Consider the following 226230-nt stretch of genomic DNA (forward strand, 5'->3'; position numbering starts at 1 on the left):
CCGTCCCCCTTGACCTTGCCCACCGCCCCGGAGAACGCCGTCTGGTCGGGCGCGCTCAGCCAGTACGACGTCATGTAGCCCTCGAGCTGGATGCCCGGCGCCGCGTAACCCAGCATCGCGTGAGGCACGGAGACGCCCTGCTGCCTTCCCGTGAGGCCGAGCTCTGCGACATCGACGAGTTGCGGAACGCCTCCCTCGGCGGCTGGGCCTCGTCGCCCAACAAGCGGGCGCGAGCGCGAGAATCAGCGGCACGGCGTCCTCAACTCGGCGAAGAGCATGCGCTTCGCCCTAACATCGATCTAGAGGCAAATGCCATGCTCCAGGGCGGCAAGTTGCGCAACCCGCACGGCGTGACGACCACCCTCGTAGGGGGCGGCGATCCACTCGCGAACGATCATCTTCGCAAGGTCCACACCGACGACACGGGCGCCGAGCGCCAGGGCGTTGGTGTCGTTGTGGTGCCGGGACAGCACGGCGGAGTACGGCTCGGAGCACGCGACGCACCGGATACCGGGGATCTTGTTCGCCGCGATGGAGATGCCGATCCCCGTGCCGCAGACAAGGATCGCCCGGTCGAAGCGGCCTTCGGCCACCGCGCGGGCCGCGCGGGATCCGTGGAGGGGGTAGTCGGTTCGCGCCGGGTCGTACGGCCCGAGGTCCGAATGCTCGATCGAGAGCTCGTCGAGGAGCTCGGCGATCGCTCCCTTGAGCTCGATCCCGACGTGGTCACTTGCGAGCGCTACCCGCATGCTGCAACTCCTCGATGTGTGTCGGCACCGGTCCGCCCAACGCGGCCCAGGCGTGGATCCCGGCTCCGACCAGCCCGGCCTCCTGGCCGGATGTGGTGTACCGGAAGTCGATGTCACTTGCGGGCAGCGGTTTGCGCGCGAGTGCCACCACCGCCTCCTCGAGGAGCGCGCGTGGGAAGCCGGGCGCCTGCACCACGCCACCGCCGAGGACGACGGCGTCGGGGTCGAGGATGTTGACCTCGAGGGCGACGGGGACGGCGAGCGTCCGGACGTACTGCTTGATCTCGATCTCGTCACCGTGCCGTAGGAAGACGTCTTGGACGGGCGTCCCGGGGAATCTGGTCCGCACGAGGTCGGCGAGGTGGCGTCCCGAGGCGACGGTCTCGAGGCATCCGTAGGATCCGCAGCCGCAGCGCTCGTGGAGGCCGATCATCGCGACGTGCCCGAGCTCGCCCGCGACGCCGTGCCGGCCTGCGTGAATAGTGCCGTTGATGCTGATGGCGTTGCCGAGGCCAGTTCCGACGTAGCAGCCGATGACGACCCTCGCGGACGTCAGCCCGTGCGCCCGCAGGTCGTGGCGGAGGAGCATGTTGACATCGCGGTCGATGAACGCGGGGATCCCCAACCGCTTCTCCAGGACGTCCGCGACGGGCATGTTCTGCATGGCGGCGATGTTCGACGTCGACATGACGACCCGGCGCTTGCGGTCGACGGTCGCGGGGAAGCCCACCGCGACGGCGGCCGGGCGCCATCCGTGCGCGCCACTGAGGAACCGCTCGAGGTGGTCGGCCAGGCGCTCGGCGGGGTTGGCGACGTTGAGCACGGCCTGACTGCTGACCTGATTGAAGGCGTGCAGACCGAGTGCGGGGTCCACCATGCCGGTGCGCAGGTGGGTTCCACCGATGTCGACGGCGAGAACCGCGGCACGCTCCGGGTGGCTCTTCGGCTGCTCGCTCATGCCCGTTCAACCCCGGTGCTGGCGGTGAAGGCGGACTCGGCGGCCAACCAGGCGCGTTCGAGGTCGGCATCGAGGTTGAAGAGTCCCGTGCTGCCGAGGACGAACGCCTCGGCTCCGGCGTCCACGAGCCGGGCGTAGGTGGCCGCGTTGCAGGACCCGTCGATCTGGAGCTGGTAGTGCAAGCCGTGCTCGCGTTTGAAGGCTGCGGCTGCCTCGATCTTGGTCAGCATCTGCTCGATGAACGGCTGGCCGGCGTAGCCGACGTCCACTGTCATGATCGTCAGCAGATCGACGCGGTCGAGGTAGTGCTGCGCGGCGGTCAGCGGCGTGGCGGGATTCAGGACGATCCCGGTGCGGCACCCGAGCCCGGACACGCGGTCCAGAAGTCTGAATGCGTCCCGTTCCACCGTCTCGGCATGCATCGACAGCGTGGAGGCTCCTGCCTCAGCGAGGATCTCGAGCCAGTCACCCGGGTGCTCGGTCATGAGATGCGCCTCGACCGGCAGGGCCGACTGGTCGCACAACGCCTTGACGAAGTCGGGGCTCATCGCGATGTTCCGCGCGAAGTGACCGTCCATGACGTCCGCATGCAGGGCATCTGCGTGGCGGTCGAGGACCTCGAGCTGTTCGCCGACGCGCAGGAGGTCCATGCACATCACCGAAACGCTGAACGCGGGGAACTTGGGGGTACTCACGTTGGGGAACCTTCCTGCTGCCACGAAACCTGGAACGAGTAGCCGACGCCGCACCCCGGTGGCACAACGGTCACGGCGTAGCCCTCGATGGCGTCCTGGACGCCGATTCCCGGTGCGGAGACCTGTTCGACGGACAGGACCCGAGCTGGGCCGAGGTACGAGCCCTCGGCGCCGAAGTGCCGCCAGAGAAGAGCGAAGGGAAGCTGGGAGTCCCCGCGCTGCACCAACCTTCCGCCGAGGAGCGGCGCGGTCACGACGACCTGCGGGACCGTTGGGTGCAGCGCGACGTGATCGTGCCGCCCGTCGGGCACCGCCGGGATCCGAGAGACGTCGACGACGACGCCGCCGATGTCGTGCGCGACCGGCCAAGCGAGACCGCCCGCGGGGTCCAGAGCCGGCGCGGCCGACCTCGGCTGCGGCTCAACGACGTGCCCAGCCGCGACGTCGACGATGACCTCCCCGCCCGCGAACGCATCGGCGCTGAGGCACGGGTGTTCACCGAACGTGCAGGAACGGTTGTTCCCCGAGGAGTTGATCGCCACCGTCTGGACCGCGACCGTCCCGCCGTCCACGGACACGGTGCGGCGCACATCGAACCCGGAACTAGGCGTGCGCACCTGGCAGGTGATCGACGAGGCGGTGGCCCTGAGGACCTCCCAGGGGAGCCGCGCGACCTCGCCGTGCATCCAAGTCAGCGCCCCGTCCAGCACCCCGGGCTTGCCCGCGGTGGGGAACATGGCGAACCAGCCGCCCTCCAGAAGGTCCACGTCGAAGGTGCGGTGCGACTCGTCGCCGGCAGGCCCGAGATCCGTGGGACACGGCGTGATCGCACCCTCCTGGCGTCGCCAGAGGAGGTTGACACCGCTTCGCCGTTCGAGCAGCCGTGTGATGTGGAAGCCGTGGTCAGGCTGGCACTCGACGAGCAGCTCGTCCGAGCACAGAGTCACCGCGCCGCTCATGCCGTGGCCCGCTCGGGGACGACGAGGGCCTGCGCCTCAACGATCTCGTCCATGATCCTTGCGCTGAGCTGGGCGTAGTCGCCCGTGTTGACATGCTCGGCGATGATCCGACGGTCGGCCATGACCAGGATGCGGTCGGCGAGTCGGACGACCTCGGAGAGGTCGGACGAGATCAGGAGGATGGCCTTGCCCGCCCGTGCGAGCTCGTCGAGAAGGACGTACATCTCCTCCTTCGTGCGCACGTCGACACCGATCGTCGGCTCGTCTACCACGAGCAGATCTACGTCGCCGGCGAGCCAACGGGCGACGCAGACCTTCTGCTGGTTCCCGCCGCTCAGCTGGCCGACCTCCTGATCGAGGCCGGACATGCGCACGCCCATCCGCGCCGCGACCGGGCCGACGGCGTCCGCCTCGCGCCGTGGTGTGATGAAGCCCAGCGCACGGCGAAGTCGGTCCCACACCGTGATGCCGATGTTGTGGGCGACCGAGTGCGACAGGATCAGGCCCTCGCCCTTCCGGTCCTCGCTGACGTAGCCGATCCGGTGCCGGTGAAGGGCGTCGTGCGGGTCGGCGATGCGGACCGGCGCTCCGCGCAGAAGCACCTCACCCCCGGTCAGCCGGCCAAGGCCCAGCAGGCAGCGGGCGAGTTCGGTCCGCCCCGCGCCGACCAGACCGTAGAGCGCCACGACGCCACCGGGCGCCACACTGAGGTTCACCGCGTCATGGCCGAGCTCGGTCGCTACGTCGCGCAGCTCGAGCATTGGCACCGCCTCAGGTCGCGCGCATGGCTCGCGCCGCTCCGCGAACGCGACGCTCCGACCGACCATCGCCGTGATGAGGTCCGCGCGCCGCAGACCTTGAGCCTGGACGCCGTCGAGGACCGTCTGCCCATCCCGCAGCACGGTGATCCGGTCGCACAGCCCGAGCACCTCCTCCAGCTTGTGGCTGACGAAGAGCACTGCTGTGCCCGCGTCCCGCAGCTCGCGAAGGATGCCGAACAGCACGGCCGCTTCCCGTTCCGTGATCGACGCCGTCGGCTCGTCGAGCAGGAGGACGCTCGCGCGCACGCTCAGCGCTCTGGCGATCTCGAGCAGCTGGCCCTGGGCGACGCTGAGCGTCTTGGCACGGGCCCGGGGGTCGACGTCGAGGCCCACCCGTGCCAACCAGGGCTCGGCCTCGCGGTACATGCGCTGGTAGTCGAGCAAGCCGCCGCGGCGCGGAGGCTGGTGCAGCAGGAGGTTCTCCGCGACCGAGAGCTCAGGCACGAGGTTCCGCTCCTGGTGGACCGCACTGACGCCGAAGCGCATCGCGTCATGCACGCCGGCGAGCGTCACGGGGACCCCGCCGACGAGGATGTCGCCACGGTCGGGCCGGTGGACGCCGGTGAGCGCCTTGATCAAGGTCGACTTGCCCGCGCCGTTCTCACCGACGAGGGCATGGATGCTGCCGGGCTCGATCGCCAGATGGGCATCGCGCAGCGCAGTGTTCCCGTCAAAGGTCTTCCAGATTCGGCGCGCTTCGACCGCGTTCATGATGCTGCCCCTTCGAGGGAGACGGCGCGGGGAGCGGCCGGTCGCCGGACGGCGCGCCAGCCGCTCGAGCGGCCGAGGAAGACGGCGGCGAGGATCAGGACGCCTTGCGTGAGGGTCACCCAGAGCGGGTTGACGTCGAGCATCACGAGCGCGTCCTTGATCAGCGCCAGGATGACGCCGGCGAACAGGAGTCCACCGATGGAGACGACGCCACCGGCCAGGCTCGTGCCGCCGATGATCGCGACGGTGAACGAGGTGATGACCCATTCGGCGCCGACCGACGCGTTCGCCTCGTGGAGCTGCGCGGCGGCCATGACGCCCGCAGCCCCCGCCAGGAGCCCTGACAGCGCGTGCGCCGCCACCACCGCGCGGACCGGCGAGAGACCTGAGAGAGCGGCCGCCTCGCGGTTGCCGCCGACTGTGAGGAGAAGTCGCCCCAACCGGTGCCACCGGAAGAACGCCGCGGCCGCCAGGGACAGGGCCACTGTGGCGAAGGCCAAGTAGGGGACGAACCCCGCGCGGCCGGTTCCGAAGACGGTCAGCGCCTCGGGCAGACCGTTGTACGGCTGTGTCTCGGTGATGCCCAGCGCGAGGCCGGTGAAGGCCCCGCCGGAGGCCAAGGTGATCACGAAGCCGTGCACACCGCTGTAGGCGACGAGAAGCCCGTTCACCAGCCCGGCGGCCAATCCGACGGCGAGTGCCACGACGACCGCGACAGCCAGGGGCGCGCCGCGCTCGACGAGGAGATACCCCATCGCCACACCCGAGAGTGCGCCGATGCCGCCGATGGCGAGGCTGAACTCCCCCACGCTGAGCACCACGACCTGGGCGAGGCCGATGACGCAGAGGAGACCGGCGCTCGCCAGGATGACGTAGCCGTTGGAGGCGGTGAGGAACTGGCGGTTCAGCGGCGCCATGATGGCGCACCCGATGGCGACAACGACGAGCAGCGGTACCCACGGGCTCGTCCCCCGGCGCGCGTCAGACGGTCGCACGGACATGTGACCCCTCCATTTCGACCGGCTCGGAGACCTCCACGTGCGGCCTGCGGCGCTGCCGTCGACGGCGCGCCTCGTCGGCGACGACCGCCACGAGCAGCACGAGGGCGACCGCCAGCGACTGCCAGTACGGCGCCACGCTCAGCGAGACGAGTCCCGAGGTGATGGATTCCACGAACACTGCTGCGAGAAGGGCTCCACCGACCGACACGGATCCGCCCTTGAGCGGTGTGCCGCCGAGGACGGGCACGATGAAGGAGGCCATCAGCCACGTCGTCCCGAGCGAGGGAAGGGCAGCGGCGACACGCGACATCTCCATGACCGCCGCGACACCGCAGAGGACGCCGGAGATCGCGAAGCTGACGACGACCATCCGGCCCGTCCGGACCCCGCCGAGGCGGGCGGCGGTCTCGTTTCCCCCGACCGCGAGGATCTTCCAGCCCACGCTCGTGCGCTGGTAGAGGTACCAGAGGACCCCTGCGAGAACGACCGCAGGGATGACCAGGAAGGAGAGGTAGGGGCTCAGCAGGCTCCGTGAGCCGAAGGCCGTCACGGCGGGCGGAAGCACGCTCACCGAGACACCCTTCGAGAGGATGAGCATCAGCCCGGTGTACACGGAGCCCATCGCCAGCGTGACGATGAAGCTGTTCAAGCCGGTGCTCAGCTCGAGCCACGCCATCAGGGCACCGGCGGCCCCGCCCGCGACGAGCCCAATGAGGATCGCCACGAGCGGGGGCACGCCGACGGGGCCCATGAGCCAGCCGGTGAGCATGACCACGCCGACACCGATCGCTCCGACGGCCAGGTTCATCCGGCCGGTCACGACCACGGCGAGCTGTGCCAGACCGATCACCGCGGTCCCGGCCGCCACCTGCGACAGCGTGAACAGGTTGAAGCTGCTCAGGAACCCGTTGCCGAGCACGGCATACACGGACCACGTGATGACCGTGAGGAGCACGAGCCCCGCGGAGTTCGACCTGCCGAGCGCCCGCCGAAAGCGGTCGCGAACCTTGGTTTGCATGTCTGGGCCCTTTACCTCTCCACCCGCAGGCGTCAGCTGCAGACCAGGACGTCCTGGTCGACGAGCTCAAGCAGTCGCTCGGTGTCGTCGGGCAGGCTCTCGGGCTTGCCGGCGAAGTCGGCCATGTTGTCCTGCGTGACGACGAGGACGTCCGCCGTCAGCAGCTTCGAGGTCTGCGGGGTCGTGTCGAACGGTGCATTCGGGTTGACCGTGCAGCCGTCCTCGATGACCCGCTTCAGCACGTAGCTCGCCACGAAGGCCTGGCCGTAGGTGTTCTGGAAGAGCGTCCCGTGGATGTAGCCGTTCTCCAGGGCGCTCATCACCTGCTCGGAGTTCTCAGCACCGATGAACACGATGTCCCGGTACTCCGGGCTGTCGGTGAGGGCGATGGCCATCGCGACCGACGGGTACCACGACGTCGCCATGACGCCGGCGAGCTGGTCGCCCTTCGAAGCGAGCAGCGCGTTGATGGCGGGCGGCGCCGCCTGCGGCGTGTCGATGTCGGCGACCACCTGGTCGAGGACGACGGCGCCGTCCGTGGCGTCGACCGCCTCCTCCACGGCCTCGATCCGAAGCTGCGTGTTGGGATCAGTGAGCTGGCTCGTGAGCACGGCGATCCGACCCTCACCGCCGATGGCGTCGATCAGCTGCTCCGCCTGGTACTTCGCGGCCTCGTAGACGTTCGTGGAGACGCAGAAGAGGGCAGGGCTGGGGTCGTAGGTGCACCCGTTGATGTTGATCGAGGGGATGCCCCGGTCCGCGAGCTTCTGCTGCTGCGCATTGGTCCCGTTCGCGTCTCCCGGGAACATCCCGAAGCCGTTGTAGCCCTGCGCGACCAGCGAGTCGACGAGCGCGTTCTGCTGGGTCAGGTTGAAGGCGTCGGACGCCGGGACGTTGTAGGTGCCTTCGAAGCCCCACTTTGCCGCGGCGTCGGCCACTGCCAGCTCCCACGGGCTGAAGTAGGAGTTCGGGCCAGGCATCGCCAGGCTGATCTTCGCCTCGACACCTGTTCCGGCGCTCGGGTCGCCGGAGGCTGGCTCGGCGCTGGGATCCGTGGCGGAGTCGCCACTGCAGGCGGTGATGGAGAGCAGGCCGAGCGACAGCACTGTCGCGACGACGGCCCGCAGGCGGTGTGACATGGGGAGTCTTCCTTTCGTCGGGTGAGGCGTGGTGGGCGGAGCAGACGCCTATCTCGTGGACGCGGCGTCGACCAGGGAGCGGATGCGCTCGAGGAACAGGCCCACGAAGCGGGGCCCGTCGATGGCCACGGCGACGTCGACGTGCCCGTCGTCCGCGGGGTAGAGGATCGTCTGCCCGAACGCGGGGCCGTCCTGCGTCACCGCACGGACGCGGCCACGCTCGACCTCCACCAGGCCCGGGTCGACCAGGACGGCCGCCGCGATCGCGTCGTACAGGACGCAGCCGTTGCGTGCCCAGTTGAACTTCGGCGCCTCGATGTAGGTCCGGGTCATCTCACCCAGGAACGAGGTGAGGGGGTTCACGTCGTCGCCGAGCACATCGCTGAGCTGGTCGTGGTACATGACCGACCCTGCGTTGGGGTTCGAGACGTCGAGGTTGATCACGCGCATCGGCGCGCCGGACGTGAAGACGATGTCGGCCGCGAGGGGGTCGTTCCAGATGTTCAGCTCGGCGACCGGGGTGATGTTGCCCCGCCCGAACTCCGGCTCGCGCCCGAAGGCGCCGCCGAGGATGACGACCTCCTTGATCGCTCCCGTCACGGCCGGCTCCTTGAGCATCGCCATCGCCACGTTCGTGAGCGGCCCGACGGCGAGGACGGTGATCTCGCCGGGCGAGGCGAGTACGGCGTCGATGATGAGGTCGACAGCGTGCTGGGGAGCCCGGCGGGTGAGCCGTGCCTCGTCGGCGGGTGGGATGCGCCGGTCCTGTGCCGCGTAGTCGTCCAGGGCACGTTCGTTGAGACGTCCGGTGACGGGCTGGGCCATGCCCATGGCGACCGGCACATCGGTGCGGCCCGCCGCTTCGAGCAGCCGCAGGGCGTTGTCCGTGCCCCGGCGCACGTTCACGTTGCCGAACACGGTGGTCACCGCCTCGACGTGCAGCTCAGGGCTGGCCAGCGCAAAGAGCAGCGCGAGACCGTCGTCGGCATCGAGTCCGGGACCGATGCCCGGGTCGCAGTCCATGATCACGCGGAGAGGGGTACCCATGGCCGTTCGTCCTTCCGTTCGGTGAGGTGTCACTTGGTCGGTCTGTGGTGTGCGACCGACACAGGGGGCACGTCGACCCACGACGCCTCCCGGGTCGAGCGCAGGACGGCCTCCGTGAGGACCGCGGCGCGAAGGCCGTCCGCGAACGTCGGCCGCCCTTCGGGTGAACCGCCCAGGAGGGCGGCGTAGGCGTCGGCGACGAAGGCGGTGAAGGCGTCCTGGTAGCCCTGGGGGTGGCCGGGGGGGAGGACGGACAGCCGGTCGGCCTCGGTCGAGCCCGCCGGGACCCCCCGGGACAGCAGCCGGACGTCGTCGCGTGTTCCTACCCAGAGCTGCTCCGGGCACTCCTGGTCGAACGCGAGGGACTCGTGCTCACCGTCGAAGGAGAACCACAGGCGGTTCTTGCGTCCAGGCGACACCTGGCTCAGGACGAGCGAGCCGGCGGCGCCCCGATCGGTCTCGAACATGATCGTCGCCATGTCCTCGGTGGTCACCGTGGCGATGTCGGGGCGTTCGGGGACCGCTGTCTTGAGGTTCGCCACGAGCCGAGTGATGCGGTGCCCGGTGACGAACTCCATCAGGTCGCACCAGTGGATCCCGATGTCACCGAACGCCCGGGAGGCACCGCCGCGCGCAGCGTCGATGCGCCAGTCGGAGTCGCGGGACCGCGACAACCAGTCCTGCAGATAGGACCCGTGCAGGATGCGAAGCGCCCCGGCATGGCCTGCGTCGATCCGATCGCGGGCGAGGCGGACGACGGGGTGGTAGCGGTAGACGAACGGGACGGCATTCACGACGCCGGCGGCCCGGGCGCGGTCCGTCAGCGCCGATGCCTCGGCGACAGTCGTGGCGAGCGGCTTCTCACAGATCACAGCTCGGCCTGTGTCGAGCGCGGCGGCGGCTAGCTCAGCATGTAGGGCGTTTGGCACGCAGATGTGCACGACGTCGAGCGAGTCGTCGGCGAGCAGCTCGACGAAGCTCTCGACCACGCGCTCGGCGCCGAGCGCGGCGACGCGGGAGCGCGGATCGTGCTTCGTCACGGCCACCACGGCGACATCGCCTCCGGCGGCACGAACCGCTCGCGCATGGACCGAGCCCATGAAGCCCGCTCCCGCGATCCCCGCCCGAACGCGTCGTTGCACCCGTACGCTCCTCTGTCAGGCCGGACGCCTGCTCGGCAGCGCCCGGCTTTGGTCTGTCAGGTGAGATCTAATGCTTGTTTCGTGCAGAAGTCAACTCGCGGTGATAATATCTCTGCATACCTGACGCACATGGAAGGCGAGACGAAGTGTCCCTGCAGGTTGTGATGCCGGCCGAGCCGGAACTTCATGCGATCCTCGGCATGGTGCGATCCGGCTCCGCCGTCACGCGGCCCGAGCTGCTGCGGCGCTCCGGTCTCGGGCGCACTCTCGTGAACCAGCGGATCGCCCAGCTGGAGGCATCCGGGCTCGTCGAAGAGGGCGAGCTCGCCCCGTCCACCGGCGGGCGCGCGCCCCGACGACTGCGGTTTCGCGCGGAGGCCGGGCTCGTCCTCGGGGCCGAGCTTGAGGCTCGGAGCATGACCGTCGGGATCACGGACCTGGCCGGCGAGCCCCTTGAGCACCGCAGCCTCGAGTGGGACGTCCTCGCTGGGCCAGAGGAGACGCTGCGGACCCTCAGGCACCTGGCCGACGAGCTCCTGCACTCGCCGCCCGCAGCCGGACGCCAGCTGTGGGCTGCCGGTGTCGGGCTGCCCGCGCCGGTGGAGTTCAGGTCGGGCACGCCGATCGCACCGCCGATCATGCCCGGTTGGGACGGGTTCCCGGTGCGCGACCGCGTCGCAGACAACCTCGGGATACCCGTCTGGGTGGACAACGAGGTCAACCTGCTGGCGCTGGGCGAGCTTCGAGCCGGGGCGGCCCGCGGGACGGACGACCTCGTGTACGTCAAGCTCGGCACGGGCATCGGTGCTGGCCTCATCTCTCAGGGACGACTCCACCGCGGCAGCCAAGGCTGCGCCGGCGATGTCGGCCATGTGCGGGTCGTGGACGATCCCGGCGTCGCGTGCCTCTGCGGAAAGCGGGGATGTTTGGAGGCGGTCGCCGGTGGAGGCGCGCTCATCCGACGCGCCGCCGCCGACGTCGAGGAAGGCAAGGGGAGCCCGTACCTTGCCAAGCTGATGGAGGGGGGGCGCGCGCTCCGGGTCGCAGACATCGTCCAGGCGGCCGAGGCCGGCGACCTGGCGGCCGTTGACTACGTCATCGGCGCCGGACGGCACATCGGCATGGGTCTGGCCGCAGTCGTGAACTTCTTCAACCCCTCGCTGGTGATCATCGGCGGGCCCCTGGCGGTGGCCGGCGATCGCCTGATTGCTGCGATCAAGGAGGAGGTCTTCCACCGCTCCCTCGCGCTGGCAACTCGGGAGCTGACGATCGGCCAGTCGCAGCTCGGAGCGGTCGGCGGCATGCGAGGAGCCGCCTTCATGGCCATCGACGAGCTCTTCAGGCCGGCATTCCTGGAGACCTGGCTCGCCGTAGGCACGCCGGTTGGGATGCGCGCACCCTGACCTGACGCCGGCCGGCACGCGGGCAGCCGACCCGGCCGCCGCCGCCCAACGCGGAGACGCCTCCGCGTTGGGCGGCGGCGGAGTTCATCTACCCGTCCACGTGCGCGGCAGGAGGTTGACGACAGGCGAGCCACGCCATGAGGGCTTCCTTGGGCATCGGCTTTGCCCAGTTAGTCGCCTCGGTCGTACGGAGCCGCGTCTCGGTGCCGAACGACAGAAGACCCACGGTGGCCGAGTCCAGCCGCATCACATCCAGTCGCAGCCCGAGCGGTCCCTCCCCGAGACGATCCACCCGGTTCGGCAGGTACGCCTCCGCGAGCATGGCCTCAGCCTCGTGCGGATCCTTCGTCCGCGCCGTCACCCACGGACGTTCAGCCGATCCTCGGTCACACGAACCCCCGGGGAGACGATCCCCGACTGGGTCCTGGTCACATGCACGTCGTCATCGCTCCTCCCGGAAGCCGCCGCGTGACGGAGGTCGTCTAGTCTTCCGCCGACACGTTCTCCGACCCGGTCCCAGCCGCCGTCATCTTCGGCCGGCCCGGATCAGGTGATCGTGCACTAGGGGCAAGGCCACCGCACCCTCAGCGACGGCCGACGCCGCTCGCCTCACCGAGCCACTGCGCACGTCGCCGACCGCGAAGACGCCGGCGGTCTCCAGCTCGAAGATCACGGTGGCCCGGACGCCGGCGCCGGTCCGCAGGGACCCCCTTGTCCTCTTCGCGCACAACGGTGCCAGTGCCAATGCATGAGGCGAGCCAGTAGTGCAGATGACCGAAGTGCCGACCGGCACATAACTGCCCACCCGTTGGCCGCCGCCCCGCCGCAGACTCACCGATCAAGCAACCACCGCCCAGCCGCTCGCTTGCTCTGCCTGGCTGCATCAACCCCGCGGATCCAGGGCCGCCACGTAGCGAGCAAGAGCAGCCGCCGGGACCCGACGCAGCCGACCGACCTGAACCGAGAGCACCGCGCCAGAGTTGATGAGCTCGTACATCAGCGTGCGACCGATGCCGAGCCGATGGGCTGCCTCCACGACCGTGAGAAGGAGCCTTTCGTCGCTCTCGACGGTCACGTTGAGCATCTCCGGCGACCGCGTCCTGCGGCCACGCGACGAGATCAGGTGTACCTGGGCAGTGGCGGACATGGGGATCACCTCCGAGTGAGTGCAGGCAACCACTGTGACCGGCACCGGTAGCCAAACCGATGACGACGGCGCGGGCATCGCCCGGCCTCCAATGACGCGGTGTCCACAGCCCGGGCGTCATCGATGACGCTCCACCGCCGGCCGCCCGCGTCATCGATCTGTGCATAGGCCCTGAGCAACGTCATCACCACCGAGCTACCGGAGGTGACGAGATGGACAAGGACCACCGGAGAGCGTGCGACGGCACGCCCGAAGACCTCGCCGAGATCGTCAAGCGCCGCGACGACCTCCTCGAGCGTCTCGACGCCATCGCGGTCGAAGGCTGGGACGGACCGACGGCGACGGACCTGCTCCGCTTCGTACGCAGCCACATCGTCCGTCCTCTCGTGGTCGACGTTGGACTTCGCGGTGGAGCGGCATCCGAAGCGGAAGCAACGGCGTGGGAGGTGCTCTGGCTGAAGCTGCAGGAACCGTCCCTCCGGACCGCTCGGTCGCCGTGGGGCGTCCTCTGGCAGACGGCCCGGCGTGCCGTGCTCGGCGAGATCCTCGCCCAACGTTGGGGCGTTCCCCCGAGACGGGCGTGGAAGCTCGACGCCGCAGAGCGCGCCGGCCGCGTCCAGAGGCCGATCGCCCTCGAGCCCCTTCTCGCGAGGGGCTGGCAGCCGGCAGGCGACGATGCGGTTCCGGACGCGGAGGACGGCACACTGGCGCGGATCCTCGCCCTCACGGCGAGCGCGCTCCGCTCCGTCGGCTGGCCGGACGACACGGCCCTGTCGATCGCCCGAGAGGTGGCGCGCTTCGAGGCGCCCGCACGTGCACGCGCGTCGAGCACCATCGTCGGCTGGCGCACTCTCGCGAAGAAGCTCGGCGTCGCCCCGTGGCAGGCACGACGCCTGGTCTGGATCCTTCGCGGGTCGCCCGACTCGCCGGGCCTCCTCGCACGGATCGCTCTCGAGGGCGCTGCCGCCGCGGAGGGCCCGGGGACTCAGGCTGCTCTGAAGAGCACCCGTGACCGGTGCCTCCCCTCCGCGACGCCGCCACTCTCCCCCGCAACGGTCGTCCGCCGGCGCGACGCGGGCGCCGAGCGAGCGGCGTCATGAGGCGTATCCACAGGGCAGCGAACGCGCCTCCATTGCACAGCCGTCTCGGCCGAGCACCCCACGTTGGTCGGTGTGCGGGCACACGTAATGGCATGGCGACACGATTCGGATCATCCGCGGAACGGGCGCGAGGGTTCACAACGCGCCGCAACGGGTGTCCAATGGGTGACCTGCGCCCTGATCAGGGCAGGTCAGGGCATTCTGGGCACCGTTTCGGGGGGGACGGTGGTGGCCCGATGACGAGCCGACCGCTTCTGAACCGCCTGGAGCCTGACCCGGTTTCCCGGACAGTTCGGGTTGGGTGATCATGCCGCGGTGAGGGCGGCGGTGTGAAGGTCCTCGAAGTCGTTCGGGGACCGGTAGCCGAGGCCGGAGTGGCGCCGGAGGGGGTTGTAGAAGCCTTCGATCCACTCGAAGATCGCTGAGGCGAGCTCCTCCCGGGAGGTCCAGGTGCGGCGGTCCAGGAGCTCGCGCTGCATGGTCGACCAGAAGGACTCCATCATCGTGTTGTCCACGCTCGAGGCGACCCGGCCCATGGACCCGAGGAGGCCGGCCGAGCGGAGCCGGTGGCCGAAGATCCAGGACGTGTACTGGGCTCCGCGGTCCGCGTGCACGATCGCGCCCGGCCCGGGCTGGCGGGTCCAGATGGCCATCTGCAGGGCGTCGACCACCAGCTCGGAGCGCATGTGGTCCGCGATCGACCAGCCGACGACCTTGCGGGTGAACACGTCCAGCACCGCCGCGCAGTAGACCTTCCCGGTTCCCGTGGGGTGCTCGGTGATGTCGGTGCACCACAACCGGTCCGGACCGTCGGCGGTGAACCGGCGTCGGACCAGGTCCTCGTGAGGCGCTGGCAGCGGCCGCTGGCCGCGGCGCTTGCGCCGGTGGCAAACCCCGACAAGCCCTGCGGTGCGCATCAGGCGCGCGACGCGCTTGCGCCCGCAGGCGAGCCCGAGGCCCAGGCGCAGCTCGGCGTGGACCCGGGGAGCCCCGTAGGAGCACCGCGACATCTGGTGGACGGCCAGGATCGTCGCGGTGAGCTCGGCGTCGGCGACTGACCGGGCCGAAGGCGGCCGGGTCGACCAGTCGTAGTAGCCGGACCTGGAGACATTAAGCACCCGGCAGGCCACCGCGACGGACATCCCGTCCTCGGCAAGCTCACGGACCAGCCGGAACGTCATTTTGGGAGGACGTTCTCCCGGGCGAAGTAGGCGCTGGCGCGCTTGAGGATCTCGTTCTCCATCTCCAGCACCCGGGTCCGGCGGCGGAGCTCGATGAGTTCCTTGCGCTCCTCGCTGGTCAGGCCCTCGCGCCGGCCGGTGTCGACGTCGTCCTGGGCCATCCACCGGCGCAGGCACGACTCGCTGATGCCCAGGTCGGACGCAACCTTCGCGACCGGGTGCTGGCCGCTGCGGGCCAGGTCTACTGCTCGGCGCCGGAACTCCGGCGGCTTGGCTGCAGGCACAAGGACTCCTCTCGAAGATGACATCGTCACCTCAGGGCAGGTGTCCGGGGAAGCGGGTCAGGCTCCGTATACGTCTTCGCGCTTCTCGCGGACACCGAGGGGCATGCCGGCTCCCGGTTGGTTCAGGCCGGCGTCCTGGCTACCGTGCTGTTGGGAGCGCTGCGGATAACCCGCACGTTCTGGGCACTCTCTCTGATCATCGCGACCTCGGCGGCAGCGCCCGCTGAAGTCCGCCCGACCAAGCCGCCCATCTCCGACCAGGAGTACTAGAGGGCGCGGGCCGGGACCCCGTTCGGCGCACCAGAGGACCCGGCAGTCGGCCACGTTCGCTGCGGTTCACCGTCATTCGGGAGAGTCCGCCGCCCACATCCTGCCCACATCAACGCCAGAGGCCCTCCCGATCTCTCGATCGGGAGGGCCTCTGACCTGGTACTTCACTTGTAGCGGGGGCAGGATTTGAACCTGCGACCTCTGGGTTATGAGCCCAGCGAGCTACCGAGCTGCTCCACCCCGCGTCGGCTCTGCAACCTTACGCGACGCACGGAGCCGGGCCAAATCCGTTCGCCGACAGCGGACCGTTCGCCGTCCGGCCAGGCCGGGGACACGCCCTCCCCCGGCACCGACCGGCGCCGACCGGCACCGGCCGGCACCGGCCGGCGCCGAGACCGAGGGCTCAGCGCGAGACCGAGGGCTCAAGCCCTCGGTCTCGCACCAGACCCTCGGTCTCGCGCCGCGATGGGGAGCTCAGTCCCCCAGCTGGGCGTCCGCGGCGATGGCCCGCTCCAGAGCGTCCTGCAGCGCGGTCTGGCTCTCGCCGTAGGCGGCCCAGTCGCCCCTGGCCAGGGCGTCCTGCCCCGCCTGGAGCGCGTCGCGGGCGTCCTCGAGCGCGGCCTGCAGGTCGGCCCGCGCGTTGCCCGACGGCGTCTGCGTGGGCTCGGCGCTCGGCGTCTGGGAGGGCGTGGCCGACGGCGTGGCCGTGGGCGTGGGCTCCTCGCCGTCGGCGGGCGGCTCGCCGTCCACCGGCGCGTCCGGGACCGCTTCGGCGTCGTCGCCAGGGGTGACGTCGTCGACGCCGGCGTCGCCGCCGAACACCTGGTCCAGGGCCTCGGCGAGCGTGTCGGCGAAGCCGATCTGCTCACCGAACGACACCAGCACCTTCTGCAGCAGCGGGAACTGCGTGCCGCCCGAGGACTGCACGTAGACGGGCTGCACGTAGAGCAGGCCGCCGCCCACCGGCAGCGTCAGCAGGTTGCCGCTGACCACTGTCGAGTCGCCGAGCTGGAGCACGTTCAGGCTCTGCGAGACCTCCGGGTTGGAGCGGAACGTGTTCTGCACCTGGCCGGGACCGGGGACGGTCGAGTCGCGCGGCAGCTCGAGCAGCCGCAGCTGCCCGTACCCCTCGCGCCGCACGCCGGCCTCGTTGCCCGGCTCCGCGTCGACGGCGAGGAAGCCGGTCAGCACGTTCCGGTCGGTGTTGCCGCCGGGGATGAAGACGGACGTCAGCGAGAACGTCGGCTCGTCCTGCGAGGGCATCTGGAGAGTCAGGTAGTACGGCGGCTGGGTGCCGTTGCCGCGGACGGGCTCCTCCGGGTTGGCCCAGAAGTCCTGGCCCGAGTAGTACTCGGACGCGGTGTCCACGTGGTACGTCGCCAGCAGGTTCCGCTGGACCTTGAACAGGTCCTCCGGGTAGCGCAGGTGGCTCATCAGGTCGCCGCTGATCTCCTCCATCGGCCGCACCAGGCCCGGGAAGACGTTCTCCCACGTCGCCAGCACCGGGTCCTCGGTGTCCCACTCGTAGAGCGTGACCTCACCGGAGTACGCGTCCACCGTGGCCTTGACGGAGTTGCGCACGTAGTTGACCTGCTGGGGGGCGAGCGCGGCGATCGTGGCCGACTGGCCCGTCAGCGCGTCGGTGGTGACCTCCTCCAGCGCGCGCGAGGACGAGTACGGGTACTGGCTCGCGGTCGTGTAGCCGTCCACGATCCACAGCACGCGCCCGTCGACCACCGCCGGGTACACGCGGGTGTCGAGCGTGAGGAACGGCGCCACCTTGGCGACGCGGTCGCGGGGGTCGCGGTCGTAGAGGATCTGCGACTCGGAGTTGACCCGCTCGGAGAACAGGATCTCCTCGTCGCCGAACTTCAGGGCGTAGAGCAGCTTGTTCCACAGGCTCCCGATGCTCGGGCCCGCCTCGACCTCGTCCGTCGGGAAGGTCGTGTTGACCTGGCCGCCCGGGGCGTCGTCGTCGGGGTAGTCCAGCTCCCACGGGTCGTTGCCCTCGGGGGCACCCACGATCGAGTAGGGCGGGCTGGACTGCCCGAAGTAGATGCGCGGCTCGTAGTCGCCGATGGAGCCGGCCGACGGGATGCCGCCCTCGTAGAAGGCAGGGCGGCCGTCGTTGCCGGTGGTGTTGCCGTAGGCCGCGACGACGCCGAACCCGTGCGTGTAGACGATGTGGTCGTTGATCCACGTCCGCTGGCCCGCGCCCAGACCGGTCTGGTCGAGCTCGCGCACCGCGATCACGGTGTCGCGGGACTCGCCGTCGATCGTGTACCTGTCGACCGACAGGGTGTTCGAGAAGTTGTAGTACTGCTTGTTCTGCTGCAGCTGCCGGAACGAGTTGCTCACGATCGACGGGTCGAGCAGGCGGATGCTCGCGGTCGTCTCGGCGTCCTCGCGCAGCGCGCCCGCGGTGCCCTCGAGCGTCGCGTCGTACCGCGACACCTCGACGGCGTCGAGCCCGAACGCCGCCCGCGTCGCGTTGATGTTGCGCTGGATGAAGTCGGACTCGGCCTCCTGCGCGTTCGGCTGCACCTGGAAGCGCTGGACGACCGCCGGGTAGATCCCGCCGATGACGATGGCGGAGACCACCATGAGCCCGACGCCGGTGGCCGGCAGCCGCCACGTGCCGCGCACGGCTGCGACGACGAACAGCACGCCCACCATCACCGCGACGACGGCGAGGATGATCTTCGACGGAAGCACCGCGTTGACGTCGGTGTACGACGCGCCGGCGGCCACGTCGCCGCCGCCCGTCCGGGTCAGGATCGAGTAGCGGTCCAGCCAGTAGTTCGCGCCGATGAGCAGCATGATCACCGCGGCGGTGATGCCCAGCTGCAGCCGCGCCGAACGCGTGGTCCGCTCCCCCGCGCCCGAGCCGAAGCGCAGGCCCCCGTACAGGTACTGCGTCGCGACGGCGGTGATGCCGGAGATCACCGCGACCGCCATGAGGAACGACACCACGAACCGCAGCGCCGGCAGCGTGAACAGGTAGAACGACAGGTCGAGGCCGAACTGCGGGTCGTCGACGCCGAACGGCACGCGGTTGAGGAACAGGAGCACCGTCTGCCACTGGGCAGCGGCGGCGATGCCGCCGAAGAACCCGAGGACCGCGGGCGCGGCCAGCATGACCAGGCGCCGCAGCGGCTCGATCATCTCCCGGTACTGGTCCAGCGACGCCTGCTCCGGCGTCGACGGCGCGTACACCGGTCGCGTGCGGTAGGCGACGGTCAGCGACGCGTAGACGGCCCCCGCCATGACCAGGAAGGCGAGCACGAAGAGCACCGCACGCGTCACCCACTCGGTGCGCAGCACCTCGAGGTAGCCGGTGGCGTCGAACCACAGCCACTCGGTCCACAGCTGCGCGGTGAGCATCAGCAGGATGCCCAGCGCGACCAGCACGACGATCGTCGGGCCGAGCGCGCCGCGTCGGCGGCGTGCGGGGCGGGGCCCGGCAGAACGCGGGGGGGAGGCGAACGTCACGGTGTCCTCTTGTCCTTCGGTGTCTCGACGGCGGTGATCTCGACGGCGGTGATCTCGACGGCTGCTCGGGTCGGCGGTGCTCGGGTCGGCTCGTGGGACTGCGATGCGTGGCTGTCGGTCCGCCGCGCACCGCAGCACGCAGTCCGGCGGACACCACGGACAACGCCCGCACCGGTCCCCAGGTTCCCACACCCCCGCAACGGGGGTGCGAGCATGGACGCATGCCCGACGACGACGCGACCCCCCGCGCCCCCCGCCCCGCCCTGGCCGACGCCGTCCACGAGATCGAGCGCCACGTCGCCGGCGGAGGCTGGGACGGCCCCGTGCGGGTGTTCGCCCTCGTGCGGACGGCTGCGGCCCTGGACGCCGATCCCGGTCTCGCCGACCGGCTGCCCGCCGAGGCGGTCGCGGCCGCGCGGGCGGACGCCGCCCACCTGACGTCGGTGGAGCAGGAGGGGCTGCCCCAGGCGTCGAGCCTGGAGGACCTGCTCGCCCGCCTGTCCTGGCCGCAGACGGTCGACGGCGTCGCCCTCGTCGTCGAGCGCGTCGTGCTGCCCAGCGCGGCCGAGGCGGCGATGCCCGCCGACCCCGAGGAGGCACTGGCCTACCTGATGGCCCACCCGGACCGCCAGGACGTGCGGATCGCCGTCGGCGTCCTGCGCGACGGCGGCTCCTGGTGCGCCGTGCGGGCCCGGGCGAACGACGACGACGCGGCCGTCGCCGGCGGCGCCGACCTGGTCCCGGGCCTGGTCGCCGCCCTGGCGACGACCCTGGAGTAGCCCCCGGCCGCGGGGCGGCTCAGCCGACCGCGTCGGCGCAGGTGCGCAGCTGGTCGCCGTGGCCCGAGCCGATCGCCTCGACGGCGGCGCGCGCCTCCGCGAGCGTCGCGACGGCGGCCACGTGCAGGCCGCCGGGCTCGTGCCCGACCGCCTCCGCGCAGTTGGACTCCGGCGCGAGGAACCAGTCCGCGCCGTCGTGCCGGGCACCGGTCATCTTCTGCACGATGCCGCCGATGGGGCCGACCGTGCCCGCGAGGTCCATCGTCCCGGTCCCGGCGATGCTCTCGCCGCCCGTCTCGTCCTCCTCGGTCAGGGCGTTGATGATCCCGAGCGAGAACATCAGTCCGGCGCTCGGGCCGCCGACGTCCTCGATCTGGATCCGGACGTCCACGGGAAGGTCGAACACCGGGTCGACGTAGACGCCGAGGAGCGCCCGGCCGTCGCCGCCGTCGGTCGTCGTGAGCGTGACGTCACGCTCGGCGCCGTCCCGCTCCACCGTCACGGTGACGTCGTCGCCCGCCGTGACCTCGCCCATCGCGGCGCTGAGGTCGGAGAAGCTGGTGAGCCGCTCGCCGTCGACGGCGAGGAGCACGTCCTCCGCCTCGAGCACGCCGAAGGCACCCGTCCCCTCGATCGCCTGGGCGACGGTCAGCGTCGTCGGGACCTCGTAGCCGAGCTCCTCGAGCGCCGACACCGTGGCGTTCTCCTGCGAGGAGATCATCGCCGCCTGGCTCTGCTGGTCGATCTCCTCGGGCGTCTGGTCGGTCGGCAGCACGTCCTCGACCGGCACCACCGTCACAGCGTCGTCGAGCCAGCCGCCGACCATCCGCACGAGCGTCACCGGGTTGCCCGGACCGCCCCGCAGGCGCACGGTCGTGAACCGGAGCTCGCCCTCCGACGGGTACATGGGCGCCCCGACGGCGTCGATGAGCGGGACGCCGTCGTGCTCACCCAGCGTGTTGAACGTCGGTCCCGGCGAGTTGACGGCGTAGGGCACCGACACCAGCGAGGCGCCGCCGACCAGCAGCGCAGTCACCACCGTCGCGATGGACAGGGTCAGCGCGCGAGGCGTGACGGGCACCTCCGGCGCCTCGAACGGCGCGGGGAACGGCTCGGGGAGCGGCTCGGCGACGGGCGTGGGCGGCCACGTCGGTCCGCTGGACGCCCGCTCGTTCATCGGGCCATCATCGCCCATCGGGCCGTGATGCCCCGCACGGGGACCTCGCGCCGCCGCTGCGCCCACAGCGAAAGCCACCGTTGGCCCCGCCGACGCACGCGACAGGCGTCGGCGAGTGGTTACGGTGGAGTCCCGACCTGACCACGTGCCGTCCCAGGAGCTGCCCGATGAGCACGACGCCCCCCGAGCCCGACGGGCCGGACGAGGAGGAGCCGCGCCGCGAAGGTCCGTGGGACGCCATCCTGCGGGCGATGCTCGGCCCCGACGCGGACGGCGTGCTCAAGGACCTCTCCGCGCGCGGCGAGCTGCCCGACCTCGGCTCGATCGGCTTCGTCGGCCCGGACGGCACGCCGCTCGACCTCGAGGCGCTCGCGGCCGCCGCCGGCATCGCCGACGACCCTCAGGCGCTCGAGCAGGTGCTCGGCCAGATCAAGCGGGTCCTCGACAGCTCCGCCGACGAGCCCGTCAACTGGGAGATCGCGCACGACCTCGCCCGCCAGGTCGCCGTCACCGAGGGCGACCCGTCCGTGAGCGACGCCGACCGACGCGAGGCCACGGCCGCCTTCTCCGCGGCCGAGACCTGGCTCGACACCGCGACGGACCTGCCCGCGGCGGGCGGTCCCGTGCGCGTGTGGAGCCGCTCGGAGTGGGTCGAGCACACGATGCCGCGCTGGCGCTCGCTCGCGGAGCCCGTCGCCGGCTCCGTCGCGGACGCGCTGGTCGCCGCCCTGCGCACCCAGGCTCCCGAGGTCTTCGGGGCGGGCGAGGCCGGGGCCGCCGTCGGCGGTCAGATGATGCGCCAGCTCGGCAGCGCCGTCTTCGGCATGCAGGTGGGCCAGGCCGCCGGCGCGCTGGCCCGGGAGGTGTTCGGCTCGACCGACATCGGCCTCCCGCTGATCGACGGACCGGGGGTCGCCCTGCTCCCGCGGAACGTCGTGGAGTTCGCGTCGGGCCTGGACGTGCCCGTCGACGAGGTGCGGCTCTTCCTCGCCCTGCGCGAGGCCGCGTACGCGCGCCTCTTCACGCACGTCGCCTGGCTGCGGTCGCACCTGCTCGGCACGGTCGAGGCCTACGCGCGCGGCATCACCATCGACATGGGCTCCCTCGAGGACGCCGTCCGCTCGATCGACCCCACGGACCCCGAGGCCCTGCGCGACGCGCTGTCCGAGGGGGTCTTCTCGCTCGAGACGACGCCGGAGCAGGACGCCGCCCTCCTCCGGCTGGAGACCGCCCTCGCGCTCGTGGAGGGCTGGGTGGACGAGGTGACCGCGGCCGCCGCCCGCCCGCACCTGCCCCACACCGCCGCGCTCCGCGAGATGATCCGGCGCCGCCGGGCGGCCGGTGGACCGGCCGAGGACACCTTCGCGACCCTCGTCGGGCTCGAGCTGCGCCCCCGTCGCTCGCGCGACGCCGCGCGCCTGTGGGCGCAGATCGCCGAGGACGGCGGTCAGAGCGCCCGCGAGGCGGTCTGGGACCACCCGGACCTGCTGCCCGGCCCCGAGGACCTCGACGACCCGGCGGGCTACGCCGGTCGTCTCGCCGCCGCCCGCACCGAGCACGCCGACGTCGACGCCGCTCTCGCCGCCATCTTCGGCGAGAGCGAGAGCTCGGCGGACGACGGCCCTGCGAGCACCGACCAGACGAGCACCGACGACGCGAGCACTGACGACGCGAGCACCGACAGCGCAGCCAGCGACGACGCCGGCACCGACGACGAGCCCGGCGCGGCGGCCCCCGAGCACTCCTAGTCCAGGCCCACCTCGGGCGCCCCCGCGTCGCCGGCGCCCTCGGGGTCACCGTCGCCGGCACCGTCGAGCTCACCCTCGCCGTCGGCGTCGGGCGGCATGTCCGTGGCGTGCGCGACCCCCTCGAGGAAGCCGCGCGCACGGTCCAGGTGCGGGTAGCCGCCGAGCAGCGCCCAGAACGCCGGCCCGTGCCCCGCGCAGAGCAGGTGCGCGAGCTCGTGCAGCAGGACGTAGTCGAGCACCCAGCCGGGCATGCCCTGCACGCGGGTCGAGATCCGAATGGTCCCCTCGGTCACGGTGCACGAGCCCCAGCGGCGCCCCTGCCGGGAGGACCACGTGATGCTCGTCGGGCGCGCCTGCCCACCGAGGTAGCGGCGGGAGAGCTCGGCGGCGCGGGCGGCGAGCTGCTCGTCCGACGGCCGCCGCCGCTGCTCCGACGACTCCACCTTGGCGACCATCCGGCGCACCCATTCGCGTTCCTGGACGCGCGTGAAGCGGTCGGGGATGGCGACGACGAGCCGACCGTTCTCCCGGAAGGCCGTCACCGTGCGGGTGCGCCGACGGCTGCGCCGCACCTCGACGTCGGGCAGCGCGGGCTCCGGGGACGCCGGGCGGGAACGGGGGGGCACGAGCAGCACGGTAGCCGCCGCGGCCGACGTCGCACGCCCGCCGTGCACAGCCGGGGGCCCGGCGCGCCGCGCCGCCCGCCCCGTGGAGAACCCGGCATAGCGGGTGAAATCCGGCACGTGCGGCGCTCCACACCCGCGCGTCGTGCGTGTGGCGAGCGACATGCCCGCACGCGGCCATTACGCTTGCGGCGCACGATGACGTCCGGCCCCACCCGGTCGGGGCGCATCGGTGCCGGCCGGGAGCTGACGTCCCGGTACGCAAGCCTTCCGAACGGAGACGACTCATGGCCGAGACCTACAAGGGCGAGTTCTACTGTGTGAAGTGCAAGGAGAAGCGCGAGGCCGAGGGCGAGGTCGTCGTCGCCAACGGGCGCAAGATGGCCAAGGGCGTGTGCCCCGTCTGCGGCACCAAGCTCAACCGGATCCTCGGCAAGGCCTGAGCGACGGATCGAGAGGGCGGCTCCCCACCGGGGAGCCGCCCTCTCCGCGTCTGAGCGCCACGCCCGGCCCATCGGCCCTGTGGACAGCGCCGTCCACGCCGCCGCGGACCGCCAGGCTTGAGCACCGACCGGAAGGTGGTGCCGTGCGGCTGAGGACACGAGTGGTGCTGTGGCAGGGCCCGACGCGGGTCCGCCTGGGCGCGGACCCCCGCTGGTCGGTGGTGCTGAGCGACCTCAGCCCGTCGGCCGCGCGCGCCCTGGCGACGCTGCCACGCGGCGCCGACGACGAGCGGTCCGTCCGGGCGGCGATGCGCCGCGAGGAAGTGCCCGCCGACGAGGCCGCTGCGGTCCTGGCGCACCTGCGAGACGCGCGGCTGCTGGTCCCGTCCCGCGCGCCCGACTCCCCCGACGCCGCCGCCTGGGGCCTGCTCGCGGACGACGGCGACGGCGCCGCCGTCCTCGCCCGGCGCCGCGCCGCGACCGTGCGCGTGAGCGGCCTGGGCAGGCTCGGCGCGACCGTGGCGGCGACGCTCGCCGCCGGCGGCGTGGGGCGGCTCGAGCTGGATGACGACACGGCGGCCACCCGGCACGACGTCGCACCTGGCATGGCCCTGGGCGACGTGGGCGGCCCTCGTGCCGCGGCGGTCGCCCGCGCGCTGCACGACGTCGCACCCGGCACCCAGACGGCGCCCGTGGGTGGGCCGGTGGACCTCGTCGTCCTCATCGAGCACCACGTCGCCGACCCGTCGCGGCACCGGCCGCTGGTCACCGACGCCGTCCCCCATCTGTCCGTGGTCGTGCGCGAGGCGTCGGTGCTGGTCGGACCGCTGGTGCGCCCAGGGCACACGCCCTGCCTCCGCTGCCTCGACCTGCACCGCACCGACGCCGACCCCGACTGGCCCGCCCTCGCCACCCAGCTGGCCGCACGACGGGCGGATGGTGTCGAGACGGTCCTGTCCGCCGTCGGCGGTGCGCTCGCGGCGGCGCAGGCGCTCGCCGTGCTCGACGGCCGGACCGCCGCCGTGGAGGGCGGCACCCTCGAGGTCCCGCTGCCCGACGCCGTCCCGCGTCTCGCCCGCTGGGGCACCCACCCGGCCTGCGGCTGCGCAGGTCTGCCCGCCTGAGGACGCGACGACGGCGCCCCGCGAGGTGCGGGGCGCCGTCGTGACCGTCGTCCGAGCATGACGACGTGCTGGTCCGGCGGGCGTCTCCGCCCGCCGGCGTATGGATCAGGCTGCCGAGCTCTCGTCCTTGCGCGGCCGGCCCCGTCCCCGCTTGCGCGGGACGACGATGCCGCCGACGAAGACCTCCCCACCCCAGACGCCCCAGGGCTCCCGCCGCTCGACGGCGCCCGCGAGGCAGCCCTCGCGGACGGGGCACTCGGCGCAGAGCGACTTCGCGAGCTCCACCTCTGCGGTGGACTCCGCGAACCACAGCTCCGCGTCGTACTCCCGGCACGGGATGAGCGTGGCGACCAGCCGGTCGAACCGCTCAGCCTCGGTCAGGTCGTCCTGGCCGAGCTGCATGTCCGACCGCATGGGTAGAGAGCCGGTCGAGCCCTCGTTCAGTGAATCGAGCAGCGTGGTGAGCCGCACGATGTCCTCCCTGGTCTTTCCGTTCCGATCAATGTGATGCCGGGACTGCTCGGCTCTCGTCGATCGGCCAGATGGCCGGGAAAAGACGAAGGCCGCGGGGTCCCGAGGTGGACTCCGCGGCCTCTGAAGGCTGGTCTCTCAGACCGGTGGTGCGGAGTCGTGCTCGGCGGTGGCGCGCTTCCCACGAAGTCGCCACACCGGACCGAAGGAATCGGTGGAGGTGGCGCCGACGATGGGCAGACCCGTCCCCTGGAGCTGGGCAGCGTTAAGCGCGGTCACATGCGCAGCGCAGCGCGCAGCAGTAGTCGCTGCGTAGCCGCCACGAGTGATCGTGATCATCGCGTTACCCACCTCCTCTCTCCGTCCGGGTGCGTGGTTCCAGCACACCCGCTGTGGGGACACTGAACCCTAGGACGGCGTCCAGAGGCCGCACAACCGAATTACCGAAGCAAGTTTCTGCGACGTTGTGAAGATCGTGTGAACCCGTGGATGCGCGACCATGAGCAGCGTCCCACCGACCTCCGACACGGCTGCCGAGCCGTCGGTGGTTGCCGCCGTCAGGAGGCGTGACCGGCGACGATCGCCAGGAGCGAGGCGCCGTAGCGGTCGATCTTCGCCGGCCCGATGCCGCGGATCCGGGCGAGCTCCGGGACGCTGCGGGGCTTGCGCTCCGCGATCGCCGCGAGCACCTCGTCGCCGAGCACCACGTACGCGGGACGGTCGATCTCGGTCGCGACCTGGGCGCGCCAGTCGCGCAGGGCCTGGACCAGGACGGGGTCGTGCTCGCCCGTGAGCACCTGCGGACGGGCTGCGCCGACCGACCGGGTTCCCGTGCGCCGCCGACCGACGCCGCCGTCCTCGGGCCAGAGGCCGTCCAGGAAGCGGGTGCGCCGCCGGTTGCCGCGACCACCCGGCGTCCGCGCCCGCGCGAAGCTGAGCTCGAGCACCTCGCGGGCGCGCGTGACGCCCACGTACAGCAGACGCCGCTCCTCCGCGATCGCGGCATCGGTCTCCGCGAGCGAGATCGGCATCAGTCCCTCGCTCAGTCCGACGAGGAACACGGCGTCCCACTCCAGGCCCTTCGCCGCGTGCAGGGAGGCGAGCGTCACGCCGTCGACCGCTGGCGCGTGCTGGGCGGCCGCCCGCTCGTCGAGCTCCGCGACGAGCGTCGCCACCGTCGCGGCCGGGTCCTGCGCGAGGTCGTCGGCGAGCGCGACGATCGCCTGCAGCGAGTCCCAGCGCTCCCGGACCGCGCCGCGCGCGGCGGGCGGCTCGGGGCTCCAGCCGGCACTGGCGAGGACGTCGCGGACGGCCTCGGCGAGCGGCACCTCGGCCATGGAGCGCGCGCCGCCACGCAGCAGGACGAGCGCGTCGCGGACCTCCTTGCGCTGGAAGAACCGCTCGCCACCCCGGACGAGGTACCCGATGCCGGCGTCGGCGAGCGCCTGCTCGAAGGCCTCCGACTGCGCGTTCGTCCGGTACAGGACGGCGATCTCGGCGGCCGGGGTCCCGGAGGCGATCAGCCGCCCGATCCGCCCGGCGACGCCCGCGGACTCCGCCTCGTCGTCGTCGTACGCGGTGAAGCCGACCGGCGGGCCGGCTGGGCGCTGCGCGACGAGCTCGACGCCGTCGCTGCGGCGGCCGCGGGCCCCGGCACGGACGCGGTTGGCCAGGGTGACCACCTGGGGCGTGGAGCGGTAGTCGCGGACCAGCCGGACGACGGTCGCGCCCGGGTGCTTGCCGGCGAACGTCAACAGGTGGTGCGGCGTCGCACCCGTGAACGAGTAGATCGTCTGGTTGGGGTCGCCGACGACGCAGAGCTCGTGCCGGTCGCCAAGCCACTGGTCGAGCAGGTACTGCTGGGCCGGCGAGACGTCCTGGTACTCGTCGACCACGAAGTGCCGGTACTGCGAGCGCACCTGGTCGGCGACGTCCCGGCGGCTCTCGAGCATGTGGCCGAGCATGACGAGGACGTCCTCGAAGTCGACGAGGCCCTGCGCGTCCTTGACCGTCTCGTACGCCGCGATCAGCCGGGCCACGGTGGACCTGTCGACGCCCGCAGGGGACGGCCGGTCGGTCGCGGCGGCCGCCCGGACGTAGTCGTCGGCCGGGACGAGCGAGACCTTGGACCACTCGATCTCGGACGCGAGGTCACGCACCGTGAGCCGGTCGACCGCGAGGCCGAGCGAGCGGGCGGCCTCCGCGACGGCCGGCGCCTTGTGCTCCAGGATCCGCGGCGGCGCACCCCCGACCACCTGGGGCCAGAAGTACGAGAGCTGACGCAGCGCGGCGGCGTGGAAGGTGCGCGCCTGGACGCCCGTGACGCCGAGGTCGCGCAGACGCGTGCGCATCTCGCCGGCGGCCCGCGCCGTGAAGGTCACCGCGAGGACGCTCGTGGCGGGGTAGGTCCCCGTGCGGACGGCGTAGGCGATGCGGTGCGTGATGGCCCGGGTCTTCCCGGTCCCCGCGCCGGCGAGCACGCACACCGGGCCCGTGACCGCGAGCGCGACCGCGCGCTGGTCGGGGTCGAGGTGCTCGAGCAGGGCGTCGGCGGAGCGGGAGGCCTGGGGGCGGGCGTCGGTGGACATCGGTCCCAGTCTCCCAGCCCCGCCCGACACCGCGCCGCCCCCTCCACCGGCGTGGGCGAGGCGCGGCACCGCTGACGTACGCTGGTCATCCCATGACAAGCAACCACCTGCCGACGCCCGGCACCGTGACCATGTTCACCACCACGTGGTGCGGGTACTGCCGCCGCCTGAAGGCCCAGATGGACGACGCCGGCATCGCCTACCGCGAGGTGGACGTCGAGGAGCACCCCGACGCCGCGGACTTCGTCGAGCAGGTCAACGGCGGCAACCGGACCGTGCCGACGCTCCTCTTCCCCGACGGGAGCGCCGCGACCAACCCCTCGCTGCGCGAGGTCACCGAGCGCCTCGCCGTCTGACGCTCAGCGACCCGAGGGCAGCGGGCTGGCCGGGAGCGTGCCGCCGAACCACTCCTCGATGAGCGCGAGCGCGATCGACGTCCGCATGGGCAGCAGCACCTCGCCCGCGCGCAGCGCCGCGCTCAGCTCCTCCCGCGTGAACCACCGCGCGTCGGTCAGCTCCTTGCCGTCCACCACGACGTCCGTCGTCGTGGCCCGCGCGCGGAAGCCCAGCATGAGCGACGCCGGGAACGGCCACGGCTGGCTCGCCACGTAGGCCACCTCGTCGACGACGACGCCCGCCTCCTCCGCGACCTCGCGCCGCACGGCCGTCTCGAGCGACTCCCCCGGCTCGACGAAACCGGCCAGCGTCGAGTACCGGTGCGGCGGCCAGTGCGCTCCGTGCGCGAGGAGGATCCGCCCGGCGTCGTCGGTGACCGCCATGATCACGGCGGCGTCGGTGCGCGGGTAGTCCTCGGTGCCGTCGTCGGGGCAGCGGCGGACCCAGCCCGCCTGCTCCGGCCTGGTCAGCGCGCCGCAGCGCGTGCACCGCGGGTGGCGGGCGTGCCACTCCGCGAGCGCGACGGCCGTCGTCGCGAGGTCCGCGTCGCGGTCGCCGAGCAGGTGCCCGACGTCGCGCAGCCGGCCCCGGCGCACCGTGGCCAGCCAGGCCGCTCCCCCGTCCGCCGCGACGCCCTCGAGGGACGTGTCCCCGGGCAGGTCTGCCAGGAGCACCGCGAGGTACGCGCGCTCGTCGCACTGGCCGAGGAACACCCACACCGCGTCGCCGTCGCCCGGGCCGAGCCCGGCGAGCTCGTCGGGGGCACGCAGGTCCAGGTGCGCGCCGTCGTCGGTGAGCGGCAGCAGGCCCTCGTGCAGCACGAGGACGAGCGTCTCCGGGTCGGCCCAGAGCTCGGCGAGGAGCTCCGGCTCGCCGCGCCGGTGCGCCGCCGGGTCCACTACGGAACGGGCGAGCGGGAGGGTGTGCACGCACCCACGGTAGGTGAGACACGCGCCCTTCCTGCTCCCGCCGACGACGCGCGGCACCTAGCGTGGGGCCGTGCCCCGTTCACCGCTCGCCCTGGCCGCCCTCGCGACCGTCGCCGTGCCGGGACTCGACGCCGTCGACGTCCGGCGCCCTCGCAACCCGTCGACGGGGGTGGACGCCGCCGTCGTCATCGACGCGGAGGGACGCCGCTGGGTGGTGCGCGCGCCGCAGAACCCGCGGGCCGGCGCCGCCCTCGAGGCCGAGGCCGCGCTGCTCGAGGGCCTGGCCGAGCACGTCGACGCCGGGCGCCTGCCCTTCGAGGTGCCCCGACCTGCGGGATTCGTCGAGCTGCCCGAGGGCGGCCGCGCCGTGGTCAGCCCGCAGCTGCCCGGCCGCGCGCTGCACCTGGAGCACCTCGGCCCCGGGCCAGGGCTCGCGGCGGAGGTCGGCCGCGCGATCGCCGCGATCCACGAGCTTCCCCCGGCCACGGTCGAGGACGCCGGGCTGCCCGTCTACGAGGCGGACGAGTACCGCCGTCGGCGGCTGGCCGAGGTCGACGAGGCTGCGAAGACCGGGCGCGTGCCCGCGTCGCTGCTGCGGCGGTGGGAGCGCGCGCTGGAGGACGTCGCCGTGTGGCGGTTCCGGCCCGTCGTGGTGCACGGGGACCTCTCCGCCGACCACATCCTGTGCAGCCCCGAGCGGCCCGTCGCGGTGCTCGGCTGGTCGGAGGCGAAGGTCGCCGACCCCGCCGACGACCTCGCCTGGCTCCTCGTCGCCGCGCCGCACGAGGCGGTCGACGCCATCGTCGAGGCCTACAACCTGCGCCGCACCGAGCTGCGCGACCCGTACCTCGGCGAGCGCGCGCTCCTCGCGGGAGAGCTGGCGCTCGCGCGCTGGCTGCTGCACGGCGTGCACATGGAGGACCCGGCGATCGTCGAGGACGCCACGGCGATGCTCGCCGAGCTCGCCGAGCAGACCGCCGCCGACGAGGCGCCCGCCGTCGTCACCGAGGCCGCCTGGACCGCCGACGAGGAGGGCTGGGCGACCGAGGAGGAGGCGGACGAGCCGGCCGACGACGAGCCCGTCGACCTCCCCGAGGCCGACGACGACGAGGCCGACGACGACGCGGGCTACGACCAGGCCCCGGCGGACGAGCAGGTGGACGACGAGCCCGCGGGCGAGGGCCCGGACGAGGAGCCTCAGCCCGCCTGAGCCGCCTCGAGCGCGCTCGCGAGGGCGCCCACGTCGGCGCTCGACCGGATGGTCTCGCCGGTCCCGACATGCACGAACGCGGCCGTGACCTGCTCGACGGGCACGCCCGTGCGGCGCGACCAGGCCAGCCGGTAGGCGGCGAGCTGCAGGTCGCGGGCGCGGACGGCGGCGGGGTCCCGCGGCGGCCGGCCGGTCTTCCAGTCGACGACGACGACCGCCCCGTCGGGCTCGGCGAACACCGCGTCGATCCGGCAGCGCACGACGACGTCACCCACCGGCGTGTCCACGTCCACCTCGACGGCCACCGGCGTGCGCGACGCCCACTCCGACGCCAGGAAGCGCGCCTGGAGCGCCGCGAGCTCGGCGTCGTCACCGGCTTCGTCGTCGGCACCCGGCAGGGCGTCCACGTCGACGAGCGCGGCCGCCCCGTAGTAGCGCTCGACCCACGCGTGGAACGCGGTCCCCCGGCGGGCGCGCGCCGACGGCTCCTGCGGCACGGGCCGGCGCAGCTGGAGGGCGAACGCCTCCGGGTCGGCGGCGAGCCGGACGACGGCCGACGCCGCGAGATGGCCCGGCAGGGCGACGCCCGCCCGCTCCTCGGCCCGGCGTCGGTGCTCGTCGAGGAGCAGCCCCGCGACCGCACCGAGCGCCCCGGCGCCGGACAGCGCGTCCTCCTCGGGCCCGCCGTCGGCCACCGCCTGACGCACCGCCGCCGCCGCGCGCTCGAGCACGGGCTGCCGCGCCCCGAGCGGGTGGTCGGGCGGCCACGCGACCGGGTCGGCGGCGGGCGCGGGCGGCCGGACCGGCGCGCCGCCGTCGTCGGCCACGGGCTCGGGTGTCCAGAGCCACCGCTCCAGCGCGAGCTCGCCCGCGTCGGCGGCGTCGAGCACCTCCGTGAGGAATGGGGAGAGGCGGCAGACCTTGGCGCCGGTCTCGCCCCACCAGGCCGCGCCGAGCAGCAGGTGGGCGCGGGCGCGCGTCATCGCGACGTAGGCGAGCCTGCGCTCCTCACCGCGGTGGTGCTCCACGTAGGCCTCGCGGTAGTCGCTGATGCGGCCTGCCACGCCGGCAAGGTCGGTCACGCCGTCGAGGTCGACGTCGGGCAGGTGCTCGCGGTCGCCGCGCAGCGCCGTGGGCAGGTCGCCACGGCCGGCGACCCAGCCCGTGGTCTGCGGCTTCACCGGGAAGGACCCCTCCACGAGGCCCGGGACCGCGACGACGTCCCACTCCAGGCCCTTCGCCGCGTGGACGGTGAGCAGCTGGACGGCGTCGGGGTCGAGCTCCGCGACCGGCGCCTCGAGGCCACGCTCCTCGGCGAGCGCCGCCGCGAGCCAGTCGAGGAACGCCCCGAGCGTGCCCCCGTGCACCGCGTCCGCCTGCGCGTCGAACTCGGCGGCGACCGACCGGAACGCGTCGAGGTGCGCGCGCGCCGCGGCGGGCGACCGGCCCGGGCGCGAGGCCACCTCGATGTCGAGCGCGAGCAGGCGCTCGGCCTCGCCCACCAGGTCGACCAGCGGCAGGGACGTCGAACGCCGCAGCGTGCGCAGCACGGTCGCGAGGTCGGCGAGCCGGGCCCGCCCGTCAGGGGTCAGGGACCGGCCGCGCTCGCTCGTCCAGCCCGGCGGGGGCAGCTCGTCGAGCGCGTCGACGATCGTGCGGTCCTCGCGCGGGCCGCGCTCGGCCCGCGCGGACCCGCCCGGTCCGCGGCGGTCGCGCGCCCGGTCCTCGGCGGACAGGTGCCGCGCCCAGTCGGCGAGCGCGTGCAGGTCGGCCAGGCCCAGCCGCGCCCGCGGTCCCGTGAGGAGCCGCATGAGGGAGTCCCCGCGCGACGGGTCGTGCGCGGCCTGCAGCGCCGCGACGAGGTCGACGACCTCCGGCTCGTTGAGGAGCCCGCCGAGGCCGACCACCTCGACCGGCAGCCCGGCGGCGAGGAGGGCCGCGTGCAGGGCGGCGAACTGGCTCCGCTTGCGGCAGAGCACCGCGGCCGTCACCGGCTCGGGCCTGCGGGACCCGGGGCCGCCGCCGGCGAGCCCGGCCCGATCGGCCGCGAGTGCCGCCCGGCGTTCGGCGACGAACGCCGCGACCGCCCGCGCCTCGTCGGCGGGTGTCTCCGCCAGCGCCACGGCGACCTCGCCCGCACCCGCGCCGGGCCGTGCGCGCAGGGTCGGCAGCGCCAGCCCGGCACGTTCCGCGGATGCGGCGCGCAGCGGGGCCGCCACGAGGTTGGCCGCGTCGAGCACGGCGACGTCGTTGCGCCACGACGTCGAGAGCGCCAGCACGGGCGCGGGTGCGCCGTCGGCCAGCGGGAACTGCTGCGGGAATCGCTCGAGCCCGCCCGCGCTCGCGCCCCGCCAGCCGTAGATCGACTGGTGGGGGTCGCCGACCGCCGTCACGGGGTGCCCGACGCCGTCGCCCGCGCCGTCCCCGAAGAGGCTGCGCAGCAGCGCGAGCTGCGCGACCGACGTGTCCTGGTACTCGTCCAGGAGCACGACGGCGTAGCGGGCGCGCTCCGTCCGGCCCACCTGGTCGCTCTCGCGCGCGAGGCGCGCCGCGAGGGCCACCTGGTCGGCGAAGTCCATGACGTCCGTCGCGCGCTTGCGCGCCGTGAACTCCTCCACGAGGTCCATCAGGCCCGCACGCAGCCGCACCGATGCGAGCAGGTTGCGGACCGGGGCGGGGACCGACCCCCGCTTGCCGGCCGGCAGGGCGAGGACCCGGGCGCACCACTCGTCGGCGAAGGCGCGGACGTCGTCGGGCGCGACCAGGTGCTCGGCGAGCGCGCCCGCCAGCCCGAGCACGGCGTCGGTGACGGTCCCGGGGACGAGGTCCGTGTCGAGGTCGTCCACCCAGCCCTGGACGACGTCGTGCGCGAGCTGCCAGCGGCCGGCCTCGCCGAGCACGTGCACCGACGGCTCGACGCCGAGCCGGAGCGCGTGCTCGCCGACGAGGGCGGCGGCGTAGGCGTTGTAGGTCGACACGTTCGGCGCGAGGAGCAGCCCCGCCGCGCCGTCGGGCTCGCGCCGGGCCCGCCCTCGCACCAGGTCCAGCGCGCGCAGCCGGCGGCGCACCCGCTCCGACAGCTCCCCGGCCGCCTTGCGCGTGAACGTCAGGCCGAGGACGCGGTCGCGCTCGACGAGCCCGTTGTCGACGAGGTACACGACGCGCGAGGTCATCGTCTCGGTCTTGCCGGAGCCGGCACCCGCGACCACGAGGCCCGGCGCGAGCGGCGCCTCGATGACCTCGACCTGCTCGGGCGTGGGTCGGGGCAGCCCCAGCAGCTCGGCGATCTCGGCGGCACTGGTCACGAGCCCACCACCCGGCCCTCCTCCTGCAGCGGGCATGACCGGCGGACCGCGCAGAACCGGCACATGTCGCCGGTCGACGCGACCATCGCGGACTGCCGCACGGCGTCGGCCACGCCGCTGACCAGGTCGGCCGCCCAGGTGGGCGCCGGGTCCTGCGGCAGCGGGCGCTGGTCGCGCGTGGTGTAGTCCTGGTTCGCGGTGCCCACGTAGACGAGCGCCGCGCCCCCGGTCCGGACGCCGTCGGCCACGTCGTCGAAGGCGCCCGCCTCCACGGCCAGCTGGTACGCCCCCAGCTGGGGATGCCGCGCCGCCTCCTCCTGGGAGACCGCGTTCTTCCCCGTCTTGAGGTCGACGACGCGCAGCTGCGGCTCACCGTCCGGGTCCACCACGCGCTCCAGCCGGTCGACGACGCCGCGCAGCACCACCCGCCCCGCCTCGCCGAGCTCGGCCGTGAACGGCTGCTCGACGGCGACCACCTCGCCGGCGTCGCGCAGGTACGCCGCGAGCTGCCGGATCATCGAGTCCGCCCGGCGCCGCTGCTGCGTGCCGACCCAGCCCTCCGGCAGGTCCAGCGACGACCACCGCGCGTCGAGCGCCGCGGCCAGCTCCGCGTGCGAGCCCTGCGGCAGCTCGGCCGCGATCGCGTGCACGAGCGTGCCGAGGCTCTGCTCCGTGGAGTCCGCCGACGTCCCGCCCGCGCCCTCCAGGGCCCAGCGCAGCGCGCACGACGACGCCGTCTCGAGCGTCGACGGCGTCAGCGGGACCACCGCGTCTGCCGGCCACAGCGGCGCGTGGGTGGATGCGCCGCCCACGCCGTACCAGCCGCCGGGGTCCGCGCCCGGCACCCCCGCGGCGACGAGCCGTGCGAGCAGCCGCGCGGCCGGGTGCGCGGCCGCCTCGGCGGGGCCGACGGTCGCGGGTGCCCGGGCGACGTCGGACTCCAGCCAGCTGCGCGCCTGCGCGACGACGGCGCGCAGGTCGAGGGCCGCGGAGACGCTCGCGACGCGCGGGTCCGGCTCGGCGTCGTCGTCCGGGCCGGGCTGGACGAGCTCGACGAGTCCCGACGGCGCGTGGTCGGCGTCGCGGACCGCCGTCACCACGAGGCGCGTGCGCGCCCGCGAGACCGCGACCGCGAACGCGCGGAGCTCGTCGTCGAGCACGGCCGCGCGCGCCTGGGCGTACCGCTCGGGGCCACCGTCGCCGGGGGCCGCGCGCCCGGCCAGGACCTCGACGAGGTGCTGGGCGCCGAGCAGCTGGTCGCGCAGGCGCAGGTCCGGCCACACGCCCTCCTGCACGCCCGCGACGACGACGAGGTCCCACTCCCCGCCCGCCGCGCCCGCGGCCGTGAGCAGCTCGACCGCGCCCGCCTGGTCCGCCTGCGGTGCGAGCGAGTCGGCCGGGAGGTCCTGCGCACGCAGGTGCTCGACGAAGGCCGCGGCCGGCGCCTGCGGGAACCGGTCGACGAACTGCTCCGCCGCCGTGAACAGCGCCAGGACGGCGTCGAGGTCGCGGTCCACCCGGGCACCCGCGGGCCCGCCGGTCAGCGCGGTCCGCTGCCACGACGCGGCGACGTCCGCCGCGGCCCACATCGCCCACAGCACCTCCGGGGCACCACCGCCGGCGGCGAGCGCCGCCCGCCCGTCGGCGAGCGCCTGGGCGAGCCGCTGCGCACCCCGCCGCACGACGCCGGGCAGCTGCGCGGCGCGCACCGGGTCCCCCACCACCTCGAGCAGGAGCTCGTCGCTGGTGCGCTCGCCGCCCTCGGCGCGCTCCTGGGCGCGCAGCGCGCGCCGCAGCCGCCGCAGGCCGACCGCGTCGAGGCCGCCCAGCGACGTCGTGAGCAGGTCGGCCACCTCGGCCGCGGTCGCGGGTTGGTCGCGCGTGGCGACGTCGAGCGCGAGCAGCATCGGCCGGACGGCCGGCTCCGCGCGCAGCGGGACGTCGCTGCCGCTGACCGCCACGGGCACGCCCGCATCGACGAGCGTGCGCCGCAGCGCGGAGACCTGCGCACCGCTGCGGACCACCACCGCCATCCGGCGCCACGGGACCCCGCCGTGCAGGTAGGCCGAGCGCAGCAGGTAGGCGACGTGCGCGCTCTCCTGCGCAGGCGAGCGCAGCAGCGCGACGGTCACGGCGGGCGCGTCGTCCCGGCGACCGGGCTGTCCCGCGGCCGCCGCGCGGTGCGCGCGCCCGGGCCCGCGGATCTGCTCGGTGACGGTCCGCACGACCGACCGCACCTCGGCCCCGTGCCGCCACACCCGGGTGAGCACCACCTCGTCCGCGGCGAACGCGCCGAGCTCGCTGCCGGCCGGCGCGAGCGTCGCCCGCTCCACGAGCCCCGGGCTCGCGCCCCGGAACGTCTGCACGGCGGCGTCCGGGTCCGCGACGAGCACCAGCTCGGCGCCGTCGCCCGCCAGGACGTGGAGCAGCCGGGCGGTCGCCGCGGTCGACTCCTGGTGGTCGTCCACCACGACGAGGCGCCAGCGCGGCCGTGGGGCGCTGACCTCGTCCTCCCACGCGTGCAGCGCCTCGGCCGCCTCGTCGACGATGACCGCCGGGTCGTAGCGCGCCCCGGCGTCGGGCGTGCCGGACCGCAGCCGCGTCACGTCCAGGTACTCGGCGTACAGCGCCGCGGCGGCCTCCCACTCGGGCCGCCCGTGGGTGCGGCCGAGCCGGGCGAGGTCCGCGGGCCCCAGCCCGCGCTCGGCCGCGCGCATGAGCAGGTCGCGCAGCTCGTCGCGGAACGCCCGGAGCGTGCGCGCCTGCTCCGGCACGCTCGCCGGCCAGGCGATGGGCACGCCCTCGCCCTCGGCGTGCCCGGCCAGCAGGTCGGCCAGCACCAGGTCCTGCTCCGGGCCGCTGATCAGCAGCGGGGCCGGCTCGCCCAGCAGGGTCGCCCGCGCCCGCAGGACGGCGAACGCCGCCGACGACGGCGTCCGCACGACGGGGGCACCGGTGGTCCGCCGCAGCCGGGCGGAGAGCTCGTCACGCAGCCGCGCGGCCGCGCGCCTCGTCGGGGCGAGGAGCAGGACATCGTCGGTCGCCAGCTCACCGGACGTGACCCGGTCGGCGACCAGGTGCAGCGCCGTCGTCGTCTTGCCCGTGCCCGGCGCGCCGCGCACGAGCAGCGCCCGGCCGCGGTGCGCGATGGCGCGCGCCTGGTCCGCGTCCGGCGCGGGCCAGGGCGCGCGCGGGTCGGGCGGACGCAGGGCGGGCATGCCCCGATTCCATCATCCGCCGCCCACACGCCGGGCCGACCGGCGCCCCACACGCCGGCCCGTCAGGACACCGGCCCGTCAGGACGCCGGCCCGTCAGGACGTCGGGTTGTCGGGGAACGGCCACGCGTTGGCGGTGCACGGCGCCACCTCGATGGACTGCTGCTGCATGATCGGCGCGCGCTCGCCCGCCGACGGGCACCCGACGTGCTGACGCCCCAGCAGGTGGCCCACCTCGTGGTTGACGACGTACTCGCGGTAGGTCGTGATGTCGCTGATCTGCAGGTACTCCTCGGTGGCCTGGACCCAGCGCGTGTGGTTGATCGCCGCGTGGCCGTACCGGCCGCACGAGTAGTCGCCGTGGGTGTTCAGGGGCGCGCACATCGCGTCGACCTTGTCCGGCGAGGCGAGCACCACCCGGATCTCGGCGTCGCCGTCGGTCCGCGCGAACGACATCGACCCGTCGCCGCCCCAGCTGCGCGGGTCGTTCAGGATCCGCATCACCGTCGCCGCGAAGAGCTCGCCGTCCACCTCCAGCCCCGACTCGACCTCCACGCGGATCGTGCGGACCCGGCGCTCGGGGTGCGGCGCCGGTTCGCTGCCCGGCACGACGACGAGGTCGCCGCCCGCCGCCGTCGGGACCGCGATCGACAGGAGGCCCGCCTCGCGGTCGGCGAGCGTCACGCCGTCGGGCCCGGCGATGCTCATGTCGATGAGGACCGGCTGGGCGGGCGACGCGACCACGTCGACGGCGGCCGGCGTCGGCCGTTCCCGGCCCGACGCCGCGGGCCGCGGGCCGACGGCCGAGGCGGTCGCCACCCCGTCCGCGCCGCCGTCCGCCGCCTCGCGCGACGACCAGGGCGCCGCCCCGACGACCGACGCACCGGAGACCAGACCCGCGAGCAGGGCCATCCCCCCGGCGAGCAGCAGCGCGCCGGGGCCGACGACGCCGCGTCGCCGTCCGGCGTGCCGGAACGCGCCGGTGCCCGGGGATGTCACCGGCCCATGGTGGCATCGACGGGACGCCGCCGCAGCCGTCCTGGCACCCGCGACAGCGTCCCGCAGCTCCCTCCCGGAGCCGGCCCAGGACCCCGCTGGGGACCCCACGAGGCGGACGAAACCACCCCTCGGACGGCACCCCGCCGGTCCGTACCGGTGCGTAGCATCGGCGCGTGACCGACGCTCCGCGGCGTGGCCGGGCCCCCAGCGTGGCCCGCGACGTCCGGCGTGCCCAGATCCTCGAGATCGCGCAGGACCTCTTCGCGCGGCAGGGCTACCACCACGTGTCGATGGACGACATCGCCGATCGCGCCGAGGTCAGCAAGCCGGTCCTGTACCGGCACTTCCCGAGCAAGCTCGACCTGTACCTCGACGTCGTCGACCACCGGGCGGAGTCGCTCCTCGCGGCGATCGACGTCGCGCTGGCCGACGACCCCGACGACGGGCGCGGCGTCGTCCGGGCGCTGGTCCGGGCGTACCTGGAGTTCGTCGAGCAGGCCGGGGACTCCTTCTCGCTGCTCTTCGAGTCGGACGTGACCCGCGACGCCGAGGTCCGCCGCCGCGTCGAGCTGGCGTCCGCCGACGCCGCCGAGGCCGTCTGCCGCGGCCTGCGGGAGCTGGCCGGCCTCGCGCCCGAGCAGGCCAGGCTGCTGAGCACGGCGCTCGTCGGCATGGCGCGCGTCGCCGCCACGGCGCGGTACCGGACGGGCGAGGTCCCGGTCGACGAGGCCGTCGACCTCATCACCGGTCTGGCCTGGCGCGGCGTCGCCGGGTTCGTCTCCCCCGCCGAGCCGGCCCTCGGCACAGGTGCGCCGCTCGACGGCGCCGCTCCGGTTCCGCCCTCGGCGTAGCCGAGCCGCGCTGGCCCCTCCCGGGCACGGCCGGGGCCGCCATCCTGCTTAGGATGGCGAGCGGCCGCACGGCCGCGAGAACGAGGAGGACGGCGTGGAGATCACCATCGGCGTGCAGAACGTGGCCCGCGAGCTCGTCGTGGAGACCGACCAGACGGCCGACGACGCCGCCAAGGCCATCCGCAAGGCGCTCGACGCCGGGCAGGCGCTCGAGCTCACCGACACCCGCGGTCGCCGCATCATCGTCCCGGCCGGCACGGTCGGCTATGTCGAGATCGGCGACGAGGCGCGCAAGGTCGGCTTCCACACGCTCTGACGCGGGCCGGCCCCGCCGGTTCTGCCGACGGCGTCGAGAGCGTCAGGCCGTCAGGCCCAGCCGGTCCATCCGCCGCGTGTGCTCCGCCGTGAGCACCGCGAAGAGCCGCTGCTGCAGCGGCTGGTCGGGCGAGGCGTCCGCGAGCGCCCGCTCGAGGAGCCCGCGCAGCTCGGGGTGGTCGGTCACCAGCCGCTGCACGACGCCGAGCGCCTCGCCGACGAGCCGGCGGCCCCACAAGGCCAGCCGCGACGCGAGCACGGGGTCCGCCGCGGTCGCCTCGGTCACCCGGGCGACCACGAGTGCGCCGTGCCGGTCGTCGTCGACGGCCGCCTGCGCGAGCGCGCGGGTCGCCTCGTCGCCGTCGTCCAGCCCGCGGACGAGAAGGCGGGCGACGTCGTCCTCCACACCGAAGCCGACGTGCGCCTTGAGCAGGCGCTCCCACCAGGAGCCCGGGGGCGTCCGCGCGTCGAAGTCCGTGAAGGTCCCCAGGAACGGCGCGACGACGTCCGCCAGGTCCGCGCCCAGCTCGCCGGCGCGCGCCTCGATGCGCCCCAGGCGCTCGGCGGCGGCCCCGACCAGCCGGCACAGCTCGATGCGGTCGACGACGCTCGGCGCGACCTCGGCGTCGGCCGCGAGCCGCGTGACGGCGGCGAGGTCGCTGTTGGCCAGGAGCCCCAGCACGGCGAGGGCGGCGGTGTCGGCGGGGCCCGTGCCGGGCGTGGCGGTCATCGCGCCAGGCTAGCGCCGCGGACGGGCATGACCCGCCCGCTCGGGCCGCCTACCGGCCCCGACGGGCGGGGACGGTAGGATGGCTCCGTTCGACGGTTGACCGGTCGTCCCGAACCTCCCGCTGAGTCAGCGGGCCTGACTTGCACGATCGGCTGCCGGCCCCCGCTCACGCGGTGCGGGCCCGAGGCGCGACGTGCTCCTCGTGTGGCCCCGTGCGAGCCGACCCGAGGTGACCATGACCCCCATCTCCACGCCCACATCCACACCCACGCCCGAGGAGATCGCCGCCGCCGGCATCACCACGGTCGACGAGCACCCGGACGCGGCGTCGCGGCTCGTCGCCTCGTTCGCCGAGCTCGGCGTCCGCAGCGAGATCGTCGACGCGCTCGCCGACGTCGGCATCACGCACCCCTTCCCCATCCAGGCGATGACGCTCCCCGTCGCGCTCCAGCGGCACGACATCATCGGCCAGGCCAAGACGGGCACCGGCAAGACGCTCGGCTTCGCGATCCCGATCCTCGAGCACGCCGTCGGCCCGGGCGAGCCCGGCTTCGACGAGCTGCCCGCCCCCGGCCGGCCGCAGGCGCTCGTCGTGGTCCCGACGCGTGAGCTCGCGGTCCAGGTGGCCGGCGACCTCGACGTGGCCGCGAAGCGCCGCAGCGTCCGGGTGGTCCAGGTCTACGGCGGCCGCGCGTACGAGCCGCAGGTCGCGGCCCTCGCCCGCGGCGCCGAGGTCGTGGTCGGCACGCCCGGCCGCATGATCGACCTGATGAACAGCGGCCACCTGGACCTGTCGCGGGTCTCGACGGTGGTGCTCGACGAGGCCGACGAGATGCTCGACCTCGGCTTCCTGCCGGACGTCGAGCGGCTCCTCGCCGCGACGCCCGCCAGCCGCCACATGATGCTGTTCTCGGCGACGATGCCCGGTGCGGTCGTCGCGATGGCCCGCCGCTACATGACGCAGCCCACGCACATCCGTGCGGCCGATCCGAACGACGACGGCGCGACCCTCAAGGCGATCAAGCAGATCGTCTACCGCTGCCACGCGCTGGACAAGGTCGAGGTGCTCGCCCGCCTGCTGCAGGCCAAGGACCGCGGCCTGACGATCGTCTTCGCCCGGACCAAGCGGACCGCGGCCCGGGTGGCGGAGGACCTCGTCGAGCGCGGGTTCGCCGCAGGTTCCATCCACGGCGACCTCGGCCAGGGCGCGCGCGAGCAGGCGCTGCGCGCGTTCCGCCACGGGAAGATCGACGTCCTGGTCGCGACCGACGTCGCGGCGCGCGGCATCGACGTCGACGACGTCACGCACGTGGTCAACTACCAGTGCCCCGAGGACGAGAAGGTCTACCTGCACCGCACCGGCCGCACCGGCCGCGCGGGCCGCACCGGCACCGCCGTCACGTTCGTGGACTGGGACGACGTGCCGCGCTGGTCGCTCATCGACAAGGCCCTCGACCTGGGCTTCCCCGAGCCGATCGAGACGTACTCGAGCTCGCCGCACCTGTACTCCGACCTCGACATCCCCGAGGGCACCAAGGGCACCCTGCCGAAGGAGGCGCGCACCCGCGCCGGCCTCGCGGCCGAGGAGCTCGAGGACCTGGGCGAGACCGGCGGCAAGGCCCGCAAGAGCAGCCAGGGCGGGCACGGCGGGCGCTCTGGCGGCGACCGCGACCGCGGGCGCTCCGGCGGCCGGTCGGGCGGCAGGTCCGGCGGTTCGGGCCACGGCGACCGTCACGAGCGCGGGCACGACCGCCCCGAGGGCGAGCACCACGAGCGGCCGAAGGTCGCCGGGCAGACCCACGGCCGGCGCGCCTCGGCGGCCGGCGAGCCGGCCGAGCGTCCCGCGGGCGGCGAGGGTGGCGAGCGCACGGGCGCCCGACGCCGTCGGCGCACGCGACGGCGCAGCGGCGGCGCCGCGGGCGCCGCGGGGTCGCCCCAGCCCAGCGAGGGCTGAGGTCCCGGTCCACGACGACGTCGAAGGGCGCCCGTCCGGCTCACTCCCGGACGGGCGCCCTTCGTCGTCCGCCGAGGCGTGCCGCCCACCACCGTCGGACGGCGGGAGGTCAGGCGGCCTTGATGAAGGCCTCGACGGCGTCGGCGACGAGCTGCACCGCGATGGCGGCCAGCAGCAGACCCGCGATCCGCGTGACGAGCGTGGTGCCGCTCTCCTTGAGCACGCGGTGGATGGCGCCCGCGAAGCGCATGGACGCCCAGAGGGTGATGTGCACCGCCACGATGCCGAGGGCGATCGCCACCCAGTCCGCGCGGCCGTCGGCGTGCGTGACGAACACCATGGTCGCGACGATGGCGCCCGGACCCGCCAGCAGCGGCGTCCCGAGCGGCACCAGGGCCACGTTCACGTTGCCGTTCTCCGACGGCGCCGGGTCCTCCATCTTGCCGGTGAGGAGCTCCATCGCGACCAGCAGCAGCAGCAGGCCGCCCGACGCCTGGAGCGCCGGCAGCGAGATGTTCATGTAGTCGAGCACCTGCTGCCCGAACAGCGCGAACACGACGATGACGCCGAACGCGACGAGGATCGCCTGCCGCGCGGCGCGCTTGCGCTGGCGGGACGTCATCGTGCCGGTCAGGGCGAGGAAGACGGGCACGGTGCCCGGCGGGTCCATGATCACGAAGAGCGTGACGAAGACCTCGAGGAAGAGCTGGACGTCGAGCACGGCGTTCATGGTCCCACGAGCGGGAGGCGGCCCTGCGCCACGACGGCGGCCAGCACCTCCGGCGACGTCGTGTGCTCGCCCAGGCGGTTCGGCTTCCCGGCACCGTGGTAGTCGCTGGCGCCCGTGACGAGCAGCCCGAGCTCCACCGCGAGCGCCGACAGCCGCTCGCGCTGGGCAGGCGTGTGGTCGCGGTGGTCCACCTCGAGACCGGCGAGACCTGCGTGCGCCGCGGCACGGATCGTGTCGTCCGAGATCACGCGCCCGCGCGCGGCCGCCCCGGGGTGCGCGAGCACCGGCACGCCACCCGCCGCGCGCACCATCCGGACCGCCGGCAGCAGGGCCGTGGCGTAGTAGGGCACGTAGTACGGGGACCCCGTGGCGAGCATCGAGGCGAATGCCGCGCCCCGGTCCGTGACCAGTCCGACGGCGACCAGCGCGTCCGCGATGTGCGGCCGCCCGACCGTCGTGCCGGGCTGCGTCTGCGCGAGCACGTCGTCCCAGGTCAGAGGGTGGTCGGCGGCGATCCGGTCGACCATCTCCCGCGCCCGCTCGACGCGGGACCGGCGGATGCGCTCCCCCTCGGCCAGGAGTGCGGCGTCGTCGGGGTCGTGCAGGTAGGCGAGCAGGTGCACGCTCGCGTGGTCCGCCCGGCAGGAGAGCTCCGCGCCGCGTACCAGCGCGACGCCGTGCCGGACGGCCGCGGCCTCGGCCTCCGCCCAGCCGCGCGTCGTGTCGTGGTCGGTGAGGGCGACGACGTCGAGCCCGGCGCGCGCCGCGGCGGCGACGACGTCGGCGGGCCGGTCGGTGCCGTCCGACACCCGCGAGTGGGTGTGGAGGTCGACGCGCACCCCGCCAGGGTATGGCCGCCCGCCACCCCGTGCCCCGTCCCCCTCCCCCTCACCTCCCCTCACCTCCCCCCTCACCCGCCCTCACCTCCCCCCTCACCTCGACGAGGTCGAAGGTTGTGCTCGAGGTCGTGAGTTCTGACGCTCGACCTCGGGCGCAACCTTCGACCTCGTCGGGCATGGGTGCGGGAGGGGCGCGGGAGTGATCGGGTGCCGGGGTCGGGTGCGGGAGTGGGACGATGGGGCGCATGACCGAGGGCATGCGCGAGACGAGCGAGGGCGGGCCGGTCGTCGAACCGGCGGAGCAGACGGCGGCGGCGGGCGGTGCCGGCGCCGGCGCCGGCGCCGAGGAGCTGAGCGCGCGCGGGTCGCAGCGGTCGCAGCGGCCCGACTCGAAGGCGTTCCGCGAGTTCATCGCCGGCAGCTGGGCCGAGCGGGCGCACGTCGTGCCGCAGGCCGGGCCGGCGGCGCCGTTCACGGCCGCGCGTCGGGCGGCGATCTCGGCGCGCTTCCCGGGCGAGCGTCTCGTCATCCCGGCGGGCCCGCTGAAGACCCGGTCCAACGACACCGACTACCGCTTCCGGCCGCACTCGGCGTTCGCGCACCTCACGGGCCTGGGCAAGGACCAGGAGCCCGACGCCGTCCTGGTGCTGCACCCGGTCGAGGGGCCGGACGGCGAGCCCGGCCACCACGCGGTGCTGTACTTCCGGCCCGCGGCGGGCCGCGACACGGAGGAGTTCTTCGCCGACTCGCGGTACGGCGAGTTCTGGGTCGGCCCGCGGCCGACGCTCGAGGACCTCGCCGCGATCACCGGCATCGAGACCGCGGCCCTGGCCGACCTGCTCGACGCGCTCGCCAAGGACGTCGGCCCGGGCGGGGTGCGCGTGCGGGTGGTGCCGGGTGCCGACGAGGGCGTGCAGGCCGCCGTCGACGCCGCCCGGGCCGAGGCGACGACCGAGGACGAGGCGACGGCCGCCGACGGCGAGCTGCTCGAGGCCCTGTCCGAGCTGCGCCTGGTCAAGGACGAGCACGAGGTCGCGCAGATGCGCGAGGCGATCGCCGCGACGATCGACGGCTTCGCCGAGGTGGTGCGCAACCTGCGGCGAGCCACCGGCCACCGCCGCGGCGAGCGCGTGATCGAGTCGACGTTCGACGGGCACGCGCGCGTGGCGGGCAACGCCGTCGGCTACGAGACGATCGCGGCGGCCGGCGACCACGCGACCACGCTGCACTGGATCACCAACGACGGCGAGGTGCGGGCCGGCGAGCTCGTGCTGCTCGACGCGGGCGTCGAGGTCGAGTCGCTCTACACCGCCGACATCACGCGGACCCTGCCGGTGGACGGGGAGTTCACCGAGGTCCAGCGGCGGGTCTACCAGGCCGTGCTCGACGCCGCGGACGCCGCCTTCGCGGCCGCGAAGCCGGGTGCCCGCTTCCGCGAGGTGCACGCCGCCGCGATGGAGGTCATCGCCGCGCGACTGGCGGAGTGGGGGCTGCTGCCCTGCTCGGCGGAGGAGTCGCTGAAGCCGGAGGGCCAGTACCACCGGCGCTGGATGGTGCACGGCACGTCGCACCACCTCGGCCTGGACGTGCACGACTGCGCGCACGCCCGCCGCGAGCTCTACGTCGACGGCGTCATCGAGCCCGGCATGGTGTTCACCATCGAGCCCGGCCTGTACTTCAAGTCCGACGACCTCGCGGTGCCCGAGGAGTACCGCGGCATCGGCGTGCGGATCGAGGACGACGTGCTCATCACGGCCGACGGCAACGAGAACCTCTCGGCCGCACTCCCCCGGCGCCCCGAGGACGTCGAGGCGTGGATGGCGGGCCTGCTGGCCGACTGACCACCCGACCGACCACCCGCCCGATCACCCCGCGCGTCACCGGGCGCGGCGCCGGTCCTCCGGACCGAGGCGGCCGGCCTGCTCGAGCGCGCGGCGCAGCAGCCACTCGACGTGGGCGTTCGTGCTGCGCAGGTCGTCGGCGGCCCAGCGGGCCAGCGCCTCGTGCACGGCGGGGTCGAGCCGCAGCAGCATCGACTTGCGCTCGCGGCCCCGCGACGGCGAGGCGGGCGGGGGCCCCTCCCGCACCCCGTCCGCCTCGCCGTTCATCTCCGCCTCGTCCGCCTCGCTCACAGGTCCGTCACTGGTAGAGCGTCCCGGTGTTCACGACGGGCGTCGCCCGCGAGTCGCCGCACAGGACGACGAGCAGGTTGGAGACCATCGCGGCCTTGCGCTCCTCGTCGAGGTCGACGATGCCCTCGCGGCTCAGCTGGTCGAGCGCCATCTGCACCATGCCGACGGCGCCCTCGACGATGCGCGAGCGGGCGGCGACGACCGCGGCCGCCTGCTGCCGCTGCAGCATCGCCTGCGCGATCTCCGGCGCGTAGGCGAGGTGGCTGATCCGGACCTCGAGGATCTCCAGGCCGGCGGCCACGACGCGCGCCGCGACCTCGTGCGCGAGCTCGAGGGAGATCTGGTCGGTCGAGCCGCGCAGCGACTCGGCGTCGTCGGCGGCGTCGTAGGGGTACGCGCCGGCGACGTGCCGGACGGCCGCCTCGGACTGCGTCTCGATGAAGCCCTGGTAGTTCTCGACCGAGAAGGTCGCCTTGGCCGTGTCGGAGACCTGCCAGACGACGATCGCGGCGATCTCGACCGGGTTGCCCGTGGCGTCGTTCACCTTGAGGTGACCGGTCTCGAAGTTGCGCACCCGCACGGAGACCCGGCGGTGCGTCGTCAGCGGCGCGAGCCACAGCAGGCCCGGGCGGCGCACCGTGCCCACGTACCGCCCGAAGAACTGGACGACCTGGGTGGTGCCCGGCTGCACGATGGTGAGCGACGTCGCGGCGATGACGCCGAGGAGCATCGCGACCGCCCCGACCGCGGCGAGCGCGTCGTCCCCGGAGGAGTCCGCCTGGACGAACAGGGCGATCGAGCCGCCGATCAGGACGAGCATCACGACGACGCCGAGGAACCCGTTCGTGTGCCACGCGCGCCGCTCGGCGATGTCCACCTCCGTCGCGTGGAGGCCGACCGGGCCCGCGCCCGGTTCCAGCTGGGGGTCGCGTTCGACGACCGCGCTCATGGTCATGCCCTTCACTCGTGGGTCCGCGCGCCTCTGCGTGCGTCATCACAGTGATATCACATTGCGTTCATCGGGCGCCATGGGCCCTCGGTCCCGGCGTGCGCCGACGCAGGCGGAAGGGTTCCTACCGGATATCGGTAGGAACCCTTCGCCGCACAGGAGGCCGGGTCAGGAGGCCGGGTCAGGAGGCCGGAGGGGGAGCCGTCGGCGGAGAGTGCGGGTCCGGGGGCGCCGACGGCGCGGCGTCGGTCGGCTGGGGGCGGTACAGGCCGGGGACCTGCACGCCGCCGATCTCCGCGAGCAGCGCGCGGGCACGGTGCGCGACGTCCGGCGCGCACAGCAGCGAGTACGAGCCCGCCACGATCTGGCTGGTCGACGTGAAGTCGCGGCGTCCGCCCGTGAGGGCGTAGGAGATGATCGAGAAGAGGATGCCGAACGCGGCACCGATCGCCATCGCGGGCAGGATCGGCAGGAAGGCGCCGTCGGGGCTGGAGAACAGCGACAGCAGCAGCCCCACGAACAGGCCGAACCACGCCCCGGAGAGCAGGCCGGCCAGGGCCACGCGCGAGTACGTCAGCCGACCCGTCACCCGCTCGACCATCCGCAGGTCCGTGCCGACGATCGTCACGTTCTGGACGGGGAACTCCTTGTCCGCCAGGTGGTCGACGGCGCGCTGCGCCTCGAGGTAGGTGCCGTACGCGGCGACGAGCTCGCCGGTCGGCAGCGTCGGGACGCGCGGGGCGCCACGGCCGCCGGGGCTGTTCATGGTCATGTCTCATCCTCTCCCCCGGGCCGCGGACTCGCCACGGCGCACCCTCCGCGGAGCACGGCCCACACCAGGAACGACGATCGCGCGGCCCGAAGGGTTCCCGCCCCGCCGCGGCTGAGGGTCCGCTGGGAAACGGCCAGATGCCGCCCGATGGGGCCCGACCAAGATCATCGGCCTCTAGCCTGGCGGTGTCGCCACACGGAGGGAGCCGGCCATGCCACGCGCGATCCCCCAGGTCGTCCGCCGCGACACCCCGCGCCCGGCGAGGGTCGCGGCGACGACCGGGGCGGCCGTCGTCGGGGCCCTCGCGCTCACGGCCTGCGGCCCCGGCGAACCCCCGGCGGACCCCCCGCTGGACGCCATCCGCGCCCAGATCGAGGCGGCCCGGCCCGACCCGCGGCTGCGCTGGGACGCGGTCGAGGAGCGCACGGCCGCCTGCATGGCCGAGCAGGGCTTCGAGTACCACCCCGTGCCGTCCGGGCAGCCCGACGAGTGGCGCCTCGCCGATCCGGGCGACCTCGTCCCCGGCACCCGCGAGTTCGCCGAGCAGTACGGCTACGGGGTCCTCACGCTGACGCGGCTGACGCCGCCCGAGGACGAGACGCCCGACCCCAACATCGAGCGCCTGATGGAGATGTCCCCCGGCGAGCTCCCCGCGTACACGACGGCCTTGTGGGGCCCGCCGCCCGCCGTCGACAGCGAGCTGGGGCTCCAGGCCGTCTCGATCAGCGAGGACACCGTCGACCCCGAGGCCGACCTCGGCTGCCACGGCGACGCGGAGCGGGCCGTCGACGCCGGGGAGGCTGGGCTCGAGCCCGACGTCTTCGCGCAGCTGTCCGCGGAGATGACGGCGCTCGACGAGGAGACGGCCCAGGACCCCCGCCTCGACGGCGTGAACGCCCGGTGGGCCGCCTGCATGCTCGACGCCGGCCACCCCGACCTCGAGCGGGTCGGCGACGGCGAGGACGCGGTGCTCCGCGAGGTCGACGCCAGGCTCATGGAGAGCGAGCCGTCCGCGCCCGAGGGGGCGTCGGTGGCCGAGATGGACGGGCGGGCCCATCGCATCCAGCTCGACATGGCACCGTTCGAGATCGAGCTGGCCCTCGCCGACCTGCAGTGCCGCGACGAGGTCGGCTACGCCGCCGAGCTGGCAAGCGTGTCGGCCGAGCGACAGGCGGAGTTCGTCGCCGAGCACCGCGCCGAGCTCGACGCGTGGCTGGCCGCCGCGACCGAGGATCAGCCAGCCTGAAGGCCGCGCGCCAGCCCCGCAGTTACGCTGGCGCCGTGAGCAGCGTCGGGACCCGCGTCTTCGTCGCGCGCCTCGCCGGGACCGCCGTGTTCGACCCCATCGGCGACCAGGTCGGCCGGGTGCGCGACGTCGTCGTGCTGCTCCGGCCCAAGGGCGGGCCCCGGGCCGTCGGGCTGGTCGTCGAGGTGCCCGGGCGGCGCCGCGTCTTCCTGCCGCTCACGCGCGTGACCAGCATCGACGCCGGCCAGGTCATCATCACCGGCCTGCTCAACCTGCGCCGGTTCGAGCAGCGGCCGACGGAGACGCTCGCGATCGGCGAGCTCCTCGACCGGCACGTCGACCTCAAGGACGGCTCCGGGAGCGCCACGGTCGTCGACCTGGCGATGGAGCAGCAGCGCAACCGCGACTGGGTGGTCACCCAGCTGTACGTCCGTCGGCACCTGCCCGCCAAGGGCGGGCTGATCCGCCGCCGCGGCGAGACGCTCATCGTCGAGGTCGACGACGTGCGCACGCTCGCCCCGGGCGCGGGGGCGCAGCCGGCGGACCTGCTGCTGGCGTCGTACGTCGACCTCAAGCCGGCGGACCTCGCCGACGCGCTGCACGACCTGTCGGACACCCGCCGCCTCGAGGTCGCGACCGCGCTGGACAACGAACGCCTCGCCGACGTCCTCGAGGAGCTGCCCGAGGACGACCAGGTCGCCATCCTCACGGGCCTCGGCCTCAACCGCGCCGCGGACGTCCTCGACGTCATGCAGCCCGACGACGCCGCCGACCTCCTCTCGGAGATGCCCGCCGAGCAGGCGACCGAGCTGCTCGAGCTCATGGAGCCGGAGGAGGCGCGCGACGTCCGCCGCCTGCTCGCCTACGAGGACGACACCGCGGGCGGCCTCATGACGACCGAGCCGGTCATCCTCCCGCCGGAGACGCCCATCGCCGCGGCGCTCGCGCACGTGCGCCGCGAGGACCTCACGCCGGCCCTCGCGTCCATGGTGTTCGTCTGCCGGCCGCCGCTGGAGAGCCCGACCGGGCGGTTCCTCGGCGTCGTGCACATGCAGCGCCTGCTGCGCGAGCCGCCGCACGAGGCGATCGGCGGGCTGATCGACGCCGAGATCGAGAAGGTGACGGTCGACGCGCCGCTCGCCCAGCTCACCCGCCTGCTGGCCACCTACAACCTGCTGGCCCTCCCGGTGGTCGACGACGAGCGCCGCCTCCTGGGCGCGGTCTCCGTCGACGACGTCCTGGACCACCTGCTACCGACCGACTGGCGCGACGCGGACGACGACGAGACCGACCGCGCCATGACGGACGCCATCGGGCAGGGGGTGGACGGTGGCTGAGCGTCTCGACACCCCGCGCGCCGACTCGCGGCCGCTGATCCCCCGCCCCCGGTTCCAGCCCGACGTGTTCGGCAAGGTGTCCGAGGGCATCGCCCGCTTCATGGGCACGCCGCGCTTCCTCGTCTACATGTCGGTGTTCGTCGGCGTGTGGCTGGCCTGGAACACGTACGGCCCGGAGGCCCTGCGGTTCGACCGCGCGGAGCTGGGCTTCACCGCCCTGACGCTCATGCTGTCGCTGCAGGCGTCGTACTCGGCGCCGCTCATCCTGCTCGCGCAGAACCGCCAGGCCGACCGCGACCGCGTGGCCGCGGAGCAGGACCGTCAGCGTGCCGAGCGCTCGCTCGCAGACACCGAGTACCTGGCCCGGGAGATCGCCGCGCTGCGCATCGCCCTGGGCGAGGTCGCGACGCGCGACTTCGTCCGCTCCGAGATCCGCGACCTGCTCGAGGAGCTGGACCGCGCGCGCGAGGTCGAGACCGACGTCCCGGGCGCCGGGGACGATCGTCCGTCGGACCGGCCCGGCAACCGCGAGTAGCCTTCGATCGACGGATCAGCGCGGACCTGGGAGGTGGTTGCCGTGGACGGCGAACCCCCCAGTAGTCCGATCCGCTGAGCAGCGCGTCGCGCACCTCTCAGCACAGCCAGCACTGCCACTCGCTGCCGGCTCTGCCCCGGGCTGCCTGCCCTGGCGCGGCCTGTCCGCCGTGCCACCGCTCACCCGGGACCCGTCACCTCCTCGTGAGGACGTGAGGACCCCGTCATGTCCAGCATCTCGTTCCGCCCGTTCCGCTCGCTCGGCGGGCGCGGCACCCGCCAGGACGCCGTCGTCCCCGCCGTTCCCCCGGCCGCGCCCGAGGCGCCCACCGCCCCGGCCGGGAGCCTCGTCGACAGCGCGGTGTACGTCGACGGCGACGCCATCGGCTCGCCCACGACCCTCGCCGAGACCTACCAGGCGCTGCGCTCGGCCGACGGCGCCGTCGCGTGGATCGGCCTCTACCGTCCCGACAACCACGAGCTCGCGTCGCTGGCCGAGGAGTTCGGGCTGCACGAGCTGGCCCTCGAGGACGCGATCCTCGCCCACCAGCGGCCCAAGCTCGAGCGGTACGACGACACGCTCTTCGTCGTGCTGCGCGCCGCCCGCTACCTCGACGACGTCGAGGAGGTCGAGTTCGGCGAGGTGCACGTGTTCGTCGGGCCGGACTTCGTCATCACCGTGCGGCACAGCGAGGCGCCCGAGCTGTCCGGCGTCCGGCGTCGCCTGGAGAGCAACCCCGACCTGCTGCGTCTGGGCCCGGAGGCGATGCTCTACGCCATCCTCGACCGCATCGTCGACGGGTACGCCCCCGTGGTCGCCGGACTCGAGAACGACATCGACGAGATCGAGACCGAGGTGTTCAGCGGCGACCCGCAGGTGTCGCGGCGCATCTACGAGCTCACGCGCGAGGTCATCGACTTCCAGCGCGCGGCGCGCCCCCTGGCCACGGTGGTCCGCAACCTCATGGCCGGCTTCGCGAAGTACGGCACCGACGAGGAGCTCCAGCGCTACCTGCGCGACGTCGACGACCACCTCACCCTGGTCATCGAGCAGATCGACGGGTTCCGCCACCTGCTGCGCGACATCCTCACGGTGAACGCCACGCTCGTCGCGCAGCAGCAGAACGAGGAGATGAAGAACCTCAGCGAGGTCAGCGTCGAGCAGAACGAGGAGGTGAAGAAGATCTCCGCGTGGGCGGCCATCCTCTTCGCGCCGACGCTCGTGGGGACCGTCTACGGGATGAACTTCGACCACATCCCCGAGCTGCACTGGCAGCTGGGGTACGCGTTCGCCCTGGTGCTCATGGCCGTGGTGAGCGTCAGCCTCTTCGCGGTCTTCCGCCGCCGCCGCTGGATCTAGGCCCCGCCCGCGCCTCGCTCCCTCAAGTGGAGCAGGGCGGCGCCATCGCGCTCCAGTTGAGCCGATTCGCCAGCACCGCGCTCCACTTGAGGGGTGCGCGCGGGGCGGCGCGCTACTGGGTCGCGTCCGCGAGGACGCGGCGCAGGCGGGCCAGGACGGCGGGGTCTCCGTCCACCTCCAGCACGTCCGCCGACCCGCGACCCCACAGCCACCGGTCCAGGTCCCACGCCCGGCCGGCGACGAGGAGCTCGGCCGGCCGCGGGTCGTCGTCGGGGACGCGCGTCACCGCCGCCGCGTCCAGGTCGAACGCCGTGCCGCTGTCCGGTCCGACGCCGGTGAACCGCCCCAGGTCCAGCCGCCAGGCGCCGGACGCGTTCGTCACGCGCAGGGCGACCGCGACGCCGTCGGGCGCGAACGTGCCCCACGACGGCACCCCGTCGACGAAGACCGCCAGCACCTCGTCGACGCCGTCGACGGCGACCTCCACGGCGGGTGGACGGACCACGAGCCCGGCGGTGAGCTCGGCGTCGGCCCGGTGCACGAGCGCCTCGTGCGCCATCCGCCGCGCGACCCACCCGAGCGTCCCGCCGTCGGCGTGCCAGGACCAGGCGGGAGCGTCCGCCGGACGGGCGGCCAGCGCGGCCAGCAGCTCGGTGCCCGCCGTCGCCACGAACCGGCGCAGCGCGGCCTCGTCCTCGGGACGGTCGGGCGTGACGACGTCGTCCCCCGAGGCGCCGGCGGCGACGTGGGCCCAGAAGTGCTGCACCTCGCCGAGGTGCCACAGGAGGTCGCCGGCGGTCCAGCCTTCGCACGTCGGCACCGGCGAGTCGAGGGGCACCGCGACGAGCGCCTCGAGGAAGCGCTCGGACTGCTCCCGGATGACGACCAGGTACGCCTCGTGGTCCGGCCGGGACTCCCGCGCGCGCTCCATACCGCGAGCGTACGGCGACCCCGCCCGCCCGTCCTTCCGCCGAAGGAGACACCTGCCGCCGGAGTAGACACTCCCGGCTGTCTGCTCCGTCGGGGACTGTCTACTTCGGCGGGGCGGTGGGCCCGGGACCCCGTCCCAGGGGACCTGGCACGGCGCCACCTACGATGGACCCCATGCCAATCCCCACCGTCGAGCAGATCCATGCGGCCCTCGAGGGCGTCATCGACCCCGAGATCCGGCGGCCGATCACCGAGCTGAAGATGGTCCGCTCGGTCGACCTCGACGAGTCCCCCGACGGCGCCCGCGTCACCGTCGGCATCGACCTCACGACGGCGGGCTGCCCGCTCAAGGACACGCTCACGCGCGACATCACGGCCGCGGTCGGCGCGCTCGAGGGCGTCGCCTCGGTCGAGGTCGCGATGGGCGTGATGAGCGAGGCCCAGCGGTCCGAGCTGCGCACGATGCTGCGCGGCACCGACGCGGCGCCCGAGATCCCCTTCGCCAAGCCGGACTCGCTGACGCGCGTGTACGCGATCGCGTCGGGCAAGGGCGGTGTCGGCAAGTCGTCCGTGACGGCCAACCTCGCCGTCGCGATGGCGCAGTCCGGGCTGAAGGTCGGCGTCATCGACGCGGACATCTACGGGTTCTCGATCCCCCGCATGCTGGGCGTCTCGCAGCAGCCGACCAAGGTCGACGACATGATCCTGCCTCCCGTCGCGCACGGGGTGAAGGTCATCTCGATCGGCATGTTCGTGCCCCCGGGACGCCCGGTCGTGTGGCGCGGCCCGATGCTGCACCGCGCGCTCGAGCAGTTCCTCGCCGACGTCTACTGGGGCGACCTCGACGTCCTCCTGCTCGACCTGCCGCCCGGGACCGGCGACATCGCGATCTCCGTCGCTCAGCTCCTGCCGAACAGCGAGCTCGTCGTCATCACGACGCCGCAGGTCGCCGCCGCGGAGGTCGCCGAGCGCGCGGGCGCCATCGCCATCCAGACGCGCCAGCGGATCGTCGGCGTCGTGGAGAACATGTCGTGGCTCGAGCAGCCGGACGGCACCCGCCTGGAGGTCTTCGGCTCGGGCGGCGGCGCGGCCGTCGCGGACAGCCTGTCGCGGGCCACGGGCTCGGCCGTCGCGCTGCTGGGCCAGATCCCGCTGGACATGGCACTGCGCGAGGCCGGCGACGGCGGTACGCCCGTCGTCGCCACGGCCCCCGAGAGCGGTGCCGCGCGCGTCCTCGCGCACGTCGCCGCGGGCCTCGCCCGCCGCTCGCGCGGCCTCGCCGGCCGCTCTCTCGGCCTGGAGCCCGTCCAGCACTGACGCCCGACGGCGTGCCGCGCGCCCGGGTCCTCCGCACGGCGGACCGGCGCGCTGGACGTCGTTCCGAAGGACGATTCCCCGGCGGGCCTCGGCGTGCCTACCGTGGGGGTGAGCCCGAGGAGATGACCATGCCCGCACGCCGCGCCGCCCTGTCGTTCGTCGCCGTCGCCGCCGTCGTGTGGCCGCTGGCCGCCTGCTCGGGCGACGACGAGCCCGCGCCCACGCCGACGCCGTCGGAGGCCGACGCCGCGCCGCTCGAGGCGATGCTCACCGAGTACCTGTCCGACTGGTCGGACGAGGACCTGCAGCAGCGGCTCGCCGAGATGGAGCAGCTCGTCGCCTCCTGCATGAACGAGCAGGGCTTCGAGTACACCCCCGTGGACTACTCCGGGGTGGAGCTGGACCTCGGTGCGGCGCTCGAGCTCGAGCCGGGCAGCGTCGAGTTCGCCGAGCAGTACGGCTACGGCATCACCACCGACCCGTTCACGTCCGGCGACGCCGAGGTCGCCGACCCGAACGAGGACCGCGTCGCCGCGATGTCGGACGCCGAGCGCGACGCGTACCTCACGGCGCTGTACGGCGCCCGGTACGCCGACGCCGGCGCGACGGCCGAGGGCGAGACGCTCGAGGACTACGACTGGGAGCAGGCGGGCTGCACCGGCCGGGCCCAGCACGAGGTGATGGCCTCGGGCATCCAGGACGAGGCGTTCTCCGCGCTCCAGGCGGACATGGTCCAGATGCTCGCCGACGCCGACGCCGACCCCCGCCTGGCGCAGGTCTCCACCGACTGGTCCGCCTGCATGCTCGACGCCGGCTTCGACGGCCTGGAGCAGGTGGGCGACGGCGAGGCGGCCATCAGCGCGGAGGTCGAGGCGGCCCGCGCGGACGTCTACGGCGGCACGCCGGCGACGGCCGACGGCGACGACCCGGCCGCGGCCGCGCGTCGGGCCCTGCTGGGGGCCGCCGACGGCGGCGACCCCGAGCTGGACGCGGCGTTCGACGAGGCGCTCGCGGACATCACGCCCCGCGAGATCGACATGGCCGTCGCGGACGCGACGTGCCGCGCCGACGTCGGCTACGACGACGTCCGCCGTCAGGTGGACACGCAGTACCAGCTCGCGTTCCTCGCCGAGCACGCGGACGAGATCCAGACGTGGCTCGAGACGCTCTCCGGGGACTCCGGCCAGGACTGAGGCCGCCGACGCACCAACGAAACACGCCCGTCGCGCGTCATACGTGCGGGGGCGGTCGGCTCTGACCGGCCGGCCGCGCCCCACCAGAAACGTGTCCTGATCGTGATGCCAGTCCTGGGGTCTAGACGACACAACCAAGACATCATCCAGCAGGACGATCCGCGCCTTGGGAGCGGACCCATAGCGTCGGCGCGACGGAGCCACCCGACGGCCGGCTTCCACCGCCAGGGGGAAACGAGGAGAGATGACGGCCACACCGACCACGGCGCGACAGCGCACCATCACCGTCCGCGCACTGGTGCTCGGCACCGCGCTCGCCGCCGGCCTCACCGGCTGCGGTGGCGGCGACGGCGACAAGCCGAGCGACGGCGAGAGCCCCATGGGCGCCATCGACAAGATGTTCGAGGAGGCCTACGCGGACTGGGACGAGGAGACCTCGAACCAGCAGCAGATGCAGGTCGAGGAGCTCGTCGCCGAGTGCATGGCCGGCCTGGGCTTCGAGTACATCCCGGTCGACTACTCGGCGATGAACGCGGGCATGTCCATCTCGACCGACGACGAGATCCCCTGGGGCACGCTCGAGTTCGCCGAGCAGTGGGGCTACGGCATCACCACCAACCCGTGGGAGGACTCCGAGGAGAGCCCCGAGCCCCTCCCCGGTGACGAGTTCGTGGATCCGAACCAGGCCATCACCGAGAAGATGAGCGAGACCGAGCTGAACGCGTACTACGCGGCGCTCTGGGGCGAGCAGTCGATGGAGCCCACCGAGGACGGCGAGTACGTCGAGCCCTCGTGGGAGGAGATGGGCTGCTTCGGCTCGGCGCAGCACGAGATCTACGGCGACTCGGCCTTCGGAGCCGGCGAGGACGACCCGTTCGCCTCGCTCATGGAGGAGATGAACACGATGTGGGAGTCGGTCTCCACCGACGACCGCATCCTCGCCACCGAGGCCGAGTGGGCCTCGTGCATGGCCGACGCCGGCCACCCGAACCTCGCCAAGGTCGGCGACGCCGAGCAGGAGATCTACTCGCAGGTCGACCCGATCTGGAACGACGCCTACTCCGACATGCCGCCGGACGCGACCGAGGAGGACTACCGCGCCGTCGAGCAGTCGATCCAGGACCAGCTCGCCGCGATCACCCCGCAGGAGATCGAGCTGGCGGTCGCCGACTACACGTGCCGTGACGAGAGCGGCTACGACGACGTCTACTCCGAGGTGAACCTCGACCTCCAGCAGAAGTTCTACGACGAGCACAAGGCGGAGCTCGAGGAGTGGATCGCGTACCAGAAGGAGCAGCAGGGCTGAGCGGCCCGCCGCGGGCCTGACGGCCGACGACGGCGCCCCGGCTCCGGGCGCCGTCGTCACGCGGGAGGGAGCCGTCCGCTCGCACCACGAAAGAGGCAGCACGTGAGGGCAGTCACCGGTTCCACCCGGACCATCTGGATCATCGCGATCACGGCCGTGGTCTCGCTCGGCGCGGGCATCGGCCTGAGCCGGCTGATCGTCTCGCCGGCCGAGGCGGCCGCGAACGCCGCACCCCCGGAGGCGGGGCTGATCACGGTCCCCGTCGAGGAGCGGCCGCTGACGAACGACATCGTCATGCGCGGCGACGCGCTGTACGAGGACCCGGTGGCCGTCACGCTGGAGACCGGCGAGATCGGCGGCCCCGCGGTCGTGACGGGCCAGGTGCCCGAGGAGGCCTCGAACATCGAGGCCGGCAACGTGATCCTCGAGGTCACGGGCCGCCCGGTGATCCTGCTCACCGGCGAGCTGCCGGTCTACCGGACGCTGCGGGCCGGCGTCGCCGGCCCCGACGTGCAGCAGCTGCGCGCGGCGCTGGCCGCCCTCGGGATCGACGCGGGCGACGTGAGCAACAACGCCTACGACGCGAGCGCGGCCGCCGCGGTCCGCGCGCTGTACGCGAAGGTCGGCTACCCCGCCCCGACGTCGGGCGAGGAGGCGGACGGCGCGGTCAAGGCCGCCCAGGAGGCCGTCCGCGGGGCCGAGGAGCAGGTGGCCTCCGCCCAGCGCGACCTGAACGCCGCCGGCGACCCTCTGGCGCGGGTGCGCGCGGACGGCGACGTCGCGTCGGCGCAGGCCACCCTCGACGACGCCAAGGCGGAGCTCGCTGCCTGCCAGGCCAAGGCCGACCCCGAGGTGCCCTGCGCGAGCGCCGGCGTCGTGAGCGCCCAGGCGGCGCTGAACACCGCCATCGCCGAGCGCAACGCCGCCTACAACCCCGACACCGCCGCCGCACGCGCAGCCGTCACGGCCGCCCAGCGCGGCCTGACCGAGGCGCGCACCGCGCTCGCCGAGGCGCAGGCGGAGACCATCACGCCGCTGCCGGCGAGCGAGGTCGTCTACCTCTCCTCGACGCCGCGCCGCGTCGACGACGTCTCGGTCCGCCGCGGCTCCATGGTCGCCGGCACCTCGCCGGTGATGACCGTGTCCGGCGCGACGCTGCAGATCCAGGGCACGCTCGACAAGAACGACGCCGACCTCATCGTCGAGGGCACGCCCGTCGTCATCACGATGCCGGACGGCACCGAGGTGCCGGGCGAGGTCCAGTCGGTCGGCGCCATCGAGCCGGGCGACTCCGACGGCGGTGCCGGCGGCGGCGCCGGCGGTGGCGACGGCGGCACGGCGGCCGACCCGAACCGCCGGAAGGTCGTGGTGGTGCCGGGCGAGCTCAGCGAGGAGCAGCGGATGATGCTCCAGGGCTCGAACGTGCGGATCACCATCCCGGTGAGCTCGACCGAGGGCGACGTCATGGCCGTCCCGCTGGCCGCCCTGTCGCAGGGCCCCGGCGGGGAGTCCCGCGTCCAGGTGCTCGACGCCGGGTCGGACACCCCGCGCCTCGTCGTCGTCGAGACCGGCCTCGCGGCCGAGGGCTACGCGGAGATCAGGCCCGTCGAGGGCGACCTGAAGGTCGGTGACCGCGTCGTCGTCGGCCAGGGCGGATCGCTCGCAGACTCCACCCAGGACTCCTCGGACGAGGAGGGCGCCTCCGACGAGGAGGACGCCGGCGACGAGCCGACGGGTGAGGCGACCGAGGACGCGGAGGGATGAGCGAACCCGCGGTCATCGACCTGCGCGGCCTGTCGCGCTCGTTCCCCGGCACGCCGCCGGTGGAGGCGCTCCAGCGCGTGGACCTCGTGGTCCGCCGCGGGGAGTACGTCTCGATCGTCGGCCCGTCGGGCTCCGGCAAGTCGACGCTGCTGCACATCCTCGGCCTGCTCGACCGGCCGACCGCGGGCGACTACCTCCTCGACGGCGTCTCCACGGCGACGGTGAGCGAGAACGAGCGCGCGCACCTGCGCGGCGGGCGGATCGGGTTCGTCTTCCAGGCGTTCCACCTGCTCCCCCACCGCACGGTGCTCGACAACGTGCTGCTCGCCACCCTGTACAGCGGCGTGCCGCGGGCCGAGCGGCGCGAGCGGGCGCTCGCGGCCCTCGACCGCGTAGGGCTGTCGCACCGGCTGGACTTCCTGCCCACCGTGCTCTCCGGCGGCGAGCGCCAGCGGGTCGCGGTGGCGCGCGCCGTGATCTCGCAGCCGCACGTGCTCCTCGCCGACGAGCCGACCGGCAACCTCGACTCGGTGACGTCCGAGGGCGTGCTGGACCTGTTCGAGGAGCTCCACGCGGACGGCCTCACGCTCGTCGTCATCACGCACGACCCGAAGGTCTCCGCCCGCGCGCAGCGCCAGGTGCGGATCGCCGACGGCCGGCTGAGCGAGGTGGCGTGATGCTGCGCCGCCGACGCGCCCAGGCGCCCGAGACCGACCCCTTGGTGACGCTGGGCCTCGCCGACGCGGAGCCGGGCCACGCGCCGACGGCCACGGCCGGTGCGCCGGTCCCCGGGCCCGACGGCGTCACCGTCCTGCCCCAGCTCGCCGCCGACGCCACCCCCGAGGCCGCTGCCGACGCCGCCCCCGAGGCCGACGCGCGGTGGCGGCGCGGCCCGCTGCGCCGGCTGCCGCGACGTGGCCGACGTCGGAGCCGCGCGGACGCCGCGGGTGCGCGCAGCCGCGACATGTTCGGCGTGCGCGACCTGCTCTCGGAGGCCTCGCACGGCATCGGCGCGCGACCCGGGCGCCTCTTCCTGACGATCATCGGCACCGTGCTGGGCATCGGGTCGCTCGTGGTGACCGTCGGCCTCGCGCAGACCGCGGCGGGGCAGATCGCCAGCCGCTTCGACGCCGTCGCGGCCACCCAGGTGGTCGTCGAGCCGGCCACGGCGCAGACGCGCGGCGGCGAGCGCGCGACCGGCCGCATCCCGTGGGACGTCGAGGACCGCCTGGACCGTATCGCCGGCATCGAGGTGTCCGGGGCGATCGCGCCGGTCGACGTCGGCGACGCGCGGGTGACCGCCGTGCCGGTGAACGACCCGTCGGCGCCGACGCTCGCGAACCCGCAGATCATGGCGGTCACGCCCGGCCTCTTCGACGCGGTCGGCAGCACCGTCGTCACGGGGCGCACGTTCGACGCGGGCCACGACGAGCGCGCCGACCGGGTGGCCGTGCTCGGCTCGCGCGCCGCGCTGCGGCTCGGCGTCGTCCGGGTGGACAGCCAGCCGTCGGTCTTCATCGGTGACCGCGCGTACACGGTGATCGGGATCATCGACGACGTGCGCCGCCGCTCCGACCTGCTCGACGCCGTCATCATCCCCGTGGGGACGGCCCGCCACGACTACGACCTGGCGGGCCTGGAGCAGGCGCACGCACGGATGGCGATCGGCGCCGGGCCGGTCATCGCCGAGCAGGCGCCGATCGCGCTCGAGCCGAACAACCCCGAGACCATCGAGGTCCAGGTGCCGCCGGCGGGCTCCACCGTGCGGGAGAGCGTGCAGGCCGACATCAACGCGATCTTCCTGGCGCTGGGCGCGGTGGCGCTGCTCGTCGGCGGGCTCGGCATCGCGAACGTGACGTTGCTGTCGGTGCGCGAGCGCACCGGGGAGATCGGCCTGCGCCGGGCGCTCGGTGCGACCAGGCGCAACATCGGCAACCAGTTCCTGGTCGAGTCCGGCGTGATCGGCCTGCTCGGTGGCCTGGTGGGCTCGGCGCTCGGCGTCGCGGTCGTGGTGGTCGTGAGTGTCAGCAAGGAGTGGACGCCGATCCTCGACACCGTCGTGGTCGTCGGCGCGGCAGGCCTGGGCGGCGTCATCGGCGTCCTCGCGGGTCTGTACCCCGCGCTCAAGGCGGCCAAGATCGAGCCCATCCACGCGCTCCGCGGCGGCACCTGACCGAGCCCGCGCGTCGTCCCCCGCGTCGTCATCCCCCGCGTCGTCGTCCCCCGCGTCGTCATCCCCCGAGACGGTGAAGGGTTCCTACCGACATCCGGTAGGAACCCTTCACCGTGTCGGGAGACGGCGCGGGTCAGGCCGTCTGGGTGACCTTGTTCAGGCCGCGGGGGGTGTCCGGGTCCAGGCCCTTGGCCCGGGCCAGCGCAAGGGTCAGGAGCTGGCCGGGGACGATGAGCGGGATGGGTGCGAGCTCGGGGGGTAGGTCGGGCCCGGCGACCCGGACGTCGGCGAGCGCGCCGAGCGCGTCGTCGCCCCCGAGCACGTGCACGTCCGCGCCCGACGCACGGCACCGGCGCGCCAGCTCCACCATGCCGGGGGCCACCGCGGAGTCGGTCGCCGACGCGACGAGCAGCGCCGGGGTGCGGGCATCGAGCATCGCGATGGGCCCGTGCTGGAGATCGGCGCCCGAGAGCCCGACGGCGGCGAGGTGGCACGTCTCCTGGAGCTTGAGGGCGAGCTCGCGCGCCGTCGTCAGCGCGAGGCCGCGCGCCGTGACGACCATGCGCTCGACGTCGCGCAACCGGTCCGCGAGCGCGGCCGCCGCATCCTCCGTGCCGAGCATCCGGGAGACGGCCTCGGGGACGTCGTCGAGCTGGTCCAGCAGGCGTCGTTCCTGCCCGATCGCGAGCGCCAGCACCGCCACTGCGACCAGCTGCGCCGAGTACGTCTTCGTGGCGGGCACCGCGAGCTCGCGGCCCGCCGCGGTGACCAGGGCCAGGTCGGCGTCGCGTGCGAGCGGCGAGTCGGCACCGTTGGTCACCGCGATCGTGCGGGCGCCGCGCTGCTTGGCGTCGTGCATCGCCTCGACGATCTCCTCGGTCCCTCCCGACTGCGAGATGGCGACGGCGACGGTGTCGGAGAGGTCGACCTCGGCCCGGTACAGGGCGCTCAGCGACGGCGACGCGGGCACCGCCAGGACGCCGGCGCGCAGCGCCAGGAGGTACTGCCCGTAGAGCGCGGCGTTGTCGGAGGTGCCGCGGGCGATGAGGATCACCCGCCGGCGGTCACCGACCAGCGCCCGGATCTCCTCGGCGAGCGGCCGCAGCCGGTTCACCGTCGCCTCGATCGTCGCGGGCTGCTCGGCGATCTCGCGGGCCATCACGCGGCCGGCCGTCGACTCCACTGGTACGTCCTCTTCTCGTGTCGGTGGGCGCGGAGCCGCCCGCCGAGGACGGTCCGTGGGAAGGGCGGTCCCGCCCGCCAGGGGGTGGGCGGGCGGGACCACGCTCGTCAGGCCGTGGTGGCCCGCGGGTTCCAGGTGCCGCGGGCGACGGCCGGCGCGAAGGTGTCGACGTCGACCGGCCACGTGACCCGGGTACCCGTCTCGGCGGCCTGGTAGGCGGCCATGAGGAGCTCGGTCACCTGGACGCCGTTCGCCAGCGACTCGCGCGGCTGGCGGCGAGCCAGGAAGTCCGCGGCCACCGTGGCGTTCTCGGTGGTGTAGCCGTAGCTGAGGGACTCGTCGGAGAGCACCGGCATGAGGCCCTGCTCGGCGTTCTGCTTCTCGACCATGTCCTCGCCCTGGCTCTGCTGGAGCTCGCGGGACAGGAAGACGCGGGCCTCCGTGTTCAGGGTGTCGGCCGCCATCGAGTACTCCGGCCCGAGCAGCTCGAACGACAGGCGCAGGCCGGCGCCCACGAACGACCACGACGTCCCGGTCTCGGCGATGACCGGCTCGCCGTCGCCGTTGAGGAACGTGAAGGTCGCGCGCGCGTAGTCCTCGGACGGACGCACGCGGTAGTCGGGGGCCTTCGGGTACGCGCGCTGGAGGATCTCGGCGTACTTCTCGCGACCCCACTTCAGGGACGCGATGGTCGCCTCGACCGAGACGGGGGTGAGCCACGTCGACGGGTCCACACCGGGGGGCGTGAGCAGGTAGCGCGCGGCCTCTACCGAGTGGCACATCATGTCGCTCAGCGCGCCGCCGCCCTGCTTCTCGCCGTCCCAGAACCAGTCCTTGTGGGGACCCGAGTGCTCCTCGGTGCAGCGGGCGAGGTAGGGGCTGCCCGCGATCGCCGCGCCGCGGGACCAGATCAGCTCGTGCGGGCGGGTCACGGCCGGCGCGTACACCTGGTTCTCGAGGTACGCGTGCAGCAGCCCCGCGCCCTCGACCATCTCCAGCAGCTGGCGCGCCTCGTGCACGGAGCGCGCGAGCGGCTTCTCGATGGCGATCCCGATGAGATCGGCACGGCCGCTCGTGACCTCGTCGACGATGGCGCGCACGACCTCGAGCCGCGCGTCGTTCGGCACGAGCACCCAGATCGCGTCGACCTTGGGGTCGCGCGCCATGGCGCGGACGTCGTCGTAGACCTGGGCGTCGCCGAGGCCGGCGGCGCGCACGGCCTCGACCAGGCCGGCCGCGCCGTCGCGCGAGGTGACGCCGACGATGTCCGCGTCCCGCACCCCGGCCCACGAGCGGGCGTGGAAGTGCCCGATGAACCCGGCGCCGACGATCCCGACTCCCAGAACTCTTCTCTCGATCACTGACTCGTCCTTCCGTTGACTCTCGTGGGTGTGCGGGGGTGGCCGGGCGGGTCAGGCCCGCAGACGTTTCTGCCGGCCGTAGAACGACAGGAGGGCGACGAGGACGACGCCGTTGACGATGGTCCGCCACGCCGAGCCGATGTTGAGCGTGGTGAGCAGGCTGGTCAGCACGGTGAGCGTGACCGCGCCCACGGCCGTACCCAGGTACCCGCCGACACCGCCGGCGGCCAGGGTGCCGCCGATGATGACGGCCGCGATCGCCGGCATCGTGTAGTCGTCGGCCAGGTTGAGCATGACCGACTCGGTGTAGCCGACGAGCAGCAGGCCGCCCAGGCCGGCGAACACCGAGCCCGCGACGTAGGCGAGGATCACGGTGCGCCGGACGGGGACGCCCGACAGCTCGGCAGCCTGCGTGTTGGCACCGACCGCGAAGAGCCGCCAGCCGAACGTCGTGCGGCGCAGCAGCCACGTGACGAGGATCGCGATGGCCACCCAGAGGAAGAGCACCCCGGGCAGGCCGAGGACGATCTTGCCGTTGACGAGCGTCGTCAGGGCGGGGGCCGCGCGGCCGTCGGCGCGGCCGTTCGTGTAGACCATGATCAGGCCGTGCACGACGCCGGTCATGCCGAGCGTCATCACGAACGGCGGGATCCGCAGCATTGTCACGCCGAGCCCGTTGACCAGGCCGATCACGGCGCACACGAGCAGCGGGACGACGATGCCCGCCGCGACGCCCGCGTCGTCGCCCTGCATGATCCGCGAGCCGACGATGGCGGCGAACGTCGCCACCTTGCCGACGGACAGGTCGATGCCACCGCCGCCGGAGAGGATGACGATCGTCTGCCCGGCCGCGACCACCCCGAGGAAGGACGCGACGCGCAGCATGTTGACGATCTGCCCCCAGCCGGCGAACCCCGGGGAGACCAGCTCGCCGACGACGACCAGCGCGACCGTGACGACCCCGGCGATGACGATCGGGTCGCGGACGACGGCGGCCCAGCCGACCGAGCGGTCGGCGACGACGCTGACCTCGCGGTGGATGACGGTGCTCATCTGCGCCTCCTGCGGTCCGTCATGGTGAGCGCCGACAGCGCGAGCGCAGCGATGATGACGAGGCCGCTGACGAGCGGCCGGTAGTTCGTCGGGACACCGGCGAAGAAGATCGAGTTCTCGATGAGCGCGAGGGTCACCGCGCCCAGGGCGGCGCCGATGCCGCTGCCCCGCCCGCCGGTGAGGGCGATGCCGCCGATGACCACCGCGGCGACGGAGTCGAGCGTCATGCCGAGCCCCACGAACGGGTCCCCGGAGCCGGAGTTGGCGAGCAGCGCGATCGCGGCCAGGCCGCCGAGGGCCCCGCACAGCACGTAGGAAAGGATCTGCACGCGCGGGACGGCGACCAGTGACGCATACGACGCCGCGGGGTCGCCGCCCACCGCGTACACGTGCCGCACCAGCCGGGTCCGCGCCAGCAGGAACCACAGCCCGAGCACCGCGAGCAGCAGCCACGCGCCGGCAGGCAGGCCGAGCATGGTCTCGCGGTAGCCCCGGGCGAGGGAGGCCGGGACGGAGCCGCCAGGCGTCGGCAGCACGAGGAGCGCCGCGCCGGAGAAGACCGACGCGGTCGCGAAGGTCACGATGATCGGCTGCAGTCGTAGGAGCGCGATGACCAGGCCGTTGACCAGCCCGCACCCCGCACCGACGGCCACGGCCACGGCCGCACCCGCCAGGAGGTTGCTCTCCTGACCGTCCATGACGACGACGGCGGTCACGCTCGCCACGGTGACCGACGCGCCGATCGACAGGTCGATGCCCCCGCCGATGACGACGACCGCCTGGGCCAGCGCGACGAGCACGAGGGGCACGAGCGTGGCCGTGGTCGACGTCATCGAGTAGGGCGTGAAGAAGTTGTCCTGGACCGCGGCGTTCGTCGCGACGGCGACCGCGAGGAGGGCGACCACCATCCAGGTGGACATCCGGGCGTGCCGGACGCCCTCGACGAGCTCGGCGAGCCGGTCCGCCGGGCGGTTGACGGTGTCGGTCATGCCGGCCCCTCCTCGACGTCCACGCCGAACGCGGCCGCCACGAGCGCGTCGACGGTGAGCTGGTCACGCTGGATCTCCGCGCTCACGCGCCCCTCGAACAGGACGACGACGCGGTCCGCCAGCTCGGCGAGCTCCCGGTCCTCGCTCGAGTTGAAGACGACGGCGACCCCGCGGGCGGCGAGGGAGCGCATGAGGTCGTAGATCTCGGCCTTGGCGCCGACGTCGACGCCCTTGGTCGGGTCGTCCAGCAGCACGAGCCGCGGCTGCGCCAGCAGCCACTTGCCGATGATCACCTTCTGCTGGTTGCCGCCGGAGAGGGAGGACACCGGGTCGGCCAGGCGGCCGAGCTTGATGGCGAGGGCCTCGACCATCCGACGGGCGGCCTCGCGTTCGCGCGCCGGGCGCACGAACGTCCGCGCCGCGGCCCGCTGCTCGAGGCTGACCACGGAGAGGTTCTCCTGGATGGGGCGCACGCTCAGCAGCCCCTGGGTGCCGCGGTCGCCGGGGACGAGCGCGACGCCCGCGCGGGCGGCCTGCCGCGGGTTGCGGAACCGGACGCGCCGGCCGGCCAGCTCCAGGTGGCCGTGCGTGACGCGCGTCGCGCCGAAGAGCGCGAGGAGCAGGTCGCTCTGGCCCTGGCCCTGGAGCCCGCCGAGGCCGACGATCTCGCCGGGGCGGACCGTCAGGTCGATGTCGGTGAAGCCCGGTCCACCGAGCCCGCGCGTGACGAGGACCGGCACCTGGTCGTCGTCGGTGGCGTGCTCCGCGGTCGGCCGCGCCGTGGTGGCGGGCGACGCCGTCGGGGTGGTCGGCGCCGGGGCGGGCACGCCCACCATGAGCTCGACGAGCTGCTGCTCGGGGGTGCTGGCGATCTCGACCTCGGCCACGGTCACGCCGGAGCGGACGATCGTGGCCCGGTCGCAGATCTCGTAGACCTCGTCGAGGCGGTGCGAGACGAACAGGACCGCGACGCCGTCGGCGCACAGCTCGCGGACGATCCGGAAGACGTGGTCCACCTGGTGCTTGTGGAGCGAGGCGGTCGCCTCGTCGAGGACGAGGATGCGCGGCCGGCGGGCGAGGGCCTTGGCGAGCTCGACGAGCTGCTGCTGCCCCGGGTTCAGGTCGCCGACGCGCGCCGTGGGGCCGACGCCATCCAGCGCATCCGCGAGGCGGGCGAGCGCGTCGCGGGCGGTGGCGCGGACCTGGCGGTTGCGCAGCAGGCCGGCGACGGCGGGCTCGACGCCGAGGGCGACGTTCTGCTCGACGGTCAGCTCGGGCAGGAGGGTCAGCTGCTGGTAGACCGCAGCGATGCCGAGGCCGGCGGCGTCGGCGGGCGACGCGATCCGCACCGACTGCCCGTCGATGGTGATCTCGGCGCCGTCGGGGGCGACGACGCCGGTCAGGACCTTGTTCAGGGTGCTCTTGCCGGAGCCGTTGGGCCCGAGCAGTCCGTGGACCTCGCCGCGGTCGGCCGTGAGGCTCGCGCCGTCGAGCGCACGGACGCCGCCGTAGCGCTTCCGGACGCCGCGCATCTCGAGGATCGCCACGTCTGCGCCTTCCTTCCTGGGTGGTGCGGGAACCGGTCCGGGGGCGGGCACGTGGCCCGCCCCCGGGCCGATCGGTCACTTGAAGAAGTCGGCGACCGCGTCGCGCGTCAGCACGTCGTCCATGACGTAGGCGTCACCGAACTCCGCGATGGCCTCCCAGTGCTCAGCGAAGTTGTCGCTGGTCACGACGGGCGGCGTCGGGAGCGTGAGGGTGTTGCCGTCGAGGACGCCGTCCTTGAAGGACTTGCCCTGGAGCAGCGCGACGGCGACGTGCACGGCAGTGCCGGCGGTGCCGGGCGGGTTCACGACGCCGATCGACTCGTAGCCGTCGGCGCTGAGCTCGTCCCACATCCGCATGTAGCCGCCGCGGGCCTCACCCGAGACGAAGATCTGGTCGGTCTTGCCGGCCGCCTCGATCGCGCGCAGCACGCCCTGCGCCATGCCGTCCTGCGTCCAGACGCCGTCGATGTCCGGGTACGCGGCGAGCAGGTCGGACATGACCTGCTGGCCCGTCGCCTGGTCCCAGCCGCCGTCGGCGACGGTGAGGACCTCGACACCGGCCTCCTCGAAGGCGCTCTCCGCGGTGGCCCAACGGACCTCGTTGGCCGGGTGACCGGAGATGCCGTTGACGACGACGATCTTGCCGCCCTCGCCGACCTGCTCCGCGAGCCACTCGCTCGACGGCCGGGCCCACTCGCCCTGGTCGATGACGACGTTGGTGACGCTCGGCTCGGTGACGGCCTGGTCGACGGCGAGGACAACGATGCCCTGGTCGGTGGCCTCCTTGAACACCTCGTTGAGCGCGGTCTCGGACGACGGGTCGACGATGATCGCGTCGACGCCGCGGTTGATGAGGTTGCGGATCTGCTGGATCTGGCCGTTGGTGTCGGTGTCCGCGTTCTCGAGCACGAGCTCGTCGAGCACGCCCTCGGCCTCGTACTCCTCGAAGACGCTCGTGACGTCGTCCACCATCTGCGTCCGGTACTCGCTGCCGATGAAGGCGTTGCTGAGACCGATCGTGAACGGCCCCTCGCCTCCGGACGTCTCGCCTTCCTCGGAGCTGCCGGAGCACCCGGCCAGCGCGAGGCTCGCCACACCGAGGGCAGCCACCCACGGGACAGCTCGCTTGAGCATCGTTCCTCCTCGAACTTCTCTCCGCCTGCTTCTTCTCAGTGTGAGCAGAACGCGGGGATCGTAACACCCACCTGGCGGTCTGATGCAAGCCGCCGGAACGCCCTGATCGCGGCGAGAAGGGTGGCCGACCAACGAGGGCGCCTGGGATGTCCGAAGCGCGCGCGTTCGACCTGCGGTGCCCGCGCTCCCATCGCGGTGGGGCGTGAACCAGATCACACCCCGGACGCGCGCGCGGGGGCGCACGCATGCCGACCGGGCAGACGCGGGCCAGGTCGCGCGGGCCAGGCAGACGCCAGGTCGCGGGCTGCGCCGCGCGGCGTCAGTCCTGGGCTGGGAGCGAGCCCGCCTCGGCGAGTGCGCCGTCGAGCGAGCCGACGGCGTCGATGGCGAGCTCGGCGACACCGACGAGCACGCCGTGCCCGTGCGAAGGCCCGAGGAGCCGCGGGACGTGCGGGATGCGGCCGGACAGCCGCTCCTCCAGGCGCGGGATGAGCAGGTCCGCCGAGCCGCCGATACCGCCGCCGAGCACCACGGCGCCCGGGTCGAGCACCGCGGCCACGTTGGCGAGCGCCAGCGCGAGCTCGTCGCAGATCTCGTCGACGAGCCCCGTCGCGACGGGGTGGCCACGACGGGCCATCTCGAAGACGGACGCGGCGGTGAGGGGACCGGCGACCTCGTCCGCGAGGCCCAGCTCGCGCGACCGGCGCGCGATGCCCTCCGCGCCGACCCGGCTCTCGATGTCCCCGAAACCGGCGTACGTCTGCCGGAGCGAGCTCGTGCCGAGCAGCATGTAGCCGATCTCGCCGGCGGCCGCGGTGTGCCCGCGATACAGGGCCCCACCTGCGATGACGCCCGCCCCGATGCCGTTACCGAGGTTGAGCGCGACCATGGCCGCGGTGCCGCGCGCCGCGCCGTGGCGGTGCTCGGCGATGGCCAGGGCGTTGGCGTCGTTCTCGGCGACGACCGGCAGGTCGCACGCCGTGCGCAGCACCCGCGCCAGGCCGACCTGGCGCCAGCCGAGCACCGGCGCCCAGTCGACCACTCCGTCCGGGGTGACGACGCCCGGCACCCCCACACCGACGGCGATCACCGCGCGTCGGCGGGCACGTGCGGACGCGAGCAGCCCGAGCGCGACGTCCCGCACCTGGTCCAGCCGCTGGCGCGGGCCGGCGCCGTCGGGCACCGGCTCCTCCACGAGTGCGGTCACGCCGCCCGTCAGGTCGACGAGGGCGCTACGGGTGACCTGGGAGCCGATGTCGACAGCCGCGACGTACGCCGCCTGCTCGTTGAACCGGACCACCATCGACGGCCGTCCGCGCCCCGTCGTCGCCGTGCCCACCGAGACGATGAGCCCGCGCTCGAGGAGCGAGGTGGTGAGGCGGTTCACGGTGGCCGGGGACGCGCCGATCCGCTCGACGAGCTCCGACCTGGGCAACGGACCCTCGGCCCGCAGCACCCGCAGGATCACGTCCCGGTTGTGCCGGGACATCGACGTCGCCGAGAGCGAGTGGTCGCGATCCACGGGACACCCCCTGATGCCGGGACGGGTCGGGCCCGTCGGTTGGACATTCTGTCGGCTGCGCGCTCTAGACTATCGCTCACTCTAAGCAAAAGTGGGAGCCATGACACTCGCCGACGCCGTTCTCTACGCGGGCTGGACCGCAACTCCGCCCCCTCCCGACGCCCCAGCGTCCTGGATCGACCTCCGCCGCGCCAGCACTGACGGCGCCGGTCCCCTGGTCGGCGTCGACGTCGGGGGGACGAAGGTGCACGGCGCAGCCTGGGCGCGCGACGGCGCGGCGCTGTCCGAGGCGGCCGCGTCGACCGAGCCATCCGGGGGGCTCGCCGCGGTAGACCAGATCGCCGCGCTCGCCACGGGCCTCGGCCGGGGGCGACGCCCATCGGCCGTCGTGCTCGGCGCGGCCGGCATCCCCCAGCCCGACGGCACGCTCGCGCACGCTCCGAACCTGCCAGGCTGGGATGCGCTCGACGTCCCCGCGGCGCTGTCGGCGAGGCTGGGCGCTCCTGTGGTGATCGAGAACGACGTCGCCCTGGCGGCGTGGGGCGAGCACCTGTGGGGCGGGGAGGCCGACCTCGCGTTCATCGCCCTCGGCACGGGCATCGGCGTCGGGATCGTGCAGGGCGGGCGGCTCCTGCGGGGGGCGACAGGCGGCGCCGGCGAGGTCTTCGACCTGCCGCTGGTGACCGGCAGCGCCGTGCCCGGTGCGCGGACGCTCGAGGACGTGGCCTCGGGCCCGGGCCTCCAGCGCGAGTACGCCGCCCGGGCGGGTGCGGCTGACGGAGGCGCCGGGGCTGGCGGGGGCGGTGCGGGCGGTGCGGACGCCGGGGCCGGTCGGAGCGGTGCGCTGGCCGCGACGCGCGACGTCCTCGCCCGCGCGCAGGACGACCCAGCCGCGGAGGAGGCGGTGACCGCCGTCGCCGCCGCCGTCGCCCACCTCGTCGTCTCGATCCGCTGCCTGCTCGACCCCCGGATCATCGTGCTCGGCGGCGGGCTCGGGTCACGTACCGAGATCGTCGACGCCGTGCGTCGCCAGCTCGGCGCGGGGGCCCACCGCCCCGTCGACGTGCGCGTCAGCCGGCTCGGCCCGCGCGCCGCGACCGTGGGCGCGCTGGGCCTCGCCCACGCCCGCGCCACGGCGCGCCTCTGAGCGCGAGCGACGACGCCGCGTCCGCCGAAGGGTTCCTACCGATATCCGGTAGGAAACCTTCACCGTGCCGGGAGACGGCGCGCCGGGCGCCGCGGCGTCAGGGGTGAGAAGGCTGTGCGTCGCCTGGCGGTGCGAGGCCTTCCCCGCTGCCGGGCGGCAGGCCCGCGCGCCGGGCGGCGCGACGGCGGCGGAAGCGCAGGATGCGCCACAGCGCGAAGCCGATGGCGATGAGGACCAGCACCACCAGCACCGGGACCAGGATCGCGAGGATGGTCACGGTCGCGGACGTGACGTCCTCGGCGGCGGAGACGAACGGCGTCCCCAGGCCGAAGGTGCCCGCATTGACGATCGGGCGGCTCAGGGCCTTGCCCGCGTGCACGGTCCCCGCGAGCGCGACGCCGATGGCGGCGCCCACCCAGGGGTTGTCGCGCCACCAGTCGGACTGCTCGATCTGCTGCGCGCCCGACGCCGCCGCGAACATCACCCCGCCCATGAGCGGGCGCACGGCGGTCTGCAGCACGTCGGAGACGTGGTCGACGCCGGGCACCTTGTCGAAGACGACGTCCGCGACGAGCAGCGCCATGCCGACGCCGATGGCCCACCAGGACGAGATCCAGTCGAGGCTCGGCGGCAGGTCGAGCAGGTTCGTGAACCGGTCGAGCATCCCGACCAGCACGAACGGGATGAACGCGTTGAGCCCGGCGGCCGCGGACAGTCCCGCGCCGGTGAGTGCGGCGAGCATCGGCGCCTCCCTTCGGCTGCGGTCAGGCTAGCGGTGGGCGCGCGTCAGCTGCCCGACGTCGCGCAGTCGCCGCCGGAGGGGAGCACGCGGATGTCGGTGCCGACGTGGCTGGTGGTCGTCGTCGGCTCGGTGCCGTCCGTGTAGACGAGGGTCGCGCCGCGCGCGGTGCCCTCGGTGCTCGGCCCCGCGGTGCGCACCGGCACCTCGAGCGTGCGCTGCGACGGATCCACGAGCCAGCCGTCCGGGGCGGGCTCGACCTCGAGGTTCATGCCCGCCTCGAGATCCACCCGGATCACCTGGACGGGCCGGTCGAGCGCGTTGTCGAGGCCCTCGAGCACGAGGGTCGCGGAGCCGTCCGGCCGCGCCACGACGCAGAGCTCCTCCGGCGCTCCGCTCACCGTGAGCGGCCCTGAGTCGCCGCCGCATGCCGCGAGCATCCCTACGAGCGCACCCGCGGCGGCGAGCACCACCGCGCTGCCCGTCCGACGACGTCGTCCGCCCATCCGCGCCTCCCCCTGCACCCGGCGCGGAGCATCACCGCGCTGGGCCCAGTGTGGCGGCCCTCGCACCGCCAGAGGGCGGAATCGGCACGCGACGCGCACCCTCGAGCCCGCCTTCGGAGAGTTCGTCACGCACGGCGACGCGAACTCTCCGGCGGGACCCGCACAAGCCCGTGACCGGCCGCGGCGCCGCGCCTAGCCTGCCGAGATGACGGACCTTCGCGGCCAGATCGGCCACCACTACGAGGCGCAGATCGACGAGGACGCGCGGCTGCGCTCCGGCATCGGGCGGCTGGAGCTCGAACGGGTGCGCGAGATCGTGCGGCGGTCGCTGCCGGCCGCGCCCGCGCGGGTGCTCGACGTCGGCGGCGCGACCGGCGTGCACGCCGAGTGGCTGCTCGCCGACGGGCACGAGGTGCACCTGGTCGACCTGCTCCCCTCGCACGTCGCGCGCGCCCGCGAGCGCCTGGGCGGGGCGGCGGGCTTCTCCGCGGAGGTGGCCGACGCGCGGGCGCTGCCGGTCGCGGACGCGAGCTACGACGTCGTGCTGCTGCTGGGGCCGCTGTACCACCTGCAGGAGGCGCCGGACCGCGCGGCGGCCTGGCGGGAGACGGTGCGCGCGGTGCGGCCGGGCGGAGCGGTGATCGGGATGGCGATCTCGCGGTTCGCCTCGGTGTTCGACGGGCTCGCCTGGGGGTCGCTGTTCGACCCGGAGTTCCGGTCGATCGTGGAGGCGGACCTGGCCACGGGCCGGCACGAGAACCCGGAGCGCGACCCGCGCTGGTTCACGACGGCGTACTTCCAGCGGCCGGACGAGCTCGCGGCGGAGGCGGCGGCCGCCGGGCTGGAGGGCGTCGAGGTGCTCGGCGTGGAGGGCATCGCGGGCTGGATGCGCCACCTCGGGCCGCGGATGGACGACGACGCCGGCCGGGAGACGCTCCTGTGGTCCGCGCGCGCCGTGGAGAGCGAGCCGAGCGTGCTCGGGCTGAGCCCGCACCTGCTGGCGGTCGGACGGCGGCCGGTCGGCTGAGCCGCGAGCCTACGATGGCGGTCCGTGGAAGCCTGGGGCGCCGACCTGTACGGACAGCCGTGCCGCGCCTGCGGCTGGTCATGGGAGACAGAGCCTGCCGACGCCCTCGCGTACGTGCGCGGGCTGCCGGGCGTGATCGAGGCCCTCATGGCAGGGCGGACCGGCCAGGAGCGGGGCGCGGGTCTGGCCTGGTCCTCCGGCGAGTACGTCTGCCACGTCGGGGACAACCTGCGGCTGTGGGCCGAGCGGGTGGCCGGTCGCCTGGCGGGCGACGACGGCGTCGTCGGCGGCTACGACCCCGACGAGCTCGCGCGGGCGAGGCGGTACGAGCAGGTACGCCTGGCGGCCGCGCTGTGGTCGCTGCGGCGGGCGGCCGAGGACTGGGTGGCGGTGATGGAGCTGGCGCTCGCGCGGGGGCTGGTGCTGACCCACGCGACGCGAGGCGCGCAGGCAGCGGCCGACGTCGCCCGCAACAACGCCCACGACGCGCACCACCACGTCTGGGACATCGGGCGGTGCCTCGCCGGTGGCGGGCCGGTGGCGACCGCGCCGTAGCGCGGCGAGCCGTCAGTCCTGCGCCGGGCCGGGCTCGGGTTGCGGCTCGGACTGCGGCGCAGCGCCACCGGCGAGCGGTGTGGGGACCGGCGCCGTCGCCGTCCGACGCGCGAGCACCGTCACCATCAGCGCGACGCCCCAGGCGATGGCGAGCCAGCCGCCCGTCGTGCCGAGGCTGCCGTTGTGGTCGGGGAACGCGATGGACGTCGCCCCGAACCAGCCCGCCGAGAGCGCGGCGCTCGACGCCGGGAGCCACGCGCCGCGCGTCCGGAGCATGGCCAGCGCTGCGACCAGGAGCGTGGCCAGGGCGAACGCGGCGTGCGCGGGCCAGTGGTCGAGGTTCTGCGTGACGTCGGAGGACACGGTGGGGTCGCGGAAGGCGTTCACGGCCTGGCTGGCGATGGCAATCGCCGGTAGGAGCCCGGCGAGCACGACGACGGCGACCGGCGCGTCTCGGCGCGTGAGCTTCCGCTGCGGGCTGGGCGGGAGGGCGGGCGAGCCGTGGAGCGCGCGCACAGCGGCGACGAGCCCGACGGCGAGGGCGGCCGGGACGAGGTGTCCGAGCTCCGGCGCCGCGGCCGCACCGAGCGCCAGGGCGACCGCGGTGACGAGGATCTGCTGCGCGGCGGCGTCGTGCTGCGGGCGGAACGCGAGGACGACTGTCGGGACGCCGAGCAGGACCGTGTAGAGGAGCCCCCAGCTCGTCTCGATGAGGTACGCGTTGTAGAAGTCCTCGAGCGGGACCAGGGGAACCGTGAGGTCGATGATCCCCATCAGCCCGATGAGCCAGACGAGGACGCCGAGTGCAGCGAGGGCCGGGGCGGCTGCGCGGGCGTAGGGGGAACGCTGGGGGACTCTTCCTGTGGAGTGCACATGCTCATCCTGCCAACCACCCGTCGATGGCCCGGCGCGCAGCGACGGCGATTTCGTGTCGCATCTCTTCATCGGCGACGCGCTGCGGTCGCTAGGGTATCGCCGTGCCGCCATACCAGGCTGGGGGAGAAAATGACGCAGGACAAAGCGTTCGTCGTGATGCAAGTGGGCGAGAAGGACAGCATCGAACGTCGTCGTGCTGACGACATCTACAACTACATCGTTACGCCCGCGCTCACCGAGTTCGGCATCACGCCGTACCGGGCCGACCTCGACCCTTCCCCGGGCGGAATCACGGCCAAGATGCTCTCCGAACTCATTAACAGTCGCCTGATCATCGCCGACCTCACCGGTCGGAACCCAAACGTCTTCTACGAACTGGGCATCGTGCATGCATTTGCGAAGCCTCTCATAAGCGTTGCAGAGGCGGTGACCGACCTACCCTTCGACACTAAGGACGAACGCGTCATTGAACTCGGGATGTGGGGGGAGGCCGGCTTGACGTACGTGCAAGGAGAGCAGGCGAAGCAATCGCTACGCGAGAGCCTCAAGATCGTGCTTGCCGAGGGCTACACTCCACCCTCGCCACTCCGCGACCTCGCTGCGAACCGTTCCATTGACGAACTGGCGCCGGAGAACCCCGTCGCCGCGGAACTCGCTCAGATGAGAGCGACGCTCGACGAGTTGCGGCACAGAGTAATGCCTCGACCGAGCATTCCTCAGAATGTACGCGAAGACCTCAAGGTGCTCCGAGAAACGGTCGAGCGCAACCTCGACGCATTGGAGGAGTGGGAGCTGGACGCGCTTTGGAACGAGCGGACGAGCGCGAACCAAGACCAATGGGCCACAGAAATGCGGGAGAAGTGGAGCCCGCCCGCCGAGCCTGTGAGCAGTGATCCGTGGGCGACGCCTCCGTCACCCGGCACAAACCCCTTTGTCGACGAGCCGCCGTTCTGACGCTGGCCCACCTCCTACCGCACTGGGTCGCTGGGGTTCAAGTTCACATGTGGCGCTTTGCGTCGGCATAGGTCTCGCCAATGTGGACCGACAACGCGAATTCGACCCGGGTCGGACCAAACAGCAAGCGGCCGGCCTCCACAGCCGAGTCACGCAGTGCCTGAGCGGCGTCCTCGGCGACCCCGCCTGGAGAGTGCACCAGAAGCTCGTCGTGGAGGAAGAAGACCAGGTGGGGGCGGCCCGGGATCGTCAGGAGGCGGCGGCGTAGGGCGGCCATCCAGCACAGGGCCCACTCCGCCGCGGTTCCCTGGACGATGAAGTTCCTGGTGAAGCGGCCCCAGTCGCGTCGCGCCGACCGCGCCGCGCGCGCGTCCTCCGGGCCCGCACCCTCGACCGACGCGGCCGCGACCAGGTCCTGCCACCGCTGCGAGGGGAGTGGTGACGAGCGGCCGAGCCACGTCGTCACCACCTCGCCGCGCTCCCCCGCGCGTGCCGCGGCCTCGACCATCGCGATGGCCCGCGGGAACGCCCGCTCCAGCCTGGGCATGAGCGCCGCAGAGTCGCCCGTCGTGGCGCCGTACATCGCGCCCAGCATCGCGACCTTGGCCTGTTTGCGGTCCGCGACCACGCCCGCGTCGACGAAGCCCTGGTAGAGGTCCGCGTGGCGGCCGGCGCGGGCCATCGCCTGGTCGCCTGACATCGCCGCCAGGACGCGCGGTTCGAGCTGCGCCGCGTCGGCCACCACGAGCTTCCAGCCCGGGTCCGCGACCGCCGCACCCCGCACCGCCGCGGGGATCTGCAACGCGCCGCCACCACTTGTGGCCCACCTCCCAGAAACCACGCCACCTGGGACGTAATCTGGGCGAAAGCGACCACCCGAGACCCACGTCTCGAGCCAGGCCCACCCGTTCGCGGTGTACAAGCGCGAGAGGCGCTTGTATTCGAGCAATTGCTCGACTATCGGACCGCCGTGGTCGCGCAACTCCCAAGAACGGGTGCTGGAGACCTCTATCCCTGCACGTCGGAGGCCGTTCAGCAGCTCGGCGCTACTGTCGAGATTCAGAGTCGGCTGACCGAGGGCCTCGCGCACTTCTCGAGACAATCTCTCCAGGCGCTCCGGACGGCCCCCTCCCGCGGGCCGCTCGCCCAGGATCTCCGTGAGGATCCGGTCGTGCGCCTCCGCGCTCCACGGGAGCCCGTCGTGGGTCATCTCCGCGGCGATCAGCGCGCCCGTGGACTCCGCCGCGAGCAGCAGCCGGAGCCGTCGCGGCGCCTGAGACCCGGCCACCGCATCGAGCTGCAGCCGCAGCTCCCCCACCACGTCCAGAGGCTCCTCAACGGCCGGTCCGGCGTCCTCGTCGTCGAACAGCGTGGCCGTCCGAGCACCAGGCGAGGCCTCCGCGGCGCGCGGCGCGTCCCACGGGCCACGCGGCGCAGCGGCTAGCGCAGACCCCGCGCAGAACGCACTCCCCCGCAGGATCGCGTGGCAAAGCCGCAGGTCATGGGCACGTTCCACCCTCACACCAGCCGCCAGGAGCGCCGGGTACCGACGCGCGGTGTCGTCCCACACCCAGCGCGGCCGCGCCGCACGCTCCTTCGCCAGGACGGCCTCAGCCGCACGCTCGGCGGGAACGGACTCGCGCGCGAGGGGCGCGCCGTCGTCCGTGGCGTCCTGGAGGACGAGCCACCCGCGTCGAGCGGCGTCGTCGTACAGCAGGGCCAGGGACACGGTCCATCCTCGCGCCCGCCCCCGACATCGGGCCCCGCGACACCCGCGCCCGCCGACGCCGGGTCCCCGCACCCGAGACCCGACGACCGGTTTCGCAGATCGACTTGACCCTGACGCAGCGTCAGGCCCGCATGCTCGCCGACATGACCACTCCGACACCCACCCAGCACGCCATCCAGGTGCGCGGCCTCACCAAGTCCTTCAAGGACGTCGAGGTCCTCCGCGGCGTCGACCTCGACGTCCCACCGGGCAGCATCTACGCCCTGCTCGGCTCCAACGGCGCCGGCAAGACCACGACCATCCGCATCCTCGCCACGCTCCTGCGGCCCGACGGCGGCACCGCCGTCGTCAACGGCCACGACGTGACGACCCAGGCTCACGACGTCCGCGCCTCGATCTCGTTGACAGGCCAGTTCGCCGCCGTCGACGAGATCCTCACCGGACGCGAGAACCTCACGCTGGTCGCCCGGCTCCGCCACCTGCCGAACCCCGGCGCCATCGCCGACGACATGCTCGCCCGCTTCTCCCTCACCGACGCCGGCAACCGCCGGGCGGGCACCTACTCGGGTGGCATGCGGCGGCGGCTCGACATCGCGATGAGCCTGGTCGGCAACCCGCCGATCGTGTTCCTCGACGAGCCCACCACCGGGCTGGACCCGCAGGCGCGCCTGGAGGTGTGGGCCGCGGTCCGCGAGCTCGCCGCCCGCGGCACCACCGTCCTGCTCACCACCCAGCACCTCGACGAGGCCGAGCAGCTCGCCGACCGGATCGCCATCCTGCACGAGGGCCGGATCCTCGTGGACGGCACCCTCGCCGAGCTCAAGCAGCTCCTGCCGGCCGCCACCGTCGAGTACGTCGAGAAGCAGCCGACGCTCGAGGACGTCTTCCTCACGCTCGTCGGCGCCCCGACCGGCGCCCCGACCCCGACCCCCGCCAAGGAGACCCGATGACCGCCCACACCTACGCCGACACCGCGGCCCTCACCGGCCGCTCGCTGCGCCACATCGCCCGCAGCCCGGACACGATCATCACGACGGCCGTCACGCCGATCGCGATGATGCTGCTCTTCGTCTACGTCTTCGGCGGCGCGATCGACACGGGCGCCACCGCCGAGCCCTACGTCACCTACCTGCTGCCCGGCATCCTGCTCATCACCATCGCGTCGGGCATCGCGTACACGGCCTACCGGCTGTTCATGGACATGGACAAGGGCATCGTCGAGCGGTTCCAGTCCATGCCGATCGCGCGCTCCGCGGTCCTGTGGGCGCACGTCCTGACGTCGCTGGTCGCGAACCTGATCTCCCTCGTCATCGTCGTGCTCGTCGCCCTGGCCATGGGGTTCCGGTCCGGCGCGGGCGTCGGGGCGTGGCTCGCCGTCGTCGGGATCCTCGTGCTGTTCACGCTCGCCCTGACCTGGCTGGCCGTCGTCGCCGGCCTGTCCGCGACGAGCGTCGACGGCGCCAGCGCGTTCTCCTACCCGCTGATCTTCCTGCCGTTCATCAGCTCGGCGTTCGTCCCGACGGCGTCCATGCCCGGCCCGGTGCGGTGGTTCGCGGAGAACCAGCCGGTGACCTCGATCGTCGACGCGATCCGCAGCCTGCTCACCCAGCAGCCGGTCGGCAACGACGCGTGGATCGCGCTCGCCTGGTGCGTCGGCATCCTCGCCGTGGCGTACGGGCTCGCCGTCGCCGCTTACCGGCGCAAGGTCGCCTGAGCCCGGCCCGGACTGACCCGGCCCGCGCCGTGTCAGTCCGGGCCAGACCGAGAGAGGATCACCCCATGCTCACGATCGGCGAGCTCGCCACGTACGCCGGCGTCACCGTGCGCACGGTCCGGCACTACCACCAGGTGGGGCTGCTGCCCGAGCCCGAGCGCGACGCCTCCGGCTACCGACGCTACGGCGCGACGGCCGTCGTGCAGCTCAATCCGCATCCGCACCCTCGCCGACGCCGGCGTGCCCCTCTCACAGATCGCCCAGATGCTCGACGCCGACGAGGAGACCTTCGCCGCCGCCGTCCACCGGATCGACGCCCGCCTGCGCGCCGAGGTCCAGCGCCTGCAGACCAGCCGGCGGCAGATCGCCCAGCTCGCCGCCGGCGAGAGCCTCGCCCTGCCGCCCGAGGTGACCGCCTACCTCGACCGGCTCCGCGCGCTCGGCGTCTCCGAACGCATGGTGACCAGCGAGCGCGACGCGTGGATCCTCGTCGCCGCTCGCTGGCCGGACAAGGTCCGCGAGTGGATGCCCGCCAAGATCGCGGAGCTCGAGGACCCGCGCGTCGTCCGTCTCTACCGGCTGCTGTCTCAGGTGTTCGACAGCGACGACGCGGACGAGGCGATCATGCGCGAGATCGCCGACCTGATGGCCGCGATGTTCGAGGAGGCGGAGGCGTCCGGCCGGTCCGACCTGGATCACGTGCAGGACGACGCCTCGTACGACCTGCTCGACTCCTTCGCCCTCGAGAAGGACCCGCGGTCGGCCCGACTCGCGGAGCTCATGCGCGAGCGCGGCTGGGACGGCTGGATCCGGCTCGAGCGCGTGGACGACAAGCGCCACTGACCCCCGGCACCGCGAACCCCCGCCTGCGAACCCCGGCGAGCCTCAGGAGAACGACAGGACCAGGCCCACGAACCCCGCGGCCGACACGGACGCGCCCACCCAGTACGACGCCGGCTGCTCGTGGCCCTCCAGCCAGTGCGCGACCGGGATCGAGATCAGCGCCGCGACGGCCGTGAACGTCTGCGCGAGCCCCGGCTGCAGCGTCCGCAGGGCCCAGACCAGCGCCGTCACGCCCAGCACCGGGCCGACCAGCGCGTTCGAGCTCACCCAGAACAGCGCCGTGTCGGGCAGCCGCGAACCAAGCGACCCGAAGTCGTCCCGCTCGCGGTCACGGCCCGGCGCGAAGCCACCGGCCGGGCTCAGCACCGACCGGGCGCCCGCCATCCACCGCGACAGCACCCACACGACCACCCAGGCGGCGAGCGCGACCGCCAGGCCGCCGACCAGGCGGTCGAACGACGCCGACACCACCTGCTCGAGCGCCGGCCGCGCCCCCTGCCCGGTCTCCAGCGCGCGCTCCTGCATGTCCAGCAGCGCCTTGCGCGTGATGACCAGGCCGAGCCCCTGCGCGGCCGCGGCCAGCAGCGCCATCCCCATGCCGAGCGTCAGCCGCGGCGGCCGCCCGCCCTGCCGGATGAACGGCGCCAACCCGAGCACGACCCCGCCCAGCACGACGACGGCCGCGACCGCCGACTCCAGGGAGATCTGGTCGGAGAACCACAGCCACGCCGTCGCGCCGGCGACCAAGGCCGCCGTCGTCTCCACGACCAGCGACGCGAGGGGCGCGCCCAGCAGCGGGAGGGCGCGGTAGAGCGCCACGCCGCCGACGCCGAAGCCGACGACGCCGGCCAGGAGCAGCAGGCCCGTCTCCTCGCCGAACCCCTGCCCCAGCGCGAGCGACGCCACACCCAGCACCGCCGTCGCGAGCGCGAGCCGCCAGGCGTTCGCCTTGACGAAGCCGACCAGTCGGATGGCTCGGCGCGCGGCGACAGAGGTGACGCCGAAGAACAGCGCTGAGACGATCCCGCCGATCATGCCCCGATCATGCCGGAAACCTCGGCCCGCAGACCCAGGACGAGCTCGCTGACCTGGTCGGGTGTCACGCGGGCGAGGGCCTGCCGGTTGAGCAGCAGCGCGGGTGGCGCGTCGCACATCCCGATGCAGTTGGCCCACGACAGGGTGAACAGGCCGTCCGGCGTCGTCTCCCCGAAGGAGATGCCGAGCTCGTGCTCCAGGCGCGCGGCGATCGCACCCATGCCGGCCATCGCGCACGAGATGGTGCGGCACAGGTGGATCACGTGCGTGCCCGTCGGCGTCGTGTCGAGGAAGTGGTAGAAGGTCACCACCCCCTGCACGTCCACCGGCGGGATGCCCAGCCGGTCCGCGACCACCTGCATCGCGACGTCGCTGATCTGCCGCCGCTGCTGCCGCAGCGCCTGCAGGATCGGGATCAGCGCGCTCCGGTCGTCCCCGTACTCGGCCACCAGGTCGTCGATGGCCTCGATGAGACCGGCGTTCGCGGCCTCCACCTCGGCGGGAAGGGTGATCATCGGGCACCCCCGTTCGTCGGCGCGTTCGTCGTGGCGTTCGTCGTGGCGGGCACGGTCATCGACGGCGTCGCGATGAACGCCCCGCGCGGCGTGTAGGTGGTGTGCAGCAGGTGGTGGCTGGTGTGGCCGCACGGGCCGTCGGTGAGGAACTCCTCGTAGACCCGCAGCACGGCCGGGTTCTCGTGGCTCTTGCGCACGCGCCCGGTCTCGCCGTACCGCGCGTCCTCCCCGTAGATGGCCTTCGCGCGGGCGGACCGGATCTCCTTCGACGTCGGGATGGGCTGGCCGCCGCCGCCCAGGCAGCCGCCCGGGCAGGCCATGAACTCGATGAAGTGGCACTCGCTGAAGCGCCCGCCCGCCTTGATGTCCTCCATCACCTTCTGCGCGTTCGCGGTCCCGTGCACGACGGCGAGCTTGAGCGTCACCCCGCGCAGCCAGTCCCAGTCGGGCACCAGGTGGGCCAGCAGCGGGGGCACCGGGCCCAAGGTGTCCGGCAGCGTGATCTCCGCGTACCGGGTCTCCTCGAACCCGCGCACCGGCGTGATGTCGGCGTGGTCGAACAGGTCCTCGACCTTGCCGCCGGTGACCAGCTCGACGACGGTGCGCAGCGCGGCCTCCATGACGCCGCCCGTCGCGCCGAAGATGACGCCGGAGCCCGACGCCGTCCCGAACGGGTCGTCGAAGTCGCTCTCGGGCAGGTCCGGCAGCCGGATGCCGAGTTCGCGGATCATCCGGCCGAGCTCGCGCGTGGTGAGCGAGACGTCGACGTCGGGGAAGCCCGAGTCCGTCATCTCCGGCCGGTGCGCCTCGAACTTCTTCGCCGTGCACGGCATGAGGGAGACCGAGACGACGTCGGCCGGGTCCAGGCCGTTCTTCTGGGCGTACCAGGTCTTGATGAGCGCGCCGAACATCTGCTGCGGGCTCTTGCAGCTCGACAGGTTCGGCGCGAACTCCGGGTACTTGTGCTCGAGGTACTTGATCCAGCCCGGCGAGCACGACGTGAACTGCGGCACGGGCCGGCCGTGGTCGCCGAGGACGAGGTTCTCGTAGAGCCGCACCAGCAGCTCCGTGCCCTCCTCGATGATCGTCAGGTCCGCGCTGAAGTTCGTGTCGAAGACCTTGTCGAAGCCCAGCTCGCGCAGCGCCGAGTTGAGCTGCCACGTCACCGGCGTCCCCGGCGGCAGGCCGAACTCCTCACCCATCGCCGCGCGCGGGGCGGGCGCCGTCTGGATGACGACGTGCTTGGTGGGGTCCTCGATGGCGCGCCAGACGTCGTCGGTGTTGTCGACCTCCTGGAGCGCGCCCGTCGGGCAGCGGTTGATGCACTGGCCGCAGTTGATGCAGACGACGTCGCTGATCGGCAGGGTCAGGTAGGGCGACATCGTCGTGGAGTCGCCGCGGCCGATGACGCCGAGCGCGCCCACGCCCTGCAGCTCCGCGCACGTGCGGATGCAGCGCAGGCAGTGCACGCACTTGTTCATGTCCCGCCGGATCGACGGCCCGAACGTGTCGAACAGCCGGGTGGGCTCGGTGCGCTGGCCGAACCGGAAGTGGTCGCTGCCGTACTCCGCGGCGAGGTCCTGCAGCTCGCAGTTGCCGTTGCGGCCGCAGGTCTGGCAGCTGCCGCAGTGCTCGGCCAGCATCAGGTCGACGATCGTCTGCCGGGCCTGGCGCACGCGCCGGCTGTACGTCTGGATCTCGATCGGCGTCGTGATCGGGTAGGCGCAGCTCGCCTGCAGGGCCCGCTGCCCGGTCACCTCCACCACGCAGATGCGGCAGACGCCGACGTCGGGCAGGTCGGGGTGGTGGCAGAGCGTCGGGATGCGGCGGCCCGCCTTCTCCGCCGCCTCGAGGATGGTCGAGCCGACGGGCACCTCGACCTCGTGGCCGTCGACGGTGACGGTGACGGAGGTGCTGGTGACCGCGGGGCCGCCCGGCATGCCGGGGGTGCCGAGGCGCAGGGTCGTGGTCATCGGTTCGTTCCTTCCGCGCTCACCGGGCCGCTCATCGGGCACCGACGGGGATGTGGCCGAGGACCTCGGACCGGTAGTTCTCGATGATCGACAGGAGCACGTTGGGGGCGGCCTGCCCGAGGCCGCACTTCGACGCGATCCGCATCGTCTGGCCGAGGCTCACCATGTCCTCGAGCTGCTGCACCGTGAGCTCGCCGCGGCGTAGCGCCCGGATGCCCTCGAGCAGCTTGACGTTGCCGACCCGGCACGGGGTGCACTGCCCGCACGACTCGTTGGCGAAGAACCACTGCAGGTTCTCGGCCACCTCCAGCAGGTCCCGCCACGGCCCGACGACGATGACGGCGCCGCCCGTGGACACGTCCTCGTAGCTGATGGCGCGGCCGAAGTCGCGCGCCGGGACGCACGTGCCCGCCGCACCGCCGACGATCGCCGCCTTGGCGTCGTGGCCGCCCGCGGCCTCGATGACCTCGGCGATGCTCACGCCGAGGGGGAACTCGTAGACGCCGGGGCGCTGGACGTCGCCGGAGACGCTGAGCAGCTTCGGGCCGGTCGACCGGTCGGTGCCGATGTGCGCGAACCAGTCCGCGCCGCGGGCCAGGATCGCCGCGGCCCACGCGAACGTCTCGACGTTGTTGACGACCGTCGGGGCGCCGCGGAACCCGGAGACCACCGGGAACGGCGGCCGGTTGCGCGGCTCGCCGCGGCGGCCCTCGAGGCTCTCGATGAGCGCCGTCTCCTCGCCGCAGACGTACGCGCCCGAGCCGAGGTGAATGGTGATGTCGAACGCGAAGCCCGACCCTGCGACGTCGGGCCCCAGCAGGCCGGCCGCGCGCCGGCGCTCGAGGCACGCCTCGAGGTCGGCGAGCAGGTAGACGTACTCCCCGCGCAGGTAGCAGATGCCCTCGTGCGAGCCGATGGCGTAGCCCCCGATGGTCATGCCCTCGAAGACGAGGTCGGGCAGCTCGGCCAGGAGCACGCGGTCCTTGAAGGTGCCCGGCTCCCCCTCGTCCGCGTTGCACACGACGTACCGGACGCCGTCGGGCGCCACCGCCTCCGCGGCGAGCTGCCACTTGAGGCCGGTCGGGAAGCCTGCGCCGCCCCGGCCCTTCATGCCCGACTCGCGGATGGTGGCCACCACGCCCGCCGGGTCCAACGCCAGCGCGGCGCGGAGTCCTTGCTCGGCCTCGATCGTGGCGAGGGTCATCGGAGTTCGAACGCTCATCGGCGTCACCCCTGAGCTCGGAGGTTGCGCGGCGACTGTGACGCGCACCACGAACGTACGGGCGCATACACCCGGCCCGCCTGGGCCCTTTGGGCCCAATGTCTCCCCCGCGATGTGACCCCGGCCACACAACCGACTCCTGGCCCGTGCGGGCGGCGGCGAGGGTCAGCGGCGAGGGTCAGCGGCGGGCGGCGTCCTCGTGGATGGCGATGAACAGGGAGTACGGGACGCCGTCGGGGTCGGGGGTGCGGGAGGCGAACTCCTCCAGCAGCTCGCCGATCCGCCGGCCCAGCTCGGCGCGACCGGCCTCGTCGAGGCGCACGCCGAGGCGCCCGAGGGAGACGCTCTCCGGGTCGGCCTCGCCGAGCTCCTCGAGGAACGTCTCCACGAGCAGCCCGTTGAGCATCGGGCCAGCCTCGGTGCGCCAGGTCTTGCGCGTGGCCAGGTACGGGACCTCGCGCGCGCCGCGCGCGCCGCGCCGCTCGGGCTGCGCCGCGAGGAACCCGCGCTCGGCGAGCGTGCGCACGTGGTGGTAGACGGTGCCGGGGTCCCGGCGCAGGCGTGCGGCGATCTCGCGGTTGGTCAGCGCCTCGTCCAGGCACAGGCGCAGGATCCGCCACCGGACGACGGAGGCCAGGGCACGGGCGTCGGCGTCGACGTCGGCGTCACGCTCGAGGCCTCCGTCGGGGTCGTGATCGGTGACGCGGTCGGGGGCGCGGTCGTCGTCGGCCATGCCGCCATCTTACTGATTGACTTTCCCAAATCACCGGAGGATGCTCCTCGGGTGAGCATCCCCGACGGACCGGACGGTCGCGGCCCCGAGCCGCCGGAGGGCCACCGCGTCACGCTGCCCGACGGCGCCAACCCCGCCGCGCCCGCCCGACGCCGGTCGCTCGCCTTCCACCGCAACTTCCGTCAGCTGTGGATCGGCGACGCGTTCGGGCAGCTCGGGGCGCAGCTGGCGATCTTCGCCCTGCCGATCTACGCGGTGCAGACGCTCGCCGCGACCGAGCTCGAGATGGGCTTCCTCACGGCTGCCGAGACGGTGGCCTTCCCCGCCATCGGGCTGCTGGTCGGCGCCTGGGTGGACCGGATGAACAAGCGGCGCACGCTCATCGCCGCGGACCTCGTGCGCGCCGCCGCGCTCGCGGTCGTCGTGGTCGCCGGGCTCACCGGCCACGGGTCGGTGCCGCTGCTCATCGGCGTCGCCGTGGCGATGAGCTGCGCCTCCGTGTTCTTCGACGTCGCGCACCAGAGCTACGTGCCGGGGCTCGTCGGCCTCGAGCACATCGCCGAGGGGAACTCGAAGCTGCAGGCCACCCAGTCGGTGGCGATCGCCGTCGGGCCGGGCCTGGGCGGGCAGCTGCTGCGCGTGGTGACGGCGCCCGCGCTCGTCGCCGTCACTGTCGTCACCTACCTGGTCTCGGCGCTCGCCGTCGGGCGGATCCGGCACGACGAGACCCTGCCCCCGCGCGAGGAACGGCGGCCCCTGCGGACCGAGATCGCCGAGGGGCTGCGGTTCGTCCTGGGCCAGCCGCTGCTGCGCCGGATCGTCGCGTGCACGGGGCTGTCGAACCTCGCCGGCTCGATCAGCGGGGCGCTCATGGCGATCTACGCGCTGCGCGTCCTCGACCTCACCCCGGCGGCGTTCGGCGCCGTCGGCTCCGCGGGGGCGATCGGCGGCCTGGTCGGCGCCGTCGTCGCCGAGCGCCTGAGCCGGTGGATCGGCGAGGGCCGGGTCATCGCGCTGGCCGCCGCCGCGTGGCTGCCGGCGATGGCGCTCACCCCCCTCGCCCTGCCCCTGGCCGAGGCCGGCATCCCCGCGAGCGTGACGCTCGTCGTCGGCGGCGGCCTGCAGATGTTCTGGATCGTCGTCTACAACGTCGCGCAGGTGTCGTTCCGCCAGCGCCTGTGCCCGCCGGCGCTGCTCGGCCGCATGAACGCGTCCGTCCGGTTCCTCGTCTGGGGCGGCATGCCGCTCGGCGGGCTCATCGGCGGGTTCCTCGGCACGCACGTCGGCGTGGTCGAGACGCTCTGGATCGCCGTGGCCGGGACGGTCGTCGGGAGCCTGCCGGTCCTGCTCTCCCCGCTCGCCCGGATGCGCGACCTGCCCGGCGCCGCGCCGACGCCGGCCGCCTGAGCCCACCTGTTGACGCCCCGGGGCGGCGCCTCTAGTTTAGACAGGTCTAAACACGTTCACCGGCCGCCCGAGGAGGCGTCGTGACGGATCCCACCCCCACCCCCACCAGCACCGCGGCGAGCGCGACCACCGCCGCCACCGCCAGCGCGCTCCAGGTCGAGATGCACGGCATCGACGTCATCGCAGACGCCGACCGCAAGGGCAGGCCCCGCGACCTCTTCTGGCCGTGGTTCGCCGCCAACGTCTCCGTGCTGGGCATCAGCTACGGCGCCTGGGTGCTCGACTTCGGCATCTCGTTCGCGCAGGCGACGATCGCGAGCGTCGTCGGCATCGTGTTCTCGTTCCTGCTCTGCGGCTTCGTGGCGCTGGCGGGCAAGCGGGGCTCCGCACCGACCATGGTGCTCAGCCGTGCCGCGCTGGGGGTGCGCGGCAGCCGGGTCGCCTCCGCGCTGTCCTGGATCCTGACCGTGGGCTGGGAGACCGTGCTCATGGCGCTGGCGACGCTCGCGGTCGCGACCGTCGCCGGCAGCCTCGGCTGGGGCGACGGCGACGCGACCAAGGTGATCGCCCTCGTCGTCGTCGGCGCGCTCATCATCGCCGGCGGCATCTTCGGCTTCGACCTGATCATGCGGCTGCAGACGATCATCACGATCGTCACCGCGGTCCTGACGATCGGCTACGTCGCGCTCGTCGTCGACGAGATCGACCTCGACGCGGTCAGCGCGATCCCCGCCGGCTCCGCGCAGGCCTTCATCGGCGCGCTCGTCTTCATGATGACCGGCTTCGGCCTCGGCTGGGTCAACATGGCCGCCGACTACTCGCGCTACCTCCCGCGCCACACCTCCGGCCGCGGCGTCGCCGGCTGGACGACGTTCGGCGCGGCGCTCGCCCCGCTCTTCCTCATCGTCTTCGGCCTGCTCCTGGCGGGCTCCGACGACGACCTGCGCGTGGCGATCTCCGGCGACCCCATCGGTGCGCTCACCGAGATCCTGCCGACCTGGTACCTGATCCCGTTCGCGATCGTCGCCGTCTCCGGCCTCATCGGCGGCGCCGTGCTCGACATCTACTCCTCCGGCCTGGCGCTGGTCTCCACCGGCCTGCCGGTCAAGCGCCCGGTCGCCGCCGCCATCGACGGCGTGATCATGGTGCTCGGCACGATCTACATCGTCTGGGGCCCGGACTCGTTCTTCGGGATCTTCCAGGGCTTCCTCATCACCGTCGGCGTCCCGATCGCCGCGTGGGCGGGCATCATGCTCGCCGACGTCGCGATGCGCCGCCGCGACTACGACGAGGGCGACCTGTACCGGCACCACGGCCGCTACGGCGACGTGCCCGCCGTCCCGATGGCGATCCTCGCCACCGGCGCCGTCCTCGGCTGGGGCCTGGTCACCAACGGCTACGCGGAGTGGCTCGGCTGGCAGGGCTACCTGCTCGACGTCGTCGGGCTCGGTGGGCGTGAGGGCGACTGGGCGTACGCGAACCTCGGCGTCCTCGTCGCGCTCGCCTTCGCCTTCGTGGCGACGCTCGCCCTGCGCGCCGGCGCGGTGCGGCACCAGGAGGCGCTGCCCGCCTCGCCCGAGGTGGTCGTCGCCGAGGGCGCCCGCCCGCTGCTCGACGAGGGCGGCCAGTGATGAACGACCTCGCCGCGACCGCCGCGACCCTGCGGCCCGCCCCGAGCAGCGACCCGGCGCGGACGGTGCTCGCCGTCATCGACATGCAGAACGTCTTCGGCGAGCCGGGCAGCCCGTGGCTGACCCCGCGCTTCGCCGACGTCGTCGAGCCCGTCCGGCAGCTCGCCGAGGCGTACGGCGACCGGGCGGTGTTCACGCGCTTCGTCGCGCCGGACAGCCCCCAGGGCTCGTGGGTGCCCTACTACGAGGAGTGGTCGTTCGCCCTCCAGCCCCCGGACGCGCCGCTGTGGGACGTGGTGCCCTCCCTCGACGACGCCGCGGGGCCCGCCGAGCGGGCCGGCCGGGTGGTCTCCGCGACCACCTTCAGCAAGTGGTCGCAGCTGCGCCCGCTCGTCGGGCCGCACGGACGCCTCGTGCTCTGCGGTGTCAGCACCGACTGCTGCGTCATCTCCACGGCCCTGGCCGCGGCGGACGACGGCATCGAGGTGCTGGTCGTGGCCGACGCCTGCGCGGGCGTCGACGACGACTCGCACGCGAAGGCGCTGCACGTCATGAGCCTGTACGCGCCCCTGGTCCGGGTCGTCGACCTGGCCGAGGGCCTGGCGCTGGCACGGGAGGCCGAGCACCGGTGACCGGCACCCCGGGCCGGCGCGTCCGGCTCAAGCACGAGCGGATCTCGAGCGAGCTGGCGCGCGAGATCCGCTCGGGCCGGCTGCGGCGCGGCGCCCGGCTGCCCGGCGAGGTGGCGCTCGCCGAGCGCTTCGGCGTGAGCCGCACCACGGTGCGCGCGGCCCTCGCCGAGCTGAGCGAGGACGGGCTCATCGCCACCCGCACGGGCAAGGGCTCGTACGTCCTGTACGACGGCGAGCCGCTGGACAACCCGCAGGGCTGGGCGCGGGCGCTCGCCTCGCGCGGCGTGGACTCCCGCGTCCGGGTGCTGTCCGTGGTGGCGGGCCGCGCCCCGGAGCTCGCCGCGCACCTGCCCGACGGCGCGCGCGTCGTCGTCGTCGAGCGGGTGCGCGAGCTCGCCGGCCCGGACGGCACGCCCGCGAGGCCCATCTCCTACGAGCGGGCCACGCTCCCCGCCGTCGGGCCCCTCGCGGACCTCCCGACGCGCGGGCTGACCGGCTCGCTCTCGGCCGAGCTCGTCGCCGCAGGGCTCGCCGCCGACCACGGCGAGCAGCGCGCCGCCTGCCGCCGCCTCGGTGAGCGGGAGGCGGCGCTGCTCGGGCGCGACGTCGGCACGTGGTTCCTGCACACCTGCCGGACGTCGCTGACGGCGCAGGACAGCCTCGTCGAACGCGTCGAGAGCCTCCTGGACCCGGAGCACTTCGAGCTGTCCCTCACGTTCGGCAGCGACGCGTGATGCTCGTGGGCCACGATGGGATCGTCGACGACAGGGGGCTGAGCCGATGAACGACGAGGCGACCGCGCGCGCCGACAGGGCGCTCGGGGCGTTGCTCGGCCTGGCGGTCGGCGACGCCCTCGGCATGCCGACCCAGCTGCTGTCGCGGGACGCCGTCGTCGCCGGCTACGGGCCCGTGCTCGCCGGCTTCACCCCCGCCCCGGCCGACCACCCGATCGCCGCTGGCCTGCCCGCCGGCACCGTCACCGACGACACCGAGCAGGCGGTGCTGCTGGCGCGCCTGCTGGTCGACGGCGGCGGCCGGGTGGACCCCGCGGAGCTCGCCCGGCGGCTGGTCGCCTGGGAGGACGCGATGCGGGCGCGCGGCTCGCTCGACCTGCTCGGGCCGTCCACGAAGCGGGCGCTCGCCGACCTCCTCGCCGGCGCCGACCCCGACGACGTCGGCCGGTACGGGGACACCAACGGCGCGGCCATGCGCGTGACGCCCGTCGGCGTGGCGACCCCCCTGGACGGCCCCGGCGGCCCGTCCGCGCTGGTCGACGCCGTCGTCGCCGCCAGCCGCCTCACCCACCACACCTCGGTGGCCCTGGCCGGGGCGGCCGCCGTCGCCGCCGCGGTCTCCGCCGGGATCGACGGAGCCGACGTCCGCGCGGCGACGCACGCCGCCGTCGACGCCGCGACGCAGGCCGCCCGGCGCGGCCGCTGGGTGGCCGCCGCCGACGTCGCCACGCGGATCCGGTGGGCCGTCGGCACCGTCGCGGGCCGCACCGACGCCGAGGCGTGCGACCTGGTGTTCCGCCTGGTCGGCACCAGCCTGGCCACCCAGGAGTCCGTGCCGGCCGCGTTCGCGCTCGCCAGCCTGCATCCCGACGACCCGTGGCGCGTGTGCCGCGTGGCGGCGTCCGTCGGCGGCGACTGCGACACGATCGCCGCCATGGCGGGTGCCGTCGCGGGCGCGTGCGCGGGGGCCGCCGCCTTCCCGCCCGACGCGCGGGCGACCGTCGAGTCCGTCAACGGCCTCGACCTGGCCGGCCTCGCGCGGGACCTGCTCGTCCTGCGGGGTGTCGCATGAGCCGCGCGCCGCACGGACCGCAGCTCGTCCACCTGGGCAACGCCGTCGTCGACCTGGTCGTGACGGTCCCCCACCTGCCGGAGCGCGGCGGCGACGTGTTCGCCTACGGCGCCACGGCGCACGTCGGCGGCGGGTTCAACGTCATGGCGGCGGCCGCCCGGCACGACCTGCCGGTCGCCTACGCCGGGATGCACGGGACCGGCCAGTACGCCGAGCTGGCCCGCGCCGCCCTGCGCGACGAGGGCATCACGGTGCTCCAGCCGCCGGTGCCCGAGATCGACACCGGCGTCGTCCTGGCGTTCGTCGACGCGACCGGCGAGCGGACCTTCGTGACGCTCCCGGGAGCCGAGGCGCACCTGACGCCCGCCGCGCTGGCCCGCGTGCAGCTCCGGCCCGGGGACCTGCTCTACGTCACCGGCTACTCGCTCGCGCACGCGATCAACTGCGCCGCGCTCACCGCCTGGCTGCCGGGTGTCGACCCGCGGGTGACCGTCGTCGTCGACCCGGGACCGCTCGTCGCCTCCGTGCCCGGCGAGGCGCTCGCCGTCCTGCTCGACCGCGCGGACTGGGTGTCGGCCAACCTCGCCGAGGCGCGCGCCGTCACCGGGGACCCCGCGACGACGGCCGCGACGACGGTCGCGGCCCACCTGGCCGAGCGTGCGGGCCGGCGCGGCGTCCTCGTGCGCACCGGCGCGGACGGGTGCGTCCTGGTCGAGCGGGACGGCGAGCCGCTGACCGTGCCACCGGTGCCGGTGACCGTCGTGGACCTCAACGGCGCGGGGGACGCGCACACCGGCGTCTTCCTGGCGGAGCTCGCCCGCGGGGCGACCGCCCGGGACGCCGCCGCACGCGCGAACGGTGGCGCCGCGCTCGCCGTCACGCGCCCCGGCCCCGCGACGGGCCCGACCCGCCGCGAGCTGGACGCGTTCCTCGACCCCGGCTGCGGCGCCCGCCTCCCGGCCCACCGCGCCTGACGGCCGGCCGGGCACCGGCGTCGCTCAGAGCGCGTACTCCACGACCAGCGGCGCGTGGTCGCTCCACCGCGCGTCGTACGACGGCGCACGGTCCACCTCTGCGCGCACCGCCGCCGGGGCGAGGGCGGGCGAGGCGATCTGGTAGTCGATGCGCCACCCGGCGTCGTTGTCGAAGGCCTTCCCGCGCCACGACCACCAGGTGTACGGACCCGGGCCGTCGCCCCCGAGCCGCCGGCCCAGGTCCACCCAGCCGAGCTCGTCGAACCACGTGTCCAGGTAGGCGCGCTCGGCCGGCAGGCACCCGGCGGCCTTGAGGTTGCCCTTCCAGTTCTTCAGGTCGACGCTGCGGTGGGCGATGTTCACGTCCCCGGCGACGACGGCGCGGTGCCCGTCCGCGCCGAGCTCGCGCATCCGCGCGGTGACCAGCTCGAGGAAGGCGTACTTCTCCGCCATCGACGGGGTGTCGAGCGTGCCGCTGTGCACGTACGTCGAGACCACGGTGAGCGCGCCGCCGTCGGCCAGCTCCAGGTCCGCCTCCACCCAGCGGCCGGTGTTCGTCGGCACGCCGTCGGGCCCGAGGCCGACGCGCACCGCGCTGAGCGGCAGCCGGGACGCGACGGCGACGCCCGCCCGCCCCTTGGCCTCCGCCTCCGCGTGCGCGAGGTGCCACACCGCGGGGTCCAGGTGGTCGCGCAGGTGCTCCTCCCCCGCCCGGGTCTCCTGGAGCAGCAGCACGTCGGGCTGCCGGGCGTCGAGCCATGCCCCCATCCCCCGACGGAAGGCGGCCCGGATCCCGTTGACGTTGGCGGTGGCGATCAGCACCCGGAGATTCTCCCCGACCGCGGGACCTCGATCGTTCAGCGCGAGACGCGCTTGGCGTCGTACATCGCGGCGTCGGCCTCGCGGAGCAGCACCTCGGGGTCGGTGCCCGTGGCCGCGGTCGCGCACCCCACGCTGGCGCTCAGCGGCACGACGACGTCGCCCGCCCGCCGCAGCGGCGCGCGGACCGCGGCGGCCACCCGCTGCGCGACGATGGCGGCGGCCTTCGCGTCCGCGCCCGGCAGCAGGACGGCGAACTCGTCACCGCCGAGCCGACCGCACGTGTCGCCCGGTCGCGACGCCCGCCGCAGGCGCGTGGCGACCTCGCGGAGCACCTGGTCGCCGGCCTGGTGACCGAGGCGGTCGTTGATCTCCTTGAACGCGTCCATGTCGACGAACAGCACGCTCACGTGCGCGAGCGAGCCGTCCGCGAGCGCCCCCCCGAGGGCGGTGGTGAAGGCCGACCGGTTGGCCAGGCCCGTGAGGGCGTCGGTGGTGGCGCGCTCGGTCAGGGCGTCGTGCGCCTCCGCGACGGCGTAGGCCAGGGCCATGTGGTTGGCGAGGTTCCGCAGGGCACGGATCAACGACGACGGCACCGCGCCGGGAGCGCCGACGAGGAGCCAGCTGCGCGCGCCGAGCCGGGGCACCACGGGCAGCGACAGGGCGACCCAGACGCACCGGGCGCCCGCCGCCGCGTCGAGCAGCCGCGCGTCGGCGACCGGGCGCGCGGCCGAGGCCCGCTCCCGCGGCCGGTCGCCCGCCGGGACGTCGCCCACCAGGGCGAGGGGCAGGCGCTCGGGCGGCGCGACCCAGTCGCCGTGCCGGACGTCGATGACCAGGTGCTGCCCGTCCGCGTCCGCCTTCGCGATGCGCAGCCCGGGCACCGCCTGGCAGAACCCCCGGTCGGCCTCGGCGGCGACCTCGCGGATCGCCGCGCAGTCCGTGAGGCCGAGCAGCTGCTCGATGGCGGCGGCGTAGACCGCCCCGACGGCGTCGCGCACCTGGCGCTCGAGGAACATCCAGGCCAGCCGGCGCGCGACGACGACGGTCAGGAAGAGCATCGGGACGGTGGCGAGGAACTGCAGGCCCTCCGTCGTCGAGACGTGGTCGCCGACGTGCGGCCACAACGCCAGCGCCAGCGCCAGCGCCGCGGAGTACGCGACCGGGCGCAGGTAGGCGCGGGTCGCGGTCCCCTCCAGCGAGCGGAACCACAGGGCCGAGACGAGCGCCGCGACGATGCTCGACGGCACGTCGCTGGCGAGCGCGATCGCGAACACGGCGATCGTGTCCGCGACGTCCGCGCCGACGCTCGTCCGGCCGCGCAGGTAGCCGAAGGTCCACGAGGTCGCGAGCACCCCGCTGCCGAGCAGCACCGCGCCGGCCTCCACGAGGTTCGCCGTCAGGAGCGGCACCGGCAGCGTGACCGCCAGGGAGAGCAGGGCGAGCCGCGCGAACAACCAGCGCGTGGCCGGGAAGACGCCGGACGGCCTGCCCAGGGACGTGCGCAGGCGACCCGGCACGCTCGTCGGCGGGTCGGTTGCGGGGCTGCTCGTGGGGGCGGCGAGCGTCACTCGGGTCCTTCGGTTCGGCGCAGCGGCTGGGGGTCCGCCGGCCCGCATAGCGTGGGGGAAGACGAATGTAACCCGCACCCTCCCGTGTCAAATCGGCACGAGCGGGTGAATGTGCACCCGCCCGGGCCGCCCGTCAGGCGGGCGCGGACACGCCCTCGTACGCCGCCCGGATGGCGCCGATGTCGAGCTTGACCTGCCGCATCATCGCGTCCATCGCGCGCTGCCCGGCCTCGCCGGGTGCGAAGACCAGGTCGTCCAGGCCCTTCGGGACGACCTGCCAGGCCACGCCGAAGCGGTCCCGCAGCCAGCCGCACTGGCTGGGCTCGCCGCCGTCGGCCAGCAGCGCCTCCCAGTACTTGTCGACCTCAGCCTGGTCCTCGCACTCGAGGAAGAACGAGAACGCCTCGTCCAGCGTGAAGGACGGTCCGGCGTTGAGCGCCGTGACGCGGTGGCCGTCGAGCTCGAGCTCGACGACGAACACGGTGCCCTCCGCGACGTCGGGAACTCCCGCGGGCGCGCGGCGGACCGCCAGGATCCGCGAGTTGGGCACGATCGAGGTCCAGAACCTCGCGGCGTCCTCGGCCTGGTCGTCGAACCAGAGGTGCGTGTGCACGGACATGGCGGTCTCCCTCGGTGGTCGGGCACTGTCGAAGGTGCAGACCACCCGGCCCGTGCGGACTCATCTGCCGTCGAGTGGAACGAACGTGGAGCAGGACGTTCCACTCGAGGGCAGATCACGACAGGTTCGTTCCACTCCGAGGGGGGTGGATCGCTGGGAGCCCGTCAGAGGCTCGCCTCGGCGGCCTCGACCACGTTGGCCAGGAGCATGGCGCGCGTCATCGGGCCGACCCCACCCGGGTTGGGCGAGAGCCAGCCGGCCACGTCGCGGACGGCGGGGTCGACGTCGCCCACCAGGCGCGTGCGGCCGGTCTCCTCGTCGACCTGCCGCGAGACGCCGACGTCGAGCACGATGGCGCCCGGGGCGACGTCCTGGGCGCGCACGATGCCGGGCACGCCCGCCGCGGCGACGATGACGTCCGCCGTCCGCAGGTGCGCGTCCAGGTCGCGGGTGCCGGTGTGCGTGAGCGTCACCGTCGCGTTGTGCTCGCGCCGCGTGAGGAGCAGCCCGATGGACCGCCCCACCGTGGTCCCCCGCCCGACGACGACGACGTGCTTGCCCGCCACGGACAGCCCGTACCGCGCCAGCAGCTCGAGGCAGCCGCGCGGCGTGCACGGCAGCGGCGAGGTGAGCGGCTCGCTCACCCGCAGCACCAGGCGGCCGAGGTTCGTCGGGTGCAGGCCGTCGGCGTCCTTGGCCGGGTCGATGCGCTCGAGCAGCGGCCCCGGGTCGATGCCCTTCGGCAGCGGCAGCTGGACGATGTAGCCGGTGCAGCGCGGGTCGGCGTTCAGCCGGTCGATCGCGGCCTCGACGTCGGCGGTGGTCGCGTCCGCGGGCAGGTCCTCGCGGATCGAGTCGATGCCGACCTCGGCGCAGTCGCGGTGCTTGCCCGCGACGTAGGCGTGCGAGCCCGGGTCGTCGCCGACGAGGATCGTGCCCAGCCCGCAGGCGACGCCGCGCTCCCGCAGCGCCGCCACCCGGACCGCGAGCTCGCCCTTGATCGCCGCGGCGACGGCCTTGCCGTCGAGCAGCTGGGCGGTCACTGCTGCAGGCCCGGGTACAGCGGGAAGTCCGCCGTGAGCCTGCCGACCCGCGCGCGCAGCGCGGCGACGTCGGCCGCCTGGCCGTCCACGAGGGCCGTCGCGATGATGTCGGCGACCTCGCGGAACTCGGCTTCGCCGAAGCCGCGCGTCGCAAGCGCCGGCGTGCCGATCCGCAGGCCGGACGTCACGCGCGGCGGGCGCGGGTCGAACGGCACGGCGTTGCGGTTCACGGTGATGCCGGCCGCGTGCAGGAGGTCCTCGGCCTGCTGGCCGTCGAGCGGCGACTCGCGCAGGTCCACGAGCACCAGGTGCACGTCAGTGCCGCCGGTGAGCACGGAGACGCCGGCGCCGGCGACGTCGGGGGCAGACAGGCGCTCGGCGAGGATCTGGGCGCCGTCGAGCGTGCGCTGCTGGCGGGCGCGGAACTCCTCGGTCGCGGCGATCTTGAAGGCCGTCGCCTTGGCCGCGACGACGTGCATGAGCGGGCCGCCCTGCTGGCCCGGGAACACCGCGGAGTCGATCTTCTTGGCGTGCTCCTCCTTGCTCAGGATGAAGCCGGAGCGCGGGCCGCCGATGGTCTTGTGCACGGTCGAGGAGACGACGTCGGCGTGCGGCACGGGCGACGGGTGCAGGCCCGCGGCGACGAGGCCGGCGAAGTGCGCCATGTCGACCCAGAGCGCGGCGCCCACCTCGCGCGCGATCTCGGCGAACGCGGCGAAGTCGAGGTGCCGCGGGTAGGCGGACCAGCCGGCGATGATGACGCGCGGCCGGCGCTCGACGGCCGTGGCGCGCACGACGTCCATGTCCACCCGGAACGTGGTCGGGTCCACCTGGTAGGAGGCGACGTCGTACAGCCGGCCCGAGAAGTTGATCTTCATGCCGTGCGTGAGGTGGCCGCCGTGCGCCAGCTCGAGGCCGAGGATCGTGTCGCCGGGCGTGGCGAGCGCGTGCAGGACGGCGGCGTTCGCCTGGGCGCCCGCGTGCGGCTGGACGTTGGCGTGCTCCGCGCCGAAGAGGGCCTTGGCGCGGGCGATCGCGAGGTTCTCGGCGACGTCGACGTACTCGCAGCCGCCGTAGTACCGCTTGCCCGGGTAGCCCTCGGCGTACTTGTTCGTGAGCACGGAGCCCTGCGCCTGGAGGACGGCGCGCGGCACGAAGTTCTCGCTCGCGATCATCTCGAGCGTCTCGCGCTGGCGGCCGAGCTCGAGCTCGAGGACCTCGGCGATCTCGGGGTCGACCTCGGCGAGCGGCGCGTCGAGCACGCGCTCGCGGGACGAGTGGGCGGAGTCGGGGGTGGCGGTCATCGTTCTCCTCGGTCAGCAGTGCGAGCCGGGGCGCGCACGTGGTGGGCGACCCGGGGCCCAGGCGTACGACCCCTCGTCAGCTGCTGCGTCGCTCCCCGGTGGTTCCCCACCTGATCTGTCCGCCAGTCGCGACCCGGCCCAGCCTAGCAAGCCGCCGCCCGGCGATGCCGCCGCATATCCGGCACCTGGCAGCCGACGGCGAGCGGCGCCGTCGGGCGGCGAGGGCTGCGCTCAGCCCTGGGTCGGCAGGGTGCCGCCTGCACCGAGGATGCGGCGCAGGTAGGCGTACGTGAGGTCGCCGAGCGCCTCGTTCTCGCCCTCGTACGCGTCGGCGAGGTTGTGCACGGCGTCGCGCGCGGTGAACACCCAGACCTCGGAGGTCTCCGGGGGCAGGTAGGGCGGGATCGCCAGCAGCAGCTGCGTGCCGATGCCCTTGCCCTGCATGTCCGGCACGACGACGAGCCGGCCCAGCGTCGCCTTGGTGCCCTCGACCTCGACGCGGATGGACCCGACCATCCGGTGAGCCACCCACGCGGCGAGCGTGACGACGTCCGTGCGCGCCAGGTCCGCGCGCAGCTCGTCGAGCGTCTGCGTGAGCGGGGGGATGAAGGGGTCGCCGTACTCCTGGGCCTCGGCCACGAATGCGGCGCGGCGCAGCGTCAGCAGCTCGCCGGCCTCGTCGCTGTCGACGACGTCGATCCTCACCTCGGGCGCATCCATGCCGGACATCGTGGCACGTGCGGAGCGTCACCCGCGCGAGTGGAGCGTTCGCGCCGCGTGTGGAGCGTTCCCGACCGACACGCCCGCGCGTCGCGTCGGGAACGCTCCACACGGGTGGGCGGGGTCAGGGCTCGCGCGGGACGTAGTCGATGCCGAGCGTGTGCACGACGGCGTGCAGCTCGGCCTCGAAGTAGGGCTCGACGTCGGCGAACATGAACTCCAGCTGCCCGAGGGCCTCGAGCGCGATCACCGAGTACAGGCGCACCCAGGCGTGCGCGAAGACCCAGACGGCGCCGTCGGGCACGTCGACCGTGATGAGGCGCCGCAGGGCGGCGAGCTGCTCGACGACGTCGCGGGGCAGGTGCTCCTCGTCGGGCAGCTCGATCGGCTGCTGCTCGGCCCAGAGGTCGACGAACAGGTCCAGGAAGAGGCGCGCGAAGGACTGGCTGTGGCTGCAGTCGTCGGTCCACTCGGCCTGCTCCGCGCCGGCGAACGCGACAGGCCCGGGACCCTTCGAGCGGAAGATCAGGCCGAACTCCGCCGGGTTCGCGACGGCCCAGTCCCGGAAGGCCCGGATCGCCACGTGCACGCGCGTCGCCAGGTCGCGACCGGCCCCGGCCATCCGCGCGTCGATCGCCTCGGCGACCTCGTGGACGAAGTCGTGGCACATCTCCTGCGTGAGGGCCTCGAGGCTCTCGAAGTAGCGGTAGAGGGCGGGCGCCGTCATGCCCATCTCACGCGCGATGCCGCGCAGGCTCAGCTCGGCCCCTTCGGAGGCGACGAGCTGGCGCCGGGCGACCTCCTTGATCTCCGCCTCGGTCGCGGCGCGCTGACGGTCCCGGCGCGACTCCGTCGTCGTCGTCATGACCCCTCCTCCGGTGCTGGGCGACCACCACCATGCGAGAACACCGTTGACACCCGCTAACAGTATGTGCTCGGGTATACACCGTTAGCAAACACCGTTAACGAATGCGTACGGCGTTCGCCGTGGCAATCGCCTGTCACGCAAGAGTACCCGGAGGCGTCACATGTTCAGCCGACTCGGCCGCCTGGCCCACACCCGCAGGCGCCTCGTCATCGGCGCGGCAGCGCTGCTCGCCGTCGTCGCCGCGATCGTCGGCCCCGGCGTCGCCGACGAGGTCAGCGAGGGCGGCTTCACCGACCCGCAGGCCGAGTCGACCAAGGCCGCCGTCGCCCTCGAGGCCGCGTTCGGGCGCGAGCCGGGCGACGTCGTCGTGCTGTGGCGGCACCCGACCCTCACCCCCGCCGACCCGGCCTACGCGGCGCAGCTGCGCACCGTGCTCGCCGACCTGCCCGCGGCCGACGTGACCGCCGTCCTCAGCCCGTGGACCCCCGGCCTGCCCGACGCCGCCCGCGCCGGTCTCGTCGGCACGGACGGGCGCACCACGATGGCCGCCATCGCTCTCGCCGGCGCCGACGACGAGGAGCGCGCCGCCGCGTACGAGCGGATCCGCGACGACCTGCGCGCCCCCGAGCCGTGGGAGACGCACCTCGCCGGCCAGCGGCCCGCGTTCGCCGAGCTCACCCAGCGCACCGAGCAGGACATCGCCCGTGCCGAGATGCTCGCCATGCCGATCGTGCTCGTGCTGCTCGTGCTCATCTTCGGCAGCCTCACCGCCGCGGCCCTGCCGGTCGCCATCGGCGGCATCGCGATCGTCGGCGCCATGCTCGTGCTGCGGGCCGTCGCCGCCGTCACCGAGATCTCCACGTTCGCGCTCAACGTCACGACGATCCTCGGCCTGGGCCTGGCGATCGACTACTCGCTGTTCATGGTCAGCCGGTTCCGCGAGGAGATCCGGCGCACCGACGACGTCGGGGCGGCGGTGCGCACGACCGTCGCCACCGCGGGCCGCACCGTCGCGTTCTCCGGCCTCACCGTCGCCATCGCGTTCATCGGGCTGCTGTTCTTCCCGCAGATGTTCATGCGCTCGATGGGCCTGGGCGGCATCGCCGTCGTGCTCGTGGACGTCACGCTCTCGCTCACCCTGCTGCCGGCGCTGCTCGCCTGGCTCGGCCCGCGCGTCGACGCCGGACGCCTCCCCCGCTCGCTCACCGAGCGCGTGCGTGGCCTGCGCCGCCGGCGCACCGCGGGCACGCCCGGGCCCGACGGCGGCTGGGCGCGCCTGGCCCGCGGCGTCCTGCGCCGGCCGGTCACGGTCGTCGTCGCCGCCACCGCGGGCCTCGGCCTCCTCGCCACCCCCGCGCTCGACCTGGTCGCCGGCGAGACGGACGTGCGGGACCTGCCCGCGTCGTCGGCCACGCGCCAGGACGCCGACCTGTTCACCGAGCAGTTCCCCGCGGCCGCCGCGACGACCGTCGACGTCGTGCTGACGGGGTCCGTGAGCGACGGCGGGCTGCGCGACGCGGTCGCCGCGATGGCCGCGCTGCCGCACGCCGGCACCGCGCGCGTCGTCGGGCAGACGGGCGACGGCGCGGCCACGGTGACCCACGTCGAGATCACCACCCCGGGCGACACCGACGACGCCACGACCCGCGACCTCGTCCACAGCCTGCGCGCCATGGCCGACGACGGCCGGCTGCCCGGCGTCGGGCCGGATGTGACGGCCCTGGTCGGCGGCGCGGCGAGCGCCGGCATCGACGCGGTCGCCGCGATCACGCGGGTGCTGCCGTGGACGCTGCTCTTCGTGGCCGGGGTGACGATGGTGCTGCTCTTCGCGGCGCTCGGCTCGGTGGTGCTGCCGCTCAAGGCGGTGCTGATGAACGCGCTGTCCCTGGGCGCGACCGTCGGCCTGGTGACGTGGGGCTTCGTGCAGGGCCACCTGTCCGGCGCGCTCGACTTCACCACCACCGGGCGCGTCGAGGCGGCGAACCTCGTGCTCATCGGGCTCATCGCCCTGGGCCTGGCCATGGACTACGAGCTGTTCCTGCTCAGCCGCATCCGCGAGGAGCACCGGCGCGGCACCGACGAGGCCACCTCGATCGCGCTCGGCCTGCAGCGGTCCGGCCGGACCATCACGTCCGCCGCGCTCCTGCTGGTCGTGGTGCTGGCGGCGATGGCGACCAGCGGCGTCACCTTCCTCAAGGTGATCGGCGTCGGGCTCGCGCTGGCCGTGGCGCTCGACGCGACGGTGGTCCGCGCGCTGCTGGTCCCGGCGACGATGCGGCTACTCGGCCGCGCGAACTGGTGGCTGCCCGCGCCGCTCGCCCGCCTGCAGGCCCGCCTGGGCCTGGACGAGGGCGCACCGGAGGACGACGGCGCGCCGGCCGGGACGCCATCGGGCAGCGAGCGGGAGCTGGTCGCCACCCGCTGACGCGCGGCATCACGACTACCCTCAGCGCTCGTGGAGACCCAGCACGCCGACCAGCCCCCGACGGATCCGAGCCGCTCCCCCGCGCCCACGCACTGGGTGCTGAGCCTGTCCTGCCCGGACCGGCCCGGCATCGTGCACGCGGTCGCCGGGCTGCTGGCCGAGCACGGCGGCAACATCACCGAGTCCCAGCAGTTCGGGGACCAGGTGAGCGGGCTGTTCTTCATGCGGGTGCAGGTGGAGTCCGCGGCCTCGCGCGAGGAGCTCACGGCGGCGTTGGAGGCGCTCGCGCCGCGCTTCGAGATGGCGTGGCGGCTCGACGTCGTCGGGCGGCCCGTGCGGACGCTCGTGCTCGTCTCGCGCGCGGCCCACTGCCTGCACGACCTGCTGTTCCGCCAGCGCGAGGAGGGCCTGCCCGTCGAGATCGTCGGCGTCGTCGGCAACCACACGGACCTGGCCGGGCTCGCCGAGTTCTACGGGGTGCCGTTCCACCACATGCCCGTCACCCAGGCGACCAAGGCCGACGCCGAGGCGCGGCTGCTCACCCTGGTCCGCGAGCTGGACGTGGAGCTCGTGGTCCTCGCCCGCTACATGCAGATCCTGTCCGACGACCTGTGCCGGGCGCTCGAGGGCAAGGTCATCAACATCCACCACTCGTTCCTGCCGTCGTTCAAGGGCGCCCGCCCGTACGCCCAGGCGCACGACCGCGGGGTCAAGCTCATCGGCGCGACGGCGCACTACGTGACGGCGGACCTCGACGAGGGCCCGATCATCGAGCAGGACGTCGAGCGGGTGGACCACACCAAGAGCGTGGCGGACATGGTGCGGCTCGGTCAGGACGTCGAACGCCGCGCCCTGGCGCGGGCCGTGCGCTGGCACGCCGAGCACCGGATCCTGCTCAACGGCCACCGGACGATCGTGTTCCGCTGACCTTCCCAACCCGGTCGAGACCGTAGGAAAGAACTCTTTCGCAAGAACTCTTGCTAAAGGTTCGTTGCGCAACTAGTGTTGCGCACATGCCCGACGACGCACCCACCACCCCGGCGATCACCGACCCGTCGCGGATCCGCGCGCTCGCCCACCCGCTGCGCCTGGAGCTCCTCGACTTCCTCGGCGACGTCGGCGAGGCCACCGCGACGCAGTGCGCCGAGCACACCGGCGAGACCGTCGCGAACTGCTCGTTCCACCTCCGCACCCTCGCGAAGGCCGGCTTCATCGAGCCGGCGCCGAGCCGGGGGCGCGAGAAGCCCTGGCGCCCGGTGACGCGCAGCCGCACGCTCGACGTCGACCCGGCCGACCCGACCTCGTTCATCGCGATGTCCGAGCTGGTCGGGCTGGTGGTGACGCGCGAGGCCGACCGGGTGCGCTCCTTCATGGCCACCCATCCGGACCGGCCCGACGAGTGGCGCGACACGGTCAGCGTGACGACCTCGACGTTCTGGGCCACGGCCGACGAGATGCGCGAGCTCGTCGAGGCCGTCACCCACCTGACCGACCGCTTCGCCGGCCGCACCGCGGACCCCTCGCTCCGACCGGAGGGCGCACGCCTGGGTCGCCTGTTCGCGACCGTCAACCCCGACAGCTTCCCCGACGAGACGGGCCCCGAGCACGGGACCGCCGCCACCCACGAGACCACGGAGGACCGGCCATGACCACCATCGCCGTCGACGCCCGCACGTTCCGCCTGCGCATGCCCGTCCTCTGGCTCGGCCGCGTCCGCGGCAGCGTCGTCGTGCGCGTCACCGAGCAGGTGGAGCTGCACGTCGAGCGCCGCCAGGCCGGGCACCGGGCGCCGTCGGGCCGGGTGGCCGCCGCCCGCGCGGAGACGCACCTGGAGGAGCTGCGCACGGCAGCGCTCGCCCAGCGCCTCCCGGGCTTCTGACCGCCCAACACTCGAGTGGAACGAAACAGGAGCACAACGTTCCACTCGAGGAGAGTCACCAGCAGGTTCGTTCCACTCGAGGGGTGGGTCAGCGGCCGGGAACGCCCCTGGACCGCCGCGACACCGCATCAACAGTGACGGCCAGCGCCAGGACCACGCCCGTCACGATGTAGCGCAGCGAGCCGTCCGCCGTGAGCAACGTCAGACCGGACGAGATCGCGTGGATCACCGCGACGCCCAGAACGGCCGACCATGCGCTCCCGCGGCCGCCGAAGAGGCTGGTACCACCGATCACGGCTGCCGCGATCGCCGTGAGCGTCAGGTCCGCGCCGCCCGTGCTCTGGTTCGCCGCGGCGAACCGACCCGCGGAGAGGACCCCCGCCAGCGCCGCAAGTCCCGCGCAAGCCATGAAGGCCGCGATGTACACGCGCCGCACCGGGAAGCCGGCCAGACGGGCCGACTCCACGCTGCTGCCGATCGCACGCACCGAGCGCCCCCACTGGGTACGCCGCAGCACGATGTCGGTCGCCCACACCAGGCCGATGAACACAGCGACGATCGCACCGACGCCGCGCCCCCGGCTGAGGTACCAGACGGGCACCCCCAGGCCTGCGGCCAGCGCCGCGATCCGCGCCGCCGTCGCCCCGAGCGACGGGGCCGACAGCTCCGCGGCGATCCTGCGCCGCCGATCCACGAGGCGGCTGGTCGTGTACGCGAGAACCACCGCGACGACCAGCCCCGCCGAGAGCACGGGCGGGAGGAAGGTCTGCTGGGCGAAACGCACGAGGCCGGACTCGTAGGGCAGGTTGACGGAGGCCGTCGGCCCGAGCACCTGCGCCTGCAGACCGACGCCGACCATGAGTCCGGAGAGCGTGATGACGAAGCTCGGTACGCCGAGCCGGGCGAACATCCAGCCGTACCCGGCCCCGAGCGCGGTACCGACGGCCACCGCGACGAGCACCGCGACGATCAACGGCCAGCCCGCGCGGACGAAGCCGACGGTGACGACCGCCGCGGCGACGCCGCTGACGGCGCCCACGGACAGGTCGATCTGCCCGACCATGAGGACCAGCACGACGCCGAGCGTGAGGATGCCTGTCGTGGACGCCTGGAGCGCCAGGTTCACCAGGTTGTCCGCGGAGAGGTACGCGCCGTTCAGCGCCTGGAACACCAGGGCGATGAGCACGAGCGCGATGAGCACGGGTATCCGCCCGGGGTCCCGCTCGTCCCACGAACGCCACCGCCAGTCCGGCCGGTCCGCGACAGGAATGCCTCCGCGGTCGACCACAGGCACGGTCATGAGACCCCTCCTCTCCGACGGGTCGGGGCGATCCCCGTGATCGCGGCGATGATGTCCTCGTAGCTCGCGGTCTCCGCGTCGAAGTCGCCGTTGACCCGGCCGCGCCGCAGCACGACCACACGGTCGGCGACCGCTTGCACGTCCGCCATGTTCTGGCTCACGAGCACGACGCCGTAGCCCCGGTCCCGCACACGCTCGACGAGGTTGAGCACCTCCGCGGTCTGCGTGATGCCCAGGGCTGCCGTGGGTTCGTCCAGCACGAGGACGCGGGGCTCACCGAGGAGGGCCCGCGCCACCGCCACCGCCTGGCGCTGGCCGCCGGACAGTCCCGACACCGGTCCACGCACGGAGGTCACCCGCGCGGAGAGCTGGGCAAGGAGCCGGAGCGCCTCGCGCTCCATGGCGACCTCGTCGAGCACGGGTCCGCGCCGCAGCTCCTGGCCGAGGAACAGGTTCTCGACGACGTCGAGGTCCTCGCACAGGGCGAGGTCCTGGAACACCGTGGCGATCCCGAGCTGGCGCGCGAGGCCCGGCGAGCTGAGGCGAACCTCGCGGCCGTCGACCACCACCTCGCCGGCGTCGGGCACCAGGGCGCCCGCCATCACGCCGACGAGCGTCGACTTCCCGGCACCGTTGTCGCCGACGACCGCCACGACCTCGTGGGCCGACACGTCGAGGTCGACGTCGATGAGAGCCCGGACGGCGCCGAAGCTGTGGGTGATGCCGCGCAGAGACATCACGGGGGGACGTGTCATGAGCCCTCCTCGAGCAGCCCCAGGTCCTGGCAGGCCTGCCGATAGGCAGTGGTGCAGATCTCGTCGACGGTGAAGACCCCGCCGTCGATGATGACCGAGCGGACGCTGTCCTGCGTCACCTCGACCGGAGTGAGCAGGCGGGTCGGAACGCCCTCCACGAGCAGGTCCGCCGTCGGCTGCTCACCGCGAAGCAGACGGATCGCGAGCGCCGCGGCAAGGCGCGCCTGCTGGCCGATCCGCTTGTAGACGGTCATCAGCTGGTCGCCGGCGACGACCCGCTGGATCGCCGCCAGCTCGGCGTCCTGCCCGGTGACCGGTACGGCTGGATCCATCCCCGCAGCCCGCAGGGCAGAGATCGCGCCCGCCGCCGTGCCGTCGTTCGCGGCGTACACGCCCACGACGCGATCCCCGTACACCGTCAGCTGCGACTCCACCCACTGCTGAGATGCGTCGGGGCTCCAGTCGGGTGTGTCGTACTCCGCGAGGATCGTCAGCCCGCTGCCCCAGAGCGCCTCGCGGAGGCCCTTCTTGATCGTCGCGGCGTTGGAGTCGGTGGGAGCGCCGTGCACCGCCAGCAGCCCCTGGCCCGGGCCGACGTCGTCCTTGAGCGCCTCGGCGAGCGCTGCTCCCTGGATCTGCCCGACCCGACCGGCGTCGTAGGACACGAAGAAGTCGAGCGGCGCACCGGAGATGAACCGGTCGTAGGCGATGACGGCGGCGCCGCGCGCGGTGGCTGCCTCGACGATGGTCCGTGCAGCCACCGAGTCGACGGGGTCGAGCACGAGCACGTCTGCGCCCTGGCTGAGGGCCGACTCCGCCTGCTGCTGCTGACGCGCGGCGTCCTGCCCGGCGTTCGCGTAGATCAGGCGGCAGTCACGACAGTCCTGCGAGATCACGCTGGCGAACTCGGGGCGGTCGGTGGTCTCGTAGCGCGAGGTCTTCGACTCGGGGAGCAGGAAGGCGATGACGTCCTCGTTGGACTGCGGCGACGCGGCGGGCGCGCACGCCGCGAGCACCAGCGCGCAGACGAGCAGCGAGGCGTGGATGGCCGCCGTCCGGCACCTCCGCCGTGCGTTCACCCGACACCCCCTGCGACGACGATGCGGGAAGCCTCGACCGAGAGCGCGACCGCGCCGCGCGCTTCAGCCTGCTCGCCCAGCGCTGCCGGCACGACGGGCACCGGCCCCGCGGTCCCGTGCAGCGCGCCTGCGGCGAGCTCCGCACGCAGCGGGTCGAGCAGGATCGCGCCGGCACGCGCCAGCTCACCACCGACCACGACGATCTCCGGATCCAGGAGGGTACAGACGACGGCGAGCTGGCGACCGAGGTGACGGCCGACCGCGGCGAGCGCGAGCGTGAGTCCGGCGTCGCCCTCGAGCGCCTGGGTGACGACGTCGCGCAGCGCCAGGTGGCCGCGATCGGCCTGGAGCGTGCCGAGCAGCGCGGTGGCGCCTGCCGTCGTCTCCAGGCAGCCCCGCTTCCCGCACCGGCAGGGTGCGCCGTCGGGGTCGACCACGATGTGCCCCAGCTCGCCCGCCGCGCCGCTGCGGCCGTGCACGAGGTGCCCGTCCACGATCAGGCCCAGGCCTAGCCCGTACGACGCCCGCAGGTAGACGAGGTTGCGGGTGCCGATCGCGGCGCCGATCCGGTGCTCGGCCAGGGCGCCCAGGTTCGCGTCGTTCTCCACGCGCACGGGCAGCCCCAGCCGCTCCCCCAGCACCTGGGGCACCGGCACCCAGTCCCACCCGCGCAGCACGCCCGACGCCGAGACCATGCCCGTCGTGGCGTCGACCGGCGCCGGGATGCCGACGCCGACGGCCAGCACCTCGGTCATGGAGGCGCCGAGCGAGTCGACCATCTCCTCGATGAGCTGGGCGACGCGGTCGAGGCCGCTGTCGGCCCGGTGGTCGGGCGGGAGGGGCAGCCGCTGCTCGGCGACGACGCGCTGCGTGACGTCGGCGAGGACCGCCCGCAGCGACCGCTCGGCGAAGTGCACGCCGGCCACCAGACCCAGGTTCCGGGCGAGGCTGACCATCTGCGCCCGTCGGCCGCTGCGCGACGTCGGCGCCGTGTTGAGGACCCCGGCGGCGGTCAGCTCCTTGACGATGTTCGAGATCGTCGCGGCCGACAGACCCGTGACGCCGACGAGCTCGACCTGCGTGATGGCACCGCGCTGCTGCACCGCGTCGATGATGCGGGCACGGTTCGCCTCACGCAGGGAGGTCTGGGAGCCAGGCGGCACCCGGTCCTTGGGCACGGCAGACAGTATCGCGTCCATTGTCTTCATTTGTTGACGCCAACGCCCGCCAGCCGCTTGGATGACGAGAGCCGGTTCCCGCACGCCCGCCGCGGCGACCACGGGACCGTGCGAGACGTTCGGCTGAGAGGCGTGCCGCGGCCCCGCCGTCACGACGGGGCCGCGTCTGCGCCCGCCGCGACCGCCGTCCCGCCGCGAGACGGACCCCCGCAGAAGGCGTCCGCATAGCGAGACGCGAAACTATCGCTTTGTCCGATTCTGCCCACGTTTCCAGCGTGTTTCAGGGCGGACATGGGCGACCGCATCCGTCGAGGCCGGGGCGCTGGGAGGGTTCCCACGCCTCAGCGCCGCCGACACGGTCGTCGTCGCCTTCGAAACTATCGATGCCCTTCGCGTCCATTGACGACGCCCGCGCCACAGCGCACGGTGTGCCGTGTCACAGGGTGTGACTCGGGCCACGGGGCGGTCGTCCGAAGGGCGCACGGCACCGGTCCGGAGCCGCGGCGCAGGAGGGCAGATGTCCGGACCGGTCGGAAGGGCGACGACGACGCCGTCGTCCGCCGCGCCGCCGGGACCTCCGGGGCCCTGATCGGGCCGGCCCCGCCACCGGGGCCGCGCGCCGGTGTCACCGGCGCACCGAGAGCACACGACGCACCACGACGCAGGGACGACTGCGGCGATCTCGCCCGCCGCGGTTCCGGCTGCGCGGGTCGTCCAACGTTGCAGAACGAGAGGGGGACGGGGGCAGCAGTGCCGCCGACGGTCAGGTCGGCGGAGCGACGGGGACCGAGCCGGTCCCGAGCCGGTCCGGGCAGACCGCCCGGTCACGGCCACCGATCAGAAGGGTTCTTCGATGAAGTCACCACGCATGTCCGGCCACGCGGGCGCACGTCGCGCCGTGCAGGCCATCGCAGCGGCGGGCGTCCTCACGCTCGCGGCCGCAGGTCTGCCGGCCGTCGCCGCAGGGTCCACTCTCGACACGGCCGCCGCCGAGAGCAACCGCTACTTCGGCACCGCCATCGCCGTCAGCCGGCTGAGCAGCGACTCGACCTACTCCACCATCGCCGCGCGCGAGTTCAACATGGTGACGGCCGAGAACGAGATGAAGATGGACGCCACTGAGCCCAACCAGGGCCAGTTCAACTACAGCAGCGGCGACCGTCTCGTCTCGTGGGCCCGGCAGAACGGGATGCAGGTGCGCGGTCACGCGCTGGCCTGGCACTCGCAGCAGCCCGGCTGGATGCAGAACATGTCCGGCACGGCCCTGCGCAACGCCATGCTGAACCACGTCACGCAGGTGGCCACGCACTTCAAGGGCCAGATCTACGCCTGGGACGTCGTCAACGAGGCGTTCGCCGACGGCAGCTCCGGCGCCCGTCGTGACTCCAACCTGCAGCGCACGGGCAACGACTGGATCGAGGCCGCGTTCCGCGCCGCCCGCGCCGCCGACCCGAACGCCAAGCTCTGCTACAACGACTACAACACCGACAACTGGAACCACGCCAAGACGCAGGCCGTGTACAACATGGTCAAGGACTTCAAGGCGCGCGGCGTGCCGATCGACTGCGTCGGCTTCCAGGCCCACTTCAACTCGGGCAACCCGGTGCCGTCGAACTACCACACCACCCTGCAGAACTTCGCCGACCTCGGCGTGGACGTGCAGATCACCGAGCTGGACATCGAGGGCTCGGGCAGCTCGCAGGCCGACCAGTACAAGGGCGTCATCCAGGCCTGCATGGCCGTCTCCCGCTGCACCGGCGTGACGGTCTGGGGCGTGCGCGACTCCGACTCGTGGCGTGCCAGCGGCACCCCGCTGCTGTTCGACAGCTACGGCAACAAGAAGGCCGCGTACACCTCGGTCCTGGGCCAGCTGAACTCGGGCCAGGGTGTGCGGGCCACGCCGGGCGGCATCTCCACCGACCCGACCGACCCCACGGACCCGACCGACCCGACGGACCCGACCGACCCCGGCCAGGGCACGACGAGCTGCTCGGCGACGTACTCCGAGGGCCAGAAGTGGAACGACCGGTTCAACGGCACGGTCACGATCCGCAACACCGGGACGGCGGCCATCTCCAGCTGGACCTCGAACGTCATCGTCCAGTACCCGCAGCGGATCATCGCCACCTGGAACGGCTCGCCGACGTGGCCCGACCAGTACCGCATGGTGATGCGGCCGCAGGGCAACGGCTACCTCGCGCCGGGTGCCTCGACCTCGTTCGGGTTCACCGTCCAGCACGGTGGCAACTGGACCTGGCCGTCGGTCAACTGCACGGTGGGCTGATCCCACCAGCGACGGTGACCTCCTCGAGGTGACCACCAAGGCACGTCCCCGGTCCGGGCGGCGCTCGTCCGGACCGGGGGCGCACCAGACGTCGGCGGCCCGTCCCGGGACTCCCGAGACGGGCCGCCGCGTCGCACCGGGCGGGCGGCCCGGTGCCGTCGCCGCACCTCCCGTGCCTGGGGCCGCCATGTGCGGCCACGGGGCACCGGCAGCTCGGGAGCGTGCGGACGGGTGTGCGGGGGCCGGAGGGGCGGCCGGCCCCCGCATCTCTCACCGCTCGTGCCGGCCGGTCGTCACGACCACGGCCAGTGCCAGCCGCCCTCCCACGGCCACGTCCAGCCCTGCCGGTGCTGGTCGTCAACCAGGACCGCGACCGTCCGGGCCGGCACCGTCACGGTCCCGGTCGCCCGGTCCCACTCGGTGCCGCGCACGACGTCGTCGCTGCCGCGGGCCTGGACCGGCGAGAGCGCGTACCGGTCGCCGGCAAGCCCGGCGATCGGGACCGACACCTCCTCGGGCGTGGCGTTGAAGACCACGAGCACCCCGTCCAGGCGGCGGTCGACGTCCCGGCCCACGGTGTCGTCGATCCGCATGACGATCACACCCGGGTCGGCGTCCGGCCCGCTCGCCGGGAACGAGACCTTCTGCTCGATCAGGTCGGCGTCGCCGAGGCGGAACAGGTCGGTCGAGAACCGCAGCTCGAGCAGGTCCTGCGCCGCCTGCGTGGCGGTCGCCACGTCGTCGGCGGTCGGCTGCAGGGCCGGGTCCGCGAGCAGCGGCTGCTGGAACGGCCACTTCGCCTCGTTGTCGCCCGCCGGCGGCAGGCCGTGGCCGAACCCGTTGTCCTCCCCCGTCCAGTCCAGGGTGTTGAACCAGTCGCCGGAGTTGTAGGAGTTGCGGTCCAGCGACTTGCTGCGCAGCAGGTCCGCGCCCGCGTGCCAGAACGACGGGGTCTGGGCGAGCGCCGTCGTCGCGAGCGACAGGGTGTTCATGCGCACGCGCTCGTCCATCGGGGTGTCCGTGGGGAGCTTGAGCGTCAGGGCGTCCCAGAGCGTCTCGTTGTCGTGGGCGTCGACGTAGGTGACGACCTCCTCCGGCGAGTCCGCGTACCCGGCGGGCTGCCCGTTGTAGTCGAGCTCGGCGCCGGTCTGCACCACGCCCGCGCTGGTGAGGAACGCGAAGTCGCGGAGGTTGCCCGCCAGGCCGAGGCGCACGAGGTCGGCCTGGTGCTGCGCCCGCGTGAGCTGCGCGGCCTCGTCACCGTTGACCGCCGCCCCGTTCGGGTCGACGTACGCACCCGAGCCGAAGCCCTGGATCCGCGGGTCCTCGTCGAACGGGCCGCCGCCGCGGACGGCGTCGCGCAGCCGGTCGCTGAAGGTGCCGATGCCGGTGCCGCCCAGCTGACCCTGCGTCGCCTGCGTGAACAGGCGGTTGTCGGCCACCTCGCCGAAGCTCCAGCCCTCGCCGTAGAGGTACACGTCCTCGCCGTCGACGCCGTCGCGCCACCGGTCGAGCCCGTCGAGCGCCTCGCGGACGGCGAGCATGGTCTCGCGCGAGTGGTGACCCATGAGGTCGAAGCGGAAGCCGTCGACCTTGTAGTCGCGGGCCCAGACGACCACCGAGTCGACCATCATCTTCTCGGCCATGGCGTGCTCGGTCGCGATGTTCTGGCAGCAGGTGGAGGTCTCCACGGCCCCGACGGCGTTCAGCCGGTGGTAGTACCCGGGCACCACGCGGTCGAGGATCGACAACGGCGCCTGGCCGCTCGCCGAGGTGTGGTTGAACACCTGGTCGAGCACGACCTGAAGGCCGTCGGCGTGCAGCGCGCCGACCATCGTGCGGAACTCCGCGACGCGCGCCCCGCCGTCCGGGTTCACCGCGTACGAGCCCTCGGGCGCCGACCAGTGCAGCGGGTCGTAGCCCCAGTTGTACCCGTCGGTGTCGCGGACCTGGTCGATGCAGGCCTGCTGCTCGGCCGAGTCCGGCGGGAACGACGCGAGGTCGCACGGCGGCGTCTGCTGGGCGCTCCGGTCCTCCTCGATCGTCGCGATGTCGAACGTCGGGAGCAGGTGCACGGTCGTCAGGCCGGCCTCGGCCAGGTCGCGCAGGTGCTCACGGCCGTCGGAGCGGCGCTGGGCGAACGCGAGGTACGTCCCGCGCAGGTCGGCCGGCACCGTCGCGTCGTTGATCGAGAAGTCGCGCACGTGCAGCTCGTAGATGGTCTGGTCGACCGGCTCGACGTCGGGCTGACGGGCGTGGCGCCACTCGCGCGGCTGGAGCGCCCGGTCGTCGAGGTCCACCAGCACCGAGTGCGTGGAGTTGATCGTCAGGGCGACCGAGTACGGGTCGGTGACCTGGTTGACCTCGACGGCGTCGGTGCTCGGCGCGTAGACCGTCACCTCGTACAGGTACGCGTCGCCGGACCACGACCGCGCGCCCGTCACCGTCCAGGAGCCGTCCGCCTGGCGCTCCATGGCCGTCCGCGTCGGCTCGGCCGACAGGTCGGCGTCGGGCCAGCGGAGCAGGTCGACGTCCTGCGCCGTCGGGGCCCAGAGCGCGAGCGTCGGCCTGCCGCCGCGGCCCCAGGTGGCGCCGAGGGCGCGGTCCGCGGCGTCGGCGGCCCACAGGTCGTCGAGCACGCCCGGGATCTGCACGCCGGTGACGGCCGTGAGGTCGTCGCCCTCGTACTGCCCCACCACGAGTTCCCCGCGCAGCCACGCCTCGACGTCGGCGCGGTCCACGGCGTCGGGCAGGGTCAGGGCGACGTAGCCCGCGAGCTGCGGAAAGCGCGCCAGCTGCTCGTCGGTCAGGGCGCCGGCCGCCGCACTGAGCTCGACGGCCTCGCCGCCCTGGACGGCGCCGTCGGCCACCTCGAGGGAGGCGTCCGGGGCGTGGTGCAGGCGCCAGGTGAGGCCGGCCGGGTCGGCGTCGCCGACGAGCTCCGCCGGCCAGGCGATCGTCCCCGCGTCCACCCAGTGCGCCTGCTGCTGGCCGAGGCCGGGCAGCGGCGGGTCGGTGATCTCGATCGTCAGGACGTGCGTCGTGATGTCGTAGGTGAACGTCACCGGCTTGCCGCCCGGGGCGCTGAACGGGATGTTCGCCCCGTCGCGCGCTCCCCCGGCGCCGTAGTTCTCGCCCCACGACAGCTCGTGCGCGACCTTCACCTCGTACGCGCCGGCCGGGATCGCCGCCGCCGTGTACGTGTAGACGCCGTCGCCGTCCTTGTCCTGCAGCGACGTGACCAGGCACTCCGGCTGCCAGTCGCCCGGGCAGCCGACCTCGCTCTGGTACGAGCCCGGCAGCGTGATCAGCGGGCCCTGCGCCGAGGAGGTGAACCACTTCGTCGCGTCGTCGTAGACGAACGTGACGGCCTGCGCGGAGGCCAGCGTGAAGGACACGTTCGCCCCGCCGCCCACGCCGCCCGCGCCGTAGTTCTCGTCCCACGTGCCGCCGATGGCGATCTTGTACTCCCAGGTGCCCGCCGGGACCGTGAAGGTGCCCGCGTAGACGCCGTTCGCCAGGTGCCCCAGCCTGATCTCCGTGCAACCCGGGTCCCAGTCGCCCGTGCAGCCGAGCTCGGAGTTCAGCGTGCCGGGGATGGACACGACCAGGTCGGTCCGGCCCGGGACCGGCCCGGGCTCCTCCGGGTCCTCCGGCACGACGCCGTCGACCCCGACGCCGACCGACCCGTACGTCGAGGCGGCGACCGTGGTCCCCGCGGCGTCCACGCTCACGGCGCGATACTCCACGAGGGCGCCGGCGGGGAGCCCCGAGACGTCGTGGAAGACGCGCGGCGTCGTCGTCTCGGCCGTGCCGAGCGGCGTCCACGCGTCCGTGCCCACCAGGCGGTACGCGAACGAGGTCTCGGCCCACACGCCGTCCGGCACGTCCGCGCGCACCGGGCTGACGCCCGTGAGCGCCGCGCCCGGCGTCGGCAGGTCGACGGCGATGTCGCCCGCGCCCGCCGCGACTGGCGCGTCCGCCACGAGCACGACGGCGGAGAAGGCCGGGACCGTGAGGGTGACGGCGCCGTCGGCGTCGGCCGTCACGGGTGCGTGGCCGCCGTAGAGCGGGGCGAAGCCCGCGCCCGGGGTGAGCGTGTCGACGGTGACGGTGGCGGCGTCGGCCGCGTTGTTCACCGCCACGAGGTGCTCGATCTTCTCGTCACGCTGCACGCGCGAGAACGCGTACACGGAGTCCTCGCCCGCCCCGGAGACCGGACGCTCGATCTGCGCGCCCGACTCGAGGGCCGGCGTCGCGTCGCGCAGGGCCGCCAGGCCGGCGATGTGCTCGTACAGCGGCGCGTCGGTGTCGAACCGGTCGGCCGAGCCGACCGTCTCGCCGGTCAGCAGCAGCTGGCCGGTGTACTCGGCCACCTGCGACGCGAACATGCTCTGCCTGGCGCTCTTGTCGCCGCCCAGGCCGACGAACCCCTGCTCGTCGCCGTAGTAGACGACCGGCTGGCCGCGCGTGAGGTACATCAGCGAGTGCGCGAGCTCCGAGCGCTCCAGGCCGTTCCCGTTCCCCGCGACGAAGAAGCCGATGCGGCCCATGTCGTGGTTGCCGAGGAACGTCGGCAGGGCGGAGGCGCTCGTGGTCGGCGTCGTGTACATGTCGTCGCCGGCGAAGAGCTCGCTCAGCGTGGTGGGCTCGAACCCGCGGGCGAACCGCGACGCCGCGGACTGGAACGTGAAGTCCAGCACCGAGCTCATGTCGGTCCGGCGCACGTACGGGGAGAGCTTGGCCGGGTCGGCGTCGTACACCTCGCCGAACATGAAGAAGTCCGGCTTGCCGTGCGCGTGGGCGTAGTCGAGGACGCGGGTGGTCCACTCCTCCCAGAACTCGAGGTTCACGTGCTTGACGGTGTCGATGCGGAACCCGTCGATGCCCAGGTCGATCCAGGACTGGTAGACGTCGACGAACCCGTCGACGACCCGCGGGTCCTCGGTCATGAGGTCGTCCAGGCCGGAGAAGTCGCCGAACGTGGTGGACTCGCCGCTGTAGGTCGAGTTCCCGCGGTTGTGGTAGGCCGTCACGTCGTTGAGCCAGGCCGGGACCTTGAGGTCCGCGTCCTGCGGGTCGACCACCGGCGTGTAGGGGAACGAGGCGACCGGGTCGAGCGTCGGGAAGTCGTCCCTGCCCGCGTTGGCGCCCGGGTCGAAGGGCGTGACGCCGTCGGCCAGGAAGTACGGGCTCGTCGCCTGGTCGATGTAGGAGTACTGGCCCTCGGCGTAGTCGATGACGTCGGCCGTGTGGTTGGTGATGATGTCGAAGTAGACCTTGATCCCGCGGGCGTGCGCCTCGTCGATGAGCGCCTCGAGCTCGGCGTTCGTGCCCAGGTGCGGGTCGATCTGCGTGAAGTCCGTGATCCAGTAGCCGTGGTAGCCGGCGGAGACGTCGGCGGTCCCGGCGCCCTGCACCGGCTGGTTCTTGAACGACGGCGTGAGCCAGATCGCCGTCGTGCCCAGCCCGTCGATGTACGGCAGCTGGGCGCGCAGGCCGGCGAGGTCGCCGCCGTTGTAGAAGCCCTTGTCGGTCGGGTCGAAGCCCGTGACCAGGCGGTCGCCGGTGAGGCCGCCGGCGTCGTTCGACGCGTCGGCGTTGGCGAACCGGTCGGTCATGACGAAGTAGAACTGCTCGGTCGAGCCGGGCTGGCGCACGGGCGGGGCCACGAGCGCGTCGTCGGCGGCCGTGTAGTCGCCCGCGAGGTCGAGGGGCTGGATCGCGATCCGGTGCGTGGTGTCGTCGTAGACGACGCGCAGGCGCGTGGGGCCACCGACGATCAGCGGGATGTTCGCGCCGCCCGCGACGCCGTCCGCCCCGTAGTTCTCGGTCCACTCGTCGTCGAGGGCGACCTTGTACTCGTACGCGTAGCCCTCCGGCGGCGCGGCCCCCTCGGGCGCGAGCTCGAGCTCGGCCGCGTAGACGCCCGGCACCGCGGTCGGCGCCAGCTCGGTCTCGGCGCAGGCCGGCTGCCAGTCGGCTCCGCAGCCCAGCTCGGTCTGCAGGCTGCCGACGAGCGCCGGGCTGCGCTCGCCGTCGGCGGCGATGGCCGCGGTCGGCAGGAGCGCGACGACGCCGGTCACGCCGAGCGCGAGGGTCGTCGCGGCGGCGACCGCCGCGCGTCGGCGCCCCGGGCCGGAACGGTGAGATGCGTGCGGGCGTACGGATGCCGCGGACATGGGACCCCCTCGTCGCCAGGGTTCGCGTGATTTCACCCGGGTGAATGGCCGGTGCGCGACTGTAACGCGTTGCAGCAAGATCCAGCAATGGGATGACTGACGGCGGTCGTCCCCACCGCCCTGCGCGCGCGGGCCCGGGTGAGCAGGATGGGTCCATGGACGACGAGCTCATCGGCCTCGAGGACCAGGGTTGGCAGGCGCTGCGGGCGGGCGGCGGCACCGTCATCGCCTTCTACAACTCGGTGCTCGACACCCAGGTCACGATGCTCCTGCCGGGCGGCCTGACCATCACCAGCCGGCCCGCGGCGCTCAAGGCCATGTCGGGCGCGCCGTGGGACTGGTACCACCTGTCCGACTGGGCGGTGCAGCACGTCACCGACGACGTCGCCGTCGTCACCTACTCGGCCGCCGCCGAGCGCGACGAGACGCCGTACGCGGCGCTCGTCTCGAGCCTGTACGTGCGCCGCGCGGGCGGCTGGCGGCTCGCGTTCCACCAGCAGACGCCCCGCTGACGGGCCGGCGCGGGCCGGCGCACGGCGCCGCCGGCGCCGCCGGGGCCCCTCAGCCGGCGAGGTTCGCGGAGAAGAACGCGACCAGGTCCCCCGGGAAGCCGGTGTCGAGCGTGTGCCCGCCGGTGAAGACGTTCGAGCTCGCCGGGATCCCGTCCTCGGCGAGGAGCCCGAGCAGGTACTCCGAGCCCTCGGGGATCCAGCGGTAGCCGTCCGCCGTGCCGTACGCGATCCGGATGGCCGCCAGGCGCTCGGGCTGGGCGAGGTAGTCCGCGACCTTGCGCTCGAGGTCGCCGTACCCGGACTCCCACGCGGCGACGGCGGCCGGGTCCTGGGCGCTGAGCGGCGCCCTCGGGTCGATCGACAGGTGGTGCGGGTACGGCGCCTGCGGGGCCGGCGCGAAGGCTGCGCCGTAGCAGTCCCACGCGCCGTTGTCGGCGAGGAAGCCGGCCAGGCCGTCCGCCGGCCGGAACAGCCCCGGCGAGGCCGCGTAGAGCGCACCGAAGACCTCCGGGTGGGCCAGGCCCACGTTGATCGCGCCCGACCCGCCCATCGAGAAGCCGGACAGCCCGCGTGAGGCGGCCTCGGGGATCGTGCGGTACGTCGCGTCGACGTACGCGACCAGGTCCTGGGTGAGGGCGTCCTCCGCGTTCCCCGTCACCGGCGAGTTCGCGTAGAAGGTGTTGCCCATCGAGCTCTCGCCGTCCAGCTCGACCACGATGAGCTCGCGCATGCCCTCCTTGCCCATCTCCGACCAGAGGACGGGCGCCAGGCTGCGCAGCCGGCCCACGGGCTCGTCGGCCCCGGCGAGGTAGTAGACGACCGCGTACCGCGCGTCGGAGGTGTCGTAGGTCGGGGGCAGGTGCACGACGACGTCGCGCTCGGCCGGGTCGCCCAGGATGTTGTTCGCGAGCGACGGCGTCGGGACGGTCTCGGCGACGGAGCGGCCCTCGCCGAGGTCCTCCGCGGGCGTCCGGCCGGCGGCCGCCTGGTCGGCCTCGGGTCCTGCCGCGTCGGCCGCCCCGTCGGCGGCGCCGCCGCAGCCGCCGAGCACGCCCGCGAGCGCGAGGGCGGCGAGCCCCGCCACCAGAGTCCGACCTGCGCGCACGATGCCTCCCGCCCGACGGCGCCCGCCGCGCCGTGCCCGACCGGAGACGCTAGACGGCCAGGGACACGGAACGGGCGCCCTCCGGTGACGATCCGGTCACCAGGTCGTCACGATCCGGTCTGGAGCCCGACGGTCGCAGCCGCGGCAGGCCGCGCCGGCCCGCCCGCTACCCGAGCAGCGCCTCGAGCCGGGCCCGTGCGGCCGCCGTCGCGACGTGGTCGGGCAGGTCGAGCTCGACCGTCTTGTCGCGGGAGGTGAGCCCGGTGACCAGGGCGACCTGGCGGCGTCGGAGGCCGAACGCGTCCGCGACCGCCGCGAGCGCGGCCTCGGTCGCGGCGCCGTCCACCGCCCGCGCGCCCACCGCGACCACGAGCCGGCCGGCGTGCGCGCCACCCACACGGGTGCGCGAGGCGCCGGGGCGCACGCGGATGTCGACCTTCACGGCCCCATCCTCCCGCGCCCCGGGCTCCAGCCGGGACCACCCGCGGCTAGAGGAGGCCGAGGTCGCGGACGGCGTCGCGCTCGTCGACGAGCTCGGCGATCGAGGCGTCGATCCGGGCGCGGGAGAACTCGTTCAGCTCGAGCCCCTGGACGATCTCCCACCGGCCCTCGCGCGAGACGACCGGGTAGGAGGACACGAGGCCCTCGGGCACGCCGTACGAGCCGTCGGACACGATGGCCGCGGAGGTCCAGTCGCCCTCGGGCGTCCCGTGCACCCACGTGCGCACGTGGTCGATCGCCGCGTTCGCGGCGGAGGCCGCCGACGACGCCCCGCGCGCCTCGATGATCGCGGCGCCGCGGCGGGCGACCGTCGGGATGAACGTGTGCTCCACCCAGTGCTGGTCGAGGACCTCCGGTGCCGGCCGGCCGCCGATGGTCGCCTGGAAGACGTCCGGGTACTGGGTCGCCGAGTGGTTGCCCCAGATGGTCATCCGGCGGATCGCGCTGACCGGCATGCCGGTCTTCGTGGCCAGCTGCGACAGGGCCCGGTTGTGGTCCAGGCGGGTCATCGCGGTGAACCGGTCGGCCGGCACGTCGGGCGCGTGCGACGCCGCGATCAGCGCGTTCGTGTTGGCCGGGTTGCCGACCACGAGCACGCGCACGTCGCTCGCCGCGCCGGCGTTGATCGCCTCGCCCTGCGGGCCGAAGATGCCGCCGTTCGCCTCGAGCAGGTCGCCGCGCTCCATGCCCGGCCCGCGCGGGCGGGCGCCGACCAGCAGCGCGACGCCGACGCCGTCGAACGCCTTGCGCGCGTCGTCGAAGATGTCGACGGACTCGAGCGTCGGGAACGCGCAGTCGGCGAGCTCCATCGCCGTGCCCTCGGCCGCCTTGACCGCCTGCGGGATCTCCAGCAGGCGCAGGCGCACGGGGGTGTCGGGGCCGAGCATGTCGCCGGACGCGATGCGGAACAGCAGCGCGTACCCGATCTGGCCGGCGGCGCCGGTCACGGTGACGGTGACCGGCGCGTTCTCGGTGGTGCCCGCCATGGGTGCTCCTTCGGTCGTCGTCGGCCGGTGGGCCTGGGGTTACGGCCTGGGACCTGGCGCGGGGCCAGGGTGGGGCAGGTGCTGCTGCTCGCCGGCCGCGGGCCGGGCGAGGTCAGGCGAGGCGCCGCCCGAGGTTCTCGTCGAGCGTCGCCAGGAACTCCTCGGTGGTCAACCAGGGCGTGTCGCGCCCGACGAGCAGTGCGAGGTCCTTCGTCATCGCGCCGCTCTCGACCGTCTTCACCACGACATCTTCGAGCGTGTTCGCGAAGCCGACCACCTCGGGGGTGCCGTCGAGCTTGCCGCGGTGCGCGAGCCCGCGCGTCCACGCGTAGATCGAGGCGATCGGGTTGGTCGACGTCGGCTGGCCCGCCTGGTGCTGGCGGTAGTGCCGGGTGACCGTGCCGTGCGCGGCCTCGGCCTCGACCGTGCGGCCGTCCGGGGTCATCAGGACGGACGTCATGAGGCCGAGCGAGCCGAAGCCCTGCGCGACGGTGTCGGACTGCACGTCGCCGTCGTAGTTCTTGCAGGCCCAGACGTAGCCGCCCTCCCACTTCATCGCGGCGGCGACCATGTCGTCGATCAGGCGGTGCTCGTAGGTGATGCCGGCGGCCTCGAACGCCGCCTTGTACTCGGTCTCGTAGACGTCGGCGAAGATGTCCTTGAAGGCGCCGTCGTAGGCCTTGAGGATCGTGTTCTTGGTCGACAGGTACACCGGGTAGCCGCGCTGCAGGCCGTAGGCGAACGACGCGCGGGCGAAGTCGCGGATGGACTTCGTGAAGTTGTACATGCCCATCGCCACGCCCCCCTCCTCGGGGAAGCGGATGACCTCGTGCTGGATCGGCTCCGAGCCGTCCTCCGGGGTGAAGGTCAGCGTGAGCGTGCCGGGGCGGTCGACCTTGAAGTTCGTGGCGCGGTACTGGTCGCCGAACGCGTGACGGCCGATGACGATCGGCTTGGTCCAGCCCGGGACCAGGCGCGGGATCGTCGAGATGATGATCGGCTCGCGGAAGACGACGCCACCGAGGATGTTGCGGATGGTCCCGTTCGGGGACAGCCACATCTTCTTCAGGCCGAACTCGGCGACGCGCGCCTCGTCGGGGGTGATCGTGGCGCACTTGACGCCGACGCCGTGCTCCTTGATCGCGTTCGCCGCGTCGACGGTGACCTGGTCGTCGGTCGCGTCGCGGTTCTCGATCGACAGGTCGTAGTACCGCAGGTCCACGTCGAGGTACGGGTGGATGAGGCGGTCCTTGATGGCCTGCCAGATGATGCGCGTCATCTCGTCGCCATCGAGCTCGACGACCGGGCCGGCCACCGTGATCTTCGCCATGCGCTCTGCTCTCCCCGTGTGCTCGACGATGCGCCCCCAAGATTACTCGACGTCGAGAGATCTTCACGACGCCGGCCCTCGCCGCCGTCACACAGCAGAAGCACAGCGAGGTGGTCGCCGCCCACCGGTCGCGCCGCACGGGCCCCGTGGCATGATCGGGGCCGTCCACAGCCCGAAATACGCCGAAGGGACAGCCATGTCCACCGCACCGGATCCCTACCTCGCGCACCCGCCCGGCACCGCCGTCCAGCCCCACCTGCTCGGCGAGGCGGGCGTGACCGAGGCGCCGCCGCGGGTCGGCCTGCTGCCGCGCGTCGGCGCCGAGGTGCTCGGGACGTTCGCCCTCGTGCTGACGATCCTCGGCTCCGCGCTCTACGCGAACCTCACCTCGATCGGGCTGTTCGGCGTCGCCGTCGCGACCGCGCTCGTGCTCGCCGGCCTCATCGCCGCGTTCGGCCACGTCTCCGGGGGCCACTTCAACCCCGCCGTGAGCCTCGGCGCCGCCCTCGCCGGCCGCGTGTCGTTCGTCGACATGCTCGCCTACTGGGCCGCCCAGGTCGTGGGTGCGCTGCTCGCGGCGGTCGTCCTCGTCGTCGCGATCCCCAAGGGCCTCGCCGCCGCGATCACGGGCAACCCCGACGCCGGGACTGCCGACTTCTTCGCCACGGTCGCCAACGGCTGGGGCGAGCAGTCGCCGCTCTTCGCCCAGACCCAGGGCTACACCTCGCAGGCCGGGCTCGACGCCATCACGTTCGACCTCAAGACGGCGCTCATCCTCGAGGTCGTCGGCACCGCCGTGTTCGTCGCCGTCATCCTCGGCGTCACGGGCCGCAAGGCCGCCGCGTCGACCGCACCGTTCGCCATCGGCGGCACGCTCGGCGCGATGATCCTCGTCACGGGGCTCATCACGAACGCCGGCCTCAACCCGGCGCGCTCCACGGCCGCCGCCCTGTTCGCGGGCGGCGACGCCCTCAGCCAGCTGTGGCTGTTCTGGGCCGCCCCGCTCATCGGCGCCGCGATCGTCGGCCTCCTGGTGCTCGCCTTCGCGCCGGCGCCGCCCGCCGCGTACGACGCCGAGGCCTACGACGACGTGCTCGACGGCGACGACGAGCTCGACGAGGCGGACGACGCCGAGACGGTCGTCGTCGTCACCGAGGAGACCGTCATCGTCACGGACGACGAGGACGAGCGCCGCTAGCTCGTCCCGGCCTGACCCGTCGTCTGTCCCGTGCGCGGGACGCCCCCGGTGCCCGAGGAGACACCGGGGGTCAGGGCGAGGGTGGCGATGGCGGCGGCCATCGCCAGCAGCAGGACGGCGTCCTGCCAGACCGAGCGCACCGCGACGCCCTCGGGGCGGCGGCCGCGCCACAGCAGGCGCGCGACGGCGGCCCCGGTCAGGGTCACCGCCAGCACGAGCAGCCCCTCGGTCGCGCCGACGAGGTAGCCGGTCCCGATCGCGACCGCGAGGCCCGTCGCGACCACCCAGAGCGCGGGTGCCCGGTGCCGCTCCTCCTCCGTCACGTCGGTCAGGTTACCGTTGACGAGTGCCCGAGGACCGACCGCTGCCGCCGTCCTCGGTGGTCGTGGTCGGGGGCGGCCTGGCCGCCGCCGCGTCCGTCGCGGCGCTGCGCGCCGAGGGCTTCGCGGGCCACCTGACGGTGCTCGGGGCCGAGGGCCTGCCGCCCTACGACCGCCCGCCGCTGTCCAAGCAGCTGCTGACGCGCACCGAGCCGGTCTGGCTCGCGGACGAGGGGCTCGCCCTCACGGCCGACGACGTCCGCCTCGCCGAGCCGGCCACCGGGCTCGCCGTCGAGGGCTCCGGCGTCCGCGTCACGACGGTGGCCGGCGAGGTCGCCGCCGACGCCGCGGTCCTCGCGACCGGCGCCCACGCCGTCCTGCCGGCGGCGCTCGCGGGCGCCCGCACCCTGCACACGGCCGCCGACGCCGCCGCCCTGCGCGCGGCGCTGCGCCCGGGCGCGCGCCTCGTCGTCGTGGGGGCCGGCTGGGTCGGCGCCGAGGTGGCCGGGGTCGCCGCTGCCGCTGGGGTGACCGTCACGGTCGTCGAGGCCGGCGCGGCGCCGCTCGGCGGCGCGCTCGGCCCCGCGATCGGGGCCCTGACCGTGCCGTGGTACGCGGCGGCGGGCATCCGGCTGCTCACGGGCACGCAGGTGGTCGAGGCCCACGCGCACGGGGTACGGCTCGCCGACGGCGAGGAGCTCGCGGCCGACGTCGTCCTGGCGGCGGTCGGCGCGCGGCCGTCGTCGGCGTGGCTGGCCGGCGCGCTGCCCGTGGCCCACGACGGCTCGATCGAGGTCGACGGGGCCTACCGGGTGCCCGGCCAGCCGCGCGTCGTCGCCGTCGGCGATCTGGCGCGCCGCCGCTCACCGCGGCACGGCTGGCTGCCGGGCGGGCACTGGGACGGCGCCCTGCGGGGCCCCACGGTCGCGGCCCGGGCGCTGCTCGGCCTGCCGGTGGACGGCCCCGAGCACGACCTCGCGCCCTACGTGTTCTCCACCCAGCTCGGCCACGACCTGGGCCTCGTCGGTCTGCCGGGCCCGGGCGACGACGTCGTGCTGCGCGGGGCGCCGGGCGAGGGTGGGTTCGGCGCCGCGTGGCTGCGCGCCGGCACCGACGAGCTGACCGCGGTGCTCGCCGTCGACCGCCCGCGCGACGTGTCGGCGGCCCGGCGGCTGTTCACCGGACCAGCGCTGCCGCGCGTCGACCGGGCGGTGCTCGCGGACCCGGCCGCGCCCCTGAAGGCCGCGCTCCGCCCGGCCTGACGCGCGGGCGCTCCCCCGCAGCGCCCGCAGCGCCCGCAGCGCCGGATCGTGGAGCGTTCCGTCCGTCGGGCGGACGGAACGCTCCACGATGCCGAGCGGGGCCGGCTCAGTGCGCGAAGTGGCGGGTGCCCGTCACGTACATCGTGACGCCAGCGGCCCGGGCCGCCGCGACGACCTCCTCGTCGCGGATCGAGCCGCCCGGCTGGACGACGGCGCGCACGCCGCCGTCGAGGAGGATCTGCAGGCCGTCCGCGAACGGGAAGAACGCGTCCGACGCCGCGACCGCGCCGCGGGCCCGCTCCTCGCCGTGACCGTTCGCGCGCTCGACCGCGAGCCGGCACGAGTCGACCCGGTTGACCTGCCCCATCCCGACGCCGACCGACGCGCCGTCGCGCGCCAGCAGGATCGCGTTGGACTTCACGGCGCGCACCGCGCGCCAGGCGAAGGCGAGGTCGGCGAGCGTGGCGTCGTCGGCGGCCTCGCCCGACACGAGCGTCCACGTGGTCGGGTCGTCGCCGGTGGCGTCGATGCGGTCGCGGTCCTGCACCAGGAGGCCGCCGGTGACCGGCCGGGTCTCCACCACCGCGGCCGGGCCGCCGTCGACCACGAGCAGCCGCAGGTTCTTCTTGGCGGTGAGGATCGCCAGGGCGTCGTCGTCGTAGCCCGGCGCGACGACGACCTCGGTGAACACGGGCCTCAGCTGCTCGGCCATGGCCCGGGTCACCACGCGGTTCGCGGCGACGACCCCGCCGTACGCGGAGACCGGGTCGCACGCGTGCGCCTTGGCGTGCGCGTCGGCGATGTCCACGCCGACGGCGATGCCGCACGGGTTCGCGTGCTTGATCACGGCGACCGCCGGGCCGGCGTGGTCCCACGCGGCGCGGTACGCGGCGTCGGCGTCGACGTAGTTGTTGTAGCTCATGGGCTTGCCGTGCAGCTGGCGGGCCTGCGCGAGGCCGGGGGCGCCGTGGCCGTTCGTGTAGAGGGCCGCGCGCTGGTGGGGGTTCTCGCCGTAGCGCAGGACGGCGGCGCGGTCCCAGGTGGCGCCCATCCAGACCGGGAAGCCGGTGTCGACGGCGCCGTCGGCGGTCTCCACGCGGTCCGTCGGCGACAGCACGTTGCCCATCCACGAGGCGACGTGCACGTCGTACGTGGCGGTGTGCACGAAGGCCGCCGCCGCGAGCGCGCGCCGCTCGGCGAGCGTGAAGCCGCCGGTCGCGGCCGCGCGCGCGACGTCGTCGTACCTGGCCGGGTCCGTGACGACGGCGACGCTCGGGTGGTTCTTCGCCGCGGCCCGGACCATCGAGGGGCCGCCGATGTCGATCTGCTCGACGCACTCGTCGGGGCTCGCACCCGACGCGACGGTCGCCGCGAACGGGTAGAGGTTGACCACGACCAGCTCGAACGGCGCGACGCCGAGCTCGGAGAGCTGCGCGAGGTGCTCGGGCCGGCGGGTGTCGGCGAGCAGCCCCGCGTGCACGCGCGGGTGCAGCGTCTTGACGCGGCCGTCGAGGCACTCCGGGAAGCCGGTGAGGTCCTCGACGCGCGTGACGGGCACGCCGGCGTCGGCGATGCGGGCGGCCGTGGAGCCCGTCGAGACGAGCTCGACGCCCGCGGCGTGCAGGGCGGTGGCGAGCTCGGCGAGGCCGGTCTTGTCGTAGACGCTGACGAGCGCGCGGCGGATCGGGCGGCGGGTCTCGTCGGCGGTCGGGTCGGCGACGTCGGGCAGGGGGGCGAGGTGCGACATGGCGGCTCCTGGCTCGGGTGCGGATCGGATGACCTGCTCCCGGCACCCAGGCGGGCGGTGCGCTGACGGGACCTGCTCGCCGCTCCCCGGTGGTCGATCCCACCCTCGCCAGTCGCGGCGGGGGCAGTCTAGCCGCCGGTGCGGGGGTGGCCGGAAGGGCCCCGGCGACCGGTTCAGCCGATGCGGACGGTCCGGCCGTCGACCGCGTAACCCTCGCGCGCGAGGCGCCCGACGACGTCGACCAGCAGCTCCCGCTCGACCGCCTTGATGCGCTCGTGCAGGCCGGCCTCGTCGTCGCCGTCGAGGACCTCAACCGCACGCTGGGCGACGATCGGGCCCGTGTCGACGCCCGCGTCGACCAGGTGCACGGTGCAGCCCGTGACGCGCACGCCGTAGGCCAGCGCGTCGCGCACGCCGTGCGCGCCGGGGAAGGACGGCAGCAGCGCCGGGTGCGTGTTGACGATCCGCCCCCCGAACCGCGCCAGGAACGGCTCGCCCAGGATCCGCATGAAGCCCGCCAGGACCACGAGCTCGGGGTCGAACACCTCGACCGTGCGCGCGAGCGCCGCGTCCCAGGCCGCGCGGTCGGGGAAGTCCCCCGGCGCGACGACGGCCGTCGCCACGCCCACGGCCTGCGCCTTGGCCAGCGCGGGCGCGTCGGCGGTGTTGCTCACGACGGCGACGACGCGCGCCCCGTAGGCCGGGTCGCCGTGCGCCGCCAGGAGCGCCGCGAGGTTGCTCCCGGTCCCCGACACGAGGACGACGACGCGCGCCTGACGCGGCACGACCGCGGCCTGCGGCGGGGGCGGCGTCGGGCGGGCGGCGGGGTCGGCGTCGGGCGCGGTGGGCGGCACGGCGGCGACCCTACCGGGGCGCCCGGACGGGGCGCAGGCGTCCGCGCGGCGGAGGGGACGCCGCCCCGGATGGAAGACTGGCGCCGTGGAGGACCCGTACGCACCGCCGCCTGACGCGCCCAAGCCCGGCCGAGGTGCACGCACGCGCGGTCCGCGTCCGGAGCGGGTGGCCGGTCAGCGTCCTGCGCCGGTGCCGCGAGCGCCGCGGACCCCGCCGCCGGCACCCGACCCCGAGGCCCTGCGCGTCGTCCAGCGTCGGATGGGCACGTTCCTGCTCCTGGTGCTCGCGGCGCTGCTGACGTCCCGGCTGCGCCTGCCGTGGCAGCTCGGCAGCCTGGCGTTCGTCCTCGCGGCGCTCGGCACCGGGGTGTGGGCGCTGTCGGGCGCGCGGCGCCCCGGCCTGCGCGAGCAGGTCGCCCCGATGCTGGTGGTCGGCCTCGTGTTCACGGTGATGCTGGCGCTGTCGATGTCGTCGTCGTTGGTGCTGTGGTCCGAGCAGATGACGCACCAGGACTGCCTCGACAACGCGGTGACGCTGTCCGCCCGCGAGTCGTGCGACAGCGCCTACCGGGACGCCGTGGAGCGCCGGCTGGACCAGCTGACGAACCCGACGCGCGACTGAGGTCAGTCGTCGGCCGACCCGTCGGGCGCGGCCTCGGCCGACCCGTCGGGCGCGGTGTGGGGCGCGGGGTGGGGCGCGGGGTCGGGCGCGGCGTGAGGCGCGGCGCCGTCGGCACGCGCGGCCGACCGGCCGGCGCGGCCCCGCAGCCGCGACCAGGCGCCCCGGAGGGCGGCGCGCACCGCCGCGTCGGTGGGGACGGCGACGACCACGGCCCCCAGACCCGCCAGCAGGGCGACCGTCCCGCCCACCAGCAGGGGTTGCGCCCCGACCTCGGACATCCGGCCCGGCCCGGCCGAGCCCGCGGCGAGCGCCGTGGCGACGCCCACGACGAGCCCCGCGACGAGCCCCGATCCCACGGCCGCGCCGAGGGGCTGCCAGGGCGAGCGCGGCTCGAGGCGCCGGTGCAGCCACCACCCGGCGATCGCGCCCGCGGCGACGACCAGCAGCGGCACCCACGGCCCGGCACCCGAGGGCTCGGCGGGGAGCGCACCGAGCAGCGGGAGCGCCGGCATCGGCCCGCTCACCACCTCCGTGGGTGAGAACACGGTCCCCTGCCCGACGGCGAACCCCGGCCCGGCGAGCCAGGCCAGCGCCCACAGCACGAGGTTGGGGACCAGCGACAGCTGCGCGACGGCCATCACCAGGCCGCTGAAGGTGTCCAGACCGAGGCCCACGATGACGTCGCCGGTCGCCGCCCGGCCCGACAGCGCCCAGCCGACCGTCACGGCCGCGGCCACCGCGAGGAGCGCCGCGGGGACGAGGGCGCCCGCCCGCGCCGCCGCCCGCGCGACCGGCGGCACCCGGGACCACAGCGGCCGCGTCACGACGGCGAGCCGACCGGGCCGCAGCAGACCCCAGCCGAGACCGATCGCGGCGATCAACGTCGCGCCGATGAGCGTGCGCGCCACCGAGCCCCACCCGGCACCGAGCGGCCCGGCGTCCCCGGCCAGCAGCGTCACGAGGAGGACGGCGACCAGGTAGCCACCGATCCCCGCCGCCCAGGCGCCGGGCGTGGGGTAGGCCGAGCGCCGCGCGGACGCGTGGGCGGCGAAGAGCGCGAGCACCGTGACGCCGAGGGGCACGATGGTCAGCGACAGCCCGCCCACCTGCAGCGCGCCCCCGTGACCCATGAGCCACAGCGCGGCGCCGACCGCCACGGAACGGGTCCAGCCGACGTCGGCGTTGGCCGGGTCGGCCGAGGTGGCGACGTAGGCCGCCAGGGCCGGGGTGACGACGGCGAGCACCGAGAGCAGGGCGGCCTGCACGCCCGCCAGCGCGCCCGACACCCAGCGCGGCGCACCGCCGATGACCGTGCTCCGGGCGACGACCTCGGGGGCGTCGCCGGGGAGGACGGGCGCGCGCTCGGGGCGCTCGGGGCGTGCAACGCGGGACGCGCGGGCGGGCCGGGTCGCACCGGGGGTGCGGGCGGTGCCGGGGGCGCGGGAGGGACGCGGCGGCTGGTCCGCGCCCGACGCGCGGGGGGCGCGCGGCGGCTTGTCCGCGCCCGACGCGCGGGGGGCGCGCGGCGGCTGGTCCGCGCCCGACGCGCGGGGCGACGGTGCGCCGCGAGGGACCCGTGGCGCTCGGGAGGCCGGGGGGTCCGGCGTCGGCGTGCGGTCGCCGCGGTCTGCGCCGGGGCGGGACGCCGGACGGGACGCCGACGCCGAGGTGCGCGCCCGCCCGTCGGGGGCGCGGCGCGGGGCGGGCGGTCGGGTCACCGCTCCATCGTCGCCGCCGCGCCGCGCGTCGGCCGCCGGTGACACGCCGCACCGTGTGGAGCGTTGGTGACGGACTCGCCGGGCGTGTCGGTCACCAACGCTCCACGCGCGGGCGGAACGCTCCACACCTGGGTGGAACGCTCCACACCTGGGCGGAACACTCCACGCGCGGGGCCACGGGTCGGGCCCCGTGGGCGCGACCGTGGCAGCGGTGCCGGGTCAGAGGGTGGCGAGGAGCTCCCGCATGAGGGCCGCCGTCTCGCTCGGGGTCTTGCCGACGCGGACGCCGACGGCCTCGAGCGCCTCCTTCTTCGCCTGGGCGGTGCCCGACGAGCCGGAGACGATGGCACCCGCGTGGCCCATCGTGCGTCCCTCGGGGGCGGTGAACCCCGCGACGTACCCGACGACCGGCTTGGTGACGTTGTCGCGGATGAACGCCGCCGCCCGCTCCTCGGCGTCGCCACCGATCTCGCCGATGAGGACGATCGCCTTCGTCTCCGGGTCCGCCTCGAACGCGGCGAGCGCGTCGATGTGCGTGGTGCCGATGATCGGGTCGCCGCCGATGCCGATGCAGGTGGAGAAGCCCAGGTCACGCAGCTCGTACATCATCTGGTAGGTCAGCGTGCCGGACTTCGACACGAGGCCGATCGGGCCGGGGCCGGTGATGTCGGCGGGCGTGATGCCGACGTTCGAGCGCGCCGGGCTGATGATGCCGGGGCAGTTCGGGCCGATGAGCCGCACGTCGGCCGCCTGGGCGGCGGCGAAGAACTCGGCGGTGTCGGCCACCGGGATGCCCTCGGTGATGATCACCACGAGCGGCATCCGCGCGTCGACGGCCTCGAGGACCGCGCCCTTCGCGTGGGCCGGGGGCACGAAGACCACCGAGACGTCGGCGCCCGTCGCGGCCATCGCCTCCGCGACGGTGCCGAACACCGGGACGTCGATGTCGCCATCGGGCGCCGGGAAGGTGACCGACGTCCCCGCCTTGCGCGGGTTGACGCCGCCCACGATCTGCGTGCCCGCGGCGAGCATGCGCGTCGTGTGCTTCATGCCCTCCGAGCCGGTCATGCCCTGGACGATGACCTTGGAGGCCTCGGTCAGGAAGATCGCCATGTCGCTGTCGCTCTCTCTCGTCTCGAGGTCTCAGGCCTGGGGGGTGCGCGCCGCGTGGGCCGCGTGGGCGAGCTCGGCGGCCTTGTCCGCGCCGCCGTCCATCGTGTCGGCGAGGGTCACCAGCGGGTGCGCGGCCTCGCGCAGGATCCGCCGGCCCTCCTCGACGTTGTTGCCGTCGAGGCGGACGACGAGCGGCTTGGTCGCCGCGTCCCCGAGCATGCCCAGGGCCGCGACGATGCCGTTCGCGACGGCGTCGCACGCGGTGATCCCGCCGAAGACGTTCACGAAGACCGCGTCGACCTGGGGGTCGCCGAGGATGACGTCGAGGCCTGCGGCCATGACCTCCGCGGAGGCGCCGCCGCCGATGTCGAGGAAGTTCGCCGGGCGCACGCCGCCGTGCCGCTCGCCCGCGTACGCGACGACGTCGAGCGTGCTCATGACCAGGCCGGCGCCGTTGCCGATGATCCCGACCGAGCCGTCGAGCTTGACGTAGTTGAGGTCGTGCTCCTTGGCCTTCGCCTCGAGCGGGTCGGTCGCGGCGGCGTCCTCCAGCTCGGCGTGGTCGGCGTGCCGGAAGTCCGCGTTCGCGTCCAGGGTGACCTTGCCGTCCAGGGCGACGATCCGGCCGTCCTCCGTGCGCACCAGCGGGTTGACCTCGACGAGCGTCGCGTCCTCCTCGCGGTAGACCGTCCACAGGCGCTCGATGACGTCGGCGACCTGCGGGGCGACGTCGGCGGCGAAGCCCGCGGCCGCCACGATCTCCTCGGCCTTGGCGCGGTCGATGCCGACCTGCGGGTCGACGGGGACCTTGGCGAGGGCCTCGGGCCGCTCGACCGCGAGCTGCTCGATCTCCATGCCACCCTCGACGGAGCACATCGCGAGGTAGCGGCGCTCGGCGCGGTCGAGGAGGACGGAGAAGTAGTACTCCTCCGCGATGCGGGCGCCCGCGGCGACCATGACGCGGTGCACGGTGTGGCCCTTGATGTCCATGCCGAGGATCTCACCGGCGCGGTCGGCAGCCTCCTGCGGCGAGTGGGCGAGCTTGACGCCGCCCGCCTTGCCGCGGCCGCCCGTCTTCACCTGCGCCTTCACGACGACGGTGCCGCCGCCCAGCCGCTCGGCGGCCGCGCGGGCCTCCTCGGGCGTGGTCGCGACGATGCCCCCGAGCACGGGGACGCCGTGCTTCTCGAACATGTCCCGGGCCTGGTACTCGAACAGGTCCACCTGGTCGGTCCTCCCTCTCGCGGGCACGGTCGCCCGGGATGTCGTCACCATCGTCGGCCGCCTGATCGTAACCGCGCGCGCCAGATATCTTCACATCGAGAGATCTTGGTCGCGGCATCGATCCGGTGATCGCCGTCTGCCTGCGTCGTCAACAGCCCCCGCCGTCCGAATCATCCTTGTCCGTCCCGAATAGTACACTTGTGCTAACTCGGGACGGAAGGGTGGGCATGACGAGCACGGGTGAGAGCGTGGCGCTGCTGCGTCAGCTCGCCCGCGAGCTCGCGAGCGCCGACGTCGCGACCCTGCCCCCACGGGACGCCGAGGCGCTGCACCGCGAGCTCCGGGCGGCGACCGACCAGCTGCAGTCCGTGGCGGCGCGGCTTCTGGCGCGCGTGGAGGACGGCGGTCGTTGGGTGGGCGCGGCCCGCACGTTCCCGGAGTGGGTGGCCCGGCAGACGCGGTCGTCGGTCGGGGCCGCGCGCGGCCAGGCGCAGCTCGGCCGCGCGCTCACCGACGCGCTGCCGGGCACCGCGGGCGCCGTGGCACGCGGGGAGATCACGCTCGAGCACGCGGACGTGATGGCGCGGTTCGCGGCGACGTCCGACGCGCGGCGCGACGCACTGGCCGCCGATGGAGGCCGCGCGGAGGCGGCGCTCCTGGCCAAGGCACGCCTCATGCGCGCCGACCGGTTCCGCACCGAGGCGAAGCGCTGGGCCGCCGCCGTCGACGCGCAGGCGCACGAGCGCGAGCACGCGGCCGCGCGCGCGAAGGAACACCTGTCACTGCTGCGGCCGACCGACGGCGTCGCGATCTCCGGCTTTCTCACCGTCGAACGCGGCGACCTCCTCGCGACGGCGCTGAGGGCCGTCACCGGCGTCCCGTCGGCGGACGACGACCGGCCGTCCGAGCAGCGGCACGCCGACGCGCTCGTCGGGCTGGCGCGACTGGTGCTCGACAAGGGGCTCGCAGGGGGTGGCGGGCAGGTGCGCCCGCACATCACGGTGCACGTGGCGTGGGAGACGTTCCTCGGGCTGGCCGGGCGGGCGGGCGTGGCGGACGAGGTGCCGGCCGAGCTCGCCGACGGCGAGCCCATCCCCCGGTCCGTGCTCGAGCGCATCGCCTGCGACAGCGAGATCGCCCGGGTGGTGTTCGGGCCGACGGGCGAGCTGCTCGACGTCGGGCGGTCGCAGCGCACCTTCACGGGTGCGCAGCGGCACGCGGTCGTCGCCCGGGACCGGACCTGCGCCTACCCCGACTGCGACCGCCCGCCCCAGCTCGGCGAGGTGCACCACGTCGCGTGGTGGGTCCGCGACAGCGGGCCGACGGCCGTCAAGAACGGCGTCCTCCTGTGCTGGTACCACCACGACGTGGTGCACCGGGAGAACCTGGCGATCACGCGGCGCCGCGGTCGGTGGGAGTTCCGAAGACGGGACGGCAGCCGCATGGGCCCGCCGGCGGCGGGTGAGGACGGGCCGGCACCCGCCGGCGGCGCGCCACCGGGAGGGCGCGCGCGGGCGCGCGGCGCAACGACGGGCGACGCGGACGGGCGGGCCGCGCCACCGGACGGGCAGGAGACCCTGCGCATCGCCGGGTGACCTGCGGGCCCGCGCCCTACAGCTTGGTGACGGGTGAGTAGCGCAGCAGCAGCCGCTTGACCCCGTCGGTGCCGAAGTCGATCTTCGCGACCGCGTTCGCGCCCCCCCCCTCGACCCCGACGACCGTGCCGAGCCCGTAGGAGTCGTGCGTCACCTTGTCGCCGATCGCGAGCGACGGGGTGTCACCCACGGGGCGCTTGCCCGACCCGAACGAGGGAGTCCCCGCGTCGCGCGGTGCACCGACGGGACGCCCCGTGCCGGAGTGCACCGGCGCCGCGCCCTTGCGCGTCGTCACCGGGCCCGAACGGCCGGCAGCACCGCCGCCAGTACCGCCACCCCCGCGCGACCCGCCCCACGCCGACGCACCGCCGCCCCAGCCGGAGCCCGACCCGCGCAGCGCCTGCATGCTGGACTCGCGGCGACGCCAGTCCACGACCTCGTCCGGCAGGTCGTCGAGGAACCGGCTCGCCGGGAACTCGTTGGGGACCCCCCACGCCGTGCGCACGGCGGCCCGGGAGATGTACAGCCGCTGCCGCGCCCGCGTCAGCCCCACGTAGGCCAGCCGCCGCTCCTCGGCCAGCTGGTCCGGGTCCGCGAGCGACCGCATGTGCGGGAAGGTCCCGTCCTCCCACCCGGTCACGAACACCACCGGGAACTCCAGGCCCTTCGCCGTGTGCAGGGTCATCAGGGTGACCTGCCCCTGGTCGGGAGCAGCATCGCCGCCCTCGTCCGCGTCGGGGATCTGGTCGGAGTCCGCGACGAGCGAGACGCGCTCGAGGAAGTCCGACAGATCGCCCTCGGGGTCGCTCTGCTCGAACTCGGTCGCGACCGCGTGCAGCTCCGCGAGGTTGTCGACGCGCGACCCGTCCTGGGGGTCGTCGCTCGCGCGCAGCTCCGCCAGGTAGCCCGTCCGGTCGAGGACCGCCCCGAGCACCTCCGCCGGCCCGGCCTCCGCGGCCAGCTCACGCAGCCCCGCGAGGAGCCCCGCGAACTCGCGCAGCGGCGTCGTCGCGCGCGGCGACAGCCCGTACACCTCGTCGAGCCGGTCCAGGGCGGCGCCGAACGAGATCCGCTCACGCTCCGCGAACCCGGCGATCATCGCCTCCGAGCGCTCCCCCAGCCCACGCTTCGGCACGTTGAGGATCCGACGCACGTTCACGTCGTCGTCAGGGTTCACGATGGCGCGCAGGTAGGCGATCGCGTCCTTGATCTCACGCCGCTCGTAGAACCGCGTGCCGCCGACGACCTTGTAGGGCAGGCCGACGCGGATCAGCACCTCCTCGAGGGCGCGGCTCTGCGCGTTCGTCCGGTAGAAGATCGCGACGTCGGCCGGGCGGACGTCGTGGTCGTCGCCCAGGCGGTCGATCTCCTCGGCGACGAACCGCGCCTCCTCGTGCTCGTTGTCCGCGACGTACCCGACGATCTGCGGGCCCGCCCCCGCCGCGGTCCACAGGCGCTTCTCCTTGCGGCCCGGGTTCTTCGAGATCACGGCGTTCGCGGCCGTCAGGATGGTCTGGGTCGAGCGGTAGTTCTGCTCGAGCAGGATGGTCCGCGCGTCGGGGTAGTCCGCCTCGAACTCGAGGATGTTGCGGATCGTCGCCCCGCGGAACGCGTAGATCGACTGGTCGGCGTCACCGACGACCGTCAGCTCCCCGGGCGTCGCGCTCTCGTGCGCCCCCACCAGCTCGCGCACCAGTACGTACTGCGCGTGGTTCGTGTCCTGGTACTCGTCGACGAGGATCTGCCGGAACCGCCGCCGGTAGTGCTCGGCCACCTGCGGGAACGCCTGCAGCAGGTTGACGGTCGTCATGATCAGGTCGTCGAAGTCGAGCGCGTTCGCCGCGCGGAGCCGCTGCTGGTACCGCGTGTAGACCGCGGACAGCACCTCGTCGAACTGGTTCGCCTCGCCCGCCGACGCGCCGCTCGACCGCGCGTAGGCCTCCGGGTCGACGAGCTCGTCCTTGAGGTTCGAGATCCGGTGCGCGAGCCCCTTCACCGGGAACTTCTTCGGGTCCAGGTCGAGCTCGCGCCCCACCAGGGTGAGCAGGCGCTGGGAGTCCGCGGCGTCGTAGATGGAGAACGTGGACCGCAGGCCGAGCGTCTCGTGCTCGCGCCGCAGGATCCGCACGCACGCCGAGTGGAACGTCGACACCCACATCGCCCGCGCGGCCGGCCCGACGATCTGCTCCACCCGCTCGCGCATCTCGCCCGCGGCCTTGTTGGTGAAGGTGATCGCGAGCACCTCTCCGGGCCGCACCTGGTGCGTGGCGAGCTTGTGGGCGATACGGTGCGTCAGCACGCGCGTCTTGCCCGAACCCGCGCCCGCGACGATGAGGAGCGGGCTCCCCGCGTGCAGCACCGCCTCGCGCTGCTGCGGGTTGAGCCCCTCCAGCAGCGCGTCGGCGCGGGCGCGCGCCTCCGCCTCGCGCTCCGCCTCGCGCTCGGCCGCGCGGTCCGGCGCGTCGTCCCGGCGCGGGGGCACGACGCCGGGCAGGCGGGCCTCGGCGTGCACCACCACCTCGGGCAGGCGCACCCCGGCGGGGCGGTCGGGCACGCGCGCCCCGGCGGATCGCGCGTCGGGCAGCACAGGGAGATCAGGGAAGAGCGTCATGGCCCCACAAGCCTAGGCGGCGCCGGGGACTCGGCCGGACGGGGGATCGTTGCCCCCTGCGGGCGGTTTCACCTGGTCCGACCGGGTGATACCGGTACCGGACGCCGTGTCCCGCTCACTATCCTCGCGGTGCCGGGGGGCAGGCAGCCTCGGCACCCCTCCCCCGCTCCCGAACGGACTCACGTGGCAGCCGACCGCCCGGACCCGATCGACCCCCACCACCTGCGCACCCGCGAAGAGCTCGCCGCCGCCCTGACCGCCCTGCGGCAGGCGCGCGGCCTGACGGTCCGCGAGGTGGCCCGCGAGTCCGGCCTGCCGATCGCGACCGTCGGCGGCTACTTCTCCGGCCGCCACCTCCCGCCCCTGGCGACGCTGCCCCAGTTCGTGCGCCTGCTCACCGTGCTCGGCGTCGACGACGACGCCCTCGGCACCTGGACCGACGTGGTCAACCGGATGCGCCGCGCGCCCGGGCCCCGCCCCGGGGACGCGCCCGTCCCCTACCGCGGCCTCGTCACCTACCAGGCCGAGGACGCCGACTACTTCTTCGGTCGCGAGGAGCTGACGGCGAACCTCCTCGCGCGCGTCACGGGCGCCCCCACGACGCCGATCGTCGTGGTCGGCCCCTCGGGCTCGGGCAAGTCCTCCCTGCTGCGGGCCGGACTCGCGGCCCGGCTCACCGCGAAGGGCCGGCGCGTCGTCGTCGTCACGCCGGGTCCCGACCCGCTCGGCGCGCTCGGCGACGCCGGAGCGCTCGCCCCCGGCGACGTCCTGCTGGTCGACCAGCTCGAGGAGCTCTTCACCGGTGGCCACGAGCGCGCCGAGGTCGACACCCTCGTGGCGAGGCTGACGACCCTGCACGACGCCGGCACCTGCGTCGTCGTGGGCCTGCGGGCCGACTTCTTCGACCGCGCCCTCGAGACCCCCGGGCTCGCCACCTGGCTCACCGCGAACCAGGTACCCGTCGGCCCGCTGTCGGCCGAGGCGCTGCGGCGCGTCGTGGTGGAGCCCGCTCGCGTCGCGGGGATCGAGGTGGACGAGGCCCTGGTCGAGGTCCTCCTGGCCGAGGCCACCGGACGCTCCGGGTCGAACGGCACCGCCCTCGACGCCGGCGCCCTGCCGCTGCTCTCCCACGCGCTCTACGCCGCCTGGCTGGCCTCCTCGGGACGTCGCCTGACCCTGGCGCACCTGAAGGAGGTGGGCGGCTTCGCCGGGGCGATCGCCCAGACCGCCGAGCAGCTGCACGACGCGCTCGGCCCCGCCGAGCGCGTCGTCGAACGCGCGACCCTCCTGCGCCTCGTCCACGTGCACGAGAGCGCCACCGTCACCCGGCGCGCGGTCCCGGCCGAGGACCTCTCCGCCTCCGAGGTCCGGGGCGTCGTCGAGGCGTACACGCGGGCCCGGCTGCTCACCTCCGACCGCGGCAACGTCCAGCTCGCCCACGAGGCCCTCCTCGTGGCGTGGCCGCGCCTCGCCGGCTGGGTCGAGGAGAGCCGGGACGGCCTGCGGATCCGCAGCCGGCTCGGCACGGCCGCCCGGACCTGGCACGAGTCCGGGCGCGACCCGGACCTCCTCTACCGCGGCTCCGCCCTCGAGCAGGCCATGAGCTGGGTCACCGGCCCAGCCGCCCCCGCCGGCCTGAGCGCCGCTGAGTCGGCCTTCCTCGACGAGAGCACCGCCGCGGCCACCCGCGCAGCTCGCGCCCGCCGCCGCTCCGCGCGTCGGCTGCGGCTCCTCGCGGCCGGCCTCGCGGTCCTCGCCGCCGCCACGGGGGGCCTGACCCTCGCGGCGATCTCCCAGGCCCGGGCGATCGCCGACGAGCGGGACCTGGCCGTCTCCCGGCAGCTCGCCGTCACGGCGCAGTCCCTCGCCGCGACCGACACCGCCCTCGCCGGGCAGGTCGCGGTGGGCAGCCTCGCCGCGGCCGACACCGTGGAGGCGCGGTCCGCGATCCTCAGCGCCTCCGGCCGCGGCGGCATCGCGCGGCTGCCGCTCGTCGACGGCATCGTCAACGCCCTCGCGGTGAGCCCCGACGGCGGTCTCGTGGCCGCCGCGACCGACGCGAGTACGCTCGCGCTCGCCTCGACCGCGGACCGGCTCACGACCGGCGTCTCGCTGACGGTCCCGGACACCGCCCTGTACGGGGCTGCGTTCAGCGCGGACGGCACCCTGCTGGCCGCCGCGGGCGACGCGGGCTCGCTGCACCTGTGGGCGACGCACGACGGCGCCCCCGCCGCGCTCGGCGTCACGGGCGAGCCCGTCGGGGCGACCCTCTACGACGTCGCCTTCTCCCCCGACGGCGCCGTGGCGGCCGCGGCGGCCTCGGACGGGCTCGTGCACCTGTGGTCGGTCGGCGACGACGGCGCGGAGCCGGCCGGGAGCGCACAGCTCTCGGAGACCGGCCCGGCGCAGACCGTCGCCTTCGGCCCGGACGGCACCCTCGTGGCGGGCGGCGCGGACGGCCTCGTGCGGTTCTGGGACGTCACCGACGCGGAGGCGCCTGCGCCCCTCGCGGAGCTCGTCGCGGGCGGCGGGCGCATCACGAGCCTCGACCTGTCGGCCGACGGGCGCACGCTGGTCGTCGGCTCGACCGACACCTTCGCCTACGTCTGGGACGTCACCGACCCGGCCGCACCCGTCGCCGGCCCCCGGCTGGAGGGCGCGGCGAGCTGGGTCAACGACGTCGACGTCGACCCGGCCGGCGCCGTCGTCGCCGGCGCGAGCTCGGACAAGCAGCTCTGGCTCTGGGACGCCGCGACCGGCGTCGTCCGGCAGGCCCTGGCCCACCCGACGACCCTGCTCGCGGGCGTGTGGTCGCCGCAGGGCGACCAGCTGTACTCGGCCGGCGCCGACGGCACGCTGCGCGCCTGGGACGCGGCGACGTCGGTGCTCACGGGGTTCGGCTCCATCCCGGGCCAGGGCGTGTTCGAGGGCACCCTGCTCTACACCGCGAGCGCCGACGGCCTGCGGGTCTGGGACGCGGCCGATCCCGACCGGATCGCGCCCCTCGGCCAGGCCGGCGCACCGGAGTCCGCCACCCAGCTCGACGGCGCCCTCGACGTCTCGTCGACGGGGCTCGCCGTCGCCGGGGACACCAACGGCTCCCTGCACGTCTGGGACGTGCGCAGCCCCTCCCGGCCCCGGTACGTCCGCTCGGTCCAGCCGCACTCCGCATGGGTCGACGCGATCGCCTTCACCGCCGACGGGTCCGCGATGGCCGCCTCGTCCGACGACGGCTCGATCACCCTGTGGGACACCAGCGACGGCGTCCGCGACGAGCCCACGGCCCGCCTCGGCGACCTCGGCGGCTACGTCTACACCGTCAGCTTCTCCCCCGACGGGCAGACCCTGGTCGCGTCCGTGCTCAGCGGGAAGGTGCTGCTCATCGACGTCCGCGACCTGGCCGAGCCGGTCGTGGTGGGCTCGCCCGAGACCGGGCCGAGCGGCTACGTCTACAGCGCCTCCATGAGCCCCGACGGCCGCACGGTCGCCGCGAGCGGCAACGACAAGTCGATCTGGCTGTGGGACGTCACCGATCCCGCCCGGCCCACCCCCCTGGGCGCGCCCCTGCTCTGGGCGGACGGCTACGCCACGAACGTCTGGTTCAGCCCGGACGGGACCCTGCTGGCCGGCGCGATGACCGACGGCACGGTGCGCCTGTGGGACGTCACCGACCGCGAGCACCCGCTCCGGTGGGCCAGCCTGGCGGGCGTCGCCGGCACCGTGTACGGCCTCGACTTCTCGCCCGACGGCCGCCACGTGAGCGCTGCCGGCGGCGACCGCACGGTGCGCGTCTGGGAGACCCGGCCCGACGAGGCGCGCGACGAGCTGTGCGAGGACGCCCGCCGGGGCACGCCGATCACGGCCGAGGAGTGGGAGCGCGTCGCCGGCGACGTCGCGATGCCGGACGTGTGCTCCTGAGCCTTCCGCCGGGGCATGCGCTCAGACGAGCAGGCGCTGGCCCAGGTACTCCCCCGGCGCGACGCCGCCGGGCACCGCGAAGACGGCCGAGCCGATCGGCGTCGTCCAGGTGTTGAGCAGGTCCAGCTCGTCCAGCCGGCGCTGCACCGGCACGAACTGCTCCGCGACGTCGGCCTGGAACGTGACGAAGACGAGGCCGGCGTCGCGCCCCGCGCCGTCGTCGTAGTTGTAGCCCCGGCGCAGGAAGCGCTGCCGCGGGTCGTCCGTGCGCGCCCGGCGGATGTGCGCGAAGCCGGGGATGACGGTCAGGCCGTCCGGCCCGGTCGCCGCGAGGTCCGGCTCGTCGTGCTCGGCGTTCCCGGTCAGGGGAGCCCCGTCCGCGAGGCGCCGCCCCACGGTCTGCTCGCGCGCCGGCCGGTCCAGCGCCTCCCAGGTGTCCAGGTTCATGGCGATCCGGCGCACGACCATGCCCGTGCCGCCCGCGAGGGGACCGTCGCCCACCCAGATGAGGTCGTCGTCTCGCCCGGGGACCAGGTTCCGCGTGCCGTCCACCTGCCCGAACAGGTTCCGCATGGTGGTGCCCGACGGCACCGCGCCCGGCGCGTGGCGGAACCCCTGCTGCACCCAGCGCACCTGGGCGAACGTCGACGCCTGCCGCACGAGCACACGCGCGGCGTGCGCGAGCGTCACCTGGTCGTCGGCGCAGAGCTGGAGCACGAGGTCGCCGTCGGACCACTCGGGCCGCAGCGCGTCGACGCCGAACGGCGGCAGCGGCCCCAGCCACCGCGGCACGCGGTCGGCCCGCCGCGCGACGCGGAAGACCTCCGGCCCGAACCCGACCGTCACGGTGAGCGACGCGGGCACCGCGGCGAGCTCCGGCTCGCTGTCGGCGAGCCCGGGCTCTCCCCGGGTGAGCCGCGCGGCGTCGTCGGTCCAGATGCGCAGGAGGCGCACGAGCGCGTCGCGGTCCACGCCGCCCGCCAGGTCGAGCGCGACGAGCGTGAGGAAGGCGGGCGGGGGCGTCGCGACGCCGGCCTGGCGCTCGCCGTGGAAGGGCACGACGGCGCGCCCTCCGGCGTCCTCGGGCGCGCCCTGCGCGCCACCCACCGTGCCGCCCACCACGCCGCCCACCGCGCCGCCGACGGCGACGCCCGCGAGCCCGGCGGCGCCGACGAGGAAGCCGCGACGGCTGACCTGGTGGGCGCTCCCGTCGTCAGCCATCGGCCGGCTCGTACTCCTCCTGCCCGCCCGCGAACGTCCGCACCACTGCGACGACGTCGACGGTCGTCACGTCCGCGGTCTCGAGCGTCAACTCGACCTCGTCCCCGGGCTCCAGGGGGGCCGTCAGCTCCATGAGCATGATGTGGTCCCCGCCGGGCGCGAGCTCGTGCTCGCCGTTCGCCGGCACGGTGAAGCCGTCCTCGACGGGCGTCATCACCATCGAGCCGTCCTCGCCCATCGCCGTGGTGTGCAGCTCCACGCGGGCCGCCGCGGCGGACGTCCCGGCGACGACGAGCACGTCCTCGCCGGTCTCGTTCACGAGCGTCCCGAACAGCCCGGTCATGCCCTCGTCGGTGGCCTTGACCCACGCGTCCGTGACGGCCAGCCCGCCCCCGGCGTCGTCCCCCGATCCGCACGCGGCGAGGCCGGCGCCGAGCGCCAGGGCCGCCAGGAGGGAGGTCGCGATCATCGTCGTCCGGCGCATGCCAGACACCGTAGACGATCTTGGTACAGATACCCAAGGGGGTATGCGGGCTCCTCAGAGCAGGCGGCGCGCCGCCGCCCACCGCGTGAGCTCGTGCCGCGACGACAGCTGCAGCTTGCGCAGCACCGCCGACACGTGCGTCTCGACGGTCTTGATCGAGATGAACAGCTCGGACGCGACCTCGCGGTAGGAGTAGCCGCGCGCGATCAGCCGCATGACCTCGCGCTCGCGCGCCGAGAGCCGGTCCAGCTCGTCGTCCCCGGTCGCGATGTCGCCCGCGGCCGCACCGAACGCGTCGAGCACGAACCCCGCGAGCCGCGGCGAGAACACGGCGTCCCCGCCCGCCACGCGCCGGATGGCGTCCGACAGGTCCGGCCCGCTGATCGCCTTGGTCACGTACCCGCGGGCCCCGCCGCGGATGACCGCGACGACGTCCTCGGCCGCGTCCGACACCGACAGCGCGAGGAAGCGGACCGAGCCGAGCAGGTCCGCGCACTGCTGCAGCACCTCGGCCCCACCGCCGCCCATCCCGCCGGGCAGGTGCACGTCGAGCACCACCACGGGCGGCTGCAGCGAGCGGACCAGCGCGATCGCGCTCTCGACGTCGTCGGCCTCGCCGACGACGTTGATCGACGGGTCGAGCGAGGCGCGCACGCCCGCGCGGAACATGAGGTGGTCGTCGACCAGGATGACGTCGAGCTGCTCAGACATGGTTCTCCCTCGGCAGGCACAGGTGCACCTCGGTGCCGCGGCCCGGCCTGCTCTGCACAGTGGCCGTGCCACCCCGGCGGGTGACGCGACCGATGATGGACTCTCGCACGCCGAACCGGTCGGTGGGCACGGTGTCGAGGTCGAACCCCTCGCCGTGGTCGCGCACGAAGACCTCGACCTGCGCGTCAGTGACCTCCAGGTACAGCGAGTACGGCGCCTTGCCGTGGCTCACGGCATTCACGAGCGCCTCGCGCGTCGCCTGCAGCAGCGCGTCCGTCCCGGCGTCGGGCACCGCGTCCCCCACCACGACGACGTCCACCGCCACCGCCCGCGTGTCCTCGACCTCCGCGACGACGCCCCGCAGGTCCGAGGCGATCGACGTCCCCGGCGTGCGCCGGTCGTCGTACAGCCACTCGCGCAGCTCGCGCTCCTGGGCGCGGGCCAGGCGGGCGACCTCCTCGGCGTCGGTCGCCTGCCGCCGGATCAGCGCCAGGGTCTGCAGGACGCCGTCGTGCAGGTGGGCGGCGATGTCGGCGCGCTCGGACTCCCGGGCGCGCGCCGCGCGCTCGTCGCCCAGCTCACGCACCAGCCGCAGCCACCAGGGCGCGAGCACCAGCGCGGAGCCGATGAGCACCGCCACCGCGGCGACGGCCGACCGGATCAGCGCCTCCATCGGCTGCTCCTGGCCGACGACGAGGAACACCGCCAGCCCCACCAGCACCGTGCCGCCGACCAGCCGCAGCACGCTGATCGGCATGCGCCCGACGGCGGCGCCGTTGCGCCGGTCCCGCTGGATCGCGTCGAGCTGGCTCCACGCCAGCGCGATGCCCGCGAGCGCGATGAGCGCCGGCAGCACCCACGAGCTGCCGATCTCCGCGCCGTTGCGCACCGCGATGAGGAGCACCGCTCCGGCGATGAGCATGAGCCCAATGGCGATCTCGCCCACGGGCAGGGTGCGGCCCTGCTGCCGCAGCCGCGGCGCGAGCCGGCTCAGCGACGGCGGGCGCGCCTCAGCCGCGACGACCGACGGGTCGCCGACCGGCACCGTCACCCAGAACCACAGGTAGAGGAGTACGCCCGTGCCCCCGGCGAGCGTCAGGAGCACGAACGACAGGCGGACCACGCCCACGGGCACGCGCAGGTGCAGGGACAGGCCGCGGCAGACTCCGCCGACGACGCGTCCCTGCGGCGGGCGCCGCAACGGCAGACGTGGTTCCACGAGGAGCATCGTCACACGTCAGACACCCTGCGAACGCGCGTCGCGGCCGCAATCAGGTGCGGTTCAGGGTGCGGCGACGGCCCCGCTCAGGGCCTCGGGCCGGCGCTTTCAGGGTCGGCTCAGGGCCGTGCCCCGATGTGGGGTGCACCGCCCGCACGGCAGGCTCGGTGCCATGGACGAGACCCCTGCCCAGCAGCCGGGCCCGACGGCGCCCGGCCAGACCCCCGGTCAGAACCCGGGGGACGCCCCTGCCCCCGCTCCCGGCGACCAGGGCGGCTACGCCCCGCCGCCCACCACGGGCGCCGACGCGTTCTTCGACAACGTGCGCCGCATGGGCGTCGTGCGCTCCGAGGAGCGGTGGATCGGCGGCGTCGCGGGCGGCCTCGCCCAGCGGCTCGGCATCGACCCGCTGATCGTGCGGGGGCTCTTCGGCATCGGCGCGCTCCTCGGCGGCATCGGCCTCGTGCTCTACGGCGTGGCGTGGCTGCTCCTGCCCGAGCAGCGCGACGGGCGCATCCACGTCCAGCAGCTGTTCCGCGGCGACTTCGACGCCGCGGTCATCGGCGGCTTCGCCGCGATCCTCATCGGCTTCGGCGCCCCGGACGCCTGGGGCATGCCCTGGTGGGGCAACCGGCACGACGCGTGGTGGGGCGGCCTCGTCGCGATGATCGCGGTGGTCGTCATCATCGTCGTCGTCGCGTCCAACGCGAGCCGCAACCGCGGCGCAGGAGTCGGCCCCCGCACGTCGCTGCCCCGTACGCCACCGCCGTACGGCCCGGCGCCCTACGGGCCGGCTCCGTACGGGCCGCCGCCCTTCGGCGGCGCTCCCGCAGGCCCGGCCCCCTTCGGCGCAGCACCCACCTCCGGGCCGGTCTACGGCCCCCCGCCCCGCCCCACGACCTACGGCCCGGCCACCCCGGCCGCCGCCCCCCGATCGGAAGGAACCTCGATGTCCGCCGCCCCGCCCGCCGCTCCGGCCCCGGCCCCGCAGGCGTACGGCCCTGGCCAGCCGGGCTACGCCTACGGCCAGACGCCGTACCCGCCGCACCGCCCGCCGGCCCCCGCGGGACCGCAGACCGCGCTGCCGCCCGTGCGCTCCGGCCCCGGCGGCCGCCCCGTGGGCATCGTGTTCGCCCTGAGCCTCCTCGTGCTCGCCGGCCTGCTGTACGCCGAGCGGATCGGGCGGTTCGACCACCCGGTCCTGCTCACCGCCGCGGCCGTGATGGTCGTCCTCGCGGGCCTCGGCATCGCGATCGCCGGCGCGCTCGGCCGCACCAGCGGCGGCCTCGGCGGGCTCGCCATCGTCACGCTGCTCGTCATCGTGCCGATCAGCGCCGCGTCGGACATCAACTGGTCGAACGGCCGGTTCGTCGGCGACGCCGAGTACCGCCCGACCGAGGTGTCGGTCGCCGAGGAGGGCTACTCCATCGTCGCCGGCAACGTGGTGATCGACCTCACCGACCTGCCGCTCGACACGGACGTGGTGACGGTCCCCGTCAACCTCGGCGCCGGCGAGCTCCGCGTCGTGCTCCCCGAGGACGGCGCCTACACCGCCCGCGTGCGCCAGACCGCCGGTGACTTCACCTGGCTCGACGACGCCACCCGGTCCGGCGTCGGGGACGGCGGCTGGCGCACCTACGAGTCCCAGGCGGTGCGCGACGGCGCGGAGCCCCAGCTCGAGCTCGAGCTCACGCTCGGCGCCGGCGAGCTCACCGTGGAGGAGGGGCGATGAGCACTCCCGACGAACGGCCGACCCAGCCGCTGCACACGACGCCGGACGACCCCGGCACAGCCCCCCAGGAGGACACCATGACCAGCCCGCTCGACACCGGCCCCGAGGACACCGCAGCGCCGACCCAGCCCGCGGTGCAGGGCCCGCCCACCGCCGCGGCACCGCCCGTCGCACCGGTCCGGCCGCAGCGCGGCATGCGCGTCGGCACGATCGTCTGGGGCCTGGTGCTCGCCGCCATCGGCGCCGGGGTGCTGGCCTGGGCGATCGGCCTGACGTTCGACGTCGAGCTCGCGTTCATCGTGCTGGTGGCCGCGGCCGGCGTCCTGCTCCTGGTCGGATCGGTCGCCACGACCGTGCGCCGACGCCGCTGACGAGGCGCGTCCCGGGCGACCGGCCGGGGACGCGAACGACCGAGGGCCGTACCCGATCGGGTACGGCCCTCGGTCGTGCTCGGTGGAGCTCAGGCGGTGGCCTCGACCTTCTTCGCCTCGACGACCGCCGTCTTCGGCGCGAGCTTCAGGAGCGCGAAGCCCATGAGGCCCCACAGGATGCCCATGCCGCCCGCGAAGAACGCGACGCCGAAGGCGATGACGGAGGAGAAGAGCGAGGTGCGCAGGAACGAGCCGTTCATGACGGTCGCGCGCAGCGGGTCCTCGCGGTCGAGCTCGGCGTAGGTCTTGCCGCCGGAGGCCTCGAGCGCGTGGTGGTTGATGATGTCGGCCTGCACGTAGGCGTCGAGCGGGCCGTCGACGACGTTGCCCTGGAACGCCATCGCGTCCTCGGGGATGACGATGTTCTCGGCGACGAGCTGGCCGCGCACGATGCCCCAGGTGACGCCACCGGCGATGACCATGATGGCGCCGGCGAGGAGGGCCAGGTAGCCGACGATCCGGACGGCCTTGGTGTTGCCCATGATGCGATCCCTTCCCAGGATTCAGGGTCCGGGTCCGGTAGCGCCGACCCCGGGGAGCTCACGTTCCGAGCTCATGGGATGAGCGTGCCAAATCCGCGGGCGCGCTGCCTGGGCCGATGGTCCGGTGGACCTTGGTCCTAATAATCACGGCCGTACATGATCATTCCTAGGGGAAAACCGGACATTCTGTCGGCGGATTAAAACCGTGGCACCGGCCAGGGCGCGCCACCCGGGCGCGCGACAGCGCCGGTGCCGCCCGGGCGCGCGACGGCGCCGGGCCCGCCCGGGACGCCTCGCCCTCAGCGCGCGACGGCGGCAGCGCGGGCGTACTCGGCCTGCGCCGCGGCCAGCGTCGCGCGCCAGCCCTGGAGCGGGCGGTGCACGACGGCGTGCCCCCGCAGCCGCTCGAGGAGCCCGCGGTCCGACGCGAGCCGCACCAGGGCGCGGGCCATCCCGGCGTCGTCGTCCACCAGCAGGCCGTCGACGCCGTCCGTGACGAACTCCGCGATCCCCGTCCCGCGTCGGGCCACCACCACGAGCCCGGCTGCGCGCGCCTCGAGCGCCGCGATGCCGAAGGCCTCGAGCACCGCCGGCGCCACGAACACGTCCGCGTCGGCGTACGCCGCCCGCACCTGCTCACGGGTCATCCGACCGCGCAGCGTCACGACGTCGGCCAGCCCACGCCGGCGCGCCCGGCGGGCCATCGCCACCCGCTGCGGACCGTCGCCGATGACGTCCAGGCGCAACGCACCCGGCGCCAGCTGCGCGACCGCGTCCTCGACGACGCCGAGCAGCGCGAGCCCCCGCTTGCGCGGCGCGAGGCGCATCGTCGCGACGCAGCGCAGCGGCCCGTCCGCCGGCGCCGACGCCCCCGGCGGGCGCCACGCCTCCAGGTCCATGCCGTTGGGCACCACGCCGACCGGCCCCCCGAACGCGGCCTCGACCCGCTCGGCGGCCGCCCCGCTCACCGCCGACAGCGCCACCGGCGCCCGGCGCCAGCGGGGACGGGCGGCGAGGCGCAGGGCCGGCACCGCGCCGTCGAGCATGCAGTGCCAGGTGATCGCCAGGGGCAGCCGCTCGCGCAGGGCGACCCGGGCGCCGTCGTACGCGAACGGCGAGACGACGCCCGCGTGCACGTGCACGACGTCGGGGGCGAGCCCGCGCATGACGGTGCGCATCCGCGGCACGGCCGCCGGGTTCACCGGGAGCTCGAACGGCAGCCGCGCGCCGAGCCGGTGCACCTGCACGCCGTCGTCGTCCTGCACGACGCCGCCGCGCTCGCCCTCCGGCCCCAGCGTCGCGGTCAGGACGTGCACCTCGTGCCCCGCCGCCACCTGCGCCCGGGCGAGGTCGCGCACCTGCGACTCGATGCCACCCGTCCGCGGGGCGTAGCAGTCGGAGACGTGGAGGATCCGCACCCGGCCAGGCTAGCCCGGCACCGGCCGCGGGGACGGCGGGCCCAGAGGGCCCACGTCTCCCCGCTCCGACAGCGGCGATCATGGTCGTGTGTCACCGACGACCCGCGCGCTGCACCTCCGCTTCGCCGTCTGCACGATCGCCCTCGTCGGTGCGAGCCTGCCGCTGCGCGGGCTCGCGCAGGGCGTCGTCCTCGAGGTCGCGCTGCTGCTGGCGCTGGGCTCGGTCCTGCGCGCCCGGCGCCGGTGGCGGCCGGCGTCGCGCCGCCCCTGGGACTGGCTCTGCGCCGGACTGCTGGTCCTCCTCGTCTACAGCGTCGTGTGGTTCGTCTGGCTCCAGGGCGCCACGGGTGCCGGCGAGGTGCTCGTCGCCGTCCCGGTCCTGACCTTCGGCGCGTTCGTGCTGGCGGGCACGGGCGTGCTGCTCCAGGGCGACGGTCAGAACCAGGCCCGCCTGCTCGAGTCCGGCACGGTGGCCGTCGCGATCGCCCTGGCGGTCTGGACGACGGCCGTCAGCCCCGGTCTCGACGGCGCCCCCCGCGCCGTCCGCGTCGCGTCGCTCGGCAGCCTGCTGGCGCTCGGCGCGACCACCGGCTGCCTCGTCACCCTTGCCCGGACGACGGTGGCCCGCGGCCCGTCGGTCGGCTACCTCGTGCTCGCCGCCGGCGCGACCACGGCCGGCTTCGTCGCCCGGGTGGCGACCACCACGCCCGAGCAGGTGGACGGCCAGTGGTGGGTGGTGCCGCTGTGGATCGTCGCCTTCTGCGCGACGGCGGCGGCCACCTGGCACCCCGCCGTCGCCCGGCTCGGCGAGCGACCCCGGAGCGCCACCCCCGGCCTGACGCCCGCGATGCTGCGCGCGCTCGGGACGGCCCTCGCGGTCGGCCCCACCGTGGCCGTCGTGCAAGGGCTCGTCGGGCGGCCCGTCGACGGCGTCTCGCTCGGCGTCGGCATGCTGGCGCTCCTCGTGCTCGTCGGCCTGCGTGTCCGGCTGCTCGTCCGCGCCCGGGAGGACGTGAACTCGCACCTGGCGCGACTGGCCCGGTTCGACGAGCTGACCGGCCTGGCCAACCGGCGGGAGCTCGGCCGGCGGCTCGCCCGGGCGCTCGAGCGCCTCGCCCGGGGCGAGACGGCGGCGGTCACCGTCGTCTTCTGCGACCTCGACGGGTTCAAGTCCGTCAACGACGCGCACGGGCACGGCACCGGCGACGCCGTCCTCGCCGTGGTCGCGCGTCGGCTGGCGGCCGCGATGCGGCCGACGGACCTCGTGGCGCGGTTCGGCGGCGACGAGTTCGTCGTCGTCGCCGACGGCGACGTCCGCAGCGAGGTGGTCCGTCGCGTCACCGCCGCCCTGGCGGACCCCGTCCACGTGGGCGACGAGCGCCACCAGGTGGGCGCGTCGATCGGGGCGGCCGTGGCGCGCGCGGGCGACGGGGCGACCCCCGGTCGCCTGCTCGCGGCCGCGGACGAGGCGATGTACTGCGACAAGCGGGAGCAGCGGGCACGGACGTCCGGCCGAGGGTGAACGACCACCGGTGACCGGCTGACGACGGACGCTCGTCACCGGACAGCGGTGACCGGTTGCCGGGTGAAGTCGGCACCGGGTCGGTCCGGGATGACTCACGGTCGACACGCCCGGACCGATGGGAAGGTGTGAGGAGACCGGCGAACGCCCGCACGGCGCACCTGGTCTTCGCCGTCCTCGTGATCACGGTGGCCGTCGTCGCCGTCACGGCGGGACGCCGCCCCGCGGCCCTCGTCGCCACCGCGACGGCGCTCGTCGTCATCGGCCGGCAGGTGGCGGTCGGCCTGGCGACCGGGCCGGCCTGGCGCGCGGTCCTGGCGGGCGTGGCGGTGCTGACGCTCGACGCCCTCGGCTCGGTGGCCGTCCCCGCACTGACCGGCATCCCCGACGCGGCGAGCGGCCTCAGCGCGGTCGCCCTCCCCCTGGGGTTCCTCGGGCTGCTGGCGGGGCCGCTCCTGCTCGTCTCACCGCCCGGTCGCCGCAACCCCGGTGCGCTCATCGACGCCGCCCTGGTCGCCATCACGGCGACCACCGTGCTCTGGGCGGTGGTCCTGCGCCCCCAGCTCGACCGGATCGATGCCACCCCGGCGACCGTCGTGACCAGCGTGCTGACCGTGCTCCTGTTCGGCGGCATGACGGGCGCCCTGCTCCGGTCCTTCCTGGCCCAAGGGGCCCGGCACGCGGGCGTCGGGTACGTGCTCGTGTCCGCGACCGCGGGTCTGGCGGGCAACGCGTTCAAGGTCCTCGCCACCGACGACGCGGCGGTCGGTGCGCCGTGGTGGGTGGCCGTCTTCTGGGGCCTGGCGTACGGCGGCCTCGCGGCGGCCAGCCTGCACCCGTCCGGCGCGGCGGTCGCCGTCCCGCCGTCCGCCGAGCGGCTCACGCGCACCCGGATCCTCGGCCTGGGCGGCGCGCTGCTCGCGGCGCCCGTGATCGTCGGCCTCCAGGCGGGCCTGGGCAGCCCTGTCGACGGCGTCCTGGTGGCCGCGAACGCCGTCGTCGTCGTCCCGCTCGTGCTCGGGCGCGTCGCGATGCTGGCCCGGCTGTACCACGCGGCCGAGGCGCGGCTCGCGCACCTGGCCGAGCACGACGAGCTGACCGGGCTCGCCAACCGGCGGGCGGTCACGTCGGCTCTGCGCGAGACGCTCGCCCGCGTGTCGGACGGGAGCTCGCCGGGCGCCGTCGTCGCCTTCCTGGACCTCGACGACTTCAAGTCGGTCAATGACGGCCTCGGGCACCCGACGGGCGACCGCCTGCTCGTGGCCGTGTCCGAACGGCTGCGCGGGCGGCTCCGCGCCGGCGACACGGTCGCGCGGTTCGGCGGGGACGAGTTCCTCATCCTGTGCGAGGGCGACCCGGAGGCCGTCGAGCGCCGCATCCGGGAGACCGTCGCCGCCGCGCTCGCCGAGCCGTTCGAGCTCGACGGGACCCGGCTGACCTGCCGGGCGAGCGTCGGCACCCGCGCCGTCCACCCGGGCGAGTCCACCCCTGTCGACGAGGTGCTGTCCGCCGCCGACGCCGAGATGTACCGCCACAAGGGACGGCCGGCCCGGGCGACATAGCCGTCCGCGCGCCCGGCCCGCTCATCGGGGCGTCCCGACGTGCCGATCTTGGGAGTGTGGCCGATCCCCCCGGCGACCCCTCGCCGCCGCCGTCGTCGGCGCCGCGCTCGTCGTCGGCGCCGCGCTGACGCGCGGCTCCGTCCAGGACGCCGGCGACGTCGTGGCCGGGCTCGCGACCTTCGGCCTCGTCGCCGAGGCACGCCGCAGGCGCGGCCGGCGCGCGCACGACAGCCTCACCTGGCTGCTGGCCGGGATCGGCGCCCCGGTCCTGGGCGATGCGACGTGGTTCGTGCGCGTGGACCTGCTCGGCCTGCCGGCACACTGGCTGCAGGCACTGCCGGCATCCCTCGCCTACCTCGCCCTGCTCGTCGCCGCCCTCCGCCTCCTGCTCGCCCCCCGTCCGCGGCCGAGCGGGGCGGTGCTCGACTCCGCCGTCATCGCCGTGAGCTGCGCCGTCGTGCTCTGGCAGCTCGTGCTCGGTCCCGTCACGGAGCGACTGGGCATGGAGGCCGGTGCGCAGCGCGTCGCGACGCTCGTCCTGCTCGTCCAGGCCGCCACCCTCGGCGCGGCCGTGACGATGCACCACACCAGCGCCGACCGTCCGGCGCCCCTCCTGCTCTTCTCGCTCGCCACGATCACGTTCACGGCCGCGAGCCTCGGGAGGGCGGTCGCGACCGCCCCGCACAGCGCGGTCGAGGCCTGGTGGCCCGGCCCGCTCCTGATCGTCGCCTACACCCTCGTCGCGTGCGCTCTCCTGCACCCGTCGGCCCCCGGGCTCCCCGACCGGGAGGTCCGGACCAGCGGCCACATCACGTCCGCCACGGTCATCGCCACAGGCTCCGCCCTGGCGGTGGGCCCGTCGCTGGGGATCGCGCACGAGGTCGCCGCGGGCGACTTCGACAACGTCCTGTCCGCCGCATCGACGCTGCTGCTCGTCCCCGTGGTGCTGACCCGCATCTGGCTGCTGTCGCGCTCCCGGGACGAGGCGGAGGCCAAGCTCGCCTGGATGGCCCGCTACGACGAGCTGACCGGCCTGGCCAACCGCCGGGAGCTCGGCGAGCGCCTGACCCAGTCCGTGGCGCGGGTCCAGGCCGGCGAGGTGCCCGCCGTCGTCGTGACGTTCTGCGACCTGAACGGCTTCAAGGAGATCAACGACGTGCACGGTCACCACGTCGGGGACGAGGTGCTGACCGTCGTGGCCCGCCGGCTGACGGCGAGCGTGCGCCAGGAGGACCTCGTCGCGCGCTTCGGCGGCGACGAGTTCGTGATCGTCGCCGAGGGCGACCCGGCGGTGCTGGCGAGCGAGACCGTGCGGCGGATCACCGAGGTGGTCGTCGAGCCGGTGCAGGTGGGCGGGGTGACGGTGCGGGTCGGGATCGCGACCGGCACGGCGATCGGGACGCCGGGGACCGGCCTGGACGCCGAGCGCCTGCTCTCGGCCGCGGACTCCGCCATGTACCGGCAGAAGCGCGCCCGGCACGGCGTCCTGCGCACCTCCCAGCTGCCCCGGCACGACACCGACCGGCGGCAGGCGGGCTGACGGCACGGTCCCTGCGGGCGGCTGCCCGACGGCGGCGCGCCCTCAGGACCGGCCGCTCACTCCCACTCGATGGTCCCCGGCGGCTTGCTCGTCACGTCCAGGACGACGCGGTTGACCTCGCGCACCTCGTTGGTGATGCGGCTGGAGATCCGCGCGAGCACGTCGTACGGCACGCGCGTCCAGTCCGCCGTCATCGCGTCCTCGGAGCTCACCGGGCGCAGGACGACCGGGTGCCCGTAGGTGCGGCCGTCACCCTGCACGCCGACGGAGCGCACGTCGGCCAGCAGCACCACTGGGCACTGCCAGATGGTCCGGTCGAGCCCGGCGAGCGTGAGCTCCTGGCGCGCGATGGCGTCGGCGGCCCGAAGCACCTCGAGGCGCTCGGCCGTGACCTCGCCGATGATCCGGATGCCCAGGCCCGGCCCGGGGAACGGCTGGCGCCAGACGATGCCCTCGGGCAGCCCGAGCTCGAGACCGACGGCGCGCACCTCGTCCTTGAACAGCGTCCGCAGCGGCTCCACGAGCTCGAACTGCAGGTCGTCGGGCAGGCCGCCCACGTTGTGGTGCGACTTGATGTTCGCGGCGCCCTCGCCGCCACCGGACTCCACGACGTCGGGGTAGAGCGTGCCCTGGACCAGGAAGCGCACCTCCTCGCCCGACGCGCCGCTCTCGGCGACGAGGTCGCGCGCGGCAGCCTCGAAGGACCGGATGAACTCGCGGCCGATGATCTTCCGCTTGGTCTCGGGGTCGGTGACGCCGGCCAGCGCGCCGAGGAACTGCTCGCGCGCGTCGACCACCACGAGCCGGACGCCCGTCGCGGCGACGAAGTCCTTCTCCACCTGCTCGGCCTCGCCGCGGCGCAGCAGGCCGTGGTCGACGAACACGCAGGTCAGCTGGTCCCCGACGGCGCGCTGCACCAGCGCGGCGGCGACGGCGGAGTCCACGCCGCCCGACAGGCCGCAGATGACCCGCGCGTCGCCCACCTGGGCGCGCACCGCGGCGACCTGCTCGGCGACGACGTTCCCGGCGGTCCAGTCCGGACGCAGGCCGGCGCCGCGGTAGAGGAAGTTCTCCAGGGCCCGCTGGCCGAGCGGGGAGTGCTTGACCTCCGGGTGCCACTGCAGGCCGTACAGCCGGCGCTCGCGGTCCTCGAACGCAGCGACGGGCGCGCCCGCGGAGCGGGCCAGCACGGTGAAGCCCTCGGGCGGGGCCGTGACGGCGACGCCGTGGCTCATCCAGACGGCCTGCTCGCCGGGCGACCCGGTCAGCAGCACGCCCGGCTCGTCCACCGCGACGGTGGCGGCCCCGTACTCGCCGGTGGCGGCCGCGTCGACGGCGCCGCCGAGCGCGTGCGCCATCGCCTGGAAGCCGTAGCAGATGCCCAGCACGGGCACGCCGGCGTCGAACAGCGCGGCGTCGACGGCCGGGGCGCCCGGCTCGTACACGCTCGCCGGCCCGCCCGAGAGGATGACGGCCGCCGGGTTGCGCTCGAGCATCTTCTCGACCGACCACGTGTGCGGCACGATCTCGGAGTACACGTGCGCCTCGCGCACGCGCCGCGCGATGAGCTGGGCGTACTGGGCGCCGTAGTCGACCACGAGCACCGGCCGCTCGGCGGCCGTCGGCGCGGCGGGCACGGGCGGGGTGGTCTCGGCGCTCGGGGTCTCCCCGTGAGGCTGGGTCACCCTCGTGAGTCTAGTGAGGGGCGCCTATCGCCCGGCGTCCGCGTCCGCGTCGCGGTGCACGCGCTTCTCCATCACGAAGGACATCACGGGCACGACGCCGGCGAGCACCATCGTCACGAGCCGGCCCCAGCCCCAGCGCAGCTTGCTCCACAGGTCGATCACCGTCACGAGGTACGCGACGTAGATCCACCCGTGCGCGAACGGCACCCACTCGATCCAGCGCAGCACCGAGTCGTCGACCTGCACGACGTACTTGAGCACCATCTCGGCCGTGAGGATCAGCAGCATCACGCCGGTGATCCAGGCCATCACGCGGTACCGCTGCAGGGCCGCTCGCACCTTCTCCATGGTCACCATCCTGCCCTGCCGCGCGTCGTGCCCCCGCCCGTCACGCGGCGAGCCCGCCGCGGCCGAGGTAGACGACGTCGGGCTCGGTCACCGGGAGCTCATGGAAGCCGAGGTGCGCGTAGAAGCCGCGCGCCCGGGTGTTGGCCGTCAGCACGCCCAGGTGCACGCCGGGCACGCCGCGGTCCGCGAGCGCGCCGAGGAACGCCTCGATCAGCGCCCGCCCGTGGCCGCCGCCCTGGTGCTCGGGCAGGACGTCGATGTGCAGGTGCGCGGGGTAGTCGGCGAGCTCGGGGCGGACGTTGTACTCGGGGTGGTGCAGCAGGTCGACGAGGTGCTCCTCGCGCGTCGTCGGCGTGGCCGGCAGGGGGTGGCGCGCGGCGACCGTCGGCAGCCAGCGGGCCCGCTGCTCGGCCGCCCAGCGGGCGGTGTCCGCCGTGCCGAGCACGTAGCCGACGACGCGCGCGCCGTCGTCGAGCACGAACGCCAGCTCGGGCTCCAGCGCGAGGTAGGGCCCGGCGAAGATGTCGCCCCACAGGTCGTCGCGGGAGAGCACGCCGCGGGCGTCCCCGCCGGACTCCGCGGTCCGCACGCACACGTCGTAGACGTCGGCCCTGTCCTGGGCCCGGTCGGGTCGGTAGCTGCGCAGCGTCACCACGCGCCCACCCTGCCCCATCCTCCGCGACGCCCGCACCCCACCCGCCCCTCTCAACTGGAGCACCGTGGCGCCGTCGTGCACCGGTTGAGCCGATCAGCCGCCACGGTGCTCCACTTGAGGGGTGGGAGGCTGGGGACGTGCCCGACGCCCTGCTGCTGCGCTCCGGCCACGCGATCGACGTGGCCGAGCTGCGCTGGCGCTTCTCCCGCTCGAGCGGTCCGGGCGGCCAGGGCGTGAACACGACCGACTCGCGGGTGGAGCTCTCGTTCGACGTCGCCCGCACGCCCGCCCTGCCGCCCGAGCTGCGCGAGCGCGCCGTCGCGCACCTCGCGCGACGCCTGACCGACGGCGTGCTCACCGTGGTGGCCGCCGAGCACCGCTCGCAGCTGCGCAACCGCGAGGCCGCCACGGCGCGGCTGGTGGCCCTCCTCGACGACGCCCTGCGCCCGCCCGCGGCCCCACGCCGGCCGACCCGCGCCAGCCGGGCCTCGCGGGCCCGTCGCGTCGCGGCCGAGCAGCACCGCTGCGAGGTCAAGTCGTTGCGGCGGACTCCCCCGCGTCGTCAGCCGGAGTGACGTCGGCCGCACCCTCGGCGGCGTCCTGCTCGACGGACCGCCGCGCCTCGTCGCGCACGAGGCGCACCCACAGGGCGACCGCGAACGCCCCGAACAGCCACCACTGCGCCGCGTAGGCGAGGTTCTGCAGGTCCCAGGCCCCCGTCGGCGGGTCGGGCAGCGGCGCGGGCAGGAGCGCCCCCTGCGCGGGCTCGACGGCGGTGAGCAGCAGGTAGCCCGTGTAGACCGGGCCGCCCCAGCGGTTGACCAGGGCCGCCGGGCTCACGTCCGCCACCTGACCAGGGGGCAGGTCCACGTCGTCGTGCGCGGGCTCGCCCACCTGCAGGACGCCGGTCACGGTCGCGTCACCGCCGGGCGCCGGGAAGGCCGCGGCGTCGCCGGCGTCGGGCACCCAGCCGCGGACGACGGCGAGGGTCGCGCCCGTGCCGTCCACGACGAAGGGGGTCACGACGAACAGGCCGGTCTCGCCCTCGCGCTCGCGGTCCGGCACGAGCACCTCGTCCGACCCGAACGTGCCCTCCGCGACGACGAGGCGCCGGTCGGCCACGCCCGTGAACGTCGCCTGAGGTGCCAGGACGTCGGCGAGCGGGACGGCGTCGGCGGCCTGCGCGGCCTGCGCCGCCTCGGCCTGGCGCGCGGACTGCTGCGCCCGGTCCAGCTGCCACACCCCCAGCCGCGCGCACACCGCCGCGATGGCGAGGAGCACGAGGAGGATGCCGAGCATGCGGGGCGAGCGCGCCGTCCGGCCGTAGGGGGGCCGGTCCTCGATCACACCGGCCACGGTACCTGCCCGCGCGCGCGACGCGTCCGCGCGCCCGGGTGGCACGGAACCGCAGGTCGGGATCGTCACGTGCGAACGTGCTTCGAGCAGTTCGTCCCGCACGAGGAGGGGCGGGCGATGGTGCGCCCGAGGGCCGGGATGTGATGCGATGAGCGCGTGCGGAGCGACCGCGGGCGAGATGGCCACATCGGGTCGCCTTTGTCGGGGCCGAACGTCCCCTGTCCTGGCCCACACGCACGGCAACCTAAGGAGCGGACCGGGACCCACCCGGCCGCCGGCAGCCCTGTGAGGAGAGCGTCATGACCTCAGTCCTGGACAGCCCCGCCGGCTGGCGCACCCGCGAGGTCGCGCCTCTCGACGACGAGACGCTCGAGCGCGTGGACAAGTGGTGGCGTGCCGCCAACTACCTGTCCGTCGGCCAGATCTACCTGCTCGACAACCCGCTGCTCGCCGAGCCGCTGCACCGGGACCACGTCAAGCCGCGCCTCCTCGGCCACTGGGGCACGACGCCGGGCCTGAACTTCCTCTACGCGCACCTCAACCGGGCGATCGCCGAGCGCGAGCAGTCCACGATCTACATCACCGGCCCGGGCCACGGCGGCCCGGGCCTCGTCGCGAGCGCCTACCTCGACGGCACGTACTCGGAGGTCTACTCCGACATCACCGAGGACGCCGAGGGCCTGCGCCGCCTCTTCCGCCAGTTCTCGTTCCCGGGCGGCATCCCGAGCCACGTCGCGCCCGAGACCCCGGGCTCGATCCACGAGGGCGGCGAGCTCGGCTACGCGCTCTCCCACGCGTACGGCGCCGCGTTCGACAACCCCGACCTGCTGGTCGCCGCGGTCGTGGGCGACGGCGAGGCCGAGACCGGCCCGCTCGCCACGAGCTGGCACTCCAACAAGTTCGTCAACCCGGTCCAGGACGGCGTCGTCCTGCCGATCCTGCACCTGAACGGGTACAAGATCGCCAACCCGACGGTGCTCGCGCGCATCGACGAGGACGAGCTCAGCGCGCTCATGGTGGGCTACGGGCACAAGCCGCACCTGTTCACCGCCGGCTTCGACGACGAGGACGCGCACTCGATCCACCGCCGCTTCGCGCTGGTGCTCGACGAGGTGCTCAACGAGATCGCCGAGATCAAGGACCGCGCGGCCCGCGGCGACGAGACCCGCCCCATGTGGCCGATGATCGTCTTCCGCACCCCCAAGGGCTGGACCGGCCCGGACTACATCGACGGCAAGAAGACCACCGGCTCGTGGCGCGCGCACCAGGTGCCGCTCGCGAGCGCGCGGGACACGCCCGAGCACCTGCAGGTGCTGCGCGAGTGGCTCGAGAGCTACGGCCCCGAGGAGCTGTTCGACGCCGACGGGCGCGTCTCCGCCGACATCCGCGCCCTGGCCCCCGCGGGCCACCTGCGGATGAGCGACAACCCGCACGCCAACGGCGGCCTGCTGCTCAAGGACCTGCGCCTGCCGGACTTCCGCGAGTACGCGGTCGACGTCCCGCGACCGGGCGGCTCGTTCGCGGAGGCGCCGCGCATCCTCGGCCAGTGGCTGGCCGACGTCATCCGGCTCAACCCGGACAACTTCCGGATCTTCGGCCCGGACGAGACCGCGTCCAACCGCCTGCAGGCCGTCTTCGAGGCGACCGACAAGCAGTGGAACGCCGAGTTCGAGGGGCCCGAGGTCGACGAGCACATGGCCCGCGCGGGCCGCGTGCTCGAGATGCTGTCCGAGCACCAGATGCAGGGCTGGCTCGAGGGCTACCTGCTCACCGGCCGGCACGGCCTGTTCAACTGCTACGAGGCGTTCATCCACATCGTCGACTCGATGGTGAACCAGCACGCGAAGTGGCTGAAGGTCACCGCGGACATCCCGTGGCGCCGGCCCATCGCGAGCCTGAACTACCTGCTGTCCTCGCACGTGTGGCGCCAGGACCACAACGGCTTCAGCCACCAGGACCCGGGCTTCATCGACCACGTGGTCAACAAGAAGGCCGAGATCGTCCGGGTGTACCTGCCGCCGGACGCCAACACCCTCCTGTCGACCTACGACCACTGCCTGCGCAGCCGCGACTACGTCAACGTCGTGGTCAGCGGCAAGCAGCCGGCGCCGAACTTCCTGACCATGGAGCAGGCGATCGCGCACTGCACGCGCGGCGTCGGCATCTGGGACTGGGCCGGCACCGAGGTCGAGGGCCAGCAGCCCGACGTCGTGCTGGCGTGCGCGGGCGACGTGCCCACGCTCGAGGTGCTGGCGGCGGCGCACATCCTGCGCGAGCGCGTGCCGGTGCTCAAGGTCCGCGTCGTCAACGTCGTCGACCTCATGCGCCTGCAGGACGCGCGGGAGCACCCGCACGGCCTGTCCGACCGCGAGTTCGACAACCTCTTCACCGCCGACCGGCCGATCGTCTTCGCCTACCACGGCTACCCGTGGCTCATCCACCGCCTCACGTACCGCCGCAACGGCCACGACAACCTGCACGTGCGCGGCTACAAGGAGGAGGGCACCACGACCACGCCCTTCGACATGGCGATGCTCAACGACATCGACCGCTACAAGCTCGTCATCGACGTCATCGACCACGTCCACTGGATGCGGTCGGGCCAGGCGAACCTGCGCCAGGAGATGGTCGACGCGCGGCTGCGGGCCCGGGCCTACACGCGCGACCACGGCGAGGACATCCCCGAGGTCCGCGACTGGGTGTGGCCGGACGCGGGCGAGACCGGGACCGCCGAGGGCGGCCCGCAGCAGGACCAGGTGTCGGCCACCGCCGCCACCGGGGGCGACAACGAGTAGTAGGAGCCATGGCACGCAGCTTGTACATCACCTCCTCCGAGGGCGACACCGGCAAGTCCACGATCGCGCTCGGCATGGTCGACCTGCTCAGCCGCACGGTGCGGCGGGTCGGGGTCTTCCGCCCGGTCGCCCGGTCCTCGGACCAGCGTGACTACGTGCTCGAGGTCCTCCTCGCGCACGACGGCGTCGACCTCACCTACGACCAGTGCGTCGGGGTGACGTACGAGGACGTGCACGCGGACCCGGAGGCGGCGCTCGCCCGCATCGTCACGCGGTACCACGACATGGCGCGCGAGTGCGACGCCGTCGTCGTCGTCGGCACCGACTACACGGACGTCGCGGGACCGACCGAGCTCGCCTACAACGCGCGCATCGCGGCCAACCTCGGCGCGCCGGTGCTCCTGGTCGTCAGGGGCACCGGCCGCCGGCCGGACGCCATCCGGCAGGCGGCGGAGGTGAGCCTCGCGGAGCTGCGCGCGCAGCACGCGGAGGTGCTCGCCGTCGTCGCCAACCGGTGCGAGCCGGAGCAGGTGACCCAGGTCAAGGACGCGCTCGCCGCGACGGGGCTGCCCGCGTGGGCGGTGCCCGAGGACCAGCTGCTCGCCGCGCCGACCGTCCGCGCGGTGATGGAGGCCGTCGAGGGCCGCCTCGTGGCCGGTGACGAGGCGCTCCTGTCGCGCGAGGCGCTCGACGTGCTCGTCGGCGCGATGTCGCTCGAGCACCTCATGGAGCGCCTCACCGACGGCGCGATCGTCATCACCCCGGGTGACCGGGGCGACATCCTGCTGGGGCTCGTGTCCGCGCACGCCGCGGACGGCTTCCCGTCGCTCGCGGGCATCGTGCTCAACGGCGGCTTCGAGCCGCCGGAGGTCATCACCCGCCTGGTCAGCGGCCTGGGCCAGCGGCTGCCGATCATCGAGACCGAGCTCGGCACGTTCCGGACGACGAACCGCGCCGCGGCGGTCCGCGGCCGGCTGTCGTCGGACTCCCAGCGCAAGGTCGACACGGCGCTCGCGCTCTTCGAGCGGCACGTGGACGGCCCCGAGGTGCTGCGCCACCTCGACGTCTCCCGGACGTCGGTCGTGACCCCGCTGATGTTCGAGTACGAGCTGCTCGCCCGTGCGCGGGCCGACCGCAAGCACATCGTGCTCCCCGAGGGCAGCGACGACCGCATCCTGCGGGCCGCGTCGACGCTGCTGCAGCGCGACGTCGCCGACCTGACGATCCTCGGCAACGAGGCGGGCATCCGGGCCCGCGCGACCGAGCTGGGCCTCGACATCGCCGCGGCGAAGGTGCTCGACCCCAAGGAGGGCGAGCTGTTCGAGCGCTTCGCCCACGAGTACGCCGAGCTGCGCAAGCACAAGGGCATGACCGTCGAGCGGGCGCGGGAGATCGTCGGCTCGGTGTCCTACTTCGGCACGATGATGGTCCAGGACGGGATCGCGGACGGCATGGTGTCCGGCGCGATCCACACGACGGCGCACACCATCCGGCCCGCGTTCGAGATCATCAAGACCACGCCCGACGTGTCGATCGTCTCGAGCGTGTTCCTCATGTGCCTCGAGGACCGGGTGCTCGTCTACGGCGACTGCGCCGTGAACCCCGACCCGACGGCGGAGCAGCTCGCGGACATCGCGATCTCCTCGGCCGAGACCGCCAAGCAGTTCGGCATCGCACCGCGCATCGCGATGCTGTCGTACTCCACGGGCGAGTCGGGCACGGGCGCCGACGTCGACAAGGTCCGCGCCGCGACCGCGCTGGTGCGTGAGCGCCGCCCCGACCTCGACGTCGAGGGCCCCATCCAGTACGACGCCGCGGTCGACGCGTCGGTCGCCAAGACGAAGATGCCGGACTCGGCCGTGGCCGGCCGCGCGACGGTGTTCGTCTTCCCCGACCTCAACACCGGCAACAACACCTACAAGGCCGTGCAGCGGTCGGCCGGCGCCATCGCCATCGGCCCGGTGCTGCAGGGCCTGCGCAAGCCCGTCAACGACCTGTCCCGCGGCGCGCTGGTGCAGGACATCGTCAACACGGTGGCCATCACCGCCATCCAGGCACAGGCCATGAGCCCCTCGAAGGAGAGCAAGTGAGCGAGCAGGTCCTGGTCGTCAACTCAGGGTCCTCGTCGATCAAGTACCAGCTGATCGACATGGCCAGCGAACAGGCGCTGGCCACCGGGATCGTCGAGCGCATCGGCCTCGAGGTCGGGCGCGCGAAGCACGAAGGGCTCGACGGCGAGACGGTGCTCGAGCGCCACGTCGCCGACCACGAGGAGGGCATGGCGATCGTCCTGTCGCTCTTCGCCGAGCACGGTCCGCAGATCGACGAGTCGCGGCTGGTCGCCGTCGGCCACCGCATCGTGCAGGGCGGCAGCGTCTTCGCCGGCCCGGCCCTCGTCGACGAGACGGTGCAGCAGCAGATCGCCGACCTGTCGCCGCTCGCGCCGCTGCACAACCCCGCGCACGTCGCCGGCCTGACGGCCGCTCGGCACGCCTTCCCGAACACCCCGCACGTCGCCGTGTTCGACACCTCGTTCCACCAGACGATGCCGCCCGCCGCGTACACGTACGCGATCGACCGGGACCTGGCGGACCGCTACGCGATCCGGCGCTACGGCGCGCACGGCACCTCGCACAAGTTCGTGTCGCGGCACACGGCCGAGCTGCTCGGCAAGGACCCCGCCGAGGTCAACGTGATCGTGCTGCACCTCGGCAACGGCGCCTCGGCCAGCGCCGTCCAGGGCGGCCGGTGCATCGACACGTCGATGGGCCTGACGCCGCTCGCCGGCCTGGTGATGGGCTCGCGCTCGGGCGACATCGACCCCGCGGTGCTCTTCCACCTCTCGCGCGAGGCGGGCATGACCACCGACGACCTCGACAACCTGCTCAACCGTCGCTCGGGCATGCTGGGCCTGTCGGGCCACACCGACATGCGCGACGTGCACGACGCCGTCGCGGCGGGCGACGAGCGGGCGCGCACCGCGCTCGAGGTGTACTACCACCGGCTCCGCACGTACGTCGGGGCGTACTACGCGCACCTCGGCCACGTCGACGCCATCGCCTTCACGGCCGGCATCGGCGAGAACGACGACATCGTGCGCGAGAACTCGATGGCCGGCCTCGAGCACCTCGGCATCGTGCTGGACCTCGAGCGCAACGCCGGCCGCAAGAAGACCGACACGCTCATCTCCACCGACGACTCACCCGTCAAGGTGTTCGTCGTGCCGACCAACGAGGAGCTGGAGATCGCGCGCGAGTCGGTCGCGCTCGTGACGGCCTCGCAGGACTGACGCTCCGGCGCCGAGCGGCTGCGGCCGGGTCAGCCCGCCCGCAGCCGCTCGGCGAGGAACTCGACGATCCGCCGCAGCGGCACCTCGGCGTCCACCCCGCCGAAGCAGTGGTCGGCGCCCGGCACGAGGTCGAGGACGACGTCGCGGGCGCCCGCGGCGACGAGCGCCTCGTGCAGGCGCACGGTCTGGCGCACGGGGACCACGGAGTCCGCGTCGCCGCTGATCAGCAGCATCGGGGGCGCGTCGGCGTGGGCGTGCGTGATCGGTGAGGCCGCGTCCCACGCCGCCGGCGCCTCGTCGGGCAGCCCGCCCATGAGCAGGACCTCCGGGGTGCCGCGCCGCTCCTCGGGCGTCGCCTGCTCGACGCCGTCGAAGTCGCGCAGGTCCGTGACGCCGTAGAGGACCGCGGCGGCCTGCACCGCCGTCGGGCCGGTGCCCGTCAGCGCCGCCATCGCGGCGAGGTGACCGCCCGCGCTCTCCCCCGCGACGCCGATCCGGGCCGGGTCGATCCGCAGCACGTCGGCGTGGGCGCGCAGGAAGCGCAGCGCCTCGGCGACGTCGTCACCCTGGGCCGGCCACCGCGCCTCGCCGGAGAAGCGGTAGTCGATGGTCGCGACGGCCAGACCGGCCTCGACGAGCAGCGGGAAGAACAGGCCGGGCGGCCAGGTGCTCGGCGTCTCCCGCCGGTCGCCCTCCCACCACGCGCCGCCGTGGATCCACACCACGCACGGTGCCGGGGGCGTGCGGCGTACCGGCACGTAGACGTCCATGAGCAGCCGCCGGAAGCCCTGCCGGGCCACGTACGTCACGCCGCGGTGGCACACGGCCCCGGGCACGACGGCGGACACGTCCAGCTCGCCCTCGAGGGCGCCGTCCGACTCCAGGGATGTCGACATGGCCGGAAGCCTACGTGCCGCGAGCCGGGGTGGGCGGCCCTCCCCGGGGCCGCCCACCCCTCCTGCCCCGCTCGCTCAGCCGAGGGCAAGTACCTCGCGGACCTCCGGGTCCGCCAGCGCGAGGCACGCGGCCCGCGCGTCGCCCGCCGTCCGGGCCGCGCGCGCGGTCGCCGCGAGCTCCGCGCAGCGCGCCCGGGTGTGCCGGGACAGGGCGAACCGCACGCCCGGGACGGCGGCCGGCGACATCGAGAGGCTGGTCACGCCGAGGCCGACCAGCACGAGGGCCATGAGCGGGTCGGCCGCGGACTCCCCGCACACGCCGGCGGGCTTGCCGGTCTCGGCGGCCGCCGACGCCGTCGCGGCGACGAGGTCCAGCACCGCCGGCTGCCACGGGTCCAGCAGGTCCGCGAGGTCGCCGAGCAGCCGGTCCGTCGCCATCGTGTACTGCGCGAGGTCGTTCGTGCCGATCGACACGAAGTCGACCTCCGCGAGCACGTCGCGCGCGCGCAGGGCCACGGACGGCACCTCGACCATGACCCCGACCGTCCGGACCCCGGCCGCGCGGGCGAGCGCCGCGAACTGCGCGGCCTCCTCGACCGTGGCGACCATCGGCGCCATCACCCACGGGTCGGTGCCGGTGCGCTCCGCCGCGCGCGCGATGGCCGCGAGCTGGCCGCGCACCAGCGCCTCGGCCCCCCGGACCAGGCGGAAGCCGCGCACACCCAGGGCCGGGTTCTCCTCGTCGCCGCGGGTCACGAACGCCAGCGGCTTGTCGGCGCCCGCGTCGAGGGTGCGCACGACGACCTTGCGGCCGCCGAGCGCCGCGAACGCGCGCGCGTACGCGTCGGCCTGCTCCGCCTGCGTCGGCTCGTCGGTGCGGCCGAGGAACAGCACCTCCGTGCGGAACAGGCCGACGCCCTCGACCGCCGCCCCGGTGAGCCGCTCGGCGTCCTCGGCCGTGCCGATGTTGGCCAGGAGCGCCACGGGGTGGCCGTCGGCGGTCGCCCCGGGGTCCCGTCGCAGGGCGAGGGAGGCCAGCGCCTCCCGACGCGCGGCGACGCGCGCCCGGACGTCGTCGTCGGGCGCGACGACGACGGTCCCGGCAGCCGCGTCCACCGCCACCTCGGTCCCGTCCGCGAGGTCGCCGGCGCCGGCCACGCGCACGACGCACGGGATGCCGAGCTGGCCGGCGATGATCGCCGTGTGCCCCGTCGGGCCGCCCTGCTCGATGACGATCGCGAGCACCTTGTCGAGCTCGAGGGCGGCCGTGTCGGCGGGCGCCAGGTCCCGCGCGACGACGACGGACGGCACGGCGAGCGCGGGCACGCCGGGCTCCGGCAGCCCGAGCAGCCGCGCGACGACCCGGTCGCGGACGCTGAGCAGGTCGGTCACCCGCTCGGCGAGGAACGGGTCCTGGCCGAACAGGTCCACGAACTCGGCCACCGCCCGGTCGACCGCGAACGGCGCGGCCTGCCCGAGGCCGATGCGCGCGCGCACCTGCCCGATCAGCTCGCTGTCGCGGGCCATCGCGGCGGCGGCGCCGAGCACGCCGGCGACGGTCCCCGAGGAGTCCCGGGCGCGCGCGTCGAGCGCGTCCGCGACCGCCGCGAAGGCGGCCTCGGCAGCCCGGGTCGCGGCCTCGCGGTCGGGGTCCGCGGGGCCGTCCGGGACCGGCGGGCTCAGGTGCGCCCGGGCCACCGGCCCGACGGCGGCGCCGCGGCCGACGCCCGCGCCGTGCAGCGTCGTCATGCCTGGACCGCGTCCAGGTCGGAGGCGAGCATCGCGGCGAGGCGGTCCAGGGCCGCGTCGGCGCCCTCGCCCTCGGCGGCGAGGGTGACCTCGTCGCCGAACCTGGCGGCGAGCGTCATCACCCGCAGGATGCTCGCGGCGTCGACGGCGGGGCCGTCGCCCTTGGAAATGGTGACCTTCACGCCGGCGCCGGCGGCGGCCTGCGTGAAGAGCGCGGCGGGGCGGGCGTGCAGCCCGACCTTGGAGCCGATCGTGACGGTGCGCTGGGGCATCGTGGGTTCCTTCCGTGGAGGCCTAGAGCTCCTTGAGCGCCAGGTCGGGGTCGGGGTCCGCGGCGACGCGCACGTCGTCGGTCCGGATGTCGGCGGGCGCGGGCACGGCTGTGCCGGGCAGCAGGACGGCCGCACGGCCCCACGCGACCGCGGTCGCGAGCTGGCGGGCCGGCTCCTCGCCCTCGGCGGCCAGGAAGCCCGCCAGCGTGGCGTCCCCCGCGCCGACCGTCGAGGCCGGCACGAGCGGCGGGCCGCCCGCCCACCAGGTCGACGTCGCGTCGACGAGCAGCGCGCCGTGCACGCCGAGGCTCACGAGCACACGCCGCGTGCCGCGGGCGACGACGCGGCGGGCGGCGTCGACGACGTCGCCCACCACCACGAGGTCGCACCCCACGAGGGCGCCGAGCTCCTCGTCGTTGGGCTTGACCAGGTCGAGCCCTCCGGCGGCCACGGCCCGCGCCAGCGGCTCGCCGGAGGTGTCCAGCGCGCACGGCACGCCGTGCCGTCCGGCCAGCTCGGCGAGCCGCACGAAGAAGTCCGCGCCGGTGCCGGCGGGCAGGCTGCCCGCGCCGACGACGAGGCGCGCCCCGCCCACGAGCTCCGCCGCCACGGCGTCGAGCAGCGCCGCGACGTCGTCGGGCCCGAGCGCCGGGCCGGGCGCGTTGACCTTGGTGGTGACGCCCGTCGACTCGACGAGCGTGATGTTGGACCGGGTCTCGCCGGCCACGGGCACGGCGCGGGCCGGGACGCCGTGGTCGTCGAGCAGCCGCACGAGCAGCTCGCCGTCGGGACCGCCGGCGGGCAGGACGGCCCGCGTGGGGCGGCCGTGCGCGACGAGGGCCCGCGACACGTTGATGCCCTTCCCGCCCGCGTGCACGTGGGTGGCGTGCGCCCGGTTCACCTCGCCGACCGCGAGGCACTCGAGGTCGAGCGCGCGGTCGACGCTCGGGTTCGGGGTGACCGTGACGATCATCGGATCTCCTGATGCTGGCGTTGCTCGTGGCTGGCCGGAGGGGCTCCCGGTGGTGCGGGGGCGTGCCGCGCACCACCGGGAGCCGGTCCTCACTCCGTGTTCACCTGCTGCAGGATCTCGTACAGCTCCGCGGCGGACGGCGCGTTCAGGACGCGTTCCACCTGATCCATGTCGGCGAACACGAGCGCGATCCTGGACAGGATCTCCAGGTGCTCGTCCCCGACCCCGGCGATGCCGACGACCACGCGGACGGGCTGGCCGCCCCAGTCGACGGGCTCGTCGTACCGCACGAGGCAGAGCGCCGAGCGCACGATGGCGCCCTTCGCCTGCTCGGTGCCGTGCGGGATGGCGAGGAAGTTGCCCATGGCCGTGGAGACCGACCGCTCGCGCTCGAGCATCGCATCCACGTACGCCGGGGCGACCGCGCCGGCCCGCACCAGGATGGCTCCCGCCTCGCGGATGGCGTCCTCCTTGGAGGCGGCCGACACCGCGGTCACGACGTCGCCGGGGGCGAGGATCTCGGTCATGCGTTCGCCCGCGCGCTGTCCTCGGCCGTGATCTCGGCCACGAGCTGGTCGTACACCGGGCTGGCCAGGAAGTTGTCCACCGAGACGTGGCGCGCGCTGGGCGCGTGCCCCCTGGCCCGGTCGGTCAGCTCGGTGTGCGTGATGACGAGGTCCACGTCGTCGTCGAGGGTGGCGACGGCCTTGTTGACCACGGTGATGTCGCCGCGGCCCGCCTTCTTGAGCTTGTCGCGCAGGATGCTCGCGCCCATCGCGGACGAGCCCATGCCGGCGTCGCACGCGAAGACGATCGAGTGGATCGGCGTGGCCGGGCCGGCCGTGCCCGCCGTGGCCGCCTCGACGCCCGCGGCGCCGGCGAGCGCGCCGAGCGCGGTGCTCGACTTCCCCTTGTTCACCTCGGTCTGCGCGATGGCGGCCTGCAGGTCGCCGCCGCCCTTGGCGAGGTCCCGCTTGCGGGTGGCCCGCAGGATGATCGCCGAGAGCACGAACGTCACGGCGAACGAGAGCACGACGGTGAGGATCACGCCGAAGTAGGACCCGCGCTCCGTCGCGGTGAAGACGGCGAAGATCGAGCCGGGCGCCGCCGGGCCGGTGAGGCCTGCGCCGGTGGCCGCCATGGTGGCGACGCCGGTCGCACCGCCGGCGATCGCGGCGAGGATCAGCGTCGGCTTCATGAGCACGAAGGGGAAGTACACCTCGTGGATGCCGCCGAAGAACTGGATGATCGCGGCGCCCGGCGCGCTGCTCTTGGCCATGCCGATGCCGAAGAGCGTGTAGGCCATGAGGATCCCCAGGCCCGGGCCGGGGTTCGCCTCGACGAGGAAGAGCAGCGACTTGCCGTGCTCGGCGACCTGCTGCGCGCCGAGCGGGACGAGCGCGCCGTTGCCGATCGCGTTGTTGAGGAACAGGACCTTCGCCGGCTCCACGACGATGCTCATGATCGGCAGCAGGCCGGCGTCCGCGAGCGAGTTGACCAGGTCGCCGAGCCACGTCGAGACGTTGGTGATGATCGGCGCGAAGCCGAAGAACGCGCCGACGGCCATCGCCGCGCTGGCGATGCCGGCGGAGAACATGTCGACGAGCATCTCGAAGCCCGGCCGGATCTTCCCGGCCCAGATCGCGTCGATCTGCTTCATGACCCACGCGGAGAGCGGGCCGATGATCATCGCGCCGAGGAACATGGGCACGGTGCTGCCCGTGATCATGCCGACGGCGACGACGGACGCCACGACGGCGCCGCGGGCGCCGTAGACCACCCGGCCGCCGGTGTTGGCGATGAGCAGCGGCAGCAGGTAGGTGATCATCGGGCCGACGAGGCCGAGGTACTGGTGGAAGGTCGTGCCGTCCTTGGCCATGACCAGCTGGGTCGCGGCGCCCTGCCAGGTCCCGGTGTCGGCGTTGCCGAAGCCGCCGAGGATGCCGTTGGGCCACCAGCCGACGGCGATGAACAGGGTGGTGATGATGCCCCAGGCCAGGAAGGCCGGGAGGTTGGGCATGATCAGGCTGCTGGCGAAGGCGCCGAACCGCTGGAGCCTGACCTGGATGGCCTTGCCCCGGCTGGTGGTGCCTGCCGCGGGTGCCGTCGTAGCGGACACGGGCTCACACTCCCATCGTGATGATGCGCGCCCGGGCGTCGGTGCCCGGAGCGGCAGTGATCGTCGTTGACCTTTCGCGGTCGGCCCGCCGGGGAACGGGCCGACCGTCCGCACGCCGGCCGGGGGGCCGGCGGTCGGTCACGGCTCGACCGTGACCTTGATGCCCACACCCGACCGCACGACGTCGATGCCGTCGGCGACCTGCTCGAGCGGCAGGCGGTGGGTGATGAGATCCGCGACGGGCACGCTGCCGTCGGCGATGTAGGCGAGCGCCTGCTTGTTGTGCGCGGGGCTCGATCCGTTGGCCCCCACGATCGTCAGCTCGCGGTAGTGCACGAGGTTCGAGTCGAGGGTGATGGTGGGCTTGTCCTTGGGCAGGCCGCCGAAGAAGCTGATCCGGCCCTGCGGGGCGAGCATGAGCAGGCCCTGCTCCTGCGCGGCGCCGGAGGCGGCCGCCGTGATGACGACCGTCGCGCCCGTGCCGTCGAAGAAGGCCTTCACGGCCGCCACGGGGTCCTCCTCCGAGGAGCAGACCGCCAGGTCGGGGTGCACGACGGCGGACGCGAGGTCGAGCCGCGAGCGGCTCAGCTCGACGAGGGCCACCCGGCGCGCGCCGCGGGCGCGGGCCAGGCGCACGTGGAGGCAGCCGATCGGGCCGGAACCGACGACGACGACGTCGTCGCCCTCGTGCACGCCCACGATCTCCTGGGCGTTGATCGCGCAGGCGAACGGCTCCGCGACGCTGGCCTCGGCGAACGAGACGTTCTCGGGGATCCGGTTGAGGCCGTCGACGTCGAGCACGACCTTCGGGACGACCATGTACGGCGCGAAGCCGCCCTCGAAGTCGTAGCCCATGGAGACCTGGTTCGGGCAGATGGTCATCGCGCCGGCGCGGCAGTACTCGCACGTCCCGCACGGGATGGCGGCGATGACCTGCACCCGGTCGCCCTCGGCCCAGCCCTCGACGCCCTCACCGACCTGGACGATCTCACCGGCGATCTCGTGCCCCATGACGCGCGGCGGGACGATCCGCAGGTGCCCGGCCGTGGAGATCTTCACGTCGGTGCCGCACATCGAGCAGGCCCGTACGCGGATCTTCACCTCGCCCGGACCGGCCTCGGGCTCGGGGGCCTCCTCGAGGCGCACGTCGCCGGGGGCGTGGAAGCGGAAGACCTTCATCTCTCTCCTTCGTCGGGCGCCGCCGGGCGCCGGGTGGGGGCGGCCGGGGCCCCGGCGGCGCCGCTCACGCGCGCACCACCCGGGGGCCGGCGGCCTCGATCTCGTCGACGAGCTCGGGCTCGAGCTCGCTGTCGGTGATGACCGTGTCGATGGCGGACAGCGGGGCGACCTGCGCGAAGTCGACCCGGCCGAACTTGGTGTGGTCGGTGAGCACGACGACCCGCCGGGAGGCCGCGACGAGGGCGCGCTTGACCCCCGCCTCCGCGAGGTCCGGCGTCGTCAGGCCGCGCTCGGAGGTGATGCCGTTGGTGCCGAGGAACGCGACGTCGGCGTACACGTCGGCGAGGTCGCGCTCGGCCCAGGTGCCGACGGCGGCGAGCGTGCGCCCGCGGACCGTCCCCCCGAGCAGGTGGAGCGTGATGTTCGGTCGGCTCGCCAGCAGCATCGCGATCGGCAGGCCGTGGGTGACGACGGTGAGCTCGCGGTCGGTCGGCAGCATCTCGGCCAGGCGGATGGTGGTGGTGCCCGCGTCGAGGATGACCGCGCCGCCGTCAGGCAGCTCGTCGAGGGCCGCCTTGGCGATGCGCTCCTTCTGGCCGGCCATGCGGCCCTCGCGGTCGGCGACCGCCGGTTCGATGCCGAGCCGCTCGACGGGGATCGCCCCGCCGTGCACCCGGCGCACGAGCCCGAGGCGCTCGAGCGCCGTCAGGTCACGGCGAACCGTCTCCGGCGTCACCTCGAGCGCATCGGCGAGCCTCTTGACGTCGACCCGGCCGTCGTGGCGGGCCCGACCCAAGATCTCCTGCTGACGCTCCGTCGCGTACACGACCACCTCGTTCTCCACGCCCGATCCTGTTGGATCGGATGTTGTATTGGCTTTGTCTAGTTCTGTTTCTGTCCGAAGTCAACCCTTGCGACCATGATCTTTGCCCGGATCGGTCCAGATGTCCGCCGATCCGGGCACCCGCGGGCATGAGCGACCCGACCAGGGCGCGACGACGGAACGGGCCGCCGACGCGCGTCGGCGGCCCGTTCGGGTCGTGCCGGGGCGGGCGGGGTCGCCCGCCGTCAGGAGCGGCTCAGAAGGGCTGGTACGGCGAGACGACGACCTCGACCCGCTGGAACTCCTTGAGGTCGGAGTAGCCGGTGGTGGCGAGCGCCTTGCGCAGCGCGCCCACGAGGTTCAGCGTCCCGTCCGCCTGGCGGCCCGGGCCGAAGAGGACCTCCTCGAGCGTCCCGGACGTGCCCACGGACACGCGCTCGCCGCGCGGCAGGTTCGCGTGGTGCGCCTCGGGTCCCCAGTGCCAGCCCCGCCCCGGCGCGTCCGACGCGCGGGCCAGCGCGGCACCCAGCATCGCGGCGTCCGCCCCGCACGCCACGGCCTTGACCAGGTCGCCCGAGCGGCCCACGCCGCCGTCGACGATGACGTGCACGTAGCGGCCGCCGGACTCGTCGAGGTAGTCCCGACGCGCGGCGGCGACGTCGGCCACCGCGGTCGCCATCGGCGCGTGGATGCCCAGCGAGATGCGCGTGGTGTGCGCGGCGCCCCCGCCGAAGCCCACGAGGACGCCCGCGGCGCCCGTGCGCATGAGGTGCAGCGCGGCCGTGTAGGTGGACGCGCCGCCGACGATCACGGGGACGTCGAGCTCGTAGATGAAGCGCTTGAGGTTGAGGGGCTCGGCCCGGCCGGAGACGTGCTCGGCCGAGACGGTGGTGCCGCGGATGACGAACAGGTCGACGCCCGCGTCCACGACGGTCTTCCAGTACTGCTGCGTGCGCTGCGGCGAGAGGGCGCCGGCGACCGTGACGCCGGCGCGGCGGATCTCGTGCAGCCGCTGCGTGATGAGCTCGGGGATGATCGGGGCCGCGTAGAGCTCCTGCATGCGCGGCGTCGCCCGCTCGGGGTCCAGGGCCGCGATCTCCGCGAGGTGCGGCTCCGGGTCCTCGTAGCGCGTCCACAGGCCCTCGAGGTCGAGCACGCCGAGACCGCCGAGGTTGCCGATGGCCACCGCGGTCGCGGGGCTCATCACGGAGTCCATCGGAGCCGCCACGATCGGGATGTCGAAGTGGTAGGCGTCGATCTGCCAGCCCACCGACACCTCCTCCGGGTCGCGCGTGCGCCGCGACGGGACCACGGCGACGTCGTCGAAGGAGTAGGCCCGGCGGCCCCGCTTGCCGCGACCGATCTCGATCTCGTTGCTCACGGCGCCAAGGCTACCGGCGCCGCCTGGCACACCGGGCGGCGCGTCGCAGGCCGGACTGTCAGAGGCCCCTGCCAGGCTGGCCGCGAGGTGGTGATCATGACGAGCTGGGCCGACGGACCGCTGGTGGGCTTCGACACGGAGACCACCGGCGTCGACGTCGGCGGCGACCGCATCGTCACCGCCGCCGTCGTCCGCCGGGCGGGCGGGCGCACCCTGGCCCGGACGTGGCTCATCGACCCCGGCGTCGAGATCCCCGACGGGGCCGCGGCGATCCACGGCATCACCACCGAGCACGCGCGGGCGCACGGCCGCCCGCCGGCCGCGGCGCTGGAGGAGATCGCCGACGCGCTGAGCGGGGCGCTCCTGCGCGGCGAGCCCGTGGTCGCGTACAACGCGTCCTTCGACCTCACGCTCCTGGACGCCGAGCTGCGCCGGCACGGCCTGCGCACGCTCCCCGAACGCCTCGCGCGGGACGTGCGCGTCGTCGTCGACCCGCTGGTGCTGGACCGGTGGCTGGACACCTACCGTCCCGGCAAGCGGCGCCTGGGCGACCTGTGCGCGCACTACGGGGTCGCGACGGGCGCCCTGCACAGCGCCGACGACGACGTGGTCGCCACGCTGGACGTCCTGGCCGCGATCTGCGCCCGCCACCCGGGCCTGCGCCGCGCCGTGCCCGAGCGGCTGCACGACGCGCAGGCGCGCGCGCACCGGCGCTGGGCCGAGGGCTTCAACGCGTGGCGGGCCGGCCAGGGCCTGACCGGCCCGGGCGCCGAGCTCGAGTGGCCCGTGCGCACCGACGTCCTCAGCACCGACGCCCCCAGCACCGTGGCCGCGCCCGTGGGCGCGGCGCCCGCTACGCCCGCGCAGGTGCCGACGACGCAGGTCCCGACGACGGCGCTGCCGGTGCCGGCCTGAGCGCCGCGACGTCCAGCAGCTGCGCGAAGCTCACCGCGAGCTCCTCGTCGGCCGCGACCAGCAGGCCCTCGGCGGCGACGTCGGCGCGGTAGTCGCTCCCGTCGAGGCGGCGCGCGGTCCCGCCGAGCTCACGCACGATGGCGACCCCCGGGACGTGGTCCCAGGGCATGGTCCGCCACGCCAGCATCCCGTCCACGTCGCCGAGCGCGATGCGTGTGTACTCGTGGCCGGACCAGACCGTCTCGGCCACCGTGATCCCCTCCGCCCCCGAGCGGGTGCGCAGGCCGTCGACCAGGCGCCCGCGCGTCGGGGGTGGCAGGTAGCGCGCCGCCACCTGCATCCGCGGCGCGCCGGAGCGGGGCGCCGGGGCCAGCGGCGCGCCGTTGCACCACGCCCCGGAGCCGCGCTCGGCCACGAGGGTGATGCGGTGCTCCGGCAGGCAGATCCAGCCGGCGACCGGCACTCCGGCGGCGACCAGGCCGACCATGACTGCGTAGTCCGGGGAGCCCTCGACGAACGCGCGGGTCCCGTCGAGCGGGTCGACCACCCAGGCCAGGGGCGCGCCCAGCAGGTCGAACAGGGCGGGGTCGGCCGACGCGGCCTCCTCCCCCACGACCGGGACGCCCGGGGCGAGCTGCGCGAGCCCGTCCGCGATCGCCGCCTCGGCAGCGTGGTCGACGACCGTCACGACGTCGCCCGGGCCCTTCTCGCCGACCTCGCCGGCGACCAGGTCCCGGAAGCGCGGGGCGACCACCGTCGCCGCGACGCGCTCCACGAGCGCCGTCACGGCGTCGACGTCGACCGCGGGTCTCACCGGCTCGAGTAGTTCGGCGCCTCGGAGATCATCTGGACGTCGTGCGGGTGCGACTCCTTGAGCCCCGCGGGGGTGATCCGCACGAACTTCCCGCGCGCCTGCAGCTCGGGGATGGTGCGGGCGCCGACGTAGAACATCGACTGGTGCAGGCCGCCCACGAGCTGGTGGGCCACGGCGCCGAGCGGGCCCCGGTAGGGCACCTGGCCCTCGATGCCCTCGGTGATGATCTCGTCGTCGCCGAGGTCGCCCTGGAAGTAGCGGTCCTTGGAGTACGAGCGCCGGTCGCCGCGGGACTGCATCGCGCCGAGCGAGGCCATGCCGCGGTAGCGCTTGTACTGCTTGCCGTTGACGAAGACCAGGTCACCCGGGCTCTCGTCGCAGCCGGCGAGCAGCCCGCCCAGCATGACGGTGTCCGCGCCGGCGACGAGCGCCTTCGCGATGTCGCCCGAGTACTGCAGGCCGCCGTCGCCGATCACCGGGACACCGGCGGGCTTGCACGCCTTCGCGGCCTCGTAGATCGCCGTGACCTGCGGCACGCCGACGCCCGCCACGACGCGCGTCGTGCAGATGGAACCCGGGCCGACGCCCACCTTGACCGCGTCCACGCCGGCGTCCACGAGCGCCTGGGCGCCCTCGCGCGTGGCGATGTTGCCGCCGATCACCTGGACCCCGCGCGTCGCCGGGTCCGACTTCAGGCGGCGGACCATGTCGAGCATGAGGCGCGCCTGGCCGTTCGCGGTGTCGACCACGAGGATGTCGACGCCCGCCTCGACGAGCGCCAGCACGCGGTCCCACGCGTCGCCGAAGAACCCGACCGCCGCCGCGACCACGAGCCGCCCCTCGGCGTCCTTGGTGGCCGACGGGTACTGCTGGGTCTTGACGAAGTCCTTGACCGTGATGAGGCCGGCGAGGCGGCCCGCGTCGTCGACCAGCGGCAGCTTCTCGACCTTGTGCTTGGCCAGCAGCGCCGCGGCGTCGTCACGCGAGATGCCGACGGGACCCGTGATCAGCGGCTGGGTCGTCATGACGTCGCGGACCCGCAGGCTCGCGTAGTCCGCCGCCGCGACGAAGCGCAGGTCGCGGTTGGTGATGATGCCGACGAGGCGGTTGCCCTCCTCGACCACCGGCAGCCCCGACACGCGGTACTTGCCGCACAGCGCGTCGAGCTCGGCGAGGGTGGCGTCCGGGCCGACGGTCACGGGGTCGGAGACCATGCCCGACTCCGAGCGCTTGACCAGGTCCACCTGGTGCGCCTGGTCGGCGATCGGCAGGTTCCGGTGCAGGACGCCGACGCCGCCCTGGCGGGCCATCGCGACCGCCATCCGGGCCTCGGTGACGGTGTCCATCGCCGCCGAGACCAGCGGGACGGCGACGGAGATCTCACGCGTCAGGCGCGAGGTCGTGTCGACCTCGGAGGGGATCACGTCGGTCTGCCCCGGCAGGAGCAGGACGTCGTCGAACGTCAGACCGACGAAACCGAACGGGTCGGCCTCGGCAGGGGTGGGCGGCGGCACGCTCATCCGGCGATAGTAGTCGCGGCCCCGGGAGCCCCGGGTGGGCCCGTCAGTCGCTGAGACCGCCCGGCGGGCACGGCCGGGACGAGGGCGGCGTCGTGAGCCGAGCCGTCCGCGAAGCGGTCAGCGGATGAGACCGCGGCGGAGCCCGATGGCGACGGCCTGGGCGCGGTCCGCGGCGTCGAGCTTGCGGAACAGCCGGCGGGCGTGGGTCTTCACCGTGTCCTCGGAGAGGAAGAGGTCGGCGCCGATCTGCGCGTTGGAGCGCCCGTGGCTCATGCCGATGAGCACCTCCATCTCGCGCTTGGTGAGCTCGATCGGCGGGGCGGCCGGCTGCCCGGCGGGCCGCGGGCGCGGCAGGCCGTTCGCGCTCGCGCCGTGCGGGGGCGCCGGGGCGGCCGCGAGGCTGTGCGCGGCGACGGCCGCCAGCTCGCTGCGCTCGAGGTCGGGCGCGAGGTAGCCGCGCGCGCCGAGCGCGACGGCGCGGTCCAGGGTGATCTCGTCACCGGGCACGGCCAGCATGATGACGATCGGCGCGGTGTCGAGCTCGCGCAGGCGGCGCATGGCCTCCAGCGGCCCGGTGCCGGGCAGGTGCGTGTCCAGGAGCACGAGCGCGGGTGCGGTGCGCCGGGCGAGCGTGACGAGCTCCTCGGCACTCCCGGCGCCGCGCGCGGGGACGAGACCGGGGACCCCGTGCGCCGCCGCGACGATGCGCTCGCGGACGGCAGCGGAGCCGTGGCACACGACGACGCCGGCCATCCGCCTCCTTCCGCAGTGTCCCGGCACGCACGTCGGCCGGGACGGGGGATCCGCGTGCAGCAATCATCGGCCACCGCGGCGGCGGACCTTAGCGGGTCGGAGGGTGAAGACGCGGGCGGATGGGGTGAAGCCGGTCAGACGGTCGCGAGCACCTCGTGCAGCGCCCCGGGGAGGGTCCGCACGCGGTGCACGTTCGCGGCGACGGGCAGCTCGGGCGCCGTCGGGCCGTGGTGCACGAAGACGGGCATGCCGGGCCGGGCCGCCGTCGCGGCGCGGACGACGGCGGTGCCCCGCGCGCCGGCGTCGGCCGGGGAGACCTCGACCAGGAGCGCGGCGGGCTGCGCACGCTCCACCGCGCCCGTGACGACCGCGGGGGCCGACGACGAGAGCACCCGCACCCGGACGCCGTGGCCCTGGAGCGCGGTGGCCAGGACGTGCGAGCGCAGGTCCGGGCCCTCCCCCGTCGGGACGACGAGGACCGTCGGGGCGGGCTTGGCGGCGTCGAGGTGGGCGGCCGCGACGGCGGCGCGGCTGCGCAGCTCGGCGAAGGCCGCGGCGACGAGGGCCGGGGCGACGCTCTCGCCGGGGCGCTCGAGGGCGGCGCGCTCCCCGACGGTGCGCAGCGTCGGCTCGACGAGGTCGGTCCACCAGGCGAGGACGTCCCGCGGGGCGACGCGCGCGAGCATCCACCGGACGGCCGCGTTGTCGAACTGACCGGCGGCCGCGGCGAGCGCGGCGGGGTCCGCCGCCATCGGGACGGCGTCGGAGTAGGCGTCCATCACCTCGGCGGTGGTGGGGACGTGCACCTCGGCGCTCGGGGCGTCCGTCGCGGCCAGCGCCGTCCGGGCCGCCTCGGAGGGGGCCACGCCCTCGAGGGTCAGGCGACGCATGACCAGCAGGCGGGCGACGTCCTGGGCCGAGTAGCGCCGGTGCGCGCCCGCGAGGTGCTCCGACGGGCCGAGGCCGTAGCGGCGGTCCCAGGTGCGCAGCGTCGCGGGGGCCACACCGAGCCGACGGGCCACCGCCGCGACCGTCAAGGACGGCGCCGGCGGCCGTTCGCGGACGCCCTCGCCACTCGTCGACATGACGCGATTCTGCACAGCCGGTGGCGCGCTCCGCCACAGACCGCGCCGCTTCACCACCCGTCAAGCGCAAGGTCATCGGCATTTACGCGGCGTCCCGCGCGGACGAAGCCGTGCATGCCGCTCGCCGCCACGCTGACGAAGCAGTTTGACCAAGGGGGTTGACCAACTTCTGACGCGGTTCTACGGTGAGGGTCTCGCCGGTGCCCGCCGATGAGTCATCAGCAGGAGGACCCATGACGGAGATCTCGCGACTGCCCGGTCCGGTGATGGACCTCTGGGAGTGGCAGTACGAGGGGAAGTGCCGTGAGGCCGACCCGACCCTGTTCTTCCACCCCGAGGGCGAGCGCGGTGCCGCGCGCCGTCGGCGCGCCGAGGCGGCCAAGCAGATCTGCGCCACGTGCCCCGTGCTGAACGAGTGCCGCGAGCACTCCCTCGCCGTCCGCGAGCCCTACGGGGTGTGGGGCGGCCTGTCGGAGGAGGAGCGCAGCGAGATGCTCAGCCGCCGCGTCCGGCGAGCCGGCTGAGGCTGCAGACGACGACGCCCCGGCCCCCACGAGGGGGCCGGGGCGTCGTGCGTCGTGATGTCAGGTGTCAGCTGACGACGGCGAGGATGTCGCGCGCGGAGAGGATGAGGAACTCCTCGCCCTTGTACTTGACCTCGGTGCCGCCGTACTTGCTGTAGATGACGCGGTCGCCGACGGCGACGTCGAGCGGCACCCGCTGACCCTTGTCGTCGATGCGACCCGGGCCGACCGCCAGGACCTCGCCCTCCTGGGGCTTCTCCTTGGCGGTGTCCGGGATCACGAGACCGGATGCCGTCGTCTGCTCCGCCTCGAGCGTGCGGACGACGACCCGGTCCTCGAGCGGCTTGATGGAGACCGACACAGCGGACCTCCCCTTCTCACAGTCGTGGGAACGGAACGTTCAGCTGCCGCCTGTCCGGGCTGTCCGCCGTCGCGGGTGCCGGTCAGCCGAACCGGAGCGGCTGGCACCCGCCTGTGGCGAGTGCTAGGAGCAATCTAGGCCGGGGTTAGCACTCAGTCAACGCGAGTGCCAGCCCCGCGATCCCCCTCCCCACCGTGTGGAGCGTTCCCGCCCGACACGCGCGCGTGTGACCGCGTCCACGGCGCACGTACCGCCGCTCTTGTGACAGGCGGGACTCCTGGCGCGCGCGTGACGCCCCACCCGCCCCACTGGCCCCACGCGTCACAGGTGCGGCGGTGGGTGCACGCGGGCGGGCGGGGTCACCCACCACGGGGCCCGCCCCCGCCGGGACGACGACCGCAGCGCCGTCCCGAGCGAGCGGTGCGTGCAAGGATCGGGCGCGTGGACCCCGAGACCCTGTCCTTGCTGCTCAGCCCCGACGGCTGGGCCCTGCTCGGGGCTCTCCCGCCCTACGACGAGCGCCTCGCGCTCCCGATGGCGGAGCGGCTGCAGAAGGAGGGCCTGGACCCGCGGCTCGTGGCCGGCGCGCTCACGCAGTCGCGCCTGCGCGCCCAGGGCCGCGCCAAGTTCGCCGACTTCGCCGACGGCATGCTCTTCACGCCCGCCGGCCTGGAGCAGGCGACCCGGCTGACCGTCGGCGCCCGGCACGCCCGGCGCTACCAGGCCGCCGGGTGCACCCTCGTCGCCGACCTCACCTGCGGCATCGGCGGCGACGCGATGGCGATGGCGGCGCTCGGCCTCGGCGTGCTCGCGTGCGACGTCGACGAGCTCACCGCGGCCATCGCGACCGTCAACCTGCGGCACTTCCCCGAGGCCACCGTCCGGCACGCCGACGGCCTCACGCTCGACCTGGCCGCCGAGGGCGTCGACGGCGTCTTCGCCGACCCCGCCCGGCGCACGGCCCAGGGCCGGCGCGCGCACGATCCCGCGGCGTACACCCCGCCCCTGGACCGGGTGCTCGCCCTGCGCGACGCCGTCCCGGCCCTGGGCGTGAAGGTCGGCCCGGCCATCCCGCACGCCGCCGTGCCCGACGACGCCGAGGCCCAGTGGGTCAGCATCGACGGGGACGTCGTCGAGGCCGGCCTGTGGTTCGGCCCGCTCGCGCCCGACGGCCCCGGGCGCACCGCGCTCGTCGTGCGCGGGCAGGCGGCGACCGTCCTGCGCGGCCCCGCTCCGCACGCCGACGCCGGACCCGTCGGCACCTACCTCTACGAGCCCGACGGCGCCGTCATCCGCGCCGGCCTCGTCGGCACGGTCGCGGACCAGGTGCGCGGTCGGCTGCTGGACGCGACGATTGCCTACGTGACCTCGGACGCCCTCGTGGCCACCGGTGCGGCGACCGCCTACCGGGTGCTCGACACCATGCCGTTCGGCCTCAAGCGGCTGCGCACGGCCCTGCGGGAGCGGGGCGTGGGCCGCCTGACGATCAAGAAGCGCGGCACCGCCGTCGTGCCGGAGCAGCTGCGCAAGCAGCTCGACCTGCGCGGCGACGGCGAGGCGACGATCGTGCTGACGCGCGTGGCCGGGAGCCAGCAGGTGCTCCTCGTGGAGCCGGTGGGGACCGACTGATGGACATCCCGTTCGCGGAGTCGGAGCGCTCGACCGTCGGCATCGAGTGGGAGCTCGCGCTCGTCGATGCGGACTCCGGCGACCTGCGCCAGGTCGCCCAGACCGTGCTCGACGCCGTCGCCCCTTCGGACGGCGGCGACCACCCGACCATCAAGCAGGAGCTGCTGCTCAACACGGTGGAGATCGTCACGGGCGTGTGCCGGACCGTGGGCGAGGCGGGGGCGGACCTGCACCGGACGGTCGAGGAGCTTCGGCGGATCACCGACCCCCTCCGCGTCGAGCTCATGTGCGCCGGGACGCACCCGTTCGCGTCGTGGAGCAACCAGAAGGTGACCGACAAGCAGCGGTACGCCACGCTCATCGAGCGCACCCAGTGGTGGGGCCGGCAGATGCTCATCTACGGCATCCACGTGCACGTCGGCATCGAGTCGCGCGACAAGGTGCTGCCGATCCTGCGCGCGGTCCTCGCCTACTACCCGCACCTGCAGGCCCTCTCGGCGTCGTCGCCCTTCTGGGGCGGCAAGGACACCGCCTACGCGTCCAACCGCGCCCTGATGTTCCAGCAGCTCCCGACGGCGGGGCTCCCCTTCCAGTTCGACGCCTGGGCCGACTTCGAGGCCTACGCCGCGGACATGCTGCACACGGGCGTGATCGACGACATCTCCGAGATCCGCTGGGACCTGCGGCCCTCGCCCCGCCTGGGCACCCTGGAGATGCGGATCTGCGACGGCGCCTCGAACCTCACCGAGGTCCTCGCGCTCGCGGCCCTCACCCAGTGCCTCGTGGAGCACTTCTCCACCCTGTACGACGCCGGGGAGGAGCTGCCGCGCCTGCCACCGTGGTTCGTCCAGGAGAACAAGTGGCGCTCGGCGCGCTACGGCATGGACGCGATCATCATCACGAACGCGGCGGGCGACGAGGAGCTGGTCACGGACGCCGTCGAGCGGCTCCTGGCGGACCTGGCGCCGACCGCCGAGCGCCTCGGCGCCACCGACGAGCTCGCCGGCATCCGGACCATCCTGCGCAAGGGCGCCGGGTACCAGCGCCAGCGTGCGGTCGCCCGCCGCAACGCGGGCGAGCTCGGGCCGGTCGTCGAGGCCCTGGTCGCGGAGATGCGCGCGGGCAAGCCGCTGTAGGCGCACCCGGGAGCCGCCCCGGTCAGCCCGCCCAGAGCTGGAGGGCGACGACGCGCGTCGCGGCCTCCTCAAGCCGCTCGCGCGGCAGCGCGCCGGACTGCACGGCCGCGACGACCGCCGCATGGGCGGCGCCGACGTCGCGCGGCTTGAGGACCAGGTCGGCCCCCGCCGCCAGGGCACGCACCACCTCCTCGCCGGGCGCCCCGGACGGCACGGCGCCCATGTCGAGGGCGTCGGTCACCGCGACGCCGTCGAACCCGAGGCTCTCGCGCAGCAGCCGGTAGGCGGCGGGCGACAGCGACGAGGGCACCCCCGGGTCGAGCTGGACCACGTCGAGGTGTCCCATCATCACGACCGGGGCGCCCGCGTCCACGGCTGCTCCGAAGGGCACGAGGTCCCGCGCCGCGAGCTGCTCGACGCCGGCCGGCTGGACCGGCAGGCCGACGTGGCTGTCGGCGGTCACCGAGCCGTGCCCGGGGAAGTGCTTGAGCACCGGCACCGTGCCGCCGTCGAGCAGGCCGCGACCCGCGGCGACCACGGTCCGCGCGGCGACCGCCGGGTCCGCCGAGGCCGACCGGTCGCCGATCGTCGGGTCCGCCGCGCCGACCGTCACGTCCGCGACGGGTGCGAAGTCCATCGTGATGCCCAGGCCCGCGAGGTCGGCCCCGAGCCGGGCGAACCGGTCGCGGGTCGCCGCGTCGTCGCCCGCGGCGCCGAAGGCGGCGAACGCCGGCAGGTCGGGCAGGAGCCCGCGCAGCCGGGACACCCGGCCGCCCTCCTCGTCGATCGCGACGATCGCGGGCCAGGCCCGGCCGTCGGCGGCGGCCGCGGCCTGCACCGCGGCCGACGTCGCGCGCACCTGGTCCAGCGAGGCGACGTTCTCGCCCATGAGGATGACCCCACCGAGGTGGTACCCGGCGACGAGGCCGGCCGGGGCCGCGGGGTCCGTGCCGGCGAAGGCCGCGACGAGCACCTGACCGGCCAGCACCTCGACCGGCATCGCCGCCACGGCCGCGCGCGCCTGCGCCACGACCGCCACCGTCGGCCCCCAGTCCGTGCGCGGGTTCGGCACCGTCGCCGCGGGCGCCGTCGGGCGGCCCGACGCGCGGACGGAGGCGACCTCCGCACCGGCCAGCGGGGCCACCCAGCCCGCGGCGGCGCCCGGCGCCCCGGCCGCACCACCCTCCTGCGACGTCAGGACGCGCGCGGCGGGCGGCACCCCCGCGTCGGCGCCCGACGGCGGCGCGCCCGCGAGCACGACCAGCCCGACGCCGAGCGCGGCCGCGACGAGCGCGCGGCCCTCGAGCCGACGGTCCACCGCGTGCTCCGTCAGACGGTGATGCGGGTGAGCGGCATCGAGGAGTCCACCGGCAGGTCGAGCGCGGACGGCGCGACCCCGCGGCGCCAGGCCGCCGAGCCGAGCGCGGCGATCATCGCGCCGTTGTCGGTGCAGAACTTGATCGGCGGGATGCGCACGGTGATGCCGGCCTCCGCGCACCGCTCCTCCGCCATCGCGCGCAGTTGCGAGTTCGCCGAGAACCCGCCGCCGATGACGAGCGTGTCCACCTCGTGGCGCCGGCACGCCGCGATGGTCTTGGCCGTCAGGACGTCGGCGACGGCCTCGGCGAAGGAGGCGGCGACGTCGGGCAGCGGGATCTCCTCGCCCGCGTCCTGGCGCGCCTCCACCCAGCGGGCGACGGCCGTCTTGAGCCCGGAGAAGGAGAAGTCGTCGGCGTGCGCGGCCTGGTCCTTGGGCGCGGTGAGGCCGCGCGGGAACCGGATCGAGGCGGTGCCCTCGCGCGCGAGCCGGTCGATGTGCGGGCCGCCCGGGTACGGCAGGCCGAGGAGCCGGCCCACCTTGTCGAAGGCCTCGCCGGCCGCGTCGTCCAGGGTCTGGCCGAGCTCGACGACGTCGGTGGCGATGTCGTTGACCAGGAGCAGCGACGAGTGACCACCGGAGACCACCAGCGCGAGGAACCGCTCCGGGAACGCACCGTGCACCAGCTCGTCCACCGCCGCGTGCCCGATGACGTGGTTCACGCCGTACAGCGGCTTGCCGAGCCCGACGGCGAGGGCCTTGGCCGCGGCGGCACCGACCGTGAGCGGCCCGACGAGGCCGGGGCCGGCCGTGACCGCGATCGCGGAGACCTGGCCGAGGTCGACGTCGGCCTGCGCGAGCGCCCGGTCGAGCGTGGGCACGATCGCCTCGAGGTGGGCGCGCGAGGCGACCTCGGGGATGATCCCGCCGAACCGCGCGTGCTCGTCGACGGACGAGGCGACGGCGTCGACCAGCAGCTGCGGGCCGTCGTCGGTCACGCGGACCAGGGCGACCCCGGTCTCGTCGCAGGACGTCTCGATGCCGAGCACCAGGTCACCACGGTCGTTCATGACGGCCAGCGTACGGGCGCGCGGGACCTGCCCCGGTCAACCGCGCGGGCCGGGCCCCGAACGCCGCCCTCAGCGGCCGGTGTCGACCCGCAGGCCGGGGTTGCCGGCGGCCGCGACGGTCACCGGCGAGGCCGCGCGCCAGCCGGACTCCACGCCGACGACCGTGACCGTGTGCGCGCCCGCCGCCGTCGCCGCGGGGATCGTCACGTCCAGGGCCACCCGGCCGTCCGCACCCGCGACACCCGTCGCCAGCAGCACCGGCGACGACTGCAGCCAGACCGCGACCTCCTCGCCCGGCTGGTAGCCCGCGCCGGTCACGGTCAGCCGCTGGCCGGCCTTCGGGGTGCCCGACGTCGACACGGTCGCCGCACCAGCCGGCAGGACCGGCAGTGTGCCCGCCGTGATCGTGCCGTCGGTCGCCAGCCAGACGAGCGTCCGGCCGTACAGGTCCACCGGCAGGGTCTGGACGTCGACGTCGGAGGTCGGCTCGGCGACGGACATCGCCTGCACCTCGGCCTCGGGAGCCGGGACCGCGCCGAGCGTCGGCGTCGGCGTCGGAGTCGGAGTCGGAGTCGGTTCGGGGGACCACTCCTCGCCGTCCAGCAGGTCCACGTGGGCGACCGGGCCGTCGGCCGCCGTCGCCTCCTCGAACACCCAGGCATCCAGGTCGCTGACGGGGCCCTCCTCCCAGGGACGCGTCACGACGACGAACCGGGCCCCCTGCGCGACCACGCGGACGACCTCGTCCGGGAGCTCGACGCGGTGGACCGTCTCCGAGCCGAGCCGCGTGTAGGCCACGCCGACCTCGCCGTCGGACCAGACCAGCAGGCCGCGGCTGAGGGCCAGGGGATCGTCGATCTCCTCGTCGGCGGCGACGACATCGCCGGCAGCGACGTCGAGATCGTCCGCCTGGACGCCTCCGGCGCTGATCGAATACGTGACGACGGCGCCGGTGCACCACTCGTAGACGGCGAGCACGCCGTCCGCCAGCGCCGCGCCGATGCCGTCCCGGCACCAGGGCGCCTCGCCCGGAATCGGCTCGAGCACGTCCTCGCCCGTCACCTGCACGGGGACGACGTCGCCGGTCACCAGGTTCACCAGCTGGCCGGCGACGAGGGCGGTGTCGTCCCAGACCGCGACGTCCACGCCCCAGTAGCCCATGTCGCCCTCGAGGGCGACCGTCCGGGTCGTGCCACCACCGCTGATCCGCACTCGCAGAGGCTCCGAGTCGGGGCCGTCGGTCTGTTCCGGCACCTGCACAGCCACCGCCCAGCGGTCGGTCACGGCCGTCCCGTAGCTGTCGGCGAACGGGGGGGCCACGTCGCTCCCGAGCGTCAGCGGCGACAGGCCCAGGTCCGGGGTGAAGGAGCGCGCCCCGGCCACCGGGTACCAGCCGCCCTCGTCGTCGTCCTGCAGGTCGTAGGAGTACGCCATGGTCCGGCGCGCCACGTCGACCGAATACAGGTACGAGTCGACGTCCCGCGCGGGGGACGCGACGGCCTGGACGTCGGCGAGGCCCCATACCGGGGGGACGGCACCGGTGGGCAGCAACGCCGCGCCGGAGGCGACGACGGCCGTCGTGACGACGAGCGCGGGCAGGGCGAGACGCCGGGGGATCATGATCAGGAAGGTATCGGACACGCCCGTCCGGCGTCTCGGCTCCGAGTGGGCCGAACGGGTGGAATTCGGGCCTCAGCCCGCCGTCGCGCCCTCGGCCGGGACCAGGGCCTCGACGAGCGTCGCCGTCACCACCAGGTTGTCGTCGGCGAACTCCCGCCCGTCCTCCTGGAAGCAGGTGATGATCTGCAGCGTCCCGGGCGCGATCGCCCAGACCTCGTCGGCGGTCGGCAGGCCGTCCTTGTCGTACCGGGTCCAGCCGGTCACCTCGTACCGCAGGACGCCGCCCGCCGTCGTCACGCGCACCTCGTCCCCGGGCTGCAGGACCGCGTCCTGGTGCTCGACGTCGAGGAGCGGGTTGAACGCGGCCGGCATCCGCAGGGACGAGTGCCCGACGAGGTAGACGGTGTTGTCCGCGTCGCTGCCCGGCAGGCCGTAGTCCTGGATCCAGTACGCCTCCTCGACCGTCGGCGGGTTGATCCGCCCGCCGACCGGGCTGATGGGCAGCACGGCCAGGTCCAGGTCCACCGCGGGGATCTCGACCCGCTCGGGCACGGCCATCGCCACGAACGCCGGCAGGAACGACGGCGTCGGGCTCGGGGTGGGGCTCGGCGGCGCGCTGCGCGTGACCGACGGCGCCGGTGCGGGCGGCGCGACGACGTCGTCGTCCGGGGCCGTGAGGAGCAGCACCGCACCCACTGCGGCGCCGACGGCGACGACCCCTGCGACGACGAACGCGACGAGCCGCGCCCTCACCGGCCCGTGTCGACGCGCAGCCCGGGGTTGCCGGTGGCGGCCGCGGCGAGCGCGATCGACCGCACCGACGTCCAGCCCGACTCCACGCCGTGCACGGTGAGCGAGTGCGTCCCCGCGGCCGTCCCGGCGGGCAGGGTCACGGACGCCGCGAACGTGCCGTCGGCGGCCGCGCGGCCGAGGGTCAGGAGCACCGGGTCGGACTCGAGCCAGACCGCGACCTCCTCGCCCGGCTGCAGCCCGGCCGCCGTGACGGCGACGGGCGCGCCGGCCTTGCCGGTGGCCGGGGCGGTCGACGTGACGGCACCGCCCGCCAGCGGCGGCAGCGTCGCGGCGAAGACGTCCTCGCCGTCGGACCAGGCCAGCGTGCGCCCGTACAGGTCGATGGCGATCCCGTCCAGGTTCATCTCCGAGCTCTCGTCCCGCGGGATGACGACCGCGGCGGTCGCGGCGGCGCCCTCGTCGAACAGCACCGGCGCCATGCCGAGCCCGCCGTCCAGCGGCACGACGGCGACGGGAGCCTCCCCGCCTTCCTCGAAGACCCCGGCGACGACGTCCCCATCTCTGGCGGCGACGACGACGTACCGGTGACCCTGCACGCGCAGGGCGTCGATGCCCGCCGGGATGGTGGCGGCCCAGGGCTCGGCGTCGGGGTCGTCCAGCCGCAGGTAGCCGTAGAGCCCCATCTTGCTGTCCGCGAACACCAACAGCCCGCGGCTGTAGGCCATGAGGTCGGGCTGGAAGTCCAGGACGACGTCCCAGTCCAGGCTGTCCAGCGACTCGAGGTCCAGGCCGTCCTCGGGGACCTCGGTCGCGAACGTCTGGCCGCCCTCGCAGAGACCCTGGACGAGCAGGAGGCCGTCGGCAAGGACCGCGTTCTCGCCGGCGATGCACTCGTCCAGCGTGCCCAGGTCGACGGACTCGAGCGTGTCCAGGTCGACGAGGTTCGGGCCGACAAGGGCCATGTCGCCCCAGATCGCGACGCTGCCCGAGCCCGGGCCGAAGTCGTCCGTGGCGAGCTCGGCCGCCATCTCGGGCCCGCCCTGGTGGCGGACCCGCAGGACGTACGACGGCCCCAATGGGTCGAACCCGACCGCCCACTCGTCCGTCGTGGCGGCGTCGATGGCGGCGACGACGGGCGCGGTGGTCATGTCGCCGAGGCTCAGCGCCGCCTTGCCCAGGTCGGGCGTGTACAGGCGGCTGCGCATCTGCGCCCCGGACTGCGCGACGGCGGCTCCGAGGTCCTCGCCCGGCGCCGTGCTGGGCGAGGGGCTGGGTGAAGGGCTCGGCACGGGCCCGGCGTGCAGCCCACCGCCCCAGGCGATCGTGCGCGGCCCCACCTCGAGCCCGTAGAGGTTCAGGTCGCCCGCCTCGCCCACGACGACCGGGTCGTCGATCGTCACGGGCTCGTACGGCGGCGCCACCGCGGTGGCGGTGGGCAGCGTGACGACGACCAGGGCGAGGGCGGCGGGCAGCACGAGACCAACGCGGCGGGGGATCATGATCGAGAACATAGCGGCGTCCGCTTTCGCCCGCGGCGCCGTGGATGCGGCAAACGGGTGATCTCGTCCGGTCAGCGGGTGAAACGGCCCCGTCAGGCCCCGCCCAGCTCCAGGCGCATCGTCCAGGCGTCGACGTCCTCGGGCTGGTAGTACCGGCGTCGCCGCGTCAGGATCTCGAACCCGAACCGCTCGTACAGGGCCATCGCGGGCGCGTTGTCCACCGCCACCTCGAGGAGGACCGCGGTGGCCCCCAGCTCGCGCGATCGCTCCACGAGCGCCGCGAGCAGCGCCGTGCCGAGCCCCTGTCGCTGCACCGCGTGCGCGACGCCGATGGTCATCACCTGGGACACGTCGCCGTCGAACCACAGGCCCGCGTACCCGACCACCGTCCCGCCGTCGGCCGCCGCGGCCCCGGCCCCCGCGGTCGCGGAGTGCTCGACGGCGGCCAGGTACCAGCGGCCCGGCGCGTGGAGCTCGCCGGCGAGCATCGCCTCGCTCCACGCGGACGGCCCGAAGAGCTGCCGCTCGAGCTCGGCCACCTGCGGCACGTCGGCGGGCACCATGGCCCGCAGCTCAGGACCGGCGCCCTCGTCGGGGGCGTCCGGCCCGCCCGGCCCCGCCCCCTGCCCGCCCCCGGGCTCGGTCACGCGGTGACCCTCTTGCGGGTGACGGCAGGCGTGACGTCCGGACGGCGCAGGTAGAGCGGCTCGGTGGCCAGCTCGGCCCCGCGGGCCACCCTCGTCATCGCGAGCGCTGCCAGCGCCGCGGGGTCCAGCGCCGTCGGGGCACCGGGCGCCGCGCGGAGCAGGTCGGGATACAGGGCCGTCGCGGGCCCCACGACGGCCGCGCCCGCGGCGAGCGTGGTCGCCACGACGTCGGGGCGCTCGACCAGCGGCCCGTCGACGGCCGCGACGTCGGGCCCCTCGTTCTGGCCGGCGGCCCGGTAGCGCGCCGCGTACACCTCGCGGCGCCGGGCGTCGGTCACCACCAGGACCTCCCCCTCGGTGGTCACCCCGGCGGCGAACGCCTGGGCGGCGAGGGCGTCCAGGCTCGGCACGCCGTGCACGGGCACGCCGAGGGCCCGGGCGAGCACCCGGGCGGTGACCAGGCCCGCCCGGAGCCCGGTGAAGGGCGCCGGTCCCGTGCCGACGACGACGGCCGTCAGGTCGCCGCGGTGCGCGCCGGCGTCGGCCAGCACCTGCGTGATCATGGGCGCGAGGAGCTCGGCGTGCCGGCGCTGCTCCTGCGTGCGAAGGGCAGCAAGCACCGGGCCGGGCACGCTGCCGTCGAGGGCGAGCAGGCTGACGGCGATGTCTCCGGACGTGTCGAGCGCGAGCAGCACGGGCTCATCCTCCCCCACACACCCGAGTGGAACGAATGTGACGTGAATCGTGGTCGAGTGGAACGTCGTGCTCCCGTTCCGTTCCACTCGAGGGGGTCAGGTCGGCAGCGTCACGTCCGCCCAGCGCGGGCCGACGGCCGTGACCGTCACGTGCCGCACGCCGACCTCGGCGTCGAGCACCTCGCCCGTGGCCTCGAGCCCGCCGTGCGGCCGCTCGATGACCACCTCGAGCCGGTCCTCGGCGAGGACCTCGACCAGCCCCTCGCCCCACTCGACGACCGTCACGGACTCGTCCAGGCCCGCGTCGAGGTCCAGGGCGTCGAGCTCCTCCATGGACCCGAGGCGGTACGCGTCCACGTGCACGAGCGGGGGGCCGTCGGTCAGCGACGGGTGCACCCGGGCGATGATGAACGTGGGCGACGCGACCTGGCCGCGCACGCCGAGGCCCTCGCCGAGACCCTGGGTCAGGGTGGTCTTCCCGGAGCCGAGCGCGCCCGTGAGCACCACGAGGTCGCCGGCGCGCAGCACGCCCGCGAGCGCCCGTCCGTACGAGCGCGTCGCCTCCGGGTCCGCGAGGTCCACCCGCACCGTCACGCTCATCCGCGCTCCCCTCCACCCACGCCGGCGGCCGCCAGCAGCTCGGGAGCGCCGCGGTACTCACGCGGCACCCGGACCCCGAGCCGGGTCACGATCTCGTAGGAGATGGTGCCGCAGGCCGCCGCCCAGTCCTCCGCCGTCGGCTCGCCGTCCGCGCCGGTGCCGAAGAGCACGACGACGTCGCCCGCCGCCTCTGCGGCCCCCGGCCCCAGGTCCACGACGAACTGGTCCATGCAGACGCGGCCCGCGACGGCGAGCCGCCGACCGCCCACCTGGACCGGCGCGCCCGGCCGGCCGCCCAGCCCCGAGGCGTGCCGCGGGACGCCGTCGGCGTAGCCGAGCGGGACGACGCCGAGGACCGTCTCGGCCGGCGTGACGTACTCGTGCCCGTAGGAGACCCCGTGCCCGGCCGGCACGACCTTGGTGAGCACGAGGTCGGCCTCGAGCCGCATCGCCGGGACCAGGCCGAACCGCTCCGGTCCGCCGAGCTGCGGCACCGGGGACAGGCCGTACACCGCGAGGCCCGGGCGGACCAGGTCGAACGCCATCGCGGGGTTCGTCAGCGTCGCGGCCGCGTTGGCCAGGTGCCGCACCTCCAGGTGCGCGCCGGCCTGCTCCGCGAGCGCGACGGCGTCGGTGAACACGCCCGTCTGCGCCAGGACCGTCGGGTGGTCGGGCGCGTCGGCCCAGGCCAGGTGCGACCAGATGCCGACCACCTCGAGCGCGCCCTCGGCCTGCGCCGCCACCGCGGCGTCGAGGAGCGCCGGCAGCTCGACGGGCTGGACGCCGCTGCGGCCGAGCCCCGTGTCGACCTTGACGTGCACACGGGCCGTCCGGCCGGTCGCGCGCACGGCGTCGAGCACCTGGAGCAGGGCGGCCCCGCTGCTCACGGACACGTCGACGTCGGCGACCAGGAGCGCGTCGAGCGGCTCGCCCGGCTTGTACAGCCAGGTGAGGACCGGGGCCGTGATACCGGCCGCCCGCAGCTCGAGCGCCTCGGTCGCCTGGGCCACGCCGAGCCAGGTGGCGCCGCCCGCGAGCGCGGCGTGCGCGCTCGCCACCAGCCCGTGCCCGTAGGCGTCCGCCTTCACGACGGCCATCACCTGGGCGGCGCCCGCGTGGGCGGCGAGCACGCCGACGTTCGAGCGGATGGCGTCCAGGTCGATCACGGCTCGCGACGGGGCTCTCACGCCGGACAGTCTGGCACCTGCACCGCGGGCCGCCCGGAAGGCTTTTCAGGCGAGGCGCACGACGGCGTCCGCGCGGTGCCGCGTGCCGGCGACGAGGCGGGCGTTGCGCTCGTCGGGCCCGCGCGCCCAGGCGGCCGCGGCCGCCGGCGCCTTGCCGTGCGCCGCGTGCCGGGCCGTCAGGCGGTCCAGCCGCAGCGCGTCGTCCACCTCCACGAACCAGCACTCGTCGAGCAGCGGGCGTACGCCCGCGAAGGCGCCGTCGGGCACGAGCAGGTAGTTGCCCTCGACGATCACCAGCGGCACGTCCGCCTCGACCGGGATGGCGCCGGCGACCGGCTCCTCGAGCGTGCGGTCGAACGCGGGCGCGTAGACGACGGCGTCGCCCGGCCGCTGGTCGCGGATCCGCCGCAGCAGCGCGACGAACCCGGCGGCGTCGAACGTGTCCGGCGCGCCCTTGCGGTCGGCCCGGCCGAGGCGGTCCAGCTCGGCCTGCGCCAGGTGGAAGCCGTCCATCGGCACGTCCACCGCGGCCAGCCCGACGGAGTCGGCCACCGCGCCCGCCAACGTCGACTTGCCGGCGCCCGGCGCCCCGGCGATGCCGAGCACGACGCGCTCCCCGCCCGCCGCCATCGCGCGGGCCCGTGCGATGGCCTCGCCGAGGCCCAGCACGGGGACGGGCGCCGGGTCGGGGACGGGGACGGGCGCAGGGGCGGGGCCGGTCATCGCACGACCCGCCGCGACGCGAGGTGCACGCGCAGCCGCGGGTGCCGGCGCGCGGCCGGCCGCGCGGGTGTCGGCGTGGGCGCCGCGAGCAGCTCGGCGACGGCGGCGGGCAGCGCCTGGGCCACCGTGCCCGCGGTGACGGGCCCCGGCCCGGCGAGGCGGGCCGCGCGCCCGTGCACGAGGGCCGCCGTCGCGGCCAGCTCCGCGGCCAGCGCGGGGTCGGCGCGCACGTCGTCAGCGCGGCCCGCGAGGAGGGCGCCGAGCGTCCCGGCGAGCACGTCCCCGGCGCCCGCCGTCGCGAGCCACCCGGGCGCGTCGGCCTGGGCCAGCACGGGTGCGTCCGGCGCGGGTCCGGCGACGACCGTCACGTGACCCTTGAGCAGCACGGTCGCGCCCGTCGCGAGCGCGGCCGCCCGCGCCCAGCGCGCGGGTTCCGCCTCCACGTCCTCGCGGCTCACGCGCTCCCCGCGCTCGGCCAGCAGCCGCGCGAGCTCGCCCGCGTGCGGGGTGAGGACGACGCTCGCGGCCAGGGGCACGGGCAGGCGCTCGAGGCCGCCGGCGTCCACGACGACCGGCAGCCCGCCCGCCACGGCGTGCGCGAGCGCGACGCGGACCCGCCCGGCCTGCGCGTCGTCGTCCGCCACGCCCGGGCCGAGGACCCAGGCCTGCACGCGGACCTCCGTCGTCGCGCCCGCCACCACCTCCGGGTGCGCCGCGACGACGGCGTGCCGGACGGCGTCCGGCCCCACGTAGCGCACCATGCCGCAGCCCGCGCCCTGCGCGCCCGCCACGGCGAGCACCGCCGCGCCCGGGTAGGTCGCCGTGCCCGCGACGACGCCCACGACGCCGCGCCGGTACTTGTCGTCGCCCGGGCCCGGGACGGGCCACCGCAGAGCGGCGTCCGCGGCCGTCAGCCGCCGCACCGCCGGGCGGGCGTCGTCGGCGGCGAGCTGCGCCGCCAGCCCCAGGTCGACGACGTCGACGCGGCCCGCGAGGTGGGCGGCCGGCGGCAGCAGCAGGCCGGGCTTCGCGACGCCGAAGGTCAGGGTCCGGTCGGCGCGCAGCACCGGCCCGGCAACCGTGCCGTCGTCGACCCCGACGCCGCTCGGCACGTCGACCGCCACGACGAGCGGGCGCGCCGTGGGCGCGGGCGCCGACCGGTCACCGAGCAGCCCGTCGAGGACCTCCACGAGCTCGGCCGCCGCCCCCCGCAGGCCGCCGCGGGCCCCGATGCCGAGCAGGCCGTCGAGGACCACCTCCGCCGCGAAGGCCTCCGCCGCGGCGTCGCCCAGCCAGACCCGCCGGCCCGGCGCGTCGTCCACGACCGACAGGACCGTGCCGCCGGCCGCGACGAGGGCGGCGAGACCGCCGTCGTGCACGCGGGCCGAGGTGAGGACCGCGACGGCGCGCACGCCGCGGCGGGCCAGGCCGGCCAGCGCGTGCAGCGCGTCGCCCCCGTTGTTGCCGGGCCCGACGAGCGCGACGACGCACGCGCCGGGGACGCGCCCCGTGCCGGCGCGCAGCTCGGCCCGGACGGCGACCTCCAGGACCGTCGCGGCCCGGTGCATCAGGCCGCCGGCGAACCCTCGTTCGGCGGCGAGCAGGGGTGCTTCGGCGGCGCGGACGGCATCGGCGCGGAAGGCCTCGATCACAGCACCATCCTGCCCGTCTCGCGGCGCCCGGGCGTCCCGATGCGCTCTCGCCGCCGCGCGTACCCTGGAGGCCGTTCGCGGACACGGTGCCCGGACCCAGGAACCGGGCCCGCAGGGGCGAGAGGCAGGGCACAGATGAGCGGGAGCGACATCGGGGAGTGTGCGCGCGAGCGCATCCTCGTGCTCGACGGCGCGTACGGCACGGCCTTCCAGCGCGCGGGCCTGGCAGAGGCCGACTTCCGGTTCGAGGGCGCGGACGACGCCCGGACCTACCAGGGCAACTTCGACCTCCTGTGCCTGACCCGGCCCGACGTCGTTGCGGGCGTGCACCGCGCCTACCTCGAGGCCGGCGCGGACATCACCAAGACGAACACGTTCAACGCGACCTCGATCTCGCAGGCCGACTACGCCACCGGCCACCTCGTCGGCGCGATCAACGAGGCCGCGGCGCGGATCGCGCGCGCCGAGTGCGACGCCGCCGAGGCTCGCGACGGCCGCCCGCGCTGGGTCGCCGGCAGCGTCGGGCCGACGAACCGGACCGCCTCCCTGTCCCCCGACGTCGAACGGCCCGGGTTCCGCGCGGTCACGTTCGCGGACCTCGCGACGGCGTACGAGGAGCAGGTCACGGCGCTGCTGCGCGGCGGGGTGGACCTCGTGCTCGTCGAGACCGTCTTCGACACGCTCAACGCCAAGGCCGCGCTGTTCGCGTGCGAGGAGGCGTTCGCCGCCGTCGGGCGCCGGGTGCCCGTGATGCTGTCGGGGACGATCACCGACGCGTCGGGGCGCACGCTGTCCGGCCAGACGCCCGAGGCGTTCGCGATCTCCACCGAGCACGCCGACCTGTTCTCCCTCGGCCTGAACTGCGCGCTCGGGCCCGAGCGCCTGCGCCCGCACCTGCGCGAGATCGCGGCGTCGACGCAGACCCTCGTGTCCGTGCACCCCAACGCGGGCCTGCCCAACGCGTTCGGGGAGTACGAGGAGACCCCCGAGCAGATGGCGCGCGTGCTGCGCGAGTTCGCCGCCGAGGGCCTGGTCAACGTCGTCGGCGGCTGCTGCGGCACGACGCCGGCCCACATCCGCGCCTTCGCCGACGCCGTGGCGGACCTGCCGCCGCGCGTCGCCGCGCCGCGCGAGCCGCGCCTGCGCCTGTCGGGACTGGAGCCCTTCACCCTCACCGACGACATCCCGTTCGTGAACGTCGGCGAGCGCACCAACGTCACCGGCAGCCCGCGCTTCTCCAAGGCGATCCTGGCCGGGGACGACGACGCCGCCGTCGCCATCGCCGCGCAGCAGGTCGCCGGAGGCGCGCAGATCGTCGACGTGAACGTCGACGAGGGCATGCTCGACGTGCCCGAGGTGATGTCCCGGTTCCTCAACCTGCTGGGGTCCGAGCCCGAGATCGCGCGGGTGCCGGTGATGATCGACTCGTCCGACTGGACGGTGCTCGAGACCGGGCTCCAGCGGCTGCAGGGCAAGGCGGTCGTGAACTCGCTGTCGCTCAAGGACGGCGAGGAGGCGCTCGTCGAGCGCGCGCGGCGGGTGCGCCGGTACGGGGCCGCCGTCGTCGTCATGGCGTTCGACGAGCAGGGCCAGGCGGACACCCTCGAGCGGCGGCAGGAGATCTGCGCCCGGGCGTACCGGCTGCTCACCGAGCAGGCCGGCCTCGCGCCGCACGACATCATCTTCGACCCCAACGTGCTCACCGTCGCCACGGGGCTGCCCGAGCACGACCGGTACGCGCTCGACTTCATCGAGGCGGTGCGCTGGATCAAGCAGACCCTGCCCGGGGTGCTGACCAGCGGCGGCATCTCGAACGTGTCGTTCTCGTTCCGCGGCAACAACCACGTGCGCGAGGCGATGCACGCGGTGTTCCTGCGGCACGCGATCGAGGCGGGCCTGGACATGGGCATCGTCAACGCGGGCATGCTCACGGTGGAGGCGGACCTCGAGCCCGAGCTGCGCGAGGCGGTCGAGGACGTCATCCTCGCCCGGCGCACGGACGCGACCGAGCGGCTCATCGCGCTCGCGGAGTCCTACAAGGAGGTCGCGCGCGACGCGCCGGCCGCCCAGGCGTGGCGCGCCCTGCCCGTCGCCGAGCGGCTGTCGCACGCGCTCGTCCACGGGCTCGTGGAGTTCGTCGAGGAGGACGCCGAGGAGGCGTACCGCGAGCTCGGCTCGCCGCTGGCCGTCATCGAGGGCCCGCTCATGGACGGCATGAACGTCGTCGGCGACCTGTTCGGCGCCGGGCAGATGTTCCTGCCGCAGGTGGTGAAGTCCGCGCGCGTGATGAAGGCCGCCGTGGCGTACCTGCGGCCCTACCTCGAGGCCGAGCAGGCCGCGCGCGTCGCCGCGGGCGAGGTCTCCGAGCGCGGCAAGGGCACCGTCGTCATGGCCACCGTCAAGGGCGACGTGCACGACATCGGCAAGAACATCGTCGGGGTGGTCCTCGGCTGCAACGGCTACGTCGTGCACGACCTCGGCGTCATGGTCCCCGCCGAGCGCATCCTGGCCGAGGCGGAGCAGCTGGGCGCCGACGTCATCGGCGTCTCCGGCCTCATCACGCCGAGCCTGCACGAGATGGTCGGCATCGCGGCCGAGATGCAGCGCCGCGGCCTGCGCACGCCGCTCATCGTCGGCGGCGCGACCACCAGCCGCGCGCACACCGCCGTGAAGATCGACCCCGCCTACGAGGGGCTGGTCGTGCACGTGCCCGACGCGAGCCGCGCCGTCGGGGTCGTGGCGGAGATCCTGGCCCGGCCGGACGCCCTCGCCGAGCGGACGGCCACGGACTACGCCGCCCTGCGGGAGCGGCACGGCGAGCGCGAGCACACCCTCGTCCCGCTCGCCGACGCGCGGGCCCGCGCCACGCGGCTCGGCCCGCCGACGCCGCCCGCGCCGAAGGAGACCGGGCGACGGCTCGTGACGCCGTCGATCGCCGAGCTGGCCGAGGTCGTCGACTGGACGCCGCTGTTCACCGGGTGGGGCCTGCGCGGCACCTACCCCCGGATCCTCGAGGACCCCCGCCAGGGCGAGCAGGCCCGCTCCCTCTTCGCCGACGCGCAGGCGCTTCTGGCGCAGGTCGTCGAGGACGGGTCGCTGCAGGCGCGTGGCGTCGTCGGGATCTGGCCGGCGCGCCGGGTGGGCGACGACATCGAGGTCTACGCGGACGGGCCCGCGCCGGCCGGGGGCGCGCCGGGCACGCCGACGACCGTCCTGCACACCCTGCGCCAGCAGCGCGAGCGCGACGGCAGCTACACCGCCCTCGCCGACTACGTGGCGCTCGCCGGGGACCACGTGGGGGCCTTCGCCGTCGCGATCCACGGCGCCGAGGAGCTCGCGCGCACGCACGAGGCGGCGGGCGACGACTACACCGCCCTGCTCGTGAAGGCGCTGGCCGACCGGCTCGCCGAGGCGTTCGCCGAGTGGCTGCACCGCGAGGTGCGGGTGCGGATCTGGGGGTACGCGCCCGACGAGGACCTGCCCGTGGCCGAGCTCATCGCCGAGCGGTACCCAGGCATCCGACCCGCTCCGGGGTACCCGGCCCAGCCGGACCACACGGAGAAGGAGCAGGTCTTCGCGCTGCTCGACGCGGCCGAGGCGGGGCTGGCCCTGACGGAGTCCTACGCGATGTCGCCGCCGTCCGCGGTGTCCGGGCTCTACTTCGCCCACCCCGACGCGCGGTACGTCGCCGTCGGGAAGCTCGGCCAGGACCAGGTGGCCGACTACGCGGCGCGCAAGGGCTGGACGCTGGCGCAGGCCGAGCAGTGGCTCGCCCCCAACCTCGGCTACCACCCGGCCAGCTGACCCCCTTTCCACCCGGCGGGCACGGCCCGGTCGAACCGATTCGTGGCGCGAGGTAGGTTCTGCGCATGCGCTTCGGACTCTTCATTCCTCAGGGCTGGCGGCTCGACCTCGTCGGCATCGACCCGGCCGACCAGTGGGCCACGATGAACGGGCTGGCCACGCGGGCCGACGCCGGCGACGTCTGGGAGTCGGTGTGGGTGTACGACCACTTCCACACCGTCCCCGAGCCGACCCAGGAGGCCACGCACGAGGCGTGGACGCTCATGGCGGCGTTCGCGGCCACGACGTCGCGCGTGCGCCTGGGCCAGATGTGCACGTGCATGGCGTACCGCAACCCCGCGTACCTCGCGAAGGTCGCGGCGACCGTCGACGTCATCTCCGGCGGGCGCGTCGAGATGGGCATCGGCGCCGGCTGGTACGAGCACGAGTGGCGCGCCTACGGGTACGGGTTCCCGACCGCCGGTGAGCGGATCGCGGCGCTCGACGAGGGCGTGCAGATCATGAAGCAGGCATGGGAGACCGGCGAGGCGACGCTCGACGGCCGCTTCTACCAGGTCGACGGCGCCCGCGTGCACCCGCAGCCGCTGCAGTCGCCGCGCATCCCGCTGTGGATCGCCGGCGGCGGCGAGAAGAAGACCCTGCGGATCGTGGCCCGGATGGGCGACTACGCGAACCTGTCCGGCGACCCCGAGACGTTCGCGCACAAGTCGTCGGTGCTCGAGGCGCACTGCCGCGAGATCGGCCGGGACTACGCGGAGATCACGCGCTCGGCCAACTACAACGTGTTCATCGGCGAGACCGAGGCCGACGTCGCGGCGAAGCTCGACTGGGCCGAGGAGCGGCTGCGCCGGCTCGTGCCGGAGCGCGCCGACGCCGAGGTCGCCGGCCTGCGCGGCGGCCCGCTCGTCGGGACGCCGGAGCAGATCGTCGAGAAGCTCACCGAGCTGCGCGGCCTGGGCATGACGTACGCGATCACGTACTTCGCCGACGCCGCCTACGACACCTCGAGCATCGAGCTCTTCGAGCGCGAGGTCGTCCCGGCCCTGCGCTGACGGGCCCGCCCCCTCAAGTGGAGCGCCGTGGCGCCATCGTGCACCGGTTGGGCCGATCCGCCGCCACGGCTCTCCACGTGATCGCGCTGATCGCGCGGGAAACGGTGGGGGGCGTCGGGACCTGAGTCAGAGGGTGCCCGTCGCCGCCTGGAGGGCCAGGCTGCTCGTCGCGACCGCCAGCGAGAGCAGGCCGCCGAGCAGGAGGGGTCGCCAGCCCGCGCGTCGGAGGCTGGCGACCGACGTGAGGAGGCCGACGCCGGCCAGGGCGACCGCCGTGAGCAGGTGCGCGCCACCCGAGATCCCCGGCCCCCACGCCGCGGGCACGACGCCGACGCTGTGCAGCGCCGCCGCGACGAGGAACAGCACCAGGAACGGCGGGACGAGCCGCCGCCACGGCACGCGATCGGTGCCGGCCGTGCCGCCGGCGTCCAGTGTCGCCCGGGCGCGACGCCGGGTGCGGACCGCGAGCGCCACGGAGACCGGCACGATCAGGAGCGTCCGCGTGAGCTTGACCACCACGGCCGCCGACGCGGCCGCGGCCCCGAACACCGTCCCGGCGGCCACGACGGACGACGTGTCGTTGATGGCCGTCCCCGCCCAGAGGCCGAAGCCCTCCTGCGACATCCCGAGCGCGTGCCCGACCAGCGGGAAGGCCACCGCCCCGGCGACGTTGAACACGACGATCGTCCCGACGGCGTAGGCGACCGCCGCCTCGGAGGCCCCGATGACGGCGCTCACCGTCGCGATGGCCGAGGCGCCGCAGATCCCCGTCCCGACGCCGACGAGCGTCCGGGTCTCCTCGTCGACGCGCAGCCAGCGGCCGAGCAGCGCCGCGCCGGCGAGGGCCACCGTGAGCGTGCCGAGCATCACGGGAAGCGCCGCGGTGCCCGTGCGCGCCACCTCGCGCAGGGACAGCCCGGCCCCCAGCAGCACGACGGCGGCCTGCAGCACCACCTTCGCGGCCACCCGTGCACCGGGCACGACGGCGGCCCGCTCGCCGACCACCTCGCGCACCACGATCCCCAGCAGGATGGCGGTCACCGGGCCGCCGACCACCGGCACCAGACGGCCGACCGCCATCGCCACGACGCCGATCGCCGCCGCGACACCGAGCCCGGGCGCCACGGCACCGAGGCGCGCGAGCGCGGCCCTGAGCACGGGCGGGGGCGCGGCCGGCGTCGTCAGCGCTGGCGCGGGCGCGGTCACGGTGACGGAGGCGGGCGGCAGGGCGGCGGGAGGCACCCGTCGAGCCTGGCCCCCGCCTGGCCGCGCCGCCAGCCGTCGGAACCCGATCACCCCATAGGCTGGACCTATGGCCGCTCGCCTGCCCGCCGGGACGCCCGACCTCGCCCAGATGGAGCTCCTGGTCGCGGTCGCGGACGCCGGCGGCATCGGTGCCGCGGCGCGCACCCTCGGCCTGAGCCAGCCGACCGCGAGCGAGCGCCTGCGGCTGCTCGAGCGGCGCGTCGGGCTCACGCTCGTGCACCGGCGCCCCGAAGGCTCGGTCCTGACCGACGACGGCGAACGGGTGGCCGACTGGGCGCGAACCGTGCTGCGGTCGGCCGCCGAGCTCGCCGCCGGCGTCGCCGAGCTCCGGGGCGAGGCGCGCCTGTCCGTCACCGCGAGCCTGACGGTGGCCGAGCACCTGATCCCGGGGTGGCTGGTCGCGCTCGCGGCCGAGCCGCCGCCGGTCACCGTCGTCGTGCAGATGGGCAACTCCGAGGCGGTCGTCCGCGACGTCCGCGACGGCCGCGCGGACCTCGGCTTCATCGAGGGCGCGAGCACCCCGCGCGGCCTGCGCCTGGCGACCGTCACGCGCGACGAGCTCGCCCTCGTCGTCACGCCCGACCACCCGTGGGCACTCGACGGGCGGCCTCGCACCGCCGCCGACGTCGCCGCGACGCCCCTGGTCATGCGCGAGACCGGGTCGGGCACGCGCGAGGTGCTCGAGCGCTGGCTCGCGCGGGAGGGACTGTCGCCCCGCCCCGCCGTCGTCCTCGCGTCCACGCACGCCCTCGTCGCGGCCGTGCGGTCCGGCGTCGGGCCGGGTGTGGTGTCGGGTCTCGCCGTCCGGGGTGACGTCGCGGCGGGCCGGCTGGTCGCCGTCGCGCTCATGGACACGTCCGGGCGCCGCGTGCGCCTGGACCGCCGCGTCCGGGCGGTGTGGCGCGGGCCTGGCGTGCCCACCCCGCCCGCGGCCCGCCTGCTGTCCGTCGCCCTCGGCGAGCGCTGATCGCACCCCGGCCCGGGGCGCCGCCCGGGTAGACTGAGGCATGAGCGACGAGGCAGGTCAGGGTCCAGATTCGCGGGCCGGGCGGGGTCGCTGGGTGCGTACCGCGGACGACGCGCTCGACCTCCTCGACGCCCTGTTCGACGAGGCGGCGGACCGGTGGTCCGACCGGGGCGGGACGCCCTGGTGGGACGGGTTCTACGGCGACCGCGACCGGCCGGTGCCCTTCTTCCGGGACGCGCCCGACGAGTCGCTCGTCGCCTGGCAGGACTCTGGACGCCTGGGCGCCGGTCCGGGGACGACCGTGCTCGAGCTCGGCTGCGGGCCAGGCCGCAACGCCGTCTGGCTCGCCCGACAGGGCGCGCGCGTGCGCGCGCTCGACCTCTCGCCGCAGGCCCTCGCCTGGGGTCGCGAACGCGCCGACGCCGCCGGGGTCGACGTGCGCTTCGAGCGCGCCGACGTCCTGCGCTGGACCCCACCGGCCGACGGGTACGACGTCGTCGTCGACTCAGGGTGCTTCCACCACCTGCCCCCACACCGCCGGGTCACCTACCTCGCGCTGCTGCGACACGCGCTGCGCCCCGGCGGCCGGTTCGCGCTCGCCTGCTTCGCCGCCGGCGGGCCCGACGGCGTCACGGGTACCTCCGTGCCGGATCTCGAGCTCTACCGCTCTGGCAGCCTCGGTGGCGGCCTCGCCTACACCGACGCCGAGCTGCGCGCCCTGTTCAGCGGGCTCACCCCCGTCGAGATCCGCCCGATGCGCGACCTGCCCGACGACGCCCCCGTGTTCGGGCGCGGTTTCCTCTGGGCCGCGCTGTTCGAGAACCCCGGCGGCGCGTAGCGTCGTCGTCGACGACGCGACGGAAGGGCACCGATGGCCGAGCACCCCGACCAGCCGCACGACGCCGACGACTACCGGCACCTGCCCGAGCCCATCCGGCTCGAGGACACGACCACGTCTCAGGACGTCGTCGAGGCGCCCGACCCGCGCATGGGCCGGGACACCGAGACCGAGTGGCTCCTGAAGTTCGGCGCCGGCTGAGCCCACCCGAACCCGAGCACTCGCCCGAGCTGTCGCGGGCGGCACGGGGGCTCAGCCCTCGGCGACGACCATCGCCGACGCGATGCCGGCGTCGTGCGAGATGGAGACGTGGAAGCGGGTCACGCCCAGCTCCGCGGCCCGCGCGGCCACCGTGCCCGTCACCTCGACCTCAGGCGGGCCACCGAGGACGCGACGCACCGTGCAGTCGTGCCAGCGCAGGTTCCCGGGTGCGCCGAGAGCCTTCGCGATCGCCTCCTTGGCCGCGAACCGGGCCGCGAGCGAGGCGCCCGGCATGTCGCGCTCGGGCTCGGTGAACAACCGCTCGCGCAGCCCGGGGGCGCGCTCGAGCGTCGCCAGGAACCGCGCGACGTCCACGACGTCGATCCCGACGCCGACGACCGCCATCAGCGCACCCCCACCCGCCGGGCCGGCCTCACCCCTCGTCCGTCACTCGACGGTGACGGACTTCGCGAGGTTGCGCGGCTGGTCGACGTCGAGACCGCGCGCGGTCGCGAGCTCGCACGCGAAGATCTGCAGCGGGACCACGCTCACCAGGGGCGCGAGCAGCGTCGGCGTCTGCGGCACGAAGAAGACCTCGTCCGCGAACGGGAGCACCGCGTCGTCGCCCTCCTCCGCGATGACCAGGGTGCGCGCACCGCGGGCCCGGATCTCCTGGATGTTCGAGACGACCTTGCTGTGCAGCGAGTCCCGCCCGCGCGGCGACGGCACGATGATGAACACCGGCTGCCCCGGCTCGATGAGCGCGATGGGCCCGTGCTTGAGCTCGCCCGCGGCGAAGCCCTCCGCGTGGATGTAGGCGAGCTCCTTGAGCTTGAGGGCCCCCTCCATCGCGACGGGGTACCCGACGTGCCGCCCGAGGAACAGCACCGACGACGTGTCCGCCATCCAGCGCGCGATCTGCCGCACCCGGCCGGAGTCGGCGATGACCTTCGCGATCTTCTCCGGCATCGCCCGCAGGTCGTCGATCACCTCGGCGATCTCGTCGGGGAACTTCGTGCCGCGCAGCTGCGCCAGGTAAAGGCCGAGCAGGTACGCAGCCGTGATCTGGGCGAGGAACGCCTTGGTCGACGCGACGGCCACCTCGGGCCCGGCGTGCGTGTAGAGCACGGCGTCGGACTCACGAGGGATGGTCGAGCCGTGGGTGTTCACGATGGCGAGCACCGTCGCCCCCTGCTCGCGTGCGTGTCGCACGGCCATCAGGGTGTCCATCGTCTCGCCCGACTGGGAGACGGCCACGACGAGCGTCTTCGCGTTGACCACCGGGTCGCGGTAGCGGAACTCGTGCGCGAGCTCGACCTCGACCGGGATCCGGCACCAGTGCTCGATGGCGTACTTCGCGACCTGGCCGGCGTAGGCCGCCGTGCCGCACGCGATCACGATGATCTTGTCGATCTGCCGCAGCACCTGCTCGTCGACGCGGATCTCGTCGAGCGTGAGCCGCCCGGCCGCCGTCATCCGCCCGAGCAGCGTGTCGTGCACGGCCTGCGGCTGGTCGTGGATCTCCTTGTCCATGAAGGACGGGAACCCGCCCTTCTCCGCCGCGGCGGCGTCCCAGTCCACCGTGTACCGCTTCGGGGAGGCGGGCAGGCCGTCGAAGCCCACCACCGTGACGTCGGCCGGCGTGATCGTGACGACCTGGTCCTGGCCCAGCTCGAGCGCCTCGCGCGTGTGCGCGATGAACGCGGCGACGTCGGACCCGAGGAAGTTCTCGCCCTCGCCCAGGCCGACCACCAACGGCGAGTCGTGCCGCGTGCCCACCACCGTGTCCGGGGCGTCCGCGTGCACGGCGAGGAGCGTGAACGTGCCGTGCAGGCGCGCGGCCACCTCGCGCATCGCCGCCGTCAGGTCGCCGGTGCGCGCGTACGCCGCGGCGAGGAGGTGCGCCACGACCTCGGTGTCGGTCTCGCTGCGCATCGTGATGCCCGACGCCTCGACCTCGGCGCGGAGCTCGATGAAGTTCTCGACGATCCCGTTGTGGATGACGGCGAGCTTCCCGTCGCTCGAGGTGTGCGGGTGCGCGTTGACGTCGTTCGGCGCGCCGTGCGTCGCCCAGCGGGTGTGCCCGATGGCGGCGGTGGCGGCCGGCAGGGGGTGCGCGCTCAGCGCCTCGGCCAGGTTGCCGAGCTTGCCGGCCTTCTTGGCCGTGGCCAGCTCGCCCGCCCCGGGCACGACGAGCGCGACGCCCGCCGAGTCGTAGCCCCGGTACTCGAGGCGCTTGAGCCCGCCCATGACGACGTCCAGCGGCCGGCTGCTCGCCTCACCAGCTCCCACGTACCCGACGATTCCGCACATGCCGCGAGTCTAGACGGGCGTGGAGACGGCCCTGGCGCCCGGGTTCCGGCAGACTGCTCCCCGTGGCAGAGATCCCCACGCCGTACGTCGACCTCGACCGGGAGGCGTGGAGCAGGCTCTCCGCCCAGACCCCGCTTCCGCTGACCGACGACGACGTCACCCGCCTGCGCGGCCTCGGCGACCCCATCGACCTGTCCGAGGTCGACGCCGTGTACCGGCCGCTGTCCCGGCTGCTGAACCTCTACGTCGCGGCGACGGGGTCCCTGCACTCCGCGTCCTCGGTGTTCCTCGGGGAGACCGGGGCCCGGACGCCGTACGTCATCGGCATCTCCGGCTCGGTCGCCGTCGGCAAGTCGACGACCGCGCGCGTCCTGCGCGAGCTCATGGCGCGCTGGCCCGACACCCCCCGCGTCCAGCTCGTCACCACCGACGGCTTCCTCTACCCCAACGCCGAGCTCGAGCGGCGTGGCCTGATGGAGCGCAAGGGCTTCCCCGAGTCCTACGACCGGCGCGCGCTGCTGCGCTTCCTCGCCGCGATCAAGGCGGGGCGGCCCGAGGTGCGGGCCCCCGTGTACTCCCACCTGACCTACGACATCGTGCCCGGCGAGCACGTCGCGGTGCGCCAGCCGGACGTGCTGATCGTCGAGGGCCTCAACGTGCTGCAGCCCGCGCGCGCGACGGCGGCCGGGGAGTCCAGCCTGGCGGTCAGCGACTTCTTCGACTTCTCGATCTACGTCGACGCCCGCGCCGCCGACGTGCGCCAGTGGTACGTGGACCGGTTCCTCTCGCTGCGGCAGACCGCGTTCGCGCAGCCCGAGTCGTACTTCCGCCGGTACGCGACGCTGAGCGACGACGAGGCCGTCGCCACGGCCGAGGGCATCTGGGACGCCATCAACGCCCCCAACCTGGAACAGAACATCCTCCCGACGCGCGGACGCGCCACCCTCGTCCTGCGCAAGGGGCCCGACCATGCGGTCGAGCGCGTGCGCCTGCGCAAGCTCTGACGTCCGCGGACCGAGGTCAGCGAGCCGAGGTCAGTGCGGCTCGCCGGCGCCCACGGCCTCCGGCTCGGGTTCGTCGGTCGTCGGCCGGGTCGCCGGCCCGGCCACCGGTTCGGCGTCGCCCTCGGCCGGGGTCACGACGCCGACGGGTCGCCCCCGGCGCCGCCCCCACCACGAGATCAACCAGTCCACCAGGAGCCCGATGAGGAGACCGGCGGCGACGCCGATCGCCATGGCCAGCAGGGGATGGTGGTCGCCGAACAGCTTGCCCGCCCCGATGCCGAGCAGGACGGAGTAGATCGACCAGCTGATCGCCGCGACGACGGCGAGCGCGGTGAACCGGCGGCGCGGGTACCCGGTGGCCCCGGCCGTCATGTTCACGGCGACCCGGCCGATGGGCACGTACCGCGCGGAGATGATGAACGACGCGCCGCGCTCGGCCAGCGCCCGCTCGGCCCAGGCCAGCGACGTCTTCGCGCGCGGACCCTGCATGAACCGCAGGCGTCGGATCGGGATGTGCCGGCCGATCGAGTAGGCGATCTGGTCCCCGGAGAACGCCCCGGCGGCCGCGACCGCGCCAAGGATCCAGAAGTCCGCGCTCCCGCTCGCCACGAAGAGCGCCGCGAGCGCGATGATCACCGACTCGCTCGGGATCGGCGGGAAGAAGCCGTCGATGGTGGCGAAGGCGTAGAGCGCGACGAACACCCAGGGCGTCCCGGCGAGCGCGACCGCCCAGTCGCTCACAGCGGTGAGGAGGTCGGCCACAGGTGTGCTCCGGGATCTCGAGGGGCGGCGTGATCTCAACGTAAGGCACGGCACGCCGGTTCCGGCACCGGGATACCCCCGAGGGAACCCTGGTCATCCCGCGCTCACCCTGAGGTCACGCGGGCGTCGCCGTCAGGGCAGCTCGAAGCCCAGCGCGGCCGCCGCGCGCTCCGGCGAGGGTTCGAACGCCCACGCGGCCGCCATCCGGTCGCTGACGAGCGACCGCATGTGGGCCACGTCCACGTAGAGCCTGCCCCGCAGGTGGTCGGTCTCGTGCTGGACGATGCGCGCCGCCCACCCGGTGAGCACCTCGTCGACCGGGTTCCCGTGCTCGTCGGTGCACGTCAGCCGCACGGATCGCCAGCGCGGCGTCACGGCCTGCCACCCGACGACGCTCAGGCAGCCCTCGAAGAAGCCGACCCGCTCGTCCCCGACGGGCGCGTACGTCGGGTTGACGAGCACGCGGAACGGCAGCGGCGTGCGCTCGCGCACCCGGGCGACGTCGTCGTCGGTCGCCCCGGGGTCCTCGACCACGGCGATCGCGACGCCCAGGCCGATCTGCGGCGCGGCGAGGCCCACACCCGGCGCCTCGCGCATCGTGGTGCGCATCCCCGCGAGGAGGGCCTCCAGGGTCCGCGGGCCCAGCTGGCCGTCGTAGGGCACGGTCGGCTCGCGCAGCACCGGGTGCCCCGCCTGGACGATCGGCCAGGGGGCCGGACGTACGAGCAGCTGCTCGACCTGGCCGGCGAGCTCCCGGGCGTTCACAGCGCGAGCCGCTCCTTGACGACGTCGGCGAGCCCCTCGGCGACCTTGTGGGCCACGTCCTCGTCGCGCGCCTCCACCATCACGCGCACGACCGGCTCGGTGCCGGACGGCCGCAGGAGCACCCGCCCGGACTCGCCGAGCACCGCCGCGGCGTCGGCCACCGCGGCCTGCACGCCCTCGTCGGCGTCGGCGCGCGTCCGGTCCACGCCGGCCACGTTGATGAGCACCTGCGGCAGCCGCGGGATGCCGGAGGCCAGCTCCGCGAGCGTCTGCCCGGTCTCCGCGACGCGGGCGGCGAGCTGCAGCGCGGTCAGGACGCCGTCGCCGGTCGTCGCGTGGCGGGCGATGACGAGGTGACCCGACTGCTCGCCGCCCAGGTCGTAGCCGCCGGCCCGCATGGCCTCGAGGACGTACCGGTCGCCGACCGCCGTCTGCACGGTGGTGATCCCGGCCTCGGCCATCGCCAGCTGCAGGCCGAGGTTGCTCATCACCGTGATGACGAGCGTGTCGTGCGCCAGCTCGCCCCGCTCCCGCAGGGCCAGGGCCAGGATCCCCATGATCTGGTCGCCGTCGACGAGCGCGCCCGTGTGGTCGACCGCCAGGCACCGGTCGGCGTCGCCGTCGAACGCGACGCCGAAGTCCGCACCGGCCGCCACCACGGCGGCCCGCAGGGGCTCCATGTGCGTGCTGCCGGCCTTCTCGTTGATGTTCCGGCCGTCGGGCGAGGCGTTGATGACGACGACGTCGGCGCCCGCGGCGCGCAGGGTCGCCGGCCCGACGGTGCTCGCCGCACCGTTCGCGCAGTCGACGGCGATCCGCAGACCCGCGAGCCCCGGCGCGGCGACCGCCTCGGGCAGCGTCTGCACGAGGTGGGAGATGTAGAGCTCCTCGGTGATGTCCGGCTCGGCGTTGATCCGGCCGACCGCGGCGCCGACGGGCCGCTCCCAGGGCTCACCCATGCGCTGCTCGATCGCGTCCTCGACCTCGTCGGGCAGCTTGTGCCCGCCGCGCGCGAAGAACTTGATGCCGTTGTCCGGCATGGGGTTGTGCGACGCGGACAGCATGACGCCGATGTCGACGCCCAGCGCGCCCGTGAGGTAGGCCACGCCCGGCGTCGGCAGCACGCCCACGTCCACGACGTCGACGCCCGCGCTCGCCAGGCCGGCGACCACGGCCGCGGACAGGAACTCGCCCGACGCGCGGGGGTCCCGTCCGACCACGGCCCGCGGCCGGTGCCCGTCGAAGGCGCCGGAGCTGCCGAGGACGTGTGCGGCTGCCACCGACACGTCGAGCGCGAGCTCCGCCGTCACCTCCCGGTTCGCGACGCCACGTACCCCGTCCGTGCCGAACAACCGACCCATCAGACCTCCTCGTCGTGCCCCGACTGTTCCACACGCGCGTCGCCCGCGTCCTGCACCCGGGCCCGGGAAGGCCGACGGCCCCGGCCGAGCCTGGGGCTCGTCGGGGCCGCGACCTGAGTTCTGCGTCAGCGCTTGGAGTACTGAGGCGCCTTGCGGGCCTTCTTGAGACCGGCCTTCTTCCGCTCGACGACGCGGGCGTCGCGCGTGAGGAAGCCGGCCTTCTTGAGTGCCGGGCGGTTGTGCTCGGCGTCGATCTCGTTCAGCGCCCGGGCGATGCCGAGGCGCAGGGCTCCGGCCTGGCCGGTCACGCCGCCGCCGTTGATGCGGGCGATGACGTCGAAGCGACCCTCGACGTCGACCAGCTTCAGCGGGGAGTTGACGAGCTGCTGGTGGACCTTGTTGGGGAAGTACTCCTCGAGGGCCCGACCGTTGATCCGCCACTGGCCGGTGCCGGGAACGAGGCGCACGCGCGCCACCGCCTCCTTGCGTCGGCCGAGCGCCTGGCCGGGGGCGGTCAGGGACTGGCCGCGACCCCCCGGCGTCGGGGTCTCGGAGGTGTAGCTGGTGGGCGTCTCGCCCTCGAACTCGGTGTCGACCGTGGTCTCGGCCACTGCGGTGTCCTCGCGTCCTGTGGTGGTGGTCGCCCGGGCCCTTACTGGGCGACCTGGCTGATCTCGAAGGGCTGGGGCTTCTGCGCGGCGTGCGGGTGCTCCGGGCCGGCGTAGACCTTGAGCTTGCGCAGCTGCGCGCGGCCGAGGGTGTTCTTCGGGAGCATGCCGCGGACGGCCTGCTCGATGACGCGCTCGGGGCGCTTGGCGAGGAGCTCGCCGATCGGCGTGGCGCGCAGGCCGCCCGGGTAGCCGGAGTGGCGGTAGGCCAGCTTCGACGTGCGCTTGTTGCCGGTGAGGGCGACCTTGTCGGCGTTCACCACGATGACGAAGTCACCGGAGTCGACGTGCGGCGCGAACGTCGCCTTGTGCTTGCCGCGCAGGAGGACTGCCGCCTGCGTCGCGAGCCGGCCGAGGACGACGTCGGTGGCGTCGATGACGTGCCAGGTCGCCTCGACGTCGCCTGCCTTCGGGGTGTACGTGCGCACGGTCGTAGCCTCTGTCTCGTGTAGCTGATGGGTTCCCGCCGACCTCGCGGGAGGCTGCGGGTACGTCGCGCGGTGATCAGGCGCCGCCCCCCGGGCGATCCCTAGGCGCGCCGAAGCCGCACAACGACAGGCCAGAGTACCTTTGCGGTGCGCGGGGGGTCAAAACGAGGACGTGGGCCGCGGCCGCCGCAGGCAGCGGTCACGCACCCGCCGCGCCGGGCCGTCCCTGCCGGCCGACGGCGAGCGCCGCGGCGGCCACGACCGCCACCGTGCACGCGATCAGCGCCCGGTAGTCGACCAGCACGACGAGGGCCGCAGCGCTCATCGTCACGAGGGTCTGCGGACCGCTGAGGGCCAGGCCGGTGGCCGCCGACGTGCGCCCCTGGAGGTGCGGGGGCGTCAGCCGCTGCCGGAGGGTGGCGAAGCCCACGAACACCCACGGGAGGCCGACGCCCGCGACGAAGGCGCCGACGCCGAAGACCACCACCGACGCGGTGAGCGTCGAGGAGATGCCCACGGCCAGGAGCAGCAGTCCCAGCGACACCGCCGGCCGCTCGCCCCACCGACGCACCAGCCGTCCCGCGAACGGCCCACCCACCAGCGCGCCGACGCCCTGGAGCGCGGCGAGGAAGGCGAGCAGCTCGGGCCCCCGACGCAGGCCGGACTCGATGGCCTGGAGGTTGGTCACGTTGCTGAGGCCCGTGACGGCCATGGCCGCGGCGACCGCGAGGGTGAGCCGGAGGAGGACCGGCGTCGCACGGAGGTGGTCGAGGCCCGCCGCGAGCTCGCGGCGGTAGCTGCCCGTCGGCTCCCCGGGCTCGGACTCGGTGACCCGCACAGTGAGGAGCACGGCGGCGGTGCCCACGAAGCACGCGGCCGTCAGCCCCACGACCCAGCCGACCCCGACCGCGACGTACAGGGCGGCGCCGAGCAGCGGCGAGACGAGGCGCAGGCCCTGGTCGATGGTGGTGAGGACGCCGTTCGCCGAGGGGAGGTCCTCGTCCGCGAGGAGGTCCCGGAGCAGCCCCGACTGCGCCGCTCCCGTGAGGTGGCCCGCACAGCCGTAGAGGAACGTCACGGCCAGGAGCAGGGGCACCTGAGCGGCGTCCTGGACGCCGAGCAGCAGCGCGACCGCACCCGCGACGGCGAGGTTGCTCACGACGAGGAGCCTGCGACGCGGTACCCGGTCCGCGACGTGACCGGCGAACGGCGCGAGGAGCACCGGCAGACCGAGGGCGGCGAAGACGAGGCCCGCGGTCGCGGTGCTCCCGGTCAGGTCCTTCACCCAGATGGCGAGGGTCAGGAACAGGACGCCGTCGCCGAGGTTGCTGAGCACCCAGGCCGCGCACAGGCGCCGGAAGGCCGGCAGGCGCAGGGCCGACGAGCCCCGCCGGACCGTGACCCCCGTCATCGCCGGTCCGGGTTGACGACGCCGAAGAAGGTCGCCGGACGCGCCCCGGGTGGGCGCTCGCCGGGGTCCTGCCAGCGCCCGCGGAACCGGTCGGTGAGGTGGGCCACCTCGGCGCTCAACGCGGCCAGCTCCTCGCTCGTCGCCCAGAAGGAGCTCGTGGAGACCGTCGACGCGAGGAGCCACTCGGAGGGCTCGTCGTCGACCGTCGCGGTCCAGGCCGCGAACCGGGCGGCCTCCCGCTCCACGACCATGCCCGCGAGCCGGGCCACCTCGCGCGCCGACTCCGGGTCGGCCGGGTCGACCGACAGGCTCCGATGACGGGCGACGGATCGCCACGGCTTCTCGCGGCCACGGCGCGGCGCCGGCTCGACGAAGCCGTGCGTGGCCAGCGACGAGAGGTGGAACGCGCAGCTCGCGACGCTCTCCCCCGTCAGGCGGGAGCACTCCGTGGCCGTGAGGTCGCGCTCGTCGAGCAGCTCGAGGAGGCGCAGCCGGAGCGGGTGCGCCATCGCCCGCACGCGTGCCCGGTCGTTCGTCGCCACCGTGCGGTTCTCGTCCATCCGCCGATGGTAGGAAATCAAGAAGTCTTAATCAAGAGTTCTTGATAATCAGCCGCGGCGACGGTCGGGAGGCCGCAGCGAGGCCGACGCCGCGCGCTCCACGCGGGCGGAGAGGTCGGTCAGGCTGGGCGCGTCGATCCGCCAGTGCTGCCAGTAGAGCGGCACGTCGAGACCCGCGTCGTCGAGCGCGACGAGCGCACCGGCGGCGACCAGCGCGGACGCTGCGTTCTCGGGCACCATCCCCCAGCCCAGGCCCGCCTCGACCAGCTCCACGAACGCCGACGACGACGGCACGTAGTGCACCGGCCGGGGCCCCGCGGGCGCCCTCAGGACGCGCTCCACGAAGCGGTCCTGGAGCCCGTCCTTGCGGTTGAACGTCAGGTGGGGCGCCACCCGCAGCCCGGCCGCCAGCCCGGCCGGACCTCCCCCGCGTCCGCCGAACCAGCGCTCGTGGAACGACGGCGCCGCGACGGCGAGGTACCGCATCGACCCCAGCGGGCGCACGCGGCAGCCCTGGACGGCCCGCGCATCGGCGGTCACCGCGGCCATCACCGCGCCGTCGCGCAGCAGCTCGGCCGAGTGGTCCTGGTCCTCCCGGTGCAGCTCGACGAGCACGTGCTCGGGCAGGCCGACCAGCGCCGTCGGGAACCACGTGGACAGGGAGTCCGCGTTCACGGCGACCGGGAGCCGCAGCGGGTCGCCGGTGCCGGCGACCTCCCGGACCGCCTCGGCCCGCAGGGTCGAGATCTGGCCGGCGAGCCGGACGAGCGCGCGCCCGGCCGCCGTCGGGCGGCAGGGGCGGCTGCGCAGCACGAGCACCTGGCCGGCCTGCTGCTCGAGCGCCTTGACGCGCTGGCTCACGGCCGACGGCGTCACGAGCAGCCGACGCGCCGCGGCCTCGAAGCTGCCCTCCTCGACGACGGCCGCGAGCGCGTCCAGCCGGGCGGGGTCGAGGTCCATGCAGGCAGCCTAGTTCAGCACTGCTAATCATCCCGAAGGAACCTGAACTGGTCTTCACTGGTGTCCCCGCCCTAGCGTCGCCGGCGTGACCGCAGCGACCCAGGGCTTCCTCACGTGCCTCGGCCTCATCGTGGCCATCGGCGCGCAGAACGCGTTCGTGCTGCGGCAGGGCGTCCGCCGCGAGCACGTGCCCACGGTCGTCGCGCTGTGCGCCGCCGCCGACGCCGTGCTCATCAGCGCGGGGGTCGCCGGCCTGGGGCCGCTGGTCGCCTCGCACGAGACCGCCCTCGCCGTCGTGCGCTGGGCCGGGGCCGCGTTCCTGGCCTTCATGGCGGGAGCGGCCGCGGTCCGGGCGGTGCGCGGGGCGGAGGCGCTGCGGCCCGCCGAGGACGGCGCCGGCTCCCGGGCCGCCGCGGTCGCCGCGTGCCTCGCCTTCACGTTCCTCAACCCGCACGTGTACCTCGACATGGTGCTGCTCGGGTCGCTCGCCGGGCGGCACGGCGACGGGCGCTGGGCGTTCGCCGTCGGCGCCGCCACCGCGAGCGCGGTGTGGTTCACGACCCTCGGCTTCGGCGCCGGCCGCCTGCGCCCGGTCTTCGCGCGCCCCTCCGCCTGGCGCGTGCTCGACGCCGCCATCGCGGTCGTCATGGCGGCCCTCGCGACCGGCCTCGTCGTCGCGGGCTGACGCCCGCTGCTCCCCGCGCGCTCCCCCTCGCGCTCCCCTCGCGCTCCCCTCACCTCCCCTCGCCTCCGCCGTCCGCGTCCGGATGCGGGCCGGTGGCGGCGGTGCCAGCGTGGGGGCATGACGACGCCCAGCGACTTCGACAGCGACCTCGCCGGAGGAGGCACGCCCGCGACGACGCCCGACCCCGAGACCGGCGCCGAGGGCGACACCGACCAGCTGCAGCAGGACGACACGCTGCTCGACCGGGGCGTGGACAACGTCCTCGACGAGGGCTACTCGCCGCCCGAGCACCCGACGAACCGGCCTCGCCTCGAGACGCACCTGGACCAGGAGCTCGGCGAGCGCATGGACGACAAGCTGGCCGCCGAGGAGCCCGAGGTGTGGGAGACCGACCCCGGTCCCGACGCCGGTGCGCGCGAGCTCGACCGTGCCGGGCGGCTGGCCGCCGCGGACCCCGACGCCGACGGCCTGCCCAGCGCGGACACGATGGCGGTGGACGTCGGGATCGCCGGCGGCGCGGCGTCAGCCGAGGAGGCCGCCGTGCACGTCATCGACGACCTGGCCGCACCCGACGAGCCGGACGACTGAGGTCCGCGTCACGCGCCGGCGTCGGGATCCTCGACGTCGGCACGCGCGCCGGGCGGCAGGGGGGCCCGGCGCGCCCGGGTCGCCTCGGCGCGGGCGGCGAGCTCGGCGTCGTCGGGGTAGGCGATCTGCTCCAGCGTGAGCCCGTGCGCGGGCGCGACGGCGCTCGCGCGGACCCGGGAGGCGAGCAGCTCGGCGGGCCACGTCTCGGGCTTGCGCCCCTCGCCGACGACGGTCAGCGCGCCGACCAGCGAGCGCACCATCGTGTGGCAGAACGCGTCGGCCTGGACGGTGACCACGACGAGGTCCGCGTCGGCCCCGTCGGTCGGTCGGACGACGTCGAGCACCTGCAGGGTGCGTACGGTCGTCGCCTCGGGCCGCGGCTTGCAGAACGCGAGGAAGTCGTGCAGCCCCACCAGCGGTGCCGCCGCGCGCGCCATCGCCTCCGCGTCCAACGGCACCCGGTGTCGCACCACGTGCGCGCGGCGCAGCGGGTCCACGCGCGTCAGGTCGTCGACGATCCGGTAGGCGTAGCGGCGCCACAGCGGCGAGAACCGCGCGTCGAACCCTGGCGGCGCGGGCGCGGCCCGGTGCACGACGACGTCCGGCGGCAGCACTCCCGCGAGGCGGCGGACCAGGACCTCCCCCGGGCTGCCGGCCATGCGGCCGCGCACGGCCTGCCAGACGTCGGCGGGGAGGTCGAGGTGGGCGACCTGGCCGCGCGCGTGCACGCCGGCGTCGGTGCGCCCGGCGACCGTGAGCCGCGGGTCGGGGTGGCGCAGGACCGTGCCGAGGGCGGCCTCGAGCGTGCCCTGGACCGTGCGCAGGCCCGGCTGCGTCGCCCAGCCCGCGAAGCCCGTCCCGTCGTAGGACAGGTCGAGGCGCACGCGGACGGGCGCTGCGTCGGCGGTGGTCACGAGGAACCAGGCTAGCGAGGCCGTGACCCGCGGCCGTGACCCGCCGCCGGGCCACGCCGCCGGGCCGCGGCTGCGGGCCACGGCGGCGCGGTCCGTGGTGCGCTCCCCGGCGGCGGCCTAGGGTCGGCGTCATGCCCGAGCTGCGCACCCTCGCCGTCGACTGCGGCGGCGGGAGCATCCGCGCCACCGTGCTCGACGCGGCGGGCACCATGCACGCGCAGCCGGTCCGCGTCCCGACGCCGTACCCCCTGCCCCCCGAGCGCCTCGCCGCGACCATCGCGGACCTTGCCGCGCAGCTGCCGCCGGCCGACCGCGGGACCGTCGGGATGCCCGGGATGATCCGGCACGGCGTCGTCGTCGCGACGCCGCACTACGTGACCGTCGGCGGCCCGCGCAGCGCACCCCGGGAGGACCTCGTCGCGGCCTGGGCGGACCGCGACGTCGCCGCCGACCTCGCCGCCGCGCTCGGCTACCCGGTGCTCGTCCTCAACGACGCGGAGGTGCACGGCGCCGGCGTGGTCGCGGGCACGGGCGTCGAGCTCGTCCTCACCCTGGGCACCGGGCTGGGCTCGGCGCTGTTCGACGGCGGCACGCTCGCCCCGCACCTGGAGCTCTCGCACGCGCCGGTGCGCCGGGGCACGACCTACGACGACTGGCTCGGCGCGCACGCCCGACGGCGGCTCGGCGACGGCGTGTGGTCGCGCCGCGTCCGCGAGGCGGTCGCCGGCCTGCGGCCCGTGATCCGCTGGGACCGCCTCTACCTCGGCGGTGGGAACGCGCGCCGGATCACGCCGCGCGCGCTCGCCCTGCTGGGCGACGACGTCGTGATCGTGCCCGACTCCGCCGCGCTCGCGGGCGGCGTGCGCGCGTGGGAGCTACGCCGCAGCGCCTGACTCGCGCGCGTCGACCTCCGCGAGCGCCTCGAGCAGCACCCGCGTGAAGGCCACCGGACGGACCAGGCTGACCAGGTGCGTCGCGCCGCGCACGACGACGAGCCGCGCGTCGGGCGCCGCGGCCAGGAGGCGGCGCTCCTGCATCCGGAAGTGGTCCCACTGCCCGTTGACCAGCCACACCGGGCACCGGGTCCGGGCCAGGTCGTCGAGCGGGTCGACGCGCTGGATGGCCGTCAGCAGGTCGACCATGACGTCGAGCGCGTAGCCACCCTCGGCGAGCGCGGCGCCGGCCTCCGGGGGCAGCGCCAGGTCGACGAGCCGCTGGTTGAACCACGCACCACGGTCGGGCAGCCGGGCGAAGCCACGGGCCGCCAGCAGCCACGCGCGCGTCGCGGGCTGGTCCGGCAGGCTCGAGCACCCCGCGGCGACGACGCCGGCCGCGGCCGCCGGGTTCCGCGCGGCCCAGTGCAGCGCCGTGTACCCCCCGAGCGACAGGCCCACGACGACGGCCCGCCCGCCGACGGCCGCCACGGCGTCGTCGACGGCCGCGAGGCTGCCCTCGACCGAGAAGCGTTCGCGGAGCCGCTCGCCGTGCCCGGGCAGGTCGATCGCGACCGCCGGGCGCCCCGCGCGCGCCAGCGCGTCCAGCTGGGCACGCCACATCGTCCGCGAGGCCCGCGCACCGTGCAGGAGCACGACCGGCACCCGGGGAACGTCGGCAGCGCGGGTCATGGCGACCACGCTAGCCGCGCGTCGGCCCGGGCCGGGCGGCGACCGGTCCCCGGGTCAGGCCGGGCTGGGCGCCCCGTGGTACAGCCGGTCGACGATGTCGCGGACGCGTTCGGCGATCGCCGCGCGCTTGAGCTTCATCGTCGGGGTGACCGTGCCGCTCGCCTCGCTCAGGTCGGCGAGGACGAGCGCGAAGCGGCGCACCTGCTCCGGCGCGGACAACCGTGCGTTCGCCGCGGCGACCACCGCGCCGATCGCGGCCACCAGCCGCGAGTCGTGCACCTCCACCGCGCCGCCGCTCGGCAGCTGGAGCGGGCCCAGGTCCGCGATGCCGTGCCGGTGCGCCCACGCCGCGACGGACTCCGGGTCGAGCAGCAGCACGCCGCCGAGGTAGGGCTTTCCCTCGCCCACGACCATCGCGTGCGCGACCATCGGCTCACGCTCGACGTACCGCTCCCAGTCCGCCGGGGACACGGTCTTGCCGCCGGACGTCACGATGACGTCCTTCACGCGCCCGTGCAGGACGAGCCGGCCGCGCTCGTCCAGCGAGCCGAGGTCCCCCGTGCGGAAGAAGCCGTCGACGAAGGCCTCCGCGTGGGCCTCCGGGTTGCGGTACCCGCGGAAGACGCCGACGCCCCGGGCGAGGACCTCGCCGTCGTCCGCGATGCGCACCGTCGTGCCCGGCATCGGGACGCCGACCGAGCCCGAGCGGATCGAGCCCGGCAGGTTGCCCGTCAGGGGCGCCGTCGTCTCGGTCAGGCCGTAGCCCTCGATCACCGGCACGCCGATGCCGCGGAAGAACAGCGACAGGTCGGCGTCGAGCGCCGCCGCCCCGGAGAGCAGGTAGTCGACCCGCCCGCCCAGGCGGGCCCGCAGACGCCGGTAGAAGAGCCGCTCGTAGACGGCGTGGCGCAGCCGGAGGCCGACCGACGGGCGCGCGGGCACGACGTCGGAGCCTCTCGCAGCGGGAGCTGCCGTGCCGGGGGCTGCCGTGCCGGGGGCCGCCGCGGGCGCCTCGTCGGCGGCCTCGGCGAGGCGACCCCATGCGATCGCGGTCCGCTGCGCCGACGCCCAGACCCGCCCCAGGTGCTTGTCCGCCGCGGCCGCGGTGGCGGCGGCGTGCACCTTCTGCAGGACGCGCGGCACGACCACCAGGAACGTGGGCTTCAGCACGGCCAGGGCCGGCACGACCTCCCGGGGGTCACCCAGGTGCGCGATCCGCATCCCGCCCGCGAGGCAGACGAGCTGGAGGCCGCGCGCGAGCACGTGCGCCAGCGGCAGGAAGATGACGGTGCTGCCGCCCTCGCGCACGACGTCGGTGTACGCGGCGGCGACGCTGAGCACCTGGCCCACGAGGTTGCGGTGCGTGATGAGCGCCCCGCGCGGCGCCGACGTCGTGCCCGACGTGTAGACGATCGTCGCGACGTCGTCCAGGTCGGCGCCCGTGCGGCGCGCGTCGACGACGTCGTCCAGCAGGTCCGCGCCGAGCGCGACCAGCGCGGTGAGGTCGTGGCCGGGAGCGGCGTCCATCGACCACACGGGCGCGGGGCGCCCGGCCTCCGCGAGCGCATGCGTGAGCAGCTCCACGTGCCGCGGCCCTCCGCCCACGGCGAGGCGGACGTCGGCGTCGAGCACCACCGCGGACACCTGGACCTGCGCGGACGTCTCGTACACGGGCACGACGACGCCGCCCGCGTACCAGACGGCCATGTCGACCAGCGCCCACTCGTACCGGGTCGGCGCCATCACGGCGACGGCGTCGCCGGGCGCCAGGCCGGCGGCGACCAGCCCCTTCGCGATCGCGCGGACGTGCGCCTCGAACGCGGCCGTCGTGACGGGACGCCAGGGGGCGTCGACCGGGGCACCCGGCTCGCGCACGTCGAACGCGACGGCGTCGGGATGACCGGCCACCCGACCGGCCAGGAGGTCGGTGGTGTTGCGCACGCCCGTGAGGTCAGCCAGGGGCGGGCTGGACATCTCTCGCACTGTCGTCCGTCTTCCGTACGGGCGCGCTCGGCGCGCGGCTGGTTGCTCGTCCAGGGAACACCAAGGTCAACCCCGAGTGTTCCCGAACCGGAGGGCGCACCGCCCGGACACCATGACGAAAGGTCTCGAGATGGACGAAGGACGACGCCGCGCCCTCGTGGGCATCCCCCTGGCCCTGGTTCTGGGCGCGCTGCTGGCACTCGCCGGGAGCCACGCCGGAGCGAAGGTCGGGGACGTCCCGCTGTTCGCGCTCGCCGTGCTCGCCGCCTTCGTCGTGCAGTGGGTCGCCTTCGTCCCCGCGTTCTGGCGGCAGACCGAGGTCTACTACGACATCACCGGCAGCATCACCTACGTCACCGTGACCGCCGGCCTGCTGGCGCTCGCACCGGAGCGGGACGCGCGGGCCGTGCTGCTCGCGGGCCTGGTCATCGTCTGGACCCTGCGGCTGGGCCCGTTCCTGTTCCGCCGGATCCGCCGCGCGGGTTCCGACGACCGGTTCGACGAGATCAAGCCCTCGTTCCCGCGGTTCCTGCTCGTATGGACCGTGCAGGGCCTGTGGGTGACCTTCACCGCGATGGCCGCCTGGGTCGGGATCTCCTCCACCTCGCGCGCCGGGCTCGACGCCCTGGCCGTCGTCGGAGTGGTGCTGTGGGTGCTCGGGTTCGCGATGGAGACCGTCGCGGACGCGCAGAAGTCGCGGTTCCGCGCCGACCCGGCGAACGCCGGCCGGTTCATCACGACGGGGCTCTGGTCGCGGTCGCGGCACCCCAACTACGCCGGCGAGATCCTGCTGTGGATCGGCGTCGCCGTCGTCGCGGCGCCCGTCCTCACCGGCTGGCAGTGGGTCGCGCTCGCGTCGCCGGTGTTCGTCACGCTCCTTCTCACGCGGGTCAGCGGGGTCCCGCTGCTGGAGAAGAAGGCCGACGCCCGGTGGGGCGGCCAGCCCGACTACGAGGAGTACAAGCGCACGACGCCCGTGCTGGTGCCCCGCCTGACGCGCGGGCGCGGCTGAGCACGACCAGCCGACGACGAAGGGCCCGGACCGTCACGGTCCGGGCCCTTCGTTCGTGCGTGCTGGGGCGCTCAGGCCTTCTCGGCCTCGTCCTCGGCCGGAGCCTCGGTCGCCTCGGCGGTCTCCTCGGCCGGAGCCTCGGTGGCGGTCTCCTCGACCGGGCCGTCCTCGACGACGGCCTCGTCGGCCACAGGCTCCTCGACGGGAGCGGCCTTCGGCTCGGCCTTCTTCGTCGCGGCGCGCTTCGTCGCCTTCTCCGCCTCGCGCACCGTCGCCTGCTTGGGGCTGACGGGCTCCTGCACCAGCTCGATGACCGCCATCTGGGCGTTGTCGCCCTTGCGCGGACCGATCTTGGTGATGCGGGTGTAGCCACCGTTGCGCTCGGCCATCATCGGCGCGATCTCGGTGAACAGCTCGTGCACGACGCTCTTGTCGCGCACGACCGTGAGCACGCGACGACGCGCGTGCAGGTCGCCGCGCTTGGCGAACGTGATGAGCCGCTCAGCGAGCGGGCGGAGCCGCTTCGCGCGCGTCTCGGTCGTGGTGATGCGCCGGTGCTCGAACAGGCTCGTCGCCAGGTTGGCGAGCATGAGCCGCTCGTGCGCCGGGCCGCCGCCGAGCCGCGGACCCTTGGTTGGCGTGGGCATCTCTTAACTCCTCGTGCAGGTCGGGGAGCCGGTCGCGAGCGGCCGGCTCGTGGGCTCAGGCCAGCTCGTCGTCGCCGTAGTCCGCGTCGTCGTAGTAGGCGGACGGGTCGTACTCCAGGGGGCTGTCCTTGAGGTTCAGACCCAGCCCGGCCAGCTTCTCCTTGACCTCGGTGATCGACTTGGCACCGAAGTTGCGGATGTCCAGGAGGTCGGCCTCGCTGCGGGCGACGAGCTCGCCCACCGTGTGGATGCCCTCGCGCTTGAGGCAGTTGTAGGACCGGATGGTCAGCTGCAGCTCCTCGATCGGCAGGGCGAGGTCGGCGGCGAGCGCGGCGTCGGTCGGCGACGGGCCGATCTCGATGCCCTCCGCCTCGACGTTGAGCTCGCGGGCCAGGCCGAAGAGCTCGACGAGCGTCTTGCCGGCGGACGCGAGAGCGTCCCGCGGGCTGATCGCCGACTTGGTCTCGACGTCGACGATGAGCTTGTCGAAGTCGGTGCGCTGCTCGACGCGGGTGGCCTCGACCTTGTAGGTCACCTTGAGGACCGGCGAGTAGATCGAGTCGACCGGGATGCGGCCGATCTCGGCGTCGTACGCCTTGTTCTGCTGGGCGGAGACGTAGCCGCGGCCGCGCTCGACCGTGAGCTCGATCTCGAGCTTGCCCTTGCCGTTCAGCGTGGCGATGTGCAGGTCCGGGTTGTGCACCTCGACGCCGGCGGGCGGGGTGATGTCCGCCGCCGTGACGGTGCCCGGGCCCTGCTTGCGCAGGTACATCACGACCGGCTCGTCGTTCTCCGAGGACACGACCAGGTCCTTGATGTTCAGGATGATCTCGGTGACGTCCTCCTTGACGCCCGGGATCGTCGAGAACTCGTGCAGCACGCCGTCGATGCGGATCGACGTGACGGCTGCGCCGGGGATCGACGAGAGCAGCGTCCGGCGCAGGGAGTTGCCGAGCGTGTAGCCGAAGCCGGGCTCGAGCGGCTCGATGACGAACCGGGAGCGGCTCTCGGTGACGACCTCTTCGGTCAGGGTGGGGCGCTGTGCGATGAGCACGGGTGGTGTCCTTTCGGTGTGCGTCCGCCATATGACGCATCACGGGTCTGCCGGGACTCGGTCCACCCGGCAGGGTCCTGCGGTGGTGACGACGGCGCCCGACCGGCCGCGTGCGGTGGCCGGGCGCCCTCGCGGGTCAGACGCGGCGCCGCTTCGGCGGACGGCAGCCGTTGTGCGCCTGGGGCGTCACGTCCTGGATCGAGCCGACCTCGAGGCCGGTCGCCTGCAGGGAGCGGATCGCGGCCTCACGACCGGAACCCGGGCCCTTGACCAGGACGTCGACCTTCTTCATGCCGTGCTCCTGAGCGCGACGCGCGGCGGCCTCGGCGGCGAGCTGGGCGGCGAAGGGCGTCGACTTGCGCGAGCCCTTGTAGCCGACCTGGCCCGAGGAGGCCCACGCGATCACGGCGCCCGAGGGGTCGGTGATCGACACGATCGTGTTGTTGAACGTGCTCTTGATGTGGGCGACGCCCACAGCGATGTTCTTCTTCTCCTTGCGCCGCGGCTTGCGGGCGCCGCTGGAGGTGCGGGTCTTGGGAGGCATGGGAGTCCTTCGTCAGTCTCGGCGGGGTGGCGGGAGGCCCAGTGGGCTACTTCCGGGCCTTCTTCTTGCCGGCCACGGTGCGCTTCGGGCCCTTGCGGGTGCGCGCGTTCGTCTTGGTCCGCTGACCGCGCACCGGCAGCCCGCGGCGGTGCCGAAGACCCTGGTAGCTGCCGATCTCGACCTTGCGACGGATGTCCGCGGCGACCTCGCGCCGCAGGTCGCCCTCGAGCTTGAAGTTGCCCTCGAGGTAGTCACGCAGAGCGACCAGCTCGGCGTCGCCGAGGTCGCGCACTCGCTGGTCCGGGTTCACACCGGTCGCCGCGAGCGTCTGCTGGGCGCGCGTGCGCCCCACGCCGTAGATGTAGGTGAGCGCCACCTCGATGCGCTTGTCGCGCGGGAGGTCGACGCCGACGAGACGTGCCATCGTCGTGCTCCTGTACTGCCGTCGGAGGTCCTCCGCACGCCGTCCCGCTGCTGCGGGCCCCGGCCTCCGACCGGGGGTTGCGTGTCTCCACGCTGACGTGCGCTGGTCCGCCCCGCGAGGGGCGGGCTACTGCTGGTCCCTGCTCAGCCCTGGCGCTGCTTGTGCCGCGGGTTCTCGCAGATGACCATGACGCGACCGTGCCGGCGGATCACCTTGCACTTGTCGCAGATCGTCTTGACGCTGGGCTTGACCTTCATCGTGCTTTCCTCCGCCGCCGCGCGCGCGGACCACTCGCGGCGACGGTTGCTCGTCGGACACCCCGGGCGAGGCGCCGAGGTGGGATTACTTGTAGCGGTAGACGATCCGACCGCGGGACAGGTCGTACGGGCTCAACTCGACCACCACACGGTCCTCGGGGAGGATCCGGATGTAGTGCTGCCGCATCTTGCCCGAGATGTGGGCGAGCACCCGGTGACCGTTCGCCAGCTCTACGCGGAACATCGCGTTCGGCAGGGCTTCGACCACGCTGCCCTCGATCTCGATGACGCCGTCCTTCTTGGCCATGTCCTCCGCTCACTGCGTGTAGGGGTACTGCATCTGGTGGTACTGCCTGTATGGGTACTGCCTGCATGGGCACTGCCGTGCCGTCCCACGACGACGCCCCGCCGGGTGGCGGCACGACCATCGGGGGAAGGAGCGTGACCCGCGGGCGCCGCCAGAGGCAGCGACGAGCGGAGTGCACCGCACCCAACGGGCCATCCTACGGCACGGGACCGCCATCGGCGAAACCAGGCCGGCCCGCGCGGGCGCCTTGCCGGTGGTTCTCCCGGCGTGGCGCGTTGACGACCGCCGTCGGACCGGTCACTCCGTCCAGGGCGCGACGGGGACGCCGAGGGCGCCGAGCCGCTCCGCACCGCCGTCGTGCGCGGTGAGCACCCACACGCCACCCGGCGTGACCGCGACGGAGTGCTCCCAGTGCGCGGCCCGGGAGCCGTCGAACGTCACGACGGTCCAGCCGTCGTCGAGCTCGTCGGTGGCCCGCGTCCCCCGGGTCAGCATCGGCTCGATCGCGACGCACAGGCCCGGCTGCACGCGGGGTCCGCGCTCGCGCGAGCGGTAGTTGAGCACCGTGGGCGGTTCGTGCATCTCGCGGCCGATCCCGTGCCCCGTGTACTCCTGCACGACGCCGTAGCGCACCCCGGCCGCCTTCGCGGCGCCCTTCGCCGTCGCCTCCACGGCGTCGCCGACGACGCCGAGGCGATCACCCGTGGCGAGGGCGGCGATGCCGGCCCACATCGCTGCCTCGGTCGTCTCCACGAGTGCGACGTCGGCGGGGTCGGCGGGGTCCAGCACCATGGAGAAGGCGGAGTCGCCGTGCCAGCCCTCGAGGATCGCGCCGCAGTCCACGGACAGCACGTCCCCCGGCTCGAGCACCCGGTCCCCCGGGATGCCGTGCACGATCTCGTCGTTGACGGAGATGCAGGTCGTGGCGGGGTACGGGGGCACGCCGGGTCCGCCGTCGACCCCCACGAACGACGGCGTCGCACCCGCCTCGGCGATGACGGCCGCGGCGACCGCGTCCAGCTCGGCTGTGGTGACGCCGGGCCGCGCCGCGGCGCGCACGGCAGCGAGAGCGTCGGCGACCACCAGGCCGGCGGCCCGCATGGCGCGGACCTGGTCGGCGTCCTTCAGGGTGAAGCGCTCCCGGCCGAACATCACACCCGGCTGCCGAGGGCGCCGAGCACGCGCTCGGTCACCTCGTCGATCTCCCCCGTGCCGTCGACCGGCACGAGCAGGGCGCGGGCCGCGTAGGCCTCCGCGAGCGGGGCCGTCTCGGCCTCGTAGATGTCCAGGCGACGGGCGATGACGTCCGCCGTGTCGTCGTCGCGCCCCTCGATCTCGGCACGCCGCCGCATGCGGGCGAGGAGCTCGTTCCGGTCGGCCGTCAGCTGGACGACGGCGTCGAGGCGCGTGCCGAGGTCGCTGAGGATCGTGTCGAGCTCGGCCACCTGGGCCGCATTGCGGGGGTACCCGTCGAGGATGAAGCCGTCGGCGGCGTCGGCGAGCCCGAGCCGGGCCCGCACCATCTGGTTGGTCACCTCGTCGGGGACCAGCTCGCCGCAGCAGGTGTACTCCTGCGCACGCTTGCCCAGGTCCGTCCCCCGCGCGATGTTGTCGCGGAAGATGTCGCCGGTGGAGATCGCCGGGATGCCGAAGTGCTCCGAGATGCGGGCGGCCTGCGTGCCCTTGCCGGAGCCCTGCGGACCCATGATCACCAGGCGAATGCTCATCTGAGGAACCCTTCGTAGTGACGCTGCTGCAGCTGGGACTCGATCTGCTTGACCGTCTCCATGCCGACACCGACCACGATGATGATCGAGGTTCCGCCGAAGGGAATGTTGGTACCAAGGTCCAGGAGGATGAACGTGATCAGCGGGATCATCGCCACGAACGCCAGGTAGAGCGAGCCGGGTGCCATGATCCGCGACAGGACGTAGTCGAGGTACTCCGCCGTCGGGCGGCCGGCCCGGATGCCCGGGATGAAGCCGCCGTACTTCTTCATGTTGTCCGCGACCTCGTCCGGGTTGAACGTGATCGCCGTGTAGAAGTACGCGAAGAAGATGATCAGGACGATGTAGAGCCCGATGTTGAGCGGGGCGTCCTGAGCCGCGAGGTTGCGCGCGACCCACTGCACCCAGTCCTCGGTGGGGTCCGCGAACTGCGTGATGAGGCCGGGGATCGCCAGGAGCGACGACGCGAAGATGATCGGGATGACGCCGGCCATGTTGATCTTGATCGGGATGTAGGTGCTCGAGCCGCCGTACATCTTCCGGCCGACCATGCGCTTCGCGTACTGCACCGGGATGCGCCGCTGGCACTGCTCGACGAACACCACGAGCCCGATCACCAGCAGGATGACGAGCGCCACGATGATGAACTTGGTGACGCCGTTGTCGCCGGTCGCGATGGACCACATGGCGGTCGGGAACTGCGCCGCGATCTGCGTGAAGATCAGCAGGGACATGCCGTTGCCGATGCCCCGCTCGGTGATGAGCTCGCCGAGCCACATGATCATCGCGGTACCGGCGGTCATGGTGATGACCATGAGGAGCACGGTCATGATCGAGTCGTCGGCGATGACCGGGACGGAGCAGCTCTGGAACAGCTGGCCGTTGCGCGCGATCGTGATGATCGTCGTCGACTGCAGGATCGCCAGACCGATGGTCAGGTAGCGCGTGTACTGCGTGAGCTTCGACGTGCCCGACTGGCCCTCCTTGTGGAGCGCCTCGAAGCGCGGGATCACCACGCGGAGCAGCTGGATGATGATGCTCGCGGTGATGTACGGCATGATGCCGAGCGCGAAGACGGCGAGCTGCAGCAGCGCGCCGCCGCTGAAGAGGTTCACCAGGCCGAGCAGGTCGTTGCTCGTGCCGATCTCGTCCACGCACTGCTGGACGTTCGGGTAGTCGACGCCCGGGGTCGGCAGGAACGAGCCGATCCGGAACACAACCATGATCCCGATGGTGAAAAGCAGCTTGCGCCGCAGGTCTGGCGTCCGGAAAGCTCGGGCGAATGCGCTGAGCACCTGCTCCTCCTGCTCCGCTTCGTCGGCGGTGTCGTCGTGCCGGCGAACCGGCCGGTGCGGGAGGACCCGCACGCGGAGCCGGTGCCGTGGGGCACCCTAGCCCAGATCGGTGGGACACGGTGCGGCCCGGGCCGACGAGGCCCGGGCCGCCCCGGTGTCAGTCCTGGACCGATCCTCCGGCGGCGAGGATCTTCTCGCGCGCGGTCGCCGAGACGGCCGTGACGGACACGTCCAGCTTCACCGCGACGTCGCCGACCCCGAGGACCTTGACCGGCTGGCCCTTGCGGACGGCGCCCTTGGCCACGAGGTCCTCGGCCGTCACCGAGCCACCGGCGGGGTACAGCTCGGCGAGACGGTCGAGGTTGACCACCTGGTAGGTGGTCTTGAACGGGTTCTTGAAGCCGCGCAGCTTCGGCTGGCGCATGTGCAGCGGGATGCCGCCACCCTCGCGCCGCTCCGGAACCTGGTAGCGCGCCTTCGTGCCCTTGGTACCGCGACCCGCCGTCTTGCCCTTGGAGCCCTCACCGCGACCCACGCGGGTCTTCGGCGTGTGGGCGCCCGGCGCCGGCCGCAGGTGGTGCACCCGCAGGGTGCCGCCGAGGCCCTCGGCAGGGGTGGACGCCTTGGGGGCGTCCGCCTTCGCCGCAGCCTTGGTGGCCTTGGCAGCGGGCTTGTCGGCCGCGGCCTTGGTCTCGGCCTTGGGCGCGTCGGCCTTCGCCGCCTTCGCGGGCTTGTCCGCCGCAGCCTTGGTCTCCGCCTTGGGCGCGTCGGCCTTCGCCTTGGTCGCCTTGGCAGGCTTCTCGGCGGCAGCCGTCTCGGCCTTGGCCGCGGGCTTGCGCGTGGGCTTCTTCTCGGTCGCCTCCGCGTCAGCGGCGGCGTCCTTCTTGTTCTCTGCCATGGTCACTCGACCTCCTCGACGGTGACGAGGTGCGCCACCGTGGCGACCATGCCGCGGATCTCAGGTCGGTCCTCCTTGACGACGATGTCGCCGATGCGCTTGAGGCCGAGACTGCGCAGCGTGTCGCGCTGGTTCTGCTTGCCGCCGATGACGGACCGGGTCTGGGTCACCTTGAGCCGGGGCATCATGCACCTGCCTTCGCGGCCACGCCGGCCTCACGCGCACGCAGGAGCGCGGCGGGAGTCACGTGCTCGACGGACAGGCCGCGGCGAGCGGCGACCGACTCGGGCTCCTCGAGCCCGCGCAGGGCCGCCACCGTGGCGTGCACGATGTTGATCGCGTTCGACGAGCCCATCGACTTGGACAGGATGTCGTGGACGCCGGCGCACTCCAGGACCGCGCGGACCGGGCCACCGGCGATGACGCCGGTACCGGGGGACGCGGGCCGGAGGAAGACGACGCCTGCGGCGGCCTCACCCTGGACGGGGTGCGGGATGGTGCCCTGGATGCGGGGCACGCGGAAGAAGCTCTTCTTGGCCTCCTCCACGCCCTTCGCGATCGCGGCGGGCACCTCCTTGGCCTTGCCGTAGCCGACGCCGACGGTGCCGTCGCCGTCACCCACCACGACGAGCGCGGTGAAGCTGAAGCGACGACCGCCCTTGACGACCTTCGAGACGCGGTTGATCGCAACCACGCGCTCGAGGAAGGCGCTCTTCTCGGCCTGCTCGGGGCCGCCGCGACGGTTGTCCCGGCGGTCGCCACGCTCGCGCCGGTCGCCCCCGCCGGCGCCCTGGGCTCCGGTGTTGCTGCGCTGCGGTGCAGCCATCAGTGCTTCCTCTGCTTCCGTACGGTGATGACGTGGGCGGTCACAGGGCCAGCCCGCCTTCGCGGGCGCCCTCGGCGACCGCCGCGACCCGGCCGTGGTACTTGTTGCCACCACGGTCGAACACGACGGCCTCGATGCCGGCGGCCTTGGCTCGCTCGGCGACGAGCTCGCCGACACGACGTGCCTTGGCGGTCTTGTCGCCGTCGAAGGCGCGCAGGTCTGCCTCGAGCGTGGACGCCGAGACCAGGGTGCGGCCGACGCCGTCGTCCACCACCTGGGCGACCATGTGCCGGCTGGAGCGGGTGACCACCAGGCGCGGCCGCGCGGCCGTGCCGGCGACCTTCTTGCGAAGGCGCAGGTGGCGGCGGGCACGCGAGATGGCCTTGCCCTTGCCCTTGATCGTGATAGCCATCGTCACTTACCAGCCTTTCCGGCCTTACGACGGACGACCTCGCCCGCGTACCGCACACCCTTGCCCTTGTACGGCTCGGGCTTGCGGATCTTGCGGATGTTCGCGGCGACTTCGCCCACCTGCTGCTTGTCGATGCCGCTGACGGCGAACTTGGTCGGCGACGTCACCTCGAAGGTGATGCCGTCGGGCGCCGTGACGACGACCGGGTGGCTGAAGCCGAGCGCGAACTCCAGGTCGGCGCCCTTGGCGACGACGCGGTAACCCGTGCCGACGATCTCGAGGCGCTTGGTGTAGCCCTCGGTCACGCCCGTCACCAGGTTGGCGATCAGCGTGCGGGTGAGCCCGTGCAGCGAGCGCGAGAGGCGCTCGTCGTCGGGCCGGGTGACGACGATCGCGCCGCTCTCGTCGCGGGCGACCTGGATGGGCGCCGGCACGGTGTGCTCGAGCGTCCCCTTGGGGCCCTTGACGGTCACCTGCGCGCCGTCGATCGTGACATCCACCCCGGCCGGGACCGGGACGGGGACCTTGCCGATGCGAGACATGGCTGCTCCTCTCCCTCTCTCGGCTACCAGACGTAGGCGAGGACTTCCCCGCCCACACCCTTGGAGGCTGCCTGCTTGTCGGTCAGCAGGCCGGACGACGTGGACAGGATCGCCACGCCGAGGCCGCCCAGGACCCGAGGCAGGTTGGTGGACTTCGCGTACACACGCAGGCCCGGCTTGGACACGCGGCGGACGCCCGCGAGCGAACGCTCGCGGTTCGGGCCGAACTTCAGCTGGATCGTGAGGTTCTTGCCCACGGGGGCGTCCTCGACGGTCCAGCTCGCGATGTAACCCTCGGACTTGAGGATCTCCGCGATGTTGGCCTTGAGCTTGGAGTACGGCATGGTCACGGAATCGTGGTACGCCGAGTTGGCGTTCCGCAGTCGCGTGAGCATGTCCGCGATGGGGTCGGTCATCGTCATCGGGCTTGAGCCCTTCCTCGCCGTGGTATCCCTCCCGGGACCGGCGGCGTAGTGGTTACCAGCTGCTCTTGGTGACGCCGGGAAGCTCGCCGCGGTGCGCCATCTCGCGCACGCAGATGCGGCAGAGGCCGAACTTGCGGTACACGGCGCGCGGACGGCCGCACTTCTGGCACCGGCTGTAGGCACGGACGGCGAACTTCTGCTTCCGCGCCGCCTTGTTGATCAGGGCGGTCTTCGCCATGTCAGTCCTCCTTGAAGGGGAAGCCGAGACGGCGGAGCAGCGAGCGGCCCTCGTCGTCGTTGGTGGCCGTCGTCACGAGGGTGATGTCCATGCCGCGCACCCGGTCGATCCGGTCGGGGTCGATCTCGTGGAACATCACCTGCTCGGTGAGGCCGAACGTGTAGTTGCCCTGGCCGTCGAACTGCTGCGCCGACAGGCCGCGGAAGTCGCGGATCCGGGGCAGCGCCAGCGTGATCAGCCGGTCCACGAACTCCCACATGCGGTCGCCGCGCAGCGTGGTGTGCGCGCCGATCGGCATGCCCTCGCGCAGCTTGAACTGCGCGATGGACTTGCGGGCCTTGGTGACCTGCGGCTTCTGGCCGGTGATGGTCGTCAGGTCGCGGACGGCGCCCTCGATGAGCTTCGAGTCGCGCGCGGCCTCGCCGACGCCCATGTTCACGACGACCTTGACCAGCTTGGGCACCTGGTTGACGTTCGTGTAGCCGAACTCCTCGCGCAGCGCGGGGAGGATCTCCGCGGCGTAGCGAGCCTTCAGCCGCGGCGCAGTGCGCGGGGCGACCGTCGTGTCACTCATGCGATGTCCTTACCGGAACGCTTGGCCACGCGGACCCGGACAGTCCGGGTGCGCCCGTCGCGCTCGATCTCCTCGGTGCGGTAGCCGACCCGGGTGCCCTTCTTGGTCTCCGGGTCGACCAGCATCACGTTGCTGACGTGGATGGGGGCCTCGACCGTCTCGATGCCACCCGTGCGGGTGCCGCGGTTGGTGCGGCCGGCCTTGACGTGCTTGGTCACCCGCTGCACGCCCTCGACCACGACGCGGTCCTGCTCGGTGATCACCTCGAGGACGCGCCCCTGCTTGCCGCGGTCCCGGCCCGCGATGACGACGACGAGGTCGCCCTTCTTGATCTTCGCCATCACAGCACCTCCGGGGCCAGCGAGATGATCTTCATGAAGCGCTTGTCCCGCAGCTCGCGGCCCACCGGGCCGAAGATGCGCGTCCCGCGGGGCTCGTTGTCGCCCTTGAGGATCACGGCGGCGTTCTCGTCGAACTTGATGTACGAGCCGTCCGGCCGACGCCGCTCCTTGGTCGTGCGCACGACGACGGCCTTGACGACGTC

The 226230-nt window shown here is 74.2% G+C and carries 205 protein-coding genes, 1 tRNA gene, 1 pseudogene and 2 riboswitches (1 of these 209 only partly in view); of the genes and pseudogenes, 70 read left to right on the top strand and 137 right to left on the bottom strand.

Annotated features, from left to right (window positions below; genetic code table 11):
* Nucleotides 1–299: 299 nt before the first annotated feature.
* The 10 genes from rpiB to AFE02nite_RS11985 are packed head-to-tail and all read right to left on the bottom strand — an operon-like array spanning nucleotide 300 to nucleotide 10240.
* Complete coding sequence (gene rpiB / locus AFE02nite_RS11940) at nucleotides 300–749, bottom strand: ribose 5-phosphate isomerase B (RefSeq protein WP_034244852.1); 450 nt, start codon at nucleotides 747–749, stop codon at nucleotides 300–302.
* Complete coding sequence (alsK, locus tag AFE02nite_RS11945) at nucleotides 727–1707, bottom strand: allose kinase (protein WP_052113552.1); 981 nt, start codon at nucleotides 1705–1707, stop codon at nucleotides 727–729. The genes rpiB and alsK overlap by 23 nt, the downstream gene beginning before the upstream one ends.
* Entirely contained in the window at nucleotides 1704–2402 is a 699-nt protein-coding gene (gene alsE, locus AFE02nite_RS11950) for a D-allulose 6-phosphate 3-epimerase (RefSeq protein WP_034244855.1), read from the bottom strand. The genes alsK and alsE overlap by 4 nt, the downstream gene beginning before the upstream one ends.
* A complete protein-coding gene (locus AFE02nite_RS11955) occupies nucleotides 2399–3361 on the bottom strand; it encodes an aldose epimerase family protein (protein ID WP_034244857.1) in 963 nt (320 codons plus the stop codon). The genes alsE and AFE02nite_RS11955 overlap by 4 nt, the downstream gene beginning before the upstream one ends.
* Nucleotides 3358–4893 (bottom strand): sugar ABC transporter ATP-binding protein, encoded by a 1536-nt coding sequence (locus AFE02nite_RS11960; RefSeq protein ID WP_034244859.1) that lies wholly within the window; start codon nucleotides 4891–4893, stop codon nucleotides 3358–3360. The genes AFE02nite_RS11955 and AFE02nite_RS11960 overlap by 4 nt, the downstream gene beginning before the upstream one ends.
* On the bottom strand, nucleotides 4890–5894 hold the full coding sequence (locus AFE02nite_RS11965) for an ABC transporter permease (RefSeq protein WP_052113553.1): 1005 nt from the start codon (nucleotides 5892–5894) through the stop codon (nucleotides 4890–4892). Before AFE02nite_RS11965 ends, AFE02nite_RS11960 begins: the two co-directional genes overlap by 4 nt.
* A complete protein-coding gene (locus AFE02nite_RS11970; RefSeq protein ID WP_146819727.1) occupies nucleotides 5875–6912 on the bottom strand; it encodes an ABC transporter permease in 1038 nt (345 codons plus the stop codon). Before AFE02nite_RS11970 ends, AFE02nite_RS11965 begins: the two co-directional genes overlap by 20 nt.
* 32 nt (nucleotides 6913–6944) lie before the next feature.
* Complete coding sequence (locus tag AFE02nite_RS11975; RefSeq protein ID WP_052113555.1) at nucleotides 6945–8051, bottom strand: sugar ABC transporter substrate-binding protein; 1107 nt, start codon at nucleotides 8049–8051, stop codon at nucleotides 6945–6947.
* A 48-nt stretch (nucleotides 8052–8099) separates the two neighbouring features.
* Nucleotides 8100–9098: a nucleoside hydrolase gene (locus tag AFE02nite_RS11980; RefSeq protein ID WP_146819728.1), complete on the bottom strand. Its 999-nt coding sequence runs from the start codon at nucleotides 9096–9098 to the stop codon at nucleotides 8100–8102.
* A 29-nt stretch (nucleotides 9099–9127) separates the two neighbouring features.
* Nucleotides 9128–10240 (bottom strand): Gfo/Idh/MocA family protein, encoded by a 1113-nt coding sequence (locus tag AFE02nite_RS11985; RefSeq protein ID WP_034244861.1) that lies wholly within the window; start codon nucleotides 10238–10240, stop codon nucleotides 9128–9130.
* A gap of 164 nt (nucleotides 10241–10404) precedes the next feature.
* On the opposite strand from AFE02nite_RS11985, the gene AFE02nite_RS11990 reads away from it, so the two are divergent.
* Nucleotides 10405–11643, top strand: a complete 1239-nt coding sequence (locus tag AFE02nite_RS11990) for an ROK family transcriptional regulator (protein WP_034244880.1) — start codon at nucleotides 10405–10407, stop codon at nucleotides 11641–11643.
* An 88-nt stretch (nucleotides 11644–11731) separates the two neighbouring features.
* On the opposite strand, the gene AFE02nite_RS11995 is transcribed toward AFE02nite_RS11990, so the two are convergent.
* Both AFE02nite_RS11995 and AFE02nite_RS12000 read right to left on the bottom strand, forming a co-directional pair.
* Nucleotides 11732–12004: a cupin domain-containing protein gene (locus AFE02nite_RS11995; RefSeq protein ID WP_034244863.1), complete on the bottom strand. Its 273-nt coding sequence runs from the start codon at nucleotides 12002–12004 to the stop codon at nucleotides 11732–11734.
* A 522-nt stretch (nucleotides 12005–12526) separates the two neighbouring features.
* Entirely contained in the window at nucleotides 12527–12790 is a 264-nt protein-coding gene (locus AFE02nite_RS12000; protein ID WP_261765600.1) for a helix-turn-helix domain-containing protein, read from the bottom strand.
* Between the two features lie 212 nt (nucleotides 12791–13002).
* Here AFE02nite_RS12000 and AFE02nite_RS12005 point away from each other — a divergent pair, with 212 nt between their 5' ends.
* Nucleotides 13003–13890, top strand: a complete 888-nt coding sequence (locus AFE02nite_RS12005) for a hypothetical protein (protein ID WP_034244865.1) — start codon at nucleotides 13003–13005, stop codon at nucleotides 13888–13890.
* 305 nt (nucleotides 13891–14195) lie between these two features.
* Here AFE02nite_RS12005 and AFE02nite_RS12010 read toward each other — a convergent pair.
* From AFE02nite_RS12010 to AFE02nite_RS12025, 3 genes are all read right to left on the bottom strand, one after another.
* Nucleotides 14196–15379, bottom strand: a protein-coding gene (locus AFE02nite_RS12010; RefSeq protein ID WP_407643099.1) for an IS3 family transposase whose coding sequence is annotated in 2 segments (ribosomal slippage) — nucleotides 14196–15103 and nucleotides 15103–15379 — 1185 coding nt in all. Because the reading frame shifts where the segments join, the coding sequence is not laid out codon by codon here.
* Nucleotides 15380–15796: 417 nt separating this feature from the next.
* A tRNA-Met gene (locus tag AFE02nite_RS12020) sits at nucleotides 15797–15870 on the bottom strand.
* Between the two features lie 229 nt (nucleotides 15871–16099).
* A complete protein-coding gene (locus AFE02nite_RS12025) occupies nucleotides 16100–19117 on the bottom strand; it encodes a UPF0182 family membrane protein (protein ID WP_034244869.1) in 3018 nt (1005 codons plus the stop codon).
* Nucleotides 19118–19338: 221 nt separating this feature from the next.
* Between AFE02nite_RS12025 and AFE02nite_RS12030 the strand changes: the two genes are divergently transcribed.
* Nucleotides 19339–19896, top strand: coding sequence for a PPA1309 family protein (locus AFE02nite_RS12030; protein WP_034244871.1), 558 nt, complete (start codon nucleotides 19339–19341; stop codon nucleotides 19894–19896).
* 19 nt (nucleotides 19897–19915) lie between these two features.
* Here the strand turns inward: AFE02nite_RS12030 and AFE02nite_RS12035 are convergent, their stop codons facing one another.
* The gene (locus tag AFE02nite_RS12035; protein ID WP_052114029.1) at nucleotides 19916–21073 is read right to left on the bottom strand and encodes a YlbL family protein; all 1158 of its coding nucleotides are present in this window, start codon (nucleotides 21071–21073) and stop codon (nucleotides 19916–19918) included.
* Between the two features lie 167 nt (nucleotides 21074–21240).
* On the opposite strand from AFE02nite_RS12035, the gene AFE02nite_RS12040 reads away from it, so the two are divergent.
* Nucleotides 21241–22821: a zinc-dependent metalloprotease gene (locus tag AFE02nite_RS12040; protein WP_146819731.1), complete on the top strand. Its 1581-nt coding sequence runs from the start codon at nucleotides 21241–21243 to the stop codon at nucleotides 22819–22821.
* Here AFE02nite_RS12040 and AFE02nite_RS12045 read toward each other — a convergent pair.
* Nucleotides 22818–23447 carry a M48 metallopeptidase family protein gene (locus AFE02nite_RS12045; RefSeq protein WP_052114031.1) on the bottom strand — a complete coding sequence of 210 codons (630 nt, stop codon included), beginning with the start codon at nucleotides 23445–23447 and terminating at the stop codon, nucleotides 22818–22820. The two genes, AFE02nite_RS12040 and AFE02nite_RS12045, sit on opposite strands and share 4 nt — an antisense overlap.
* Before the next feature lie 284 nt (nucleotides 23448–23731).
* On the opposite strand from AFE02nite_RS12045, the gene AFE02nite_RS12050 reads away from it, so the two are divergent.
* Together AFE02nite_RS12050 and AFE02nite_RS12055 are read left to right on the top strand one after the other, a co-directional pair.
* A complete protein-coding gene (locus tag AFE02nite_RS12050; protein ID WP_146819733.1) occupies nucleotides 23732–23887 on the top strand; it encodes a DUF5679 domain-containing protein in 156 nt (51 codons plus the stop codon).
* Between the two features lie 143 nt (nucleotides 23888–24030).
* Nucleotides 24031–25011, top strand: coding sequence for a ThiF family adenylyltransferase (locus tag AFE02nite_RS12055; protein ID WP_146819734.1), 981 nt, complete (start codon nucleotides 24031–24033; stop codon nucleotides 25009–25011).
* A gap of 105 nt (nucleotides 25012–25116) precedes the next feature.
* Here AFE02nite_RS12055 and AFE02nite_RS12060 read toward each other — a convergent pair whose 3' ends face one another.
* Both AFE02nite_RS12060 and AFE02nite_RS12065 read right to left on the bottom strand, forming a co-directional pair.
* Complete coding sequence (locus AFE02nite_RS12060) at nucleotides 25117–25482, bottom strand: WhiB family transcriptional regulator (RefSeq protein ID WP_034247962.1); 366 nt, start codon at nucleotides 25480–25482, stop codon at nucleotides 25117–25119.
* A gap of 557 nt (nucleotides 25483–26039) precedes the next feature.
* Nucleotides 26040–28070, bottom strand: a complete 2031-nt coding sequence (locus AFE02nite_RS12065) for an ATP-dependent helicase (protein ID WP_146819735.1) — start codon at nucleotides 28068–28070, stop codon at nucleotides 26040–26042.
* A gap of 92 nt (nucleotides 28071–28162) precedes the next feature.
* Between AFE02nite_RS12065 and AFE02nite_RS12070 the strand changes: the two genes are divergently transcribed.
* Complete coding sequence (locus AFE02nite_RS12070; RefSeq protein WP_034247969.1) at nucleotides 28163–28426, top strand: mycoredoxin; 264 nt, start codon at nucleotides 28163–28165, stop codon at nucleotides 28424–28426.
* A gap of 3 nt (nucleotides 28427–28429) precedes the next feature.
* On the opposite strand, the gene nudC is transcribed toward AFE02nite_RS12070, so the two are convergent.
* A complete protein-coding gene (gene nudC / locus AFE02nite_RS12075) occupies nucleotides 28430–29395 on the bottom strand; it encodes an NAD(+) diphosphatase (protein ID WP_034247971.1) in 966 nt (321 codons plus the stop codon).
* A 70-nt stretch (nucleotides 29396–29465) separates the two neighbouring features.
* Between nudC and AFE02nite_RS12080 the strand changes: the two genes are divergently transcribed.
* Nucleotides 29466–30605 (top strand): phosphotransferase, encoded by a 1140-nt coding sequence (locus AFE02nite_RS12080; protein WP_146819736.1) that lies wholly within the window; start codon nucleotides 29466–29468, stop codon nucleotides 30603–30605.
* Here the strand turns inward: AFE02nite_RS12080 and AFE02nite_RS12085 are convergent.
* The 3 genes from AFE02nite_RS12085 to AFE02nite_RS12095 form a co-directional block, all read right to left on the bottom strand.
* Nucleotides 30593–33910: an ATP-dependent helicase gene (locus tag AFE02nite_RS12085; RefSeq protein WP_261765601.1), complete on the bottom strand. Its 3318-nt coding sequence runs from the start codon at nucleotides 33908–33910 to the stop codon at nucleotides 30593–30595. The genes AFE02nite_RS12080 and AFE02nite_RS12085 overlap by 13 nt on opposite strands.
* Nucleotides 33907–37128: an ATP-dependent helicase gene (locus tag AFE02nite_RS12090; protein WP_146819738.1), complete on the bottom strand. Its 3222-nt coding sequence runs from the start codon at nucleotides 37126–37128 to the stop codon at nucleotides 33907–33909. The genes AFE02nite_RS12085 and AFE02nite_RS12090 overlap by 4 nt, the downstream gene beginning before the upstream one ends.
* 94 nt (nucleotides 37129–37222) lie before the next feature.
* Entirely contained in the window at nucleotides 37223–38125 is a 903-nt protein-coding gene (locus tag AFE02nite_RS12095; protein WP_261765602.1) for a DUF3152 domain-containing protein, read from the bottom strand.
* A gap of 173 nt (nucleotides 38126–38298) precedes the next feature.
* Between AFE02nite_RS12095 and AFE02nite_RS12100 the strand changes: the two genes are divergently transcribed.
* Nucleotides 38299–38976: a TetR/AcrR family transcriptional regulator gene (locus AFE02nite_RS12100; protein ID WP_146819739.1), complete on the top strand. Its 678-nt coding sequence runs from the start codon at nucleotides 38299–38301 to the stop codon at nucleotides 38974–38976.
* Between the two features lie 94 nt (nucleotides 38977–39070).
* Entirely contained in the window at nucleotides 39071–39292 is a 222-nt protein-coding gene (locus AFE02nite_RS12105) for a DUF3107 domain-containing protein (protein ID WP_034249007.1), read from the top strand.
* 42 nt (nucleotides 39293–39334) lie between these two features.
* Here the strand turns inward: AFE02nite_RS12105 and AFE02nite_RS12110 are convergent, their stop codons facing one another.
* The gene (locus tag AFE02nite_RS12110; RefSeq protein WP_146819740.1) at nucleotides 39335–40021 is read right to left on the bottom strand and encodes a ferritin-like fold-containing protein; all 687 of its coding nucleotides are present in this window, start codon (nucleotides 40019–40021) and stop codon (nucleotides 39335–39337) included.
* Nucleotides 40022–40256: 235 nt separating this feature from the next.
* Between AFE02nite_RS12110 and AFE02nite_RS12115 the strand changes: the two genes are divergently transcribed.
* The gene (locus tag AFE02nite_RS12115) at nucleotides 40257–41975 is read left to right on the top strand and encodes a DEAD/DEAH box helicase (RefSeq protein ID WP_146819741.1); all 1719 of its coding nucleotides are present in this window, start codon (nucleotides 40257–40259) and stop codon (nucleotides 41973–41975) included.
* 109 nt (nucleotides 41976–42084) lie between these two features.
* On the opposite strand, the gene AFE02nite_RS12120 is transcribed toward AFE02nite_RS12115, so the two are convergent.
* On the bottom strand, nucleotides 42085–42705 hold the full coding sequence (locus AFE02nite_RS12120; protein ID WP_034249934.1) for a MarC family protein: 621 nt from the start codon (nucleotides 42703–42705) through the stop codon (nucleotides 42085–42087).
* Entirely contained in the window at nucleotides 42702–43544 is an 843-nt protein-coding gene (locus AFE02nite_RS12125) for a PHP domain-containing protein (protein WP_146819742.1), read from the bottom strand. Before AFE02nite_RS12125 ends, AFE02nite_RS12120 begins: the two co-directional genes overlap by 4 nt.
* Before the next feature lie 245 nt (nucleotides 43545–43789).
* Between AFE02nite_RS12125 and AFE02nite_RS12130 the strand changes: the two genes are divergently transcribed.
* Entirely contained in the window at nucleotides 43790–45385 is a 1596-nt protein-coding gene (locus AFE02nite_RS12130) for an aminopeptidase P family protein (protein WP_261765603.1), read from the top strand.
* 36 nt (nucleotides 45386–45421) lie between these two features.
* Here AFE02nite_RS12130 and AFE02nite_RS12135 read toward each other — a convergent pair whose 3' ends face one another.
* The 3 genes from AFE02nite_RS12135 to AFE02nite_RS12145 form a co-directional block, all read right to left on the bottom strand.
* A complete protein-coding gene (locus AFE02nite_RS12135) occupies nucleotides 45422–45676 on the bottom strand; it encodes a hypothetical protein (protein ID WP_222594415.1) in 255 nt (84 codons plus the stop codon).
* Nucleotides 45677–45683: 7 nt separating this feature from the next.
* Entirely contained in the window at nucleotides 45684–46625 is a 942-nt protein-coding gene (locus tag AFE02nite_RS12140) for an SPFH domain-containing protein (RefSeq protein WP_261765604.1), read from the bottom strand.
* Nucleotides 46626–46806: 181 nt separating this feature from the next.
* The gene (locus tag AFE02nite_RS12145; protein ID WP_261765605.1) at nucleotides 46807–47397 is read right to left on the bottom strand and encodes a general stress protein; all 591 of its coding nucleotides are present in this window, start codon (nucleotides 47395–47397) and stop codon (nucleotides 46807–46809) included.
* A gap of 211 nt (nucleotides 47398–47608) precedes the next feature.
* Here AFE02nite_RS12145 and AFE02nite_RS17460 point away from each other — a divergent pair, with 211 nt between their 5' ends.
* From AFE02nite_RS17460 to AFE02nite_RS12165, 4 genes are all read left to right on the top strand, one after another.
* Nucleotides 47609–48643, top strand: coding sequence for a hypothetical protein (locus AFE02nite_RS17460; RefSeq protein ID WP_034245982.1), 1035 nt, complete (start codon nucleotides 47609–47611; stop codon nucleotides 48641–48643).
* Nucleotides 48644–48678: 35 nt separating this feature from the next.
* Complete coding sequence (locus AFE02nite_RS12155; RefSeq protein WP_034245980.1) at nucleotides 48679–49980, top strand: magnesium transporter MgtE N-terminal domain-containing protein; 1302 nt, start codon at nucleotides 48679–48681, stop codon at nucleotides 49978–49980.
* Nucleotides 49973–50515, top strand: coding sequence for a DUF1003 domain-containing protein (locus tag AFE02nite_RS12160; RefSeq protein WP_034245979.1), 543 nt, complete (start codon nucleotides 49973–49975; stop codon nucleotides 50513–50515). The genes AFE02nite_RS12155 and AFE02nite_RS12160 overlap by 8 nt, the downstream gene beginning before the upstream one ends.
* 225 nt (nucleotides 50516–50740) lie before the next feature.
* Nucleotides 50741–51874 carry a magnesium and cobalt transport protein CorA gene (locus tag AFE02nite_RS12165; RefSeq protein ID WP_034245977.1) on the top strand — a complete coding sequence of 378 codons (1134 nt, stop codon included), beginning with the start codon at nucleotides 50741–50743 and terminating at the stop codon, nucleotides 51872–51874.
* A 112-nt stretch (nucleotides 51875–51986) separates the two neighbouring features.
* Here AFE02nite_RS12165 and AFE02nite_RS12170 read toward each other — a convergent pair whose 3' ends face one another.
* Nucleotides 51987–52805 (bottom strand): maleylpyruvate isomerase N-terminal domain-containing protein, encoded by an 819-nt coding sequence (locus tag AFE02nite_RS12170; protein WP_052113656.1) that lies wholly within the window; start codon nucleotides 52803–52805, stop codon nucleotides 51987–51989.
* Nucleotides 52806–52978: 173 nt separating this feature from the next.
* Between AFE02nite_RS12170 and AFE02nite_RS12175 the strand changes: the two genes are divergently transcribed.
* From AFE02nite_RS12175 to AFE02nite_RS12200, 6 genes are all read left to right on the top strand, one after another.
* A complete protein-coding gene (locus tag AFE02nite_RS12175; protein WP_034245975.1) occupies nucleotides 52979–54121 on the top strand; it encodes an Mrp/NBP35 family ATP-binding protein in 1143 nt (380 codons plus the stop codon).
* A gap of 128 nt (nucleotides 54122–54249) precedes the next feature.
* Entirely contained in the window at nucleotides 54250–55314 is a 1065-nt protein-coding gene (locus AFE02nite_RS12180; protein ID WP_034245972.1) for a hypothetical protein, read from the top strand.
* Between the two features lie 244 nt (nucleotides 55315–55558).
* Nucleotides 55559–56620, top strand: a complete 1062-nt coding sequence (locus AFE02nite_RS12185; protein ID WP_034245969.1) for a hypothetical protein — start codon at nucleotides 55559–55561, stop codon at nucleotides 56618–56620.
* A 102-nt stretch (nucleotides 56621–56722) separates the two neighbouring features.
* A complete protein-coding gene (locus tag AFE02nite_RS12190; RefSeq protein ID WP_052113655.1) occupies nucleotides 56723–58384 on the top strand; it encodes an efflux RND transporter periplasmic adaptor subunit in 1662 nt (553 codons plus the stop codon).
* Nucleotides 58381–59061 (top strand): ABC transporter ATP-binding protein, encoded by a 681-nt coding sequence (locus tag AFE02nite_RS12195; RefSeq protein ID WP_034245966.1) that lies wholly within the window; start codon nucleotides 58381–58383, stop codon nucleotides 59059–59061. The genes AFE02nite_RS12190 and AFE02nite_RS12195 overlap by 4 nt, the downstream gene beginning before the upstream one ends.
* A 287-nt stretch (nucleotides 59062–59348) precedes the next feature.
* Nucleotides 59349–60557 (top strand): ABC transporter permease, encoded by a 1209-nt coding sequence (locus AFE02nite_RS12200; protein ID WP_034247093.1) that lies wholly within the window; start codon nucleotides 59349–59351, stop codon nucleotides 60555–60557.
* 133 nt (nucleotides 60558–60690) lie between these two features.
* Here AFE02nite_RS12200 and AFE02nite_RS12205 read toward each other — a convergent pair whose 3' ends face one another.
* The 7 genes from AFE02nite_RS12205 to AFE02nite_RS12235 all read right to left on the bottom strand — a co-directional run bounded on the left by AFE02nite_RS12205 (nucleotide 60691) and on the right by AFE02nite_RS12235 (nucleotide 69346).
* On the bottom strand, nucleotides 60691–61740 hold the full coding sequence (locus AFE02nite_RS12205) for an SIS domain-containing protein (RefSeq protein WP_222594394.1): 1050 nt from the start codon (nucleotides 61738–61740) through the stop codon (nucleotides 60691–60693).
* 107 nt (nucleotides 61741–61847) lie between these two features.
* The gene (locus AFE02nite_RS12210) at nucleotides 61848–63101 is read right to left on the bottom strand and encodes a Gfo/Idh/MocA family protein (protein ID WP_222594395.1); all 1254 of its coding nucleotides are present in this window, start codon (nucleotides 63099–63101) and stop codon (nucleotides 61848–61850) included.
* 51 nt (nucleotides 63102–63152) lie between these two features.
* Nucleotides 63153–64154 carry an ABC transporter permease gene (locus tag AFE02nite_RS12215; protein WP_146819743.1) on the bottom strand — a complete coding sequence of 334 codons (1002 nt, stop codon included), beginning with the start codon at nucleotides 64152–64154 and terminating at the stop codon, nucleotides 63153–63155.
* Nucleotides 64151–65143, bottom strand: coding sequence for an ABC transporter permease (locus AFE02nite_RS12220; RefSeq protein ID WP_222594396.1), 993 nt, complete (start codon nucleotides 65141–65143; stop codon nucleotides 64151–64153). The genes AFE02nite_RS12215 and AFE02nite_RS12220 overlap by 4 nt, the downstream gene beginning before the upstream one ends.
* A complete protein-coding gene (locus tag AFE02nite_RS12225) occupies nucleotides 65140–66690 on the bottom strand; it encodes a sugar ABC transporter ATP-binding protein (RefSeq protein WP_052113773.1) in 1551 nt (516 codons plus the stop codon). The genes AFE02nite_RS12220 and AFE02nite_RS12225 overlap by 4 nt, the downstream gene beginning before the upstream one ends.
* Nucleotides 66691–66765: 75 nt before the next feature.
* Nucleotides 66766–67824, bottom strand: a complete 1059-nt coding sequence (locus tag AFE02nite_RS12230) for a substrate-binding domain-containing protein (protein ID WP_052113772.1) — start codon at nucleotides 67822–67824, stop codon at nucleotides 66766–66768.
* A 319-nt stretch (nucleotides 67825–68143) separates the two neighbouring features.
* Nucleotides 68144–69346 carry an ROK family transcriptional regulator gene (locus AFE02nite_RS12235; protein ID WP_052113771.1) on the bottom strand — a complete coding sequence of 401 codons (1203 nt, stop codon included), beginning with the start codon at nucleotides 69344–69346 and terminating at the stop codon, nucleotides 68144–68146.
* 100 nt (nucleotides 69347–69446) lie between these two features.
* On the opposite strand from AFE02nite_RS12235, the gene AFE02nite_RS12240 reads away from it, so the two are divergent.
* On the top strand, nucleotides 69447–70493 hold the full coding sequence (locus tag AFE02nite_RS12240) for an ROK family protein (RefSeq protein WP_146819744.1): 1047 nt from the start codon (nucleotides 69447–69449) through the stop codon (nucleotides 70491–70493).
* 97 nt (nucleotides 70494–70590) lie between these two features.
* On the opposite strand, the gene AFE02nite_RS12245 is transcribed toward AFE02nite_RS12240, so the two are convergent.
* Entirely contained in the window at nucleotides 70591–71235 is a 645-nt protein-coding gene (locus AFE02nite_RS12245; protein ID WP_052113577.1) for a DUF4126 domain-containing protein, read from the bottom strand.
* Nucleotides 71236–71279: 44 nt separating this feature from the next.
* The gene (locus AFE02nite_RS12250) at nucleotides 71280–71738 is read right to left on the bottom strand and encodes a hypothetical protein (RefSeq protein ID WP_146819745.1); all 459 of its coding nucleotides are present in this window, start codon (nucleotides 71736–71738) and stop codon (nucleotides 71280–71282) included.
* Nucleotides 71739–71943: 205 nt separating this feature from the next.
* On the opposite strand from AFE02nite_RS12250, the gene AFE02nite_RS12255 reads away from it, so the two are divergent.
* Together AFE02nite_RS12255 and AFE02nite_RS12260 are read left to right on the top strand one after the other, a co-directional pair.
* Nucleotides 71944–72765 carry a class I SAM-dependent methyltransferase gene (locus AFE02nite_RS12255; RefSeq protein WP_034245084.1) on the top strand — a complete coding sequence of 274 codons (822 nt, stop codon included), beginning with the start codon at nucleotides 71944–71946 and terminating at the stop codon, nucleotides 72763–72765.
* 24 nt (nucleotides 72766–72789) lie between these two features.
* A complete protein-coding gene (locus AFE02nite_RS12260; protein WP_146819746.1) occupies nucleotides 72790–73320 on the top strand; it encodes a hypothetical protein in 531 nt (176 codons plus the stop codon).
* Between the two features lie 12 nt (nucleotides 73321–73332).
* On the opposite strand, the gene AFE02nite_RS12265 is transcribed toward AFE02nite_RS12260, so the two are convergent.
* A complete protein-coding gene (locus AFE02nite_RS12265) occupies nucleotides 73333–74193 on the bottom strand; it encodes a hypothetical protein (RefSeq protein ID WP_146819747.1) in 861 nt (286 codons plus the stop codon).
* 132 nt (nucleotides 74194–74325) lie between these two features.
* Between AFE02nite_RS12265 and AFE02nite_RS12270 the strand changes: the two genes are divergently transcribed.
* Complete coding sequence (locus AFE02nite_RS12270; protein ID WP_052113579.1) at nucleotides 74326–75150, top strand: hypothetical protein; 825 nt, start codon at nucleotides 74326–74328, stop codon at nucleotides 75148–75150.
* A 43-nt stretch (nucleotides 75151–75193) separates the two neighbouring features.
* On the opposite strand, the gene AFE02nite_RS12275 is transcribed toward AFE02nite_RS12270, so the two are convergent.
* Nucleotides 75194–76879 carry a bifunctional 3'-5' exonuclease/DNA polymerase gene (locus AFE02nite_RS12275; protein ID WP_034245089.1) on the bottom strand — a complete coding sequence of 562 codons (1686 nt, stop codon included), beginning with the start codon at nucleotides 76877–76879 and terminating at the stop codon, nucleotides 75194–75196.
* A 143-nt stretch (nucleotides 76880–77022) separates the two neighbouring features.
* Between AFE02nite_RS12275 and AFE02nite_RS12280 the strand changes: the two genes are divergently transcribed.
* The 4 genes and pseudogenes from AFE02nite_RS12280 (at nucleotide 77023) to AFE02nite_RS12290 (ending at nucleotide 79436) form a co-directional block, all read left to right on the top strand.
* Complete coding sequence (locus AFE02nite_RS12280; protein ID WP_034245113.1) at nucleotides 77023–77829, top strand: ABC transporter ATP-binding protein; 807 nt, start codon at nucleotides 77023–77025, stop codon at nucleotides 77827–77829.
* The gene (locus AFE02nite_RS12285; protein WP_034245092.1) at nucleotides 77826–78593 is read left to right on the top strand and encodes an ABC transporter permease; all 768 of its coding nucleotides are present in this window, start codon (nucleotides 77826–77828) and stop codon (nucleotides 78591–78593) included. The genes AFE02nite_RS12280 and AFE02nite_RS12285 overlap by 4 nt, the downstream gene beginning before the upstream one ends.
* A gap of 65 nt (nucleotides 78594–78658) precedes the next feature.
* Nucleotides 78659–78742 (top strand): annotated as a pseudogene (locus tag AFE02nite_RS17770) (MerR family DNA-binding transcriptional regulator); the annotation flags it as partial.
* Between the two features lie 91 nt (nucleotides 78743–78833).
* On the top strand, nucleotides 78834–79436 hold the full coding sequence (locus AFE02nite_RS12290; RefSeq protein WP_261765607.1) for a MerR family transcriptional regulator: 603 nt from the start codon (nucleotides 78834–78836) through the stop codon (nucleotides 79434–79436).
* 42 nt (nucleotides 79437–79478) lie between these two features.
* Here AFE02nite_RS12290 and AFE02nite_RS12295 read toward each other — a convergent pair whose 3' ends face one another.
* The 5 genes from AFE02nite_RS12295 to AFE02nite_RS12315 form a co-directional block, all read right to left on the bottom strand.
* Nucleotides 79479–80471, bottom strand: coding sequence for an EamA family transporter (locus AFE02nite_RS12295; protein ID WP_034245094.1), 993 nt, complete (start codon nucleotides 80469–80471; stop codon nucleotides 79479–79481).
* Nucleotides 80468–80986 (bottom strand): NADH-quinone oxidoreductase subunit NuoE family protein, encoded by a 519-nt coding sequence (locus AFE02nite_RS12300; protein ID WP_052113580.1) that lies wholly within the window; start codon nucleotides 80984–80986, stop codon nucleotides 80468–80470. The genes AFE02nite_RS12295 and AFE02nite_RS12300 overlap by 4 nt, the downstream gene beginning before the upstream one ends.
* Complete coding sequence (locus AFE02nite_RS12305) at nucleotides 80983–82959, bottom strand: NADH-dependent [FeFe] hydrogenase, group A6 (RefSeq protein WP_146819748.1); 1977 nt, start codon at nucleotides 82957–82959, stop codon at nucleotides 80983–80985. The genes AFE02nite_RS12300 and AFE02nite_RS12305 overlap by 4 nt, the downstream gene beginning before the upstream one ends.
* Nucleotides 82960–82990: 31 nt before the next feature.
* On the bottom strand, nucleotides 82991–84181 hold the full coding sequence (locus tag AFE02nite_RS12310) for a complex I 51 kDa subunit family protein (RefSeq protein ID WP_034245097.1): 1191 nt from the start codon (nucleotides 84179–84181) through the stop codon (nucleotides 82991–82993).
* Between the two features lie 178 nt (nucleotides 84182–84359).
* Nucleotides 84360–84914, bottom strand: coding sequence for an ArsR/SmtB family transcription factor (locus AFE02nite_RS12315; protein WP_034245099.1), 555 nt, complete (start codon nucleotides 84912–84914; stop codon nucleotides 84360–84362).
* 51 nt (nucleotides 84915–84965) lie between these two features.
* Here AFE02nite_RS12315 and AFE02nite_RS12320 point away from each other — a divergent pair, with 51 nt between their 5' ends.
* From AFE02nite_RS12320 to AFE02nite_RS12345, 6 genes are all read left to right on the top strand, one after another.
* Complete coding sequence (locus tag AFE02nite_RS12320; protein WP_261765608.1) at nucleotides 84966–86321, top strand: MFS transporter; 1356 nt, start codon at nucleotides 84966–84968, stop codon at nucleotides 86319–86321.
* A 161-nt stretch (nucleotides 86322–86482) separates the two neighbouring features.
* Nucleotides 86483–87952 carry a purine-cytosine permease family protein gene (locus AFE02nite_RS12325; RefSeq protein WP_052113582.1) on the top strand — a complete coding sequence of 490 codons (1470 nt, stop codon included), beginning with the start codon at nucleotides 86483–86485 and terminating at the stop codon, nucleotides 87950–87952.
* Nucleotides 87952–88584 carry a cysteine hydrolase family protein gene (locus AFE02nite_RS12330; RefSeq protein WP_146819749.1) on the top strand — a complete coding sequence of 211 codons (633 nt, stop codon included), beginning with the start codon at nucleotides 87952–87954 and terminating at the stop codon, nucleotides 88582–88584. Before AFE02nite_RS12325 ends, AFE02nite_RS12330 begins: the two co-directional genes overlap by 1 nt.
* Complete coding sequence (locus AFE02nite_RS12335; RefSeq protein WP_146819750.1) at nucleotides 88581–89318, top strand: GntR family transcriptional regulator; 738 nt, start codon at nucleotides 88581–88583, stop codon at nucleotides 89316–89318. Before AFE02nite_RS12330 ends, AFE02nite_RS12335 begins: the two co-directional genes overlap by 4 nt.
* Before the next feature lie 46 nt (nucleotides 89319–89364).
* Nucleotides 89365–90390, top strand: a complete 1026-nt coding sequence (locus AFE02nite_RS12340) for an ADP-ribosylglycohydrolase family protein (protein ID WP_146819751.1) — start codon at nucleotides 89365–89367, stop codon at nucleotides 90388–90390.
* Nucleotides 90387–91364 carry a PfkB family carbohydrate kinase gene (locus AFE02nite_RS12345; RefSeq protein WP_146819752.1) on the top strand — a complete coding sequence of 326 codons (978 nt, stop codon included), beginning with the start codon at nucleotides 90387–90389 and terminating at the stop codon, nucleotides 91362–91364. The genes AFE02nite_RS12340 and AFE02nite_RS12345 overlap by 4 nt, the downstream gene beginning before the upstream one ends.
* Nucleotides 91365–91388: 24 nt before the next feature.
* Here AFE02nite_RS12345 and AFE02nite_RS12350 read toward each other — a convergent pair whose 3' ends face one another.
* The 7 genes from AFE02nite_RS12350 to AFE02nite_RS12380 all read right to left on the bottom strand — a co-directional run bounded on the left by AFE02nite_RS12350 (nucleotide 91389) and on the right by AFE02nite_RS12380 (nucleotide 98305).
* A complete protein-coding gene (locus AFE02nite_RS12350) occupies nucleotides 91389–92186 on the bottom strand; it encodes an exodeoxyribonuclease III (RefSeq protein WP_034249930.1) in 798 nt (265 codons plus the stop codon).
* A 35-nt stretch (nucleotides 92187–92221) separates the two neighbouring features.
* Nucleotides 92222–93754 (bottom strand): GGDEF domain-containing protein, encoded by a 1533-nt coding sequence (locus AFE02nite_RS12355; RefSeq protein ID WP_146819753.1) that lies wholly within the window; start codon nucleotides 93752–93754, stop codon nucleotides 92222–92224.
* A gap of 133 nt (nucleotides 93755–93887) precedes the next feature.
* On the bottom strand, nucleotides 93888–94373 hold the full coding sequence (locus tag AFE02nite_RS12360; protein ID WP_034247979.1) for a VOC family protein: 486 nt from the start codon (nucleotides 94371–94373) through the stop codon (nucleotides 93888–93890).
* 164 nt (nucleotides 94374–94537) lie between these two features.
* Complete coding sequence (locus AFE02nite_RS12365; RefSeq protein ID WP_034247980.1) at nucleotides 94538–95416, bottom strand: bifunctional methylenetetrahydrofolate dehydrogenase/methenyltetrahydrofolate cyclohydrolase; 879 nt, start codon at nucleotides 95414–95416, stop codon at nucleotides 94538–94540.
* Nucleotides 95413–96720: a serine hydroxymethyltransferase gene (gene glyA / locus AFE02nite_RS12370; protein WP_034247981.1), complete on the bottom strand. Its 1308-nt coding sequence runs from the start codon at nucleotides 96718–96720 to the stop codon at nucleotides 95413–95415. Before glyA ends, AFE02nite_RS12365 begins: the two co-directional genes overlap by 4 nt.
* Nucleotides 96721–96768: 48 nt before the next feature.
* A riboswitch (ZMP/ZTP riboswitch) is annotated at nucleotides 96769–96860 on the bottom strand.
* 91 nt (nucleotides 96861–96951) lie between these two features.
* On the bottom strand, nucleotides 96952–97440 hold the full coding sequence (locus tag AFE02nite_RS12375; RefSeq protein WP_034247984.1) for a GNAT family N-acetyltransferase: 489 nt from the start codon (nucleotides 97438–97440) through the stop codon (nucleotides 96952–96954).
* A gap of 124 nt (nucleotides 97441–97564) precedes the next feature.
* Nucleotides 97565–98305, bottom strand: a complete 741-nt coding sequence (locus tag AFE02nite_RS12380) for a TetR/AcrR family transcriptional regulator (RefSeq protein ID WP_034247985.1) — start codon at nucleotides 98303–98305, stop codon at nucleotides 97565–97567.
* A 163-nt stretch (nucleotides 98306–98468) separates the two neighbouring features.
* Here AFE02nite_RS12380 and AFE02nite_RS12385 point away from each other — a divergent pair, with 163 nt between their 5' ends.
* The 4 genes from AFE02nite_RS12385 to AFE02nite_RS12400 all read left to right on the top strand — a co-directional run bounded on the left by AFE02nite_RS12385 (nucleotide 98469) and on the right by AFE02nite_RS12400 (nucleotide 102612).
* The gene (locus tag AFE02nite_RS12385; protein ID WP_146819755.1) at nucleotides 98469–100733 is read left to right on the top strand and encodes an MMPL family transporter; all 2265 of its coding nucleotides are present in this window, start codon (nucleotides 98469–98471) and stop codon (nucleotides 100731–100733) included.
* Nucleotides 100734–100763: 30 nt separating this feature from the next.
* A complete protein-coding gene (gene purU / locus AFE02nite_RS12390; protein WP_052113604.1) occupies nucleotides 100764–101660 on the top strand; it encodes a formyltetrahydrofolate deformylase in 897 nt (298 codons plus the stop codon).
* An 86-nt stretch (nucleotides 101661–101746) separates the two neighbouring features.
* Entirely contained in the window at nucleotides 101747–102382 is a 636-nt protein-coding gene (locus AFE02nite_RS12395) for an ArsR/SmtB family transcription factor (protein ID WP_052113605.1), read from the top strand.
* Nucleotides 102379–102612, top strand: a complete 234-nt coding sequence (locus AFE02nite_RS12400) for a hypothetical protein (protein ID WP_034245361.1) — start codon at nucleotides 102379–102381, stop codon at nucleotides 102610–102612. Before AFE02nite_RS12395 ends, AFE02nite_RS12400 begins: the two co-directional genes overlap by 4 nt.
* 88 nt (nucleotides 102613–102700) lie before the next feature.
* Here the strand turns inward: AFE02nite_RS12400 and AFE02nite_RS12405 are convergent, their stop codons facing one another.
* The 4 genes from AFE02nite_RS12405 to AFE02nite_RS12420 are packed head-to-tail and all read right to left on the bottom strand — an operon-like array spanning nucleotide 102701 to nucleotide 106924.
* Nucleotides 102701–103912 (bottom strand): sugar ABC transporter permease, encoded by a 1212-nt coding sequence (locus tag AFE02nite_RS12405; protein WP_146819756.1) that lies wholly within the window; start codon nucleotides 103910–103912, stop codon nucleotides 102701–102703.
* Nucleotides 103909–104667 carry an ATP-binding cassette domain-containing protein gene (locus AFE02nite_RS12410; RefSeq protein ID WP_034245363.1) on the bottom strand — a complete coding sequence of 253 codons (759 nt, stop codon included), beginning with the start codon at nucleotides 104665–104667 and terminating at the stop codon, nucleotides 103909–103911. The genes AFE02nite_RS12405 and AFE02nite_RS12410 overlap by 4 nt, the downstream gene beginning before the upstream one ends.
* Complete coding sequence (locus AFE02nite_RS12415; protein ID WP_052113607.1) at nucleotides 104664–105746, bottom strand: substrate-binding domain-containing protein; 1083 nt, start codon at nucleotides 105744–105746, stop codon at nucleotides 104664–104666. The genes AFE02nite_RS12410 and AFE02nite_RS12415 overlap by 4 nt, the downstream gene beginning before the upstream one ends.
* Nucleotides 105743–106924, bottom strand: coding sequence for an ROK family transcriptional regulator (locus AFE02nite_RS12420; protein WP_034245366.1), 1182 nt, complete (start codon nucleotides 106922–106924; stop codon nucleotides 105743–105745). Before AFE02nite_RS12420 ends, AFE02nite_RS12415 begins: the two co-directional genes overlap by 4 nt.
* 853 nt (nucleotides 106925–107777) lie before the next feature.
* Here AFE02nite_RS12420 and AFE02nite_RS12425 point away from each other — a divergent pair.
* Complete coding sequence (locus AFE02nite_RS12425) at nucleotides 107778–109208, top strand: endo-1,4-beta-xylanase (protein WP_034245368.1); 1431 nt, start codon at nucleotides 107778–107780, stop codon at nucleotides 109206–109208.
* A gap of 293 nt (nucleotides 109209–109501) precedes the next feature.
* Here the strand turns inward: AFE02nite_RS12425 and pulA are convergent, their stop codons facing one another.
* Complete coding sequence (gene pulA, locus AFE02nite_RS12430; RefSeq protein ID WP_052113609.1) at nucleotides 109502–115390, bottom strand: pullulanase-type alpha-1,6-glucosidase; 5889 nt, start codon at nucleotides 115388–115390, stop codon at nucleotides 109502–109504.
* A 155-nt stretch (nucleotides 115391–115545) separates the two neighbouring features.
* Between pulA and AFE02nite_RS12435 the strand changes: the two genes are divergently transcribed.
* On the top strand, nucleotides 115546–115902 hold the full coding sequence (locus tag AFE02nite_RS12435) for a nuclear transport factor 2 family protein (protein WP_052113610.1): 357 nt from the start codon (nucleotides 115546–115548) through the stop codon (nucleotides 115900–115902).
* 49 nt (nucleotides 115903–115951) lie between these two features.
* Here the strand turns inward: AFE02nite_RS12435 and AFE02nite_RS12440 are convergent, their stop codons facing one another.
* From AFE02nite_RS12440 to AFE02nite_RS12455, 4 genes are all read right to left on the bottom strand, one after another.
* A complete protein-coding gene (locus tag AFE02nite_RS12440; protein ID WP_186814555.1) occupies nucleotides 115952–117007 on the bottom strand; it encodes an alpha/beta hydrolase-fold protein in 1056 nt (351 codons plus the stop codon).
* Between the two features lie 166 nt (nucleotides 117008–117173).
* Nucleotides 117174–117449 (bottom strand): DUF167 domain-containing protein, encoded by a 276-nt coding sequence (locus AFE02nite_RS12445; RefSeq protein WP_146819759.1) that lies wholly within the window; start codon nucleotides 117447–117449, stop codon nucleotides 117174–117176.
* Nucleotides 117450–117495: 46 nt separating this feature from the next.
* Nucleotides 117496–118494 (bottom strand): malate dehydrogenase, encoded by a 999-nt coding sequence (locus tag AFE02nite_RS12450; RefSeq protein ID WP_034248796.1) that lies wholly within the window; start codon nucleotides 118492–118494, stop codon nucleotides 117496–117498.
* A 112-nt stretch (nucleotides 118495–118606) separates the two neighbouring features.
* A complete protein-coding gene (locus tag AFE02nite_RS12455; protein WP_034248797.1) occupies nucleotides 118607–119824 on the bottom strand; it encodes an NADP-dependent isocitrate dehydrogenase in 1218 nt (405 codons plus the stop codon).
* 196 nt (nucleotides 119825–120020) lie between these two features.
* Between AFE02nite_RS12455 and AFE02nite_RS12460 the strand changes: the two genes are divergently transcribed.
* The gene (locus tag AFE02nite_RS12460) at nucleotides 120021–121022 is read left to right on the top strand and encodes an aquaporin (RefSeq protein ID WP_052114032.1); all 1002 of its coding nucleotides are present in this window, start codon (nucleotides 120021–120023) and stop codon (nucleotides 121020–121022) included.
* On the opposite strand, the gene AFE02nite_RS12465 is transcribed toward AFE02nite_RS12460, so the two are convergent.
* A complete protein-coding gene (locus AFE02nite_RS12465; protein ID WP_034248802.1) occupies nucleotides 121019–121345 on the bottom strand; it encodes a DUF3017 domain-containing protein in 327 nt (108 codons plus the stop codon). The two genes, AFE02nite_RS12460 and AFE02nite_RS12465, sit on opposite strands and share 4 nt — an antisense overlap.
* Nucleotides 121346–121368: 23 nt before the next feature.
* Here AFE02nite_RS12465 and AFE02nite_RS12470 point away from each other — a divergent pair, with 23 nt between their 5' ends.
* The gene (locus AFE02nite_RS12470; RefSeq protein ID WP_146819761.1) at nucleotides 121369–122604 is read left to right on the top strand and encodes an FAD-dependent oxidoreductase; all 1236 of its coding nucleotides are present in this window, start codon (nucleotides 121369–121371) and stop codon (nucleotides 122602–122604) included.
* A 106-nt stretch (nucleotides 122605–122710) separates the two neighbouring features.
* Here the strand turns inward: AFE02nite_RS12470 and purH are convergent, their stop codons facing one another.
* Together purH and purN are read right to left on the bottom strand one after the other, a co-directional pair.
* A complete protein-coding gene (gene purH / locus AFE02nite_RS12475; RefSeq protein ID WP_146819762.1) occupies nucleotides 122711–124351 on the bottom strand; it encodes a bifunctional phosphoribosylaminoimidazolecarboxamide formyltransferase/IMP cyclohydrolase in 1641 nt (546 codons plus the stop codon).
* 37 nt (nucleotides 124352–124388) lie between these two features.
* Nucleotides 124389–124477: riboswitch (ZMP/ZTP riboswitch) on the bottom strand.
* Between the two features lie 47 nt (nucleotides 124478–124524).
* Complete coding sequence (gene purN / locus AFE02nite_RS12480) at nucleotides 124525–125205, bottom strand: phosphoribosylglycinamide formyltransferase (protein WP_146819763.1); 681 nt, start codon at nucleotides 125203–125205, stop codon at nucleotides 124525–124527.
* A 190-nt stretch (nucleotides 125206–125395) separates the two neighbouring features.
* On the opposite strand from purN, the gene AFE02nite_RS12485 reads away from it, so the two are divergent.
* Nucleotides 125396–125827 (top strand): hypothetical protein, encoded by a 432-nt coding sequence (locus AFE02nite_RS12485; protein ID WP_146819764.1) that lies wholly within the window; start codon nucleotides 125396–125398, stop codon nucleotides 125825–125827.
* A 2-nt stretch (nucleotides 125828–125829) separates the two neighbouring features.
* Here the strand turns inward: AFE02nite_RS12485 and AFE02nite_RS12490 are convergent, their stop codons facing one another.
* The 3 genes from AFE02nite_RS12490 to sucC form a co-directional block, all read right to left on the bottom strand.
* Nucleotides 125830–127545: a cell division protein PerM gene (locus tag AFE02nite_RS12490; RefSeq protein ID WP_146819765.1), complete on the bottom strand. Its 1716-nt coding sequence runs from the start codon at nucleotides 127543–127545 to the stop codon at nucleotides 125830–125832.
* Nucleotides 127546–127764: 219 nt separating this feature from the next.
* Nucleotides 127765–128658 (bottom strand): succinate--CoA ligase subunit alpha, encoded by an 894-nt coding sequence (gene sucD / locus AFE02nite_RS12495; protein ID WP_034249307.1) that lies wholly within the window; start codon nucleotides 128656–128658, stop codon nucleotides 127765–127767.
* Nucleotides 128659–128688: 30 nt separating this feature from the next.
* Complete coding sequence (gene sucC / locus AFE02nite_RS12500; RefSeq protein ID WP_034249304.1) at nucleotides 128689–129882, bottom strand: ADP-forming succinate--CoA ligase subunit beta; 1194 nt, start codon at nucleotides 129880–129882, stop codon at nucleotides 128689–128691.
* Nucleotides 129883–130109: 227 nt separating this feature from the next.
* Here sucC and AFE02nite_RS12505 point away from each other — a divergent pair, with 227 nt between their 5' ends.
* Nucleotides 130110–131477 (top strand): HNH endonuclease signature motif containing protein, encoded by a 1368-nt coding sequence (locus AFE02nite_RS12505; RefSeq protein ID WP_146819766.1) that lies wholly within the window; start codon nucleotides 130110–130112, stop codon nucleotides 131475–131477.
* Nucleotides 131478–131493: 16 nt separating this feature from the next.
* Here AFE02nite_RS12505 and pcrA read toward each other — a convergent pair whose 3' ends face one another.
* Nucleotides 131494–134088 carry a DNA helicase PcrA gene (pcrA, locus tag AFE02nite_RS12510; RefSeq protein WP_146819767.1) on the bottom strand — a complete coding sequence of 865 codons (2595 nt, stop codon included), beginning with the start codon at nucleotides 134086–134088 and terminating at the stop codon, nucleotides 131494–131496.
* A gap of 183 nt (nucleotides 134089–134271) precedes the next feature.
* Here pcrA and AFE02nite_RS12515 point away from each other — a divergent pair, with 183 nt between their 5' ends.
* On the top strand, nucleotides 134272–138006 hold the full coding sequence (locus AFE02nite_RS12515) for an nSTAND1 domain-containing NTPase (RefSeq protein ID WP_146819768.1): 3735 nt from the start codon (nucleotides 134272–134274) through the stop codon (nucleotides 138004–138006).
* 21 nt (nucleotides 138007–138027) lie between these two features.
* Here AFE02nite_RS12515 and AFE02nite_RS12520 read toward each other — a convergent pair whose 3' ends face one another.
* From AFE02nite_RS12520 to AFE02nite_RS12535, 4 genes are read right to left on the bottom strand one after another with little or no spacing between them, the layout of a single operon-like run.
* On the bottom strand, nucleotides 138028–139227 hold the full coding sequence (locus AFE02nite_RS12520; protein WP_146819769.1) for a Dyp-type peroxidase: 1200 nt from the start codon (nucleotides 139225–139227) through the stop codon (nucleotides 138028–138030).
* Nucleotides 139220–139711 (bottom strand): copper chaperone PCu(A)C, encoded by a 492-nt coding sequence (locus tag AFE02nite_RS12525; RefSeq protein WP_034249115.1) that lies wholly within the window; start codon nucleotides 139709–139711, stop codon nucleotides 139220–139222. The genes AFE02nite_RS12520 and AFE02nite_RS12525 overlap by 8 nt, the downstream gene beginning before the upstream one ends.
* Nucleotides 139712–139765: 54 nt before the next feature.
* On the bottom strand, nucleotides 139766–140422 hold the full coding sequence (locus AFE02nite_RS12530) for a LuxR C-terminal-related transcriptional regulator (protein WP_034249113.1): 657 nt from the start codon (nucleotides 140420–140422) through the stop codon (nucleotides 139766–139768).
* Nucleotides 140415–141650 (bottom strand): ATP-binding protein, encoded by a 1236-nt coding sequence (locus AFE02nite_RS12535; protein WP_034249112.1) that lies wholly within the window; start codon nucleotides 141648–141650, stop codon nucleotides 140415–140417. The genes AFE02nite_RS12530 and AFE02nite_RS12535 overlap by 8 nt, the downstream gene beginning before the upstream one ends.
* Nucleotides 141651–141813: 163 nt before the next feature.
* Between AFE02nite_RS12535 and AFE02nite_RS12540 the strand changes: the two genes are divergently transcribed.
* Nucleotides 141814–143373 carry a PspC domain-containing protein gene (locus AFE02nite_RS12540; protein WP_146819770.1) on the top strand — a complete coding sequence of 520 codons (1560 nt, stop codon included), beginning with the start codon at nucleotides 141814–141816 and terminating at the stop codon, nucleotides 143371–143373.
* Nucleotides 143370–143744 carry a hypothetical protein gene (locus tag AFE02nite_RS12545; RefSeq protein WP_034249772.1) on the top strand — a complete coding sequence of 125 codons (375 nt, stop codon included), beginning with the start codon at nucleotides 143370–143372 and terminating at the stop codon, nucleotides 143742–143744. The genes AFE02nite_RS12540 and AFE02nite_RS12545 overlap by 4 nt, the downstream gene beginning before the upstream one ends.
* A gap of 89 nt (nucleotides 143745–143833) precedes the next feature.
* Here AFE02nite_RS12545 and AFE02nite_RS12550 read toward each other — a convergent pair whose 3' ends face one another.
* Nucleotides 143834–144286 (bottom strand): hypothetical protein, encoded by a 453-nt coding sequence (locus AFE02nite_RS12550; protein ID WP_034249770.1) that lies wholly within the window; start codon nucleotides 144284–144286, stop codon nucleotides 143834–143836.
* A gap of 299 nt (nucleotides 144287–144585) precedes the next feature.
* The gene (locus tag AFE02nite_RS12555; protein WP_146819771.1) at nucleotides 144586–145704 is read right to left on the bottom strand and encodes a glycosyltransferase family 4 protein; all 1119 of its coding nucleotides are present in this window, start codon (nucleotides 145702–145704) and stop codon (nucleotides 144586–144588) included.
* Between the two features lie 88 nt (nucleotides 145705–145792).
* Between AFE02nite_RS12555 and AFE02nite_RS12560 the strand changes: the two genes are divergently transcribed.
* From AFE02nite_RS12560 to AFE02nite_RS12570, 3 genes are all read left to right on the top strand, one after another.
* Nucleotides 145793–147226: a GGDEF domain-containing protein gene (locus AFE02nite_RS12560; protein ID WP_052113881.1), complete on the top strand. Its 1434-nt coding sequence runs from the start codon at nucleotides 145793–145795 to the stop codon at nucleotides 147224–147226.
* A gap of 128 nt (nucleotides 147227–147354) precedes the next feature.
* Nucleotides 147355–148788 (top strand): GGDEF domain-containing protein, encoded by a 1434-nt coding sequence (locus tag AFE02nite_RS12565; protein ID WP_034247705.1) that lies wholly within the window; start codon nucleotides 147355–147357, stop codon nucleotides 148786–148788.
* 160 nt (nucleotides 148789–148948) lie between these two features.
* A complete protein-coding gene (locus AFE02nite_RS12570; RefSeq protein WP_034247707.1) occupies nucleotides 148949–150328 on the top strand; it encodes a GGDEF domain-containing protein in 1380 nt (459 codons plus the stop codon).
* A 56-nt stretch (nucleotides 150329–150384) separates the two neighbouring features.
* Here the strand turns inward: AFE02nite_RS12570 and guaA are convergent, their stop codons facing one another.
* The 3 genes from guaA to AFE02nite_RS12585 all read right to left on the bottom strand — a co-directional run bounded on the left by guaA (nucleotide 150385) and on the right by AFE02nite_RS12585 (nucleotide 153013).
* A complete protein-coding gene (guaA, locus tag AFE02nite_RS12575; RefSeq protein ID WP_034247712.1) occupies nucleotides 150385–151965 on the bottom strand; it encodes a glutamine-hydrolyzing GMP synthase in 1581 nt (526 codons plus the stop codon).
* A 72-nt stretch (nucleotides 151966–152037) separates the two neighbouring features.
* Nucleotides 152038–152361 carry a DUF3817 domain-containing protein gene (locus tag AFE02nite_RS12580; RefSeq protein WP_261765609.1) on the bottom strand — a complete coding sequence of 108 codons (324 nt, stop codon included), beginning with the start codon at nucleotides 152359–152361 and terminating at the stop codon, nucleotides 152038–152040.
* Between the two features lie 40 nt (nucleotides 152362–152401).
* Nucleotides 152402–153013: a GNAT family N-acetyltransferase gene (locus tag AFE02nite_RS12585; protein WP_034247713.1), complete on the bottom strand. Its 612-nt coding sequence runs from the start codon at nucleotides 153011–153013 to the stop codon at nucleotides 152402–152404.
* A gap of 140 nt (nucleotides 153014–153153) precedes the next feature.
* Between AFE02nite_RS12585 and arfB the strand changes: the two genes are divergently transcribed.
* A complete protein-coding gene (arfB, locus tag AFE02nite_RS12590) occupies nucleotides 153154–153591 on the top strand; it encodes an alternative ribosome rescue aminoacyl-tRNA hydrolase ArfB (protein ID WP_146819772.1) in 438 nt (145 codons plus the stop codon).
* On the opposite strand, the gene AFE02nite_RS12595 is transcribed toward arfB, so the two are convergent.
* The gene (locus AFE02nite_RS12595) at nucleotides 153548–154363 is read right to left on the bottom strand and encodes an SURF1 family protein (protein ID WP_146819773.1); all 816 of its coding nucleotides are present in this window, start codon (nucleotides 154361–154363) and stop codon (nucleotides 153548–153550) included. The two genes, arfB and AFE02nite_RS12595, sit on opposite strands and share 44 nt — an antisense overlap.
* 308 nt (nucleotides 154364–154671) lie before the next feature.
* Between AFE02nite_RS12595 and AFE02nite_RS12600 the strand changes: the two genes are divergently transcribed.
* The 3 genes from AFE02nite_RS12600 to AFE02nite_RS12610 are packed head-to-tail and all read left to right on the top strand — an operon-like array spanning nucleotide 154672 to nucleotide 160456.
* Nucleotides 154672–157167: a phosphoketolase family protein gene (locus AFE02nite_RS12600; RefSeq protein ID WP_052113903.1), complete on the top strand. Its 2496-nt coding sequence runs from the start codon at nucleotides 154672–154674 to the stop codon at nucleotides 157165–157167.
* 8 nt (nucleotides 157168–157175) lie between these two features.
* Entirely contained in the window at nucleotides 157176–159257 is a 2082-nt protein-coding gene (gene pta / locus AFE02nite_RS12605; RefSeq protein ID WP_034247762.1) for a phosphate acetyltransferase, read from the top strand.
* A 59-nt stretch (nucleotides 159258–159316) separates the two neighbouring features.
* Nucleotides 159317–160456, top strand: a complete 1140-nt coding sequence (locus AFE02nite_RS12610) for an acetate kinase (protein ID WP_052113905.1) — start codon at nucleotides 159317–159319, stop codon at nucleotides 160454–160456.
* 29 nt (nucleotides 160457–160485) lie between these two features.
* Here AFE02nite_RS12610 and AFE02nite_RS12615 read toward each other — a convergent pair whose 3' ends face one another.
* The 9 genes from AFE02nite_RS12615 to AFE02nite_RS12655 all read right to left on the bottom strand — a co-directional run bounded on the left by AFE02nite_RS12615 (nucleotide 160486) and on the right by AFE02nite_RS12655 (nucleotide 169848).
* Nucleotides 160486–161352 carry an alpha/beta hydrolase gene (locus AFE02nite_RS12615; RefSeq protein WP_052113901.1) on the bottom strand — a complete coding sequence of 289 codons (867 nt, stop codon included), beginning with the start codon at nucleotides 161350–161352 and terminating at the stop codon, nucleotides 160486–160488.
* A gap of 75 nt (nucleotides 161353–161427) precedes the next feature.
* Nucleotides 161428–163101 carry a putative PEP-binding protein gene (locus AFE02nite_RS12620; protein WP_146819774.1) on the bottom strand — a complete coding sequence of 558 codons (1674 nt, stop codon included), beginning with the start codon at nucleotides 163099–163101 and terminating at the stop codon, nucleotides 161428–161430.
* Nucleotides 163098–163373 carry an HPr family phosphocarrier protein gene (locus AFE02nite_RS12625; protein ID WP_034250511.1) on the bottom strand — a complete coding sequence of 92 codons (276 nt, stop codon included), beginning with the start codon at nucleotides 163371–163373 and terminating at the stop codon, nucleotides 163098–163100. The genes AFE02nite_RS12620 and AFE02nite_RS12625 overlap by 4 nt, the downstream gene beginning before the upstream one ends.
* A gap of 22 nt (nucleotides 163374–163395) precedes the next feature.
* Nucleotides 163396–164346 carry a 1-phosphofructokinase gene (gene pfkB, locus AFE02nite_RS12630; protein WP_146819775.1) on the bottom strand — a complete coding sequence of 317 codons (951 nt, stop codon included), beginning with the start codon at nucleotides 164344–164346 and terminating at the stop codon, nucleotides 163396–163398.
* Between the two features lie 89 nt (nucleotides 164347–164435).
* Nucleotides 164436–164873 carry a PTS sugar transporter subunit IIA gene (locus AFE02nite_RS12635; RefSeq protein ID WP_034247922.1) on the bottom strand — a complete coding sequence of 146 codons (438 nt, stop codon included), beginning with the start codon at nucleotides 164871–164873 and terminating at the stop codon, nucleotides 164436–164438.
* Nucleotides 164870–166465: a PTS mannitol transporter subunit IICB gene (locus tag AFE02nite_RS12640; protein WP_034247923.1), complete on the bottom strand. Its 1596-nt coding sequence runs from the start codon at nucleotides 166463–166465 to the stop codon at nucleotides 164870–164872. The genes AFE02nite_RS12635 and AFE02nite_RS12640 overlap by 4 nt, the downstream gene beginning before the upstream one ends.
* A gap of 138 nt (nucleotides 166466–166603) precedes the next feature.
* Nucleotides 166604–167644 (bottom strand): zinc-dependent dehydrogenase, encoded by a 1041-nt coding sequence (locus tag AFE02nite_RS12645; RefSeq protein WP_034247925.1) that lies wholly within the window; start codon nucleotides 167642–167644, stop codon nucleotides 166604–166606.
* Between the two features lie 64 nt (nucleotides 167645–167708).
* The gene (locus AFE02nite_RS12650; RefSeq protein WP_034247927.1) at nucleotides 167709–168470 is read right to left on the bottom strand and encodes a DeoR/GlpR family DNA-binding transcription regulator; all 762 of its coding nucleotides are present in this window, start codon (nucleotides 168468–168470) and stop codon (nucleotides 167709–167711) included.
* Nucleotides 168471–168723: 253 nt separating this feature from the next.
* Complete coding sequence (locus tag AFE02nite_RS12655) at nucleotides 168724–169848, bottom strand: GuaB3 family IMP dehydrogenase-related protein (protein ID WP_034247926.1); 1125 nt, start codon at nucleotides 169846–169848, stop codon at nucleotides 168724–168726.
* A 96-nt stretch (nucleotides 169849–169944) separates the two neighbouring features.
* Here AFE02nite_RS12655 and AFE02nite_RS12660 point away from each other — a divergent pair, with 96 nt between their 5' ends.
* Complete coding sequence (locus AFE02nite_RS12660) at nucleotides 169945–170763, top strand: exonuclease domain-containing protein (RefSeq protein WP_146819776.1); 819 nt, start codon at nucleotides 169945–169947, stop codon at nucleotides 170761–170763.
* Here AFE02nite_RS12660 and AFE02nite_RS12665 read toward each other — a convergent pair.
* The 4 genes from AFE02nite_RS12665 to AFE02nite_RS12680 all read right to left on the bottom strand — a co-directional run bounded on the left by AFE02nite_RS12665 (nucleotide 170702) and on the right by AFE02nite_RS12680 (nucleotide 174935).
* Complete coding sequence (locus AFE02nite_RS12665; RefSeq protein WP_052114104.1) at nucleotides 170702–171577, bottom strand: inositol monophosphatase family protein; 876 nt, start codon at nucleotides 171575–171577, stop codon at nucleotides 170702–170704. The genes AFE02nite_RS12660 and AFE02nite_RS12665 overlap by 62 nt on opposite strands.
* On the bottom strand, nucleotides 171574–173097 hold the full coding sequence (guaB, locus tag AFE02nite_RS12670) for an IMP dehydrogenase (protein WP_146819777.1): 1524 nt from the start codon (nucleotides 173095–173097) through the stop codon (nucleotides 171574–171576). The genes AFE02nite_RS12665 and guaB overlap by 4 nt, the downstream gene beginning before the upstream one ends.
* A 117-nt stretch (nucleotides 173098–173214) precedes the next feature.
* Nucleotides 173215–173850 (bottom strand): response regulator transcription factor, encoded by a 636-nt coding sequence (locus AFE02nite_RS12675; protein ID WP_146819778.1) that lies wholly within the window; start codon nucleotides 173848–173850, stop codon nucleotides 173215–173217.
* Between the two features lie 134 nt (nucleotides 173851–173984).
* Complete coding sequence (locus tag AFE02nite_RS12680; RefSeq protein WP_146819779.1) at nucleotides 173985–174935, bottom strand: MerR family transcriptional regulator; 951 nt, start codon at nucleotides 174933–174935, stop codon at nucleotides 173985–173987.
* A 233-nt stretch (nucleotides 174936–175168) separates the two neighbouring features.
* Here AFE02nite_RS12680 and AFE02nite_RS12685 point away from each other — a divergent pair, with 233 nt between their 5' ends.
* Nucleotides 175169–175459, top strand: coding sequence for a WhiB family transcriptional regulator (locus AFE02nite_RS12685; protein WP_034248596.1), 291 nt, complete (start codon nucleotides 175169–175171; stop codon nucleotides 175457–175459).
* A 67-nt stretch (nucleotides 175460–175526) separates the two neighbouring features.
* Here AFE02nite_RS12685 and groES read toward each other — a convergent pair whose 3' ends face one another.
* Nucleotides 175527–175820, bottom strand: a complete 294-nt coding sequence (gene groES / locus AFE02nite_RS12690) for a co-chaperone GroES (RefSeq protein WP_034248597.1) — start codon at nucleotides 175818–175820, stop codon at nucleotides 175527–175529.
* Between the two features lie 441 nt (nucleotides 175821–176261).
* Between groES and AFE02nite_RS12695 the strand changes: the two genes are divergently transcribed.
* Both AFE02nite_RS12695 and AFE02nite_RS12700 read left to right on the top strand, forming a co-directional pair.
* Nucleotides 176262–177449, top strand: a complete 1188-nt coding sequence (locus AFE02nite_RS12695) for a class I SAM-dependent methyltransferase (RefSeq protein ID WP_034248598.1) — start codon at nucleotides 176262–176264, stop codon at nucleotides 177447–177449.
* A complete protein-coding gene (locus AFE02nite_RS12700) occupies nucleotides 177449–178585 on the top strand; it encodes a glutamate--cysteine ligase (protein ID WP_034248600.1) in 1137 nt (378 codons plus the stop codon). The genes AFE02nite_RS12695 and AFE02nite_RS12700 overlap by 1 nt, the downstream gene beginning before the upstream one ends.
* 22 nt (nucleotides 178586–178607) lie before the next feature.
* Here the strand turns inward: AFE02nite_RS12700 and AFE02nite_RS12705 are convergent, their stop codons facing one another.
* From AFE02nite_RS12705 to AFE02nite_RS12755, 11 genes are all read right to left on the bottom strand, one after another.
* Complete coding sequence (locus AFE02nite_RS12705; RefSeq protein WP_146819780.1) at nucleotides 178608–179903, bottom strand: glycoside hydrolase family 3 N-terminal domain-containing protein; 1296 nt, start codon at nucleotides 179901–179903, stop codon at nucleotides 178608–178610.
* An 11-nt stretch (nucleotides 179904–179914) separates the two neighbouring features.
* Complete coding sequence (tsaD, locus tag AFE02nite_RS12710) at nucleotides 179915–180973, bottom strand: tRNA (adenosine(37)-N6)-threonylcarbamoyltransferase complex transferase subunit TsaD (protein ID WP_034248462.1); 1059 nt, start codon at nucleotides 180971–180973, stop codon at nucleotides 179915–179917.
* A gap of 69 nt (nucleotides 180974–181042) precedes the next feature.
* Nucleotides 181043–182593 (bottom strand): hypothetical protein, encoded by a 1551-nt coding sequence (locus AFE02nite_RS12715; RefSeq protein ID WP_146819781.1) that lies wholly within the window; start codon nucleotides 182591–182593, stop codon nucleotides 181043–181045.
* Between the two features lie 72 nt (nucleotides 182594–182665).
* Complete coding sequence (locus AFE02nite_RS12720) at nucleotides 182666–183346, bottom strand: class F sortase (protein ID WP_052113991.1); 681 nt, start codon at nucleotides 183344–183346, stop codon at nucleotides 182666–182668.
* The gene (locus AFE02nite_RS12725) at nucleotides 183343–184845 is read right to left on the bottom strand and encodes a hypothetical protein (protein WP_146819782.1); all 1503 of its coding nucleotides are present in this window, start codon (nucleotides 184843–184845) and stop codon (nucleotides 183343–183345) included. The genes AFE02nite_RS12720 and AFE02nite_RS12725 overlap by 4 nt, the downstream gene beginning before the upstream one ends.
* Before the next feature lie 92 nt (nucleotides 184846–184937).
* Nucleotides 184938–185492, bottom strand: coding sequence for a ribosomal protein S18-alanine N-acetyltransferase (rimI, locus tag AFE02nite_RS12730; protein ID WP_261765611.1), 555 nt, complete (start codon nucleotides 185490–185492; stop codon nucleotides 184938–184940).
* The gene (gene tsaB / locus AFE02nite_RS12735; protein ID WP_261765612.1) at nucleotides 185489–186205 is read right to left on the bottom strand and encodes a tRNA (adenosine(37)-N6)-threonylcarbamoyltransferase complex dimerization subunit type 1 TsaB; all 717 of its coding nucleotides are present in this window, start codon (nucleotides 186203–186205) and stop codon (nucleotides 185489–185491) included. The genes rimI and tsaB overlap by 4 nt, the downstream gene beginning before the upstream one ends.
* A gap of 78 nt (nucleotides 186206–186283) precedes the next feature.
* Complete coding sequence (gene tsaE, locus AFE02nite_RS12740) at nucleotides 186284–186787, bottom strand: tRNA (adenosine(37)-N6)-threonylcarbamoyltransferase complex ATPase subunit type 1 TsaE (protein WP_146819783.1); 504 nt, start codon at nucleotides 186785–186787, stop codon at nucleotides 186284–186286.
* Nucleotides 186784–187974, bottom strand: coding sequence for an alanine racemase (alr, locus tag AFE02nite_RS12745; protein WP_407643100.1), 1191 nt, complete (start codon nucleotides 187972–187974; stop codon nucleotides 186784–186786). The genes tsaE and alr overlap by 4 nt, the downstream gene beginning before the upstream one ends.
* A 45-nt stretch (nucleotides 187975–188019) precedes the next feature.
* Nucleotides 188020–188697: a nucleoside/nucleotide kinase family protein gene (locus AFE02nite_RS12750; RefSeq protein WP_146819784.1), complete on the bottom strand. Its 678-nt coding sequence runs from the start codon at nucleotides 188695–188697 to the stop codon at nucleotides 188020–188022.
* Nucleotides 188694–190349, bottom strand: a complete 1656-nt coding sequence (locus AFE02nite_RS12755) for a bifunctional ADP-dependent NAD(P)H-hydrate dehydratase/NAD(P)H-hydrate epimerase (RefSeq protein ID WP_146819785.1) — start codon at nucleotides 190347–190349, stop codon at nucleotides 188694–188696. The genes AFE02nite_RS12750 and AFE02nite_RS12755 overlap by 4 nt, the downstream gene beginning before the upstream one ends.
* 135 nt (nucleotides 190350–190484) lie before the next feature.
* Here AFE02nite_RS12755 and metH point away from each other — a divergent pair, with 135 nt between their 5' ends.
* Both metH and AFE02nite_RS12765 read left to right on the top strand, forming a co-directional pair.
* On the top strand, nucleotides 190485–194153 hold the full coding sequence (metH, locus tag AFE02nite_RS12760; protein ID WP_034248273.1) for a methionine synthase: 3669 nt from the start codon (nucleotides 190485–190487) through the stop codon (nucleotides 194151–194153).
* 65 nt (nucleotides 194154–194218) lie between these two features.
* Nucleotides 194219–195205 carry an LLM class F420-dependent oxidoreductase gene (locus tag AFE02nite_RS12765; RefSeq protein ID WP_146819786.1) on the top strand — a complete coding sequence of 329 codons (987 nt, stop codon included), beginning with the start codon at nucleotides 194219–194221 and terminating at the stop codon, nucleotides 195203–195205.
* Between the two features lie 126 nt (nucleotides 195206–195331).
* Here the strand turns inward: AFE02nite_RS12765 and AFE02nite_RS12770 are convergent, their stop codons facing one another.
* The gene (locus AFE02nite_RS12770; RefSeq protein ID WP_261765613.1) at nucleotides 195332–196447 is read right to left on the bottom strand and encodes a YeiH family protein; all 1116 of its coding nucleotides are present in this window, start codon (nucleotides 196445–196447) and stop codon (nucleotides 195332–195334) included.
* Nucleotides 196448–196517: 70 nt separating this feature from the next.
* Between AFE02nite_RS12770 and AFE02nite_RS12775 the strand changes: the two genes are divergently transcribed.
* The 3 genes from AFE02nite_RS12775 to AFE02nite_RS12785 are packed head-to-tail and all read left to right on the top strand — an operon-like array spanning nucleotide 196518 to nucleotide 198477.
* Complete coding sequence (locus AFE02nite_RS12775; RefSeq protein WP_146819788.1) at nucleotides 196518–197438, top strand: LysR family transcriptional regulator; 921 nt, start codon at nucleotides 196518–196520, stop codon at nucleotides 197436–197438.
* 40 nt (nucleotides 197439–197478) lie between these two features.
* Nucleotides 197479–198276 (top strand): class I SAM-dependent methyltransferase, encoded by a 798-nt coding sequence (locus AFE02nite_RS12780; RefSeq protein WP_052113746.1) that lies wholly within the window; start codon nucleotides 197479–197481, stop codon nucleotides 198274–198276.
* 33 nt (nucleotides 198277–198309) lie between these two features.
* A complete protein-coding gene (locus AFE02nite_RS12785) occupies nucleotides 198310–198477 on the top strand; it encodes a heme biosynthesis protein HemY (RefSeq protein ID WP_146819789.1) in 168 nt (55 codons plus the stop codon).
* A 51-nt stretch (nucleotides 198478–198528) separates the two neighbouring features.
* On the opposite strand, the gene AFE02nite_RS12790 is transcribed toward AFE02nite_RS12785, so the two are convergent.
* Complete coding sequence (locus AFE02nite_RS12790; RefSeq protein WP_034246855.1) at nucleotides 198529–198882, bottom strand: holo-ACP synthase; 354 nt, start codon at nucleotides 198880–198882, stop codon at nucleotides 198529–198531.
* A 42-nt stretch (nucleotides 198883–198924) separates the two neighbouring features.
* On the bottom strand, nucleotides 198925–200790 hold the full coding sequence (gene glmS, locus AFE02nite_RS12795) for a glutamine--fructose-6-phosphate transaminase (isomerizing) (RefSeq protein WP_034246857.1): 1866 nt from the start codon (nucleotides 200788–200790) through the stop codon (nucleotides 198925–198927).
* Between the two features lie 62 nt (nucleotides 200791–200852).
* Between glmS and coaA the strand changes: the two genes are divergently transcribed.
* Nucleotides 200853–201794 (top strand): type I pantothenate kinase, encoded by a 942-nt coding sequence (gene coaA, locus AFE02nite_RS12800; protein ID WP_261765614.1) that lies wholly within the window; start codon nucleotides 200853–200855, stop codon nucleotides 201792–201794.
* A 30-nt stretch (nucleotides 201795–201824) separates the two neighbouring features.
* Here coaA and AFE02nite_RS12805 read toward each other — a convergent pair whose 3' ends face one another.
* The 8 genes from AFE02nite_RS12805 to AFE02nite_RS12840 all read right to left on the bottom strand — a co-directional run bounded on the left by AFE02nite_RS12805 (nucleotide 201825) and on the right by AFE02nite_RS12840 (nucleotide 208709).
* The gene (locus AFE02nite_RS12805; protein ID WP_052113747.1) at nucleotides 201825–202556 is read right to left on the bottom strand and encodes a DedA family protein; all 732 of its coding nucleotides are present in this window, start codon (nucleotides 202554–202556) and stop codon (nucleotides 201825–201827) included.
* A gap of 132 nt (nucleotides 202557–202688) precedes the next feature.
* A complete protein-coding gene (locus tag AFE02nite_RS12810; protein ID WP_034246861.1) occupies nucleotides 202689–203321 on the bottom strand; it encodes a peptide deformylase in 633 nt (210 codons plus the stop codon).
* Nucleotides 203318–204682 carry a phosphoglucosamine mutase gene (gene glmM / locus AFE02nite_RS12815; protein WP_034246863.1) on the bottom strand — a complete coding sequence of 455 codons (1365 nt, stop codon included), beginning with the start codon at nucleotides 204680–204682 and terminating at the stop codon, nucleotides 203318–203320. The genes AFE02nite_RS12810 and glmM overlap by 4 nt, the downstream gene beginning before the upstream one ends.
* Before the next feature lie 125 nt (nucleotides 204683–204807).
* A complete protein-coding gene (gene rpsI / locus AFE02nite_RS12820; protein WP_034246865.1) occupies nucleotides 204808–205293 on the bottom strand; it encodes a 30S ribosomal protein S9 in 486 nt (161 codons plus the stop codon).
* Between the two features lie 41 nt (nucleotides 205294–205334).
* Nucleotides 205335–205778 carry a 50S ribosomal protein L13 gene (rplM, locus tag AFE02nite_RS12825; protein WP_034246867.1) on the bottom strand — a complete coding sequence of 148 codons (444 nt, stop codon included), beginning with the start codon at nucleotides 205776–205778 and terminating at the stop codon, nucleotides 205335–205337.
* A 199-nt stretch (nucleotides 205779–205977) separates the two neighbouring features.
* A complete protein-coding gene (locus tag AFE02nite_RS12830; protein WP_052113748.1) occupies nucleotides 205978–207189 on the bottom strand; it encodes an MFS transporter in 1212 nt (403 codons plus the stop codon).
* Entirely contained in the window at nucleotides 207186–207749 is a 564-nt protein-coding gene (locus AFE02nite_RS12835; RefSeq protein ID WP_052113749.1) for an ArsR family transcriptional regulator, read from the bottom strand. The genes AFE02nite_RS12830 and AFE02nite_RS12835 overlap by 4 nt, the downstream gene beginning before the upstream one ends.
* Nucleotides 207750–207797: 48 nt before the next feature.
* Nucleotides 207798–208709 carry a LysR family transcriptional regulator ArgP gene (locus AFE02nite_RS12840; RefSeq protein WP_034246869.1) on the bottom strand — a complete coding sequence of 304 codons (912 nt, stop codon included), beginning with the start codon at nucleotides 208707–208709 and terminating at the stop codon, nucleotides 207798–207800.
* A gap of 85 nt (nucleotides 208710–208794) precedes the next feature.
* On the opposite strand from AFE02nite_RS12840, the gene AFE02nite_RS12845 reads away from it, so the two are divergent.
* Nucleotides 208795–209394, top strand: coding sequence for a LysE/ArgO family amino acid transporter (locus AFE02nite_RS12845; protein ID WP_146819790.1), 600 nt, complete (start codon nucleotides 208795–208797; stop codon nucleotides 209392–209394).
* Nucleotides 209395–209511: 117 nt separating this feature from the next.
* On the top strand, nucleotides 209512–209982 hold the full coding sequence (locus AFE02nite_RS12850; RefSeq protein ID WP_052114169.1) for a DUF5709 domain-containing protein: 471 nt from the start codon (nucleotides 209512–209514) through the stop codon (nucleotides 209980–209982).
* Between the two features lie 8 nt (nucleotides 209983–209990).
* Here the strand turns inward: AFE02nite_RS12850 and truA are convergent, their stop codons facing one another.
* Nucleotides 209991–210896: a tRNA pseudouridine(38-40) synthase TruA gene (gene truA, locus AFE02nite_RS12855; protein ID WP_146819791.1), complete on the bottom strand. Its 906-nt coding sequence runs from the start codon at nucleotides 210894–210896 to the stop codon at nucleotides 209991–209993.
* A gap of 131 nt (nucleotides 210897–211027) precedes the next feature.
* Here truA and AFE02nite_RS12860 point away from each other — a divergent pair, with 131 nt between their 5' ends.
* Complete coding sequence (locus AFE02nite_RS12860) at nucleotides 211028–211789, top strand: ROK family protein (protein WP_034250121.1); 762 nt, start codon at nucleotides 211028–211030, stop codon at nucleotides 211787–211789.
* On the opposite strand, the gene AFE02nite_RS12865 is transcribed toward AFE02nite_RS12860, so the two are convergent.
* Together AFE02nite_RS12865 and AFE02nite_RS12870 are read right to left on the bottom strand one after the other, a co-directional pair.
* Entirely contained in the window at nucleotides 211772–212521 is a 750-nt protein-coding gene (locus AFE02nite_RS12865; protein WP_146819792.1) for an alpha/beta fold hydrolase, read from the bottom strand. The two genes, AFE02nite_RS12860 and AFE02nite_RS12865, sit on opposite strands and share 18 nt — an antisense overlap.
* Nucleotides 212522–212575: 54 nt before the next feature.
* Complete coding sequence (locus AFE02nite_RS12870; RefSeq protein WP_186814556.1) at nucleotides 212576–214495, bottom strand: AMP-dependent synthetase/ligase; 1920 nt, start codon at nucleotides 214493–214495, stop codon at nucleotides 212576–212578.
* 139 nt (nucleotides 214496–214634) lie between these two features.
* On the opposite strand from AFE02nite_RS12870, the gene AFE02nite_RS12875 reads away from it, so the two are divergent.
* Complete coding sequence (locus AFE02nite_RS12875) at nucleotides 214635–215516, top strand: DUF1295 domain-containing protein (RefSeq protein WP_034243852.1); 882 nt, start codon at nucleotides 214635–214637, stop codon at nucleotides 215514–215516.
* Between the two features lie 71 nt (nucleotides 215517–215587).
* Here the strand turns inward: AFE02nite_RS12875 and rplQ are convergent, their stop codons facing one another.
* The 19 genes from rplQ to rplN all read right to left on the bottom strand — a co-directional run.
* Nucleotides 215588–216163 (bottom strand): 50S ribosomal protein L17, encoded by a 576-nt coding sequence (gene rplQ, locus AFE02nite_RS12880; protein ID WP_034243851.1) that lies wholly within the window; start codon nucleotides 216161–216163, stop codon nucleotides 215588–215590.
* A gap of 55 nt (nucleotides 216164–216218) precedes the next feature.
* A complete protein-coding gene (locus AFE02nite_RS12885) occupies nucleotides 216219–217217 on the bottom strand; it encodes a DNA-directed RNA polymerase subunit alpha (RefSeq protein ID WP_034243849.1) in 999 nt (332 codons plus the stop codon).
* 136 nt (nucleotides 217218–217353) lie between these two features.
* Nucleotides 217354–217761, bottom strand: coding sequence for a 30S ribosomal protein S11 (rpsK, locus tag AFE02nite_RS12890; RefSeq protein ID WP_034243848.1), 408 nt, complete (start codon nucleotides 217759–217761; stop codon nucleotides 217354–217356).
* Nucleotides 217762–217807: 46 nt separating this feature from the next.
* Complete coding sequence (gene rpsM, locus AFE02nite_RS12895; RefSeq protein WP_034243846.1) at nucleotides 217808–218185, bottom strand: 30S ribosomal protein S13; 378 nt, start codon at nucleotides 218183–218185, stop codon at nucleotides 217808–217810.
* 143 nt (nucleotides 218186–218328) lie between these two features.
* Entirely contained in the window at nucleotides 218329–218442 is a 114-nt protein-coding gene (gene rpmJ, locus AFE02nite_RS12900) for a 50S ribosomal protein L36 (protein WP_034243845.1), read from the bottom strand.
* 85 nt (nucleotides 218443–218527) lie between these two features.
* A complete protein-coding gene (gene infA / locus AFE02nite_RS12905) occupies nucleotides 218528–218749 on the bottom strand; it encodes a translation initiation factor IF-1 (protein ID WP_024286981.1) in 222 nt (73 codons plus the stop codon).
* Between the two features lie 297 nt (nucleotides 218750–219046).
* On the bottom strand, nucleotides 219047–219901 hold the full coding sequence (gene map / locus AFE02nite_RS12910) for a type I methionyl aminopeptidase (protein ID WP_034243840.1): 855 nt from the start codon (nucleotides 219899–219901) through the stop codon (nucleotides 219047–219049).
* The gene (locus tag AFE02nite_RS12915) at nucleotides 219901–220476 is read right to left on the bottom strand and encodes an adenylate kinase (protein WP_034243838.1); all 576 of its coding nucleotides are present in this window, start codon (nucleotides 220474–220476) and stop codon (nucleotides 219901–219903) included. The genes map and AFE02nite_RS12915 overlap by 1 nt, the downstream gene beginning before the upstream one ends.
* Nucleotides 220473–221771 (bottom strand): preprotein translocase subunit SecY, encoded by a 1299-nt coding sequence (gene secY, locus AFE02nite_RS12920; protein ID WP_034243862.1) that lies wholly within the window; start codon nucleotides 221769–221771, stop codon nucleotides 220473–220475. Before secY ends, AFE02nite_RS12915 begins: the two co-directional genes overlap by 4 nt.
* Before the next feature lie 157 nt (nucleotides 221772–221928).
* Nucleotides 221929–222669, bottom strand: a complete 741-nt coding sequence (rplO, locus tag AFE02nite_RS12925) for a 50S ribosomal protein L15 (protein WP_146819929.1) — start codon at nucleotides 222667–222669, stop codon at nucleotides 221929–221931.
* 2 nt (nucleotides 222670–222671) lie between these two features.
* Nucleotides 222672–222854: a 50S ribosomal protein L30 gene (gene rpmD / locus AFE02nite_RS12930; protein ID WP_034243836.1), complete on the bottom strand. Its 183-nt coding sequence runs from the start codon at nucleotides 222852–222854 to the stop codon at nucleotides 222672–222674.
* Nucleotides 222854–223495 carry a 30S ribosomal protein S5 gene (rpsE, locus tag AFE02nite_RS12935; protein WP_034243834.1) on the bottom strand — a complete coding sequence of 214 codons (642 nt, stop codon included), beginning with the start codon at nucleotides 223493–223495 and terminating at the stop codon, nucleotides 222854–222856. The genes rpmD and rpsE overlap by 1 nt, the downstream gene beginning before the upstream one ends.
* 40 nt (nucleotides 223496–223535) lie before the next feature.
* Nucleotides 223536–223907, bottom strand: a complete 372-nt coding sequence (rplR, locus tag AFE02nite_RS12940) for a 50S ribosomal protein L18 (protein ID WP_034243859.1) — start codon at nucleotides 223905–223907, stop codon at nucleotides 223536–223538.
* Nucleotides 223908–223909: 2 nt separating this feature from the next.
* Nucleotides 223910–224449, bottom strand: a complete 540-nt coding sequence (gene rplF / locus AFE02nite_RS12945; RefSeq protein ID WP_034243832.1) for a 50S ribosomal protein L6 — start codon at nucleotides 224447–224449, stop codon at nucleotides 223910–223912.
* 23 nt (nucleotides 224450–224472) lie between these two features.
* Entirely contained in the window at nucleotides 224473–224871 is a 399-nt protein-coding gene (rpsH, locus tag AFE02nite_RS12950) for a 30S ribosomal protein S8 (RefSeq protein ID WP_034243830.1), read from the bottom strand.
* Between the two features lie 55 nt (nucleotides 224872–224926).
* A complete protein-coding gene (locus AFE02nite_RS12955; protein WP_034243828.1) occupies nucleotides 224927–225112 on the bottom strand; it encodes a type Z 30S ribosomal protein S14 in 186 nt (61 codons plus the stop codon).
* Between the two features lies 1 nt (nucleotide 225113).
* Nucleotides 225114–225686 carry a 50S ribosomal protein L5 gene (rplE, locus tag AFE02nite_RS12960; RefSeq protein ID WP_034243826.1) on the bottom strand — a complete coding sequence of 191 codons (573 nt, stop codon included), beginning with the start codon at nucleotides 225684–225686 and terminating at the stop codon, nucleotides 225114–225116.
* On the bottom strand, nucleotides 225683–226027 hold the full coding sequence (gene rplX / locus AFE02nite_RS12965) for a 50S ribosomal protein L24 (protein ID WP_034243824.1): 345 nt from the start codon (nucleotides 226025–226027) through the stop codon (nucleotides 225683–225685). The genes rplE and rplX overlap by 4 nt, the downstream gene beginning before the upstream one ends.
* Nucleotides 226027–226230: the 3' portion of a 50S ribosomal protein L14 gene (gene rplN, locus AFE02nite_RS12970; RefSeq protein ID WP_034243822.1), read on the bottom strand. 165 nt of this gene lie beyond the right edge of the window; 204 of the gene's 369 nt are visible here — the last part of the coding sequence; the start codon falls outside the window, past its right edge — the gene reads right to left on this strand; its stop codon occupies nucleotides 226027–226029. Before rplN ends, rplX begins: the two co-directional genes overlap by 1 nt.

The organism is Actinotalea fermentans (genome assembly GCF_007991475.1).
In the GTDB taxonomy this organism is placed as follows: Bacteria; Actinomycetota; Actinomycetes; order Actinomycetales; family Cellulomonadaceae; genus Actinotalea; species Actinotalea fermentans.

Bases quoted from the DNA above. Each gene is read 5' to 3' on its own strand.
- rpiB (WP_034244852.1), bottom strand. From the start codon at position 749: ATGCGGGTAGCGCTCGCAAGTGACCACGTCGGGATCGAGCTCAAGGGA.
- alsK (WP_052113552.1), bottom strand. From the start codon at position 1,707: ATGAGCGAGCAGCCGAAGAGCCACCCGGAGCGTGCCGCGGTTCTCGCC.
- AFE02nite_RS11955 (WP_034244857.1), bottom strand. From the start codon at position 3,361: ATGAGCGGCGCGGTGACTCTGTGCTCGGACGAGCTGCTCGTCGAGTGC.
- AFE02nite_RS11960 (WP_034244859.1), bottom strand. From the start codon at position 4,893: ATGAACGCGGTCGAAGCGCGCCGAATCTGGAAGACCTTTGACGGGAAC.
- AFE02nite_RS11965 (WP_052113553.1), bottom strand. From the start codon at position 5,894: ATGTCCGTGCGACCGTCTGACGCGCGCCGGGGGACGAGCCCGTGGGTA.
- AFE02nite_RS11970 (WP_146819727.1), bottom strand. From the start codon at position 6,912: ATGCAAACCAAGGTTCGCGACCGCTTTCGGCGGGCGCTCGGCAGGTCG.
- AFE02nite_RS11975 (WP_052113555.1), bottom strand. From the start codon at position 8,051: ATGTCACACCGCCTGCGGGCCGTCGTCGCGACAGTGCTGTCGCTCGGC.
- AFE02nite_RS11980 (WP_146819728.1), bottom strand. From the start codon at position 9,098: ATGGGTACCCCTCTCCGCGTGATCATGGACTGCGACCCGGGCATCGGT.
- AFE02nite_RS11990 (WP_034244880.1), top strand. From the start codon at position 10,405: ATGCCGGCCGAGCCGGAACTTCATGCGATCCTCGGCATGGTGCGATCC.
- AFE02nite_RS12000 (WP_261765600.1), bottom strand. From the start codon at position 12,790: ATGTCCGCCACTGCCCAGGTACACCTGATCTCGTCGCGTGGCCGCAGG.
- AFE02nite_RS12005 (WP_034244865.1), top strand. From the start codon at position 13,003: ATGGACAAGGACCACCGGAGAGCGTGCGACGGCACGCCCGAAGACCTC.
- AFE02nite_RS12030 (WP_034244871.1), top strand. From the start codon at position 19,339: ATGCCCGACGACGACGCGACCCCCCGCGCCCCCCGCCCCGCCCTGGCC.
- AFE02nite_RS12035 (WP_052114029.1), bottom strand. From the start codon at position 21,073: ATGAACGAGCGGGCGTCCAGCGGACCGACGTGGCCGCCCACGCCCGTC.
- AFE02nite_RS12040 (WP_146819731.1), top strand. From the start codon at position 21,241: ATGAGCACGACGCCCCCCGAGCCCGACGGGCCGGACGAGGAGGAGCCG.
- AFE02nite_RS12050 (WP_146819733.1), top strand. From the start codon at position 23,732: ATGGCCGAGACCTACAAGGGCGAGTTCTACTGTGTGAAGTGCAAGGAG.
- AFE02nite_RS12065 (WP_146819735.1), bottom strand. From the start codon at position 28,070: ATGTCCACCGACGCCCGCCCCCAGGCCTCCCGCTCCGCCGACGCCCTG.
- AFE02nite_RS12070 (WP_034247969.1), top strand. From the start codon at position 28,163: ATGACAAGCAACCACCTGCCGACGCCCGGCACCGTGACCATGTTCACC.
- AFE02nite_RS12090 (WP_146819738.1), bottom strand. From the start codon at position 37,128: ATGCCCGCCCTGCGTCCGCCCGACCCGCGCGCGCCCTGGCCCGCGCCG.
- AFE02nite_RS12110 (WP_146819740.1), bottom strand. From the start codon at position 40,021: ATGACCGCCACGCCCGGCACGGGCCCCGCCGACACCGCCGCCCTCGCC.
- AFE02nite_RS12115 (WP_146819741.1), top strand. From the start codon at position 40,257: ATGACCCCCATCTCCACGCCCACATCCACACCCACGCCCGAGGAGATC.
- AFE02nite_RS12120 (WP_034249934.1), bottom strand. From the start codon at position 42,705: ATGAACGCCGTGCTCGACGTCCAGCTCTTCCTCGAGGTCTTCGTCACG.
- AFE02nite_RS12130 (WP_261765603.1), top strand. From the start codon at position 43,790: ATGACCGAGGGCATGCGCGAGACGAGCGAGGGCGGGCCGGTCGTCGAA.
- AFE02nite_RS12140 (WP_261765604.1), bottom strand. From the start codon at position 46,625: ATGAGCGCGGTCGTCGAACGCGACCCCCAGCTGGAACCGGGCGCGGGC.
- AFE02nite_RS12145 (WP_261765605.1), bottom strand. From the start codon at position 47,397: ATGACCATGAACAGCCCCGGCGGCCGTGGCGCCCCGCGCGTCCCGACG.
- AFE02nite_RS17460 (WP_034245982.1), top strand. From the start codon at position 47,609: ATGCCACGCGCGATCCCCCAGGTCGTCCGCCGCGACACCCCGCGCCCG.
- AFE02nite_RS12165 (WP_034245977.1), top strand. From the start codon at position 50,741: ATGTCCAGCATCTCGTTCCGCCCGTTCCGCTCGCTCGGCGGGCGCGGC.
- AFE02nite_RS12170 (WP_052113656.1), bottom strand. From the start codon at position 52,805: ATGGAGCGCGCGCGGGAGTCCCGGCCGGACCACGAGGCGTACCTGGTC.
- AFE02nite_RS12175 (WP_034245975.1), top strand. From the start codon at position 52,979: ATGCCAATCCCCACCGTCGAGCAGATCCATGCGGCCCTCGAGGGCGTC.
- AFE02nite_RS12180 (WP_034245972.1), top strand. From the start codon at position 54,250: ATGCCCGCACGCCGCGCCGCCCTGTCGTTCGTCGCCGTCGCCGCCGTC.
- AFE02nite_RS12185 (WP_034245969.1), top strand. From the start codon at position 55,559: ATGACGGCCACACCGACCACGGCGCGACAGCGCACCATCACCGTCCGC.
- AFE02nite_RS12195 (WP_034245966.1), top strand. From the start codon at position 58,381: ATGAGCGAACCCGCGGTCATCGACCTGCGCGGCCTGTCGCGCTCGTTC.
- AFE02nite_RS12200 (WP_034247093.1), top strand. From the start codon at position 59,349: ATGTTCGGCGTGCGCGACCTGCTCTCGGAGGCCTCGCACGGCATCGGC.
- AFE02nite_RS12215 (WP_146819743.1), bottom strand. From the start codon at position 64,154: ATGAGCACCGTCATCCACCGCGAGGTCAGCGTCGTCGCCGACCGCTCG.
- AFE02nite_RS12220 (WP_222594396.1), bottom strand. From the start codon at position 65,143: ATGACCGACACCGTCAACCGCCCGGCGGACCGGCTCGCCGAGCTCGTC.
- AFE02nite_RS12230 (WP_052113772.1), bottom strand. From the start codon at position 67,824: ATGCTCAAGCGAGCTGTCCCGTGGGTGGCTGCCCTCGGTGTGGCGAGC.
- AFE02nite_RS12240 (WP_146819744.1), top strand. From the start codon at position 69,447: ATGACACTCGCCGACGCCGTTCTCTACGCGGGCTGGACCGCAACTCCG.
- AFE02nite_RS12245 (WP_052113577.1), bottom strand. From the start codon at position 71,235: ATGCTCGCCGCACTCACCGGCGCGGGACTGTCCGCGGCCGCCGGGCTC.
- AFE02nite_RS12250 (WP_146819745.1), bottom strand. From the start codon at position 71,738: ATGGGCGGACGACGTCGTCGGACGGGCAGCGCGGTGGTGCTCGCCGCC.
- AFE02nite_RS12255 (WP_034245084.1), top strand. From the start codon at position 71,944: ATGACGGACCTTCGCGGCCAGATCGGCCACCACTACGAGGCGCAGATC.
- AFE02nite_RS12270 (WP_052113579.1), top strand. From the start codon at position 74,326: ATGACGCAGGACAAAGCGTTCGTCGTGATGCAAGTGGGCGAGAAGGAC.
- AFE02nite_RS12280 (WP_034245113.1), top strand. From the start codon at position 77,023: ATGACCACTCCGACACCCACCCAGCACGCCATCCAGGTGCGCGGCCTC.
- AFE02nite_RS12285 (WP_034245092.1), top strand. From the start codon at position 77,826: ATGACCGCCCACACCTACGCCGACACCGCGGCCCTCACCGGCCGCTCG.
- AFE02nite_RS12295 (WP_034245094.1), bottom strand. From the start codon at position 80,471: ATGATCGGCGGGATCGTCTCAGCGCTGTTCTTCGGCGTCACCTCTGTC.
- AFE02nite_RS12300 (WP_052113580.1), bottom strand. From the start codon at position 80,986: ATGATCACCCTTCCCGCCGAGGTGGAGGCCGCGAACGCCGGTCTCATC.
- AFE02nite_RS12305 (WP_146819748.1), bottom strand. From the start codon at position 82,959: ATGACCACGACCCTGCGCCTCGGCACCCCCGGCATGCCGGGCGGCCCC.
- AFE02nite_RS12310 (WP_034245097.1), bottom strand. From the start codon at position 84,181: ATGAGCGTTCGAACTCCGATGACCCTCGCCACGATCGAGGCCGAGCAA.
- AFE02nite_RS12315 (WP_034245099.1), bottom strand. From the start codon at position 84,914: ATGGCCGACGACGACCGCGCCCCCGACCGCGTCACCGATCACGACCCC.
- AFE02nite_RS12325 (WP_052113582.1), top strand. From the start codon at position 86,483: ATGCACGGCATCGACGTCATCGCAGACGCCGACCGCAAGGGCAGGCCC.
- AFE02nite_RS12330 (WP_146819749.1), top strand. From the start codon at position 87,952: ATGAACGACCTCGCCGCGACCGCCGCGACCCTGCGGCCCGCCCCGAGC.
- AFE02nite_RS12340 (WP_146819751.1), top strand. From the start codon at position 89,365: ATGAACGACGAGGCGACCGCGCGCGCCGACAGGGCGCTCGGGGCGTTG.
- AFE02nite_RS12345 (WP_146819752.1), top strand. From the start codon at position 90,387: ATGAGCCGCGCGCCGCACGGACCGCAGCTCGTCCACCTGGGCAACGCC.
- AFE02nite_RS12360 (WP_034247979.1), bottom strand. From the start codon at position 94,373: ATGTCCGTGCACACGCACCTCTGGTTCGACGACCAGGCCGAGGACGCC.
- glyA (WP_034247981.1), bottom strand. From the start codon at position 96,720: ATGACCGCCACCCCCGACTCCGCCCACTCGTCCCGCGAGCGCGTGCTC.
- AFE02nite_RS12375 (WP_034247984.1), bottom strand. From the start codon at position 97,440: ATGGATGCGCCCGAGGTGAGGATCGACGTCGTCGACAGCGACGAGGCC.
- AFE02nite_RS12380 (WP_034247985.1), bottom strand. From the start codon at position 98,305: ATGACGACGACGACGGAGTCGCGCCGGGACCGTCAGCGCGCCGCGACC.
- AFE02nite_RS12385 (WP_146819755.1), top strand. From the start codon at position 98,469: ATGTTCAGCCGACTCGGCCGCCTGGCCCACACCCGCAGGCGCCTCGTC.
- AFE02nite_RS12395 (WP_052113605.1), top strand. From the start codon at position 101,747: ATGCCCGACGACGCACCCACCACCCCGGCGATCACCGACCCGTCGCGG.
- AFE02nite_RS12400 (WP_034245361.1), top strand. From the start codon at position 102,379: ATGACCACCATCGCCGTCGACGCCCGCACGTTCCGCCTGCGCATGCCC.
- AFE02nite_RS12405 (WP_146819756.1), bottom strand. From the start codon at position 103,912: ATGACCGTGCCTGTGGTCGACCGCGGAGGCATTCCTGTCGCGGACCGG.
- AFE02nite_RS12410 (WP_034245363.1), bottom strand. From the start codon at position 104,667: ATGACACGTCCCCCCGTGATGTCTCTGCGCGGCATCACCCACAGCTTC.
- AFE02nite_RS12425 (WP_034245368.1), top strand. From the start codon at position 107,778: ATGAAGTCACCACGCATGTCCGGCCACGCGGGCGCACGTCGCGCCGTG.
- pulA (WP_052113609.1), bottom strand. From the start codon at position 115,390: ATGTCCGCGGCATCCGTACGCCCGCACGCATCTCACCGTTCCGGCCCG.
- AFE02nite_RS12435 (WP_052113610.1), top strand. From the start codon at position 115,546: ATGGACGACGAGCTCATCGGCCTCGAGGACCAGGGTTGGCAGGCGCTG.
- AFE02nite_RS12450 (WP_034248796.1), bottom strand. From the start codon at position 118,494: ATGGCGGGCACCACCGAGAACGCGCCGGTCACCGTCACCGTGACCGGC.
- AFE02nite_RS12455 (WP_034248797.1), bottom strand. From the start codon at position 119,824: ATGGCGAAGATCACGGTGGCCGGCCCGGTCGTCGAGCTCGATGGCGAC.
- AFE02nite_RS12460 (WP_052114032.1), top strand. From the start codon at position 120,021: ATGTCCACCGCACCGGATCCCTACCTCGCGCACCCGCCCGGCACCGCC.
- purH (WP_146819762.1), bottom strand. From the start codon at position 124,351: ATGTCGCACCTCGCCCCCCTGCCCGACGTCGCCGACCCGACCGCCGAC.
- sucD (WP_034249307.1), bottom strand. From the start codon at position 128,658: ATGGCGATCTTCCTGACCGAGGCCTCCAAGGTCATCGTCCAGGGCATG.
- AFE02nite_RS12505 (WP_146819766.1), top strand. From the start codon at position 130,110: ATGACGAGCACGGGTGAGAGCGTGGCGCTGCTGCGTCAGCTCGCCCGC.
- pcrA (WP_146819767.1), bottom strand. From the start codon at position 134,088: ATGACGCTCTTCCCTGATCTCCCTGTGCTGCCCGACGCGCGATCCGCC.
- AFE02nite_RS12520 (WP_146819769.1), bottom strand. From the start codon at position 139,227: ATGGCTGACGACGGGAGCGCCCACCAGGTCAGCCGTCGCGGCTTCCTC.
- AFE02nite_RS12525 (WP_034249115.1), bottom strand. From the start codon at position 139,711: ATGCGCCGGACGACGATGATCGCGACCTCCCTCCTGGCGGCCCTGGCG.
- AFE02nite_RS12530 (WP_034249113.1), bottom strand. From the start codon at position 140,422: ATGTCTGAGCAGCTCGACGTCATCCTGGTCGACGACCACCTCATGTTC.
- AFE02nite_RS12535 (WP_034249112.1), bottom strand. From the start codon at position 141,650: ATGCTCCTCGTGGAACCACGTCTGCCGTTGCGGCGCCCGCCGCAGGGA.
- AFE02nite_RS12540 (WP_146819770.1), top strand. From the start codon at position 141,814: ATGGACGAGACCCCTGCCCAGCAGCCGGGCCCGACGGCGCCCGGCCAG.
- AFE02nite_RS12545 (WP_034249772.1), top strand. From the start codon at position 143,370: ATGAGCACTCCCGACGAACGGCCGACCCAGCCGCTGCACACGACGCCG.
- AFE02nite_RS12550 (WP_034249770.1), bottom strand. From the start codon at position 144,286: ATGGGCAACACCAAGGCCGTCCGGATCGTCGGCTACCTGGCCCTCCTC.
- AFE02nite_RS12580 (WP_261765609.1), bottom strand. From the start codon at position 152,361: ATGGAGAAGGTGCGAGCGGCCCTGCAGCGGTACCGCGTGATGGCCTGG.
- AFE02nite_RS12600 (WP_052113903.1), top strand. From the start codon at position 154,672: ATGACCTCAGTCCTGGACAGCCCCGCCGGCTGGCGCACCCGCGAGGTC.
- pta (WP_034247762.1), top strand. From the start codon at position 157,176: ATGGCACGCAGCTTGTACATCACCTCCTCCGAGGGCGACACCGGCAAG.
- AFE02nite_RS12610 (WP_052113905.1), top strand. From the start codon at position 159,317: ATGGCCAGCGAACAGGCGCTGGCCACCGGGATCGTCGAGCGCATCGGC.
- AFE02nite_RS12615 (WP_052113901.1), bottom strand. From the start codon at position 161,352: ATGTCGACATCCCTGGAGTCGGACGGCGCCCTCGAGGGCGAGCTGGAC.
- AFE02nite_RS12620 (WP_146819774.1), bottom strand. From the start codon at position 163,101: ATGACGACGCTGCACGGCGCGGGCGTCGGCCGCGGCGCCGCCGTCGGG.
- AFE02nite_RS12625 (WP_034250511.1), bottom strand. From the start codon at position 163,373: ATGCCCCAGCGCACCGTCACGATCGGCTCCAAGGTCGGGCTGCACGCC.
- pfkB (WP_146819775.1), bottom strand. From the start codon at position 164,346: ATGATCGTCACGGTCACCCCGAACCCGAGCGTCGACCGCGCGCTCGAC.
- AFE02nite_RS12635 (WP_034247922.1), bottom strand. From the start codon at position 164,873: ATGACCGAGATCCTCGCCCCCGGCGACGTCGTGACCGCGGTGTCGGCC.
- AFE02nite_RS12645 (WP_034247925.1), bottom strand. From the start codon at position 167,644: ATGAAGGTCTTCCGCTTCCACGCCCCCGGCGACGTGCGCCTCGAGGAG.
- AFE02nite_RS12660 (WP_146819776.1), top strand. From the start codon at position 169,945: ATGACGAGCTGGGCCGACGGACCGCTGGTGGGCTTCGACACGGAGACC.
- guaB (WP_146819777.1), bottom strand. From the start codon at position 173,097: ATGAGCGTGCCGCCGCCCACCCCTGCCGAGGCCGACCCGTTCGGTTTC.
- AFE02nite_RS12675 (WP_146819778.1), bottom strand. From the start codon at position 173,850: ATGGCCGGCGTCGTCGTGTGCCACGGCTCCGCTGCCGTCCGCGAGCGC.
- AFE02nite_RS12680 (WP_146819779.1), bottom strand. From the start codon at position 174,935: ATGTCGACGAGTGGCGAGGGCGTCCGCGAACGGCCGCCGGCGCCGTCC.
- AFE02nite_RS12685 (WP_034248596.1), top strand. From the start codon at position 175,169: ATGACGGAGATCTCGCGACTGCCCGGTCCGGTGATGGACCTCTGGGAG.
- AFE02nite_RS12700 (WP_034248600.1), top strand. From the start codon at position 177,449: ATGGACATCCCGTTCGCGGAGTCGGAGCGCTCGACCGTCGGCATCGAG.
- tsaD (WP_034248462.1), bottom strand. From the start codon at position 180,973: ATGAACGACCGTGGTGACCTGGTGCTCGGCATCGAGACGTCCTGCGAC.
- AFE02nite_RS12715 (WP_146819781.1), bottom strand. From the start codon at position 182,593: ATGATCCCCCGGCGTCTCGCCCTGCCCGCGCTCGTCGTCACGACGGCC.
- AFE02nite_RS12725 (WP_146819782.1), bottom strand. From the start codon at position 184,845: ATGATCCCCCGCCGCGTTGGTCTCGTGCTGCCCGCCGCCCTCGCCCTG.
- tsaE (WP_146819783.1), bottom strand. From the start codon at position 186,787: ATGAGCGTGACGGTGCGGGTGGACCTCGCGGACCCGGAGGCGACGCGC.
- AFE02nite_RS12750 (WP_146819784.1), bottom strand. From the start codon at position 188,697: ATGACCGGCCCCGCCCCTGCGCCCGTCCCCGTCCCCGACCCGGCGCCC.
- metH (WP_034248273.1), top strand. From the start codon at position 190,485: ATGAGCGGGAGCGACATCGGGGAGTGTGCGCGCGAGCGCATCCTCGTG.
- AFE02nite_RS12765 (WP_146819786.1), top strand. From the start codon at position 194,219: ATGCGCTTCGGACTCTTCATTCCTCAGGGCTGGCGGCTCGACCTCGTC.
- AFE02nite_RS12775 (WP_146819788.1), top strand. From the start codon at position 196,518: ATGGCCGCTCGCCTGCCCGCCGGGACGCCCGACCTCGCCCAGATGGAG.
- AFE02nite_RS12780 (WP_052113746.1), top strand. From the start codon at position 197,479: ATGAGCGACGAGGCAGGTCAGGGTCCAGATTCGCGGGCCGGGCGGGGT.
- AFE02nite_RS12785 (WP_146819789.1), top strand. From the start codon at position 198,310: ATGGCCGAGCACCCCGACCAGCCGCACGACGCCGACGACTACCGGCAC.
- AFE02nite_RS12790 (WP_034246855.1), bottom strand. From the start codon at position 198,882: ATGGCGGTCGTCGGCGTCGGGATCGACGTCGTGGACGTCGCGCGGTTC.
- glmS (WP_034246857.1), bottom strand. From the start codon at position 200,790: ATGTGCGGAATCGTCGGGTACGTGGGAGCTGGTGAGGCGAGCAGCCGG.
- glmM (WP_034246863.1), bottom strand. From the start codon at position 204,682: ATGGGTCGGTTGTTCGGCACGGACGGGGTACGTGGCGTCGCGAACCGG.
- AFE02nite_RS12830 (WP_052113748.1), bottom strand. From the start codon at position 207,189: ATGACGGGGGTCACGGTCCGGCGGGGCTCGTCGGCCCTGCGCCTGCCG.
- AFE02nite_RS12835 (WP_052113749.1), bottom strand. From the start codon at position 207,749: ATGGACGAGAACCGCACGGTGGCGACGAACGACCGGGCACGCGTGCGG.
- AFE02nite_RS12840 (WP_034246869.1), bottom strand. From the start codon at position 208,709: ATGGACCTCGACCCCGCCCGGCTGGACGCGCTCGCGGCCGTCGTCGAG.
- AFE02nite_RS12850 (WP_052114169.1), top strand. From the start codon at position 209,512: ATGACGACGCCCAGCGACTTCGACAGCGACCTCGCCGGAGGAGGCACG.
- AFE02nite_RS12860 (WP_034250121.1), top strand. From the start codon at position 211,028: ATGCCCGAGCTGCGCACCCTCGCCGTCGACTGCGGCGGCGGGAGCATC.
- AFE02nite_RS12865 (WP_146819792.1), bottom strand. From the start codon at position 212,521: ATGACCCGCGCTGCCGACGTTCCCCGGGTGCCGGTCGTGCTCCTGCAC.
- AFE02nite_RS12870 (WP_186814556.1), bottom strand. From the start codon at position 214,495: ATGTCCAGCCCGCCCCTGGCTGACCTCACGGGCGTGCGCAACACCACC.
- AFE02nite_RS12875 (WP_034243852.1), top strand. From the start codon at position 214,635: ATGGACGAAGGACGACGCCGCGCCCTCGTGGGCATCCCCCTGGCCCTG.
- rplQ (WP_034243851.1), bottom strand. From the start codon at position 216,163: ATGCCCACGCCAACCAAGGGTCCGCGGCTCGGCGGCGGCCCGGCGCAC.
- rpsK (WP_034243848.1), bottom strand. From the start codon at position 217,761: ATGCCTCCCAAGACCCGCACCTCCAGCGGCGCCCGCAAGCCGCGGCGC.
- rpsM (WP_034243846.1), bottom strand. From the start codon at position 218,185: ATGGCACGTCTCGTCGGCGTCGACCTCCCGCGCGACAAGCGCATCGAG.
- rpmJ (WP_034243845.1), bottom strand. From the start codon at position 218,442: ATGAAGGTCAAGCCCAGCGTCAAGACGATCTGCGACAAGTGCAAGGTG.
- infA (WP_024286981.1), bottom strand. From the start codon at position 218,749: ATGGCCAAGAAGGACGGCGTCATCGAGATCGAGGGCAGCGTGGTCGAA.
- map (WP_034243840.1), bottom strand. From the start codon at position 219,901: ATGTTCGGCCGGGAGCGCTTCACCCTGAAGGACGCCGACCAGGTCCGC.
- AFE02nite_RS12915 (WP_034243838.1), bottom strand. From the start codon at position 220,476: ATGAGCATTCGCCTGGTGATCATGGGTCCGCAGGGCTCCGGCAAGGGC.
- rplO (WP_146819929.1), bottom strand. From the start codon at position 222,669: ATGGCAGAGAACAAGAAGGACGCCGCCGCTGACGCGGAGGCGACCGAG.
- rpmD (WP_034243836.1), bottom strand. From the start codon at position 222,854: ATGCCCCGGCTCAAGGTGACCCAGACCCGGTCCGTCATCGGCGGCAAG.
- rpsE (WP_034243834.1), bottom strand. From the start codon at position 223,495: ATGGCTGCACCGCAGCGCAGCAACACCGGAGCCCAGGGCGCCGGCGGG.
- rplR (WP_034243859.1), bottom strand. From the start codon at position 223,907: ATGGCTATCACGATCAAGGGCAAGGGCAAGGCCATCTCGCGTGCCCGC.
- rplF (WP_034243832.1), bottom strand. From the start codon at position 224,449: ATGTCTCGCATCGGCAAGGTCCCCGTCCCGGTCCCGGCCGGGGTGGAT.
- rpsH (WP_034243830.1), bottom strand. From the start codon at position 224,871: ATGACGATGACCGACCCCATCGCGGACATGCTCACGCGACTGCGGAAC.
- AFE02nite_RS12955 (WP_034243828.1), bottom strand. From the start codon at position 225,112: ATGGCGAAGACCGCCCTGATCAACAAGGCGGCGCGGAAGCAGAAGTTC.
- rplE (WP_034243826.1), bottom strand. From the start codon at position 225,686: ATGAGTGACACGACGGTCGCCCCGCGCACTGCGCCGCGGCTGAAGGCT.
- rplX (WP_034243824.1), bottom strand. From the start codon at position 226,027: ATGGCGAAGATCAAGAAGGGCGACCTCGTCGTCGTCATCGCGGGCCGG.